208 protein-coding genes, 2 tRNA genes and 3 pseudogenes (1 of these 213 only partly in view) are annotated in these 226,230 nt (G+C 70.8%); 119 read left to right on the top strand and 94 right to left on the bottom strand.

All coding sequences use genetic code 11. The annotated features are described in order from the left end of the window. From ftsZ to ACTMTI_RS15120, 6 genes are all read left to right on the top strand, one after another. Nucleotides 1-1,314, top strand: the 3' portion of a protein-coding gene (gene ftsZ / locus ACTMTI_RS15145; RefSeq protein WP_441120939.1) for a cell division protein FtsZ. Its footprint begins 144 nt before the window's first position; 1,314 of the gene's 1,458 nt are visible here — the last part of the coding sequence; its start codon lies beyond the left edge, outside the window; it ends in the stop codon at nt 1,312-1,314. Nucleotides 1,315-1,417: 103 nt separating this feature from the next. Beyond that, a complete protein-coding gene (locus ACTMTI_RS15140; RefSeq protein WP_441120938.1) occupies nt 1,418-2,110 on the top strand; it encodes a YggS family pyridoxal phosphate-dependent enzyme in 693 nt (230 codons plus the stop codon). A 139-nt stretch (nt 2,111-2,249) separates the two neighbouring features. Next, nucleotides 2,250-2,750, top strand: a complete 501-nt coding sequence (locus ACTMTI_RS15135; protein WP_441120937.1) for a cell division protein SepF — start codon at nt 2,250-2,252, stop codon at nt 2,748-2,750. A gap of 80 nt (nt 2,751-2,830) precedes the next feature. After that, nucleotides 2,831-3,118: a YggT family protein gene (locus ACTMTI_RS15130; protein WP_441120936.1), complete on the top strand. Its 288-nt coding sequence runs from the start codon at nt 2,831-2,833 to the stop codon at nt 3,116-3,118. A 105-nt stretch (nt 3,119-3,223) separates the two neighbouring features. Next, entirely contained in the window at nt 3,224-4,096 is an 873-nt protein-coding gene (locus ACTMTI_RS15125) for a DivIVA domain-containing protein (RefSeq protein WP_441120935.1), read from the top strand. 41 nt (nt 4,097-4,137) lie between these two features. Next, nucleotides 4,138-6,246 (top strand): hypothetical protein, encoded by a 2,109-nt coding sequence (locus tag ACTMTI_RS15120; RefSeq protein ID WP_441120934.1) that lies wholly within the window; start codon nt 4,138-4,140, stop codon nt 6,244-6,246. A 221-nt stretch (nt 6,247-6,467) separates the two neighbouring features. Here ACTMTI_RS15120 and ileS read toward each other — a convergent pair whose 3' ends face one another. Further along, on the bottom strand, nt 6,468-9,620 hold the full coding sequence (gene ileS / locus ACTMTI_RS15115; protein WP_441120933.1) for an isoleucine--tRNA ligase: 3,153 nt from the start codon (nt 9,618-9,620) through the stop codon (nt 6,468-6,470). Nucleotides 9,621-10,098: 478 nt separating this feature from the next. On the opposite strand from ileS, the gene ACTMTI_RS15110 reads away from it, so the two are divergent. The 3 genes from ACTMTI_RS15110 to ACTMTI_RS15100 are packed head-to-tail and all read left to right on the top strand — an operon-like array spanning nt 10,099 to nt 11,955. Then, nucleotides 10,099-10,488, top strand: coding sequence for a TraR/DksA family transcriptional regulator (locus ACTMTI_RS15110; protein WP_441120932.1), 390 nt, complete (start codon nt 10,099-10,101; stop codon nt 10,486-10,488). Between the two features lie 35 nt (nt 10,489-10,523). Beyond that, nucleotides 10,524-11,033: a signal peptidase II gene (gene lspA, locus ACTMTI_RS15105; RefSeq protein WP_441120931.1), complete on the top strand. Its 510-nt coding sequence runs from the start codon at nt 10,524-10,526 to the stop codon at nt 11,031-11,033. Next, nucleotides 11,026-11,955: an RluA family pseudouridine synthase gene (locus tag ACTMTI_RS15100; protein ID WP_441120930.1), complete on the top strand. Its 930-nt coding sequence runs from the start codon at nt 11,026-11,028 to the stop codon at nt 11,953-11,955. The genes lspA and ACTMTI_RS15100 overlap by 8 nt, the downstream gene beginning before the upstream one ends. 29 nt (nt 11,956-11,984) lie before the next feature. On the opposite strand, the gene ACTMTI_RS15095 is transcribed toward ACTMTI_RS15100, so the two are convergent. Genes ACTMTI_RS15095 through ACTMTI_RS15070 form a run of 6 tightly spaced genes read right to left on the bottom strand, consistent with a single transcriptional unit; the run spans nt 11,985 to nt 18,641 of the window. Then, nucleotides 11,985-13,325, bottom strand: a complete 1,341-nt coding sequence (locus ACTMTI_RS15095) for a protein kinase domain-containing protein (protein ID WP_441120929.1) — start codon at nt 13,323-13,325, stop codon at nt 11,985-11,987. A gap of 9 nt (nt 13,326-13,334) precedes the next feature. Then, entirely contained in the window at nt 13,335-13,646 is a 312-nt protein-coding gene (locus ACTMTI_RS15090) for an AzlD domain-containing protein (RefSeq protein WP_441120928.1), read from the bottom strand. After that, the gene (locus ACTMTI_RS15085) at nt 13,643-14,317 is read right to left on the bottom strand and encodes an AzlC family ABC transporter permease (RefSeq protein ID WP_441120927.1); all 675 of its coding nucleotides are present in this window, start codon (nt 14,315-14,317) and stop codon (nt 13,643-13,645) included. Before ACTMTI_RS15085 ends, ACTMTI_RS15090 begins: the two co-directional genes overlap by 4 nt. An 11-nt stretch (nt 14,318-14,328) precedes the next feature. Continuing rightward, a complete protein-coding gene (locus tag ACTMTI_RS15080; protein WP_441120926.1) occupies nt 14,329-15,171 on the bottom strand; it encodes an AraC family ligand binding domain-containing protein in 843 nt (280 codons plus the stop codon). Nucleotides 15,172-15,178: 7 nt separating this feature from the next. Further along, the gene (locus ACTMTI_RS15075) at nt 15,179-16,798 is read right to left on the bottom strand and encodes a serine/threonine-protein kinase (protein ID WP_441120925.1); all 1,620 of its coding nucleotides are present in this window, start codon (nt 16,796-16,798) and stop codon (nt 15,179-15,181) included. Nucleotides 16,799-16,808: 10 nt separating this feature from the next. Next, nucleotides 16,809-18,641: a serine/threonine-protein kinase gene (locus tag ACTMTI_RS15070; protein WP_441120924.1), complete on the bottom strand. Its 1,833-nt coding sequence runs from the start codon at nt 18,639-18,641 to the stop codon at nt 16,809-16,811. Between the two features lie 286 nt (nt 18,642-18,927). Here ACTMTI_RS15070 and ACTMTI_RS15065 point away from each other — a divergent pair, with 286 nt between their 5' ends. Then, entirely contained in the window at nt 18,928-19,842 is a 915-nt protein-coding gene (locus ACTMTI_RS15065; protein ID WP_441120923.1) for a chorismate mutase, read from the top strand. Between the two features lie 58 nt (nt 19,843-19,900). Here the strand turns inward: ACTMTI_RS15065 and ACTMTI_RS15060 are convergent, their stop codons facing one another. Then, nucleotides 19,901-20,905, bottom strand: a complete 1,005-nt coding sequence (locus ACTMTI_RS15060; protein WP_441120922.1) for an SGNH/GDSL hydrolase family protein — start codon at nt 20,903-20,905, stop codon at nt 19,901-19,903. A 262-nt stretch (nt 20,906-21,167) separates the two neighbouring features. Next, on the bottom strand, nt 21,168-22,541 hold the full coding sequence (locus tag ACTMTI_RS15055) for an amino acid permease (RefSeq protein WP_441120921.1): 1,374 nt from the start codon (nt 22,539-22,541) through the stop codon (nt 21,168-21,170). Nucleotides 22,542-22,708: 167 nt separating this feature from the next. On the opposite strand from ACTMTI_RS15055, the gene dnaE reads away from it, so the two are divergent. Both dnaE and ACTMTI_RS15045 read left to right on the top strand, forming a co-directional pair. Beyond that, a complete protein-coding gene (gene dnaE / locus ACTMTI_RS15050; RefSeq protein WP_441120920.1) occupies nt 22,709-26,236 on the top strand; it encodes a DNA polymerase III subunit alpha in 3,528 nt (1,175 codons plus the stop codon). Nucleotides 26,237-26,306: 70 nt separating this feature from the next. After that, nucleotides 26,307-27,677, top strand: coding sequence for an amidase (locus ACTMTI_RS15045; protein WP_441120919.1), 1,371 nt, complete (start codon nt 26,307-26,309; stop codon nt 27,675-27,677). Here the strand turns inward: ACTMTI_RS15045 and ACTMTI_RS15040 are convergent. Beyond that, the gene (locus ACTMTI_RS15040; RefSeq protein WP_441120918.1) at nt 27,674-28,186 is read right to left on the bottom strand and encodes a hypothetical protein; all 513 of its coding nucleotides are present in this window, start codon (nt 28,184-28,186) and stop codon (nt 27,674-27,676) included. The genes ACTMTI_RS15045 and ACTMTI_RS15040 overlap by 4 nt on opposite strands. 63 nt (nt 28,187-28,249) lie before the next feature. Here ACTMTI_RS15040 and murA point away from each other — a divergent pair, with 63 nt between their 5' ends. Next, complete coding sequence (gene murA / locus ACTMTI_RS15035) at nt 28,250-29,560, top strand: UDP-N-acetylglucosamine 1-carboxyvinyltransferase (protein WP_441120917.1); 1,311 nt, start codon at nt 28,250-28,252, stop codon at nt 29,558-29,560. A gap of 52 nt (nt 29,561-29,612) precedes the next feature. Then, nucleotides 29,613-32,039, top strand: coding sequence for a transglycosylase domain-containing protein (locus ACTMTI_RS15030; protein ID WP_441120916.1), 2,427 nt, complete (start codon nt 29,613-29,615; stop codon nt 32,037-32,039). Nucleotides 32,040-32,060: 21 nt separating this feature from the next. Here ACTMTI_RS15030 and ybaK read toward each other — a convergent pair whose 3' ends face one another. Next, complete coding sequence (ybaK, locus tag ACTMTI_RS15025; RefSeq protein ID WP_441120915.1) at nt 32,061-32,555, bottom strand: Cys-tRNA(Pro) deacylase; 495 nt, start codon at nt 32,553-32,555, stop codon at nt 32,061-32,063. A gap of 20 nt (nt 32,556-32,575) precedes the next feature. Then, the gene (locus ACTMTI_RS15020; protein WP_441120913.1) at nt 32,576-33,370 is read right to left on the bottom strand and encodes a helix-turn-helix domain-containing protein; all 795 of its coding nucleotides are present in this window, start codon (nt 33,368-33,370) and stop codon (nt 32,576-32,578) included. 54 nt (nt 33,371-33,424) lie between these two features. Between ACTMTI_RS15020 and ACTMTI_RS15015 the strand changes: the two genes are divergently transcribed. After that, on the top strand, nt 33,425-34,570 hold the full coding sequence (locus ACTMTI_RS15015) for an MFS transporter (RefSeq protein WP_441120912.1): 1,146 nt from the start codon (nt 33,425-33,427) through the stop codon (nt 34,568-34,570). 203 nt (nt 34,571-34,773) lie between these two features. On the opposite strand, the gene ligD is transcribed toward ACTMTI_RS15015, so the two are convergent. Further along, nucleotides 34,774-35,784, bottom strand: coding sequence for a non-homologous end-joining DNA ligase (gene ligD, locus ACTMTI_RS15010; protein ID WP_441120911.1), 1,011 nt, complete (start codon nt 35,782-35,784; stop codon nt 34,774-34,776). Between the two features lie 400 nt (nt 35,785-36,184). On the opposite strand from ligD, the gene hisD reads away from it, so the two are divergent. The 9 genes from hisD to hisF are packed head-to-tail and all read left to right on the top strand — an operon-like array spanning nt 36,185 to nt 42,176. Further along, entirely contained in the window at nt 36,185-37,501 is a 1,317-nt protein-coding gene (gene hisD / locus ACTMTI_RS15005; RefSeq protein ID WP_441120910.1) for a histidinol dehydrogenase, read from the top strand. Continuing rightward, on the top strand, nt 37,498-38,568 hold the full coding sequence (locus ACTMTI_RS15000; protein WP_441120909.1) for a histidinol-phosphate transaminase: 1,071 nt from the start codon (nt 37,498-37,500) through the stop codon (nt 38,566-38,568). The genes hisD and ACTMTI_RS15000 overlap by 4 nt, the downstream gene beginning before the upstream one ends. After that, nucleotides 38,565-39,158 (top strand): imidazoleglycerol-phosphate dehydratase HisB, encoded by a 594-nt coding sequence (gene hisB / locus ACTMTI_RS14995; protein ID WP_441120908.1) that lies wholly within the window; start codon nt 38,565-38,567, stop codon nt 39,156-39,158. Before ACTMTI_RS15000 ends, hisB begins: the two co-directional genes overlap by 4 nt. After that, a complete protein-coding gene (locus ACTMTI_RS14990) occupies nt 39,155-39,310 on the top strand; it encodes a hypothetical protein (RefSeq protein ID WP_441120907.1) in 156 nt (51 codons plus the stop codon). The genes hisB and ACTMTI_RS14990 overlap by 4 nt, the downstream gene beginning before the upstream one ends. Next, the gene (gene hisH, locus ACTMTI_RS14985; RefSeq protein WP_441120906.1) at nt 39,307-39,942 is read left to right on the top strand and encodes an imidazole glycerol phosphate synthase subunit HisH; all 636 of its coding nucleotides are present in this window, start codon (nt 39,307-39,309) and stop codon (nt 39,940-39,942) included. The genes ACTMTI_RS14990 and hisH overlap by 4 nt, the downstream gene beginning before the upstream one ends. Further along, nucleotides 39,935-40,264, top strand: coding sequence for a hypothetical protein (locus ACTMTI_RS14980; RefSeq protein WP_441120905.1), 330 nt, complete (start codon nt 39,935-39,937; stop codon nt 40,262-40,264). Before hisH ends, ACTMTI_RS14980 begins: the two co-directional genes overlap by 8 nt. Beyond that, nucleotides 40,265-40,987: a bifunctional 1-(5-phosphoribosyl)-5-((5-phosphoribosylamino)methylideneamino)imidazole-4-carboxamide isomerase/phosphoribosylanthranilate isomerase PriA gene (gene priA / locus ACTMTI_RS14975; protein WP_441120904.1), complete on the top strand. Its 723-nt coding sequence runs from the start codon at nt 40,265-40,267 to the stop codon at nt 40,985-40,987. A 20-nt stretch (nt 40,988-41,007) separates the two neighbouring features. Then, on the top strand, nt 41,008-41,418 hold the full coding sequence (locus ACTMTI_RS14970) for a Rid family hydrolase (protein WP_441120903.1): 411 nt from the start codon (nt 41,008-41,010) through the stop codon (nt 41,416-41,418). Next, on the top strand, nt 41,415-42,176 hold the full coding sequence (hisF, locus tag ACTMTI_RS14965) for an imidazole glycerol phosphate synthase subunit HisF (protein WP_441120902.1): 762 nt from the start codon (nt 41,415-41,417) through the stop codon (nt 42,174-42,176). Before ACTMTI_RS14970 ends, hisF begins: the two co-directional genes overlap by 4 nt. Nucleotides 42,177-42,317: 141 nt before the next feature. On the opposite strand, the gene ACTMTI_RS14960 is transcribed toward hisF, so the two are convergent. From ACTMTI_RS14960 to ACTMTI_RS14950, 3 genes are all read right to left on the bottom strand, one after another. Further along, the gene (locus ACTMTI_RS14960) at nt 42,318-43,679 is read right to left on the bottom strand and encodes a glutamine synthetase family protein (protein WP_441120901.1); all 1,362 of its coding nucleotides are present in this window, start codon (nt 43,677-43,679) and stop codon (nt 42,318-42,320) included. A gap of 61 nt (nt 43,680-43,740) precedes the next feature. Next, nucleotides 43,741-43,902: a hypothetical protein gene (locus ACTMTI_RS14955; protein WP_357598428.1), complete on the bottom strand. Its 162-nt coding sequence runs from the start codon at nt 43,900-43,902 to the stop codon at nt 43,741-43,743. 199 nt (nt 43,903-44,101) lie between these two features. Beyond that, nucleotides 44,102-44,731 (bottom strand): TIGR03085 family metal-binding protein, encoded by a 630-nt coding sequence (locus ACTMTI_RS14950; protein WP_441120900.1) that lies wholly within the window; start codon nt 44,729-44,731, stop codon nt 44,102-44,104. 143 nt (nt 44,732-44,874) lie between these two features. Here ACTMTI_RS14950 and ACTMTI_RS14945 point away from each other — a divergent pair, with 143 nt between their 5' ends. After that, on the top strand, nt 44,875-46,674 hold the full coding sequence (locus tag ACTMTI_RS14945; protein WP_441121201.1) for an ABC transporter ATP-binding protein: 1,800 nt from the start codon (nt 44,875-44,877) through the stop codon (nt 46,672-46,674). Then, the gene (locus ACTMTI_RS14940; protein ID WP_441120899.1) at nt 46,671-48,452 is read left to right on the top strand and encodes an ABC transporter ATP-binding protein; all 1,782 of its coding nucleotides are present in this window, start codon (nt 46,671-46,673) and stop codon (nt 48,450-48,452) included. The genes ACTMTI_RS14945 and ACTMTI_RS14940 overlap by 4 nt, the downstream gene beginning before the upstream one ends. Before the next feature lie 27 nt (nt 48,453-48,479). On the opposite strand, the gene ACTMTI_RS14935 is transcribed toward ACTMTI_RS14940, so the two are convergent. Beyond that, on the bottom strand, nt 48,480-48,869 hold the full coding sequence (locus ACTMTI_RS14935; protein WP_441120898.1) for an ATP-binding protein: 390 nt from the start codon (nt 48,867-48,869) through the stop codon (nt 48,480-48,482). Further along, complete coding sequence (locus ACTMTI_RS14930) at nt 48,862-49,695, bottom strand: MEDS domain-containing protein (protein WP_441120897.1); 834 nt, start codon at nt 49,693-49,695, stop codon at nt 48,862-48,864. Before ACTMTI_RS14930 ends, ACTMTI_RS14935 begins: the two co-directional genes overlap by 8 nt. Nucleotides 49,696-49,929: 234 nt before the next feature. On the opposite strand from ACTMTI_RS14930, the gene ACTMTI_RS14925 reads away from it, so the two are divergent. The 14 genes from ACTMTI_RS14925 to ACTMTI_RS14860 all read left to right on the top strand — a co-directional run bounded on the left by ACTMTI_RS14925 (nt 49,930) and on the right by ACTMTI_RS14860 (nt 63,834). Then, nucleotides 49,930-50,265 carry an STAS domain-containing protein gene (locus ACTMTI_RS14925; protein WP_441120896.1) on the top strand — a complete coding sequence of 112 codons (336 nt, stop codon included), beginning with the start codon at nt 49,930-49,932 and terminating at the stop codon, nt 50,263-50,265. 66 nt (nt 50,266-50,331) lie between these two features. After that, nucleotides 50,332-50,679: a phosphoribosyl-AMP cyclohydrolase gene (hisI, locus tag ACTMTI_RS14920; RefSeq protein ID WP_441120895.1), complete on the top strand. Its 348-nt coding sequence runs from the start codon at nt 50,332-50,334 to the stop codon at nt 50,677-50,679. Continuing rightward, complete coding sequence (locus ACTMTI_RS14915) at nt 50,680-51,267, top strand: Trp biosynthesis-associated membrane protein (protein WP_441120894.1); 588 nt, start codon at nt 50,680-50,682, stop codon at nt 51,265-51,267. A gap of 108 nt (nt 51,268-51,375) precedes the next feature. Continuing rightward, the gene (locus tag ACTMTI_RS14910; RefSeq protein ID WP_441120893.1) at nt 51,376-51,906 is read left to right on the top strand and encodes a DUF4190 domain-containing protein; all 531 of its coding nucleotides are present in this window, start codon (nt 51,376-51,378) and stop codon (nt 51,904-51,906) included. A 195-nt stretch (nt 51,907-52,101) separates the two neighbouring features. Beyond that, the gene (locus ACTMTI_RS14905) at nt 52,102-52,641 is read left to right on the top strand and encodes a CD225/dispanin family protein (RefSeq protein WP_441120892.1); all 540 of its coding nucleotides are present in this window, start codon (nt 52,102-52,104) and stop codon (nt 52,639-52,641) included. A gap of 35 nt (nt 52,642-52,676) precedes the next feature. Beyond that, nucleotides 52,677-53,108, top strand: a complete 432-nt coding sequence (locus ACTMTI_RS14900) for a DUF2752 domain-containing protein (RefSeq protein ID WP_441120891.1) — start codon at nt 52,677-52,679, stop codon at nt 53,106-53,108. A 114-nt stretch (nt 53,109-53,222) separates the two neighbouring features. After that, the gene (trpC, locus tag ACTMTI_RS14895) at nt 53,223-54,062 is read left to right on the top strand and encodes an indole-3-glycerol phosphate synthase TrpC (protein WP_441120890.1); all 840 of its coding nucleotides are present in this window, start codon (nt 53,223-53,225) and stop codon (nt 54,060-54,062) included. A gap of 38 nt (nt 54,063-54,100) precedes the next feature. Beyond that, a complete protein-coding gene (gene trpB, locus ACTMTI_RS14890) occupies nt 54,101-55,306 on the top strand; it encodes a tryptophan synthase subunit beta (RefSeq protein WP_441121200.1) in 1,206 nt (401 codons plus the stop codon). 197 nt (nt 55,307-55,503) lie between these two features. Further along, nucleotides 55,504-56,298 (top strand): tryptophan synthase subunit alpha, encoded by a 795-nt coding sequence (trpA, locus tag ACTMTI_RS14885; protein WP_441120889.1) that lies wholly within the window; start codon nt 55,504-55,506, stop codon nt 56,296-56,298. 188 nt (nt 56,299-56,486) lie between these two features. Continuing rightward, nucleotides 56,487-60,422 carry an endo-alpha-N-acetylgalactosaminidase family protein gene (locus ACTMTI_RS14880; RefSeq protein ID WP_441120888.1) on the top strand — a complete coding sequence of 1,312 codons (3,936 nt, stop codon included), beginning with the start codon at nt 56,487-56,489 and terminating at the stop codon, nt 60,420-60,422. A gap of 259 nt (nt 60,423-60,681) precedes the next feature. Beyond that, nucleotides 60,682-61,158, top strand: a complete 477-nt coding sequence (locus tag ACTMTI_RS14875; protein WP_441120887.1) for a MauE/DoxX family redox-associated membrane protein — start codon at nt 60,682-60,684, stop codon at nt 61,156-61,158. Next, nucleotides 61,155-61,913: a thioredoxin domain-containing protein gene (locus ACTMTI_RS14870; protein WP_441120886.1), complete on the top strand. Its 759-nt coding sequence runs from the start codon at nt 61,155-61,157 to the stop codon at nt 61,911-61,913. The genes ACTMTI_RS14875 and ACTMTI_RS14870 overlap by 4 nt, the downstream gene beginning before the upstream one ends. Nucleotides 61,914-61,939: 26 nt before the next feature. Next, nucleotides 61,940-63,163: a prolipoprotein diacylglyceryl transferase gene (gene lgt, locus ACTMTI_RS14865; RefSeq protein ID WP_441120885.1), complete on the top strand. Its 1,224-nt coding sequence runs from the start codon at nt 61,940-61,942 to the stop codon at nt 63,161-63,163. Next, a complete protein-coding gene (locus tag ACTMTI_RS14860) occupies nt 63,160-63,834 on the top strand; it encodes a VIT1/CCC1 transporter family protein (protein WP_441120884.1) in 675 nt (224 codons plus the stop codon). The genes lgt and ACTMTI_RS14860 overlap by 4 nt, the downstream gene beginning before the upstream one ends. Before the next feature lie 182 nt (nt 63,835-64,016). On the opposite strand, the gene ACTMTI_RS14855 is transcribed toward ACTMTI_RS14860, so the two are convergent. After that, nucleotides 64,017-64,472 (bottom strand): hypothetical protein, encoded by a 456-nt coding sequence (locus tag ACTMTI_RS14855; protein WP_441120883.1) that lies wholly within the window; start codon nt 64,470-64,472, stop codon nt 64,017-64,019. A gap of 426 nt (nt 64,473-64,898) precedes the next feature. Here ACTMTI_RS14855 and ACTMTI_RS14850 point away from each other — a divergent pair, with 426 nt between their 5' ends. Together ACTMTI_RS14850 and ACTMTI_RS14845 are read left to right on the top strand one after the other, a co-directional pair. Next, nucleotides 64,899-65,708: a hypothetical protein gene (locus tag ACTMTI_RS14850; protein ID WP_441120882.1), complete on the top strand. Its 810-nt coding sequence runs from the start codon at nt 64,899-64,901 to the stop codon at nt 65,706-65,708. 172 nt (nt 65,709-65,880) lie between these two features. Beyond that, nucleotides 65,881-66,468, top strand: coding sequence for a hypothetical protein (locus tag ACTMTI_RS14845; protein ID WP_441120881.1), 588 nt, complete (start codon nt 65,881-65,883; stop codon nt 66,466-66,468). Nucleotides 66,469-66,731: 263 nt separating this feature from the next. On the opposite strand, the gene ACTMTI_RS14840 is transcribed toward ACTMTI_RS14845, so the two are convergent. Then, nucleotides 66,732-68,306 carry a bis-aminopropyl spermidine synthase family protein gene (locus tag ACTMTI_RS14840; RefSeq protein ID WP_441120880.1) on the bottom strand — a complete coding sequence of 525 codons (1,575 nt, stop codon included), beginning with the start codon at nt 68,304-68,306 and terminating at the stop codon, nt 66,732-66,734. A 372-nt stretch (nt 68,307-68,678) separates the two neighbouring features. Here ACTMTI_RS14840 and gltB point away from each other — a divergent pair, with 372 nt between their 5' ends. Next, nucleotides 68,679-73,184: a glutamate synthase large subunit gene (gene gltB / locus ACTMTI_RS14835; protein ID WP_441120879.1), complete on the top strand. Its 4,506-nt coding sequence runs from the start codon at nt 68,679-68,681 to the stop codon at nt 73,182-73,184. 13 nt (nt 73,185-73,197) lie between these two features. Beyond that, the gene (locus ACTMTI_RS14830; RefSeq protein ID WP_441120878.1) at nt 73,198-74,676 is read left to right on the top strand and encodes a glutamate synthase subunit beta; all 1,479 of its coding nucleotides are present in this window, start codon (nt 73,198-73,200) and stop codon (nt 74,674-74,676) included. A gap of 28 nt (nt 74,677-74,704) precedes the next feature. Here ACTMTI_RS14830 and ACTMTI_RS14825 read toward each other — a convergent pair whose 3' ends face one another. Continuing rightward, nucleotides 74,705-75,565: a helix-turn-helix domain-containing protein gene (locus tag ACTMTI_RS14825; protein WP_441120877.1), complete on the bottom strand. Its 861-nt coding sequence runs from the start codon at nt 75,563-75,565 to the stop codon at nt 74,705-74,707. Between the two features lie 93 nt (nt 75,566-75,658). Between ACTMTI_RS14825 and ACTMTI_RS14820 the strand changes: the two genes are divergently transcribed. The 6 genes from ACTMTI_RS14820 to dapD all read left to right on the top strand — a co-directional run bounded on the left by ACTMTI_RS14820 (nt 75,659) and on the right by dapD (nt 82,451). Further along, on the top strand, nt 75,659-76,723 hold the full coding sequence (locus ACTMTI_RS14820) for an aldo/keto reductase (RefSeq protein ID WP_441120876.1): 1,065 nt from the start codon (nt 75,659-75,661) through the stop codon (nt 76,721-76,723). Nucleotides 76,724-77,005: 282 nt separating this feature from the next. Next, the gene (locus ACTMTI_RS14815) at nt 77,006-78,664 is read left to right on the top strand and encodes a S8 family peptidase (RefSeq protein WP_441120875.1); all 1,659 of its coding nucleotides are present in this window, start codon (nt 77,006-77,008) and stop codon (nt 78,662-78,664) included. After that, on the top strand, nt 78,661-79,011 hold the full coding sequence (locus tag ACTMTI_RS14810) for a DUF2784 domain-containing protein (protein WP_441120874.1): 351 nt from the start codon (nt 78,661-78,663) through the stop codon (nt 79,009-79,011). Before ACTMTI_RS14815 ends, ACTMTI_RS14810 begins: the two co-directional genes overlap by 4 nt. A gap of 35 nt (nt 79,012-79,046) precedes the next feature. Continuing rightward, nucleotides 79,047-80,477: a pyruvate kinase gene (gene pyk / locus ACTMTI_RS14805; RefSeq protein ID WP_441120873.1), complete on the top strand. Its 1,431-nt coding sequence runs from the start codon at nt 79,047-79,049 to the stop codon at nt 80,475-80,477. Nucleotides 80,478-80,789: 312 nt separating this feature from the next. Further along, nucleotides 80,790-81,212 carry a pyridoxamine 5'-phosphate oxidase family protein gene (locus tag ACTMTI_RS14800; RefSeq protein ID WP_441120872.1) on the top strand — a complete coding sequence of 141 codons (423 nt, stop codon included), beginning with the start codon at nt 80,790-80,792 and terminating at the stop codon, nt 81,210-81,212. A gap of 276 nt (nt 81,213-81,488) precedes the next feature. Continuing rightward, the gene (dapD, locus tag ACTMTI_RS14795; RefSeq protein WP_441120871.1) at nt 81,489-82,451 is read left to right on the top strand and encodes a 2,3,4,5-tetrahydropyridine-2,6-dicarboxylate N-succinyltransferase; all 963 of its coding nucleotides are present in this window, start codon (nt 81,489-81,491) and stop codon (nt 82,449-82,451) included. Between the two features lie 138 nt (nt 82,452-82,589). On the opposite strand, the gene ACTMTI_RS14790 is transcribed toward dapD, so the two are convergent. Beyond that, entirely contained in the window at nt 82,590-83,357 is a 768-nt protein-coding gene (locus ACTMTI_RS14790) for a helix-turn-helix domain-containing protein (protein WP_441120870.1), read from the bottom strand. A 47-nt stretch (nt 83,358-83,404) separates the two neighbouring features. Then, nucleotides 83,405-83,487, bottom strand: a tRNA-Leu gene (locus tag ACTMTI_RS14785). A gap of 108 nt (nt 83,488-83,595) precedes the next feature. On the opposite strand from ACTMTI_RS14785, the gene ACTMTI_RS14780 reads away from it, so the two are divergent. Further along, nucleotides 83,596-84,180 (top strand): ANTAR domain-containing response regulator, encoded by a 585-nt coding sequence (locus tag ACTMTI_RS14780; RefSeq protein WP_441120869.1) that lies wholly within the window; start codon nt 83,596-83,598, stop codon nt 84,178-84,180. A gap of 7 nt (nt 84,181-84,187) precedes the next feature. Here ACTMTI_RS14780 and ACTMTI_RS14775 read toward each other — a convergent pair whose 3' ends face one another. Continuing rightward, nucleotides 84,188-85,030, bottom strand: a complete 843-nt coding sequence (locus ACTMTI_RS14775) for a lipoprotein (protein WP_441120868.1) — start codon at nt 85,028-85,030, stop codon at nt 84,188-84,190. Between the two features lie 187 nt (nt 85,031-85,217). Between ACTMTI_RS14775 and ACTMTI_RS14770 the strand changes: the two genes are divergently transcribed. Further along, complete coding sequence (locus ACTMTI_RS14770) at nt 85,218-86,516, top strand: ABC transporter substrate-binding protein (protein ID WP_441120867.1); 1,299 nt, start codon at nt 85,218-85,220, stop codon at nt 86,514-86,516. A gap of 21 nt (nt 86,517-86,537) precedes the next feature. Here ACTMTI_RS14770 and ACTMTI_RS14765 read toward each other — a convergent pair whose 3' ends face one another. From ACTMTI_RS14765 to ACTMTI_RS14740, 6 genes are all read right to left on the bottom strand, one after another. Next, nucleotides 86,538-86,963, bottom strand: a complete 426-nt coding sequence (locus ACTMTI_RS14765) for a hypothetical protein (protein WP_441120866.1) — start codon at nt 86,961-86,963, stop codon at nt 86,538-86,540. Nucleotides 86,964-87,023: 60 nt separating this feature from the next. Beyond that, nucleotides 87,024-87,818, bottom strand: a complete 795-nt coding sequence (locus ACTMTI_RS14760) for an ABC transporter ATP-binding protein (protein WP_441120865.1) — start codon at nt 87,816-87,818, stop codon at nt 87,024-87,026. Then, entirely contained in the window at nt 87,815-88,753 is a 939-nt protein-coding gene (locus ACTMTI_RS14755; RefSeq protein WP_441120864.1) for an ABC transporter ATP-binding protein, read from the bottom strand. Before ACTMTI_RS14755 ends, ACTMTI_RS14760 begins: the two co-directional genes overlap by 4 nt. Then, a complete protein-coding gene (locus tag ACTMTI_RS14750) occupies nt 88,743-89,741 on the bottom strand; it encodes a branched-chain amino acid ABC transporter permease (protein WP_441120863.1) in 999 nt (332 codons plus the stop codon). Before ACTMTI_RS14750 ends, ACTMTI_RS14755 begins: the two co-directional genes overlap by 11 nt. A 16-nt stretch (nt 89,742-89,757) precedes the next feature. Next, complete coding sequence (locus ACTMTI_RS14745; RefSeq protein ID WP_441120862.1) at nt 89,758-91,044, bottom strand: branched-chain amino acid ABC transporter permease; 1,287 nt, start codon at nt 91,042-91,044, stop codon at nt 89,758-89,760. 401 nt (nt 91,045-91,445) lie between these two features. Continuing rightward, a complete protein-coding gene (locus ACTMTI_RS14740) occupies nt 91,446-91,817 on the bottom strand; it encodes a PaaI family thioesterase (protein ID WP_441121199.1) in 372 nt (123 codons plus the stop codon). A 104-nt stretch (nt 91,818-91,921) separates the two neighbouring features. Here ACTMTI_RS14740 and polA point away from each other — a divergent pair, with 104 nt between their 5' ends. From polA to ACTMTI_RS14715, 5 genes are all read left to right on the top strand, one after another. Further along, entirely contained in the window at nt 91,922-94,612 is a 2,691-nt protein-coding gene (polA, locus tag ACTMTI_RS14735) for a DNA polymerase I (protein ID WP_441120861.1), read from the top strand. 177 nt (nt 94,613-94,789) lie between these two features. Continuing rightward, entirely contained in the window at nt 94,790-95,884 is a 1,095-nt protein-coding gene (locus ACTMTI_RS14730) for a polysaccharide deacetylase family protein (RefSeq protein ID WP_441120860.1), read from the top strand. 192 nt (nt 95,885-96,076) lie between these two features. Continuing rightward, nucleotides 96,077-97,561 (top strand): 30S ribosomal protein S1, encoded by a 1,485-nt coding sequence (rpsA, locus tag ACTMTI_RS14725; protein WP_441120859.1) that lies wholly within the window; start codon nt 96,077-96,079, stop codon nt 97,559-97,561. Between the two features lie 311 nt (nt 97,562-97,872). Further along, complete coding sequence (locus ACTMTI_RS14720; protein ID WP_441121198.1) at nt 97,873-99,432, top strand: alpha/beta fold hydrolase; 1,560 nt, start codon at nt 97,873-97,875, stop codon at nt 99,430-99,432. Between the two features lie 10 nt (nt 99,433-99,442). Continuing rightward, nucleotides 99,443-99,916 (top strand): GNAT family N-acetyltransferase, encoded by a 474-nt coding sequence (locus ACTMTI_RS14715; RefSeq protein WP_441120858.1) that lies wholly within the window; start codon nt 99,443-99,445, stop codon nt 99,914-99,916. Nucleotides 99,917-100,352: 436 nt separating this feature from the next. Here the strand turns inward: ACTMTI_RS14715 and ACTMTI_RS14710 are convergent. After that, nucleotides 100,353-100,484: pseudogene (locus ACTMTI_RS14710) on the bottom strand (Clp protease N-terminal domain-containing protein); the annotation flags it as partial. A gap of 51 nt (nt 100,485-100,535) precedes the next feature. Here ACTMTI_RS14710 and coaE point away from each other — a divergent pair. From coaE to ACTMTI_RS14695, 3 genes are all read left to right on the top strand, one after another. Then, nucleotides 100,536-101,138 carry a dephospho-CoA kinase gene (gene coaE, locus ACTMTI_RS14705; protein ID WP_441120857.1) on the top strand — a complete coding sequence of 201 codons (603 nt, stop codon included), beginning with the start codon at nt 100,536-100,538 and terminating at the stop codon, nt 101,136-101,138. Between the two features lie 26 nt (nt 101,139-101,164). Next, nucleotides 101,165-101,572 carry a hypothetical protein gene (locus ACTMTI_RS14700; protein ID WP_441120856.1) on the top strand — a complete coding sequence of 136 codons (408 nt, stop codon included), beginning with the start codon at nt 101,165-101,167 and terminating at the stop codon, nt 101,570-101,572. 387 nt (nt 101,573-101,959) lie between these two features. After that, nucleotides 101,960-102,826, top strand: a complete 867-nt coding sequence (locus ACTMTI_RS14695) for an alpha/beta fold hydrolase (RefSeq protein WP_441120855.1) — start codon at nt 101,960-101,962, stop codon at nt 102,824-102,826. A 190-nt stretch (nt 102,827-103,016) separates the two neighbouring features. Here ACTMTI_RS14695 and ACTMTI_RS14690 read toward each other — a convergent pair whose 3' ends face one another. Next, a complete protein-coding gene (locus tag ACTMTI_RS14690) occupies nt 103,017-108,581 on the bottom strand; it encodes a TIR domain-containing protein (RefSeq protein ID WP_441120854.1) in 5,565 nt (1,854 codons plus the stop codon). Nucleotides 108,582-108,824: 243 nt separating this feature from the next. Here ACTMTI_RS14690 and ACTMTI_RS14685 point away from each other — a divergent pair, with 243 nt between their 5' ends. Next, nucleotides 108,825-109,997, top strand: coding sequence for an SLC13 family permease (locus ACTMTI_RS14685; RefSeq protein WP_441120853.1), 1,173 nt, complete (start codon nt 108,825-108,827; stop codon nt 109,995-109,997). A gap of 57 nt (nt 109,998-110,054) precedes the next feature. Here ACTMTI_RS14685 and ACTMTI_RS14680 read toward each other — a convergent pair whose 3' ends face one another. The 3 genes from ACTMTI_RS14680 to ACTMTI_RS14670 are packed head-to-tail and all read right to left on the bottom strand — an operon-like array spanning nt 110,055 to nt 112,545. Further along, nucleotides 110,055-110,855 carry an inositol monophosphatase family protein gene (locus ACTMTI_RS14680; protein WP_441120852.1) on the bottom strand — a complete coding sequence of 267 codons (801 nt, stop codon included), beginning with the start codon at nt 110,853-110,855 and terminating at the stop codon, nt 110,055-110,057. Between the two features lie 10 nt (nt 110,856-110,865). Next, nucleotides 110,866-111,483, bottom strand: a complete 618-nt coding sequence (locus tag ACTMTI_RS14675) for a hypothetical protein (RefSeq protein WP_441120851.1) — start codon at nt 111,481-111,483, stop codon at nt 110,866-110,868. A 6-nt stretch (nt 111,484-111,489) separates the two neighbouring features. Continuing rightward, a complete protein-coding gene (locus ACTMTI_RS14670; RefSeq protein WP_441120850.1) occupies nt 111,490-112,545 on the bottom strand; it encodes a hypothetical protein in 1,056 nt (351 codons plus the stop codon). Nucleotides 112,546-112,693: 148 nt separating this feature from the next. Between ACTMTI_RS14670 and ACTMTI_RS14665 the strand changes: the two genes are divergently transcribed. Continuing rightward, nucleotides 112,694-113,482, top strand: a complete 789-nt coding sequence (locus tag ACTMTI_RS14665) for a class I SAM-dependent methyltransferase (protein ID WP_441120849.1) — start codon at nt 112,694-112,696, stop codon at nt 113,480-113,482. Here the strand turns inward: ACTMTI_RS14665 and ACTMTI_RS14660 are convergent. The 3 genes from ACTMTI_RS14660 to ACTMTI_RS14650 are packed head-to-tail and all read right to left on the bottom strand — an operon-like array spanning nt 113,479 to nt 117,119. After that, nucleotides 113,479-114,252, bottom strand: coding sequence for a sporulation protein (locus ACTMTI_RS14660; RefSeq protein WP_441120848.1), 774 nt, complete (start codon nt 114,250-114,252; stop codon nt 113,479-113,481). The two genes, ACTMTI_RS14665 and ACTMTI_RS14660, sit on opposite strands and share 4 nt — an antisense overlap. 9 nt (nt 114,253-114,261) lie before the next feature. Further along, a complete protein-coding gene (locus tag ACTMTI_RS14655; protein WP_441120847.1) occupies nt 114,262-115,503 on the bottom strand; it encodes an SPFH domain-containing protein in 1,242 nt (413 codons plus the stop codon). Then, nucleotides 115,500-117,119 (bottom strand): SPFH domain-containing protein, encoded by a 1,620-nt coding sequence (locus ACTMTI_RS14650; protein WP_441120846.1) that lies wholly within the window; start codon nt 117,117-117,119, stop codon nt 115,500-115,502. Before ACTMTI_RS14650 ends, ACTMTI_RS14655 begins: the two co-directional genes overlap by 4 nt. Before the next feature lie 141 nt (nt 117,120-117,260). Here ACTMTI_RS14650 and ACTMTI_RS14645 point away from each other — a divergent pair, with 141 nt between their 5' ends. The 4 genes from ACTMTI_RS14645 (at nt 117,261) to uvrB (ending at nt 121,451) form a co-directional block, all read left to right on the top strand. Then, the gene (locus ACTMTI_RS14645) at nt 117,261-118,175 is read left to right on the top strand and encodes an ABC transporter ATP-binding protein (RefSeq protein ID WP_441120845.1); all 915 of its coding nucleotides are present in this window, start codon (nt 117,261-117,263) and stop codon (nt 118,173-118,175) included. Next, complete coding sequence (locus tag ACTMTI_RS14640; RefSeq protein ID WP_441120844.1) at nt 118,172-119,023, top strand: ABC transporter permease; 852 nt, start codon at nt 118,172-118,174, stop codon at nt 119,021-119,023. The genes ACTMTI_RS14645 and ACTMTI_RS14640 overlap by 4 nt, the downstream gene beginning before the upstream one ends. Nucleotides 119,024-119,037: 14 nt before the next feature. Further along, the gene (locus tag ACTMTI_RS14635) at nt 119,038-119,271 is read left to right on the top strand and encodes a helix-turn-helix transcriptional regulator (RefSeq protein ID WP_441120843.1); all 234 of its coding nucleotides are present in this window, start codon (nt 119,038-119,040) and stop codon (nt 119,269-119,271) included. Nucleotides 119,272-119,339: 68 nt separating this feature from the next. Further along, nucleotides 119,340-121,451, top strand: coding sequence for an excinuclease ABC subunit UvrB (gene uvrB / locus ACTMTI_RS14630; RefSeq protein WP_441120842.1), 2,112 nt, complete (start codon nt 119,340-119,342; stop codon nt 121,449-121,451). A 236-nt stretch (nt 121,452-121,687) separates the two neighbouring features. Here the strand turns inward: uvrB and ACTMTI_RS14625 are convergent, their stop codons facing one another. Next, a complete protein-coding gene (locus ACTMTI_RS14625; RefSeq protein ID WP_441120841.1) occupies nt 121,688-122,449 on the bottom strand; it encodes an alpha/beta fold hydrolase in 762 nt (253 codons plus the stop codon). Nucleotides 122,450-122,511: 62 nt separating this feature from the next. Between ACTMTI_RS14625 and ACTMTI_RS14620 the strand changes: the two genes are divergently transcribed. Continuing rightward, nucleotides 122,512-123,045, top strand: a complete 534-nt coding sequence (locus ACTMTI_RS14620; protein ID WP_441120840.1) for a PadR family transcriptional regulator — start codon at nt 122,512-122,514, stop codon at nt 123,043-123,045. Nucleotides 123,046-123,336: 291 nt separating this feature from the next. Here the strand turns inward: ACTMTI_RS14620 and ACTMTI_RS14615 are convergent, their stop codons facing one another. Continuing rightward, nucleotides 123,337-124,218: a serine protein kinase RIO gene (locus ACTMTI_RS14615; RefSeq protein WP_441120839.1), complete on the bottom strand. Its 882-nt coding sequence runs from the start codon at nt 124,216-124,218 to the stop codon at nt 123,337-123,339. A 231-nt stretch (nt 124,219-124,449) separates the two neighbouring features. Between ACTMTI_RS14615 and ACTMTI_RS14610 the strand changes: the two genes are divergently transcribed. Further along, complete coding sequence (locus ACTMTI_RS14610; protein ID WP_441120838.1) at nt 124,450-125,010, top strand: hypothetical protein; 561 nt, start codon at nt 124,450-124,452, stop codon at nt 125,008-125,010. Nucleotides 125,011-125,018: 8 nt separating this feature from the next. Here the strand turns inward: ACTMTI_RS14610 and ACTMTI_RS14605 are convergent, their stop codons facing one another. Continuing rightward, on the bottom strand, nt 125,019-125,585 hold the full coding sequence (locus ACTMTI_RS14605; RefSeq protein WP_441120837.1) for a Uma2 family endonuclease: 567 nt from the start codon (nt 125,583-125,585) through the stop codon (nt 125,019-125,021). 58 nt (nt 125,586-125,643) lie between these two features. After that, nucleotides 125,644-126,249 carry a hypothetical protein gene (locus ACTMTI_RS14600; RefSeq protein WP_441120836.1) on the bottom strand — a complete coding sequence of 202 codons (606 nt, stop codon included), beginning with the start codon at nt 126,247-126,249 and terminating at the stop codon, nt 125,644-125,646. Between the two features lie 138 nt (nt 126,250-126,387). Here ACTMTI_RS14600 and ACTMTI_RS14595 point away from each other — a divergent pair, with 138 nt between their 5' ends. Beyond that, entirely contained in the window at nt 126,388-127,155 is a 768-nt protein-coding gene (locus ACTMTI_RS14595; RefSeq protein WP_441120835.1) for a glucose 1-dehydrogenase, read from the top strand. Nucleotides 127,156-127,158: 3 nt separating this feature from the next. Next, complete coding sequence (locus ACTMTI_RS14590) at nt 127,159-127,959, top strand: alpha/beta fold hydrolase (RefSeq protein ID WP_441120834.1); 801 nt, start codon at nt 127,159-127,161, stop codon at nt 127,957-127,959. A 159-nt stretch (nt 127,960-128,118) separates the two neighbouring features. Here the strand turns inward: ACTMTI_RS14590 and ACTMTI_RS14585 are convergent, their stop codons facing one another. Together ACTMTI_RS14585 and ACTMTI_RS14580 are read right to left on the bottom strand one after the other, a co-directional pair. After that, complete coding sequence (locus ACTMTI_RS14585) at nt 128,119-128,724, bottom strand: DUF4126 domain-containing protein (protein ID WP_441120833.1); 606 nt, start codon at nt 128,722-128,724, stop codon at nt 128,119-128,121. A gap of 4 nt (nt 128,725-128,728) precedes the next feature. Then, on the bottom strand, nt 128,729-129,634 hold the full coding sequence (locus ACTMTI_RS14580; RefSeq protein ID WP_441120832.1) for a phosphotransferase: 906 nt from the start codon (nt 129,632-129,634) through the stop codon (nt 128,729-128,731). Between the two features lie 69 nt (nt 129,635-129,703). Between ACTMTI_RS14580 and ACTMTI_RS14575 the strand changes: the two genes are divergently transcribed. After that, complete coding sequence (locus tag ACTMTI_RS14575) at nt 129,704-132,064, top strand: GcvT family protein (RefSeq protein WP_441120831.1); 2,361 nt, start codon at nt 129,704-129,706, stop codon at nt 132,062-132,064. On the opposite strand, the gene ACTMTI_RS14570 is transcribed toward ACTMTI_RS14575, so the two are convergent. From ACTMTI_RS14570 to ACTMTI_RS14550, 5 genes are all read right to left on the bottom strand, one after another. Next, complete coding sequence (locus tag ACTMTI_RS14570; RefSeq protein WP_441120830.1) at nt 132,042-132,800, bottom strand: GntR family transcriptional regulator; 759 nt, start codon at nt 132,798-132,800, stop codon at nt 132,042-132,044. The genes ACTMTI_RS14575 and ACTMTI_RS14570 overlap by 23 nt on opposite strands. Before the next feature lie 63 nt (nt 132,801-132,863). Then, nucleotides 132,864-133,679 (bottom strand): carbohydrate ABC transporter permease, encoded by an 816-nt coding sequence (locus ACTMTI_RS14565; RefSeq protein ID WP_441120829.1) that lies wholly within the window; start codon nt 133,677-133,679, stop codon nt 132,864-132,866. 2 nt (nt 133,680-133,681) lie between these two features. Continuing rightward, nucleotides 133,682-134,644 carry a carbohydrate ABC transporter permease gene (locus ACTMTI_RS14560; RefSeq protein ID WP_441120828.1) on the bottom strand — a complete coding sequence of 321 codons (963 nt, stop codon included), beginning with the start codon at nt 134,642-134,644 and terminating at the stop codon, nt 133,682-133,684. Next, a complete protein-coding gene (locus ACTMTI_RS14555) occupies nt 134,634-135,950 on the bottom strand; it encodes an ABC transporter substrate-binding protein (RefSeq protein WP_441120827.1) in 1,317 nt (438 codons plus the stop codon). Before ACTMTI_RS14555 ends, ACTMTI_RS14560 begins: the two co-directional genes overlap by 11 nt. A gap of 52 nt (nt 135,951-136,002) precedes the next feature. After that, nucleotides 136,003-137,262 (bottom strand): ROK family protein, encoded by a 1,260-nt coding sequence (locus ACTMTI_RS14550; protein ID WP_441120826.1) that lies wholly within the window; start codon nt 137,260-137,262, stop codon nt 136,003-136,005. A 92-nt stretch (nt 137,263-137,354) separates the two neighbouring features. Between ACTMTI_RS14550 and ACTMTI_RS14545 the strand changes: the two genes are divergently transcribed. From ACTMTI_RS14545 to ACTMTI_RS14535, 3 genes are read left to right on the top strand one after another with little or no spacing between them, the layout of a single operon-like run. After that, a complete protein-coding gene (locus ACTMTI_RS14545) occupies nt 137,355-139,508 on the top strand; it encodes an alpha-N-acetylglucosaminidase TIM-barrel domain-containing protein (protein WP_441120825.1) in 2,154 nt (717 codons plus the stop codon). Between the two features lie 8 nt (nt 139,509-139,516). Further along, nucleotides 139,517-140,419: an N-acetylmuramic acid 6-phosphate etherase gene (locus ACTMTI_RS14540; protein WP_441120824.1), complete on the top strand. Its 903-nt coding sequence runs from the start codon at nt 139,517-139,519 to the stop codon at nt 140,417-140,419. Next, the gene (locus ACTMTI_RS14535; RefSeq protein WP_441120823.1) at nt 140,416-141,441 is read left to right on the top strand and encodes an N-acetylglucosamine kinase; all 1,026 of its coding nucleotides are present in this window, start codon (nt 140,416-140,418) and stop codon (nt 141,439-141,441) included. The genes ACTMTI_RS14540 and ACTMTI_RS14535 overlap by 4 nt, the downstream gene beginning before the upstream one ends. A gap of 124 nt (nt 141,442-141,565) precedes the next feature. Here ACTMTI_RS14535 and ACTMTI_RS14530 read toward each other — a convergent pair whose 3' ends face one another. Then, nucleotides 141,566-142,690 (bottom strand): NAD(P)H-dependent flavin oxidoreductase, encoded by a 1,125-nt coding sequence (locus ACTMTI_RS14530; protein WP_441120822.1) that lies wholly within the window; start codon nt 142,688-142,690, stop codon nt 141,566-141,568. Nucleotides 142,691-142,741: 51 nt separating this feature from the next. Further along, nucleotides 142,742-143,383, bottom strand: coding sequence for an acyltransferase (locus ACTMTI_RS14525; RefSeq protein WP_441120821.1), 642 nt, complete (start codon nt 143,381-143,383; stop codon nt 142,742-142,744). A gap of 111 nt (nt 143,384-143,494) precedes the next feature. On the opposite strand from ACTMTI_RS14525, the gene ACTMTI_RS14520 reads away from it, so the two are divergent. The 10 genes from ACTMTI_RS14520 (at nt 143,495) to ACTMTI_RS14475 (ending at nt 153,578) form a co-directional block, all read left to right on the top strand. Beyond that, entirely contained in the window at nt 143,495-145,159 is a 1,665-nt protein-coding gene (locus tag ACTMTI_RS14520; protein WP_441120820.1) for a CTP synthase, read from the top strand. Nucleotides 145,160-145,217: 58 nt separating this feature from the next. Further along, a complete protein-coding gene (locus ACTMTI_RS14515; RefSeq protein WP_441120819.1) occupies nt 145,218-145,826 on the top strand; it encodes an NUDIX domain-containing protein in 609 nt (202 codons plus the stop codon). 14 nt (nt 145,827-145,840) lie between these two features. After that, a complete protein-coding gene (locus ACTMTI_RS14510; RefSeq protein WP_441120818.1) occupies nt 145,841-146,746 on the top strand; it encodes a site-specific tyrosine recombinase XerD in 906 nt (301 codons plus the stop codon). Nucleotides 146,747-146,869: 123 nt separating this feature from the next. Further along, complete coding sequence (locus tag ACTMTI_RS14505) at nt 146,870-147,805, top strand: ParA family protein (protein ID WP_441121197.1); 936 nt, start codon at nt 146,870-146,872, stop codon at nt 147,803-147,805. Next, nucleotides 147,802-148,617 carry a segregation and condensation protein A gene (locus ACTMTI_RS14500; RefSeq protein WP_441120817.1) on the top strand — a complete coding sequence of 272 codons (816 nt, stop codon included), beginning with the start codon at nt 147,802-147,804 and terminating at the stop codon, nt 148,615-148,617. The genes ACTMTI_RS14505 and ACTMTI_RS14500 overlap by 4 nt, the downstream gene beginning before the upstream one ends. Nucleotides 148,618-149,330: 713 nt before the next feature. Further along, on the top strand, nt 149,331-149,975 hold the full coding sequence (gene scpB / locus ACTMTI_RS14495) for an SMC-Scp complex subunit ScpB (RefSeq protein WP_441121196.1): 645 nt from the start codon (nt 149,331-149,333) through the stop codon (nt 149,973-149,975). After that, the gene (locus ACTMTI_RS14490; protein WP_441120816.1) at nt 149,972-151,870 is read left to right on the top strand and encodes a pseudouridine synthase; all 1,899 of its coding nucleotides are present in this window, start codon (nt 149,972-149,974) and stop codon (nt 151,868-151,870) included. Before scpB ends, ACTMTI_RS14490 begins: the two co-directional genes overlap by 4 nt. A gap of 72 nt (nt 151,871-151,942) precedes the next feature. Further along, nucleotides 151,943-152,302 carry a chorismate mutase gene (gene aroH, locus ACTMTI_RS14485; RefSeq protein ID WP_441120815.1) on the top strand — a complete coding sequence of 120 codons (360 nt, stop codon included), beginning with the start codon at nt 151,943-151,945 and terminating at the stop codon, nt 152,300-152,302. A 65-nt stretch (nt 152,303-152,367) separates the two neighbouring features. Next, nucleotides 152,368-153,456: a prephenate dehydrogenase gene (locus ACTMTI_RS14480; protein WP_441120814.1), complete on the top strand. Its 1,089-nt coding sequence runs from the start codon at nt 152,368-152,370 to the stop codon at nt 153,454-153,456. Beyond that, nucleotides 153,456-153,578 carry a hypothetical protein gene (locus ACTMTI_RS14475; RefSeq protein WP_441120813.1) on the top strand — a complete coding sequence of 41 codons (123 nt, stop codon included), beginning with the start codon at nt 153,456-153,458 and terminating at the stop codon, nt 153,576-153,578. Before ACTMTI_RS14480 ends, ACTMTI_RS14475 begins: the two co-directional genes overlap by 1 nt. Before the next feature lie 80 nt (nt 153,579-153,658). On the opposite strand, the gene ACTMTI_RS14470 is transcribed toward ACTMTI_RS14475, so the two are convergent. Further along, nucleotides 153,659-153,853, bottom strand: coding sequence for a DUF2795 domain-containing protein (locus tag ACTMTI_RS14470; protein ID WP_441120812.1), 195 nt, complete (start codon nt 153,851-153,853; stop codon nt 153,659-153,661). 62 nt (nt 153,854-153,915) lie between these two features. Next, nucleotides 153,916-154,770: a glycosyltransferase family 2 protein gene (locus ACTMTI_RS14465; protein WP_441120811.1), complete on the bottom strand. Its 855-nt coding sequence runs from the start codon at nt 154,768-154,770 to the stop codon at nt 153,916-153,918. Between the two features lie 119 nt (nt 154,771-154,889). On the opposite strand from ACTMTI_RS14465, the gene ACTMTI_RS14460 reads away from it, so the two are divergent. The 4 genes from ACTMTI_RS14460 to der are packed head-to-tail and all read left to right on the top strand — an operon-like array spanning nt 154,890 to nt 159,026. Next, on the top strand, nt 154,890-155,567 hold the full coding sequence (locus tag ACTMTI_RS14460) for a TetR/AcrR family transcriptional regulator (protein ID WP_441120810.1): 678 nt from the start codon (nt 154,890-154,892) through the stop codon (nt 155,565-155,567). Beyond that, nucleotides 155,528-156,889 (top strand): carotenoid oxygenase family protein, encoded by a 1,362-nt coding sequence (locus ACTMTI_RS14455; RefSeq protein ID WP_441120809.1) that lies wholly within the window; start codon nt 155,528-155,530, stop codon nt 156,887-156,889. The genes ACTMTI_RS14460 and ACTMTI_RS14455 overlap by 40 nt, the downstream gene beginning before the upstream one ends. A gap of 52 nt (nt 156,890-156,941) precedes the next feature. After that, nucleotides 156,942-157,598: a (d)CMP kinase gene (gene cmk, locus ACTMTI_RS14450; protein ID WP_441120808.1), complete on the top strand. Its 657-nt coding sequence runs from the start codon at nt 156,942-156,944 to the stop codon at nt 157,596-157,598. 36 nt (nt 157,599-157,634) lie between these two features. After that, a complete protein-coding gene (gene der / locus ACTMTI_RS14445; RefSeq protein WP_441120807.1) occupies nt 157,635-159,026 on the top strand; it encodes a ribosome biogenesis GTPase Der in 1,392 nt (463 codons plus the stop codon). 84 nt (nt 159,027-159,110) lie between these two features. Here the strand turns inward: der and ACTMTI_RS14440 are convergent, their stop codons facing one another. Then, the gene (locus ACTMTI_RS14440) at nt 159,111-159,479 is read right to left on the bottom strand and encodes a hypothetical protein (RefSeq protein ID WP_441120806.1); all 369 of its coding nucleotides are present in this window, start codon (nt 159,477-159,479) and stop codon (nt 159,111-159,113) included. A gap of 195 nt (nt 159,480-159,674) precedes the next feature. On the opposite strand from ACTMTI_RS14440, the pseudogene ACTMTI_RS14435 reads away from it, so the two are divergent. Continuing rightward, nucleotides 159,675-159,857: pseudogene (locus ACTMTI_RS14435) on the top strand (amino acid--tRNA ligase-related protein); the annotation flags it as partial. A gap of 110 nt (nt 159,858-159,967) precedes the next feature. Here the strand turns inward: ACTMTI_RS14435 and ACTMTI_RS14430 are convergent. The 14 genes from ACTMTI_RS14430 to ACTMTI_RS14365 form a co-directional block, all read right to left on the bottom strand. Continuing rightward, nucleotides 159,968-161,566, bottom strand: a complete 1,599-nt coding sequence (locus tag ACTMTI_RS14430) for an MFS transporter (protein WP_441120805.1) — start codon at nt 161,564-161,566, stop codon at nt 159,968-159,970. Further along, nucleotides 161,563-162,210, bottom strand: a complete 648-nt coding sequence (locus tag ACTMTI_RS14425) for an LppX_LprAFG lipoprotein (protein ID WP_441120804.1) — start codon at nt 162,208-162,210, stop codon at nt 161,563-161,565. The genes ACTMTI_RS14430 and ACTMTI_RS14425 overlap by 4 nt, the downstream gene beginning before the upstream one ends. A gap of 59 nt (nt 162,211-162,269) precedes the next feature. After that, nucleotides 162,270-162,728: a MarR family winged helix-turn-helix transcriptional regulator gene (locus ACTMTI_RS14420; protein WP_441120803.1), complete on the bottom strand. Its 459-nt coding sequence runs from the start codon at nt 162,726-162,728 to the stop codon at nt 162,270-162,272. 47 nt (nt 162,729-162,775) lie between these two features. Continuing rightward, entirely contained in the window at nt 162,776-162,952 is a 177-nt protein-coding gene (locus ACTMTI_RS14415) for a hypothetical protein (protein WP_441120802.1), read from the bottom strand. A 10-nt stretch (nt 162,953-162,962) separates the two neighbouring features. Beyond that, the gene (locus ACTMTI_RS14410) at nt 162,963-163,550 is read right to left on the bottom strand and encodes a 4'-phosphopantetheinyl transferase family protein (RefSeq protein ID WP_441120801.1); all 588 of its coding nucleotides are present in this window, start codon (nt 163,548-163,550) and stop codon (nt 162,963-162,965) included. A gap of 17 nt (nt 163,551-163,567) precedes the next feature. Continuing rightward, nucleotides 163,568-164,476, bottom strand: a complete 909-nt coding sequence (locus tag ACTMTI_RS14405) for a hypothetical protein (protein ID WP_441120800.1) — start codon at nt 164,474-164,476, stop codon at nt 163,568-163,570. Nucleotides 164,477-164,569: 93 nt separating this feature from the next. Continuing rightward, on the bottom strand, nt 164,570-165,967 hold the full coding sequence (locus ACTMTI_RS14400; RefSeq protein ID WP_441120799.1) for an MCE family protein: 1,398 nt from the start codon (nt 165,965-165,967) through the stop codon (nt 164,570-164,572). Beyond that, complete coding sequence (locus tag ACTMTI_RS14395; protein WP_441120798.1) at nt 165,964-166,956, bottom strand: MCE family protein; 993 nt, start codon at nt 166,954-166,956, stop codon at nt 165,964-165,966. Before ACTMTI_RS14395 ends, ACTMTI_RS14400 begins: the two co-directional genes overlap by 4 nt. Further along, nucleotides 166,953-167,978: an MCE family protein gene (locus ACTMTI_RS14390; protein WP_441120797.1), complete on the bottom strand. Its 1,026-nt coding sequence runs from the start codon at nt 167,976-167,978 to the stop codon at nt 166,953-166,955. The genes ACTMTI_RS14395 and ACTMTI_RS14390 overlap by 4 nt, the downstream gene beginning before the upstream one ends. 91 nt (nt 167,979-168,069) lie before the next feature. Beyond that, nucleotides 168,070-169,095, bottom strand: a complete 1,026-nt coding sequence (locus ACTMTI_RS14385; protein WP_441120796.1) for an MCE family protein — start codon at nt 169,093-169,095, stop codon at nt 168,070-168,072. Then, the gene (locus tag ACTMTI_RS14380) at nt 169,095-170,132 is read right to left on the bottom strand and encodes an MCE family protein (RefSeq protein WP_441120795.1); all 1,038 of its coding nucleotides are present in this window, start codon (nt 170,130-170,132) and stop codon (nt 169,095-169,097) included. Before ACTMTI_RS14380 ends, ACTMTI_RS14385 begins: the two co-directional genes overlap by 1 nt. A gap of 1 nt (nt 170,133) precedes the next feature. Continuing rightward, nucleotides 170,134-171,153, bottom strand: a complete 1,020-nt coding sequence (locus ACTMTI_RS14375) for an MCE family protein (protein ID WP_441120794.1) — start codon at nt 171,151-171,153, stop codon at nt 170,134-170,136. Between the two features lie 4 nt (nt 171,154-171,157). Continuing rightward, on the bottom strand, nt 171,158-171,991 hold the full coding sequence (locus ACTMTI_RS14370) for an ABC transporter permease (protein WP_441120793.1): 834 nt from the start codon (nt 171,989-171,991) through the stop codon (nt 171,158-171,160). Next, on the bottom strand, nt 171,991-172,782 hold the full coding sequence (locus tag ACTMTI_RS14365) for an MlaE family ABC transporter permease (RefSeq protein ID WP_441120792.1): 792 nt from the start codon (nt 172,780-172,782) through the stop codon (nt 171,991-171,993). The genes ACTMTI_RS14370 and ACTMTI_RS14365 overlap by 1 nt, the downstream gene beginning before the upstream one ends. Nucleotides 172,783-173,088: 306 nt before the next feature. Here ACTMTI_RS14365 and ACTMTI_RS14360 point away from each other — a divergent pair, with 306 nt between their 5' ends. Genes ACTMTI_RS14360 through ACTMTI_RS14340 form a run of 5 tightly spaced genes read left to right on the top strand, consistent with a single transcriptional unit; the run spans nt 173,089 to nt 176,851 of the window. After that, nucleotides 173,089-173,517 carry a CBS domain-containing protein gene (locus tag ACTMTI_RS14360; RefSeq protein WP_441120791.1) on the top strand — a complete coding sequence of 143 codons (429 nt, stop codon included), beginning with the start codon at nt 173,089-173,091 and terminating at the stop codon, nt 173,515-173,517. Between the two features lie 21 nt (nt 173,518-173,538). Then, the gene (locus ACTMTI_RS14355; RefSeq protein ID WP_441120790.1) at nt 173,539-174,114 is read left to right on the top strand and encodes a hypothetical protein; all 576 of its coding nucleotides are present in this window, start codon (nt 173,539-173,541) and stop codon (nt 174,112-174,114) included. 5 nt (nt 174,115-174,119) lie between these two features. After that, nucleotides 174,120-174,287 (top strand): hypothetical protein, encoded by a 168-nt coding sequence (locus ACTMTI_RS14350; RefSeq protein ID WP_441120789.1) that lies wholly within the window; start codon nt 174,120-174,122, stop codon nt 174,285-174,287. Nucleotides 174,288-174,347: 60 nt separating this feature from the next. Beyond that, the gene (locus ACTMTI_RS14345; RefSeq protein ID WP_441120788.1) at nt 174,348-175,121 is read left to right on the top strand and encodes a cyclase family protein; all 774 of its coding nucleotides are present in this window, start codon (nt 174,348-174,350) and stop codon (nt 175,119-175,121) included. After that, nucleotides 175,118-176,851: a thiamine pyrophosphate-binding protein gene (locus tag ACTMTI_RS14340; RefSeq protein WP_441120787.1), complete on the top strand. Its 1,734-nt coding sequence runs from the start codon at nt 175,118-175,120 to the stop codon at nt 176,849-176,851. Before ACTMTI_RS14345 ends, ACTMTI_RS14340 begins: the two co-directional genes overlap by 4 nt. A gap of 21 nt (nt 176,852-176,872) precedes the next feature. Here ACTMTI_RS14340 and ACTMTI_RS14335 read toward each other — a convergent pair whose 3' ends face one another. From ACTMTI_RS14335 to dhaK, 6 genes are all read right to left on the bottom strand, one after another. Then, complete coding sequence (locus ACTMTI_RS14335) at nt 176,873-178,507, bottom strand: phosphodiester glycosidase family protein (RefSeq protein ID WP_441120786.1); 1,635 nt, start codon at nt 178,505-178,507, stop codon at nt 176,873-176,875. A 49-nt stretch (nt 178,508-178,556) separates the two neighbouring features. After that, nucleotides 178,557-180,227, bottom strand: a complete 1,671-nt coding sequence (locus tag ACTMTI_RS14330) for a PHP domain-containing protein (RefSeq protein WP_441120785.1) — start codon at nt 180,225-180,227, stop codon at nt 178,557-178,559. 167 nt (nt 180,228-180,394) lie between these two features. Beyond that, nucleotides 180,395-180,769 carry a dihydroxyacetone kinase phosphoryl donor subunit DhaM gene (dhaM, locus tag ACTMTI_RS14325; RefSeq protein ID WP_441120784.1) on the bottom strand — a complete coding sequence of 125 codons (375 nt, stop codon included), beginning with the start codon at nt 180,767-180,769 and terminating at the stop codon, nt 180,395-180,397. Beyond that, on the bottom strand, nt 180,769-180,948 hold the full coding sequence (locus tag ACTMTI_RS14320; protein WP_441120783.1) for a hypothetical protein: 180 nt from the start codon (nt 180,946-180,948) through the stop codon (nt 180,769-180,771). Before ACTMTI_RS14320 ends, dhaM begins: the two co-directional genes overlap by 1 nt. Next, nucleotides 180,945-181,571, bottom strand: coding sequence for a dihydroxyacetone kinase subunit DhaL (gene dhaL, locus ACTMTI_RS14315; protein WP_441120782.1), 627 nt, complete (start codon nt 181,569-181,571; stop codon nt 180,945-180,947). The genes ACTMTI_RS14320 and dhaL overlap by 4 nt, the downstream gene beginning before the upstream one ends. Next, a complete protein-coding gene (gene dhaK / locus ACTMTI_RS14310; RefSeq protein ID WP_441120781.1) occupies nt 181,571-182,551 on the bottom strand; it encodes a dihydroxyacetone kinase subunit DhaK in 981 nt (326 codons plus the stop codon). Before dhaK ends, dhaL begins: the two co-directional genes overlap by 1 nt. Before the next feature lie 54 nt (nt 182,552-182,605). Between dhaK and ACTMTI_RS14305 the strand changes: the two genes are divergently transcribed. The 4 genes from ACTMTI_RS14305 (at nt 182,606) to ACTMTI_RS14290 (ending at nt 186,372) form a co-directional block, all read left to right on the top strand. Then, on the top strand, nt 182,606-183,772 hold the full coding sequence (locus tag ACTMTI_RS14305) for a cytochrome P450 (protein WP_441120780.1): 1,167 nt from the start codon (nt 182,606-182,608) through the stop codon (nt 183,770-183,772). Nucleotides 183,773-183,790: 18 nt separating this feature from the next. Further along, nucleotides 183,791-184,537 carry a lysophospholipid acyltransferase family protein gene (locus ACTMTI_RS14300; protein WP_441120779.1) on the top strand — a complete coding sequence of 249 codons (747 nt, stop codon included), beginning with the start codon at nt 183,791-183,793 and terminating at the stop codon, nt 184,535-184,537. Nucleotides 184,538-184,790: 253 nt separating this feature from the next. Then, complete coding sequence (locus ACTMTI_RS14295) at nt 184,791-185,747, top strand: GlxA family transcriptional regulator (protein WP_441120778.1); 957 nt, start codon at nt 184,791-184,793, stop codon at nt 185,745-185,747. 1 nt (nt 185,748) lies between these two features. Then, entirely contained in the window at nt 185,749-186,372 is a 624-nt protein-coding gene (locus tag ACTMTI_RS14290; protein ID WP_441120777.1) for a DJ-1/PfpI family protein, read from the top strand. A gap of 5 nt (nt 186,373-186,377) precedes the next feature. Here the strand turns inward: ACTMTI_RS14290 and ACTMTI_RS14285 are convergent, their stop codons facing one another. Next, nucleotides 186,378-186,980 carry an ArsR/SmtB family transcription factor gene (locus ACTMTI_RS14285; protein ID WP_441121195.1) on the bottom strand — a complete coding sequence of 201 codons (603 nt, stop codon included), beginning with the start codon at nt 186,978-186,980 and terminating at the stop codon, nt 186,378-186,380. Nucleotides 186,981-187,051: 71 nt separating this feature from the next. Between ACTMTI_RS14285 and ACTMTI_RS14280 the strand changes: the two genes are divergently transcribed. Both ACTMTI_RS14280 and ACTMTI_RS14275 read left to right on the top strand, forming a co-directional pair. Beyond that, the gene (locus tag ACTMTI_RS14280) at nt 187,052-188,302 is read left to right on the top strand and encodes an MFS transporter (protein WP_441120776.1); all 1,251 of its coding nucleotides are present in this window, start codon (nt 187,052-187,054) and stop codon (nt 188,300-188,302) included. Nucleotides 188,303-188,358: 56 nt separating this feature from the next. After that, on the top strand, nt 188,359-189,165 hold the full coding sequence (locus ACTMTI_RS14275; protein ID WP_433017126.1) for a serine/threonine-protein kinase: 807 nt from the start codon (nt 188,359-188,361) through the stop codon (nt 189,163-189,165). 67 nt (nt 189,166-189,232) lie between these two features. On the opposite strand, the gene ACTMTI_RS14270 is transcribed toward ACTMTI_RS14275, so the two are convergent. The 4 genes from ACTMTI_RS14270 to ACTMTI_RS14255 are packed head-to-tail and all read right to left on the bottom strand — an operon-like array spanning nt 189,233 to nt 193,956. Then, entirely contained in the window at nt 189,233-190,039 is an 807-nt protein-coding gene (locus tag ACTMTI_RS14270) for a DeoR/GlpR family DNA-binding transcription regulator (RefSeq protein WP_441120775.1), read from the bottom strand. Nucleotides 190,040-190,072: 33 nt separating this feature from the next. Continuing rightward, on the bottom strand, nt 190,073-190,849 hold the full coding sequence (locus ACTMTI_RS14265) for a triose-phosphate isomerase (RefSeq protein ID WP_441120774.1): 777 nt from the start codon (nt 190,847-190,849) through the stop codon (nt 190,073-190,075). Further along, nucleotides 190,831-192,333 carry an FGGY-family carbohydrate kinase gene (locus tag ACTMTI_RS14260; RefSeq protein ID WP_441120773.1) on the bottom strand — a complete coding sequence of 501 codons (1,503 nt, stop codon included), beginning with the start codon at nt 192,331-192,333 and terminating at the stop codon, nt 190,831-190,833. Before ACTMTI_RS14260 ends, ACTMTI_RS14265 begins: the two co-directional genes overlap by 19 nt. Continuing rightward, nucleotides 192,334-193,956: an FAD-dependent oxidoreductase gene (locus ACTMTI_RS14255; RefSeq protein ID WP_441120772.1), complete on the bottom strand. Its 1,623-nt coding sequence runs from the start codon at nt 193,954-193,956 to the stop codon at nt 192,334-192,336. Nucleotides 193,957-194,225: 269 nt separating this feature from the next. Between ACTMTI_RS14255 and ACTMTI_RS14250 the strand changes: the two genes are divergently transcribed. The 10 genes from ACTMTI_RS14250 to ACTMTI_RS14205 all read left to right on the top strand — a co-directional run bounded on the left by ACTMTI_RS14250 (nt 194,226) and on the right by ACTMTI_RS14205 (nt 205,740). Continuing rightward, a complete protein-coding gene (locus ACTMTI_RS14250) occupies nt 194,226-194,876 on the top strand; it encodes a DUF2291 family protein (protein ID WP_441120771.1) in 651 nt (216 codons plus the stop codon). Beyond that, nucleotides 194,876-196,459 carry a sugar ABC transporter ATP-binding protein gene (locus ACTMTI_RS14245; protein ID WP_441120770.1) on the top strand — a complete coding sequence of 528 codons (1,584 nt, stop codon included), beginning with the start codon at nt 194,876-194,878 and terminating at the stop codon, nt 196,457-196,459. Before ACTMTI_RS14250 ends, ACTMTI_RS14245 begins: the two co-directional genes overlap by 1 nt. Next, the gene (locus ACTMTI_RS14240; protein WP_441120769.1) at nt 196,452-197,558 is read left to right on the top strand and encodes an ABC transporter permease; all 1,107 of its coding nucleotides are present in this window, start codon (nt 196,452-196,454) and stop codon (nt 197,556-197,558) included. The genes ACTMTI_RS14245 and ACTMTI_RS14240 overlap by 8 nt, the downstream gene beginning before the upstream one ends. Before the next feature lie 65 nt (nt 197,559-197,623). Next, nucleotides 197,624-198,631 carry a D-ribose ABC transporter substrate-binding protein gene (locus tag ACTMTI_RS14235; RefSeq protein ID WP_441120768.1) on the top strand — a complete coding sequence of 336 codons (1,008 nt, stop codon included), beginning with the start codon at nt 197,624-197,626 and terminating at the stop codon, nt 198,629-198,631. A 121-nt stretch (nt 198,632-198,752) separates the two neighbouring features. Further along, entirely contained in the window at nt 198,753-200,468 is a 1,716-nt protein-coding gene (locus tag ACTMTI_RS14230; protein WP_441120767.1) for a glycerol-3-phosphate dehydrogenase/oxidase, read from the top strand. Nucleotides 200,469-200,506: 38 nt separating this feature from the next. After that, nucleotides 200,507-201,271: a DeoR/GlpR family DNA-binding transcription regulator gene (locus tag ACTMTI_RS14225; protein WP_441120766.1), complete on the top strand. Its 765-nt coding sequence runs from the start codon at nt 200,507-200,509 to the stop codon at nt 201,269-201,271. After that, a complete protein-coding gene (locus tag ACTMTI_RS14220; RefSeq protein ID WP_441120765.1) occupies nt 201,268-201,954 on the top strand; it encodes an HAD family hydrolase in 687 nt (228 codons plus the stop codon). Before ACTMTI_RS14225 ends, ACTMTI_RS14220 begins: the two co-directional genes overlap by 4 nt. After that, on the top strand, nt 201,951-203,666 hold the full coding sequence (locus tag ACTMTI_RS14215) for a dihydroxyacetone kinase family protein (protein WP_441120764.1): 1,716 nt from the start codon (nt 201,951-201,953) through the stop codon (nt 203,664-203,666). Before ACTMTI_RS14220 ends, ACTMTI_RS14215 begins: the two co-directional genes overlap by 4 nt. Nucleotides 203,667-203,698: 32 nt before the next feature. Then, complete coding sequence (locus ACTMTI_RS14210; protein ID WP_441120763.1) at nt 203,699-204,178, top strand: RpiB/LacA/LacB family sugar-phosphate isomerase; 480 nt, start codon at nt 203,699-203,701, stop codon at nt 204,176-204,178. A gap of 32 nt (nt 204,179-204,210) precedes the next feature. Then, nucleotides 204,211-205,740, top strand: a complete 1,530-nt coding sequence (locus tag ACTMTI_RS14205) for an FGGY family carbohydrate kinase (protein ID WP_441120762.1) — start codon at nt 204,211-204,213, stop codon at nt 205,738-205,740. A 67-nt stretch (nt 205,741-205,807) separates the two neighbouring features. Here the strand turns inward: ACTMTI_RS14205 and pruA are convergent, their stop codons facing one another. Then, nucleotides 205,808-207,433, bottom strand: coding sequence for an L-glutamate gamma-semialdehyde dehydrogenase (gene pruA, locus ACTMTI_RS14200; protein WP_441120761.1), 1,626 nt, complete (start codon nt 207,431-207,433; stop codon nt 205,808-205,810). Continuing rightward, complete coding sequence (locus ACTMTI_RS14195; RefSeq protein ID WP_441120760.1) at nt 207,433-208,350, bottom strand: proline dehydrogenase family protein; 918 nt, start codon at nt 208,348-208,350, stop codon at nt 207,433-207,435. The genes pruA and ACTMTI_RS14195 overlap by 1 nt, the downstream gene beginning before the upstream one ends. A 75-nt stretch (nt 208,351-208,425) precedes the next feature. Here ACTMTI_RS14195 and ACTMTI_RS14190 point away from each other — a divergent pair, with 75 nt between their 5' ends. Further along, nucleotides 208,426-209,493 (top strand): PucR family transcriptional regulator, encoded by a 1,068-nt coding sequence (locus tag ACTMTI_RS14190; RefSeq protein ID WP_441120759.1) that lies wholly within the window; start codon nt 208,426-208,428, stop codon nt 209,491-209,493. On the opposite strand, the gene ACTMTI_RS14185 is transcribed toward ACTMTI_RS14190, so the two are convergent. The 3 genes from ACTMTI_RS14185 to ACTMTI_RS14175 all read right to left on the bottom strand — a co-directional run bounded on the left by ACTMTI_RS14185 (nt 209,478) and on the right by ACTMTI_RS14175 (nt 213,325). Then, nucleotides 209,478-210,188 (bottom strand): glycoside hydrolase family 16 protein, encoded by a 711-nt coding sequence (locus ACTMTI_RS14185; RefSeq protein WP_441120758.1) that lies wholly within the window; start codon nt 210,186-210,188, stop codon nt 209,478-209,480. The two genes, ACTMTI_RS14190 and ACTMTI_RS14185, sit on opposite strands and share 16 nt — an antisense overlap. Nucleotides 210,189-210,257: 69 nt before the next feature. After that, nucleotides 210,258-211,361, bottom strand: coding sequence for a glycosyltransferase (locus ACTMTI_RS14180; RefSeq protein ID WP_441120757.1), 1,104 nt, complete (start codon nt 211,359-211,361; stop codon nt 210,258-210,260). 140 nt (nt 211,362-211,501) lie between these two features. Beyond that, complete coding sequence (locus ACTMTI_RS14175) at nt 211,502-213,325, bottom strand: SpoIIE family protein phosphatase (protein ID WP_441121194.1); 1,824 nt, start codon at nt 213,323-213,325, stop codon at nt 211,502-211,504. Nucleotides 213,326-213,390: 65 nt separating this feature from the next. Here ACTMTI_RS14175 and ACTMTI_RS14170 point away from each other — a divergent pair, with 65 nt between their 5' ends. Further along, nucleotides 213,391-214,107, top strand: coding sequence for a GAF and ANTAR domain-containing protein (locus ACTMTI_RS14170; RefSeq protein WP_441120756.1), 717 nt, complete (start codon nt 213,391-213,393; stop codon nt 214,105-214,107). Between the two features lie 107 nt (nt 214,108-214,214). Here ACTMTI_RS14170 and ACTMTI_RS14165 read toward each other — a convergent pair whose 3' ends face one another. Next, nucleotides 214,215-214,571 carry an STAS domain-containing protein gene (locus ACTMTI_RS14165; RefSeq protein WP_441121193.1) on the bottom strand — a complete coding sequence of 119 codons (357 nt, stop codon included), beginning with the start codon at nt 214,569-214,571 and terminating at the stop codon, nt 214,215-214,217. Nucleotides 214,572-214,747: 176 nt separating this feature from the next. On the opposite strand from ACTMTI_RS14165, the gene ACTMTI_RS14160 reads away from it, so the two are divergent. Together ACTMTI_RS14160 and ACTMTI_RS14155 are read left to right on the top strand one after the other, a co-directional pair. Further along, nucleotides 214,748-215,518 carry a SigB/SigF/SigG family RNA polymerase sigma factor gene (locus ACTMTI_RS14160; RefSeq protein WP_441120755.1) on the top strand — a complete coding sequence of 257 codons (771 nt, stop codon included), beginning with the start codon at nt 214,748-214,750 and terminating at the stop codon, nt 215,516-215,518. Between the two features lie 15 nt (nt 215,519-215,533). Next, nucleotides 215,534-215,947, top strand: coding sequence for an ATP-binding protein (locus tag ACTMTI_RS14155; RefSeq protein ID WP_441120754.1), 414 nt, complete (start codon nt 215,534-215,536; stop codon nt 215,945-215,947). A 23-nt stretch (nt 215,948-215,970) separates the two neighbouring features. On the opposite strand, the gene ACTMTI_RS14150 is transcribed toward ACTMTI_RS14155, so the two are convergent. The 4 genes from ACTMTI_RS14150 to ACTMTI_RS14135 form a co-directional block, all read right to left on the bottom strand. Next, the gene (locus tag ACTMTI_RS14150; RefSeq protein WP_441120753.1) at nt 215,971-216,168 is read right to left on the bottom strand and encodes a hypothetical protein; all 198 of its coding nucleotides are present in this window, start codon (nt 216,166-216,168) and stop codon (nt 215,971-215,973) included. A gap of 36 nt (nt 216,169-216,204) precedes the next feature. Then, nucleotides 216,205-216,882: a hypothetical protein gene (locus ACTMTI_RS14145; protein WP_441120752.1), complete on the bottom strand. Its 678-nt coding sequence runs from the start codon at nt 216,880-216,882 to the stop codon at nt 216,205-216,207. Nucleotides 216,883-216,887: 5 nt separating this feature from the next. Beyond that, on the bottom strand, nt 216,888-217,436 hold the full coding sequence (locus tag ACTMTI_RS14140) for a hypothetical protein (protein ID WP_441120751.1): 549 nt from the start codon (nt 217,434-217,436) through the stop codon (nt 216,888-216,890). Nucleotides 217,437-217,525: 89 nt separating this feature from the next. Beyond that, entirely contained in the window at nt 217,526-217,951 is a 426-nt protein-coding gene (locus tag ACTMTI_RS14135; RefSeq protein ID WP_441120750.1) for a helix-turn-helix domain-containing protein, read from the bottom strand. A gap of 93 nt (nt 217,952-218,044) precedes the next feature. Between ACTMTI_RS14135 and ACTMTI_RS14130 the strand changes: the two genes are divergently transcribed. Further along, a tRNA-Pro gene (locus ACTMTI_RS14130) sits at nt 218,045-218,121 on the top strand. A 75-nt stretch (nt 218,122-218,196) separates the two neighbouring features. On the opposite strand, the gene ACTMTI_RS14125 is transcribed toward ACTMTI_RS14130, so the two are convergent. From ACTMTI_RS14125 to ACTMTI_RS14115, 3 genes and pseudogenes are all read right to left on the bottom strand, one after another. Continuing rightward, nucleotides 218,197-219,342, bottom strand: a complete 1,146-nt coding sequence (locus ACTMTI_RS14125; RefSeq protein ID WP_441120749.1) for a tyrosine-type recombinase/integrase — start codon at nt 219,340-219,342, stop codon at nt 218,197-218,199. Beyond that, nucleotides 219,339-219,494, bottom strand: a pseudogene (locus ACTMTI_RS14120) (helix-turn-helix domain-containing protein); the annotation flags it as partial. The gene ACTMTI_RS14125 and the pseudogene ACTMTI_RS14120, both read right to left, overlap by 4 nt. Before the next feature lie 31 nt (nt 219,495-219,525). After that, entirely contained in the window at nt 219,526-220,116 is a 591-nt protein-coding gene (locus ACTMTI_RS14115; RefSeq protein ID WP_441120748.1) for a replication initiator, read from the bottom strand. 109 nt (nt 220,117-220,225) lie between these two features. Here ACTMTI_RS14115 and ACTMTI_RS14110 point away from each other — a divergent pair, with 109 nt between their 5' ends. Then, on the top strand, nt 220,226-221,095 hold the full coding sequence (locus ACTMTI_RS14110; RefSeq protein ID WP_441120747.1) for a GntR family transcriptional regulator: 870 nt from the start codon (nt 220,226-220,228) through the stop codon (nt 221,093-221,095). Here the strand turns inward: ACTMTI_RS14110 and ACTMTI_RS14105 are convergent. Then, nucleotides 221,092-221,682 (bottom strand): DUF4240 domain-containing protein, encoded by a 591-nt coding sequence (locus tag ACTMTI_RS14105; protein WP_441120746.1) that lies wholly within the window; start codon nt 221,680-221,682, stop codon nt 221,092-221,094. The genes ACTMTI_RS14110 and ACTMTI_RS14105 overlap by 4 nt on opposite strands. Nucleotides 221,683-221,921: 239 nt before the next feature. Here ACTMTI_RS14105 and ACTMTI_RS14100 point away from each other — a divergent pair, with 239 nt between their 5' ends. Next, nucleotides 221,922-222,323, top strand: a complete 402-nt coding sequence (locus ACTMTI_RS14100; protein ID WP_441120745.1) for a hypothetical protein — start codon at nt 221,922-221,924, stop codon at nt 222,321-222,323. A 167-nt stretch (nt 222,324-222,490) separates the two neighbouring features. Here ACTMTI_RS14100 and ACTMTI_RS14095 read toward each other — a convergent pair whose 3' ends face one another. After that, on the bottom strand, nt 222,491-223,168 hold the full coding sequence (locus ACTMTI_RS14095; protein ID WP_441120744.1) for a hypothetical protein: 678 nt from the start codon (nt 223,166-223,168) through the stop codon (nt 222,491-222,493). 444 nt (nt 223,169-223,612) lie between these two features. Here ACTMTI_RS14095 and ACTMTI_RS14090 point away from each other — a divergent pair, with 444 nt between their 5' ends. Both ACTMTI_RS14090 and ACTMTI_RS14085 read left to right on the top strand, forming a co-directional pair. Beyond that, the gene (locus tag ACTMTI_RS14090; protein ID WP_441120743.1) at nt 223,613-224,755 is read left to right on the top strand and encodes an IS110 family transposase; all 1,143 of its coding nucleotides are present in this window, start codon (nt 223,613-223,615) and stop codon (nt 224,753-224,755) included. Between the two features lie 1,196 nt (nt 224,756-225,951). Then, nucleotides 225,952-226,230: IS110 family transposase (locus ACTMTI_RS14085; protein WP_441120742.1), on the top strand; the 279-nt coding region annotated here is incomplete at its 3' end.

Genomic DNA, 226,230 nt, shown 5'->3' with positions numbered 1-226,230 from the left:
ATGAGTGACGCCGATGTGAAACTCGACGTGGGCCGCGAGCTCACGCGCGGACTTGGCGCGGGCGCCAACCCCGATGTCGGGCGCAAGGCCGCCGAGGACCACCGTGAGGAGATCGAGGAGGTCCTCAAAGGGGCCGACATGGTCTTCGTCACGGCGGGCGAGGGCGGCGGCACCGGCACGGGCGGCGCGCCCGTCGTGGCCAATATCGCCAGGTCGCTCGGCGCGCTGACGATAGGCGTCGTGACCAGGCCGTTCAGCTTCGAGGGACGCCGCAGGGCCATGCAGGCCGAGGCGGGCATCGAGACGCTGCGCGACGAGGTCGACACGCTGATCGTGATCCCCAACGACCGGCTGCTGTCGATCTCCGACCGGCAGGTGAGCGTGCTCGACGCGTTCAAGGCGGCCGACCAGGTGCTGCTGTCCGGTGTCCAGGGCATCACCGACCTCATCACCACGCCCGGCCTGATCAACCTGGACTTCGCCGACGTCAAGTCGGTCATGTCCGGCGCCGGCTCGGCGCTCATGGGCATCGGCCACGCCCGCGGCGACGACCGCTCCGTGGCGGCGGCCGAGATGGCGGTCTCCAGCCCGCTGCTGGAGGCCAGCATCGACGGCGCCCACGGCGTGCTGCTGTCCATCGCGGGCGGCTCGGACCTGGGCCTGTTCGAGATCAACGAGGCGGCGCAGCTCGTGTCCATGGCGGCCGCGCCCGACGCCAACATCATCTTCGGCACGGTCATCGACGACGCGCTCGGCGACGAGGTCCGCGTGACGGTGATCGCGGCCGGCTTCGACGACGTGCCTGGCCCGGCGGAGCGGCAGACGCTGCGAGCGGCGGCGGCGGGCAGGCCCGCCGCGTCCCCGCCGCCCGCGCCGCCCGTGTCCTCGCCCATGCGGCCGAGCCCTTCGTCCCCCAGCGTGAAGTCCGAGCAGGCTCCGCTGCGCCCTGAGCCGCGCGCTGAGGTGCGTTCCGAGCCGCGCCAGGACTTCCGCCCCGAGCCGCGTCCCGAGCCGCGCCAGGAGTTCAGGCCGGAGCCCCGCATCGAGGCGCGGGCGGAGTTCAGGCCGGAGCCGCGCCCCGAAGCCCGCCCTGAGCCGGTGCGCGCCGTGGAGCCGGTGCAGGCCGCCGCGCCGGACCGCGACGAGCCGCCGGCGGACGAGCCGTCCGGACCCGTCTCGATTCCCCGGCCCGCGCCCGAGCCCGCAAACCCGCCCACGCCCATCACCTCCCGCATGTCGGAGCCGCCCAAACGTCCTCGTGTGGTCTTCGAGGAGCAAGAAGAGGAGCTCGACGTTCCCGACTTCCTGAAGTAGCCGGACGTCCAACGCCGCTCCCCGCAGGTGTCCGGGAGCGGCGCCGCCGTGTGCGGGCCTACCGCGGGGGTGCGAGGATGCCGGTATCGGGAGGGAGACTCACGTGAGAAGGGACGAGATCGCGGCCGGTTTCGCCGAGATCGACGCGCGCATCGCGACGGCCTGCCACGCGGTGGGGCGCGACCGCGGCGAGGTCACGCTGATCGCCGTCACCAAGACCCGGCCGGTCGAGGACGTGCGGATCCTGGCCGAGCTGGGCGTGCGCCACATCGGCGAAAACCGCGACCAGGAGGCCGCGGCCAAGGCCCGCGAGCTCGCCGACCTGTCGCTGACCTGGCACTTCGTCGGCCAACTGCAGACCAACAAGGTCCGCTCCGTCGTCGGTTACGCCGAGGTGATCCAATCCGTCGACCGCCTCAGGCTGGTGGAGGCCATCAGCAAGGAGGCCGTGCGCCAGGGCCGCAGGGTCGGCTGCCTGGTGCAGGTCGCCCTCGACGACGATCCGGCCAGAGGCGGCGCGCGGCCCGCCGACGTGCTGGAGATCGCCGACGAGGTGGCGCTCGCCGAGGGCCTGTGGCTGGGCGGAGTCATGGCGGTGGCGCCGCTCGGCGAGGAGCCGGCCAAGGCGTTCGCCAGACTGCGGGACGTGGCCATGCGCCTCCAGGAGCAGCATCCCCGCGCCACCATGGTCTCCGCCGGGATGAGCGAGGACCTCACGGAAGCCATCGCCTACGGCGCGACACACGTGCGGGTCGGTACGGCGTTGCTCGGTCGTCGCAAGCCCTTCGTCAGGTAATGTCCCCTCAAGTGGGTCTCCAGGCCCGTGATCAGGTAGAGGTCGATCAGCGGTGAGCTCCAAGGGGGTACGGCCACCGCCTCGGAACCCGGCGACGGGCCCGAGCGACGGCGACCATGAGCAGGAGGACGACGTAGCGATGGCCGGCGCGATGCGCAAGATGGCGGTCTACCTCGGTCTCGTGGAGGACGACCGCTACGAGAGGTACGAGGCCTACACCGACGACTACACCTACGAGGATGAGGTGCAGCGAACCGGCGAGGAACGGCCCGTAGCGGTCCAGGAGCGCGACGACGAGGCCGACCCTGGGGTGCCCGCACCCAGGCCCGCCACGACGATCCTGGAGCGCCGCACGACGGATCTGGCCCGCATCACGACGCTCCACCCCCGGACGTACAACGAGGCGCGGACGATCGGAGAGCACTTCCGGGACGGCACCCCGGTCATCATGAACCTGACCGAGATGGTCGACAGTGACGCAAAGCGGCTCGTTGATTTCGCGGCAGGTCTCGTCTTTGGCCTACACGGCAGCATCGAACGTGTTACCAACAAGGTGTTCCTGTTGTCCCCTGCCAATGTCGAGGTGACCGCCGAGGACAAGGCACGAATCGCGGAACGCGGATTCTTCAATCAGAGTTAGAGTCTCTGTATGTCTATCGCACCCAACCAGGTCTCGCCGAGACCGGGAGGGCTCACCAGAAGTGGAGGCGCGGCCGGGCCGTGGGGATCGTAAGTCAGATCTTGGTCGTTGTCCTGTCCCTCTACTTGGTGCTGCTCATCGGCAGGATGATCTTTGAGACGGTGCAGGCCTTCGCCCGTCAATGGCGTCCCTCCGGGGTCGTCCTGGTGGTGGCCGAGGCCACATACACCGCAACAGACCCGCCACTCAAGTTCCTCCGCCGTTTCATTCCTCCGCTCCGGTTGGGTACGGTGGCCTTTGACCTAAGCTTCACGGTCCTGTTCATCGTGGTCCTGATCTTGATTCAGATCGCGCAGTCGCTGCGATGACGGGCCGGTGAGGTGCCGGTCGTGAGCCAACTCGTGTCCGCGCTGAAGTGATTCGGGTTACCGTCCCTCCGGACAGACTCCAAGCGCGCCAAGGAGACCAAAAAAATGCCGCTGACGCCCGCTGATGTGCGGAACAAGCAGTTCAGTACCACCCGGTTGCGACCGGGCTACGACGAGGAAGAGGTCGACGCCTTCCTCGACGAGGTGGAGGCTGAGCTGGACCGCCTGATCCAAGAGAACGAGGAGCTCCGCGCCAAGCTGGCCGAGTGCCTGCGCGGAAAGGTGCCGGGCGGCATGAACATGCCCATGGCCTCCGCCCCGGTCCAGGAGCAGCCCAAGCCCGAGATGATGGCGCCGCCGCAGCCGGAGCCCATGCGGGCCCCCGAGCCGCCGCCGGTGCAGCAGCCGGTCCCCGTGGCCATGAACATGCCTCCCGCCGAGGACAACATGGACACCGCGGCCCGCGTGCTCGCGCTCGCCCAGCAGACCGCCGACCAGGCGATCGCCGACGCCCGCCGGGAGGCGGACGAGACGGTCACCCGCGCCCGCCGCGATGCCGACGAGATCCTCTCCAAGGCCCGCCGCCAGGCCGAGCAGGTCCTCGGCGACGCCCGCGCCCGCGCCGAGACGCTCGAGCGCGACGCGCAGGAGCGCCACCGCCAGGCCATGGGCTCGCTGGTGCAGACCCGCGACGAGCTCGAGCGCAAGGTGGAGGAGCTGCGCAGCTTCGAGCGCGAATACCGCAGCAGGCTCAAGCTCTACCTGGAAAACCAGCTCGCCGAGCTCAACGTGTCCGCCGAGGGCAGCGGTGGGTTCCCGGTCATGTCCGGTGCTCCCCAGGGTCAGGCCCCGGCCATGTCGCACGCCGTGCCGCAGGGTGGTCAGCAGCCGCTTCCCGGCAGCCCCAGCCCGTTCGGCGGCGAGGCTCCGCAGGGCGCCTTCCCCGGCAGTGACGGTCCCCACAACGACCGCCGGTAAAGTAACGGGTCACTTGGACCTGTCACTCGAAAGAGCCCTCTGTGATCCTTATCAGTGCTGGTTTGGTGCTCGCGGCGGTCGTGCTGCTGATCGCGGGCTTCGTACTGGCGAAGCCGTTCCTGATCATGTGGTCCATCGTGGTCAGCGTGCTGTCCGCGCTGTTCCTGGTGATCGGGGCGTTCCTGCGGCGTCACGAGCTGTTCCCCGGTGGAGGGCAGGCCGCTGCGCCGGCCACCCCTCCGGCAGGGCTCATGCCGCCCGGCTTGCCGTACAACCAGACCGGTCCTGTGGCTCACCAGCCCCCTCCTCAGCCGCGTCCGCAGACGCCGCAGCGGCCGACGGCCGTTCCGGCGCCCGCCGTGCGTCGCCCCCCTGGCGGCGGCATCGCGCCGGACGCGCTCGTGCTGGTGATCCCGGGTCGCAAGCGCTACCACGTGACCGGCTGCCGGCAGTTGGCCGGTCGGGAGCACGAGGAGCTCACCTACGAGGAGGCTCGCGAGGAGGGCTTCACGCCCTGCACGACGTGCCTTCCTGACGCAGCGCTCGGCGGACGGCAGCTACCACCTGCCGCCGACCCCGAGCCCGCCGTCGCACCCGGCCCCGCGCCCACCGCGGAGAGCCGGGCGGAAACCTCCGGGGAGACCCGCGATCTACGACCGCCGGTCGCCCCGCCGAAGCCCGACACGAAGGCTTCCACCCCCGACCCGGAGCCCGCCGCCGCCCACGAGGAAGGCGCCACCGGGTGGTTCGGCCGACCTGCCGCCGCACCGGCGGGCCAGGCCAAGACCTCCGCCGCCGCCGTCCCCGAAGGGGATGATGACGAGCAGGCGGAGACGCAGACTTCCTATTTCCGGCCGCCGCCGTACGCGCTGAGGGCCGAGTCGCCGTCTTCGGGCGCGGAATCGACTCCGGCCGGCGCGAGTGCGCCCGCCGGTGGGACTTCCGAGTCCCCTGACAAGACTTCACAGGCCGCCGGTGAGCCGACGCGGCCAGGGGGCGCGCTTCCGCGCCCCGGCAGCGGGTCTTCCGCAGGTAAGCCGGGCACCTCCGAGGGCAAGCCGGGCAGGCCGGAAACATCCGCCGGCCGGCCGGGCGCGCCCGCCGGCGAGTCCGCAACATCCGCCGGCAAGCCGGGGGCACCGGGTGGCAAGCCGGGGGCGTCCGCCGGCGTGACCCCGCCGCCGGCCGCGGGCAAGCCCGGGCAGGTCGCGGGCAAGCCTGGCCAGCCCGCAGGCAAGCCCGGCCAGGTCGAGGGCGGATCCGGGCCGTCCAGGGCCGGGGGCGCGGCCGAGGAGGACGACTCCTCGGGTCCCGCTACGGCGCCGCAGCCGCGCGTGCCCTCGTCCCCGGCACCGGCCCGTCCAGGAGCGTCGGCCGGGGCCGGGGGGTCGTCGCAGCGTTCGTTCGGGGCCGGCACCGAGCCGCCGCCCGTCCCGGAGGAAGAGGACGAGGTGGCGCCGGAGCGGCCCGCGTCCTCCGCCGAGTCGCAGGCCAAGCCCAAGGGCCCGCTGCCCACGGGGCCTGGCGCCGCGGGCAGGACCTCCCAGGACCGGCCCGCCGGCACGAGCCCGGCCGGACCTGCGAGCGCGGCCAAGACCGGAGCCGAACGCCCGCCCACCGGTGGGAAGACCGGAGCCGAACGCCCGCCCACCGGCTCGGCGGTTCCCGCCAAGACCGCCACATCCGGCCCAGGCGTGGCCGCCACCACGGCGAGCGTGGGCGGATCGCCTGGCGCACGTCCCATGGCAGGGGCGCCTGGTCCGGGCTCCAAGCCGGGAGCGCCCGGCAGTGGTGCCAAGCCGGGAGCGCCCGCCAGCGGTGCCAAGCCGGAAGCACCCGGTGCCGCAGCCAAGCCGGGGGCGCCCGGCACAGGAGCGAAGCCCGACACCACCAAGACGCCGGGCACTTCCGCGAAGCCGCAGGCCTCCGGGTCCAAGAGCGGTGATGAGCCCGCCGGCGCCGGTGGCAAGGGGAAGCGGCCCGGGACTGTGAAGGTCATCATCGGCACCCGTCGCTACCACAGCACCGACTGCCCGCTGATCAAGGGGGCCGGTGAGAGCGGGGTGGAGACGATGACGATCGCCGCGGCCGAAGCCGCCGGGATGACGAGCTGCTCCGTCTGCCAGCACGACCACGAGACGGTCGGCTGAGAGGGCTCCGGCGGACCCATCTGCCGGAGCCTCCCTTTCGCCAGACCCGTCGGCCGGGCGTTCTTCCGCTGTCGGGACCGGCGTTGCGATGCCGTTGCCGGCGGTGTGCGGTGGGCGCGGTCCGGGCTGGTGTGCCGTGCGTGTGCGGTGGTGCGGTGAGCGCGTAGCGCCCGCTGGGACCTGATGGGGCGCGCCCGGGTCGGGCACGCCCCGCGAATGCCTCAGGCTGTGGTGCGGCGGAGCTGGAAGGCGAGGGACAGGTCTTCGTCCGCATGGGACGGGAGATCGTCCACCGTGCCCTCCGTGACCGTCGTCGCCAGGACCTCCTCCGCCACGACCTGCCACTCCGACCGCAGCGCCGCGGCGAGGTCCGGCGACGAGGAGGTCCACCACAGGTCGATGCGGTCGGTGATCGACAGGCCGGTCGACTTGCGGGCCTCCTGGACCAGGCGGATGACCTCGCGCAGGAGCCCGGCCCGGCGCAGCTCGTCGGAGAGCTCCAGGTCCAGGGCGATCGTCTCGCCCGTGCCGGTGCCGATCGCGCCGCTCTCCACGGCCCAGCCCGAGCGGGGCTGCTCGTTGACGATCACGTCGTCCGGGCCGAGCATGATCTCGCCCAGCTCGTCCGCCTCGACCATCACCGTTGCGCCCGAGCGCAGGGTGCGGGCCACCCGGGTGGGGTCGGCGGCGGTCACCGCGGCGGCCACGAGCTTGGTCTGCGAGCCGAACCGCTTGCCCAGCGCCCGGAAATTCGGCTTGACCGTGTAGGACACGAGATCGGCGCTGAAGCCGGACATGTCCTCAAGGGCCTGGACGTTGAGCTCGTCCGCCACCAGCCCCCGCAGCTCCCCGGGCAGCGACGGCCAGCCGTGCGCGCCCACCAGAGCCCGCCGGAGCGGCTGCCGGGTCTTGACGCCCGACGAGGCGCGCGCCGAGCGGCCCAGCTCCACCAGGCGCCGGACCAGCGCCATCTGGTCGGACAGCGCGGGGTCCAGCAGGTCCTGGCGCACCTCCGGCCAGGAGGCCAGGTGCACCGAGGAGGGCGCCTCCGGCGAGCGCAGGACGTCCCAGAGTTGGTCGGTGACGAACGGCGTGATGGGCGCCATCAGCCGGAGCACCGTCTCCAGGCACTCGTACAGGGTCGCGAACGCCTCCCGCGACCCCTGCCAGAACCGGCGGCGCGAGCGGCGCACGTACCAGTTGGACAGGTCGTCGAGGAAGTCGGCCAGGCGGCGCCCGGCCCGCTGCGTGTCGTATTCGTCCAGCGATGCCGTGACCTCGGCCACCGTCCTGTGGAGCTCGGCCAGCGCCCAGCGGTCCAGCAGCGGGCGCTCGCCGGCCGGCGTGGCCTCCGCCATCATCGACGGCGACCAGGACTCGGCGTTGGCGTAGAGGGTGAAGAACGACGAGGTGTTCCAGAGCGTCAGCAGGACCTTGCGGACGATCTCCTCCAGGCCGGCGTGCCCCACCCGGCGGGCCGCCCACGGCGAGCCCGAGCAGGCCATGAACCAGCGCAGCGCGTCGGCCCCGTGCTCGTCCATCAGCGGGATGGGCTCCAGGATGTTGCCGAGGTGCTTGCTCATCTTGCGGCCGTCCTCGGCCAGGATGAGGCCGAGGCACAGCACGTTCTCGTAGGAGGACTGGCCGAAGACGAGCGTGCCGACGGCCATCAGCGAGTAGAACCAGCCGCGGGTCTGATCGGTGGCCTCGCAGATGAACTGCGCCGGGTAGACGCCCTCAGGCTTGCCGCGCTCGCCCCACTGCGCGAACGGCATGGAGCCGGAGTCGTACCAGGCGTCGATGACGTCGGGCACCCGCTGGGCGTCAGCGCCGCACGTGGGGCAGGCGAAGGTCACGTCATCGACGTACGGGCGGTGCGGGTCGAGCGCCGAGACGTCCTGGCCGGCCAGGTTGCTCAGCTCCTCCAGGGAGCCGACGCACGTCACGTGGGACTCGTCGGCCGTGCACACCCACAGCGGCAGCGGCGTGCCCCAGTAGCGCGAGCGCGACAGCGACCAGTCGACGTTGTTGCGCAGCCATTCGCCGAACCGGCCCCACTTGATCGTGTCGGGGAACCAGTTGGTGCCGGCGTTCTCGGCCAGCATCTGGTCCTTGACCGCGGTGGTCCGGATGTACCAGGACGGGAGCGCGTAGTAGAGCAGCGGCGTGTGGCAGCGCCAGCAGTGCGGGTAGCTGTGCTCGAAGTGGCCGCCGCGGAACAGCAGGCCGCGCACGCGCAGGTCCTCGGTCAGCTCCTCGTCGGCGTCCTTGAAGAACTGGCCGCCGACCATGGGTACGTCGTCGAGGAAGCGGCCGTCGGGGCCGATCGGGTTGACGATGGGCATGTCGTACCGCTTGATCACGGCCAGGTCGTCGGCGCCGAACGCCGGGGCCTGGTGGACCAGGCCGGTGCCGTCCTCGACGGTGACGTAGTCGCCGAGCACGACGTAGTGCGCGTCCGGGATGTCGACCAGCTCGAACGGCCGGGAGTAGGTCGTGCGCTCCAGGTCGCGGCCGGTGTATCGGGCCACCTCGGTGACCTCCTCGCCGAGGACCGGCAGCAGCGGCTCGGCGACCACGAGGACCTCGCCGTCGGGGGTGCGGGCCGCGACGTAGGTCACGTCGGGATGGACGGCCACCGCCGTGTTGGAGACCAGCGTCCACGGCGTCGTCGTCCACACCAGCAGCGCGGCGCCCAGCTCGGCCAGCGGCCCGGAGGTCACCGGCATGCGGACGTAGACCGACGGGCTGGAGACGTTCTCGTAGCCGCCGGGCTGGCCGAGCTCGTGGTCGGACAGGCCGGTGCCGCAGCGCGGGCAGTAGGGCGTGATCCGGAAGTCGCGGAACAGCAGGCCCTTGTCGAAGACGACCTTCAGCGACCACCACACCGACTCGATGTAGGACGGGTCCATGGTGCGGTAGGCCTGGGACAGGTCGATCCAGTAGCCCATCCGCTCGGTCATCTGCTCGAACGCGTCCACGTGCCGCAGCACCGACTCGCGGCACTTGGCGTTGAACTCGGCGATGCCGTACGTCTCGATGTCCTTCTTGCCGGACAGGCCCAGCTCGCGCTCGACGCCCACCTCGACGGGCAGGCCGTGGCAGTCCCAGCCGGCCTTACGCGGAACGCTGAATCCGCGCATGGACTTGTAACGGGGGAACAGGTCCTTGAACACGCGCGCCTCGACGTGGTGCACGCCGGGCAGGCCGTTGGCGGTGGGCGGACCCTCGTAGAAGACCCACGCCGGGTTGCCCGCGTTCTGCTCCACAGAACGCTCGAAGATCTTCCCGTCCCGCCAGCGGTCGAGAACCTCGCGCTCGAGCGCGGGCAGGTCGACCTGCGCGGGAAGAGGGCGGAAGGATGGGGAAGACATCTCGGGCGTGACCTCCACGCTTGATCGGCCGGTTGGCTGGCGTGAAGGGACGAAGCCGTACGGCTCCGCGGTACCACCCTTCTTGACCTCGCGCGGGGCGAGGCCCTCTTCATTTGGTCTGCTGCCGGTTCTAATGAGCTCGCGAGAGCCGTTCTTCCGGCGGCTCCGGGGTGATATCCCTCACAGTCGGGCCCCATCAACGCCTTGCAGTCTCAAACCATAACGCAGAGTGGAGGCGAAGGCTTCCTGGTTTCCCTGGTGACGCCCCCAACGGGGGCCCGGCTCCGGCCACGCCATCGGTACGCACGGTGCAAATGGCGACAAAGTTGTGGAAATGGACGCCACTGAGGAGGAGTTCAATGCGCGAGGCGGGATAGTACGGGGGAGGTAAACCGTCCGGCGGGTCGTTTGCCATTCCGTTATCGGGAACCTAAGCTGCCCGCACCCTTTACGGCCTTGATCAGCAATGGAGGCAGCCATGGCGGCAGTCACGCAGACCGCTACACCGTCGATGTGGTCGGACGAGGAGCTGGCCGACGTACGCGGCAGGCTGCAGCGCGAGATCGACGAGCTCGAAGCCGACATCCTCCGCCACGAGACGGAGATAGCCTCTGGTGACGTCACCCAAGGCGCAGGCGACGATCAGGCGGACGCCGGCGCCAAGACCTACGAGCGCGAACGCGAGATCGCCCTTACCCTGAATGCGCGCGATCTGGTCGCGCAGAACGAACGTGCGATCGCCAGGATCGACGCAGGGACCTATGGAGTGTGCGAATCGTGCCACAAGCCGATCGGCAAGGAACGCCTTCAGGCGTTCCCGAGGGCGACGCTGTGCGTGGCCTGCAAGCAGAAGGAGGAACGCCGGTAGCCAGACCCCGGGGTCGCCTGTTCGCCGTCCTCATCGTGCTGGCGGCCGTGGTCTACGCGGCCGACCTCATCACCAAGACGGTGGTGCTGGAGGCGCTCGAGGGCAAGGCGCCGCTGGTCGTCATCCAGGACGTCCTGCAGTTCCGGGTGATCTTCAACTCCGGCGCCGCGTTCAGCATCGGCACGGGGATGACCTTCGTGTTCACGCTGATCGCGGCGGCGGTGGTGGTGGCCATCGTGCGCACCGCTCGCAAGCTGGGCAGCCGGGCGTGGGCGATCACGCTCGGCCTGCTCCTCGGCGGTGCGCTCGGCAACCTCACCGACCGGCTCCTGCGCTACCCGTCGGGAATCGGCCGCTCCACGCAACTCCAGGGGCACGTCGTGGACTTCATCGAGGTGCTCCCCGGGCATTTCCCCATCATCGACTACTTCCCCGTCTTCAACATCGCCGACTCGGCGATCGTCTGCGGCGGCATCCTGGCGGTGATCCTGGCCTGGCGAAACGTACAGATCGACGGGTCAAAGGAGGTGGCGAAGGATGACTGACCAGCGCAGTCTCCCCGTGCCCGACGGCCTGGAGGGCGAGCGGCTCGACGCCGCGCTGTCGCGGCTGTTCGGCTTCTCCCGCACGCGTGCGGCCGAGCTCATCGGCGCCGGCGAGGTGCTGGTCGACGGCAGGCAGCCGGCCAAGTCCGACCGCGTGCACGCGGGCGCGTGGCTGGATGTGACCCTGCCGCCGCCGGTCACCACGCCCATGCCGGTGGCCGAGCCGGTGCCGGGCATGACGATCGTGTACGAGGACGACGACATCGTCGTGGTCAACAAGCCCATCGGGGTGGCCGCCCACCCGACCGTCGGCTGGACGGGGCCCACCGTGATCGGCGGGCTGCTCGGGGCCGGGCACACGATCGCCACCAGCGGAGCCGCCGAGCGCCAGGGCATCGTGCACCGGCTGGACGCCAACACCACCGGCGCGATGGCGGTGGCCAAGAGCGAGCACGCCTACTCGCATCTCAAGCGCGCCTTCAAGGAGCGCACGGTCGACAAGCGCTACCACGCGCTGGTCCAGGGGCATCCCGACCCGTTCAGGGGCACGGTGGACGCGCCCATCGACCGGCACCCGTCAGGCGACGGCAGGTTCGCGGTCGTGGCCGGCGGCAAGCCCTCGGTCACCCACTACGACACCGTCGAGGCGTTCCGGGCGGCTTCGCTGCTGGACATCAAGCTGGAGACCGGGCGTACGCACCAGATCCGGGTGCACATGGCGGCGCTGCGCCACCCGTGCGTCGGCGACCTGCTCTACGGCGCCGACCCGACGCTCTCCGCCCGGCTGGGGATCACCAGGCAGTGGCTGCACGCGGTCGCGCTGGGGTTCGAGCACCCGTCGACGGGCGAGTGGATGTCGTTCAGCACCGACTACCCGCAGGACCTGCAGAAGGCGCTCGACATCGTCCGCGACGAGTCCTGACCCCGCGCCCCGGACCGCCCGCCGGGCGGTCAGGGGCGCTTGTCCTGCTTCCCCGCCCCAGGCGCCTGGCCGCTGCCCGAGCCCTCGACCTCGTCGGGCGTTTCGGTCTCCGTCTCCGCAGGCTCCCCGGTCTTCTCCGTCTCCTCCTCCTTCTCGTTCTCCTTCGCCGACTTGGCCGGCGTCGGCTCCTTGGTCGGCGTCTTCTTCTCGCTGGACGGGGTGCGGGGCTGTTCCTCCCTGGTGGGCGGTGGGGTGCTGCGCGGCGCGGGTGGGTCGTAGGCGGATTCGGGGGGCGTCTCGGTGACCGTCGCCGGGGGCTCGGAGGTCGCCGGTGTGGGTGAGGGGACGGTGCTGCTGGGCGTGGTGACCACGGCGGGCACCGGCGGCGGGGTGCGGGACGGTTCGGCGGGGCGGGTGGACCACCAGGCGGCGCCGCCCGTGAGGATGGCGACCAGGAGCGCGCCGCCGCCGATCGCCGCCACGGGCAGCCGGTGGCGCGGCCGCCGCAGCGTCGTGCCGGGAACGGCGACGGGGCCCGTCTCCTCGGGTACGCCGCCCGCCAGGATCACGGCGAGCCGCCGCTCGGCCTCCTCCAGCGTCATGCGCTCGGCCGGGTCCTTGCGCAACAGCCCGAGCACTACGGGGCCGAGCACGCCCGCGCGGGCCAGCGGCGCCGGTTCGGCGTGCATGACCGCTCCGAGCGTGGCCAGGGCGTTGCCCCGATGGAACGGCGAATGGCCCTCGACCGCCATGTAGAGGGTCACGCCCAGGGACCACAGATCGGACGCCGCCCTGGCCGAGCCGCCCGCGGCGCGCTCCGGCGCCATGAACGCGGGGGTGCCGATCAGCACGCCCGTCCTGGTGACGGGCGCCTCGTCCTCGGTGGTGGCGATCCCGAAGTCGGTGAGCACCGCCCGGCCGTCCTCGGCGAGCAGCACGTTGTCGGGTTTCACGTCCCGGTGCAGCACGCCCGCCGCGTGGGCCGCGCGCAGCGCCTCCAGGATCTGCAGCCCGACGTTCGCGGCCGCGTGCGGGGACATCGGGCCCTCGTCACGGATCAGCTCTCCCAGGGTGCGGGAGCGTACGAGCTGCATGACGATCCACGGGTGCCCGTCTTCCTCCAGCACGTCGTAAACGGTGGCCACGCCCGGGTGCGTCACCCGGCCCGCCGCCCTGGCCTCCCGGAAGGTGCGTATGGCGAACACCTCGCGTTCAGGGTCGGTGAGGTCGGGCGGCGGCAAGACCTCCTTGACCGCCACGTCTCTGCCCAGGACTTCGTCGTGCGCCTGCCATACCTTTCCCATGCCGCCCTTGCCGATCGTCCTGAGCAGCCGATATCTCCCGCCGACTACCTCCGCAGAATCGGACATGCACCGCGACTACCCCATAAAAATCCGTACAAGCGCGGTGACCGCGGCCGTCGCGGCCAGCACGACGAGAAACGGTGCCCGCAACAGCAGCGCGATCACGGCCGCTCCGAGCCCGGCCGTGCGTGCCGGATCGAAGCGCAGCCCGCCCTGCTCCGTGAACACCTGCACCGCGATCAGCGCCGCGAGCAGCGCCACCGGCACCAGTTCGGCGAACCTGCGCACCACCGGGTGGTCGAGCACCCGCCGCGGCGCCGCCAGCCCGGCCAGCTTGAGCGCGTAGCAGCCCGCGCAGAGAGCGGCGATCGCCCACCACAGTGTCATCGCGCCAGCACCACCAGGGCTGCCCCAATAGTCGGCAGGGCTGCCAGCAGCACCGGCACGCCGGCCGGCAGGAAGGGGGTGGCGCACAGCGCGATCGCCGCGCCGGCCGCGGCCAGCAGGCGCAGCTCCCGGCTCGCGGCCAACCGGGGCCACAGGATGGCCAGGAACGCGGCCGGGCCCACCGCGTCCAGTCCGAGCGCGCCCGGGTCGCCCAGGGAGGACGTGCCGAGCGCGCCCGCCAGCGTGGTGAGGTTCCAGGTGACGTAGAGGGCGGCGAACGTGGCCGTGAACCCGGCCCGCGCGGCCTGCGGGGTCGGCTGGGCCAGCGCGACGGCCGTGGTCTCGTCGATCACGCCGTGCGCGGCCAGCAGCCGGCGCGGGCCGCGCACCCGCAGCAGGTCGGCCAGACGCAGGCCGTACAGGGTGTTGCGGCCGCCCAGCAGCAGCGCGCTCGCGGTGGCGGCCACCAGGTCGCCGCCCGCGCCCACCGCCCCCGTCAGGGCGAACTGCGAGGCGCCCGTGAACGTCAGCAGGCTGAGCACGCACGCCTGCGGGACGGTCAGGCCCGCGGTGATCGCCGCGGCGCCGAACGCGAGCCCGGACAGCCCCACCGCCAGGCCCACGCCCAGACCGTCCCGTACGGCGGCGGAACGCTGTGTTGTCTGATCCATGGGGCGAGAGGCTAGGCGAGGAGGGAATCGCCAGTCTTGTACGTTCCTGCAGCCCGCTGGTAGGCGGCGGGCGGCACGCCCACGATGCGGCGGAAATGCCGGGTGAGGTGGGCCTGGTCGGTGAAGCCCACCTCGGCGGCCACCTGCGCCGGGCATACCCCGGATTGGAGGAGGCGGCGCGCCTGGCGTACCCGGAGCGAGGTCAGGTAGGCGTGCGGCGGCAGGCCCGTCGCCCGCTTGAACGCCCGCAGCAGCGCGAACGGCCGCGCCCCCACCGCGCCCGCGAGATCGTCCAGCGTCGGCGGGTCGACCAGGCTCCCGTGCAGCACCTCCAGCGCCTCCCGCACGGCCCGCATGCCCTCGCCGGGCAGCGCGGGGGCCGGCCTCGGGGTGGCGTGGCGGGTCAGCAGCCGGGCGAACAGGGTGCGGCTCAGCGTGGAGGCGGCCAGCGCGTCGCCGAGCTCGGCCGCCCGGTGCGCCCGGCACAGCAGCGCCGCCACCGCGTCGTCGCGGACCACCTGCTCGGCGAAGTGCGGCGTCGCGTACGGCGCGCCCAGCTCGGCCGCGATCCCGGCCAGCAGGTCGATCGACGGGTAGAGCATGCGGTACGACCACCCGTCCGGCGCGCCCGCGTGGCCGGTGTGCGCGGCGTCGGGGTTGACCAGCACCAGCTCGCCCGCCCCCGCCCGGTGCAGGGTGCCCCGGTAGTCGAACTCCTCGACGCCGTCCACGATCACCCCGATGGCGTAGCCGTCGTGGACGTGCCTGGTGAAGCGGTGGGTGACGTAGTGGGCCCTGAGCAGGTCCGTTCCCGGCACCGCCGGGTGCCGCCAGAAGTGCGCCTGCTCTTTCACCGCGTTTTCACAGCGGTTTGAAGGTTTTCGCGAACTGCTCGAAGTAGTGCCTGTCCTGATCCCAGCGGGAGTCCAGGCTCTCCCAATAGAGGGCGTAGGGGCGGCCGTCGGCGGTGCGGAAGCCCCGGTTGATCACGTGGATCAGCTTCCCGTCGCGCACCCTGGTGAACTCCCAGTCGGCTGCCGCGCGCCCGAGGTAGCGGGTGGACGTGATGCCGATCCGGGTGTACTGGCGGAACTCGCCCTTCGCCTGGATGTCCTTCTCCAGCTGGATCCACTGCTTTGCCGGGTCCACCCAGGCCATTTCCGGCACGGTCCACTCCACCCTCATCTCCCCGGGGGTGCCGGGGCCGGTCAGGGAGATGCTGTCCCTGGTGGTGCTCTTCCTGGCGGTCCACTGCTTCGGCACGCCGATCGAGAAGCGGCCCGCCGCGTTCGTGAACGCCCGCCAACCGGCCGGCAGCGGGCGGCTCGTCGCGGTCGGGGTCTGCGACTTGGCCGGGGTGAGGCTGGTGGCAGGGACCGGGCTGGTGACCGGGGCCGCGCTGGTCCGGCTGTTGTAGAGCAGGAAGCCGCCCGTACCCAAGACCGCCACGGCGGCCAGCGTGGCGGACACCCCGATCAGCGGCGCCTTGCCGCGCCGGGGCCTTCTCCGGACGGCCCGGCGCGGGCCGCCGGCCGCCGGGCGCGTCGGTCGTGGCTCGTCGATCGTGGGAAGCGGCCGGTCGCCCGCCGTCTCGAGCAGCCCGCCGTCAGCCCCGTAGCCTGTGGCGGCCGCCACCCGGCCGGGCTCGGGGGACGTGCGCTGCCCGGCGAACGCGGGGGCGTTGGCGACCTCGTACAGCAGCCGGGCGGCCTGCTCGGCGGGCGTGCGCGCGGCGGGGTCACGGTGCAGGAGCCCCATGATGACCGGGGCCAGCGCGCCGGCCCGCGTCGGCGGCCTGGGCTCGTCCCGCAGCACCGCCGCCACCGTGGCCGCCCACGAGCCGCGCCTGAACGGCGGCTCGCCCTCGACGGCCGCGTACAGCGTCGCGCCCAGCGACCACAGGTCCGACTCCGGCCTGGCCGGCTCGCCGTTCAGCCGCTCGGGCGGCATGTACGCGGGCGTGCCCACCACCCCGCCGGTCGCCGTCAGCGCCGCCTCGGTCTCCAGCGTGGCGATGCCGAAGTCGGTGAGCACGACCCGGCCGTCGTCGGCCAGCAGCACGTTCTCCGGTTTCACGTCGCGGTGCAGCACTCCGGTGGCGTGCGCGGCCCGCAGGGCGTCCAGCACCCGGCCGCCGATCACCGCGACCTGCCCTGCCTGCAGCGGCCCCTGCTCGCTGATCACCTGCGCCAGCGAGCGGGAGCGGACGAGCTGCATCACGATCCACGGGCGGCCGTCCTCCTCGACGACGTCGTGGATGACGACCACCGACGGGTGGTCGAGGCGCCCCGCCGCCCTGGCCTCCCTGATGGTCCTGCTATTGAGCTCGGCCCGCTTGGCGTCCCCGACACCCGCGTACCGGACCTCCTTGATCGCCACCGTCCGGTCCAGCAGCTCGTCGTAGGCCCGCCAGACCACGCCCATCCCGCCCTCGCCGAGGGGCTCGATGAGGCGATATCGGTTGCCGACCTGCCTTTCCACGCAGAGCAGCCTACTTGGCGGGTTTGAACGTCGCAGTGAAGCCCTCGAAGAGGTCGTAGTCCTTCTTCCAGTGGCTCTGCAGCACGTGCCAGTAGATGGCGTACGCCCGCCCGTTGTTGGTGACGAAGCCCCGGTTGCGCACGCGGGTCGTGCCCGTGTTGGTGTTCCAGGTGAAGTCCCAATCGGCGGCGGCCTTCATGTAGTCGACCTTTTCGATGCCGATCTTCTTATAGCCGGGGAAGTTGCGCTTGAGGCTCGGCTCCTGCTTCTTCCAGTCCTTGTACGGGTCCGTGCCAGGGTTCTCCGCCTCCTCGACCATGACGTACGCGTTCGGCGCTGACGCAGGGCCCTTGAACTTGACCTGCCGGCCGCTGCGGTCCCACACGTCCCAGCCCTTGGGCAGTCCGATGGTGAAGCCCCACTTCTTGTCCTTGTACCAGTGCCAGCCGGCCGGCAGCACGTCGGCCGTCTTCGTCGGGCTCGGGCTCGGGCTGGCGCTCGGCGCGGCGGTCGGGGCGGCGCTCGGCGACGTGCTGGGCGTCGCCGACGGCGGCTGGGAGGCGCTGGGCGAGGCCTGGGACGGCGTCGCCGTGACGGCCACGACCTGCGAATTGTCCGGCTCCGGCGTGTCCTCGCCGCCGGTCGGAGCCGAGCGCAGGCCGAGATAGCCGCCCATGCCGGCGACGAGCACCACCGCCACCGCCGCCGCGATGACCGGCCCCGCCCGCCGCCGGTCCACCTTGCCCGCGTCCATCGTGGACTCGGCGGGCGGCTCCGGGTTCTCGGGGGCGCCGCCGGTGGCCGGGGTGAGCCGCGCGCCGGTCTCGGGCACGGCGGGGGGCGGGACGAGGTCCGGGTTGGTCGGCGTGTCGTCCTCTACGGGCGCCTGGTGCAGCACGGGCTGGTACGGCGCCTTGCGTGGCTTGGCCGCCTTGACAGGCTTCGCCGCCTTGGCGGGCTTGGCCGGCGACGGCACGGTCAGCGGCTGGGCCACCGGGAACTGCGTGGTCGCCTGCGGGCTCGCCTGCGCGATGGCCTGGCGCAGCAGCCGCCCCGTCTCCTCGTACGTCAGCCGCTGCACCGGCTCCTTCGCCAGCAGCCCGCTGATCACCGCCGTGAGCGGCCCCGCGTGCGGCGCGGGGTCGGGCTCGTCGGTCAGCACGGCGTGCATCGTCGCCAGAGCCATGCCGCGCTCGTGCGGCGAGCGGCCCTCCACCGCCGTGTACAGCGTGGCGCCGAGCGCCCACAGGTCCGACTCACGCCGCGCGGGCAGCCCCTTGAGCCGCTCGGGCGCGATGAACGCGGGCGTGCCCGCCAGCCCGGTCACGGTCAGCTGCGTCTCGGTCTCCAGCGTGGCGATGCCGAAGTCGGTGAGCACGACCCGGCCGTCGTCGGCCAGCAGCACGTTCTCGGGCTTCACGTCCCGATGCAGCACACCCGCCTCGTGCGCGCGGTGCAGCGCGTCGAGCACCGCTAATCCGATCTCCGCCACCCGCTTCGGCGGCAGCGGCCCGTCCTGCTTGATCACGGCGCCCAGAGAACGCGATTGCACGAGCTGCATGACGATCCAGGGACGGCCATCCTCCTCGATCACGTCGTGCACGACGATCACGTTCGGATGCTCGAATCTCGCCGCCGCCCTCGCCTCGCGCATCGTGCGCCGGTTCAGGAGCTGCACCTCCTCGCCCAGGGCGGCGGCGTACCTGACCTCCTTGACCGCGACCGTGCGGTCGAGAAGCTCGTCGTGGGCACGCCAGACAATGCCCATCCCGCCCCTGCCGATGGGTTCCTGCAGCTGGTAGCGGCCGGCGATGCGACGTCCGTCCTGCTTCCGATCCGACATCAACGGCCTCAAACCCTCCTCTAGGCCAAGAAATACTCCCATAGCGAGGGATCAACGGCGACTCGCCTGAAGGACAGTCCACCATGTGAGAGCCACCGTCCACCAGGTAGAGGCCCGGGTGTAGGGTTCAGACATGACTTGTCGCTACGCGTTTACCGAGCCGGCTCCGGGAGGGCCGGTCGGAGTCTAGCGACCGCTTGGAGTCGGCACGAGGCAGAGACCCCCGTCTCTGCCTTTTTGGTTTTCCACGCCGGTTCCAGGGAGCCGGCCCGATGGGGGAGTCGAGATGTCATCGACCTTGGAACGGCACGCGGTGGCCGTCGGAGACCTGCTCGTGGGGGAGGGGCCCGCCGTCGTGATCGCCGGCCGGGTGAGCCTGCGGGCCCATCATGGGCAGGCGGACGCGTTCGAGGTGCTGCGGGAGCGGGCCACACTGGCGGAGCCGTACTCCGCGGCTGATCTGCCGGCGATCGCCGAGCTGGCCGACGCCGTGGTGGTGGGGGCGGCGTGGACGCGCGACATCCCGCTGGTCCGGGCGGCGGCCGGGCTCGGGCTGCCGGTGGTGGTCGAGCGGCGTGCCGCGGCCTCCATGGAGGAGTGGCTGGGGCTGGCCGACTACTGCGCGGCCGCCGGTGACGGGCGGGTGATCCTCTGCGAAGGCGGCCGCCTGGACCTGGGGCTGATGCGGGCGGCACAGGCGGCGTCCGGGCGGCCGGTCCTGGCCGACGTTTCGCGGAACATCGAGCTGTCGGCGGCTGCGGTCGCGGCCGGGGCGGACGGGTTGATCGTCGACGGCCCGTGCCGGACGGCGGAGGCTCCGGAGCAGGGCAGCGGATGGACGGCCACGCGGACGGACGCCGAGCCGCTGCCGGACCTGCGCGTGGCGGAGGAGGCCGTGACCGTCGCCGGGGCGCTGCTCCGGCCCGAGTCGCCCGCCACCCTGCCGGAGTGCAGGCAGGCGATCGACCGGGTGGACGCCGCCCTGGCCACGCTGCTCGAACGCCGCGCCGCGCTCGCGGGCGTCGTGCAGCGGCTCAAGCCGGTCGGCGGCTTCGCGGGACGCGACATGGCCAGGGAACGCGCCCTCGTCGCCAGGATGGCGCTGCGGGCCCCCTCGCTCGGCGAGAAGCACCTCGCGCCCATCATGAACGCCGTGATCGAGGCAGGCCTCCACCTGGCCGAGGAACGCTCGGAGCGGTGAACCCGCACGGCGGCGCCCCGCGCGCGTGCCGCGTGCCACCGCTCCGGGGCCGGCGGGGTCACGGGGTGACGATGCGGAAGTTGTTCATGGGCCGGCCGGGGCCGGCGGCGATCTGCTGGGTGACGAGGTCGGCGAAGCGGCGATAGCCGTCCCCCGTCGGGTGGTAGCTGCGGGCGTTGACCCTGAGCTCCTCCATGTCCACCCGCAGCCCGTTCAGGTACGGCTGCGGCCGCCCCACCTCGTGCCCCGTGAACGCCTCGTACGCGTCCACGTATTCGACGCTGCCCGGCCCTCCGAACGCCGCGATCGCCCGGTCGAACTCGGCCACCACGGCGCCCACCGTGTCGTTGAGCCGCCGCGTCATGCCGTTCAGCCACCGCTGGTCCGCGGCGCTCAGGTTGTCGACGCTCTGCGTGGGCTCCTGCGGGAACGGCCGGGGATAGCCGAGGACGATGATCCGGGCGTCGGGCGCCCGGACGCGCAGCTCGCGCAGGACCTTGGTGAGGTTGGGGCGGAGCTCGTCGATGCGGCGGGTGACGGCCGCGTCCTGCTCGACGCACGCCGTCGACCCCGGCAGCTTGACGATGCAGCCGGTCAGGACCTCGGTGAACCCCGCGTCGTTGCCGCCGATGCTCAGCGTAACCAGGCTCGCGGACCGGTCCACGCGGGTGATCTGGGGCCGCTGGCCGTACTGGCCGGACAGGATCTGGCTCGTGGTGGCGCCGCTGCAGGCGTAGAAGGCGGTGCCGCCGCCGAAGTGGTAGGACTTGGCCACCAGCGGGACGTAGGAGCCGGTCGCGCGGTGACAGCGGTCGGCGCCGTCGTTGACCGGTTGCCCGTCCAGCTCGTAGACGCCCTCGCCGGAGGAGTAGGAGTCGCCGAGCGCGACGTAGGTGCCGCGCTGCGCGACCTGCACGGGCGTCAGCCGGTCGACCTGCGGTAAGCGGCCGCGCGGCGCCTGGTCGGGGCAGCCGGCGTCCAGCACGGCGCAGGCGAGCTGCGGCAGGACGCCCAGGGGCAGGCACGCCAGGGCGAGCGCCGCGCCGACGGCCGCCGCGGCCACGACCCGGACGATGCCCCCGGCCCTGCGGCGCGCCGCAGCTTGCCCACCGGACTCACGCCGTGACGCAGCCTCCCCACCGGACTCACGACGCGCCGCAGCCTGCTCATCGGACTCACGACGCGCCGCAGCCGGGGTCTCTCGCTGCGGTGCGGCCGCATCCTCGCCGGTCTCCGGCTGCGCTGCCGACGGGGTCTGGACGATCTTGAGACTCGGCTCCTCCAGCGCGACCTCCCCCGAGCGGCGAACCCCTGCCTCATCGAGATTAACCCGCGATCCGGCCGCGCTCGCCGGGCATCGCGCGGGCACGCCGGCGGCTGACGACCCGCCAGCCGAGCGCGATGGCCACGACCAGCACCGGGATGAGGAAGAACGCGACGCGCTGATCGCGGTCGGCGAACGGCATCAGCAGCACCACCAGCGCCAGGAACGCGAGCGTCAGCCAGTTCGTGTACGGCGAGCCCGGCATGGGGAACGCCGAGCGATGCCCCGACCTGCGCAGCCGCAGCTGGCAGTAGACGAGTACGCCCCACGTGGTGATCACCCCCAGGGACGCGCCCGCGGTGGCGATGTTGAAGGCGCGCTCGGGCAGGAAGTAGAACAGCGCCACCCCCGCCAGGAACATGATCGCGGTGAACAGGATGCCGCCGATCGGCACGTGCCGGGAGCTGAGGTTGCCGGCGAAACGGGGCGCCTCCGCCTTCATGGCCATCGAACGCAGGATGCGGCCCGTGGCGTACAGGCCCGAGTTGCACGACGAGAGCGCGGCGGTGATCACGACGAGGTTCATGGCGTCGGCCGCCCACGGGACGCCGAGCCCGGAGAAGACGGTCACGAACGGCGAGACGCCCGCGCGGTAGACGGTCCACGGCAGGACCATCGCGAGCAGCGCCACCGAGCCCACGTAGAAGATCGCGATCCGCCACACCACGCCGTTGATCGCTTTCGGCATGACCTCGTGCGGCCTGGCGGTCTCGCCCGCCGTGATCCCGACCAGCTCGATGGACGCGTACGCGAACACCACCGACTGCAGGCTCATCAGCACCAGCGGGAACCCGGTCGGGAAGAACCCGCCGTGGGAGACCAGGTTGTGCGGCCCGGCCTCGCCGATCGAGAACACCACCAGCACCAGCCCCACGACCAGGAAGACCGTGATCGCCAGGACCTTCAGCATCGCGAACCAGAACTCCAGCTCGCCGAACAGCTTGACCGACAGCAGGTTGACCGTCAGCACGAAGCCGAGCGCGATCAGCGCCGTGACCCATTCGGGGAACGCGGGCGCCCAGTAGTAGATGTACGCGGCGATCGCGGTCAGCTCGGCGATGCCGGTGAACGCCCAGTTGATCCAGTACATCCAGCCGCTGGCGAACGCCGCCCACGGGCCGATGAACTCGCCCGCGTACTCGACGAACGACCCCGACGCCGGGCGGTAGAGCACGAGCTCGCCGAGCGCCCGCATGACGAAGAACGCGGCCAGCCCGGCGGCGGCGTACGACAGCACGAGCGCGGGACCGGTGGCGGCCAGCCGGCCCCCGGCGCCGAGGAACAGGCCCACCCCGATCGCCCCGCCGATCGCGATCATCTGAACCTGCCGGTTGCCCAGCGCGTGCGTGTATCCCTCGTCGGTCTGCGTGCGCACGGAGTGTCTCCTTCGCTACTCACCGTAAAGGCGACGATATAGGCGCCGGTGATCGCGGGGGTCCTCGGCACGCCGTTGCGCGAGAGGGCGCGGTGCGGCTCCGGGATGTCGGTCCGGGCCACTAGAGTCAGAGCGCACAATCACATCAGACCGGGAGGCGCCGCTCCATGTCGTCCAGCGACTCGTTCGTTCATCTGCATGTGCATACGGAATATTCGATGCTGGACGGGGCCGCCCGGCTCAAGCAGATGTTCAAACAGGTCGGCGAGCTGGGCATGCCCGCGATCGCGATCACCGACCACGGCAACATGCACGGCGCGTACGACTTCTACAAGCAGGCGACCGGCGCCGGCATCAAGCCGATCATCGGCATCGAGGCCTACGTGGCGCCGGAGCTGCGCCACAACAAGAAGCCGGTGCTGTGGGGCGAGCCGCACCAGAAGAAGGACGACGTCTCGGCGGGTGGCTACTACACCCACATGACGATCTGGGCGCGTAACAAGACCGGGCTGCACAACCTGATGAAGCTCAGCTCGCGCGCCTTCACCGAGGGGTTCGTCCGCAAGTGGGCGCGGATGGACGCCGAGATCCTCGCCGAGCACGCCGACGGCCTGATGGCCACCACAGGCTGCCCGTCGGGCGAGGTGCAGACGAGGCTGCGGCTCGGCCAGTACGACGAGGCGGTCAAGGCCGCGGCGAAGTTCCAGGAGATCTTCGGCAAGGACAACTTCTACCTGGAGGTCATGGACCACGGCCTCGACATCGAGCGCCGCGTCCGCGACGGGCTGACCAGGATCAGCAAAGAGCTGAACATCCCGCCGCTGGTCACCAACGACTCGCACTACACCTACGAGTCCGACGCCGCCTCCCACGACGCCCTGCTGTGCATCCAGACCGGCAAGCAGCTGTCGGACCCGGACAGGTTCCGCTTCGACGGCAGCGGCTACTACATCAAGACCGCCGACGAGATGCGCGCGGTCGACTCCTCCGACCTGTGGGCGGAGGGCTGCCGCAACACGCTGCTGGTCGCCGAGAAGGTCGATCCCGCCGGGTTCTTCGAGTACAAGAACCTGATGCCGACCTACCCCGTCCCGGACGGCATGACGGAGGAGGAGTTCTTCCGCCAGGAGGTCTGGAAGGGGATGGAGCGCCGTTTCCCCGAGGGCGTGGACGAGGAGCACCGCGCCTGGGCGGAGAAAGAGCTCACCGTCATCATCCAGATGGGCTTCCCGAGCTACTTCCTCGTGGTCGCCGACTTCATCATGTGGGCCAAGACCAACGGCATCCGCGTCGGCCCGGGCCGTGGCTCGGCGGCCGGCTCGCTGGTGGCGTACGCGCTGGGCATCACCGACCTCGACCCCATCCCGCACGGCCTGATCTTCGAGCGCTTCCTCAACCCCGAGCGCGTGTCCATGCCCGACGTCGACATCGACTTCGACGAGCGCAGGCGCGGCGACGTGATCCGCTACGTGACCGAGAAGTGGGGCGCCGACAAGGTCGCCATGATCGCCACGTTCGGCACCATCAAGGCGAAGGCCGCCATCAAGGACGCGGGCCGCGTCCTGGGCTACCCCTACGCGCTCGGCGACAAGGTGTCCAAGGCGTTCCCGCCGGCCGTGATGGGCAAGGACATCCCGCTGTCGGGCATCTTCGACAAGGACCACCCGCGCTACGCCGAGGCCGGCGAGCTGCGCAGGCTCTACGAGGAAGACGTCGACGTCAAGGCGACGATGGACCTCGGCAAGGGCCTGGAGGGCCTGATCAGGCAGACCGGCGTGCACGCCGCCGGCGTGATCATGTCGGCCGAGGTGCTGACCGACCACATCCCGATCATGCGCCGCGACTCCGACGGCGCGATCATCACGCAGTTCGACTACCCGACCTGCGAGACGCTCGGCCTGCTGAAGATGGACTTCCTGGGCCTGCGCAACCTCACGATCATCGACGACTGCCTGAAGATGATCGAGGCCACCAGCGGCGAGCAGATCGACCTGCTGAAGCTGCCGCTGGACAACCGCAAGGCCTACGAGCTGCTGGCCCGGGGCGACACGCTCGGCATCTTCCAGCTCGACGGCGGCGGCATGCGCTCGCTGCTGCGGCTCATGCGCCCCGACAACTTCGAGGACATCTCCGCCGCCCTCGCGCTCTACCGCCCCGGCCCGATGGGCGCCAACTCGCACACCAACTACGCGCTGCGCAAGAACGGCCAGCAGGAGATCACCCCGATCCACTCCGAGCTCGAGGAGCCGCTGAAGGAGATCCTCGACACGACCCACGGCCTGATCGTCTATCAGGAGCAGGTCATGGCCATCGCGCAGAAGGTCGCCGGCTACTCGCTCGGCGGCGCCGACCTGCTGCGGCGCGCGATGGGCAAGAAGAAGAAGTCCGAGCTGGACAAACAGTTCGAGTTCTTCGAGAAGGGCATGCAGGACAACGGCTTCTCGGCCGCGGCCATCAAGGCGCTGTGGGACATCCTGCTGCCGTTCTCCGACTACGCCTTCAACAAGGCCCACACCGCCGGCTACGGCCTGGTCTCCTACTGGACGGCCTACCTCAAGGCCAACCACCCGGCCGCCTACATGGCCGCGCTGCTGTCGTCGGTGAAGGACGACAAGGACAAGTCGGCTCTCTACCTCAACGAGTGCCGGCGCATGGGCATCAAGGTGTTCCCGCCGGACGTCAACGACTCCGACTTCGACTTCACCCCGCGCGGCACCGACATCCGCTTCGGCCTTTCGGCCGTCCGCAACGTCGGCGCCAACGTCGTCGACGGCATCATCGCCGCCCGCAAGGAGAAGGGCCGCTTCGGCGACTTCAAGGACTTCCTGCGCAAGGTGCCGGCCATCGTCTGCAACAAGCGCGTGATCGAGTCGCTGATCAAGGCAGGCGCCTTCGACTCGCTCGGCCACGTCCGCAAGGGCCTGGTCATGGTGCACGAGCAGGCCGTCGACGCGATCATCGACATCAAGAAGAACGAGGCCATCGGCCAGGACTCGCTGTTCGGCGCGATCGAGGGCGGCGAGGACCAGACGTTCGACGTGCAGATCCCGCCCGGCGAGTGGGACAAGAACACCCTGCTGCAGTTCGAACGCGAGATGCTCGGCCTCTACGTGTCCGACCACCCGCTGTTCGGCGTCGAGCACATCCTGTCGGCCGGGGCCGACTGCTCGATCGCCGCCGTTCAGGACGAGAGCCGGGCCGACGGGCAGGTGGTGACCCTGGGCGGCATCCTGAGCGGGGTGCAGCGCAAGGTCACCAAGAAGGGCGACACGTGGGTGCTGACCCAGTTGGAGGACCTCGAAGGGTCGATCGAGGTCATGATCTTCCCGTCGGCGTACCAGCTGTGCTCGACGATCCTGGCCGAGGACGCGATCGTGTTCGTCAAGGGGCGGATCGACAAGCGGGAGGACGTCGCCAAGATCATCGCCATGGAGGTGACGGCGCCGGACCTGACGCAGGAGGCCGGCGGGCCGCTGCTGGTGAGCCTGCCGCTGAACCGCTGCACGCCCCCGGTGGTCGGGCGTCTCAAGGAGATCCTCACCACCCATCCGGGCACCTCGGAGGTCCACCTGCAGGTCCACAACGGGCCCAAGACGACCGTGATGCGTGTGGACGACCGCCTGCGCGTCACCCCGTCCCCGGCGCTGATGGGCGACCTGAAGCAGCTCCTCGGCCCGGCCTGCCTGGGCGCCTGAGAGAAGACGGCGCCTGGATTGGCAAACCTCGCCGTCGCCCGCCCTTGGAGCGTGGGGCAGGATCACTAAGGTGAGCGAACTGCACTACCTCAGCGCGACCGAGCTGGCCCGCCTGATCAGCACCCGGCAGGTGAGCGCCGTGGAGGTCGTCCAGGCCCACCTCGACCGCATCGAGGAGGTCAACCCGCGCGTCAACGCCATCGTCACCCTGGTCGCCGAGCAGGCGCTCGAAGCGGCCAAGGCGGCGGACGCGCGGGAGCCGGCCGGGCCGCTGCACGGGCTGCCCGTCGCGCACAAGGACCTCGTCGACACCGCCGGCATCCGCACCACCTACGGATCGCCGCACTTCGCCGCCAATGTTCCGGCGCAGGACGACCTGATCGTGCAGCGCCTCCGGGCCGCGGGGGCGATCACCGTAGGCAAGACCAACACCCCGGAGTTCGGCACCGGCTCCCACACCGTCAACGAGGTGTTCGGCGCCACCCGGAACCCCTACGACCTGTCCAAGTCCGCCGGTGGCAGCAGCGGGGGAGCCGCCGTCGCGCTGGCCACCGGGATGGTGCCGCTCGCCGACGGCTCCGACATGGGCGGCTCCCTGCGCAATCCGGCCTCCTTCTGCAACGTCGTGGGCCTGCGCCCCACCCCCGGCCGGGTGCCCGCCCCGTCCGACGCCAACGCCTGGTACACCCTGTCCGTCCTGGGGCCGATGGCGCGGACGGTCGAGGACGTCACCTTGATGTTCGGGGCCATCGCCGGATTCGACCGGCGCTCTCCCTACTCGATCAAGGAGGTCTTCGCCCCCGAGCCCGAGGAGGGCGTGGCGGGGATGCGCGTGGCCTGGAGCCCGGACCTGGGCGGGCTGCCGGTGGACCCGCGGACGGCGGCGGTCACCGCCACCGCGCCCGGCGTGTTCGAGCGGCTCGGCGCCCATGTCGACCAGGTCGAGCTGGACCTGTCCGACGCGGAGGACGCCTTCCGCACCTACCGGGCCTGGAACTACGCGCTGTCCTTCGGCGACCTGGACGGACTTGGCCCCAACACCGCCTGGAACGTCGAGCAGGGCCGCAAGGTCACCGGGGCCGACCTGGCCCGCGCCGAGCGCGCGCGCAGCCGCCTCTACCAGCGGATGGCCGCGTTCTTCGACACCTACGACGTGCTGATCACGGTGGTCAGCCAGGTGCCGCCGTTCCCGGTCGAGCACCCCCACGTCAAGGAGATCAACGGCCAGCAGCTCCCCGACTATCTGGCGTGGATGCGCTCGGCGTACTGGATCAGCGTCCTGCACGCCCCGGCGGCCTCCGTGCCGGCCGGGTTCACGCCGGACGGGCTGCCGGTGGGGGTTCAGATCGTCGGCAGGCCGTTCGAGGACGCCAGGGTGCTGCGCGTGGCCCGTGCGTTCGAGCAGGCCACCGGGCACGGCCTGCGCCACCCGCCGCTCTAGAGCGGCTCCCCGTAGGGATGCCGCAGCGGCGACTCGCGGTAGCCGTGCATGCCTTCGAGAACCCCGAAGAACCCCACCGCGAGCAGCGACCAGGACACCAGCACGCCCGAGGCGGTCAGCTGCAGCGCCCCCGGTACGATCTTCGCCCCGGGCACCACCGCGGCCTCCACCGTGACCGCGCCGATCGTGACCGCGGACCCGACCCACAACGTCAGGAACGCGCCCAGCACCCCGCCGGCGCAGAGCCCGAGCAGCACCGGCAGCATCCACTGCCGCGCCGCGAACCACGCGACCCCGCCGCACAGCAGCCCCAGCCCGCCCGTGATCACCGCGAACCAGCCGTCGGCCGCGATCAGCGCCTGCGTGGACGGGTCGGCCAGCACCGTTCCATCCGCCGTGACCTGGTACGGGGCCCGCGGCGACACCCCGGACCAGAGCAGCCCGGCAGCGGCTCCGAGAGCGGCGAGTGTGAGGACAGTTACCGCAAAAGCGCGTACTTCCCTCGACACGCCACTCCCCCTCACATCTACGTCCGAATCAGCTCGATGGTATCCCCCGGATAGGCTCGCCCCGTGACGCAAGAAGAGGTCTGGCTGATTGAACCCTCCGGTCCGCTCCGGGGAGACGTCCAAGTACGCGGTTCCAAGAACGGCGTGTCCAAACACATGGTCGCCGCCATGCTCGGCAGTACCGAGAGCAGCATCCACAACGCTCCCGAGGTGGGCGAGGTCGGCATCACGGCGGCCATGCTGGAGGCGCTCGGCATCCACGTCCAGATCTCCCGAACGGAGATCAGGATCGAGCGCGGCCCGGAGATCGAACCGAGAGTGCCCGACGCGTTCACCGGGCTCAACCGCATCCCCATCCTCATGCTCGGCCCGCTGCTGCACCTGGCGGGCGAGGCGTTCGTGCCGCTGGTCGGCGGCGACCCCATCGGGCGGCGGCCGGTGAACTTCCACGTGGAGGCCCTGCGCGCGATGGGCGCCGAGGTGGAGGTGGGCGACACCGGCATCTTCGCCAAGGCCAAACGCCTCAACGGCACCCGGATCGAGCTGCCCTACCCGAGTGTCGGCGCCACCGAGACGATCCTGATGTCGGCGGTGCTGGCCGAGGGCAAGACCGTGCTGAAGAACGCCGCGATGGAGCCGGAGGTGGTCGAGCTCGCCCTGTTCCTGCAGCGGATGGGGGCCAGGATCGAGCTGTCGCCCGACCGCAGGATCGTCATCGAGGGCGTCGAACGGCTGCGCGGCGCCTCCACCTGGCTGAACGGCGACCGCATCGAGGCGTTCTCGTACCTGGCGGCGGGCCTGGTCACCGGGGGAGAGGTGCGCGTGCACGGCTGCCCGCAGGACCGCCTGGTCACCGCGATCACCACGCTGGCCAGGATGGGCGCCCAGTTCGACATCAACGACGAATACCTGTGCGCCACCGCTCCTCCCGAGGGGCTGCGCTCGGCGGCCGTGCAGACCGACACCCACCCCGGGTTCATGACGGACTGGCAGACGCCGCTCATGGTGCTGTTCACGCAGAGCCAGGGCATGTCGGTGCTGCACGAGACGGTCTTCGAGAACCGCCTGGTGTACGTGCCCGCGCTGCAGAAGATGGGCTGCGAGATCGAGGTGTTCGACCAGTGCCTGGGCGGCCCGGCCTGCCGCTACCACGACACCAACGCCCGGCACTCGGCCGTGGTGCGCGGCGTGTCCAAGCTCAAGGGCGCCGACGTGACGCTGCCCGACATCAGGGCGGGCTTCTCGGCCGTGCTGGCCGCCGCGGTGGCCGACGGGCCGTCCACGCTGCGCGGCGTGCACCACATCGAGCGCGGCTACCACCAGCCGTTCGAGCAGTTCGCGTCCCTCGGTCTGAACATCCGCAGGCATAGGTAAAGACCCAGGAACAGGGCGTTTGCCGGGGTTCGGTGGGTTGCAGACCATCTGAGTGACCGTACTCAGATCCGTCGGCGGGCTCGGGCTGGCGGGAGCGCTCGGTGGAGTGCTGGTGGCGGCGCTGGCCGTACCCGTGGTGAGCGGGGGCGGCCTGGCGGCGAAGAACGTCGCCAACACCTTCGTCGACCTGCCGCCCGCCCCGCGCGAGGAGCCCCTCGCGCAGGTGACCAGGCTGCTGGACAAGGACGGCCGGCCGTTCGCCCAGTTCTACGAGGCCAACAGGACGGCCGTGCCGCTTCGCGCCGTCGCGCCGGTGATGCGCAAGGCGATCGTGGCCATCGAGGACGCCCGCTTCTACGAGCACGGCGGCCTGGACATCAGGGGCACGTTCCGGGCGCTGCTGACCAACACCCAGGCGGGCGGCATCAAGCAGGGCGGCTCGTCCCTGACGCAGCAGCTCGTCAAGAACATCCTGGTGGAAAGCGCCCGCACCGACGCCGAACGCGACCGGGCCCGCGCGCCCAACCTCGGCCGCAAGATCACCGAGCTGCGGTACGCGCTCGCGCTCGAACGCAAATACCGCAAGGACGAGATCCTGGAGCGGTATCTGAACATCGCCTATTTCGGCGCCGGCGCGCACGGCGTGCAGGCGGCGGCCAGGCGCTTCTTCTCCACCTCGGCCGCCAAGCTGACCCTGACCCAGGCGGCCACGCTGGCGGGCGCGGTGCGGATGCCGTACTCGACCGATCCCTCGATCGGCCCGGCGCAGCGCACGCGGCTGAGGGAGCGGCGGGACCTCGTGCTGGACCGCATGGCCGGGCTCAAGATGATCAGCCAGCAGGAGGCGGCGAGCGCCAAGCGCTCGTCCCTGAACCTCAAACTGAGACCCGAGCCCGGCGGGTGCGAGCAGAGCACCTACCCGTTCTACTGCCTGTACGTCCAGCGCGAGCTCCTGTCCAACCCGGTGTTCGGCAACACGGCGGCCGAGCGGCGCATGAGGATGGAGCGGGGCGGGCTGGTGATCAGGACCAGTCTGGACCCGATCGCACAGCAGGCCGCCGAGCGGGCCATCCGCCACCACGTGAACCCCGAGGACACCGAGGTGGCCGCCGAGGCCATGGTGGAGCCGGGGACCGGGCGGATCAGGGCGATGGCCGCGAGCAAGCGGTTCGGCCGCAACCCCGGCGACCGCAAGAACGGTCCCAAGACCACGTTCAACCTGGCCGCGGACGTGGCGCACGGCGGCGGGCAGGGCTTCCAGGCCGGCTCGACGTTCAAGGTGTTCACCCTGGCCACGGCGCTGAAGCAGGGGTGGCGGTTCGGCGACGGCTTCATCACACCGGGGGCGCTGGTGCCGGGACAGGGCTATCGCAACTGCGCGGGCCGGCCGGTGAACGACCCGGGCACCCGCATACTCAACGCCAGCGGAGAGGGCTCGGGCGGCCCCCACAGCATCGAGACCGGCACCTGGAAGTCGGTGAACATCTTCTACATGATGCTGGAGCGCAAGGTCGGGCTCTGCAACGTCGTCAAGACGGCCAGGGCGCTCGGCGTCACCAGGGCCGACGGCGGGCCGCTGCGCGAGGTGCCGACGTTCACGCTGGGCGTCAACGAGATGGACCCGGTGACGGTGGCGGCGGCGTTCGCGGCGTTCGCGGCCCGCGGGGTCTATTGCCGGCCGCTGGCCATCGTGGAGATCACCGGCAGGGACGGGCACCGCGCGCACGTGCCGCCGGCCTGCAAGCAGGTCATCGAGCGGCCCGTCGCCGACGCGGTCAACCACGTGCTGAGCGGCGTGTTCGACAAGGGCACCATGCAGGGGCAGAGCATCGGCCGGCCGGCCGCGGGCAAGACGGGCACCAACAACGGCTACACCTCGGCCTGGTTCGCCGGCTACACGCCGCACCTGGCGGCCGCGGTCAGCGTCGGCGACATCCGCGGCTCGTACCGGTTCCCGCTGCAGGGGGTGGAGATCGGGGGCCGCTACTACGGCTCGGTGCAGGGCGCGTCGCTGCCGGGGCCGATCTGGGTGGAGTCGATGGGGCCCGCGCTGCGCCGCGTCGAAGCCGAGGGCTTTCCCGGTCCGGACATGGCGCGCTTCGGCGGCGGCCACACGCCCGGGCTGGCGGAGGCCATCGCCGAGGAGGAGCGCCGCAGGCAGGACGGCGACCGGACCATCGCCAGGCGGCACCGCCGGATCATGGAGTGGCTGCTGGGCCGCGGTCCGGCGGACGGGGAGCTCGGGTGGCCGCGGCGGCATACGGGTCCCAGGTGGCCGCGGCGGCACGAGGAGCGCGGGGGCCCGCGGCGGCACGAGCATGGAGGGCCGCGGCGTCAGGAGGAGCAGGGGGGCCCGCTGCGGCAGGAGGAACCTGGAGGCCCGCGGCAGCAGGAGGAGCACGGGGGCCCGCTGCGGCAGCAGGAACCTGGAGGCCCGCCGCGGCAGGAGGAGCATGGAGGGCCGCGGTCGCGCCACTAGCCTCGGATCCGGTGTGGGCGCCTAGCCCGCCTTGCCGATGGGGGCGGTGACGGCCCTGGTGAGCGTGATGAGGTTGTCGGGCGCGGTCTCGATCTGCAGGCCGCGCCGGCCGGCCGAGAAGTAGATCGTCTCGAAGTCCAGCGCCGAGGAGTCGACCACGGTCGGAAGCTGCTTGCGCTGCCCCAGCGGGCTGATGCCGCCCACGACGTAGCCGGTCACCCGCTCCACCTTGGCGGCGTCGGCCATCGTGGCCCGCTTGCTGTCGAGCGCGCCGGCCAGCGCCTTGAGGTCGAGCTTGCCCGAGACCGGCACGACCGCCACCGCGAGCCCGCTCTCGACCTCGGCCACCAGGGTCTTGAAGATCCGCTCGTACGGGACGCCGAGCGCGTCCGCGGCCTCCTCGCCATAGGCCTGGGCGGAGGGATCGTGCTCGTAGGGGTGGAGCGTGAACTCGGCCTTGGCCTTGATCAGGGCCACGGTGGCCGGGGTGCCGCCCTTGCCTTTCGATTTGCTCACGGGAAACGATTGTAGCGAATCTACAATGTAAAGGCGCGGCCCGGGGTGTAGCCGAACGCCCGCCTGAAGGCGTCGATGAACGCGCTCGCCGACGCCCATCCGCACCGATGCGCGACGACGGTCACGGGAGCGCCGTCGGCCAGCAGCAGGAGCGCGTGGTGCAGGCGGAGCTGGGTGCGCCACTGCGGGAAGGTCATGCCGAGCTCGCGGCGGCAGAGCCTGGCCAGCGTGCGCCCGCTGGTGCCCGCCTGCGCGGCCAGCCGCGCCAGCGTCCTGCCGTCGGCGGGGTCGCGGTGCAGGATCGCGCAGACCGCGGCCAGCCGGGGATCTTCGGGGGCGGGAAGGTGCAAGGGCTGCTCGGGGGCTCGCCGGAGCTGGTCCAGCAGCACGGCCAGCAACCGTCCCCGTTCCCCGCCCATGCCGCCGCAGTCGCCATGGTCGCGATCGGCCGGGACAGCGGGAGCGGGGGCGGGCGGGGTGGCGGCGTCGGTCGTGTAGGCGATGATCAATTCGCGGAGCAGGGGGCCGACGGCGAGGACGGCGGGGCGGTCGAGGCCGAGCGGGTTGCTGGTGAGGCCCACCAGGCGCAGGTCGGTATCGCCGTGGGCGCGATGCTCGTGGACGGTGCCCGCGGGAACCCAGATCGCCCGGTTCACCGGCGCCACCCACGTGCCGGCGCTGGTGGTGACGGACAGGACGCCGCGGCAGGCGTACACGATCTGGTGGGTGTCGTGCCGGTGCGCGTCGATGCCAGCTCCCGGCGCCAGCGGGCGCCGCCCCGTGGGCGCTTCGGGCAGATGGCGGATTTCCGGCATGGATTGGCACTTTATCGGAAGCGCGCCATGCACGGGCCGGGAAATGATCGGGGAGTGACCAACAGAATCCCGATGCTCGCCGCCGGCCACGCGACTGTGGACTTCTACCAGGGTGCGGTCCCGGCGCTCGTGCCGTTCCTGGTGGCCGAGCGCGGCTACGGCTATGTCGCCGTCTCGGGCGTCGTGCTGGCGGCCACGCTGCTGTCGTCGATCGTGCAGCCGGTGTTCGGTGTGCTGACCGACAGGTGGCGGATGCCGTGGCTGATCCCGGTGAGCATGGTCGTGGCCGGCGCCGGGGTGGCGGTGGGCGGCGTGACGGACTCCTACGTGCTCACCTGGCTGGCGGTGGCGCTGTCCGGGCTGGGCGTGGCCGCCTACCATCCCGAGTCGGCGCGGCTGGCCAGGGTCGCCAGCGCCGGCGGGCATGTCCGGATGAGCTGGTTCTCGCTGGGCGGGACGCTGGGGTTCGCCTCGGCTCCGGTGCTGGTGACGCCGTTGCTGTCGGTGTGGGGCCTGGGCGCCTCGCCGCTTCTCGCCGCGCCGGCCGTGGTGGGCGCGCTCGTGACGCTCCCGGCCGTCCGGGCGCTCGCCGGGGGCGGGCAGGCGGCGCGGGCGGCTGAGCCGGTGTCCGGCCGGGACGACTGGCGGTCGTTCGCCCGGCTGACGCTGGTGATCGTCTTCCGTTCGATCGTGTACGTGGGGCTGAGCGCTTTCGTGGCCCTCTACATGGGAGGCGGGGCGGCGGGCGCGGTGGCGCTGTTCGTGCTGTTCGCGGGCGGGGCGGCGGGCACCGTGCTGGGCGGCCGGCTGGCCGTCCGCTGGGGCCGGGTACGCACGATGCGCCTGGCCTACGCGGTGGCGATCCCCGCGGTCGCGGGCGTGGTGCTGGCGCCGGGGCCGGCCGCGTACGCGTTCATCGCCGCCTCCTCGATCGCCCTGTACGCCCCGTTCTCCCTGCATGTCACGCTGGGCCAGGACTTCCTGCCGCGCCGGGTGGGCACGGCCAGCGGCGTGACCCTGGGGCTGGCGGTGAGCGTGGGCGGCCTGGCCAGCCCGCTGGTGGGTGCGATCGCGGAGGCCGCCACGCTGAGGACGGCGCTGGCCTGCCTGATCGCGTTCCCGGTCCTGGCCTGGCTGGTGGCCCGCACGCTGAAGGAGCCCGCGCTCGAGCCGGCGACTGACGAAGGGCGCCGGGTCTAGGAAGGAACCGCTCAGGCGGGCAAGCGCGCGACGTCGCGGTGCCGCGCCCGCGCGGCCGAGGAGCGTCGGACTGACGGCCGGCCGGGACGACGGTGGGTCGCGGCCACCTCGGCGGCGCCGTAAAGACCGGGAAAGCCCGGCGCCCGCGCCCGGGGATGGCGCGATGCGGGCGTCCGGCCGCCGCAGAGAGACGATCAAGATGGTCAGCCGGTCGCGGCGTTGCCGCCGGGGTGTTGGGGGAGGAGGTCGGCGGTGGTGGCGTCGGCCGGCGCGCAGTCCGGGCGCAGCCCGCGCCAGGAGGGGTGGCGCAGCATGCCGTCGGCGGTGACCGCGGCGTACTGCACCTCGCCGACCACCTGCGGTTCGACCCAGTGCGCGCCGCGGGCGTGCTCGCGCGGCACCGGCTCGGCGAACGGCGGGTCCGGCCGTTCCAGCGGCGTCAGCCGGGCGTGCAGGTCGCGCAGCATGGCCTCGGTGAACCCGGTGCCGACGTGTCCCACGTACAGCAGCCGTCCGCGCCGGTCGTGCGCGCCCAGCAGCAGCGATCCGATCGTTCCCGAGCGCCGTCCGCCGCCGGGCTGCCAGCCGCCGATCACGACCTCGACGGTGCTGACGTTCTTGACCTTGAGCCACTCACCGGTGCGCTTGCCGGGCCGGTACGGCGAGGCCAGCCGCTTGCACACCACCCCTTCGAGGCCGAGTTGCCGGGAGGAACGGAGCGCGTGCCGGGCGTCGTCGGCGAACCAGACGGGCACCTCCCACCGGTATCCGGGCGTGAAGGTGTTCTCGAGCAGGTCCCTGCGCGCGGTGTACGGCAGGGGGACCGAGCTCGCGTCGTCGAGATGCAGGATGTCGAACGCCATGAACGTCACCGGCACCGCCTTGACCAGCTCCGCCACGGCGGCGGGGTGTCGCTGGTGCATGCGTGGCTGCAGGGCCCCGAAGCTGGGCCGTCCGGCCTCGTCGAACGCCACGATCTCCCCGTCGATCACGGCCGGGTGTCCGCCGGTGGCGCCGGCCATGAGCTGGAGCTCGGGGTAGCCGGGGGTCATGTCGTTGCCGTTGCGCGACATCAGGCGGACGGCGCCGCTCTCGATGTAGGCCAGGGCGCGCACGCCGTCCCATTTCATCTCCACGGCCCATTCCGTGCCCTGGACGGAGGTCAGGGTGCCGGGCTGGGCGAGCATCGGCGCGTACGCCGGCAGCCGCACCATGGCACATGCCGTACCCCGTCCGGCTGATCGACAGTGGCGGATCGGGGTTTGCAGATGGTCAAGGCGTGTTGTCGCGCTGCTGGTCGCCGCGACGTGCCGGTGAGTCGCCTTCACCGAAAAAGATGACTTAACGTTACTTTGCAGTGCGGAGAGTATTTCGTGGTACGCGCGTTAGGGCGGGCGCGTGATGGGCAGTGGAAGCCGCCGGAAGCGTTTCCCCAGCCGTGGCCGCGCCCCCGTGGCGGCCACGGCGCCCGCCCCGGCAGGCCCGGTCCGGGGTGGCGACGGCCGTGGGGAGCGGCGTCGCGAACGCCGCCCCCACGGCCGTCGCGTGTTCCCGCGAACGTCCCGCAGTATGGACAGAACGAGATTCAGGTGCTGGACTCCGTAGACTGTCAGGGTGATTTCCCGTATCGACATGCGCGGTTCACTTCCGGAGGACCTGCGCCACGTGCTGCCACGCGCCGAGCTCGACGTCGAGGCCGCCCTGGAGAAGGTGCGGCCCATCTGCGACGACGTGCGCCATCGCGGGGCGGCAGCCGTACGGGAGCTGACCGCCAGGTTCGACGGTGTCGAGATCGCCACCACCCGCGTCCCCGCCGAGGCCATCGATCGCGCCCTGCGCGAGCTCGACCCCAAGGTGCGGGCGGCGCTGGAGGAGTCGATCAGGCGGGCCCGGCTGGTCCACCGCGACCAGCGGCGCGCCGACGTCACCACCCAGGTGGTGCCCGGCGGCACCGTGACCGAGCGATGGGTGCCGGTCGATCGGGTGGGGCTCTACGTCCCCGGCGGGCGCGCCGTCTATCCCTCCAGCGTGGTGATGAACGTCGTCCCCGCCCAGGAGGCCGGCGTCGGCTCGCTGGCGGTCGCCAGCCCGGCGCAGAAGGAGTTCGGCGGGCTGCCGCACCCCACGATCCTGGCCGCGTGCGCGCTGCTCGGCGTGGACGAGGTCTACAACGTCGGCGGGGCACAGGCGGTGGCCATGTTCGCCTACGGCACCGAGGAGTGCCCGCCGGCCACCATGGTGACCGGTCCCGGCAACATCTGGGTCGCCGCGGCCAAGCGCCTGCTCAAGGGGCGCATCGGCATCGACTCCGAGGCGGGCCCGACCGAGATCGCCATCCTGGCCGATGAGACGGCCGACCCGGTCCACGTGGCCGCCGACCTGATCAGCCAGGCCGAGCACGACACGATCGCCGCCGCCGTGCTGGTCACCACCAGCGTCGAGCTGGCCGAGGCGGTCGAGAGGGAGCTGCCCGGGCAGGTCGCGGCCACCAAGCACGCCGAGCGCATCACCGAGGCGCTGCGCGGCCGGCAGTCGGGCATCGTGCTGGTCTCCTCCATCGAGGACGGCATCAAGGTCGTGGACGCGTACGCCGCCGAGCACCTGGAGATCCACACCGCCGACGCCGCGCAGATCGCCGCGCGGATACGCAACGCCGGTGCGATCTTCGTGGGCACGTACGCGCCGGTCTCGCTCGGCGACTACCTCGCCGGGTCCAACCACGTGCTGCCCACGGGCGGCTGCGCCTGCCACTCCAGCGGCCTGTCGGTGCAGTCGTTCCTGCGCGGCATCCACGTCGTCGACTACACCCGCGAGGCGCTCGCGGGAGCGGCGGCCCACGTGTCGGTCCTGGCCGACGCCGAAGACCTGCCGGCGCACGGCGCCGCGATCCGCGCCCGTTTCGACTGGCGAGTGCCCACGGAGACCGAGTGAACCTGGACGATCTGCCCATCCGCGACGACCTGAGGGGCAAGACGCCGTACGGCGCGCCCCAGATCGACGTCCCGGTCCGGCTCAACACCAACGAAAACCCCTACCCGCCCTCCGCGGAGCTGGTCGCCGACCTGGCCGAGGCGGTCCGCGCCCATGCGGGCGAGCTCAACCGCTACCCCGACAGGGACGCCGCCGACCTGCGCGCCGACCTCGCGGACTACCTCGGGCACGGGCTGAGCACCGAGCAGGTGTGGGCCGCCAACGGCTCCAACGAGGTGCTCCAGCAGATCCTGCAGGCGTTCGGCGGCCACGGCCGCACCGCCATCGGGTTCGAGCCGTCCTACTCGATGCACCCGATCATCACCAGCGGCACCAACACCGAGTGGATCCGGGCCAGCCGTGAGGAGGACTTCTCCCTCGACCCCGGCAAGGCCGCGGCGGCGATCGAGGAGCACCGGCCCGACATCGTGTTCCTGGCCTCGCCCAACAACCCGACGGGCACCGCCCAGCCGATCGAGACGATCGAGGCGGTCCTGGCCGCCGCGCCGGGCATGGTCGTGGTCGACGAGGCCTACGCCGAGTTCGCCCGCGAGGGCACGCCGTCGGCGCTGACGCTGCTGCCCGCGCACCCGAGGCTGATCGTCACCAGGACGATGTCCAAGGCGTTCGCCATGGCCGGCACGCGGCTCGGCTACCTGGCCGCGCACCCGGTCGTGGTGCAGGCGCTGCTGCTGGTGCGGCTGCCGTACCATCTGTCGACGCTCACCCAGACGGCGGCGCGCGTGGCGCTGCGGCACCGCGCCGAGCTGCTCGGCACGGTGGACGCGCTGCGGCGCGAGCGTGACGAGACCGTGGCGTGGCTGCGGTCCCAGGGGCTGGCGGTGGCCGACTCCGACGCCAACTTCGTGCTGTTCGGGCGCTTCCCCGACCGGCGCAAGGTGTGGGAGGGGCTGCTGGAGCGCGGTGTGCTCATCCGCGAGGTGGGTCCGCCCGAATGGCTGCGTGTGTCGATCGGCACCGGCGAGGAGATGGCGGCCTTCCGCGCCGCCCTGGAAGGAGTCCTGTGAGTCGCGTAGGCCGCGTGGAGCGCGTTACGAAGGAGACCTCGGTCCTGGTGGAGGTCGGCCTCGACGGCACCGGCCGGGTCGAGGTGGCGACCGGGGTCGGCTTCTTCGACCACATGCTGGCCCAGCTCGGCAAGCACGGGCTCTTCGACCTGACCGTCAAGACCGAGGGCGACCTGCACATCGACGCGCACCACACGATCGAGGACACCGCGCTGGCGCTGGGTACGGCGTTCCGCGAGGCGTTGGGTGACAAGTCGGGCATCAGGCGGTTCGGTAGTGCGGCGTGCCCGCTGGACGAGTCGCTCGCCCAGGTCACCGTGGACCTGTCCGGGCGGCCTTACCTCGTGCACTCCGAGCCCGAGGGCATGGCGCCGATGATCGGCCCCGACTACGACACGACGATGACGCGCCACATCCTCGAGTCGCTCGTCGCGCAGGCCGCGATCTGCCTGCACGTGCACGTCCCGTACGGGCGCAACGCCCACCACATCGTGGAGGCCCAGTTCAAGGCGCTGGCCAGGGCGCTGCGCGAGGCGTCGGAGCTGGACCCGCGAGCCACCGGGGTGCCCAGCACCAAGGGCGTCCTATGACGGACAACCTGATCGCCGGTGTGATGGTGTTCATCGGGTTGTTCCTCATCGGCGGCGTGTTCTCCCTGGCCAGGCAGGGACTCAAGATCGGTGCCGTCGTCTGCGCGGTCGGCGCGGCGATGGCGGTCACGGCGGGGGTGCTGTGGTGGTGAAGAAGAACATCGTGGTGCTCGACTACGGGTCGGGCAATCTGCGCTCCGCGGAGCGGGCCCTGGCCCGGGCGGGCGCCGACGTGACCGTGACATCCGACTTCGAGACCGCGCTCGACGCCGACGGGCTGGTCGTGCCCGGCGTCGGCGCGTTCGAGGCGTGCATGGCCGGGCTCAAGAGCGTCCGCGGTGAGCAGATCATCGGCCGGCGCCTGTCCGGCGGCCGCCCGGTGCTGGGCATCTGCGTCGGCATGCAGATCCTGTTCGCCCGGGGTGTCGAGCACGGCGTGGAGACCGAGGGCTGCGGCGAGTGGCCGGGCACCGTCGAGCGGCTCGACGCGCCCGTGCTGCCCCACATGGGCTGGAACACCGTCAAGGCGCCCACCGGCAGCGTGCTGTTCGCCGGCCTCGACGCCGCCACCCGCTTCTACTTCGTCCACTCCTACGGCGTGCGCGAGTGGGAGCTGCGCACCGGCGAGGGGTTCGCCGAGCCGCTCGTCACGTGGGCCGAGCACGGCGTGCCGTTCGTGGCCGCCGTGGAGAACGGCCCGCTCATGGCCACCCAGTTCCACCCGGAGAAGTCCGGCGACACCGGCGCCGTACTCCTCAAGAACTGGCTCGCGACCGTTGAGTAAGGAGCGGGCGCGCCGGCGGGCCGAGCGCGAGGCCGAGCGGGCCCGCGCGATGCGGGCCAACGAGGAGCGGCAGGCACGCCGGGCGCGCCGCCGTGCCCTCCTGGCCCGGCTCACCCCGCGCCCGGTGCGGATCGCCCGCCAAGGCGGCCTGCTCGCCCGCCGCCAGCGCGCCCAGAACGCCGCGGTGGCCGCCGGCTTCCTGCTCGTCCAGGCCATCGTCTGGCTGATCTGGGGATCGTTCTTCCTCAGCTTCGCCGTCCTGGTCTTCTCCCTGCTGCTCGCACCCGTTGTCGTGACCCTCGCCTTCGACCGGAGGATCTGAATGTCGCTCGTATTGCTGCCCGCCGTGGACATCGTCGACGGCCAGGCCGTACGCCTGGTCCAGGGCGAGGCCGGGACCGAGACCGGCTACGGCGAGCCGCTCGCCGCCGCGCTGGCCTGGCAGGAGGCAGGCGCCGAGTGGATCCACATGGTCGACCTGGACGCCGCGTTCGGCCGGGGCGGCAACCGGGAGCTGATCGCCGACGCGATCGGCAGGCTGGACGTGGACGTGGAGCTGTCCGGCGGCATCCGAGACAACGCGTCCCTGGCCGCCGCGCTGGCCACCGGCTGCCGCCGGGTCAACATCGGCACCGCCGCGCTGGAGAACCCCGACTGGTGCCGGAAGGTCATCGCCGAGCACGGCGACAAGATCGCGGTCGGGCTCGACGTGCGCGGCACCACCCTGGCCGCGCGCGGCTGGACCGAGGAGGGCGGCGACCTGTGGGAGGTGCTCGACCGCCTGGAGGCCGACGGCTGCCCCCGCTACGTGGTCACCGACGTGACCAAGGACGGCATGCTCCAGGGCCCCAACCTCGATCTCTACCGCCAGCTCTGCGCCCGCACCGACAAGCCCGTCATCGCGAGCGGCGGCGTCTCCAGCCTCGATGACCTGGTCGCACTCGCTTCTCTCGTCCCCGACGGAGTGGAGGGGGCCATCGTGGGCAGGGCCCTGTACGCTCACGCGTTCACACTGGAAAACGCGCTTGCCGCGGTTCGCGTGTAGCTTCGCCGGGAGGGGGCGGAATGAGTGTCGGTAGCGTCAGCATGCACAGAAGCGGACCAAGGGTGTTCTCTGGCGGCGTCTGGGAGGAGAAGTACGGCTACGCCCGTGCCGTAGTCGTGGGAGATCGGGTGATCGTGTCCGGCTGCACGGCCACGGTCGACGGAGAGGTCCATCACATCGGCGACGCCTACCAGCAGAGCCTGACGGCGCTCGAGATCGCGCTGGAAGCCGTCTTGACGGGCGGTCTCACCCGCGAGGACGTCGTCATGGTCCGCTACTACGTGGTGGAGCAGCGCCACTTCGACCTCGTGGGCCGGGCCCTCGCCGAGGTCTTCGCAAGCGTGCGCCCCGCCTGCACGGGAGTGCGGGTGGCCGGCCTGGTCGACCCTAGAATGCTGGTTGAGATCGAAATCGAGGCACTGCGAGCATGACCGTAGCGGTAAGAGTCATTCCCTGTCTCGACGTGGACGCCGGACGCGTGGTCAAGGGCGTCAACTTCGAGAACCTGCGCGATGCGGGCGACCCCGTCGAGCTGGCCAGGCGCTACGACGAGGAGGGCGCCGACGAGCTGACCTTCCTCGACATCACCGCGTCGTCGGGCGAGCGCGAGACCATGCTCGACGTCGTACGCAGGACGGCCGAGCAGGTGTTCATCCCGCTCACCGTCGGCGGCGGCGTGCGCTCGGTCGAGGACGTCGACCGGCTGCTGCGGGCCGGCGCCGACAAGGTGTCGCTCAACACGGCCGCCATCGCCAGGCCAGAGCTGCTCACCGAGGCGTCCCGGCGGTTCGGCGCCCAGTGCGTCGTGCTGTCCGTCGACGCCCGCCGGGCGCCCGGCACCCCCAGCGGCTTCGAGGTCACCACGCACGGCGGGCGGCGCGGGACCGGGATCGACGCGGTGGAGTGGGCGGCGCGCGGCGAGGAGCTGGGCGTGGGCGAAATCCTGCTCAACTCGATGGACGGCGACGGCACGCTCGACGGTTACGACCTGGAGATGCTGCGGGCCGTCCGGGAGGCCGTCCGCGTCCCGGTGATCGCCAGTGGCGGGGCCGGGCGCCTGGAGGACTTTCCGCCCGCGGTGGCCGCGGGCGCGGACGCCGTCCTGGCGGCCTCGGTGTTCCACTTCGGCACACTCAAGATCTCCGAGGTCAAGAACACGCTCCGCCTGGCCGGCCACCCGGTCCGGTAGGCGTGCCGCCGCCCGGACGCGTATGCGCCGGGCGGCGTGGTGCGGTGCCCTGCGCCGGCGTGCCGGGTGGTGTGGCGCGCTGCCGAGTCCCCTGGGCCGTGCGTGCGGCGCGGTGCCGCCCACGGGACCCGGTGACACGCGTCAGAACACCCGCATGTGGTGGAACAGCTCGTACGAGACGTCCTTGGCGGCGAACGCGGCCGCCTCGGAGCGCTTGACCGCCAGATACGCGCTACGCCGCAGCGGCCCCAGCGCCTCCATGAGCACCTCGTCCGCCTCCAGCGCGTCCAGCGCCTCATCCAGTGAGGACGGCAGGCGCGGGTAGTGCCCCGGCCGGGTGTCCGGGTCCACGTCCACGGGCGATCCCGGATCCAGCTTGCGCCGGATCCCGTCCAGTCCCGCGTGGATGACGGCCCCCAGCGACAGGTACGGGTTCGCGGAGGAGTCCGACGGCTTCAGCTCCAGATTGGGCTCGCCGGTCTCGCCCAGCGGCGAGCACACGCGGATCGCCGCCTCCCGGTTGTCGGGCCCGTACACGGCGTACGCGCCGGCCCACGTACGGGGCGCCAGGCGGCGGAAGCTGTTGACGGTGCCGCACGTCAGCGCGGTCAGGGCGGGCAGGTGGGCGATGAGCCCGCCGATGAAGGCGTCACGGACCTCGCCGTCGTCGGCGAAGACGTTGTGGGTGTCGCTCCACAGCGAAAGGTGCAGGTGGGCGCCGTTGCCGGCCTGGTCGGCGAAGGGTTTGGGCGCCAGCGTGGCCCACATCTGCATGCGCATGGCCATGCCGCGTACGGTCTCGCGGTAAAGAACGTGGTTGTCGGCGGCGCGCATCGCGGGCGCGTGGCGGATCGACAGCTCCTGCTGGCCCGGTCCGAGCTCGGGATGGTAATGCTCGACGCGCAGCCCTTGCGTCTCCAGGGCGCGGATGAGCTTCATGGTGTAGTCGTGCGCCGTGTCGAATCCGGTGGCGGCGTAGCACAGGGTGTCGTCGATGGGCACGAGCCGGTCGAGGCCGCCGGTCGGGTCGGGCAGGCGGCGGCCGATGGTGAACTCCGGCTCGAACGCCGCGACCAGCGTGTAACCCTCCGTGGCGAGCTCTGCGATCGCGTCCCTGAGAAACGTCCGCGGGCACGCCTCCCAGGGCGAGCCGTCCGGCAGGCGCAGGTCCGACATCATCGCGGCCGCGCCCGGTGCGTGCGGCAACGGGACGTACGTGGCGGGGTCCGGGACAATGCGGACCTCGCCCACCGGACCCATGTGCTCGACCTCCTGGAGCTGGTCGAGCATGTTCATCGCCATCATGGCCACCGTGTGCCCGATGCCTGTGCCGAGCCGTTCGGCGAGCCGTGACCGTGATGTCGCCTTGCCACGGATCACGCCACCGTGGTCGGCGTACAGGAAACGGATCAGCTCGATGCCCTCGAGCTCGGCTCGCTCGAGGATGCGCCGCGCGTTCGGATCGAGCTGATTGATCTTGATGCCGCTGGGGCGATCTCTCATCCTGCCTGCGTAACACGATCTGGCAGCGCGGGGAAGCATCTAGCGCAGACAGAACTCCCCGTCAGGTCAGAACATTTGTGAAGAAGACAGCCAGTTGGTTGGCTCCTTGAAGAATCCCATCAAACACTCCGTTGACCGCCGCCGCAGCCTGGGCCGGCTTGGTGAACAGGTAGAACACCACGAACGCGACAGCCACGTAGGTGAGCACCTTCTTGACCTGCATGGGGGGCCTCCTGCAGTCCATTCCCAGCCGTATATACCCGGATCTGGGCGATCACTGGCATCTTCTGTGAAGATGTTCATGATCCTAACCGGGGGGCTTCTTTCCTATGCCATGGTACGGGCTTGGGATTGCTCGCAAGCGCCTGCCACACCGTGATTTTCGCAATAGGCCCGATAACTCCGCCTGCCCCTGGAAGCCCCTAGAGGCCGAGGGAGGCGCCGCGAAGCAGGTCGACGTCATGGGGCTCGCCCGTGAGCTCCACCCTGGCGTGCTCCTGGCGGCCGAAGCAGAACATCAGCAGCTCCGAGGCCGTCCCCGTCACCTCGACCCGGGAACCGTGCCGAGGGCCGCCGAGCGCCACACCGCCGCCGAGGCGGTGCATCACCACGCCCACGGGCGACCTGCGCAGCATCAACCGGGCGCCGGTCGAGACCCGCTTCCAGATGAGCCGGTCGAAATCGGCGGGCAGTTCGCGGGGCTCCCACGACGGCTGGGCGCGGCGCACGTCCTCGTGGTGCACGAAGTACTCCAGCGTGTTGACCGCCTCGTCGAGGACGGGCAGCAGGCCGTAGATGCCGCCGGGCCGGCGTACGAGGCCGACCAGTTCGGGATAGGGATGCTTGGCCTTGAGGCCGTTCTGCACCGCGGCGGTGTAGCCGGCCAGCGGCTTGAGCGCGATGCCGCCCATCGCGTCCGGTCTGCGCTCGCGCAACACCAGGTGGGCGGCCAGGTCATAGGTGGTCCAGCCGGTGCAGAGCGTCGGTGCGTCGGGGCCGAGCCGGTCGAACAGATCGCAAAGCGCGGAGCGTTCGCCACTAGCGTGAGTCACATGCTCAACCCTACCTGCGGGGAATAACGAGACGATCAGCAGTGGGGAATAACGAGACGATCAGCAGTGATGTAGTGACTTACGCAGATAAGTCCGTTTGAAAGGATGCCTACCGAGTGGCGAGCAAGGTCACCTCGGCCGTCATGCGTCAAGGACTGCGCGTCCTTGGGGTGGCCATTCGCACTGAGAAGGCGGTGTTCGCGCTGGCCGTGCTGGCCAGCGCGGTCTACGGCGGCATGACCGTCGCCTCCGCCTGGGCGCTCGGCTGGGCAACCCAGAACGTGGTGCTGCCCGCCTTCGCCCAAGACCACGTCGCCTCGGGCGCACTGTGGACGGGAACGTTCCTCATCTTCGGCACGGCGCTGCTCAAGGCGCTCGGTGTGGCGGGCCGGCGCATCATGGCCGGGCTCATGCAGTACCGCATGCAGGCCAGGTCCCGCAGGGACGTGTCCAAGCAGTACCTGCGGCTGCCGCTGTCCTGGCACCACCGGCACCCGACCGGGCAGCTGCTGTCGAACGCCAGCTCCGACGCCGAGGCCGCCTGGGCGCCGCTCGCGCCGCTGCCGATGGCCGTGGGCGTGATCGTCATGCTGTTCACCGCGGCGATCGCGATGCTGTTCACGGATCTCGTCCTGGCCGTGGTGGGTTTCCTGATCTTCCCGGCGATCGCCGTGCTCAACCTGATCTATCAGCGCAGGCTCAGCCCGCTCGCCACCCGCGCGCAGCAGCTGCGTGCCGAGGTCAGCGAGATCGCGCACGAGAGCTTCGACGGCGCGCTGGTGGTCAAGACCCTCGGCAGGGAGGAGCTGGAGACCGAGCGGTTCCAGCGCCGGGCCCACGAGCTGCGCGACGCCAACATCGCGGTCGGGCGGGTGCGCGGGCTGTTCGACCCGATGCTGGAGGCGCTGCCCACGATCGGCGTGCTCGCGGTGCTCGCCGTCGGCGCGATGCGCCTGTCCGGCGGCTCCATCGACTCCGGCGACCTGGTCCAGATCGCCTACCTCTTCACACTGCTCGCCTTCCCGATCAGGGCGCTGGGCTGGGTGCTGGCCGAGCTGCCGCGCAGCGTCGTGGGATGGGAGCGGGTGCAGGCCGTGCTGGAGGCGACCGGCTCCATGGAGTACGGCCAGACCGCCACGACCTCGGCCGCGCCCGCCGAGCTGGAGGTACGCGGCGTCTCCTACGCCTACGGCGAGACCGAGGTGCTGCACGACGTCAGCTTCGACGTGCCGGCGGGCCGTACCGTCGCGCTCGTCGGGCCCACCGGATCGGGCAAGTCCACGCTGGTGCAGCTGCTCGCGCGGCTGGTCGACCCCGACGCGGGACAGGTCCTGCTCGACGGCGTCGACCTGCGGCAGCTCGCCTACGGCGGGATCGCCGAGTCGGTGGCGCTGGTGCCGCAGCAGACGTTCCTGTTCGACGACACCGTGCGCGGCAACGTCGCGCTCGGCCTGGAGACCACTGACGAGGACGTGTGGGCGGCGCTGCGGCTGGCGCAGGCCGACGGGTTCGTCGCCCGGCTGGGCTCCGGGCTGAACACGCGCGTGGGCGAACGGGGCACGTCGCTGTCCGGCGGCCAGCGCCAGCGCCTGGCCTTGGCCCGCGCGGTCGTGCGCCGCCCGCGCCTGCTCATTCTCGACGACGCCACCTCCAGCGTGGACCCCCAGGTCGAAGCCAGGATCCTGTACGGGCTCCGCGACGCGGCCGAGTCGTCCACGGTCGTGGTCGTCGCCTACCGGATGGCCACGATCGCGCTCGCCGACGAGGTCGTCTACCTCGACCGCGGCCAGGTCGTGGACCGCGGTTCGCATGAGGAGCTGCTCGCCCGCTGCGCCGGCTACCGCAACCTGGTGACGGCCTACGAGCGGGAAGAGGCCGAGCGCGCCGCCATCGACATCATCCCGGACGAAGCCGACGCCGAAGAGGAAGAGATCACCGCATGACGGCCCAGAGCATCCGGCGCGACTCAGAACGCTCTGCGCTGGCGACCATCCGCCGGGGGCTGTCGTTCACGCCCGAGTTCCGCAAGGGCCTGGCCGGCACGCTGGTGCTGGCCATCGTCGCGACCGTCGGCAAGATCATCGTGCCGATCGCGGTCCAGCAGACCATCGACAGGGGGCTGAAGGGCGGCACGCCCGACATCTCGTACATCACCACGGCCGTCCTGGTGTGCGCGGCCGCCGTGGCGCTGACAGCCTTCGCCGGCTACGTCATGAACGTCCGCCTCTACAAGGCCACCGAATCGTCGCTGGCCACGTTGCGCGTACGCGGCTTCCGGCACGTCCACGACCTGTCCGTGCTCACCCAGAACACCGAGCGGCGCGGTGCCCTGGTCTCGCGCGTCACCGGTGACATCGACCAGATCAGCACGTTCATGCAATGGGGCGGGCTGATGATCATCGTGGCGTTCGGCCAGCTGTTCGTGGCGACCGTGCTGATGTTCGTCTACTCCTGGCAGCTGACGCTGCTGGTCTGGGCCTGCTTCATCCCGCTGATGATCGCCCTGCCGCGCTTCCAGCGGCTGCTGTCGCGGGCGTACACGGCCGTGCGCGAGCGTACCGGCGACATGCTCGCCGCGATCAGCGAGTCCGTCGTCGGCGCCGCCGTCATCCGCGCCTACGCCTCCGAGCGCCGCACCGCCGAGCGCATCGACAAGGCCGTGAACGCCAACCGGGCCGCCCAGGTCAAGGCGCAGACCATCGTCGGCTTCGTCTTCCCGCTGACCGAGATCGTGGCCGCCGTCGCCATCGCCGGGATCGTGCTGCTCGGCGTGCGGCTCGGCCTGTCGGGCGCCATCACGCAGGGTGAGCTGGTGGCATTCCTCTTCCTGGTCACGCTGTTCGTGTCGCCGCTGCAGACCGCCACCGAGGTGCTCAACGAGGCCCAGAACGCCGTCGCGGGCTGGCGGCGCATCCTCGGCGTCCTCGACACCCCGCCGGACGTGGCCGACCCCGGCGACGACGGCGTGGAGCTGCCGCGCGGCCCCATCTCGGTGGCCTTCGAGGACGTGCACTTCTCCTACCCCGGTGGCGCGCCCGTGCTGCGCGAGGTCACGCTGGAGATCCCGCCCCGCTCCCGCATCGCGGTGGTGGGGGAGACCGGGTCGGGCAAGACCACGTTCGCCAAGCTCCTGACGAGGCTGATGGACCCGGAGGCGGGCCGCGTCACGGTCGACGGCCACGATCTGCGCCGGGTCCGCTTCTCGTCGCTGCGGGAGCGCATCGTCATGGTGCCGCAGGACGGCTTCCTGTTCGACGGGACGCTGGCGGAGAACATCCGTTACGGCAAGCCATCGGCCACCCGCGACGAGATCGAGCTGGCGCTGACCGAGCTGGGCCTGGCCGACTGGCTGGAGGGCCTGCCCGCCGGCCTCGACACGCCCGTCGGCCAGCGCGGCGAGTCGCTGTCGGCGGGCGAGCGCCAGCTCGTCGCCCTGGCCCGCGCCTACCTCGCCGACCCCGACCTGCTGCTGCTCGACGAGGCGACCTCGGCGGTGGACCCGGCCACGGAGGTACGGCTGGCCCGCGCGCTGGAGGGCGTCACCCGCGGCCGCACCGCCATCTCGATCGCGCACCGCCTGTCCACCGCGGAGAACGCCGACGAGGTCCTCGTCTTCGACGCGGGCCGGCTGGTGCAGCGCGGCCCGCACGCCGAACTCGTCAAGGAGCCGGGCGTGTACGCCGACCTGCACGACTCCTGGATCTCCGCCGCCCGCTCCTGACGATCATCCGCGGCTCACCCATGAGCCTCACTCGCGTACGGCGGCGAACGTCACGGTCGTCCCCTTCGGCCCCGACACGATCGTGACGTGATCGCACAGCAGCCGCGTCAGCCACAACCCCCGCCCGCCGAACTCGAACCCGGTGGGCGGCCGCATGTCGCTCATCCACCCCGGTGGCAGCCCAGGCCCCTCGTCGGTCACCTCGCACCACAGCCGTCCGCCGTGCGACCACAGCCGCAGCCGCCCGTGCCCGCCGCCGTGCACGACCGCGTTCGTGGTGATCTCGTTGACCGCCAGCACGAAGTCCTCCAGACGCCGCCCGGTCAGCCCCTCGCAGGCGGCGTGCTCGGCCACCGCCCTGCGAAGAAACGTGATGCGCCCCCGCGCGAAGCTCGCGCAGAGCACCTGCCTACACATCGCCCACCCGGCGAACGGCGAGGAACTCCTCGGCCCTGATCAGCCGCAGCACCCGGGCCACGCGGTCGCCGCAGACGACCACCGTGGCCGCCTGCCGCCTGGCCATGGCCAGGGCCGTCAGCAGCTGCGCCGACCCGGCGTCGATGAAGCCGAGCTCGGAGGCGTCGATCACGACCTCGCCCGGCTCCTTCTCCAGCGGCGCCAGCAGCGACGCGAACGCCTGCCTGTTGGTGAGGTCGATGTCGCCCCACACCCGCAGCCCCGGCGAGCAGAGGTTGGCGAAGCGCAACAGCGCCTGCTCGGGCGAGATCGGATGCACGGCGGTGGCCCGGTCGATGGCCTCGCGGGGGAAGAGCTGGCGATCGTACTGGCACACGGCCGCCAGCCACCGCTCGCCGAACAGCTCGTTGGCCGCCGCCTCGAACGCCGCCTGCGCCGGCGCGTCCCGCACGCCCCAGGAGGCGTCGATCAGCGCGTACACGCCGTGCTGCCCGTGCCTGCGCGCCCGGTCCTTGGCCTTGCTCAGCCCGCAGAGCACCCGCTCCGGATCGAGGCAGCCGTCGGTGAAGTGGGTGTCGGCGCAGGCCAGGATCTCCACCTGACCCGCCGACTCGGCGTCGGCGAACCCCGGCACGAGCGGCGCCAGCCAGTCACGCGTCCGCGCGGGGCTGTCCGCGTGCGTGATGATCATCACTTTGGTACGGCGGCGCAGCCCGTTCAGGGTGAACGTCCTCGTGGCCGACATCCGCTCACGCTCGCCCTCGAACGGCAGGCAGATATGGTCACCCAGGTCCGGATCGAGAACGGAGCCCGTGACGTGCACCACGATGGTCGTCCTCCCTAGCACGCGTCGCCACCGAAAATACTCCGTCGCCTGCCCTCACGTTGCGCATTCTCGGTAAAACCCACCGTGACGCGCCCCTGGCCGGTGTACCTTTTCGGCGGGGCCGCTCGCGGGGAGTCCGCTCCCCGTGGTGACGAAACGTCTCGTCCGCGCTTTTGGGGGGAAAGCGCGGGGTGCGTGCCTCCGGCGGGGGGAGGGGTCGTGAGGAGCAGGGGCGTGGAAGTGCTGCGGATGACGCGACGGCGGCATGGTGAGCACGTGGTGGTCAGCCTGGCGGGCGAGGTGGACGTGGACAACGCCTCCCAGATGCGGCAGTGCCTCGACGAGGCGGTGGAGACCCACGGCCCCCGGCTGGTGGTCGACCTGACCGCGCTGACGTTCATCGACACGACGGGGCTCGGCGTCCTGGTGCGCCAGCTCGCGACCTTGCGCGAAAGGGACGGCACGATGGCCCTGGTGGCGCCGGACGGCCAGGTGCTGCGGCGGCTGCGCAGGACCAACCTGGCGCCTCTGTTCCGCATCTACGACACGCTCTCCCAGGCCCTGGCCTGACGCCCCGGCCAGGACCGGCGCGCCGTCGGTGGCGGGGCCGCGGTGGCCGGCTGGTTGAATGGAGTCATGTCCCTTGACCCCAAGATCGCCGCACGGTTGAAGCGCAATCCCGACGGTCTCGTCCCCGCGATCGCCCAGCAGTACGACACCGGCGAGGTGCTCATGCTGGCCTGGATGAACGACGAGGCGCTGCATCGGACGCTCACCACCGGCCGGGCCACCTACTGGTCGCGCAGCCGCGGCGAGTTCTGGGTCAAGGGCGGCACCTCCGGCCACGTCCAGCACGTCAAGGCGGTGGCGCTCGACTGCGACGGCGACACCGTCCTGCTCAAGGTCGACCAGGTGGGCGCCGCGTGCCACACGGGTGACCGGACCTGCTTCGACGCCGATCCGCTCGAGATCGTGCTCGGTTAGATGGGCTCGACCGACACCGCCAGGCCCGCCGCGGCGCGCGGAGAGCTGTGGGGCTGGGTGGCGCTGACCGTCCTGGGCTGCGCCCTCGTGCTGCTGGCCGCAGGCCGGGCCTGGGTGCGGGTCGCGCAGGCCGGGGCGCAGGCACCCACCGGCGGTGAGCTCAGCCCCGTGCTGACGCCCCTCGCGCTGGCCGGGCTGGCGGGCGTGGTCGCCGTGCTGGCCACCAAGGGCGCCGGGCGCCGCGTCGTCGGCGTGCTGCTCGCCCTGTGCGGGGCCGGCGCGGCGGCGGGCACCTGGGCGGCCCTGGACGCCGCCACCGTGACCGGCTGGCTGGCCGAGCGCAACGCCCTGCACGGCGCCGCCGGTCTGTCCTGGGAGCTCATATCGCTCTGGCCCGCCGTGGCAGGCGTGGGCGCGGCCCTGGTGATCGCCGGGGGAGCCGTCGCGATCGTGCGCGGCGGCACGTGGGCGGGCATGTCCGCGCGGTACGAGCGGGGCGAGGGCAAGAGCGCCGCCGAACGGGCCGACGGCGACAAGGCGCTGTGGGACGCGCTCGACCGCGGCGAGGACCCCACGGACTCCCGCTGACACGAGGCGGTCAGGAATTCTCCGCTCTGCTGAACCTCTGCCTGCTCGGTAGGCGTTTCCTCAATAAGCTGCCATCGCAACCCTCCATGACGACGAGGAGCCAGGCGCATGAGCTACGGAGATCAGGGCGGCAACGGCGGTTACGGTGCGCAGCCGTCTGGCGGGGGCTACGGTCAGCAGCCGCCAAGCCACGGCGGCTATGGCCAGCAGCCGCCAAGTTACGGCGGCTATGGTCCGCAGCCCGGCTACGGCCAGCAGCCGCCCAGCTATCCGCAAACGCCGCTCGGCTACGGTCAGTTACCGCCGAGCGCCGGGTTCAGCCAGCCGGGCGGCTACGCCCAGTACGGACCGCCCCCGCAGCCCAGGCCGATCAACGGCATGGCGGTGGCCGCGCTGATCCTCGGCATCGTCGGCCTGATCACGTGCGGCCTGACCAGCATCCCCGGGGTGATCGTCGGGCACCTGTCCCTCAGCCGGATCAAGCGCACGGCCGAGGAGGGGCAGGGGATGGCGGTGGCGGGTCTGGTGACGTCCTACATCATGGTGGCGATCGGCGCGATCCTCTGGCTCTGGTTCGGCAGCCTGATTCTTTCCATCATCGGGCTCGGCGCCGCCGCCTCGACCGCGACCTACGAGTAAGCCGCCGCCTCGGCCGCGACGTACGAGTGATCCGCTGCTAACCTTTCCCGGGCGTAGCCGTGCCGTGACGACCCGCTTGCAGTCCGATTACGAATTGTCCGCAAAGCGGACTTTATTCCGCGTCCCAGGGGCATTCTCGCTAGGCTGCCGCGCACTCGCCACAAAGCTGACGAACGACATGAGAGGTCCCTAAGCATGAGTTACGGTAACCAGGGCGACGGCGGCTACGGCGCCCAGCCGCCCGGCGGCGGCTACGGCCAGCAGCCCCCCAGCGGTGGTGGCGGCTATGGGCAGCAGCCCCCGAGCGGCGGTGGCTACGGCCAGCAGCCGCCGAGTGGCGGCGGCTACGGTGGTGGCTACGGGCAGCAGCCCCCGAGCGGCGGCGGTTACGGCCAGCAGCCGCCGAGTGGCGGCGGCTACGGGCCGCCCCCGGGCGGCGGCTACGGCGCCCCTGGGCAGCAGCCGCCGGACAACCATCTGGTCGCGGCCATCCTCACCACCCTGTTCTGCTGCCTGCCGTTCGGCATCGTGTCGATCGTCAAGTCGTCGCAGGTGAACCAGAAGTGGCAGATCGGCGACTTCCAGGGCGCGATGCAGGCCTCCGAGGAGGCCAAGACGTGGTGGAAGCGCAGCCTGATCTTCGGCGGCATCATGTGGGGCCTGATCGTCATCGCCTACGTGCTGATCTTCGTCATCTTCGCCGCGAGCATGTCCGCCACGTACTCCTCGTACTGATCCGGCGCGACGTACGGAAGACGGATACTGGGAGCATGGGCATCGCAACAACCGAGCAGCGCGGCACGGAACGCCTCAAGGGCCTGCTCGCGCCGCTCGGTGTTGCGGCCGCGACGGGGGCGGTGTTCGCGTTCGTCGGCTCGGTGGACCCCAACGAGCCCGGCCACTACCCGACCTGCCCCTTCCTGTGGCTCACCGGCCTCTACTGCCCGGGTTGCGGCACGCTTCGCACCATCCACGCGCTGGCGCACCTCGACCCGGTCGCGGCGCTCGGGCTCAACCCGCTCGCCGTGGTGATGATCCCGTTCCTGGTGTTCTGGTGGGGCAGGTGGGTCGTCCGCGCCTGGCAGGGCAGGCCAAGGCGCACGTCACTGGCCCATCCGGCGTGGCTGTGGGCGTTCATCGCGGTCATCATGGTGTACTGGGTCGTCCGTAACCTGCCCTTCGGGGCGTTTCTCGCCCCCTAATGCGGGGCCTGTGGTGAGGCGAGCCCACCGAGGCCGATACCATCGCAGGACAAGGCGGAGAGCGGACACGGACGCTCAGCCACCCCCACAGTCGACCGGAGGGACCCCAAGCGCGTGAGTGAGCGGACGGAAGGGCCGAGTGTCCTCGACGACATCCTCGACGGGGTGCGCGCCGACCTCGCGACACGTCAGCAGGTCGTGTCCATTGACGAGCTCAAGGAGCGGGCCGAGCGGGCACAGCCGTCCAGGGACGCGATGGCCGCGCTCGGGGGTGACAGAATCTCGGTGATCGCCGAGGTCAAGCGATCGAGCCCGTCCAAGGGCGCGCTGGCCGCGATCGCCGACCCCGCCGCGCTGGCGGCCGACTACGAGGACGGCGGCGCGCACGTCATCAGCGTGCTGACCGAGCGGCGCAAGTTCGGTGGCAGCCTCGACGACCTGGCCGCGGTCCGCGCCCGGGTGGACATCCCGATCCTGCGCAAGGACTTCATCCTGACCTCCTACCAGCTGTGGGAGGCGAGGGCCCACGGCGCCGACCTGGCCCTGCTGATGGTCGTCTGCCTGGAGCAGGAGGCGCTGGTGTCGCTGATCGAGCGGGCCGAGTCCATCGGGCTCACCCCGCTGGTCGAGGTGCACACCGAAGAGGAGCTCGACCGGGCCGTCGCCGCCGGTGCCCGGGTCGTCGGGGTCAACGCGCGCAACCTCAAGACGCTCGAGGTCGACCGCGAGGTCTTCGCGAAGCTGGCGCCGAAGATCCCCGATAACGTGATCAAGATCGCCGAGTCGGGCGTGCGCGGCCCGCACGACCTGCTCGCCTACGCCAGGGCCGGCGCCGACGCCGTCCTGGTGGGGGAGAGCCTGGTCACCGGCAAGGATCCGCGCAAGGCAGTGGAGGCGCTGGTGACGGCCGGCGCCCACCCGTCGACGCGCCCCGACCACTCAGCAGAGGGATAGCAGTGGCATACGAAGGCTCCATCCTGACCGCCGCCGACCTGGCGGGCAACGGCGCCCATGGGGACGACCCGGACGTGCACGGAAAGTTCGGCATCTTCGGTGGCCGCTTCGTGCCCGAGGCGCTCATCCCGGCGCTTGACGAGGTCGCCGCGGTCTACGAGAAGGCCAAGAACGACGCGCAGTTCCTGCGCGAGTTCGACCACCTGTTGCGGACGTACGCGGGCCGGCCCACCACGCTGACCGACGTGCGGCGCTTCAGCGAGCAGGCCGGCGGGGCGCGGATCATCCTCAAGCGCGAGGACCTCACGCACACCGGCGCCCACAAGATCAACAACGTGCTGGGCCAGGCGCTGCTGACCAAGCGGCTGGGCAAGAAGCGCGTGATCGCCGAGACCGGCGCGGGCCAGCACGGCGTGGCCACGGCCACCGCGGCGGCCCTGCTCGGCCTGGAGTGCGTCATCTACATGGGCGCGGTCGACTGCGAGCGCCAGGCGCTCAACGTGGCCAGGATGAAGCTGCTCGGCGCCACGGTCGTGCCGGTGACCAACGGCTCGCAGACGCTGAAGGACGCCATCAACGAGGCGTTCCGCGACTGGGTGACCAACGTCGACAGCACGCACTACCTGTTCGGCACCGTGGCCGGGCCGCACCCGTTCCCGGAGATCGTGCGCGACTTCGCCCGCATCATCGGCGTGGAGGCCCGCCGCCAGATGCTGGAGCTGACCGGCAAGCTGCCCGACGCGGTGTGCGCGGCGGTCGGCGGCGGCAGCAACGCGATCGGCGTCTTCCACGCCTTCATCGGCGACGAGGGCGTTCAGCTGCACGGCTACGAGGCCGCCGGGCGCGGCCTGGAGAGCGGCGAGCACGCGCTCACGCTCACCGCGGGCTCGGTCGGCGTGCTGCACGGCTCGCGCACCTACGTGCTGCAGGACGACGAGGGCCAGACCATCGAGTCCCACTCGATCTCGGCCGGCCTCGACTACCCGGGCGTCGGCCCGGAGCACGCCTGGCTCAAGGACTCCGGCCGCGCCGTCTACCACGGCATCACCGACGACCAGGCGATGGCCGCGTTCTCGCTGCTGGCCAGGACCGAGGGCATCATCCCGGCCATCGAGTCCTCCCACGCCCTGGCGGGCGCGCTGGAGCTGGGCCGCGAGCTCGGCCCCGAGGCGACCATCCTGGTCAACCTCTCCGGGCGCGGAGACAAGGACATGGGCACGGCCATGAAGTACTTCAACCTGTGAGCTTCCAGCCGAGCTCGCTGCTGCCATGACGGCGTGACCTCCGCCGGCACGGCGGTCCACCGAGGCCCCCGGGCCAGGTCACGCTGGAGGTCTCCGGGCCGAGCCGCGCAGCTGCCCCGCCGCACCGGTGCGGGGATTTTCGGGCGGCGCGACCGGCAGGGCATCATGGTGAGACTCGACCTTCGAAACGGACAGACATGACGACTCTTCAGACGGTTTTCGCCAAGGCGAAGGCGGACAACCGGGCCGCGCTCGTCGGCTACCTGCCCGCGGGCTTCCCCTCCAAGGACGGCGGGATCGCCGCCGCCGCGGCCCTGGTGGAGGCCGGCTGCGACGTCATCGAGATCGGCCTGCCTTACTCCGACCCGCTCATGGACGGGCCGACGATCCAGGACGCGGTGCACCGGTCGCTGCTCAACGGCACGCGCATCGCCGACGTGATGCGCACGGTCGAGGGAGTGGCCGCCACCGGCGCGGCAACGCTCGTCATGACCTACTGGAACCCGATCGACAAATACGGCGCCGAGCGGTTCGCCCGCGACCTGGCCAACGCGGGCGGCGTGGGCACGATCACGCCCGACCTGACGCCCGAGGAGTCCGAGCCGTGGCGCGCGGCGTCGGCGGCCGCCGGCATCGACACGGTGTTCCTGGTGGCGCCCAGCTCGACGGAGGAGCGCATCAAGGCCGTGGTCGACTGCTGCACCGGCTTCGTCTACGCGGCCTCGCTCATGGGCGTCACGGGCGCCAGGGAGAGCGTGAACAGCGCGGCCGAGGGCCTGGTCGAGCGGACGCGCCCGCACACGGACCTGCCGGTGTGCGTGGGCCTGGGCGTCGGCACGGGCGCGCAGGCGGCCGAGGTGGCCGCCTACGCCGACGGCGTCATCGTGGGGTCGGCGTTCATCCGGCGCCTCCTGGACGCGCCGGACGAGGCCGCGGGCCGGGCGTCCATCGCCGCCCTCGCCGGCGAGATGGCCCAGAGCGTCCGCCGCTGACCGGGCGACCTGCCGAGCGCGGTTCTTCTGACGAAGGGGAGCCGCGCTTTACCATTTATGTCAGATGGTGTGACGAAATTTTTGGACAAGTGAGAAGATCTGGCGCGTAAGTCCCTGGCGTGGCCTCCCTCGCCGGGTGATGATCGGGGTTCCCGAGCGGTGTGACGCATGACCCGGGAAGGACACCGATGCGTCAAAGTCCCGTCATTCTCGCAGCAGCCCTCGCACTCGCGGCCACGGCCATGGCCGCTCCGGCACGCGCCACCCCCGAACCACCGTCCGCCGCGCCGCCATCCCTCGCGCCGGCACAGCACGATCCGCCGCCATCCCTCGCGCCGGCACAGCAGGATTCGCCGGCTCCCACGCCGACGTACGAGCTGCCGTCACCGCAGCCGTCGCCGACCGGCGCGCCCCCGCCGAGCCCCACCGCGCAGAACCTGCCGCCCAGACCGGCGCGGGTGGCCGAGCCGATCACGATCTCGTCGCAGGCGCTGAGCGTGGATCTGGATCCGGGCTTCCCGCGCGTCCTGCGCTACACGGACCGGGCGAGCGGCGCCTGGCTCGGCGGCAGCGCCGGCGTGCCGGCCGTCGTCCTGAACGGCCGGCCGCATGCCGCCACCGTGACGCTGACCGGGAACGACGGCGCCACCGCCCGCTACCGGCTGACCTTCGCCGACCAGCCCGGCGTCGCGCTGGAGGCGAGCATCGGGGTGAAGGGCAGGGTGACGACGTTCGCGATCGACTCGGTGGCCGACACCGAGGCCTTCCGCGTCGGCACGATCGACCTGCCGGGACACGACCTGGTGTCCGTCTCGAGCGCGCAGCCGGGCGCGGCGACCGCGTTCACCAGGCTCGACCCCAACTCGACCCGCACCGCGGACGTGTTCGCCCAGGTCACCCCCGACACGGCGGCCGACGCCGCCCCGGTCGGCGCGACGTACGCGATCGTGAACACCGACCGGCTGGCCGCGGCGATCGAGTCGAACTCCACCTACGACCGCCCCTCGGGTGTCACCGACCGGGACGCCGCCAGGTTCTGGCACCAGGCCAGGAAGGACGCCGGCGGGACGGTCACGGTGGGCGTGTGGAGCGGCCAGTGGACGCACCGGGCGGCCGGCTCGCCGTTCACCGAGGAGCCGCCCTGGGCCAAGGTCGTGGTGACCCCCGACGCCAACGGCGACCGGACGCTGGACTGGCAGGACGGCGCGGTCGCGTTCCGCGACATCGGCGTCAAAGCGCTCGGCGCCGAGCAGACCAGGAACCGCGTGGTCGTGCACATCCCGTTCAACTTCTCCAGCCAGGCCACGCACCCGTTCTTACGCACGCTCGACGACGTCAAGCGCATCTCGCTGGCCACCGCCGGGCTCGGCCAGCTCGCGCTGCTCAAGGGCTACCAGTCCGAGGGCCACGACGCGGCGCACCCCGACTACGGCGGCAACTACAACCGCCGCGCGGGCGGTTTGCCCGACCTGAACACGTTGCTCAAGGCCGGCAAGGGCTGGAACGCCACGTTCGGCGTGCACGTCAACGCCACCGAGTCCTACCCGGAGGCGCGCGCCTTCAGCGAGGAACTGGTCGACAAGGACGCCGAGGGCTGGAACTGGCTCGACCAGGCATACCTGATCGACCAGCGCGGCGATCTGACCAGGGGGACGCTCGCCAGGAGGTTCAGGCAACTGCGGGAGGAGGCCGACAGGAATCTCGCGGTGCTGTACGTGGACGTGTTCAGACCGTTCGGCTGGGTCGCCGACCGCACGCTGGCCGAGCTGCGCGAGCAGGGCTGGCAGGTGACCACGGAATGGTCGGACAAGCTGGAACGCGCGTCGCTGTGGGCGCACTGGGCCAACGACCTCAACTACGGCGGCGTCACCAACAAGGGCCTGAACTCGCAGATCATCAGATTCATCCGCAACCACGAGAAGGACGTCTGGAACGCGCATCCGATCCTCGGCAACGCCCGCATCGTCGAGTTCGAGGGCTGGACGGCCGAGAACGACTTCACCGCGTTCTACCGCAACATCTGGGAGTACAACCTGCCGGCCAAGTTCCTGCAGCACTACAAGATCATGGACTGGGGCGCCGACGAGATCGTCTTCACCGGCGGCGTGCGCGGCACGTACCGGAACGGCAAGCGCGAGTGGTACGCCGGCGGGCGCAAGGTGCTCGACGGGGCGACGTACCTGCTGCCGTGGCAGGGCAGGCTCTACCACTACAACCCGGCGGGCGGCGTCACCACCTGGGAGGAAGACCGGCCGCTCACCGTGTACAAGCTCACCGACCAGGGCCGGGTGCCCGCGGGCACGGTCCTGCCGGCCGGCGGGAAGATCACGCTGCGGGCGGAGGCGGGCGTGCCGTACGTGCTCTACCCGGGCAAGGCGCCCACGCAGCCCGATCCCGCGTGGGGGCAGGGGAGCGGCGTGCGGGACCCCGGCTTCAACGGCGACCGGCTCGACGGCTGGCGCGTCACGGGGCCCGTACGCGTCGAGCGGAACGACCTGGGCCACAGGGTGGCGCTGCTCGGCGGCGGGGCGCAGGCGCGGCTGGAACAGCGGCTGACGGGCCTTGAGCGCGGCCGCACGTACACCGCCTCGGCCTTCGTCGAGGTCGAGCCCGGCAAGACGCGTGCGACCACGCTGGAGGCCGGGGGCGCGGCGGTGACGATCCACCGGTCCACGGCCAAGAACTACATCGCCTCCGACGAGAAGCACGACACCTACTTCCAGCGGGTCAAGGTGACGTTCACGGCGCCGGGCGAGTCCGTGACGCTGCGGATCACGGCCGCCGCCGCGCCCGGGGACGTGCGAGTGGACGATGTACGGGTGTTCCGGCGGCAGCCGCCGGACCCGGTGGAGACGTTCGAGTCGGCCGAGCCCGGGTGGGGGCCGTTCGTGAAGGGGGACGCGGGCGGCTCGTTCGACGCGCGTACGCACCTGTCGCAGCGCCACGAGCCGTACACGCAGGCCGGATGGAACGGAAAGACGGTCGACGACGTGCTCAACGGCGACTGGTCGCTCAAAGCCCACGAGGAGCGGCAGGGGCTGATCTACCGCACGCTGCCGTGGACCGCGCGCTTCGAGCCCGGGCGCGCCTACGAGGTGTCGTTCAGCTACCAGAACGCGCTGGCCGGCACCTACGAGTGGGTCACCGGCTACGACAAGGGCGGCGTCAGCGTCGAGACCCGGCGCACGCCGATCCCCGAGCGGCGGGCCACGGCCACCTTCACCGAGCGGGTGGCCGGCGCTTGCGGCGACGTGTGGGTCGGGCTGCGCTCGCTGAAACCCGAGCAGGCCGGAGCCGATTTCATCCTCGACGACTTCTCCGTCACCGACCTCGGTCCCGCGCAGGACACGCAGGCGTGCGGGTCGCTGGAGGTGGCGCCCGGCTCGCCGGTGTTCGAGCAGGGGGCGGCCAACGACGTCACCACCACGTTCACGAATCTGGAGGACGTGACGGCGCAGGACGTACGGGTGGCGCTGGACGTACCGGAGGGGTGGGCGGCCGACGGCGACGGGATCGGCGCCGTCGAGCCCGGCGGCAAGCTCACCACCGCCTGGAAGGTCACCCCGCCCGCCGCCGCCCCTTACGCGTCCTACGAGCTCAAGGCCACCGTCACCTACACCGCCGGCGGCGCGGCCAGGACGCTGACCGCCTCGGCGCGGGTGCGGACGCTGCCGCCCCCGCCCGAGGCCGACGCCTACGCCGGCGACCTGGAATGGGTCAGCGCCGACAACGGCTGGGGACCCGTCGAGCGTGACCGGTCCAACGGCGACCTCGGCGAGGCCGACGGCGGGCCGATCGTCATCGGCGGGCGCACCTTCGCCAAGGGCCTCGGGACGCACGCGCCCGCCAAGGTGCGGTTCTATCTGGGCGGGCGGTGCACGGCCTTCAGCGCGTTCACCGGAGTGGACGACTCGCAGGCCACGCGCGGGTCGGTACGGTTCGGGGTGCTGGCCGACGGCGTGGAGCGGGCGCGCAGCCCGGTGCTGCGGGCCACCGACGAGGCGTACGAGCTGCGTGCCGACCTGACCGGCGCCCGGTACGTGGACCTCGTGGCCGACGACGGCGGGGACGGCATCGGCAACGACCACGCCGACTGGGGCGAGGCCCGGTTCATCTGCGGCTGAGCCGCGGGCCCGCGATGCGCTTCCGGCCGGCGGTGTCGCCGTCATGCGCGGGCGTGCGGCGACGTCCGAGGCCGGAGAGCACGTCCCGGCAATTGGGATAAACGCCCAGGTCGTGGGCCGGAAATCTTGTTTAGCTGACGCTTATCCCGGGCGTGATCAGATGAGATCCCGGTACTGTGCGCTACCGGCACAAAGACAGAGGAGATGACCTGTGACCGCGTCACAACCGTCACGCAGAGCCAGTGTAGCGATACCCTGGGTGACGACCGGTGCCCGGCTGCTTCTGGGCGGGGTGCTGATCGCAGCGGGCGCGCTGAAGATCGGCAACCCGGTGGACTCCGTGGTGGCGGTCAAGGCTTACCAGCTGCTGCCCGAGCCGATCGCCGTCCCGGTGGGCTACACCCTGCCGATCCTGGAGATCGTGGTCGGCCTGCTGCTGGTCGTCGGTCTGCTGACCAGAGTGGCCGCCGTCATCGCGGGGCTGCTCATGTTCGCCTTCGTGTTCGGCATCGCCTGGGCCTGGGCGAACGGCCTGCGGATCGACTGCGGCTGTTTCGGCGGCGGCGGCCAGCTGGGGACGGGACAGGAGCCGACCTACCTGCTCGACATCCTGCGGGACTTCGGCCTCGTGCTGCTCGGCGCCTGGACCGTGCGTTTCCCGCCGGGCCGCTTCGCGCTCGACGGGCCCCTCGGCCTGGGGGGAGACACTGGTGACAACGAGGAGAACGAGCGATGAGCAAGGGTGAGCGCACGAAGACGACGTCGGCGCGCGACAAGATCAGGGAGCAGCAGGCCGCCGCCCGCGCCCGCGACAAGCGCAAGCGCCTGGTGACCTACGTGACCGCCGGCGTGGTCGCGGTGGCCGCGGTCGGGCTCGGCTGGTGGTACACCGCCAGCACCTACCGCTCCGAAGAGGCCGCGGGCGCGGTCGCGCCGATCACCGTGCAGTCCGACGGCAGCGTCGTGATGGCCCAGGCGGGCGTCACCAAGCCCGTGGTCGACATTTACGAGGACTTCCAGTGCCCGGCCTGCAAGGAGTTCGAGCGGATCAGCGGGCAGACGTTCAAGAACCTCGCCGCCGAGGGCAAGGCCAAGATCGTCTACCATCCCATCACGATCTTCTCGCAGGAGCCGACCAAGTCCAACTCCGTACGCGCGGGCAGCGCCGCCCGGTGCGTCGCGGACGGCAAGCAGTGGATGACCTTCCATGACCTGCTCTACGCCAAGCAGCCCGCCGAGACCGTCGAGGGCTTCAAACCCGCCGAGCTCGTGCAATGGGGCAAGGAGGCCGGCGTGACCGCACCCGGCTTCGAGCAGTGCGTCACCACGGAGAAGAACGCCCAGGCGCAGCTCGCGTACAGCAAGAAGATCGGCGACGAGCAGAAGCTGACCCAGACGCCGACGGTGAAGCTGAACGGCACAGAAATAGACAATCAGGTAATCTTCAGCCCTCAGGAACTGCGCGATGCGGTTACGGAGGCGGCTAAGTAGTCTCGCTTCCGCTACCCTCACCTGACATGCCCCTTGCCTCGATTCCCAGCCCTTCCCAGGGGGTCTGGTATCTCGGAATCATCCCGATCCGGGCTTATGCGCTCTGCATCGTGCTCGGCGTCATCGTTGCCGTCTGGCTGAGCGAGCGCCGCTGGGTCGCTCGCGGTGGCCAGAAGGGGACGATCATCGATATCGCGGTCCCCGCGGTCATCTTCGGCTTGATCGGCGGCCGCCTCTACCACGTCATCACCGACTGGCAGACCTATTTCGGCAGCCGCGCGATCAAGCCCGCCTACAAGGCGCTCTACATCTGGGAAGGCGGCCTCGGCATCTGGGGCGCGATCGCGCTCGGCGGCGTCGGCGTCTGGCTGGCCGCGCGCAGGCGCGGCCTGTCCATGGGCGCCATCGCCGACACGGTCGCGCCCGGCATCGCCTTCGCCCAGGCCATCGGCCGCTGGGGCAACTGGTTCAACCAGGAGCTGTACGGGTCGCCGACCACGCTGCCGTGGGGCCTGGAGATCGACGCCCTCCACGGCGGCGAGCCCGGCGTCCTCTACCACCCGACTTTCCTGTACGAGTCGATCTGGGACGTGGCGCTCGGCTTCGTGCTGATCTTCGCCGGCCGGCGCTTCGCGCTGCACCACGGGCGGCTGTTCGCCCTCTACGTCGCCGGCTACACCCTCGGCCGCTTCTGGATCGAGGGGCTGCGCATCGACCCGGTCGGCGGGGTGGACTACGCGGTCACCTTCCTCGGGATGCGGATCAACCAGTGGACGTCGATCGTGCTGTTCGTGGGGGCGCTGGTCTACCTCTGGGTGACCAGGAACAAGGACGGAGTGGAGATCGTGGTTCCGGCTTCCGCCGCCGATCCGGCGCACCCGGCCGACCAGGCGGACACCGATTCGCCGGAGGACGCCGACACGGCCGTGAAGGCAGCGACGGGGGAGGCTGGGGAGACCGCTTCTTCGGCGGCCGACGAGCTTGGTGAGGCAGCTGGGAAGGACGTCACGGCGGCGGCCGGGCGCGCTGAGGACGGCGCCGACGCCGAAGAGGGCGACGCGCCCGGCCGTGGCGGCGAGGCCGGGGCTCCCAAGGCCGACGGCTCCGAGGCCGGAAGCTCCGAAGCGGAGGACGGCAGGACCGACGGCACCGAGAGCGATGCCACCGATGACAGCCCGGTGGGCGACGACGACGTTCGCGTCGAAGGTGGCGATGCCGAAGCCGTGACGAAGGAGAAGAACTCGCGATGAGCGATCGCGCGGAGAGACACCACGAGCATCGCGACGTCACCGGAGGCTGGTCGCGGCCCTCGGTGTTCGGCGCGATGGACGGACCGGTGTCGAACTTCGCGCTCATCGCGGGCGGCACCGCCAACACCAAGGTCATCGCCCTCGGCGGCGTCGCCGGCCCGGCCGCCGGCGCCCTGTCCATGGCAGGCGGCGAATACGTCTCCGTGGCCAGCCAGCGCGAGCTGGCCCAGGCCGAGCTCGCCGTCGAGCGGCGCGAGCTCGCCCACCACCCGGAGGACGAGCGCGCCGAGCCGGCTCAGACCTTCGTCGACAAGGGCGTGGAGCCGGCGCTGGCCCATGAGGCGGCCAGGCAGATCTCCCAGGACCCGGACCGGGCGCTGGAGGTCCACTCACGCAACGAGCTGGGCGCCGGCCCCGGTGAGCTGCCGTCGCCGATGCCGGCCGCGGTCTCGTCGTTCCTGCCGTTCGCGGAGGGGGCGGTGTTGCCGTACATATTGAGGGCCGGGGGGCTGGTGATGTCGTGCGTGGCGTTGTTCGCGACGGGGGCGATCGTCTCTGCCGTGACGGGGCGTAGCCGGTGGTATTCCGGGCTGCGCCGGCTCGTGGTCGGCGCGGTGGCCGCCACGGCCACGTTCGGCGTCGGCGACCTCATCGGGGCGGCGGCGCTGTGATGGCCCGCAGACGAGCCGGCTCCCGCCCGCACAGCGGCCGCCCGGCACCAGGCACAGATGGCGGCCGCCCGGGGGCGGGCGTGGACGGTCGCTCTGAGAGTGGCGGCCCCTTCGGTGGCGGTCCCGTGGGGGATGGCACGTTCGGCGGCGGCCCAGTTGGCAGTGGCCCTGTGCCTGGTGGCCTAGGCGGCGGTGCTGTGCCCGGTGGTCTGCCTGGTGGCGGTGCTGTGCCCGGTGGTCTGCCTGGTGGCAGTGCTGCGCCTGGCGGCCCCCTGGGCGCTGGGCCCATGGCTGGTGGCCCCGCGGGCAGCGGACCCATCGGCGGCGGTCCCGTGGACGGTGGCGGCCGGGCACGGATGAACGGTGCCGAATCCGTCAGCGGCGGTTGGCCGGCGGCGGGTGCGCATGGCGCCCCTGCGGCAGGTGGCGGGTGGTCGGCGGGCGGACCGCAAAGCGACGCCCGATCGGCGCCTGGCCAGCGCGGCGAAGCCTGGTCGGCAGGCGGCGCGGGCGAGCGCGGCCGGTTGGCAGGTGGTGCTGGCGGGCACGGCCGGTTGGCAGGTGGCTCGGGTGACCACGGCGGGCTGGCAGGTGGTGCTGGCGGGCACGGCCGGTTGGCGGACGATGCGGGGGAGCACGGCCAGCAGCCGGCGGGCGGCGCAGATGAAGATGGTCGGTCGGCTGCGGGCAGGGGTGCTGCGGGTCGGTCGGCGCGCGCCCGTGGTCGTGGCCGCTCGTCAGAAGGCAGGCGGGCCGGCAGCCGATCATCGGTGGGCTCCGGTAGCGCGGGCGGGTCGCCGGAAGGCGCGGATGGCGACGGCTGGCTTGCGGCCGACGCCGGCGGCACGTGGCCGCCAATCCGTCCCGATGTCGATGGTCCGGCGGCCGCCGACGGCAGGCGGGTAACCGATGCTGAGGCCGGTAGCCGGGCCGCGGGCGGGCGCAGACGGTCGGCGGGCGGTACCGATCCCGGCAACCGGGCTGCGGCCGCCGATGCGGGCAGCGGATCGGGTGCCGCTCATGAGAGCAGCGGGCCGGCGGGCGGTGCCGGTGAGGGTGGCCGGGTGGCGGCCGCACTTCGCAAGCGGCGCCGTTACCAGCGCTCTGACTGGCAATTCCCGCTGCTCACCGACTGGGGCATGCGCCCGGAGAAGCAGCGGCTGCTGGTCATCATCGCCACCGTCGCCGGAGTGCTGGCGGGCGCGGCCGGCCTGGTCGCTGCCATGGTCTCGCTCGGCACCTACTCGCCGGAGCGACAGGCCGGCGCCGCCGTGCTCGGCCCCGACACGGCGCTGCCGCAGGTGTTCCGCGGGTGGAACTCGCCCAAGCTGTTCGATCCCGTCGTCGACAGGACCAAGGACAGCCAGCCGCTCACCGAGAAAGAGGTGTTCGGCCAGAAGGAGCTCGCGGTCTCCAAGAGGCTCAAGCTCAAGCTGGTCGCCAAGCAACTCGACACCGGCTGCTCGGCCGCGCTCTGGGGTGGGAGCCTCCTCGAACAGGTGTCGGAGGCCGGATGCACCCAGGCCGCCCGGGGCCTCTATGCCAGCTCCGACGGCCGTTACATCGGCCAGTACACGCTACTCAATCTCAAAGACGGCCAGTCGGCCTCGGAGTTGGTCGAGTCATTGAAGACGCTTTACCGAGGCGGGTGGGCGCGTCCCCTGGCCTCGTCCAAGGTCGCCTTCCCCGCGGGGGGCTATTCCGAGGCGGGCGGCTACGCCCTGGGCCACTACGTCGGCCTGGTCTGGCTGGGCAGGGTCGACGGCGCCGAGCCGGGTTCCAAAGACGACTACGTCTCACTCACGCTGGCACTGCGCGGGGCGGAGAAGGCCGTTTACCGCCGAGTCGTCGCCATCGCGGGGCCGCCCTCCTGATGTTCGCCCAGCCGACTCTTCCGACGTCCAGCCGATGCTCTCCCGGCGCCCAGCCGAGCGGCCCGCGTGCAGCGGGCCCGTCTCCCGGGAATCCGGGTGCCGGCGTCGTCCGGGGTGCGGAAGGGGCTTTGATGGTTCGTAATGTCGTCTGCAGCAGGGGAGCGGCCGGCTGATGTCCCGACGTGTCGTCATCTCCGTCGTGATAGCCAACGTGGTGATCATCGCCGTGGCCGGCTGGCTGTGGTTGCGTCGTGACGATCCGCGGCCTGGCGCCTTTCACGGCGAGCCCACCTCAGCGTTCTACCAGGCCATCGACACCCGCCAGAACGACGCCGCCCCGCTGACCATGCAAGAGGTCTTCACCGCCGCCACCCAGACCCTGGGCGCCATGCGCAGGGATTCCACGCGGGAATTCACCGACTGCGACGAGGTCCTCTGGGGCGCCTCCGCGATGGGCTGCACGCAGGCGCTGCAGGCCACATACAAGGGGAACGCGATCGCGGGCCAGTTCGTCATCTTCAACCTGAACGACGGGCGCGCGGCCGACGCGTTGGTGTCGGCGCTGGGCAAGGAGGGCTTCGTACGGCAGAGCATCCTGTTCGACGCCGCCGGCAGCCGCGCGCAGGCCCGCGCCATGGGTCACTACGTGACCGTGAGCTGGGCCGGCGGCTCGGCATCGGCCCAGGAACTGGTCGCCGCCCTTGTCGCGCTCGACGGGCTGGGACGCGTGGTGCAGGGCCGCATCGTCGCCGCGACCTGACTCCCAGCCCGCCCCGAGGCGGCCCCCAGGCGGTCTCCAAGCGCGGCCTCCAAACGGCCCGGCTCCGACGCCCAGGCGGCCCGGCTCCGACGCCCAGGCGGGCCCGGCTCCGACGACACCAGGGCGACCGGCTTCGACACTCAGGGTCTGCTTCGAACACCAGGGTGGCCGACTCCGGCACCTAGGGGGTCGTCCTACGGCCAGAGGGCGGCTTGGACACCAGGGCGGCCGGCTGCGAAGGCCCAGGGTGCCGGTTTCGGCTCTCAGCCGGTCGTGGTGAGGGCCGAGACCGTCGCCTCGACCGCTTTCGGGAGGCTTGCCAGGCGGTGGAGCGGCGCCTCCAGCGGGGTGAGGTCATCCGACCAGGAGGCCGCCTCGCGGATGAGGACGCGGGCCTCGTTCTTGGTGAGCGTCGTGCCCTGGGCGCGGGCCACCGCGATCAGGGCCTCCCGCCAGGTGTTGGCCAGCTTGGCGTGGCCGTTGTCCAGGATCCTGCGCAACACGCCGGCCGCCGTGTCACCGCTGGGCGGCGGGAGGCGTACGGCGTCGAGCGTGCCGCCCTCGGCGCTCAGCTCGTAGACGGCGGACAACACGTCCGGGAGGGGCGGGAAGTCGGTCCCGAGGACGCGTACGTGCCCCGCGCGGGCCGCCAGGAGCAGGCGGGGCAGCGCCGCCTCCAGGCCGGGAGGCAGGGCGATGGCGACCCGGTCCACGGCGGCGGCGTATGGCTTGGCCAGCCACGTCGACAGCCTGACCCGAGGCTGACGCAACTGCTTGGGCCACTCGCCCACCAGCAGGTCAGGCTCGAAGTCCGCGGGCAGGCCGGACGGGGCGGGGCCGGAACCGGGCGTTCCGAGGGCTGAGGGGGTGTTCTGGGCGGCTTCGATGGCTTGAGGGCCCTGGGTGTAGATGGCGGTGGTCTGGCGGCTCAGGCGGGACATCACTGCCGGGCGTGTCTTGGTGGTGGGGCGCAGGATGTAGAGGTCGGCGGCGGAGCCGATGGCCTCTGCCCCGAAGTATCGGTTGAAGTCCGGGTAAATGGCTTCGAACGTGAGATTGAGCTCCGACAGCGCCTGCTGCACCTTCAAGGCCAGCATCGGGGTGCGCTCGCTGGCGCCGTACGCCAGCAGCACCCGCCCGTCGTCCTTCAGCCCTTCCACGGCTCGCGCCACGAACAGGCTCGTACCCTCCGGTGTGTACGGCGGGTCGGTGAGCGCCAGATCGTGGGCCCTGACCGAGGACGGCAGACTGAGCCGCAGGTCGGCCCAGCGCGTGCGGACGCCAAGATCCTGGTCGTCGATGTAGGCGAGGATGCGCTCGTCGATGTCCACCACTGTGACGTCGGTCTCCGGGTGGACCAGCTTGACGGCCAGCGAGGTGAGGTCGTGGTCGCCCACGCACAGCAGGCGCGTGCCCCGGAGCCAGAAGCGGGCGCCGAGCAGGAGCGCGCGTCGCAGCACGGTTTCCGGCGTGGCCGAAACGTGGTCCAGCGTGTGACGGGCGCGCGGGGCGCCGGCGACCAGCCGAGTGAGGCGTTCGAGCGCCTGGGAGTAGTGGGGGACCAGGTGGCCCACCGGGTCCTCGGGAGGCGGGGCCAGGGCGAACAGGTCCTGGTAGTCGGGCGCGTGATCGAGCGGCACCCGGAAACGGTCCCCGGCCCGCTCCAGCGGCAGCTCCCGGAGCAGGGACTCGATCGTACGCCGTCCCGTGGCGGTCCCTCTGACCAGGTCCGCCAGCGTCCACCACTGGCCGTCGCACAAGAGCGTCAGCGCGTGCCGCAACGGCCTGCTCCCTGCCCCGGCCGCGTCGAGCAGGCGCTCCACCCCGTCACGCTCCATGACGCAACCCTATCGAGGGTCTGCGCGGACTCCGGCCCAGCGTGCCGCCCTGGCGTGTGGGCCCCACACCGTACGCGAGCCGGGGCGTGGGGCGCGGCCAAGAGACGGGTCCGGGCGGCCCCTTCGAGGGCCCGGCTGGAAATCGCGCCCTGTGTCGTAAATCGCCGACCCGCAGCGGGAATTTCGCCGCCTGGATCCGAGTTTTGGGATAGGGAGTTCGGATGATGGACAAGGTCGAATGTTCGCAATGCGGACGTGGCGGGCACCATTCCGGCAGGGTGCGGTAACCTCTACCCACAATATGCAGCAGGGCCAACGTCGTCCCCGCCTGTAGAGCAGTTTGAGACAGACGATGACGACGGGAGGGATTACATGCCTGCTGCCCACCTCGGGTTCCCCGAGCCCCAGGGCCTCTACCACCCCGCCAACGAGCACGATGCCTGCGGTGTCGCCATGGTCGCCGACGTCGCGGGACGCCGGGGGCACGGGATCGTGGTCAAGGCGCTGACGGCGCTGTGCAACCTTGATCATCGGGGGGCCAAGGGTAGCGAGCCGGACACCGGCGACGGAGCCGGGATCCTGACGCAGATGCCCGATGCGTTCTACCGCGCCGTCGTGCCGTTCGGGCTGCCCGCGGCCGGCGCGTACGCCACCGGCATCGGCTTCCTGCCGGCCGACGAGCAGGCCCGTGGCATCGCCGCCAGGCTGATCGAGGAGATCGCGGCGGAGGAAGGCCTCACCGTGCTCGGCTGGCGCGAGCTGCCGGTCGACCGCGACCTGCCCGGGCCGAGCGCCAGGGCCGTCATGCCGCACTTCGCCCAGCTGTTCGTCGCGGACCCGGAGGGCCGGGAAGGGCTGGAGCTGGACCGGCTGGCGTTCTGCCTGCGCAAGCGGGCCGAGCACGAGGCGGACGTGTATTTCCCCTCGCTGTCGGCGCGCACGATCGTCTACAAGGGCATGCTCACGCCCGGCCAGGTCGAGCCGTTCTTCCCCGACCTGTCCGACGAGCGGTACGACACCGCGATCGCGCTGGTGCACTCGCGCTTCTCCACCAACACGTTCCCGAGCTGGCCGCTGGCCCACCCCTACCGCTACGTCGCGCACAACGGCGAGATCAACACGGTCAAGGGCAACCGCAACTGGATGCGGGCTCGCGAGGCGATGCTGGCGTCCGCCCACATTCCGGGCGATATTTCGCGACTTTTCCCCATCTGTGACCCGGATGGCAGCGACACCGCCAGCTTCGACGAGGCCCTCGAACTGCTGCACATGGGCGGCCGGAGCCTGCCGCACGCCGTCCTGATGATGATCCCGGAGGCGTGGGAGAACCACACCGAGATGGACGCCGCGCGGCGGGCGTTCTACGAGTTCCACTCCTCGCTGATGGAGGCGTGGGACGGCCCGGCCTCGATCACGTTCACCGACGGCACGCTGGCCGGCGCCGTGCTCGACCGCAACGGCCTGCGCCCCGGACGCTTCTGGGTGACCGCCGACGGCCTGGTCGTGCTCGCCTCCGAGGCCGGCGTGCTGGACTTCAAGCCCGAGGACGTCGTCCGCAAGGGCCGCCTGCAGCCGGGCAAGATGTTCCTCATCGACACGGCCCGCGGCAAGATCATCGAGGACGACGAGATCAAGGCCGAGCTGGCCGCCGAGCTGCCGTACTCCGACTGGCTGCACGCCGGCCTGGTCCGCTTCGAGGAGCTGCCCGCGCGCCAGCGCGAGATCCCCACGCACGAGGCGCTCGTCAAGCGGCAGCAGACCTTCGGCTACACCGAGGAAGAGCTGCGCATCATCCTGTCGCCGATGGCCAAGAGCGGCATCGAGCCGATCGGCTCCATGGGCACCGACACGCCCGTCGCCGTGCTCAGCGAGAAGCCGCGGCTGCTGTTCGACTACTTCAGCCAGCTGTTCGCGCAGGTCACGAACCCGCCGCTGGACGCCATCCGGGAAGAGCTGGTCACCTCGCTGGCCAGCACCATCGGCCCCGAGGGCAACCTGCTCGACCCGGGGCCCAGCTCGTGCCGCCAGCTCGTGCTGCCGTACCCGGTGATCGACAACGACGAGCTCGCCAAGATCATCCACATCAACGACGAGCACGACCTGCCCGGCTTCCACCCGCACGTCATCAGCGGCCTGTACGAGGTCGCCGGCGGCGGCGAGGCGCTGCTGCGCCGCCTGGCGGAGATCAGGGCCGAGGCGTCCAAGGCGATCGCGGACGGCGCGCGCATCATCGTGCTGTCCGACCGCGGCTCCTCCGACGCGCTGGCGCCGATCCCGTCGCTGCTGCTGACCGGCGCGGTGCACCACCACCTGATCCAGGAGAAGACCCGCACCAAGATCGGTCTCGTCGTCGAGACCGGCGAGGCCCGTGAGTGCCACCACATGGCGCTGCTCATCGGCTACGGCGCGGGCGCGATCAACCCGTACCTCGCGATCGAGACCATCGAGGACCTGGTCGACACCGGCGCGCTCCAGATCGACAAGCGCAAGGCCGTGCGCAACCTGATCAAGGCGTACGGCAAGGGCGTCATCAAGGTCATGTCCAAGATGGGCGTGTCCACGGTGGCCTCCTACACCGGCGCGCAGATCTTCGAGGCGCTCGGCCTGAGCCAGGAGGTCATCGACTCCTGCTTCACCGGCACCACCTCGCGCCTGGGCGGCGTCGGGTTCGACGTGCTGGCCGAGGAGACCGCGCAGCGGCACCTCCACGCCTACCCGCGCGTGGAGAACGCCCACCGCAGGCTCCAGGTCGGCGGCGAATACCAGTGGCGGCGCGAGGGCGAGCAGCACCTGTTCAACCCCGAGACCGTCTTCAAGCTGCAGCACGCCACCAGGACCCGCCGCTACGAGATCTTCAAGGAGTACACGAGTCTCGTGGACTCCCAGGCGGAGCGGCTGATGACCCTGCGCGGCCTGTTCAAGCTGCGCAAGGGCAACCCGATCCCGATCGAAGAGGTCGAGCCCGTCGAGAGCATCGTCAAGCGGTTCTCCACCGGCGCGATGTCGTACGGCTCCATCTCGATGGAGGCGCACGAAACGCTCGCCATCGCGATGAACCGGCTCGGCGGCAAGTCCAACACCGGCGAGGGCGGCGAGGACCCCGAGCGGCTCTACGACCCCGCCCGCAGGTCCGCGATCAAGCAGGTGGCCTCCGGCCGGTTCGGCGTCACCAGCGAATACCTGGTCAACGCCGACGACCTGCAGATCAAGATGGCCCAGGGCGCCAAGCCCGGCGAGGGCGGCCAGCTGCCCGGCCACAAGGTCTACCCGTGGATCGCCAAGACCCGGCACTCCACGCCCGGCGTCGGCCTCATCTCGCCGCCGCCGCACCACGACATCTACTCGATCGAGGACCTGGCCCAGCTCATCCACGACCTGAAGAACTCCAACCCGGAGGCCAGGGTCCACGTGAAGCTGGTCGCCGAGGTCGGCGTCGGCACGGTCGCCGCGGGCGTGTCGAAGGCGCACGCCGACGTGGTGCTCATCTCCGGCCATGACGGCGGCACCGGCGCCTCGCCGCTGACGTCGCTCAAGCACGCGGGCGCCCCGTGGGAGCTCGGCCTGGCCGAGACCCAGCAGACGCTGCTGCTCAACGACCTGCGCGACCGCATCGTCGTCCAGGTCGACGGCCAGCTCAAGACCGGCCGCGACGTCGTCATCGCCGCGCTGCTCGGCGCCGAGGAGTACGGCTTCGCCACCGCCCCCCTCGTCGTCTCCGGCTGCGTCATGATGCGGGTCTGCCACCTCGACACCTGCCCCGTGGGCGTCGCCACGCAGAACCCCGAGCTGCGCAAGCGCTTCACCGGCAAGCCCGAGTTCGTGGTCAACTTCTTCGAGTTCATCGCCGAGGAGATCCGCGAATACCTGGCCGAGCTGGGCTTCCGCTCGCTCGACGAGGCGATCGGCCACGTCGAGATGCTCGACACGGCGGCGGCCGAGGAGCACTGGAAGGCCAACGGGCTCAACCTGTCGCCGATCCTGCACCAGCCCGAGCTGCCCGCCGGCACCGCGCTGCACAGGGTCGTCGAGCAGGACCACGGCCTGGACCACGCGCTGGACAACACCCTGATCCAGCTCGCCGAGGGCGCGCTCAACGACGGCACCCCGGTCATGCTGGAGCTGCCCATCCGCAACGTGAACCGCACGGTCGGCACCATGCTCGGCTACCAGGTCACCAAGCGGTACGGCGGCAAGGGCCTGCCCGACAACACCATCGACACCTCCTTCACCGGCTCGGCGGGCAACTCGTTCGGGGCGTTCGTCCCGCGCGGGATCACGCTGCGGCTGACCGGCGACGCCAACGACTACCTCGGCAAGGGCCTGTCCGGCGGGCGGATCACCCTCCGGCCGCACGAGGCGGCCCCGCTCGACGGCCACATCATCGCCGGCAACGTCGCCCTGTACGGCGCCACGTCCGGCGAGGTGTTCATCCGCGGCGTCGTCGGCGAGCGGTTCTGCGTCCGCAACTCCGGCGCGACCGCGGTCGTGGAGGGCGTGGGCGACCACGGCTGCGAGTACATGACCGGCGGCAAGGCCGTCGTCCTCGGCCCGACCGGGCGCAACTTCGCGGCCGGCATGTCGGGCGGCATCGCGTACCTGCTGGACCTCAAGCCCGAGCGGGTCAACCGCGAGATGGTCGCCATCGAGGCGCTCACCGAGCAGGACGCCGAGTTCCTCAAGGAGACCGTCGAGAAGCACTTCGCGGAGACCGGCTCGCCGGTCGCCAAGCAGCTGCTGGCGGACTGGGACGTGGCGCTCGGCAGGTTCGGCAAGATCATGCCGACCGACTACAAGAGGGTGATGGAGGCCGCTGAGGCCGCCCGCATCGAAGGCAGGGACATCGACGAGGCCGTGATGTCGGCCGCGGTTCAGGGTTAAGGGAGGCGTACCGATGGCTGACCCCAAGGGTTTTCTCACGCACGACCGGGAGCTGCCCACGCGCCGCCCCGTGGACGTCCGCATCAGCGACTGGCGCGAGGTCTACCAGGACTTCTCGCAGGAGAAGCTGACCAAGCAGGCGGCCCGCTGCATGGACTGCGGCATCCCGTTCTGCCACAACGGCTGCCCGCTGGGCAACCTCATCCCCGAGTGGAACGACCTCGTCTACCGCACCGACTGGCGCGAGGCGATCGAGCGGCTGCACGCCACGAACAACTTCCCGGAGTTCACCGGCAGGCTCTGCCCGGCTCCGTGCGAGGCGGCGTGCGTGCTCGGCATCAACTCCGACCCGGTGGCGATCAAGCGGGTCGAGGTCGAGATCATCGACCGGGCGTTCGCCGAGGGCTGGGTGACCCCGCAGCCCCCGGCCGTCAAGACCGGCAAGAAGGTCGCGGTCGTCGGCTCGGGACCGGCCGGTCTCGCGGCCGCGCAGCAGCTCACCAGGGCCGGGCACGACGTGGTGGTGTACGAGCGCGCCGACCGGATCGGCGGCCTGCTGCGCTACGGCATCCCCGAGTTCAAGATGGAGAAGCGGCACATCGAGCGCCGCCTGGAGCAGATGCGCGCCGAGGGCACCGAGTTCCGCACCAGCGTGAACGTCGGCGTCGACATCACCGCCGCCGAACTGCGCGAGCAGTACGACGCCGTGGTGCTGTCCGGCGGCGCCACCCAGTGGCGCGACCTGCCGGTCGCCGGGCGCGACCTCAAGGGCATCTACCAGGCCATGGAGTACCTGCCGCTGTCCAACAAGGTCCAGGAGGGCGACTTCGCGGTCGCGCCCATCTCGGCCGAGGGCAAGCACGTGGTGGTGATCGGCGGCGGCGACACCGGCGCCGACTGCATCGGCACCGCGATCAGGCAGGGCGCCAAGTCCATCACCCAGCTCGAGATCATGCCGCAGCCGCCCGTCTCGCGGCCTGACAGCCAGCCGTGGCCGACGTACCCCATGCTGTTCAAGGTGGAGAGCGCGCACGAGGAGCTGGCCGACGGCGGGGGGCAGCGGGTCTACGCGGTGTCCACCACCGAGTTCGCCGGCGACGCCGACGGCAACGTGCGGGCGCTGCGCCTGGTCGAGGTCGAGGGACCGCAGGCCGGGTTCAAGCCCATCCCCGGCACCGAGCGGGAGATCCCCGCCGAGCTGGTCACCCTCTCCATGGGCTTCGTCGGCCCCGAGAAGGGCGCGCTGCTGCAGGACCTGGCCGAGGACGGCGGCGACGGCTTCTACGACAAGCGGGGCAACGTCGCGCGCGACAAGACCTACATGTCCAAGGTGGACGGCATCTTCGTGGCCGGCGACATGGGACGCGGGCAGTCGCTCATCGTGTGGGCCATCGCCGAGGGGCGCGCCGCCGCCTCCGGCGTGGACCGCTACCTGACGGGCGACACGGCGCTGCCGTACCCGATCCTGCCGACCGCGCGACCGCTGGTCTGACCGTCTCCGGGGCCGGGCCGCGCCGCTGTCAGGCGCGCCCGGCCTCTGCCGTCGCCGGAGAGCACGAGGCCGTGATGGCGTCAAGCGTGCGCTGGGAGGCCGGGTCGGCGGCGCGATAGACGACCAGCCGTTGGCCGGGGGCCTGCAGCGGGACCAGGGCCTCGTACGTGATGGTCAGCGGGCCGGCGGTGGCGTGCCGCAGGCGCTTCTGGCCCCGGCCGTTCACCCGGACGTCGCGCCGCGCCCACAGGCGGGCGACCTCCTCGCTGCCCGAGGTCAGCTCGTCGATCAGCTCCGACAGGGCCTTGTCGTCGGGATGAGCCGCCCACGACGCCCGCAGATCCGCGATGCCCTCGCGCAGTGCCCGCTCCCTGTCGCGGAAGAAGCCGCGCAGGCCGGAGTGCAGCGTGCACAGCCACATGATGTTGCGCTGTTCGGGCGGCAGCGTGCCGAAATCCAGCACCAGGGCCGCCATCTCCGGGTTCCACGCGATGAGGTCGAAGCGGTGGTTGAGCACCATGGCGGGCAGCGGTGACAGGTCCAGCACGAGCCGGGACAGCGGCCCCGCCTCGTCGGCGGGCGCCCGCCGCTCCGGCTTGGGCCGCTGCTGGGCGAGATCGAACAGGTAGAGCCGCTCGTCCTCGCTCAACCGCAGGGCTTCGGCCAGCGCCTCCAGCACCTCCGGCGAGGGCCGTAGCCCGCGTCCCTGCTCCAGGCGGATCACGTAGTCGACGCTGACACCGGCCAGCTCGGCGACCTCTTCCCTGCGCAGGCCGGGCGTGCGGCGCCGGCCCCGGCGGGCGGGCAGCGGGACGTCGCGGGGATCCAGGCGCTCGCGGCGGGTGCGCAGGAAGGCCGCCAGTTCGCGAGTCTGGTCCACGGTGCTCATCCCCTTGATCCTACGGCCGCCTTTCCTGGGACGGTCAGTCCCAGGAAGAGCCTTCCCTTACCGCCGGGCCGCGTGCGGAGCAGGCTGGATGCCATGACGACTCTTGACACGTACCGGTTGCTCGGCCGTTCGGGGCTGCGGGTCTCGCCGCTGGCCCTGGGGACCATGACGTTCGGGACGGATTGGGGCTGGGGCTCCGACAAGGACGAGTCCCGCCGGATCTTCGACACCTACCTGGACCGCGGCGGCAACTTCATCGACACCGCCAGCCAGTACACCGACGGCACCGCCGAGGCGCTGCTCGGCGAGTTCGCGGCGGGCCGGCGCGAGCAACTGGTGATCGCCACGAAGTACACCATGGCCCGGCGCCCCGGCGACCCGAACTCCGGCGGCAACCACCGCAAGAGCATGGTGCAGTCGGTCGAGGCGAGCCTGCGCCGGCTCAACACCGACCACATCGACCTGCTCTACCTGCACGCCTGGGACTTCACCACCCCGGTCGAGGAGATCCTGCGCGCCATGGACGACCTCGTCAGGCTGGGCAAGGTCCTCTACGTCGGCATCTCCGACACGCCCGCCTGGCAGGTCTCCCGCATGCAGGCCATCGCCGGCCTGCGGGGCTGGGCGCCGCTGATCGCCCTGCAGATCGAATACAGCCTGGCGCAGCGCACGGTGGAGCGCGACCTCATCCCGATGGCGCGCGAGATGGGGCTCGGCGTCATCCCATGGTCGCCGCTGGCCAGCGGCGTGCTGACCGGCAAGTACACCAGGGCCGACCTCGACACGGGGCAGGCCGCCGCCGACCCCGCCGGAACCCGCAAGAACGTCGCGGCGGCCAACGGCGCGCTGACCGAGCGGGCACTGGACATCGCCGACGTGGTAAAGCGGGTCGCCGCCGAGCTGGGCGTGCGGCCGTCGCAGGTCGCGCTGGCCTGGACGACGCTCAACCCCGGCGTGACGGCGCCGATCGTGGGGGCGCGTACGCTGGCGCAGCTGGAGGACAACCTGGGCGCGCTCGACGTGCGGTTCACCGAGAGCCAGCTGGCCGCCCTGGACGAGGCCAGCCGGGTCGAGCTCGGCTTCCCGCACGATTTCCTCGCGCTGCCCATGCCGCGCCAGGTCGTGTTCGGCGGCGCCGAGATCGACCTCACCCGCTGACCCCGCCGCGTGGGTCTGGCCCGGCCCGGTCCGTCGCGGGCCGGGGCGCGCGCCCGCCCGCGCTGGGGAGGCCGGGCGCGCCCGCCCGCGCTGGGGCAGGCCGCGCTCACGCCTCGAGGCGATCCAGGCGCTGCCCGAGTCCGCTGACCTGGGGCGGAGCGGGCCTCGAGCTGGGGTCCGCTTCGCTGCTCTTAGACCGGAATTTCACAGGTAAGTTGCATCAGTCGGTTAGTGTCGGGAAGGTGCAGATTTTCTGCGGCTAGTTTTGCGGATGGGAGCGGAATGCGGCGGGTCGCCTCAGGTCTGACGGCGTTGACGGCTGTCGTCGCCCTTGCCGCCTGCTCGCCCGCGACGCCCGGCGGCCGGGCGATACCGGGCGGGACACCGGGCGCGAAGACCGCCGCCCATCCCGGCGAATACCTCGTCTTCTACGCCGGCGGCAAGCAACGCCAGGCAATGGAGGCCGTCCAGCGCGCCGGCGGCACCACGGTGGGCCAGGACGCCAGGCTCGGCTACCTCCTGGCCAAGGGCGGCGGCGACGCGTTCGTGACCGGTCTGGGCGCCGACCAGGCCATCGTCGGGGTGTCCCCGGACCGGGCCATCGGCATGGCCACGGCGGAACGTACCGGATCCGCCGCCTTCCCCGACGCGTCGTCCTTCACCAAGAAGGGCGCCGGAGAGCCGCTCGCCAACCGGCAGTGGGACATGCGGATGATCGGCGCCGACCGCGCGCACGCCAAAGCGCCCGGCTCCAAGCAGGTGCTGGTCGGCATCATCGACACCGGCGTCGACGGCAAACACCCCGACATCGCCCCCAACTTCGACCGCGGCCTCAGCCGCAACTTCGTCACCGACAAACCCAAGGACGACGACGGCGAGACACTCGACGGCCCCTGCGAGGCCAGCGGCTGCAAGGACCCCGTCGACGCCGACGACGACGGCCACGGCACGCACGTGGCCAGCACCATCGCCTCCCCGATCAACGGCATCGGCATCGCCGGCGTCGCTCCCGGCGTGCGGCTGGTGAACATCAGAGCCGGGCAGGACTCCGGGTTCTTCTTCCTCAAGCCCAGCCTCGACGCCCTCACCTACGCCGCCGACATCGGCGTGGACGTCGTGAACATGAGCTACTACGTCGACCCCTGGCTGTTCAACTGCTCCGCCAACAAGTCCGACACCAGAAAACAGCAGCTCGAACAGCAGGCCATCATCACCGGCATGCAGCGGGCGCTCGACTACGCCCGCAAGAAGGGCGTCACGCTCATCTCCGCGCTCGGCAACGGCTCCACCGACCTCGGCCATCCCAAGGTCGACGACAAGAGCCCCGGCTACCCGCGCGGTGACGAGAAGGTCCGCCGCATCGACAACTCCTGCATCAACGTGCCCGCCGAGTCCGGCGGCGTCATCTCCGTCTCCGCGGTCGGCCCCTCCGGGCGCAAGGCGATCTACAGCGACTATGGCCTGGAGCAGACCGACCTGGCCGCGCCGGGCGGCGACGTCCTCGACGGCAAGGGCAGCAAGGCCACCAGGTCGATCCTGGCCGCCGTCCCCGAGCACGTGCTTCGCGCCGGCGGGCGGATCGACTCCTCGGGCCGGCCCAAAGGCGCGGACGTCGTACGGGACTGCACCCGCGGCCCCTGCTCCTACTACCAGTACCTCGACGGCACCTCCATGGCCGCCCCACACGCCACCGGCGTCGCCGCGATCCTCATCAGCCGCTTCGGCAAGCCCGGCGCCGGCGGCCTCGCCCTCGACCCCGCCACCGTCCAGGACCTGCTCTACAAGAGCGCCACCCACAAGGCCTGCCCGTCGCCCCGCCAGTACGTCTACAAGGCCTACGGCGAGACCGACACCCACACCTGCGAAGGCGGCCCGTCCCGTAACGGTTTCTACGGCCACGGCATCGTCGACGCCTGGAAGGCCGCTACCTTCACACCATGATGTATCGCCTCGTCGCGGACACCGCGATGGTGGTGCACTTCGCGTTCCTCGTCTACCTGGCCGTGGGCGGATTCCTCGCCTGGCGGTGGCGGCGCACGCTCTGGGCACACCTCGCCGTGGTCGCCTGGGGCGTGATCTCGATCGTCACCGGCGTAGAGTGCCCATTGACCCTCGCCGAGGACTGGGGACGCCGGCAGGCCGGGATGGAGGGCTTACCGGCGTCCGGATTCATCGACCACTACATCGAGGACGTGATCTACCCGCAGGAGCACACTAACTTGGTGCGTCTGGGGGTTGCCGTTCTCGTGCTGTTCTCTTACGTCGGGTACGTTCTCCGTCGTCAGTGACAGCGAACTGGTCTGTACCAATTAAGGTAGTACTCGTGACTCGTCGCGCGAAAATCGTCTGCACCCTAGGCCCTGCCACTTCTTCCGAAGAACGCCTCCGTGAGCTGATCTCCGCGGGCATGGACGTGGCACGGTTCAACCTCAGCCATGGCAACCATGACCTGCACCGAGAGGTCTACGACCGGGTGAGGAGGGTCGCGGCCGACCTCGGCCGCGGCGTCGGCGTGCTCGCCGACCTGCAGGGGCCCAAGATCCGGGTGGGCACCTTCGAAGAAGGCCCCGTCAGGCTGGGCTTCGGCGACGTCTTCACCATCACCACCGAAGACGTGCCGGGCGACCGCGACCAGGTCTCCACGACCTACAAGGGCCTGCCCAACGACGTACGCCCCGGTGACACGATCCTGGTCGACGACGGCCGCCTCGTGCTGGAGGCCACCCGCGTCGACGGTGAGCGCATCATCACCCGCGTCGTCATCGGCGGCATGATCTCCGACAACAAGGGCCTCAACCTGCCCGGCATCAACGTCAGCGCGCCCGCGCTGACCGACAAGGACGAGGCCGACCTGCGCTGGGCACTGCGCACCGGCTTCGACATGATCGCCCTGTCGTTCGTCCGCCGCCCGTCCGACGCCGACGTGGTGCGCAACATCATGGAGCAGGAGGCCGTGCGCCTGCCGCTGCTCGCCAAGATCGAGAAGCCGCAGGCCGTCGACCGCCTCCCCGAGATCGTCGAGGCCTTCGACGGCATCATGGTCGCCCGCGGCGACCTCGGCGTCGAGCTGCCCCTGGAGCAGGTGCCGATCGTGCAGCGGCGCATCATCGAGCTGTGCCGCGAGAAGGCCCGCCCGGTCATCGTCGCCACCCAGATGCTCGACTCGATGATGAACGCCCCGCGCCCCACCCGCGCCGAGGCCTCCGACGTGGCCTACGCGGTCATGGACGGCGCCGACGCCGTCATGCTGTCGGGCGAGACCTCCGTCGGCAACTACCCGATCGAGTCCGTCTCCACGATGGACCGCATCGCCTGCGCCGCCGAGAAGGCATCCCTGCAGGCCACCCACACGCTGGAGCGCATGCCCGAGACCACGGGCGGCGCGATCGCACGAGCCGCCGCCGAAGTGGGCGCCATCGTCGGAGCCAAGGCGCTGGTGGCCTTCACCATGTCGGGCGAGACCGCCCGCCGCCTGGCCCGCTACCGCTCGCCGATCCCGCTGCTCGCCTTCACCTCGGCACCGCACGTGCGGGGGCAGCTGTCGCTGACGTGGGGGGTCGAGACGTTCCACGTGCCGTTCGTGCACCACACCGACGACATGGTGCGGCAGGTGGAGGCGTCGCTGCTGTCCCTGGGGCGGCTGGAGAAGGGGGACAAGGTGGTCATCGTGGCCGGGTCGCCTCCCGGCACCCCCGGCTCCACCAACGCCCTGCGCGTCCACACGATCGGCTCCGCGGTCTCGCACGGCAACTAAAAGCTTTTAAGATCTTTTCTTTACGGCTTCGCCGGGTCGGCCCCAGTCGCCGACCCTCGCTGAGGACCCTCCAGGGAGACGCTCACCCGCCTCACCGGCGCGCCGCCGCTACGGCGCGCCGGCGGCCAGGACCGTGGTCTTTGCCGGGCCGGCCGAACGGCGGCCGCCACGGGACCGTTCCGTCGCCATCACACCCGCCTGACCGGCTCCGACTCGGTGACGTCGCGCACAAAGCCGCGGCGGGGAGCTTTCGGGACCGCGCGCACCGGGAATAGCCAGCACAAGATCGGTGCGTACGGGGGTGGGGGCCGAATGCCGTTGAGCGTGGCCGCACGAGAAGAATTCCTGGCCGAGCCGCACATCGCGAGCCTGGCCGTGGAAGCCGGCGAGAGACGGGCACCACTGAACGTGCCCGTCTGGTACGACTACAGCCCCGGCGGAGAGATCAGGTTCCTGACCGACGGCGACTCGGTCAAAGCCAGGCTGATCGCGAAGACGGGCAGGTTCTCGATGCTGGTGCAGCGGGCCAGCCCGACATATCGGTACGTGTCGGTGGAGGGGCCCGTCCTGAGCTCCGAACCCACGACGCTGGAGGACCTGACCCGCATCTCCGCGCGCTACCTGCCCGCGGACGCGGTGTCGGGATACGTCCAGGGCTCCGACCTCAACGCACTGGTGACCTTCCGGATGCGCCCCGAACGCTGGCTCTCCGCCGACCTCGGCGCCCTCGGCTGAACCAGGCCGACCTGGGCACCGCCAGGCCGGCCCGGCGGATCTGAGCGCCGCCCCCGACCTGGCGGACCTGGGCACCGCCAGGCCGGCCCGGCGGATCTGAGCGCCGCCCCCGACCTGGCGGACCTGGGCACCGCCAGGCCGGCCCGGCGGATCTGAGCGCCGCCCCCGACCTGGCGGACCTGGGCACCGCCAGGCCGGCCCGGCGGACCTGGGCGCCGCGCCAGACCTGGCCGACCTGAACGAACACACCCGACCGGCGAACGGTATTTTTGGCCCGTGACTGCTATCGATCCCACCTCGACCGGCGCGTTCGGCGTCGGTCTCGCGACCATCGCCGCCGACGGCACCGTACTCGACACCTGGTTCCCCGCCCCCGAGCTGGGCGAGGCGCCCCTCTCGGGCACCGAGCGGCTATCCGCCGACGAGGCCGGTGAGCTGGCCTCGCTGACGGGCCACGACGCCGCGAGAGGCGTGGAGGTGGTGGCGGTGCGCACCGGCATCGCCAAGCTCTCCGAGGCCCCCGCCGACGCGCACGACGCCTATCTGCGGCTCCACCTGCTCTCCGCACGCCTGATCAAGCCGCACGGAGCGAACCTGGACGGCATCTTCGGCCTGCTGGCCAACGTGGTGTGGACCAACTTCGGCCCATGCCCCGTGCCGGACTTCGAGCAGACGCGGCTGCGGCTGCGGGCCAGGGGCGCTGTGACGGTGTACGGAGTGGACAAGTTCCCCAGAATGGTGGACTACGTGCTGCCCTCAGGCGTGCGCATCGCCGACGCCGACCGGGTACGGCTCGGCGCGCACCTGGCCAACGGCACCACGGTCATGCACGAAGGCTTCGTGAACTTCAACGCCGGCACCCTCGGCTCCTCCATGATCGAAGGTCGCGTCTCGGCCGGCGTGGTGGTCGGCGACGGCTCCGACGTGGGCGGCGGCGCCTCCATCATGGGCACCCTGTCGGGTGGCGGCAAGCAGGTCATCTCGATCGGCGAGCGCTGCCTGCTGGGCGCCAACGCCGGCATCGGCATCTCACTGGGCGACGACTGCGTGGTGGAAGCGGGCCTGTACGTGACGGCGGGCACGAAGGTCGCCCTCCCGGACGGCACGGTGGTCAAGGCCGCCGAACTGTCCGGCACGAACGGCATCCTGCTGCGGAGGAACTCGCAGTCGGGCGCGGTCGAGGCCGTCCCGCGCACGGGCACCGGCATCGAACTCAACGCCGCCCTCCACGCCAACTGACCCACGCGGGCGGCCGGCCGTGGGCCGCCTGCAGGCCTCAGACGCCTTGGACCTGCGCATCGGTGCCTGGCCTGAGACGCGCCTTGGCCGGTGCGTCTACGGGCCGAGCACCGTGCGCGTGCCGAACCCGTCCGGGCGTCAGTACTTCGGGCCGACGTAGCGGTCGAGCAGTTCGACGGCCTCCCGCCTGGCGACCGAAAGCTCGTTGCGGTTGTTGAACCGCCAGGCGACGCCGAGCAGGTCGAGCGCCTCACAGCAAAGGGCCATGATGTCGCGGGACTCGTTCTTGAAGTGGTAGCGCGGGTATGCGTACCAGCGGACGCCGCTGGGGAGGACGCGTCGGACGCGATTAAGCCCTCGGCAGCCGTCGGAGTGTATGAGGCCTCTCACGAACTGCCCGGGATGCGCTGTAACGATCTCTCGCTGCCAGTCGGCCAGCTTGATCTTGCGCTGATGCTTCATCCCCGGGCCATGCTGGGGGAACAGACATACCCAGTGCTTGGCGTAGCTCTTCACTTCCGTGCAACCCTGGCGCTGACGGCGGCTGACCGACGAGGTGGGCATGGTCCGCGCCATCGCACGGGCAGCCTCTTCGATCAGGCCTGGCCAGTTGTCGTCGCAGAAGAGGGAGAGCTGAGACACGTCCTTGCGGCAGCGCACGATATGCCCGTCCCCGAGGTAGAGCCCCAGCAGGTGGGCATACGCCACGTCGTCGAGCTCGCGGTCGTGACACCGGGGGCAGCTGCGGTGGCGTCGCAGATCCTCGTCCTCGTGAGCGCGACGGGCGCCGGTCCGCCATTTCTGGACCGCTCCGATGGAGACGCCGCACAGCTCGGCTACCTGGCGATCGAACAGGCCTTGGGCTGAGAGGCCAAGGGCACGGTCCACGGTCTCGCGAGAATGCATGTGGTCAGTTTGGCAACCGTCACTGACGGTTTCCGTTCAGCTACAGGTGCCGGAAGCGGGATTCGAACCCGCACGCCCTTTCGAGCAGACGCTTTTGAGGCGTCCATGTCTGCCATTCCATCATTCCGGCGAAATATCCGGACTTGTCCGGACTAGTGCGGCATCCTACCGCTGAAGTAGATCAGCTGCAGGGGGCCAGCGTGGCTCTAATGTACCGGACATCGGTACTCTTCTGCTCGTGAGTAAGCAGCGGCGAGTAGTGATCGCGGAAGACGAGGCCCTGATCCGCCTCGACCTCAAGGAGATGCTCCAGGAGGACGGCTACGTCGTCGTGGGCGAGGCCGGGGATGGTGAGCAGGCGATCCAGCTGGCCGCCGATCTGAGGCCCGACCTGGTCATCCTGGACGTCAAGATGCCGGTGCTCGACGGTATCTCCGCGGCGGAGCGGATCGTGGCCGAGCGGATCGCCCCGTGCCTGATCCTGACCGCTTTCTCGCAGCGTGACCTGGTGGAGCGGGCGCGGGACGCGGGGGCGATGGCCTATCTGGTCAAGCCGTTCACGAAGGCGGATCTGGTGCCGGCGATCGAGATGGCGGTCAGCAGGCACGAGGAGATGGTGGCGCTGGCGGCCGAGGTGTCGAGCCTGTCGGATCGGCTGGAGACCAGGAAGCTGGTGGAGCGGGCCAAGGGCCAGTTGATGATGCAGCACGGCTGGAGCGAGCCGCAGGCGTTCCGGTGGATCCAGAAGGCGTCGATGGATCGGCGGTTGAGCATGCGCGAGGTTGCCCAGATTGTTATAGATGATGCGGCCAAGCAGTCATAAGAAGGGTTCAGCCGCCGCCCAGGCCGCACGCCTTGAGCGCGTAGGTGATGAGGCGATCCTGCAGCGGCTTGGGCGGCGCCACGATGACCACGCGCTCCTCGCCGCCGTCGATGCTGGCCCGCACGGGAAACAGGAACGCCTTCTTGGCCTCGGCGAAGGCGTGCCCGTCGCAGCGGGCGGGGGTGAGCGCGATGGGCACCGTGAGCTGCTGTGCGGCGGCCTGCAGCACGCCGAGGGGTCGGTGCTCCTGTGTTACGAGGTAGTGGGTGGTGCCGCCCATGTCGGTCAAGGTCACTGCGCCGGGCCCGCGGCGCGTGACGATCAGGTTTCCTCGCATGACCTTGCCCGACTCCTGCCAGTCCGGGCCGAACTCGATGCTCGCCGCTTGTTTGATCAGGAATTCTGAGCATTCGTCACGCAGCAGCCTGACCAGGAGCGGGTCGGGGTGCGGCACCGGGAAGATCACCTTGCGCGGCTGCTCGGAGCCGGTGCTGACGTGTGCCACGACCGTTGCCGGCTGCACCTCGGGCAGGCCCTGGGGGGAGCACTTGGCGGCGCCGTACGGGATGCGGAGGTCCGTACGCTGTGTCCGTTTGATGGTGGCGTCGGCTCTTTGTGGCGGTAGCGTGGCGAAAGACGGGGTGACAAGCTGGACGTCGGCAAAATACACGGGCGTGTCGGTGGTATTGCGGACGGCTACTTGCAACGTGTGCACGGGCTCGTCGGAACGATATTGCGCCAGCGAGACCGATACGCCGGCGGGAGGGGCGGCGGGCGGCGAGGAGGGCTCGGACGTGCTGCAACCGGTCAGGAGGGCCGCCATGGTGAGGGCGAGCGTTATGCGCTTCACCTGCCGCACATTAAGCGTCCTCGCCCGGATCCCGTAAGTTGAGGACTGATTACGACTCCGCATCCAAGTGCCGACAGTTCTCCAGTTCATCTAGTGCCAGCACGCTGCGGTTTTATACGTTTTCGTCATTCGATCGGGAACGTTCGGCGGTGCTGACGGATCCCGGCCTGATTGAAGGAGACACTTCATGATCCGCATTGCTCCCGTGGGGCGGGCGCTGGCTGTCGTGGCTGCCACCAGCCTGGCCCTGACAGCCTGCGGCGGTGGCGGCGGCGACACCGCCTCGCAGACCTCCCCGAGTTCTGCAGCGCCCGCCTCGTCGGCACCCGCGGCGAAGGGCGATGGCACTCTCACCCTCGGTACGCTGCTGCCCCAGACCGGGTCGCTCGCCATCCTGGGTCCGCCCGAGTTCGCGGGGGTCGACCTCGCGCTCAAGGAGATCAACGAGGCCGGCGGCGTACTGGGCAAGCCCGTGGTCAAGTACGACACCGACTCGGGTGACACGACCACGAACATCGCCTCGCAGTCGGTCGACAAGCTGCTGGCGCAGAAGGCGGACGCCATCATCGGCGCCGCGTCCTCGTCGGTGTCGGAGTCGGTGATCGACAAGATCACGGGCGCGGGGGCCGTGCACTTCTCGCCGGCCAACACCTCCGACAAGTTCACCACGATCAACGACAAGGGCCTCTACTTCCGTACGGCGCCGCCGGACAAGCTGCAGGGTCGTGTGCTGGGTGACCTCCTGATCGCCGACGGCAACGACACGGTCGGCATCCTGGCGATGCAGGACTCCTACGGCACGGGCCTGGCGGACCAGGTGCAGAAGACCGTCACCGATGGCGGCGGCGAAGTGGTCGAGCGCGTCGACTACGACCCGAAGGCGGCGGACTTCTCCGCCGACGTCGCCAAGATCAAGGCGAAGAGCCCCAAGGGCATCGTCCTGATCGGCTTCGAGGAGACCACCAAGGTGGTGCAGGAGCTGGTCAAGCAGGGTCTGACGGTCGACAAGCACAAGTGGTACATGGTCGACGGCAACATGTCCAACGAGAGCTACCTCAAGTTCCCGAAGGGCACGCTCGAGGGCGTCAAGGGCACGTATCCCGGTGCCGCGGCTCCTGACGCGTTCCGGAAGAAGCTTCTTGAGGTCAACAAGGCCCTCAAGGACTTCACCTACTCCGCCGAGTCCTATGACTCGACGAACCTGATCGCGCTGGCCGCCGAGTCCGCCAAGAGCGACGCGGGCGTCGACATCGCCGCCAAGCTGATCGAGGTCAGCAAGACCGGTGACAAGTGCACCAGCTTCAAGGAGTGCGTGGACCTGCTGAAGGCCGGCAAGGACATCGACTACGAGGGCGTCAGCGGCCCGATCGAGTTCAACGACGTCGGTGACCCGGCTGTGGCCACCATCGGCATCTACCAGTACGGCAAGGACAACACGTACCCGGTCAAGGCGCTGGAGTACCGCACCGGCAACATCGCCGGCTAGTTCGCCGCAGGAAGGGCCCGGTCACTCGTTGGCCGGGCCCTTCCGCTTGCCGCACCCCGCCACGATCTCGTCGGCGGCCGCGCGGTACTGCTTCAGCAGCGCCACCTGCCGCTCCCTGGGCACGTCGTTCCTGGACAGGCCCGCGGTCGCCGTCTTGACGCGCTCCACGGCGCCTTGCAGCGAGCCGGGCAGTCGGCCACCGTACTCGAGGGTGATCCCGCGCGCCTCCGCGAGGCGGCCGATCACGGCATCCTCGAAGTTCTGCCGGTCTTCCTGGCCCTTCGGCTCCAGCATGAGGCCGGCGTAGCCGATGGCGGAGACCACGCGCGCGCAGGGGTCGTCGGCAGGGTCGCCGCCGGTGCTGTACTTCGCGGTGGAGGAGGCGTTCTCCTGGCAGCCGACGAGCAGGACGGGCAGGATGAGCGCTACTGTCGCTAAACGTTTCACACCGGACATTAAAAACGGAGAAGGGGCTCCCCAGGGAGCCCCTTCTCCGTCTCGTTACTCTTATGCCTTGGCCAGCGTGCCGAGGTAGAGCTCGATGACCTTGGGGTCGTTGGCGAGCTGCCGCCCGGTGCCGCTGTAGGCGTTGCGGCCCTGGTCGAGGACGTAACCGCGGTGGCAGATCTGCAGGCAGCGGCGGGCGTTCTGCTCCACCATGATCACCGTGACGCCCGCTTTGTTGACCTGCTGGGCCTGGATGAACACCAGGTCCTGCAGCTTGGGCGACAGGCCCGCGGACGGCTCGTCGAGCAGCAGCACCGACGGCTCGGTCATGAGCGCCCTGGCCATGGCCACCATCTGCCGCTCACCGCCGGACAGGGAGCCGGCGCGCTGCTTGCGCCGCTCCTTGAGCGCGGGGAACAGCTCGGAGACGAACTCGAAGCGCTCCTTGAACTTCCCCGGCACCTGGTAGGCGCCCATTTCGAGGTTCTCCTCGATGGTGAGGCTGGGGAAGACGTTGTTGGTCTGCGGCACGTACCCGACGCCGCGCGAGACCAGCGAGTGCGCCTTCATGTTCGTGATGTTCTCACCCTTGAGCAGCACTGTGCCGCTGCGGATGGTGACCAGCCCGAACATGGCCTTGAGCAGCGTCGACTTGCCCGCGCCGTTGGGGCCGATGATGCCGATCAGCTCGCCCTCTTTGACGTAGAGGTCGGAGCCGTTGAGGATGTTGACGCCCGGCAGGTAGCCGGCGATCAGCTCGTCGCACCGCAGGATGGCGTCCTTGGCGCCTTCGAGGTGGGCGCTGCGGTCGGTGACGGCCTGCTCGGACTGTGCCGGCTCTGGGACGGCGTTCACTTCTGCGTCTCCTCTTCGATCTCGGCCTCGAGCGCCGCCTCGGCCTCGTGGAGCTGGGCCTCCAGCTCGCTGTCCGTCAGCGGCGCGTCGTGGTGCGAGCCCAGGTAGGCGTCGATCACGCGCTCGTCGGACATGATCGTCGACGGTGGGCCCTCGGCGATGACCGCGCCCTGGGCCATGACGATCACCCAGTCGCTGATGTCGCGGACCATGTCCATGTCGTGCTCCACGAACAGCACCGTCATGCCCTGCTCGCGCAGGTCCTTGACGTGGCCGAGCAGCGACTGGGTCAGCGCCGGGTTGACGCCGGCCATGGGCTCGTCGAGCATGACCAGCTCGGGCTGGACCATGAGCGCGCGGGCCATCTCCAGCAGCTTGCGCTGGCCGCCGGACAGCGAGCCGGCGAAGTCGTTGCGCTTGGCGTCGAGCTTGAAGCGGGCCAGCAACTCCTCGGCGCGCGCCGTGATCTCCTTCTCCTGGCCGCGCCAGAGCTTCGGCACGAGGGCTTGGAAGAAGTTCTCGCCCTTCTGCCGCTGCGCGCCCAGGCGCATGTTCTCCAGCACCGTCAGCCTGGACAGCGCCTTGGTGAGCTGGAAGGTGCGCACCATGCCGGAACGCGCCACCTTGTGGGCGGGCACGCCGTTCATGGGGCGCCCGTTGAACGTCCACGAGCCGGCGTCGGCCGTGTCGAAGCCGGTGAGCTGGTTGAAGAACGTGGTCTTGCCCGCCCCGTTGGGGCCGATCAGCGCCGTGATGGAGCCGCGCTGGATCTCGACGTGGTTGACCTCGACGGCGGTCAGGCCGCCGAAGCGGCGCACCACGTTGTCCACCACGAGGATCGGGTCGGGCTTGGGTACGCCGGGCTCGCGGGCCAGGTCCTGGAAGGCGGCCAGCGCCGCGGCCTTGCGCTCGCTGGTCGTGGCTTCAGCGTGCATCGATCGCTATCTCCCTCTTGTCGCCGAAGATCCCCTGTGGCCGGAAGACGAGCAACAGGATCAAGCCGAGGCCGACCAGGATCCAGCGGACGGCGCCGACCTGGTTCGTGTCCATGAACGTGATGTACCCCGCGCCGACCGCCTCGGCGAGCACGCCGTAGATCAGGACCAGCAGCAGCCAGAAGAGCATCGAACCGATGACGGGGCCGAGCACGCGGGCGGCGCCGCCGAGGATGACCATCGTGTACATGTAGAACGTGGTCTCGGTGCCGAACACGTCGGGCTGCACCGAGCCGTAGCCCAGGCCGTAGATGAAGCCGCCGAGGCAGCCGATGACGCCGCCCAGGACCAGCGACTGCATCTTGTAGGAGAAGACGCTCTTGCCGAGGCTGCGCACGGCGTCCTCGTCCTCGCGGATGGCCTTGAGCACGCGGCCCCACGGGCTCTTCATCAGCAGGTAGACGATGACGCAGCACAGCGCGATCAGCAGCCAGCCGACCGTCAGCACCCACACCGTGCGGTAGTTGAAGAACAGCGGGACGGGGCCGAGGTTGAAGCCGTATTCCCCTTCGGGGAAGGGGTTGAGAGCATAGAAGCCGTCGCTGAAGCCGCGCTGGCCGTCCGAGCCGCCGAAAACGCTCTTGAACTGCACCGAGCGGAAGACGAGCCGGACGATCTCGGCCGCGGCGATGGTGACGATGGCCAGGTAGTCGGCGCGCAGCTGCAGCGTCGGTATGCCCATCAGGAGCGCCAGCAGCACGGCCGCGGCCAGGCCGACGATGATGCCGACCCAGAACGGCAGGCCCAGGACGGTGACGGTGACGGCGAGCCCGTAGCCGGCCACGCCCATGAACGCGGCCTGGCCGAAGTTGAGCAGGCCGGTGTAGCCGAAGTGGATGTTGAGGCCGATCGCGGCGATTCCGTACAGCACCGTCTCGACGCCCACCGCGGCCTTGAGCGTGGTACTGATGATCGTGATCCAGTCCATTCTGATCCTCCCCCGATCAGCCGATCCGCTCGCGGCGGCCCAGGATGCCCTGCGGCCGGACGAGGAGCACGATGATGAGCACGGCCAGCGCGCCGACGCTCTTGAGTTCCGGTGGCACCCACAGGGTCGAGACCTGGACGAACAGGCCTACCACGAGCGAGCCCACCAGCGCGCCGAACGCGGTGCCGAGCCCGCCGAGCGTCACGCCGGCGAAGATGAGCAGCAGGACGTCCTGGCCCATCGTGTACTTCAGGTTCTGCGAGAGCCCGAGCATGATGCCGGCCAGGGCCGCGATGGCGCCGCCTAGCGTCCAGATGATCCTGATCACCCGGTCGACGTTGATGCCGGACGAGGCGGCGAGCGCGGGGTTGTCGGACACGGCGCGGGCCGCCTTGCCGGTCCTGGTGCGCAGCAGCGCGAAGCCGACGATGACCAGGACGGCCAGCTCGATGCCCATGGCGACGAAGTTCTTCGGCGCGGCCGAGATCGGCCCGACGTCCACGCCCGGTTGCGCGGTGTACTGGGCGAAGGCCTCGTTCTGGCCGCCGAAGAAGATCAGGAACACGTAGCGCATGAAGAGCGCCACGCCGATCGAGATGATCATCATGGCGATGGTGCCGGTGCCGCGCCTGCGCAGCTGGCCCCAGAACAGCCGGTCCTGGCCGTAGCCGAGCGCGCCGGCCACCACGACCGCGATCACCGCGGCGGGGATCAGATGGAGCCCGAAGCCCACGTTGAAGGCGTAGGCGAGGATCGCGCCGAGCGTGACCAGCTCGCCGTGGGCGAAGTTGGTCAGGCCGGTCGTGCCGTAGATGAGCGACAGACCGAGCGCGGCCAGGGCGATGATGAGGCCGAGGTTGAGACCCTCGAACGTCAGCTGCGCCGCCTGCGCCCAGAACGAGCTCTCGCCGCTGTCTTGCGGCTGCTGTCCCGGGGCGGTCTTGGGCTGGATGGCGAACAGCACCGTCGAGCAGTTGCCCTCGTAGACGGTGGGGGTGCGGACGTTGTTGCCGCCGCGTAGCTGGGCGTTCTGCGGGAGGGTGCCGAGATCCAGGGTGACCTTGTACTGGCCTGGCTTGTCGACCTGAACGTCCCAGGTGCCTTGAGCGTTGGTGGTGACCTCTTTAACGGGTTGTCCGCTCTCGGTGGTCACCGTTATTTTGGCGCCGTTCACTGGCTGGCCTTGGAGTTTGAGTGTTCCCCTCAATCCCTGGCAGTCCGCGGGACCCGCGTGGGCGGGACCGGCGAGCAGGAAGATGAGTCCACCCAGGAAGGCCGTGAACGCGATCACGGCTCTGCGCAATGGTGCTCCCTCAAAAGTTAGGTCAAGGCGGGGTCGTGCCCCTCCATCTCGACACGCGCGCATCGCAGGCACAACTGGGATGCAATGGCGGGAGCTTATTGCGGCCACGACCGATTCAGTACCGTTCGTCACCAATTAGAGACATGGGTGTGTCACTCATGTGAGGAAACAACAAGCCAGGTCAGGGCCCGAAATCGGGGGGAACGCCGACGATTGGGGCGGAACGAATCGGTAACAATCCCCGGGAAGCGGTGGACGAGCCCGGGGGTGGCCTTTGGGGCCATGTAGGGCTTCCCCGGCCGTACACGTTATCTACCGGGCCTCCCCGCGGGCTCGCGTTCCGACCACCGTAGCGACCCACGGGGGCGGTGCGCAAAGATTCGGCCGAAGTGACCGAAGGGTCAGCGATCGCGCAGCATGCACGTGAGGCGCGAGGTGCACACGCGCCGTCCCTGCTCGTCGGTGATCTCGATGTCGTACGTCGCCAGGCTGCGGCCGCCGTGCAACCTGGTCGCGACGCCGGTGACGTACCCCGACGACGCCGAGCGGTGGTGGGTGGCGTTGATCTCGATGCCCAGCGCCATACGGTCGGGACCCGCGTGGATGGCCGCCGCCACCGAGCCCAGCGTCTCGGCGAGCACCACCGAGGCGCCGCCGTGCAGCAGCCCGTACGGCTGGGTGTTGCCCTCGACCGGCATCCTGCCCACGACCCGCTCGGGGCCGGCCTCGAGGAACTCGATGCCCATCCGATCGGCAAGGGTGCCCTCGTGCATGCCGGCGTACACCGCGAGGTCCCGGGGATTGGTCTGCGTCAAGGGGACGTCTCCACTCTTCCGAGCTCAGGTTTTCTGTCGCAGACGCAGACTAGGCTGCGGGTGTGCCGAAGAGTGAAGTGACCCCCAGCCGCCCGTGCCTGCTGCTGCTCGACGGGCATTCCTTGGCTTATCGCGCGTTCTACGCGCTCAAGGACGCCAACCTGATGACCACCGACGGTCAGCACACCGAGGCGGTCTACGGGTTCACCTCGATGCTGACCAATGTCCTGCGCGACGAGCAGCCGACCCATGTGGCGGTGGCCTTCGACAGGTCGGAGCCGACGTTCCGCCATGAGGAATACTCCGACTACAAGGCCAACAGGGCCGAGACGCCCGAGGACTTCCGCGGTCAGATGCAGCTCATCTTCGAGCTGCTCGACACGCTGCGCGTACCGCGCCTGTCCAAGGCCGGGTTCGAGGCCGACGACCTCATCGCCACGCTGGCCACCCGCGCCTCCGCGCAGGGCATGAGCGTGCTGATCGTCACCGGCGACCGCGACGCGCTGCAGCTCGTCGACGAGCACGTCACCGTCTTGATGACGCGGCGCGGCATCAGCGACATGACGCGCTTCACCCCCGAGGCGGTCCAGGAGAAATACGGTCTCAGCCCGGCGCAATACCCCGACTTCGCGGCGCTGCGCGGCGACCCCAGCGACAACCTGCTGAGCATCCCCAGCGTGGGGGAGAAGACCGCGGCCAAGTGGGTGCGCGAGTTCGGCTCGCTGACGGCGCTCGTCGACCGGGTCGACGAGGTCAAGGGCAAGGTCGGCGACAAGCTGCGCGAGCACGTCGCCCAGGTGCTGATGAACCGGAGGCTCACCGAGCTGCTGCGCGACGTCCCGCTGGAGGCCGAGCTCGAGGACCTCAAGCAGGGCACCTGGGAGCGCGAGGAGGTCAACAAGCTGTTCGACTCCCTGCAGATCCGCGGCGAGCTGCGCGAGCGGGTGTTCAAGGTCCTCGGCACCGCCGAGCAGGAGCCCGACCAGGGCTTCGAGGTCGAGACCGTGCTGCTCGGCCCCGACCGGGTCGCCGGCTGGCTGGCCGCGCTGCCCGAGGACCGTGCGGGGCTCGCCTTCAAGGGCGTCTACGGCAGCGGCACCGGGCGCATCGACGGCATCGCCATCGCCTCATCCGGCGGCACCGCCGCCCACATCGACCCCGTCAAGCTCACCGAGGCCGACGAGGCGGCCCTGCGGGCCTGGCTGGCCGACGAGACCAAGCCCAAGGCCGTCCACGACGCCAAAGGGCCCATCCTGGCCCTCTGGGCCCAGGGCATGGAGCTGCGCGGCCTCGCCTGCGACACCGCGCTGGCCGCCTACCTGGCGCTGCCGGGGCAGCGCACGTTCGCGCTGGAGGACCTGGCCAGACGCTACCTCAACCGGGACCTGCGGGCCGAGGAGGAGAGCACCGGCCAGGCCGCGCTGTTCGGCGACGACGAGGACGCCCCGGCCAAGGACCTCGCGCTGCGCGCGCACGCCGTGCGCGAGCTGGCCGACTCCCTGGAACGCTTTCTCGCCGGGCGCGGCGGCACCCAGCTGCTGAGCGACGTGGAGCTGCCGCTGCTGACCGTCCTGGCCGAGCTGGAGCGCGCGGGCATCGCCGTCGACAGCGAATACTTCACCGGCCTGGAGGCCGAGTTCGGCGCCGCGGTCAAGCACGCCGTCGAGGAGGCCCACAGGGTCGTCGGCGAGCAGTTCAACCTGGGCTCGCCCAAGCAGCTGCAGGAGATCCTCTTCACCAAGCTCAGCCTGCCCAAGACCAAGAAGATCAAGACCGGCTACAGCACCGACGCCGACCAGCTCGCCTGGCTCGCCACCCAGACCGACCACGAGCTGCCCACGATCATGCTGCGCCACCGCGACCAGCAGAAGCTGCGCACCACGGTCGAGGGCCTGATCAAGGAGATCGCCGACGACGGGCGCATCCACACCACGTTCAACCAGATCATCGCCGCCACGGGCCGGCTGTCGTCGGAAAAGCCCAACCTGCAGAACATCCCGATCCGCACCGCCGAGGGCCGCCGCATCCGGCAGGGCTTCGTGGTCGGCGAGGGCTACGAGACGCTGCTGACGGCCGACTACAGCCAGATCGAGCTGCGCATCATGGCCCACCTGTCGGGCGACGAGGCGCTGATCGCCGCGTTCGAGTCCGGGCACGACTTCCACCAGGCCACCGCGGCGCGCGTGTTCGACCTGCCGCCCGAGCAGATCGACGGCGAGCTGCGGGCCCGCATCAAGGCGATGAACTACGGCCTGGCCTACGGCCTGTCCGACTTCGGCCTGGCCGGGCAGCTCAACATCCCGGTGTCGGAGGCGCGGGCGCTCAAGGAGGAATACTTCACCGAGTTCGGCGGCGTGCGCGACTTCCTGCACGCCATCGTCTCCCAGGCCCGCCACGACGGCTACACCGAGACGATCATGGGCCGCCGCCGCTACCTGCCCGACCTCACCAGCGACAACCGCCAGCGCCGCGAGATGGCCGAGCGGATGGCGCTCAACGCGCCCATCCAGGGCTCGGCCGCCGACATCATCAAGGTCGCCATGCTCCACGTCCACCAGGCGATCCGCGAGGAGGGGCTGGCGTCCAGGATGCTGCTGCAGGTCCACGACGAGCTGGTGTTCGAGGTGGCGCCAGGGGAGCTGGAGCGGCTCACGAGCCTCGTGTGCGACCAGATGAACGCCGCCTATCACCTGCGGGTCCCGCTGGAGGTCTCCGTGGGCGTCGGACGCACCTGGGAGGACGCCGGCCACTGAGGCCCGCGCCGTATCCAGGGGCTCGTCCCCGTGCGGCGGTTCTCGTGGTTCCTTCGGATACCGCTGGGGTAGTCCGGCATGCCAGGAGCGCCCGCGGCCATGCCGGTTCGCGGGCCGCCTCCAGGTGGTTCTGCACTACCCTGGAGCGTCGATTTCCCCGAGGGGCACGGGAGTTCAGTGCGGGTATCAGCGTCACTCACGCGGATCATCGGCATCGCGAACATCGTGGTGGTCACCGTGGCCGTCATCGGATTGAGCCTCTTACCGGACGAGGGCCGGCCGCACGCCAAGGCGCCGATCGAGGCCAAGGTCGAGGGCACTGCCGCGCCGCCGACCCAGGCCACGGCCGGCGAGCCGCCCGGCGTCGTGGCCACGCCCGAGTTCGCCCGGCAGGTCGGCGCCAACGAGGCGGGGCTGGTCCCGGTCCTGATGTACCACCGGATCCTCCCCAAGCGGTACGCCGCCATCGACCGGACGCCGGACCAGCTCAAGAAGGAGCTGGAGAAGCTGGCCCAGCAGGGCTACGTGCCGATCACCGCCAGGGAGTTCGCCACCGGCCGGATCCCGGTCCCGGCGGGCAAGTTCCCGGTCGTGCTGACGTTCGACGACGGGCACCCGAGCCACTTCGCGCTCGACGCCAACGGCAACCCCGCCGCCGGCACCGCCGTGGCCGTGATCCAGGACGTGGCCCGCAGATACCCGTCATTCCGTCCTGTCGCCACCTTCTGGATCAACAAGGAGCCGTTCGGGCTGCGCGACCTGGGGTCCCAGGCCACAGCCGTGCGATGGCTGGTCGACCACGGCCACGAGGTGGCCAACCACACCTGGGGCCACCCCAACCTGCGCTCGCTCAAGAAGAAGAAGGTCAAGGAGCAGATCGTCCGGCTCGAACGCCTGCTCGGAAAGCTCGGCGTGCCGTCGTCCAGGACCATGGCGCTGCCGTACGGCATGCTGCCCAAGGTCGAGAAGACGGCCCGGACCGGGTCCTGGGACGGCACACGGTACGACTTCGCCGGCGTGTTCCTCGCGGGAGCCGAGCCGTCGCCTTCGCCCTTCGCGAAAAAGTTCGACCGCGGAGCGATCCAGCGCATCCAGAGCAACGGCACGAAGGGCGAGTGCCGCAAGTGGTGCTCGCAATACTGGCTGGAATGGCTGCGTAAGCACCCTGGCCACCGGTACGTCTCCGACGGCGACCCCGGCCGGATCTCCATACCGGAGGAACTTCGAGGTAATATCATCGCCAAGCGAGGGCTCCAGGTCATCGTCTATTGACGGCTCCCCGGATTGACCTCGCGCTCCAGGTCTCATATGCTGATCGCTGCGCTGTGGGCTCGCGCGCGCCTCAGACGGAGCGGGCTCGCGCTCGGTCACGTCGATGTCGTAATTCCTCGGCTTGATGCGGAAGAGGGCCTGCCGCGCATCCGCCACATCGACATCCTGTCCGCGTTCGGAGCAATTCCACACATGACGTCCAGCACTGAGGCCACCTCGAGCACCCCGCAGGTAGCGGTCAACGACATCGGGTCCGAGGAAGCCTTCCTCGCCGCGATCGACGAGACCATCAAGTACTTCAACGACGGCGACATCGTCGAGGGCACCGTCGTCAAGGTCGATCGAGACGAGGTCCTTCTCGATATCGGCTACAAGACCGAGGGTGTCATCCCCTCGCGTGAGCTTTCCATCAAGCACGATGTCGACCCGGCTGACGTCGTGGAGGTCGGCGAACACGTCGAGGCCCTCGTTCTCCAGAAGGAGGACAAGGAGGGTCGCCTGATCCTGTCCAAGAAGCGGGCTCAGTACGAGCGCGCCTGGGGCACGATCGAGAAGATCAAGGACGAGGACGGCATCGTCACCGGCACGGTCATCGAGGTCGTCAAGGGTGGACTCATCCTCGACATCGGCCTGCGTGGCTTCCTCCCGGCGTCCCTGGTCGAGATGCGCCGTGTCCGCGACCTGCAGCCGTACGTCGGGCGCGAGCTCGAAGCCAAGATCATAGAGCTCGACAAGAACCGCAACAACGTGGTCCTGTCGCGCCGTGCCTGGCTGGAGCAGACGCAGTCCGAGGTTCGCCAGACGTTCCTCAACACCCTCCAGAAGGGTCAGGTCCGCAAGGGCGTCGTCTCCTCGATCGTCAACTTCGGCGCGTTCGTGGACCTCGGCGGCGTCGACGGCCTGGTCCACGTGTCCGAGCTGTCCTGGAAGCACATCGACCACCCGTCCGAGGTGGTCGAGGTCGGCCAGGAGGTCACGGTCGAGGTCCTCGACGTCGACATGGAGCGCGAGCGCGTCTCCCTGTCGCTCAAGGCCACCCAGGAAGACCCGTGGCAGCAGTTCGCCCGCACCCACCAGATCGGCCAGGTCGTTCCGGGCCGCGTCACCAAGCTGGTGCCGTTCGGCGCGTTCGTCCGGGTCGAGGAGGGCATCGAGGGCCTGGTCCACATCTCCGAGCTGGCCGAGCGCCACGTGGAGATCCCGGAGCAGGTCGTCCAGGTCGGCGACGAGATCTTCGTGAAGATCATCGACATCGACCTCGACCGTCGTCGCATCAGCCTCTCGCTGAAGCAGGCCAACGAGGGCGTGGGCACCGAGGTCGAGTTCGACCCGACGCTCTACGGCATGGCGGCCACCTACGACGATCAGGGCAACTACATCTACCCCGAGGGCTTCGACCCGGAGACCGGGGAGTGGCTCGAGGGCTTCGACAAGCAGCGCGAGGAGTGGGAGCGGCAGTACGCCGAGGCCCAGCAGCGCTTCGAGGCCCACAGGAAGCAGATCGAGGAGGCCCGCAAGGCCGAGGCCGAGGCGGGCGAGGCCGCTCCTTCGTCCTACAGCGGCGAGACGCAGCCCCAGCAGGGCAGCTCCTCGGCGTCGGCTCCCGCCGGCGGCGCGCTCGCCTCTGACGAGGCGCTCGCGGCCCTGCGCGAGAAGCTCGCGGGTGGGCAGAGCTGAGCTGAGTTAGCTCGTTGAAAGGCCCCGCACGGCAACGTGCGGGGCCTTTTCGCGTGCCCAGGCAGCGCCGAGCGCAAGAACGACGTCGTGTACTGGGGCGACGCGCACAGCCCCGGCCACATGGTGGCCATGGCCGCGCCTGACTCCCTGGTGTAGGGCATACGCGCCTTTTCCGGGCGATCGGCCGAGGCGGCGGCAGATTTTACCTGAGGGCCTTCGAAAGCCCCGGGCCGGCCGGGTGCGGCGCTGAGAAACTGACCTGCGCTGTGATACCGGCACCGGCACGGACTCTCGGGAGCATTGCAGTGGGCATGGTTCAGCGGGCGATCTCGGTGTGGGCTGTGGCGGCGGTCGTGGCGTCGCCCACACCCCCCGGAGGCGCCGAGGCGGAGAGCGGTGCGGCCCCGGCGACCGGTGGCCGTCCGGCCACCGGCTCCGGGCCGGGTGCGATGGCGGCTGATCCCTCGACGGCTCCCGGCGGTCTCAGGTGGTGGGACTGCTGGGACGGGTTGCAGTGCGCCAAGCTGTCCGTGCCCGTCGACTGGGCCAGGCCGCGCGGGCCCCGTACCGCGATAGACGTGGCCAGGATGCCCGCTCAGGACCCGGGAAGGAGCCTCGGGGCACTGGTGGTGAACACCGGCTCCGGGTCCGCCATCCAGGGCGTCAGGGCGCAGCGGGACACCGTCAGCGAGCTGACGCGGTGGTTCGACGTGGTGCTGGTCGAGCCACGCGGGATCGGCGACCGCGGGAGCGCGGCCACCGTGCGGTGCGCGGTGGCCCAGCCGGATCAGGCGCGGCTCCAGCTCGCCGCAGGACCGGCCGCGTGGCGCTCCTACGCCCGTGACAACGCCGCCTACGACAGGAGCTGCCGTGCCGCCGCCGGTCCCGCGTACGCGGGGCTCACGTCCTGGCAGGTCGCCCACGACCTCGACGCGCTGCGCGCCGCGCTCGGCGAGTCCCGGCTGCGGTATTTCGGCAGCTCCTACGGGGCCGTGTACGGGCAGGCGTACCTGGAGCTGTTCCCGCGCCGGATCGAGCGGATGTACCTGGAGGGCGTGCCCGACCACACCGAGGCCGGACTGGGACGGCGGCTGATCACCCGCGCCCGGGCCGTGGAACGGCAGCTCCACTCCTTCCGCGCCTGGTGTCGCGAGCGCGTTGGGTGCCCGCTGGACCGCGATGACGCCGTGTCGGTGTTCGACGAGCTGATCGAGCGGGCGCCGCTGCCCGCCGGGCCGGCGCGTACGGTGAACGCCCGGCAGCTCGCCGTCGCCGTCGCCGCCGGGCTCGTCCCGCAGCGCTGGCCAGAGCTGGCCCGGGCCATGGCGGCGGCCAGGAGCGGGGACGCGAGCGCGCTGGCCGCGATGGCGGCCGTGGCCGAGCCGGCGCCGCCCGGGCTGGTGGAGCGGGCGATGGCGTGCCATGACTTCATGCCCGTGGTGCCGGGCTACCGGCGGTTCCTGGCGATGGAGTCGCGGCTGCGTACGCTGGCGCCGCGGGTGGGATGGCTGACCGGCCGCCACGAGGTCGCCCGCTGCCTGGGGCTGGGGGAGGGGCCCAGCTGGCCGCCGCGCCCGCTGGCCCAGAGCGCTCAACGGATGAAGGTGCTGGTCGGGGCCGGACGGCTGGACGGCGTCACCCCGGCCGCCGGAGCCGCTCGCGTGGCCCGGCAGATCCCCGGGGCGGCCGTGCTGTGGCATGGGGACGGGCACGGCGCGTACCTGCGGCAAGGGCAGAGCAAACTGCGCGCCACCTGCCTGCGGACGCGCGTGCACGACTTCCTCGTCAACGGCGCGCTGCCCGCGCCCGGCACCGCCTGCCCGAGTGAGCTGACGGCGGACACGCGGTCGTGGGCCGAACCTGGCCGATAGGGTGCTGCTCGTGACGATCGAGCGGGCGGTGGCTGCGGACGCGGGGGAGATCCTCACCGTGCAGCGGGCGGCATACGTGAGCGAGGCCCAGCTCTACGGCGACCCCTACATCCCGCCCCTCGTCGAGTCGCTGGAGCAGCTGCGCAAGGCCATCGAGACCGGCGTCGTGCTCAAGGCGCTCGACGGTGGCCGCATCGTGGGCGCGGTGCGCGGCCAGCTGTCCGGCACCACCTGCCTGGTCGGCCGCCTCGTCGTCGCGCCCGACCGGCAGGGCCAGGGGCTCGGCACGGCCCTGCTGGCCGCGTTACACGAGCAGGTGCCGGAGGCGACGGCGTTCGACCTGTTCACCGGGCATCTCTCCGAGGGGAATCTGCGGCTCTATCGCCGCCTGGGCTATCGGGCGACGCGTCGCGAGCGGATGGACGACCACCTGACGCTGATCCACCTGCGCAGGCAGCCAGATCGATCCCCTCCTCCGCGATGATCACGGCGCGGCCCATGTCGTCATCGACCCAGCTCCAGCCCCATCGCCACTCCGACCCCGCCGGGTGCGCGGCGTTCAGCCGGTCGAGCACCGGCTGCAGCCCGGCCGCCGGCACGACGATCTGGTGCCTGCCGCGCCAGGGGACGTGGACGGGTGGATCGAGCGGCGGCACCTGGACGCCCTGCGCGCGCAGCGCCTCGACGACCCCCGCCGGCTCCAGGCCGAACAGGTGCAGCGTCGTCGCCTCCCTGTCCCACGCCTCGTAGGCCAGCGCCAGCAGCCAGTGCTCGGGCGCCGGGGTCCGGGTGCCCGCGGCGAGCGCCAGGCCGGTGGCGATGCCGTACAGCTTGTGGAAGGCCGGGCCGGCGAAGCCCCCCGCGCCGTGTCCCGGCCTGGCCCCGTGGTGGAGACACTCCAGCGCGTGGTCGCGGTCGAGCCCGGCTCCCGCCAGCACGCGCGCGGCGATCGAGTCGCCGGCGAGCAGCGCCAGCACGACGTGCGGCGGCCCCACCCAGTCGTCCCCGGCCGCCGCGGCCTGCTCGTGCGCCGCCCGGACGATCGTGGTCATCATGCCTTCGATGATGGCCCCATACGGGGCAATGGTGGATAGGCTTCTGCGGTGTTGAAGATTGGGCTCACCGGCGGCATCGGATCTGGCAAGAGCGAGGTGTCCAAGCGGCTGTCCGCCAGGGGAGCCGTGGTGATCGACGCCGACAAGATCGCGCGTGAGGTGGTCGAGCCCGGCACGGCCGGGCTGGCGCGGGTGGTGGCCGCGTTCGGGGACGAGGTGCTGCGTCCCGACGGCTCACTCAACAGGGAGAAGCTCGGGTCCATCGTCTTCGCCGACTCCGAGAAACTGGCGACGCTCAACGCGATCGTCCATCCGCTGGTGGGGGAGCGGGTGGCGCAGCTGCAGGGCGAGGCGGCGGACGACGCGCTCGTGGTCTATGACGTGCCGCTGCTGGCGGAGAACAAACTGGCCCCGATGTACGACGTCGTCATCGTCGTGGACGCGGCCGACGACGTACGCATCCGCCGCCTGGCCGAGCACCGGGGGATGGCGGAGGCCGACGCCAAGGCCCGCATCGCCGCGCAGGCGAGCAGGCAGGACCGGCTGGCGGTCGCCGACCTCGTGATCCTGAACGAGGGCTCGCTGGAAGAGCTCGACGCCCGGGTCGGCGAGGTGTGGGACGAACTGGTGAGGCGCGCCGCCACCGGCTGACCGGGCCCCGTGCTCAACCGTCCTCGGTGGCGCTGTTCCGGGAGGTCTCGGGGTCCGCCGTCCGGCCGGGGACCGGGCCGCTCTGTCCTCGGGTGGTCGGCGCCGGCGACGGCGTTCCGGTGGAGGTGGCGGGTGGCTTCGTGGGGCTGCCATCGAGAGCGTCGCTCGTGTGGCGGGTCGCAACGGACGTCTTCCTGGGGCGGATCCCCTGCGGCCGGACCGCGCGCGGTCCCCGGGTCCCGGTCGTGCGCGCCCCCTGCGGGGGGACGGTCCCAGGCGTGGTCGGGACACCGGCGCTGCTCGAGGCCGGAGGGGAGGAGACCGGGGCGCCGGAGACAGGGGTGCCGGAAGCCGGTGTGGCCGGGGTCGGGGCGACCGGGGCCGGGGTGGCCATGGGACTGCGGCTGAGGGCCGCCGCGGGAGACGTGGTGTGATCGCCGGCCGGTTCGGGAATGGAGTCCAGGGTGGTCCTGAAGCCGGGGATGCCGATCAGGATCCCCGCCACGACCAGATTGACCACGCCGAGCAGGACAATCGCGATCTTGACGGCCGGCCATCGGGAGTCCCGATCCACCGGCCGTGATGTGCTGCCCTGATCGCCGGTCACGGGTGCAGCTCCCGGCAGGTAGCCATACGTGATCCCTTTCGTGATGCTCGGCGTCACCAACGATCCAGACAGGGATCTTTCCACAGTCGCTGTGACTCCGGGCGGCAGTCGTCGCCGTGATCGCCGGTCGTCGGCACCCGGCGCCTGGATGGCGGCCGATGAGATTTGCCGCTCCCGCTGGTCTGCATAATGAGCATCGAGAAGGAGCGACCACATGACCGAGCCCAAGACCTACACCCTCGAGGTTCCCGGCGGCATTCTCCACTACGACATACGGCAGGCCGAGGCGAGCACCGCGCCGATGCTGCTGATGATCGGATCGCCGATGGACGCCAGCGGCTTCGCCGGCCTGGCCGGGCGCTTCCAGGATCGTACGGTGGCGACCTATGACCCGCGCGGGGCCGGGCGGAGCAAGCGGACCGACGGCGCCGGCGAGCTGACGCCCGAGCAGCACGCCGAGGACCTGCACCGGCTGATCACCGCGCTCGGCGGCGGGCCGGTGGACATCTTCGCCAGCAGCGGGGGCGCCGTCAACGGGCTGGCGCTGGTGGCCCGGCATCCGGAGCAGGTCCGTACGCTCGTGGCGCACGAGCCCCCGGCCGCCCAGGCGCTGCCGGACCGGGAGCAGGCGCTGGCCGCGGTGGCGGACATCCGCCGGACGTATGAGCGGGACGGTTTCGGACCGGCGATGGCGAAATTCATCGCGGTCACCAGCCTGCGCGGCGAGATCCCGGCCGACTTCGCCGATCAGCCGGTCCAGAGCCCGGCCGAGCTCGGGTTGCCGACGGAAGACGACGGTTCCCGGGACGATGTGATGTTCGGGCAGAACCTCATGACCTGTACGCACCACGAGCACGACTTCGAGGCCCTGCGCGCGGCACCGACCCGCATCGTCATCGGTGTCGGAGCCGAATCGGAGGGGGAAATGGCCTACCGTGCGGGCGTGGCGGTGGCCGAACGGCTCGGCACGAAGCCGGTGACCTTCCCCAGCCACCACGGCGGTTTCCTCGACGGCGAGTTCGGCATGAAAGGCGACCCGGACGCCTTCGCCGTTACGCTGCGCCAGGTCCTGACCTCATAGGCCGCCGATACCGGTCCGGTCACGCCGGGCGTCCTTCGGCGCCGATCAGCCGAACCCCGGGCGTGACCGGAATCGTCTCCGTGCCCACGCGGTGAACTTCACCCGCCGTGGCCTCCGCCCTGCTCGGCCGCCCGATGGCGGGCACGCCGGAAGCGATGGGCGGCGCGCCGGAAAAGCGCCCGGGGCCGCCTCAGAAGGCTGAGTCGAGCGGCACCTGCCGCACCCCGGTCAAGTAGGAGTCCAGCTCGCCCAGCTCGAACCGGGACATGCCGATGACGTGCCAGAACTGCCCGGCCGGCGCGCCCTGGACCTTGTAGCGGCCGTCGGGTGCCAGGGCCGCCCATCCTTCGGGGAGCCCGAGCAGGGTCGCCCGCCGCTCGCCGTCCTCCCAGAGGATGACCACGCCGTCGTCGCCCGCGCTGGCCAGCAGGTCCGAGGCAGGGCTGAAGGCCACCGACCACACCCGGCGGGCGTGTCCGGACAGGGTGTGCCGCAGCCGCCCGCTCACGGTCTCCCACACCCGCACCTTCAGGTCGTCGCCCCCGGTGGCCAGGCAGTCGCCGGAGGCGCTGAACGCCACGCTCCACAGCCGCCCCTCGTGCCCGTCGAGCGTGTGCACCAGCCGCGGCTGCCACGGCTGGCCGGGCCGCAGCTCCCACACCATGGCCCGGCCGTCGTTGCCGGCGCTGGCCAGATGGCGCCCCGAGGGGGAGAAGGCCACCGAGTAGACCCGGTCGGTGTGCCCTTCGAGGATCGCCACCCGGCCGCCCGAGGCCACGTGCCAGACGCGGACGAGCTTGTCGTCACAGCCCGTGGCCACATAGTCGCCGTCCGGGCTGAACGCGATCGAGCGGACCCGCCCGCGATGATCGGTGAGGTTGACCGCCAGCCGCCCGGTCGGGCGGTACCAGATCTTGACGCTGTCGTCGTCGTTGGCCGTGGCCAGCAGGTTGCCGTCGGGGCTGAACGCCTCGGCCCAGACGTGGTCGGTCTCGGCGTGCAGCTCGCGCTCGTAGTCGCCGGTGGTGGCGTTCCAGAAGTGCACGCCGCCGTCGTTGCTGGAGGTGGCCAGCACCGGCCCGGCGGGGGAGAACACCGCGGAGATCAGCCGGTCGGAGGTCCCGGTGAACTCGCGCAGCCGCCGTCCCGTGCGGGACTCCCACACGCGGACGGCGCCGTCGTTGCCGCTGGTCGCCAGCATCGAGCCGTTGGCGCTGAACCTGACGGAGGAGATGCGCCGCCCGTGCCCGCGCAGCACCCGCTGGCACTTGCCCGTGCCGGGATCCCACAACCGCACGGTGCCGTCGTTGCTGCTGGTGGCCAGCTGCCGGCCGTCGGGGCGGAACACGAACGGCCAGACCGAGCTGCGATGCCCGGTCAGCTCGACCCGCTGCCCGCCGCCCACCTCCTGCATCCGCACGACACCGCCCGAGTCGCCGCTGGCCAGGGTCCGCCCGTCAGGGCTGAACGTCACCTGGTAGACGGCCGCCGCGTGCGTGCTGTGCACACCGAGCGGGCGGCCCGCCGGGTCCCACAGGCGTACGGCGCCCGCGGTGTCGCCGCTGGCCAGCAGCGACCCGTCGGGCGCGAACGTCACGCAGTAGACGCTGCCCGCGTGCCCGGTCAGCGTGTGCAGCAGCGTCCACGTGGCGGTGTCCCACAGCCGGACGGCGCCCGCCTCGTCACCGGTGGCCAGCAGCCTGCCGTCCGGGCTGGGCACCGCCCGGTAGACGCTGCCGTGGTGGCCTTCGAGCGTCCGCCGCAGCTTCCCGGACTCCAGGTCCCAGACCCGGACCACGCCCGCCGAGTCGCCCGTCACGAGCGCCGCGTGGCCGAACGCCGCCGTGTAGATCGGCGCCTGGTGCCCGGCCAGCTCGTGGACGAGCCGTCCGGCGGCCGTCTCCCACACGCGTACGACGCCGTCGCCGCCGCCGGCCGCCACCAGGTCGCCCGCGGCGCTGAGGCGTACCGGCCAGACGCCGTCGCCGTGGCCGGTCAGCGTGTGCAGGCGGGCGCCGGTGAGGGAGTCCCACAGCAGGACGGTCCCGTCGCTGGCGCCCGTGGCCAGCAGGTCGCCGGCGAAGGTGACGGCGTAGACGCGGCCCCGGTGCCCCTGCAGCGTGCGCACCGGCGCGCCGCCGACGCACAGCAGCACGCCGCCGTCCTCGTTGCCGATCGCGATCGTGGCGCCGTCGGGGCTGTAGGCGATCGGCTCGGGCAGGCGGCTGGTCTGGAAGTGGTAGCCGTACGGGACGCCGATGCCGGCCGGGGCGAACTCCACCTCCACCGGCTGCCCGGGCACCACCGCCGCGCCGTGCAGGTGCGGCAGCGTACCGGTCACGTTGATCAGCGAGGCCCGGTGCCAGCGGGCGCCCTCGACCGCCACGTCGCTCATGTCCACCTCGGCCAGGCGTGCCCCGGACAGATCCGCGCCGGTCAGGTCGGCCCCGGTGAGCACGGCGCCGTCCAGCCGGGCGCCCGTCAGCCTGGCCTCGCGCAGGACGGCCCGGGTCAGGTTGGTGCCCGCCAGCGTCGCCTCGGACAGGTCGGCGCCGGTCAGGTCGACCTCGCTCAGGTCCCTGGCCGACAGGTCCTCCCCCTTGAGATTGGCGCCGCGCAGGTCGGCGCGGGCGGGAGTGCGCAGCCTGGCCGCGATCTTGACGGCGTTCGCCCTGGACACGTCGTCGGCGGGCGGGCCGGCCACCCACGCGCGCAGAGCCCGTACGTCGGCGAGGTCGCACAGGAACTCCACCGTGAGCGCGGACAGCGGCCGGCGCGACAGCAGCGCCGGGTTGTCCGCGGCGATGTGGCGGGCGATGAGCCACTCCATCACCGACGTGTGGATGAACCCGAACATCCCCTCCTCGGTCCGGACCAGCAGGCTGCCCGAGCCCATCGCGTGCGCGGCGTGCGCGGCCGACAGCTGCCCGCTGGCCAGGTCGGTCAGCGTCTCGCCGATCTCGGTCAGCTCCTCCACGCCCAGCAGCGACTCGCCGGACTCCCACAGCCGCATCGCCAGCGCCGTCACGGCCTGCCACAGCTCGTCGGTGGTCAGCGCGGCGGCCGACCCGGGGATCCTGGCCCGCCGCTCCTCGAAGGCCAGCCACGAGCTGAGGATCTCCTCGTACAGCAGCGCGGGGCTGATCGTGTGCCGCGCGCCGGCCACCGTGCGCAGCCGGTCGGCGTCGAGGTCGGCGATGAAGCTCAGCATGCGCGGGTTCTGCGCGAGCGCCAGCAGGTCCTTGATCTCCCCCATCAGGGACATGCGGGCCTGGGCCTCGTCGCCGTCGTCGAACCTGTTGGCCAGGTAGGAGCGGATCTGGTCGGGCGTGAAGTCCTCGACGGTGAGCACCCGCCGCTGCGGCAGCACCCCGACCATCTCGCCGAGCGAGGTCAGCACCTGGCTGTGCGACTTGAAGTGCTGGGTACGGCTGGCCACCACGATCTTCGCCTTGTCCTCGGCCGCCGCCAGCAGCGTGGCCAGGTGGTCGGCCGCCCGGTCGTAGGTCAGCCGGGTCACCAGCTCGTCGAACCCGTCGAACAGCAGCACGATCCGCCCCTGCCGCAGCAGGTAGCGGAACGCCTTGAGGTCGATGAACTCCTCGCCGTGCCCGGCCAGGTGCGCCGCGACGAGGGCGTCCACCGAGTGCGCCTTGTCCAGGGCGCGCAGCTCGATCAGGATCGGCGTCAGGTGCGGCAGCTCGGCCGGGATGCGGCGGGCCAGCTCGCGCAGCGCGAACGTCTTGCCGTGCCCGAAGTCGCCCAGCAGTAACAGGAACCTGCCGTGGTCGGCGGACAGCAGCCGCATCAGCTCGTCGGTCAGCCCCGGCTTGACCTGGTTGCCGGGGCGGTCCAGCTCGCGGTAGCGCTGCGGCACGTACAGGTCCGGTGGGTAGCGGCGGTCGGTCGTCAGCCTGGCCGTCTGCTCGGCGACGTAGCCGGTCAGGTCGAGCAGCCCCTGGAACTCGGTGAAGCTGCGCAGCCGCACCCCCTTGCGCATCAGGTCGTCGCGGATCGAGCGGGAGACCGGCGGGCCCTGGTAGACCAGCTCGGCGGCCAGGTCGGCGGCGCGCGCCTGCCGTACGAAGGCGTCGGCGGCCTCCTCGGTCAGCTCGCCCACATGCGCGCCGATCATCGTCTGCCGGACGAACCCGTCCTCGGGGTGGGTGACCACGAGGTGGGAGGCGAACCTGCGGATCCTGGCCCGCTCGTGCCGGGCCTCGCACACCTCGGAGATCCGATCCAGCAGCAGCTCGACCGGGCTCGGCGCGCGCTCGTCCGGCTTGGGTCCCGGCGGCGGGCCGGGCGGGCTCTCGCCGGTGAACGTCGCCTGCGCGGCCCGCCACCGGTACGGGATGCGCTTCGGTTCGCCCTCGTCCGGCCGCCACGTGCGCAGCCCGCTGGGGGTGATCTCGACGACCTGGTGCCGCCCGGCCCGGGGCGCGGCGATCCGGCCCTCGGCCCCATCTCCCGGCCCGCCGTGGAAGAGCAGGTTGAGCCGGTGGGCCAGCAGCCGCTCGAACGTCGGCGCGTCCCTCAGCTCGCCCGGCGGGTGCCCGATCGCGCCCAGCCGCAGCCACGCGTTCTCCTCGTAGGGCCGCAGCCGCTCGGCGAACCAGGCCGCCTGTGCCTCGCCCAGCAGCGCGTACGCGTCCCGCTCCAGATGGCTCATCGCCATCGTCGAGTTGAGCCCGGCCACGACCACATTCAGGTCGGGCACCTCGAACAGCGTCCACGGCTGCCCGCCGTCGAACACCCGGTCGTCCAGCCCTTGGTACACCTCGCCGAACAGGCTCGCGAAATGCCGCCACTTGGGCCAGTAGGGCGGCTGCGGGCTCACGTCGTCGGCCTCGCACGTCATGAAATAGGCGCTGGCCGCGGCCTTGGTGACGTCGCGTGGCCCCGGCAGCAGCACCAGCCGGTGCGGCTCCAGTCCGATCAGCAGCCTCAGGTCCGTCACGAACCGCGTCGCCTGCCCGAACTGGCCCAGGCTGCCGGACTCGGTCAGGTCGCCGCTGACGACCATGAGGTCGGGGCGGGGCATGCCCCGGTCGTACATGGCGGTCAGGTCCGCCCAGATCCGCGCCTGCATGTCCTCCGGCGTGAACGGGTCGCCGGGATCGGGCAGCGCCCGCCCGAACCTCGGCCCGCCGATGTGCAGCACGTTGATCGACTCGCGCCCGCGTCCGGCGCCGGCCGCGGGCGGGAACTTCGGCGCCGTGACCGGCGTGCGGCGCGCCCTGGCCCGCCCGCCGGGCGGCGGCAGGGTCGGTGCGGCCACCGGCACGCTGGAGCCGTCGGGGAACGCCGGCGCCGCCGCGGGCTTGGCGCGGCCCGCCAGCGCCTCCCTGACCCGGCCCAGCAGCAGCGCCCTGGCCTCGCCGGGGTCGGTGACGCCCAGCAGGTCGACCCAGGTGATCGTGGACAGCAGGCCCTCCAGCTGGACGTCCTCCAGCCGGATCGTGACGAGCTTGTTGGAGGGGTTGTCGGGGTCGGCCCGCAACGCCGCCTGCCACTCCATCCGCCCGTAGCGCGAGGTCAGGTAGTTGCGCGAGAGCACCGCCACGACGAGCTGCGCCTCGCTGACCCCGCGGTCCATGAAGTCGATGAAGTTGGTGCCCGGCACGAAGTCCCACGCCTGGATCATCGTCCGGTAGCCCGACGCCTCCAGCTCCCAGGCGATCCAAGTGGCCCACGCCGTGTCGGCCGGGGAGTAGCTGACGAAGATCTCGGTCGGCCTGCCGTCACGTGACATGCCCCCAGTATCCCCGCGAGGGAGTGCCGTCGTCTGGAGGAGCGGCGGGAGCGTAGCGACCAGAGCGGGGGAAGGCGGCGGCGTCGGGCGACCGAGCCCGCCTCACGGAGTGAGGCCATGTGCAGGGTGGGAGTGCCGTCGTCTGGAGGAGCGGCGGGAGCGTAGCGACCAGAGCCGCCTCACGGAGTGAGGGCATGAATACAGCAGGGGCGGGGTTTTGGAGAGATGTGCGATCATCGTCGGGTGTGGCGGCGTCTTGGCGTGCTCGACTGGATCAGGATCGGGCTGCTGGTCCTGGGACTGGTCTTCGTGGCGACCGGATTGCTGCCGTGGGACGCCGCGACCGAGAGCCTCGACGAGATCGGCCCGCTGCTGATCTTCCTGGTCGCGATCATCATCCTCGCCGAGCTCACCAAGGAAGCCCAGGTCTTCGACGCCATCGCGGCGCGGATGGCGGTGCTGGGCCGCGGCAACTACACCGCCCTATTCCTTCTTTGTACGGCTTTCGCGTCATTTGTCACGATATTTCTTAACCTGGACACCACGGCGGTGCTCCTCACCCCGGTCATGCTCGCCCTCGCCCCCAAGGCCCGCATCGCCGCCCTGCCCCTGGCCATGACCACGATCTGGCTGGCCAACACCGCGAGCCTGCTGCTGCCCGTCTCCAACCTGACGAACCTCCTCGGCATGGAGAAGATCGGCCTCGACGCCCAGGAGTTCGCCGGCCGCATGTGGGCACCGCAGATCGCCGCCATCCTGGTGACGATGGCGTTCCTGTGGGCGTTCTACTGGCGCCCCGGCGAGCGGCGCGACCTGCGCTACACCCCGCCGGTGCTGGAGCCGGTCGCCGACCGCGTGCTGTTCGCCGCCGCGTCGGCCGGGTGCCTGCTGTTCATCGCCCTGCTGCTGATCGAGGCGCACGTCGCCGTCGCCGCCACCGCGGCCGCCGCGATCGTCGTGGCCGCCTTCCTGCTGCGCGCCCGCGAGCGCCTGACCTGGAGCCTGATCCCCTGGCAGCTCATCGTCTTCGTGACCGGCCTGTTCCTGGTGGTGCCCACGCTCAGCAGGCTCGGCCTGTCCGACGTGATGACCTGGCTGATCGGCACGGAGGGCGACCCCTACCGCACGGCCGCCGTCGGCGCCGGGCTGTCCAATATGATCAACAACCTGCCCGCCTACCAGGCCGTCGAGGCGGTCATCCCGCCCGCGGACCGGGATCGCCTGCTGGCCCTGCTGGCCGGCACCAACGTGGGCCCGGTCGTCACGCCGTGGGCGTCGCTGGCCACGCTGCTGTGGTTCGAGTCGTGCCGCCGCCACGAGGTCCAGGTGCCGATGCGCCGCTTTCTGCTCACCGGCCTGGGCCTGGCCGTGGTCGGGCTGGCCGCCACGGTGTGGGCACTGGTCGAGTTATCCTGACCGGCGCTCAGGCAAGCGAACTCATCGACATTCGACACACAGAATCTGCGGACTTCCTCATCGGAGGAGGGAGAGCAGCCCGGGGACGGCCCGCGGGTGGGCGGCGACGAAGCTGCGGTCCTCGGCCGGGGCGTCGATGCACTCCTCGAACGGCCCGCCGTCCAGCGCCCTGATCTCGATGCCGGCCTCCCGCGCCAGGAGCGCACCCGCTGGCAGGTCCACCGCCTCGGCCCGATAGCCCACGATGCCGTCGATGTCGCCGCGCGCCAGCATCGCCCACGACAGCAGCGGCGCCCACAGCTGCAGCACCCGCCGCGCGTTGAGCTCCAGCGCCGACTTCAGCGCCAGGGCGGTCGCGTCGTCCCTGGTCACGCCGTACCCCTGAGTCCAGGCCAGCAGCGGCCCGTGGGGGCTCGGCGCGTACGGGGCCGACAGACGCGCCCCTGAAGAGGCGATCGCGCCCCGCCCCCGGACGGCCGACCACGTCTGGGCGGAGACGGGATCGTGTACCACGCCCAGCACCGGACGCCCGCCCCGGCACAGCGCCACGCCCACCACGTAGGCGGGCAGCCCGATGGCCACGTTGTTGGTGCCGTCGAGCGGGTCGACCAGCCAGGTCCAGTCGCTGCCCGCGGCTCCGACCAGCCCCGACTCCTCGGCGATCACCGAATGCGCGGGGTAGGCCGTCAGGATCCGCTCCAGCAGCAGCTTCTCCGAGGCCAGGTCCAGATCCGTGACCACGTCGCCGGCGACGCCCTTCGCCCGGACGCCGACCGCGCCGCGGGTGCCCTCCAGGAGCAGCGCCCCGGCGGCCTCGGCGGCCTCGACGGCGACCGTGCGAGCGTGGTCCAGGTCCATCAGATGCCCCTCAGGTCAGGTGCGCGGTGATCAGGCGTACGGCGAGGGCGGTCTCGGCGGCGTCCAGCGGCTGCCTGGACACGTGGTGCGGGCCCGCGTCCAGCGGGCCGAGCGACAGGTCGCGGCTGCCGGGGCGGCCCCTCCCGAGCGCGATCGTGGCCGCCTCGCCGCCCTCCGGGACGACGCTGCTGTGGAAGCGATCGGCGGGCAGCGTGTAGGTGTCGCCGGGGCCGAACACCTCCACCAGCCCCGTGGCGTGCCGCACGGTGCGGCGGGTGGGCGAGATGCGGTCGCCGTCGGCCCCGCTGACCACCTCGAACACCCGGTGCGTGGCGTCCGCGCCCGCGTCGGTGACCACCGCGTGCACGTTGCGCACCTGGCCGTAGAGCACGTGGCTGACCAGGTCCCAGCTGTGGCAGTGGATCTGCGACGTGGTGCTCTCGGCGGGCGCGAGCGAGTCCGACCACAGATGCAGGCATACCCCCTCGCCGCCGTCACGCTCCAGTGGCAGGCAGACGAACCCGAGCGGGTGGCGCACCGCGGTCAGGTCCGGCCGCGACAGCGTCTCCAGCGCCCAGGACGTGGCCTCGCCCCCGCGTAACCGCTCGTGTACGCCGCTGTAGCTCATGACTCGTTACATTCCGTGAGCCGCTGGCCGCGGCTCACCGTACGGATCCACCGCGCGCAACGCCTTGCGTGCGATGTCGACGACGTCGTGGCCGTTGTAGGCCTTCGGCAGGGGCATCCCGATCCGCTCGAACAGCTCCTGCACCTCCTCGATGGTGGGCTCGTCGCTGAGCGGCGCCTTCTTGTACATCTCCAGGGGCACCCGGCGCGCCTGCTCGAAGCTGAGCCGCAGCTCGGTGTCGCAGTTTTCGTAGTAGAACGTGCCTGCCAGCGCCGTCATCGCCTTGTTGGGGTCCTCGACCGTCATGATCAGGCGGGTGGCCGACAGGTCCCAGCGGAACGTCGTCATCGTCTGCGACAGGCCCACCTCGATGTCGAGCAGGCCGTAGCGCTGGCGGTGCCAGAAGGCGGCCAGGATCGTCGCGTACGACTCCTTTCTGACCCGGTCGGTCGTCCACGTCTCGCCGGTGCCGTCGGGGGCGTCGGACAGGGAGCGGCGGTAGTGGGCGTACGTCTCGCACACCTCGGCGTTGCCCGGGTCGACGACCTCCACCCGGACCGTGAGGTGGCGCTTGTCCCTGCGTGCCGCCGCGACGCACGCGGGCAGGGTGACCGCGCGCAGGTAGGTGCCCGTGCCGCCCTTGAAGCTCCACCTGGTGGTGTCCTTGCGGGCCTCGGCGTGCGACTGGGCGATCTCCTGCTTGCTGCCGAGCACCCGGACCAGCTGCAGCGAGTCGAGTGCCTTGCGGGTGCTGTTGGCCAGCGTCTCGATCTCCTCCAGGCGCGCCAGCCGCACCGGCAGCTCGGCCAGTGCGCCGGAGGTGATCGTGCGCTCGACGGGGGCCTGCCGGACGCGGTCGCGCAGCAGCGCGGTGGCCACCAACGCCATGATCACCAGAGTGGCGGCGTTGACGAGCTGGGTCTGCACCACGGTCGGCACGACCTCGTTGGGCATGATGCCCACCACGCCGATCACGATGGCCAGCAGCAGCGCGATGGCGCCGTCCGCGTTTCGCACCGCCCATGGGGCGACCCGTTTCACCGCCGCCATGAACCGTGCCATCGCTCGCCCCGCCGTCCGACGATCAGTCAGTTCCCGAGGTCATGGTAACGACCGCGCCACGCGACTGCCAGGGAGCGATCACCTAGCGCCAGATGCCGGGAAATATTGCCTCGAGCTCCGATCCGCCGCGCCAGTAGGGTCTTTGAGCATGATCGTGGATCCTGAAGTGCTGGGTTACTACGCGCGCGGCGGCGAGCTGACCAGGCTGCGGCAGGGGCGCAACCGGCTGGAGTTCCTGCGCACGCGCGACGTGCTGTGCCGCACCCTGCCCGCGGCCCCGGCGCGGGTGCTCGACGTGGGCGGCGGCACGGGTGTGCACGCCGAATGGCTGGCCGCCGACGGGTATGACGTCGAGTTGATCGATCCCGTGCCGCTGCACGTCACGGAGGCGTCCGCGATCCCCGGGGTGACCGCCCGCCTGGGCGACGCCCGCGACCTGCCGGTGCCCGACGGGGAGGCGGACGCGGCGCTGCTGCTGGGGCCGCTCTACCACCTGCCCGACCGCGCCGATCGGGTGCGCGCCCTGTCAGAGGCGCGCCGCGCCGTACGCCCGGGCGGGCTGGTCGCCGCGGCCTTCATCAGCCGGTACGCGGCCGTCCACGACAGCATCTACCACGGGTTCTTCGTCCGTGAAGAGCAGCGCACGGCCGACTACCGCGCCCTCGAGACCGGCGTGATGATCTCGCCCAAGATCGCGGCCGGTTTCCGCGGTTACTTCCACGAGCCAGAGGAGATCCTGGGCGAGTTCGCCGACGCCGGCCTGCCCGAGCCTCTCCGGTACGGCCTGGAGGGCGCGTTCTGGCTCTACGGCGACGTCGACGACTGGCTGGACGACGACGGGCGGCGCGAGCTGCTGCTCGGCGCCGCCCGCCGGCTGGAGTGCGAGCCGTCTCTCCTCGGAGTCAGCGGTCACCTGCTGGCCGTGACGCGGGTCTAGAACCACCCACGGTGGCGGGCCATCTGCTCCAGGCCGCGCTGCAGGGCCGCGTCCGCCGAGTTCGGCGGGTCGTCGTAGCGGACGGTGAACCGGTTGTAGGCGTCATGACTGGAGGTCAAAAAGCCTCCCCGCTTGTCGGCCTCCAGGATGACGTCCACCTGCCGCGGCCCGGCGATGAACGTCAGCTCCAGCTCGTTGAAGTAGCGCCGCCACTGGCCGCCCGCGTAGTACTCGATCTCCTGGAAGAACGGCATCGTCGAGCCGTACAGCGTGCCGCGCTCCAGGTCGGCCTTCTTGAAGCGGAAGCCCATCCGGTCGAGCGCGCCGATGACCTGCTCCTGGGCCGGCAGCGGGCTGACGAACAGCGGGTCCAGGTCGCCCTTGTCGAGCGCGCCGGCCAGCGCCAGCTCCGTCTGCACGCCCAGCCGCATGCCCTGCAGCGGGTGGCCGCCGATCGCGCTGATCGGCGTCTCCCACGGCATCATGATCTCGAACTGCTGCTGGTGCTGCGCGCCCGCGGCGAGCTGGAACGTCCCGGCGACCTGCTGGCGCAGGAAGCTGTAGGTCGTCTTGTACTCGCTGTCGCCCGACTCGACTTCTACCACCGCGGTCAGGTCGATGAAGATGCCCTCGACCTTGTAGTCGGAGCCGCCGCCACGGAAGTGCACGACGCCGCGCAGCGGCTCGCCCGGACGCACGCCCGTGTTGGTCAGCACCGTGTCGACCTCGACGCCCGCGCCGAACGCGGCCATCAACTTGCGGAACACCATGGGGTTCTCCTATGCGGAAGGTGTGTGGCCGTTCACTTGGCCTGTTCCTGTGCCCGAGATGCGGGGAAGCAACTGGGCCAGGAGGAGGGTGGAGAGCGCGGAGTCCGCTTGACCCTGCTGGGTGCGTATGACCAGCGGCTGGGGGGCGTTCTCCGCCAGTTTGGCGCCTACGTCGAGGCGCCTGCGGGCCAGCTCGTACTGCAGCACGGCCCGGTTGTCCCGGTACGAATCGGCCAGCCGGCGCAGGGCCTTGGCCTCGTTCTCGGCGGAGGTCAGGTCTGCCCTGCCACGCGCCTCGATCTCCCATGTGACCCGCTGGGCCTCGGTCTCCTGCTCCTCCAGCATGCGCGCCACGTTCTTGCGCGCGGTGTTGTGGGCGGCCTTGACCTCGACGACGCGGGCGTCACGGGTCTTCTTGGAGCGCTCGATCTCCATCAGCAGGGTGTCGATGCGGCGCTTGCGGGTCAGCTCCCACTCGCGCTCGTACGCCGACAGCTCCTTGGCGACCTTCTCGCGGGTGGCCAGGTGCTGCTGGTACTGGTCGGGCAGCTGGACGTCGGGGATGTTGGCGCCCGTGATGCGCACGCCGTAGCGGCCGAGCTGGCGGTTGAGCGCCTCCTGCATGTCGCCGACGTCCGAGCCGCGCAGGTCGTACGCGCGCTCGGTGTTGACCCGGCGGCTGCGCTGCCTGATCGCGTCCTGCACCGCGCTGGACAGCACCAGGTCGAAGTTGCCCGCGCCGATCGTGCGGACGAACGCCACGGGGTCCACGATGCGGAACTTCAGGAAGAACTCGATCGACTTCAGCGGCACGTTCTCGGCCGTGGGGCAGGCCACGATCGGCGCCGAGTACGGGATCTCGGTGGAGGTGTCGACGACCGCGTCCACCCGGTCCCACGGCAGCCAGAGGTAGTGTCGGCCCGGCGGGAGCGTGCCGGTGATGGCGCCCCAGCGGCTGCGCACGCCGGTGGTGCCCTCCTCAATTTCGATGATCGCCTTGCGCCACATCGTGAGGAGCGCCAGGAGCAGGAAGGCCAGCGCCGCCAGCGCCGCGATGATCGTGAAGTCGGTGAGCGCCGCCATGCCGGCGAAGTAGACCGCCAGGAACACCAGCGCCATCCACGCGAAGCCGCGCCGGTCCTTGGGGATCACGACGGGCACGAGCTGGCCCTGCTCGCCGCCGCGCAGCAGCTGACGGATCTCGCCCCAGGAGGCGAGCGACTCCTTGATCTTCGAGAACTCGCGTGTCATCGTTCCTCACCCGCTACGTGCTTGCCGGTCGGCAGCAGCCGCTCGACCGTTCTTTCCAGGTCCTGGTCGGGCGCCGGTGTCTCCGGGGGTGCGGCGACGTCGGCGGCGGCCTTCTTGAGCAGGGCGGCGATCTCGGCCTCGCGGCCGGCCACACGGGCGCCGATGTCGTCGAGTCTGGAACGGATGGCGGCCATGTCGTCGGCGGAGAACAGCGCCGCGCCCTTGCCGCCCACCAGCTGCTGCGCCAGGGCCAGGAAGTCGATGTCGGTGTGCTCGCCCACCTGCACCACCTGCGGCAGCCTGGTGGCGACCGACTCCAGCTTGTTCAGCAGGTCCTGCTGGAAGCGGTAGTCCAGGATCTCGGGCGCCTCGGCGGCCGACAGCGCCCTGATGTCCAGCGCCTGCGCTTCCAGGAGGGCGGAGTTGGCGTTGGCCGTGGACTCGGCCTCGACCAGGCGCTGCCTGGCCTGCGCCGTCGCCTGGTGGGTGGCGCGTTCGAGGGCGGTGTCCATACGGGCCTGGTAGCCGGCGATCTCGGCCTGGATGGCGCTCAGCGTCTCCTGCAGCCCGGCCAGCTCCTTGATCAGGTCGCCTTCGTTCTGCTCCTTGCGCAGCTGCAGCTCGTACTCGTAGGTGTAGGCCTCCTTGGCGACCCGGACCATCTCGGGGGCGGCCAGGTCCATGCGGTATTCCTGGCTGGACGGCTCGGCATGGGTGATGTTCACGTCGGTGAGCCGCACCGCGGGCAGGAACTGCTGGTTGAGGCTCTCCAGCATGCCCAGCGTGCTCTCGCCCACCAGGTCGTAGATGTCCTCGGCCCGCTGGGCGTAGATGAGGGAGCGGGTGACCTCGCTGATGGCGTTCTGGAGCTTGGACTGGAAGCCGCTGACCGAGCCGAGCACGAAGATGAACTCCGCCGGGTTCTCGATCCTGAACTGCAGGAACAGGTCCACGCTCGCCTTGACGCCCTGCTGGGTCGGGGCTTCGCTGATCGGCGCGTTGAACGGATATTCGCGGGTGGTGTTGACGATGTAGCTGACCCGTTTCCACGGGTTGAACAGCGTCACCCGGCCCGGATCGGCGATGTGCACCAGCTTGCCGAACTTGGTGATCAGCGCCTTGCAGCCCTCGGGCACCATCACCACGCTGCGCCGCCACCACAGGAACGCGGCGGCCAGGACCAGCACCACCCAGTAGTGCGGTCCGAAGAACAGATCGGATCCGGGGACGACGTTGCCGAGCGCGCCGATCAGGCCGAGCACCACCAGAATGCCCAGAGGCACGACCACCTTGGCCGTGGTGCCCTTGGGGATCACCACCGGCGAGATGACGTGCATGCCGTTCTCGGCGAAGCTGCGGTTGACGATCTCGCCCGCCTCGTTCAGCGACGCCGTCCTGGCCTCGATGAGAGTGCCGACGGACACGCCGCCGTCGCGGGCCGCGGCGAAGTCGTGCGGGTTCAGCGCGAAGCCCCGGCCCTGGCCTCCGAGCTGCCCCGCCTGGTCAACGACCTGGCCCATGGCCTGCCCCATCGCCTGCCGCACGTCACCCCCTTGGGCAACCGTTTGGGCTATGCCCTGACCTGCCTGGATCAGTGCCTCTCTGGGTCGTGACATGAGACCTTCCTTTTCCGCTACAGGCGATTCCGACCGTATCGGGTGTGACTTGCTGTTCGCTTGCAATGTGGTGTCACATGTCTATTGCGCCCTGTAGTAGGTGTGCTATCAATGTAGTAGATCTACTACTTGGAGGGTTTCATGGAGGCGGTGAAGGAATTCGCGGGCGGCGTCGATCATGTGGATGCGCGGGCCGTCATCGAGGTCAGCGGCCTGCGGATGGCGTACGGGCATAAGGAGGTCCTCCAGGGCGTCGACTTCACGGTGGCCGCCGGTGAGGTGATCGCCCTCTTGGGCCCGAACGGCGCGGGCAAGACCACGACGATCGAGATCCTGGAGGGCTTCCGGGTGCCCTCGGGAGGCCAGGTGCGGGTGCTCGGCACCGAGCCGGCCCGCGGCGACGAGCGCTGGCGGGCCAGGCTGGGTGTGGTGCTGCAGTCCTGGCGCGACCACGGGCGCTGGCGGGTGCACCGGCTGCTGAATCATCTGGGCCGCTACTACGAGCCGTACGCCGCCCCGGGCCGGAGCCCGTTCGACACCGCCGAGCTGATCGAGGCCGTCGGCCTCGCCGAGCACGCGGACCAGCGGATCGGCCGGCTGTCCGGCGGCCAGCGACGCCGGCTCGACGTCGCGATCGGCATCGTCGGGCGGCCCGAGGTGCTCTTCCTCGACGAGCCGACGGCCGGCTTCGACCCGGAGGCCAGGCGCGACTTCCACGACCTCGTCCACCGCCTGTCCGACCTCGACGACACCACCATCCTGCTCACCACGCACGACCTCGACGAGGCGGAGAAGCTCGCCGACCGGATCCTCATCCTGGCCGGCGGCAAGATCGTCGCCGACGGCAGCGCCGACAAGCTGTCCCGCGAGGTCTCCCGCGACGCCCAGGTCCGCTGGAGCCGCGCCGGCGAGCACTTCGTGCACGCCACGCAGGACGCCACCGGCTTCGTACGCGGCCTGTTCGAGCAGTACGGCACCGAGATCGGCGACCTGGAGGTACGCCGGGCCACGCTGGAGGACACCTACATGGCGATCTTGAAGAGGGAGGAAGCGTGAACCCCGCGCTGCACGTCGCCCGGCTGGGCCTGTCCAGAGGCTGGATCGAGTTCAAGATCAGCCTTACGACCCCGCAGGACATCGCCTTCAACGTGGTCTCGACGGTGATCCTGGTGGTCGTGCTCTACTTCCAGCGCGACGCGACGATCCCCGGCGTCACGAGCCTGGCCATGGTCACCATGCCGGGCATCCTCGGCATGCTGGCGGCGTTCAACGGGCTGATCGGCGTGGTCGGCATGATGTCCGTCGAGCGCGAGGACGGCACCCTGCTGCGCGCGAAGGCGGTCCCGCAGGGCATGCTCGGCTATCTCGTCGGCCGTGTCGTGCTGCTGACGCTGCAGGCCATGGGCAGCCTGGTGATCATGCTCGTGGCCGGCCTGGTCATGGTGCCGGAGCTGGCCGATGCCGGGGTCGGCGGGCTGCTCACCGTGATCGGCGTCACGCTGCTCGGACTGGCGGCGACCATGCCCCTCGGCGCCGTCATCGGCTCGCTGATCAACAGCCCGCAGGCGGGCACCGGGCTGTCGATGCTCGCCGTCGGCGGGCTCACCGCCATCTCGGGCATCTTCTACCCGATCTCCGAGCTCGCGGGCTGGGTGCAGGGAATCGCCCAGGCGTTCCCGATGTACTGGCTGGGACTGGGCATGCGCTCGGCGCTCCTGCCGGACTCCATGGCGGCCGTGGAGATCGGCGGGTCCTGGCGGCCGGTCGAGATGCTCCTGGTGCTCATGGCCTGGGTGGTGGCGAGCATGCTGCTCGCGCCGCCGATCCTGCGCAGAATGGCCCGGCGCGAGTCCGGCTCCGCGATGCAGGAGCGCAGGGACCGGGCGATGCAGCGGATCGGCTGAGAAGATACGCGGTGATGAGCGAGACCGTCTTCAACCGCATCGCACTGCTGCGCGCAGAGCGGAACGTCACCCGCAGGCAGCTTGCCGACGCCCTGGGGGTGCACTATCAGACCGTCGGCTATCTGGAGCGCGGCGAATACAGTCCGAGTCTTTACCTGGCCCTGAAGATCGCCGAATACTTCGAGGTCCCGGTCGAGGTCGTCTTCTCCACGACTCCCTTCCCGCGCATCGGCGAGCGGTCGGCCTGACGGACCGCTCGCGGGCGGCCGCACCGCCCCGGACGGTTTATGTCGGTGGGGCCGCCTACAGTGGCAACATGCGACCGGTCACAGACTTGCAGCGGAAGGTGGCGCCCTTCGAGGTCGTCACCGAGATGACTCCCTCCGGCGACCAGCCGACGGCCATCGCCGAGCTGGAGCGCCGCGTCAAGGCCGGGGAGAAGGACAATGTCCTGCTGGGCGCCACCGGCACCGGCAAGACGGCCACGATCGCCTGGCTGATCGAGCGGCTGCAGCGGCCCGCGCTGGTCATGCAGCCCAACAAGACGCTCGCCGCCCAGTTCGCCAACGAGCTGCGGGAGATGCTGCCCAACAACGCGGTGGAATACTTCGTCTCCTACTACGACTACTACCAGCCCGAGGCATACGTCCCGCAGAGCGACACGTATATCGAAAAGGACTCCTCGATCAACGACGAGGTGGAGCGGCTGCGCCACTCGGCCACCAACTCGCTGCTCACCCGCCGCGACACGATCGTGGTCGCCTCGGTGTCGTGCATCTACGGCCTGGGCACGCCGCAGGAATACGTCGACCGCATGGCCAGGCTCCGCGTCGGCATGGAGGTCGATCGCGACCAGCTGCTGCGGCGCCTGGTCGACATGCAATACACGCGCAACGACCTGGCCTTCACCCGGGGCACGTTCCGCGTGCGTGGCGACACGATCGAGATCATCCCGAAATACGAAGAGCTGGCCGTGCGCATCGAGATGTTCGGCGACGAGATCGAGAAGCTCTCGACCATGCACCCGCTGACGGGCGAGGTCATCACCGAGGACGAGGAGCTCTACATCTTCCCGGCCTCCCACTACGTCGCCGGCGAGGAGCGCATGGCGGCCGCGGTCACGGGCATCGAGGCGGAGCTGGCCGATCGGCTGTCGGAGCTGGAGCGGCAGGGCAAGCTGCTGGAGGCGCAGCGGCTGCGGATGCGCACGACGTACGACATCGAGATGATGCGGCAGATCGGCACCTGCTCCGGCATCGAAAACTACTCGCGCCACATGGACGGGCGGGAGCCCGGCAGCGCGCCCAACACGCTGCTCGACTACTTCCCGGAGGACTTCCTCCTGGTCCTGGACGAGTCGCACCAGACCGTGCCGCAGATCGGCGCCATGTACGAAGGCGACGCCTCCCGCAAGCGCACGCTGGTCGAGCACGGGTTCCGGCTGCCGTCGGCGATGGACAACCGGCCGCTGAAGTGGGAGGAGTTCCTGGAGCGGATCGGCCAGACCGTCTACCTGTCGGCCACGCCGGGGTCCTACGAGCTGGGGCGGGTCAAGGGCGAGGTCGTCGAGCAGGTCATCCGCCCGACCGGCCTGGTCGACCCCGAGATCGTCGTCAAGCCCACCAAGGGGCAGATCGACGACCTGGTCCACGAGATCCGCGAGCGCGCCGAGCGGGACGAGCGCGTCCTGGTCACGACGCTGACCAAGAAGATGTCCGAGGACCTCACCGACTACCTGCTGGAGCTCGGCATCCGGGTGCGCTACCTGCACAGCGAGGTCGACACGCTGCGCCGCATCGAGCTGCTGCGCGAGCTGCGCACCGGCGAGTTCGACGTGCTCGTCGGCATCAACCTGCTCCGTGAGGGCCTCGACCTGCCCGAGGTGTCGCTGGTGGCCATCCTCGACGCCGACAAGGAGGGCTTCCTGCGCTCCGAGACGTCGCTGATCCAGACCATCGGCCGCGCCGCCCGAAACGTCTCCGGCCAGGTCCACATGTACGCCGACAAGGTCACGCCGTCGATGGAGCGGGCCATCGACGAGACCAACCGGCGGCGGGCCAAGCAGATCGCCTACAACACGGCCAACGGCGTCGACCCGCAGCCCCTGCGCAAGAAGATCGCCGACATCCTGGACTCCTTGCAGCGTGAGGACGCCGACACCGACATGCTGCTCGGCGGTGGCGGCCGGCAGCAGTCGCGCGGCAAGGCGCCCATGCCGGGGTTCGCCTCGTGGCAGGCCGGGCAGCACGCCAAGGCCATCGCGGGCGAGATGCCGAGGGCCCAGATGGAGTCGTTGATCGAGTCGCTGACGGAGCAGATGCACCAGTCGGCGGCCGACCTGCAGTTCGAGGTGGCCGCCCGGCTGCGCGACGAGATCAAGGAGCTCAAGCGCGAGCTACGCGACATGCGCGAGGCCGGCGTCCACTAGATCCCCTCGACGGGGCTGCTGACCTGCTGTCCGGCGGGCGGCGGCCCCGTCCGTCGTGCCACCGCCACCCGCCATTCCTCCCGCTGGTCCCGCCGACGGGCGAGCCATGACCGACCGGCTCGCCGGCATGGGCGATCTGCGGCGGCCGCGACGGCGGCGCGCCACGGTGCCGTTCGCCTGCGGCTCGTCCGCGGTGATGAAAGCCGCGATGGAGCCCGAAGGGGCAGTGCGGGGGTCTATGGAAGGAGGGCCGCGAGGGCGCGGGCGAAGGCTTCGGGGTTGTCGAGCATGACGTTGTGGCCCGACTCCGGGATGCCGAGGACCTGGACCCCGGCCGCGCGCAGGTCGTCGGCCGCCTCCGGCGCGTCGCCCTCCGGGTGCAGGAACGCGCGGGGGATCGGGAGGGTCTTGAGGATCTCGCGCATGGCGGGATCGGTGCCCTTGGCCAGGCTGACCGCCGTGCGGTGCAGGCCGCGCAGGTCCGCCAGCCGCATCGTGGACCACCAGTGCGGCCCCACCCGGTCGCGGACCTCCTGCCAGCCGGATGACACGAACTCATCCTCGGTGTAGCTCGCGATGCCGCTGGTGCCCGGCCGGACGGGGAGCACGGGATAGGGGTCGAGATTGGCGTCCACGAGGATCAGGTTGGCGACGAGGCCGGGGTGGTGGGCGGCCAGGACGATGGCCACCGCGCCGCCCATGCTGTGGGCGATCACCGACGCGCCCGCGACCCCGGCCTTGCGCAGGGCCTCGGCCAGGGCGTCGGCGTGCGCTTCGAGGGTGTAGGAGAAGTCGGCCGGGCGGTCGCTGATGCCGAAACCGAGCAGGTCGATCAGGAGGGAGCGGTGCCGCGGCAGCAGCGGGTGGGCGGCGACCTCCGCGTAGTAGGGAGCCGAGGTGGCGCCGAGGCCGTGAACGTAGACACGGGCCGGATCCGCGCCCGGCAACTCGACCCAGCGCATGCGGGCGCCGCTGGGGTGGACGATGGCATCGTGCATGACGGGTCTCCCTCATCGTGTATCGCAGCCAATATATATCGGATTCGAGGTATGCTGGCGTCATGTTGGAGCTGGCGATACTCGGGTTCCTCAGGGATCAGCCCTTACACGGCTACGACCTCCGCAAGCGGGTGGCCGCCTTGATGGGGCACGTACGTCCGGTGGCCGACGGCACCCTCTACCCGGCGATCAAACGCATGGCCGCGGCCGGCTGGCTGATCAGGAAGGACGAGCCGGGAGCGGCCGCCGCCCCCCGGCGCATGCTCTACCTGACGAGCGAGGGGCGGGCGGAGCTGGAACGGCGGCTGCGGGAGCCGGACGAGCTCGACATCAGCGACGAGAACCGGTGGTTCACGCTGCTGGCGTTCCTCCGCCATCTCGCCGACCCGAGGCGGCAGGCGGCCGTGCTGCGCAGGCGGCTGGCGTTCCTGGAGGAGCCGACGAGCTTCTTCTATGAGGGGAATCGGCCGATGGCGGCCGAGGAGTTCGGCGACCCGTTCCGCCAAGGGCTGCTGACCATCGCCCACGCCACCAGCCAGGCCGAGCTGGCCTGGCTCCGCGCCACCATCGACGCCCTGGACGGGCCTCCCGCCTGATTGCCGTGCGCCCGACCGATCCCTCGCTTCCGGCGGGCCCGGCCGTTGCCAATCCCACCGGCGACAGGCGCGTCCCGCAGCCGTGTGGCGCCCGTGTCCGTGTGGCGCCCGTGTCCGTGTGGCGCCCCTCGTTCTTGCGGTGCATCGCAGCCCGCCGATGGAGGGTGCGAGCGGTGCTTTGTCGGAGTGGGCAACGTGCGACCGGTCGGCGAGCCGCCGAAGTGCCGCTCGCCTTCACCGGCGTCATGGGTGATGTGGTGCCGCGTGTTGTCTTCTGGGTGCGGGGACGGGTTACCGGGTGAGGCCGGCCTCCGTGCGGAGGAGGGTGGCCAGCGACTCCGGGTCGGCGACCGTGACCCCCTTGGCGGCGAACCAGGTGGCGACGTTGCGGGCGTCGCGGTCGAGGAAAGACGGACCGGCCGGGTGGGCGATCACGTCCACGATCTGCGGCAGGTCGATGATCACCAGCCTGCCGTCGTGGACCAGCAGGTTGTACGGTGACAGGTCCCCGTGAGCCAGTCCCTCCCCGGCCAGCGTGACCATGGCCGCGACCAGCTGCTTCCACAGGTCGTCCAGGCCGTCGGCCACCTGTGCCAGGCGCGGTGCCGCATACCCGTCCGATGAGCCGATGAACTCCTGCAAGATCTCCGTCCCCACGATCTGCACCGGGTACGGCACCGGAACCCCGAGCTCCCACAGGCGGCACAGCGCCCCGAACTCGGCCACCGCCCACTGCGCGGCGATCACCTGCTTGCCGAACGCGGTGCGGTTGGCCATGGCCCGGTTCATGCGGTCGTCGCGGGTCGCGCGGCCCTCCAGATAGCCCGAGTCGCGATGGAACAGGCGGTGCTCGGCGGAGCGGTAGCGCTTGGCGGCCAGCAGGCATACCCGGTCCGTGCCGGGCACGCCTCTGGAGATCAGATGGACGTCGGCTTCCTTGCCGGTCTTGAGCACGCCGTGCTCGGTGTCGACGGCGGCCAGCTCGGTGACCAGCCAGCCGGGATACGGCCGGGGACCCTTCTCCGTGGGCGTGCTCTGGTCCCAGGTGGACCAGCGGTCGCCCTCGGGTGGGCCGTCATCGGAGGGGGTGTCGGATGCGCTCTCGAGCCATTCGATGTCATCGGCGTCGAGGGCGTGCTTGCCACGGCTGCGGTATTGCGAGTGCTTCGGCACGGTGGGATTGCTCCAGGTATGAGGCCCACCGGCACGTCGATCACGTCAAGGAACGCCCGGCGGGAAGGTATGAGGACGCGGAAAACGGCACGCAGACAGTCGTCGTCACGGTCTCACCCTCCCTTCGCGTCGCAGCGATCAACTTGGCCGAGTATGCCGGGGCGCGGCCGGCCCATGCAACCGATTAAAAATGCGGTGCGGCGGGCGCGGGCGGGCTTGTAGCGTCCGGGCATGCGACGATGCCCTGAATGCGAGCACTGGGAGCCCGCCGGAGCCCCGGGCTGTGCCCGGTGCGCCGGGCTGGTCGACGAGATCGTCGAGGAAGGCTGGCGTGCCTTCTTGATGCGCGAGTTCGGCACGACGGCGCCGCCCGACGAGCGCCTCATCGCCGAGATGGTCGTCGACGAGCCCGACAAGCACCCGTGGCGCGTGGTCGACGCCGCCTACGACCGGCTGACCTGCGCCGAATGCGGCGGCAGGCTGAGCAGGGGCCCGGTCACGTGCGCCGCCTGCAACCTGGCCAACGGCTTCCGCTACTCGGCCATCGAGATCGACCGGCCCGGGGTGCCGCCGGGGAACGAGCATGCGCTGCGGGTGAACGTGTCCGTGACACGCCGGCCGGACGGGATCTCGGAATCAGAGGTGCTGCTGCGACGGCTGTCGCTGCCCATCCTCCTCGACGGCCTGCTGCCGACGACGGCGCAGGCCCAGGCCACCAAAGCCATGGCCAACGACGGTGCTACGGAGGCCGAGCTGGCCGCGGTCGTCTACGCGGAGTGGGGCCGTGTCTAGTCCTACGGCTACTTCAACGTGAGATCGATGTCCACGTCGAAGCCGATGTTGGTCTGCAGGCGCTTGCGGTGGATACCGGTAGGGACGTAAGCCTTGACTGCGGGTTCGAGTTCGAAGGTGTAAGCCACGGGGAGTCCGTCTTCCTCCTCCACGCGCCAGAAGTACTTGATTCCGGCGTTCGAGTATTTGATCGGCTTCGTGGTCCGGTCCCGCTCCCTGGACTCATCCGAGACGACCTCGACCACGAGGTGCACGTCCTCCGGCTTGAAGGAGGTGAGCTTCATAGAAGTGGTCGCCGACCTCTTCACCATGAGGATGTCGGGCTCCGGCCGCTGGCGCAGGCCCAGAGTGACCGTCATTTCGCGAAGGACCTCCAGATGAGCGGGCGGTTTGAGGGAGTGCTTAATCAGCTCGACCGTATACAGGTGAAAGAGCGTCTGCGGCGACATCATGATGAGTGACCCATCGATCAGCTCGACGTGCTGAGGCGCGTCGGGGGGGAGATGATCGAGCATGTCGGCTGTCCAGCCGCCAGGAGGACCGGGAAAGAACCACTCAGGGAAAGCTGTGGTCATCGAGTTGCCTCCTCGGTGCTCTCACGTGACGAATCCATTCTGCCACGTTCAGTAGTTGTCAGGGTTGCTCTTTGCGTTCCTCCATCGTGCGGCGGTAGAGCTCGTCGATCTGGTCCAGTGGGTCCGGGGCCTGCCGGCGGGCCTCGATCTCCAGGTCGGTGCGCGAGCTGAGGTCGGCGATCCCCGTCCCCGTGTGGTGCACCTGGTCGCTGAGGAGGTCGGCGCGGATGCGGGCGCACATCGCCGTCAGCTTGGCCTGGTGCTCGCGCAGCCGGTTGAGGGTGGCGTGGTCGACGTACGGCGACACGCGACGCTGCTGGGCGTACATCCCGAGCTGCTCGTCGTGGATGTCGGCCTGCGCCGTCAGGTCGGCCAGCAGCCGCGGCAGGTCGCCGAGCCCCCAGCCCTGTCGCTGCGCCTGTTCGACGGCCTGGCGGGTGAGGGACACCTCGCGGCGCAGGTCGAGCCGGAGGCGCTCGACCTCGGCGGCATCGCCGGTGCCCATCGCGTTGACGTGCGTGGTCAGTCGCGTCGTGGCCTGCCTGGCCTTGACCGCGGCCTTCTTGCCCAGCTTGACGAGCAGGTAGACGCCCACGCCCGCCACTAGCAGCAGGAATGCCAGGATCACCAGCACGATGACTAGGACTTCGCCGATCTCCGTCACCCCCTGTTGGTGTTGATGCCTAGAGGATAGTCCGCCCGGACGACCTTGGCGCGCACGACCAAGCAAGCACTTGATCCAAACGGATGGCTGTGCTTCAGTTCACATACCTTCGGATGTGGGCGCGAAAGGGCATTGCTCGTGCTTGATGGCAAGGTTGTGATCGTCACCGGTGGTGCCAGGGGGATGGGCGCGGCCACCGCGCGGCGCTGCGTCGCCGCCGGCGCGCGGGTCGTGCTCACGGATGTGCTCGTCGAGGAGGGTACGGCCACCGCCAAGCAGCTCGATGCCCGGTTCCTCCCGCACGATGTGACCGACCAGGACGGGTGGGCGGCCGTGGTCGCCCGGACGGTGGAGGAGTACGGGCGGCTCGACGGCCTGGTGAACAACGCCGGCATCGCCCTCGCATCCTCCATCGAGCAGCAGTCGCTGGAGGACTTCGAGCGGGTGCTCCGGGTGAACCTGGTGGGCGTCTTCCTGGGGCTCAAGGCCGTGGCCGGCGCCATGCGGGCGTCAGGCGGCGGCTCCATCGTGAACCTGTCGTCGGTCGCGGGGCTCACCGCCCTGCCGGGCACGGGCGGGTACGGCGCGTCCAAGTGGGGCGTGCGCGGGCTCACCAAGATCGCCGCCCTGGAGTTCGGCGGGGACCGCATCCGGGTCAACTCCGTCCATCCCGGCATGATCGTCACCCCCATGACGCTGCCGCTCGGGGCCGTATCGGGTGAGGGGACCTTCCCGCTGGCCCCGGCCGGGCGCTGGGGTGAGCCCGAAGAGGTGGCGGAGGCGATCGCGTTCCTGCTGTCCGACGCGGCCTCGTACGTCACCGGCGCCGAACTCGCCATCGACGGCGGCTGGACGGCGGGGGAGTCGGCGCTGCTGTCCCGCCTGAGCGGAGAAGGGACGGAGTGACCCATGCCGTACGCGGACGTCGACGAGAACATCAAGCTCTTCTATACCGATGACGGGGCCGGGGACGGGCCGCCGCTGCTGCTCGTGCACGGCTGGGGGGCCGACTCGCACCAGTGGTCGTGGCACATCGACGCGCTCGCGGCACGGCACCGGGTGATCGCCGTGGATCTGCGCGGGCACGGATATTCGTCGGTCCCCGAGACGGGCAACACGCCCCGCATGATGGCCGCGGACCTGCACGTCCTCCTCGACCGCTGCCTGGGCATACCGCAGGTGGTCGCGGTCGGGCACTCGATGGGCGCCCAGGTCGTGTCCATTCTCGCCGTCGAGCACCCGGAGCGGTTGCACGGGCTCGTCGCCCTCGATCCCGGCTACGGCGTGACGGCCGAGATCGCCAGGGGCTTTCCCAAGATGATCGCGGGACTGCGCGGCGAACGCGCCAACGCCGTCGCCGAGAAGATCGACGAGTGGTGTACGAACGCCGCCACCCCGGCCGTCATCAGGCGCTGGCACAAGCGCCGGTTGCACGGCATGCCGCCGCACGTGCTCGCGCAGGCGTTCGAGGCCATGTTCATGGTCCCCGACGCCATCGGGACCTGCCCGGCCGGCGACGACTACCTGGCGCGCAGGCGGTGCCCGGTGCTGTCGATCTGGGCGGATCAGGGGCGGGCGAGCTGGGAGGCCGGGCTGCTCAAGAATCCCGCTTCCAAGGTGGTGTGCTGGGAGGGCTCCAGCCATCGGCTGCACGAGGAGCGCCCGGCCGAGTTCGTGCACCTCGTGAGCGGCTGGCTGCGGACCCTGTGAGCACGAAGAGCCCGGCGAGCGGATGCCGCCGGGCTCTTCGCCGTGTGGGCGTGCCAGGGTGAGGGACCTCGTGACGCCCACGCGTTCTGTTCGCCTACCTGGAGATCACCGTAGGGGGTGTGCCAGCGGCGGCGGATCAGCCTGGAGGGGGATCGCGGGTCAGCCTGGAGGGTGATTCCGGGCCGCCGTCCTGCGGGCGCGCGAGCGGCGTACCTTCCTGATCAGCCACCATGCCGGCGCCGCGAGCAGCAGCAGCGCGACGATCACCAGCACGGGCAGGAAGATGGCGACCAGGCTCATGCCGAACGAGCCGGCGTCCTCCACCGCGCTCACGACCGGCGCGCCGACCCCTGCGGTGCCGGCGTTGATCACCGGGCGGGCGGCGGCCTTCAGCGCGTGCACGGCCAGCGCCAGCCCGATCCCCAGCACCCAGCCGGCCCACGGGTTCTCGCTCATCCACGTGGAGTTATCCAGCTCGGCGGCCGCGGCCGTGGCGGAGAAGACCACGCCGCCGGACGCCGGGCGCACCACGGTCTGGATGGCGTCGTTGACGCTGTCGACGGCGGGGACCTTGTCGAGCACCATCTCCGCGAGCAGCAGCACCGCGATCACCGCCAGCACGCCCCAGTTGGACAGCCACGAGTAGCCGTCGGGGAGCCGGACGGTGTCGGTGATGTTCGACAACACGCCCACGACGAGCAGCGGGATGTAGGCGTTCAGGCCTGCGGCCGTGGACAGGCCGAGACCGGTTAATGCGGCGAGCATGCCCCTAGTCTGCCCGGGCGGCCTCGTCCATGAGGTCCGCCAGACCGGATCCGGTGAACTCGGCCACCGCGCGCTTGTACTTCTCCATCCCCCACGACCAGAAGTCGAAGTCGATGCTCTCGTTCGCGCCGTCCTGGATCGAGGCCCACAGCGTCCAGCCGTACTTGGACATCAGGCCCAGGAGCCGGGCGCGGGCGATCTTGTGGCGGAGGCGGCGGCCGTAGTAGGCGGTGACGAGCTCTTCCAGGTGGCCGAGTGGCAGGTCGGACTCGCTCCAGATGTTGCCGAGCTCGAAGCAGGGGTCGTTGTTGCCGGCGTACTCGTAGTCGATCAGCCACAGGCGCTCGCCGTCGTCGAGGATGTTGCCGGGGAGCAGGTCGTTGTTGCAAGGTACGGTGCCTTCCGCCCGTACTTCGAGACATTTCCGGATCTGGGCAACCTGCGGCGTGAAATCCAGGTATTTCGCGGGAAGCCGGAAACCTCGGGATTGCACAATCTCCAGGTACCGCCGCTGGACGTCGAACATGTCGAAGTCGTTCACGAACCGCGGCCCCGCGTGCAGGCGGCGGCAGGCCTCGGCCACCCGCGGCAGGTTCGCCGGATCCCGCAGATCCGCCTCCGTGAACGTCCGCCCCGGCACGAACCCCACCACCAGCACCCCGAGCTCCGGCAGATAGCCGTGCACCGGCGCGCCCACCCCGGCCCGCGCCGCCGCGATGGAGTTCGCGTGCTCGGCGTCCCTATCGATGGCCAGCAGCGACCCGTCGCTGGCCCACACCCGCGCCACGTACGCCCCGCCGGGTGTGGTCACCTTGTAGTTGCGGTTGGTCAGTCCGCCGGGCAACTCCTCGACGGTGCGCGGCACGCCGGACAGCAAGGGGATGTCATCGAGCACCTGGGGCACGGCCATGTTCGATGCTAGGCCCACCTGCGCTAAACGGTCTAGACCTTTTACGGTACGGCGGCTAGCCTCGCGACCATGAGCGACTCGGCCCGCATCGTGATCATCGGCGGCGGAGTGGGCGGCGCGTCCGTCGCCTACCACCTCACCCAACTCGGCGAGCGCGACGTCGTCGTGCTCGAACGCGACCAGCTGACCAGCGGCTCCACCTTCCACTCCGCCGGGCTCGTCGGGCAACTGCGCGCCGACCCCACGCTGACCAGGATGAACCAATACTCCGTCGAGCTCTACCGCACCCTCGACGCCGGCTGGACCGAGTGCGGCGGCATCAAGCTGGCCTCCACCCCCGAGCGGATGGCGGAGATCCGCCGCCAGATCGGCTGGGCGCGCACGTTCGGGCTGCCGCTGGAGGAGATCTCGGTGGCCGAGGCCGTCGAGCTGTTCCCGCTCATGGACCCCGAGGGGGTCGTCGGCGCCGCGTACCTGCCCACGGACGGGCAGATCGATCCGTCCCAGCTGTGCTACGCCCTCGCGGCGCGCGCCCGCGAGGGCGGCGCGGTGATCAGGACCGGCACCCGCGTGCTCGGCATCACCACCGCGCGCGGCCGGGTCACCGGGGTGCGCACCGACCAGGGGGACATCGACTGCGAGATCGTGGTCAACTGCGGCGGCATGTTCGCCGCCGAGATCGGCCGCATGGCCGGGGTGCGGGTCCCGATCGTGCCGATGTCGCACCAGTACGTGGTGAGCGACGCCTTCCACGACCTCGCCGGGCTGCCCACGCTGCGCGACCCGGACCTGCTCGTCTACTACCGGCAGGAGGTGCGCGGCCTGGTCATGGGCGGGTACGAGCGCACGTGCGCGCCCTGGACGGCCGGCCCCAACGCCTACGACGCGGTGCCGGAGGACTTCAACGGCCGCCTGCTGCCGGAAGACTGGGCGCGATTCGAGGAGATTTCCGATAACTCCAGGATCCGGGTGCCCGCGATGGCCGACGTCGGCATACGCAAGCTGATCAACGGCCCTGAGGCCTTCACCCCCGACAACGAGTTCTGCCTCGGCGAGACCGAGGTGGGCGGGTTCTTCGTGGCGGCCGGGTTCTGCGCGCACGGCATCGCGGGCGCGGGCGGCATCGGCAAGGTCATGGCCGAGTGGATCGTCGAGGGCGAGCCCAGCATGGACCTCTGGCACATGGATGTGCGCCGGTTCGGCCGCCACTACCGCTCGCCGTCCTACACGCTCAAGCGCGCGGTCGAGAACTACGAGACGTACTACGACATCCGCTACCCGGGTCACGAGCGGTCGGCGGGGCGGCCGCTGCGGGTCTCGCCCGCGTACGCCTGGCACGCCGCCCACGGGGCCGTCTTCGGGGAGAAGTCGGGCTGGGAGCGGGTCAACTACTACGCGTCCAACGAGAGCGGGGCGGAAGGGGAGCGGCCGAAGGGGTGGGCCGGGCGGTCGTGGTCCCCGGCCATCGGGGTCGAGCACCACGCCACGCGCACCGCGGCGGGGCTGTTCGACGAGAGCTCGTTCGCCAAGATCGAGGTCACCGGTCCGGACGCGGCGGCCCTGCTGGAGTGGGTGTGCGACAACCGGGTCGCGCGCGAGGTGGGCGCGGTCACGTACACGCAGGCGCTCAACCGGCGCGGCGGGATCGAATGCGACTTCACCGTCACGCGGCGCGGCGAGGAGGAGTTCCTGATCGTCACCGGCACCGCGTTCGGCTCGCACGATCTCGGCTGGCTGCGCAAGCAGTCCGCCGCCACCGGCTCCACGGCCAGGATCGCCGACGTCACCGGCCAGTACGCCTGCTTCGCCCTGTGGGGGCCGCGCGCCCGGGACGTCATCGCGGAGCTCACGCCCGACCCGATGGACTTCCCGTTCATGTCCGCGCGGGAGCTCACCGTGGGGGACGTGCCGGTGCTGGCCCTCCGGGTGACGTTCGTGGGGGAGCCGGGCTGGGAGCTCTACTGCTCCACCGAGTACGGGCTCGCGCTGTGGGAGGCCCTGTGGCGGGCGGGGCGGCCGCACGGGCTCGTGGCGGGCGGCTACCGGGCCATCGACAGCCTCCGGCTGGAGAAGGGCTACCGGGTGTGGGGCGCGGACATCGGGCCCGAGACGACGCCGTACGAGGCCGGGCTGGGGTTCTGCGTCAAGCCCGGCAAGGACTTCCTGGGCCGGGACGCGCTCGACCCGGCGCCCCAGCGGCGGCTGCGCTGCGTGACACTGAGCGACCCGGGCGCCGTCGCGCTCGGCAACGAGCCCGTGCGGGTCGACGGCCAGGTGGTCGCGCGGGTCACCTCCGGCGGGTACGGCCACACCGTCCGCAAGTCCATCGCCTACGCCTACCTGACGGCCGAGCCGGGAGCCGACGTCGAGATCGAGGTCGAGGGCGCCTGGGTGGCCGGCACCGTGGTCAAGGACGGCCTGGTGCCGTGACGCCGCTGCGTACCGAGATCCGCACCCGGTCGGGGCGGAACAGGTCACGCGCGAACTCCACCGGCGTCCCGTCGCCGGCGTACGCGGTGCGCTCGATCAGCATCAGCGGCGTGCCCGGCGCGATGCCCAGCTCGGCGGCGTCCTCGGGACCGGCGATCACCGGGGCGAGGTGCTCGACCGCCGTGCGCGGCTCCAGGTCGAAGCGGGCGGCGAGCAGCGCGTAGAGCGAGCCGGTCAGGTCCTGGTCGAGGAAGCCGGGCAGCGTGGGGAAGTATGAGCGCTCCAGCGCCACCGGCGATCGGCCCGCCGAGCGTACCCTGGCCACTTCGTGCACCGGCGAGCCCGCCGCGACCTCCAGCGCCCTGGCCGCCGCCGCCGGCGCGGGCACCGTCGCGGCCGTCAGGATCTTCGCCTCGGCCCGCAGGTGGGCCCGCCGCATCTGCTCGGTGAACCCGGCCAGCCCCGTCAGATCGCACTCGATGCGCGGCTCGGCCACGAACGCCCCGCCCGACCTGCCCGGCACCCGGACGAGGACGCCGTCGTGCTCCAGCGTGGCCAGTGCCTGCCGGAGCGTCATCCGGCTCACGCCGAGCCGCCCGGCCAGCTCCCGCTCGCCGGGCAGCCGGTCGCCCGGCGCCAGCTCGCCGGTGGAGATCGATTCGAGCAGCCACCGCTCGATCTGCACGTGCGCGGGGACTCCCGTGCCGCGCTCCAGCTCCGGCGGTGTCCCTACCACACCGCATCTTGACACGGACTTCGGCACGAATGCCAAAAACCAGCCCGCGTCACCCTTTCGCGCTCAGCCCTTGATGGCACCCTGGGTGATGCCGTTGACGAAGCTGCGCTGGAAGACGAGGTACACGACGACGATCGGCGCGATGACGATCAGGCAGGCCGCCGCCAGCAACGGGATGTCCGTGGTGTACTGGCCGACGAAGAGTCCCAGGCCGCCCGGCGCAGTGCGCCGGTCCGGGTCCTGCATCATGACCAGGACCAGCATGAACTGGTTCCACGACCACATGAAGTACAGCACCGACAGCGTGGTGATCGCCGGCCACGAAATGGGCAGCAGCACCCGCGCCAGCACGATGAGATCCCTGGCGCCGTCGATGCGCGCCGCCTCGACGAGTTCCTCGGGCACGTTCGAGAAGTGGGTCTGCATCCAGTACACCCCGAACGGCATGAACAGGGCCGCCTCGGCGAGGATGATGCCGGTGTAGGAGTTGGTGAGGCCGACCTCGCGCAGGTTGAAGTAGAGCGCCACCACGATGACCTCCATCGGCAGCGTGAGCCCCAGCACGAAGGCGAACGACAGCGGCCGGTGGCCCCACACCTTGAGGATCGCCAGCCCGTAGCCGGCCAGAGTGGCCAGCACCACCGAGAGCGGCACCACGAAGACCGCGATCAGCACGCTCGAGCGCATGAGGGCGGTCATGTTGCCCCGCTCCCAGGCGAGCGCGAAGTTCTCCCACGACCACCGGTCCGGGATGCTCAACCCGTCGACCTGCGCGCCAGGGGGATGCAGGGCGGCCAGGATGATGCCGATGAACGGCACCAGGATCATGGCCGCCATCAGGACGAGCACTCCGTAGCGGACACTGACACCGCCGCGCATGTTCACTTCTCATCATCCCTGGTGAAGTATCGGACGGCGCTGACGACGGCGATCACGATCACGGTCAGCACGACGGCCAGCGCGCTGGCGCCGCCGATGTCGCCCTCGTTGAAGGCCAGCCGATAGACGAGCAGGCCGGGCACGTTGGTCTGCCCCGCCGGTCCGCCGTTCGTCGTGACGAAGACGAGGTCGAAGCTCGCCAGCGCCGCGATCGTGGTGATGACGCCGGCGACCGTGATCTCCCTGCGCACCCCGGGCACGGTGACGTGCCGGAACTGCCGGAACGCCCCCGCTCCGTCGAGCTTGGCCGCCTCGTACAGGGACGGGTCGATCTTCTGCGCGCCGGCGATGAAGAGCATCATGCACAGCCCGCTCATCGTCCAGGTTCCGATGAGCCCGAGCGCGATCAGTGCCAGCTGGTAGTCGCCCAGCCAGGCGCGGGTGATCGCCCCCAGCCCCACGACGTCGAGGAACTGGTTGACGACGCCGGAGTCGCTGTAGAGCCATCGCCAGGTGATGCCGACGGCGACCAGCGGCAGCACCTGGGGGAGGAAGAAGACGATCCGGAAGAACGTCATCCCCCGGCGCACCTTCCCCATCAGCAGGGCTGTCATGAGCAGCCCGACGCCAATGGGGATGAACGAGAAGAAGATGATCAGCGCGAGGCTGTGCAGGATGGCCTCGGACAGCGCCGAATCCCGAAAAATCTTGACGTAGTTGCCAAGGCCCGCCCAGGTGGCCGGCAGGATGCCGTCCCAGGTCAGCAGCGACAGGCGCAGCGTGTTGATCGCCGGCCAGATGGCGAATCCCAGGTACACCGCGAGCGCGGGCAGCACATAAAGCCAGCCCCGCGCCCGTTGCCCGCGCCGGCGCGGGGGACGGGTGTGCCCGCCGGCCACCCGCTCCCCGCCGCGGGCCGGAGCGGCCCGCGGCGGGGAGATGGACGGCGTCATATCACGAGCCATGGTGTCCGTCCCACGACTCCTGAAGAGACTTCAGGAAGGCGTCGGCGGTCATCTTGCCGCTGATCAGGCCCTGGATGCCCGGGGTCAGTTTGTCGATCATGCCGGGGGAGGCGTAGTCCGGGAACGGGACGATCCCGTTGTTCTGCGCCACCGGCGTGAAGACGCTCGCGATCTCACCGCGCAGGCCCTCGGCGCCCAGCTCGGCCTTGGTGTCGACCGGCATGAACCCGCCGTCGAACTCGATCTTCGCCGCCTCCGGCGAGCTCAGGTAGTCGAGGAACGCCGCGGCGACGTTCGGGTGCTTGCTCTTCGACGAGATGGCGTACGCGACGCTCGCTCCCGAGGCGACGTTCGCCGGCTGGTCGGTGGCCGTGGGCATGAGGAAGAAGCCGACGTCGTCCCCCAGCTCCTTCTCCACAGCGGTGGCGCCCCAGTTGCCGGTCACCAGGAACGCGCTCTTGCCCTTGGCGAAGCTCGCCAGCGCGTCGGCGTCCGCCGTGGCGCTCGCCGACTCGGGGAAGAAGCCCTTCTTCGCCCAGTCGGCCATCATCTGGGTGGCCTTCCGCGCGCCGTCGTTCTCGATTGTCGCGCCCGGCTTGCCGTACACCCAGGCCCGGTAGTCGTCGACGTCGCCCGTGACGTTGAGCAGCGCGTTCCACAGGTGGAAACCGCCGACCTGGAGCCCGCCGAGCATCAGCGGGGTCTGGCCGGAGTCCTTCACCTTCTGCATCGCGGCCTCGAACTCGGCCAGCGTCTTCGGTGCCGCCGTCACCATCTTCTTGTTGTAGTAGACGCCGACCACGGACAGCCCGCCGGGCACGGCGTACAGGCCGCCGGTCCCGAACTGCTTGGCCGACTTGTCGGAGCTGAGGATCTCGAGGGTCGACGGCGGGAACTTGGTGTTCCAGCCGTAGGCCTTGGCCCACGGGCCGAGGTCCAGGATGAGGCCGGCCGGGACCAGGGAGTTCATCGCACCGGGGTTGTACTGGGCGATGTCCGGTGCCGCGTCGGAGGACATCGCGAGCTTGATCGACTTGATGTAGTCGTTGAACGGCGTCATCTGGGGCTTGATGGTGACGTTCGGGTGCTTCTTGGTGAAGCCGTCGATCAGCGTCTGGGTGGGCGGGTCGTTGCTGTAGGCCAGGGTGAGCGTCACCGGGTCACTGGGGATGGTCGTTGACACGTCGACCTTCGGCGCCGTGCCCCCGCCCGTGCTCCCACCGGTGCCCGCGCAGGCCGTCAGAGTTAATGCCGCCGTGACGCCGAGCGCCACGAGCGCGGTGTGTCGCCGGGCTGGTGTCGTCATTCGCATGACCTTTCTCCTCTATCAGGTGATGGCGTCGGCTGGCGCGTCGTCTTCAACGGCCCTCATGACGACCGGTTCTCACCAGGCCGAACCTGGTGCGCTCGATCTCGTCCAGCGAGTGGAGCAGCGCCCCGTGGACGACGGCGTCCTCCTGGAGCGTCGAGACCTCCAGCGCCGGCTGGTCCAACGGCTCGCCGGACAGATGCCGCCGGAGCGCCGCGAGCAGGGTCTCGCCGCATCTGGTCAAGGGGCCGCCGATGACGACGAGCCGCGGATTGAGGATCGCCCGGATCACGGCGATGCCTTTGGCGAAGCGGCGGGCCACCACGTCGATCGCCTCCAGGGCCGCCGGCCTGCCGTCGACGACGGCGTCCAGCACGGCCTCGAACGCGAGCTCTCCGGCGGCTTCGATCCGGGCCAGGAACGCGTCGTCGCCGGCGCGCCCGGCCGCCGCCTTGGCCTGGCGCACGATCTCCTCGCCGCCGACCCGGTCCTCGAACGGGCCGAGGCCGTGCGGATGGCGGGACGCGGAAGGGCCGGTGCTCTCCCCGCCGGTGAACAGATCGAGGAAGCCGACGTCGCCGGCGTCGTTGGAGGCGCCGCGGTAGAGCTCGCCGTTCAGCACGATTCCGGCGCCGACGCGCTCGCCCCAGTGGACCATCACCAGCGAGTCCTCGCGCCGCTCCGCGTCTCGCCACCGTTCGCCCTGCGTCGCCAGCTTGACGTCGTTGTCCAGGTAGATCGGGCAGCCGAGCGTCTCCTTCAGCCGCCGGAGGAGGACGTCGCCGGCCAGGCCGGGCATGCTCGGGATGAGCTTGATGACCCCGGCCGCCGGGTCGACGATGCCGGGGGTGCCCACCGAGGCGAACCAGAGGTCGCCGGTCGTGATGCCCGTCGCGCGCAGCGTCCGGTCCACCGTGGCCAGGAGTGTCTCCACCACCTGTTCACCGCTGGGACCGGCGCCGAGCTGCACCGCGTCCGCCGCGGTGACCGCACCGGCCAGGTCCGCCACCGCCACCCGGACGTCCTGCGGGCTGATCGACAGGCCCAGCACGTGGCCGGCCTCCGCGCGGAAACGCACGAGCTGCGCGGGGCGCCCCGCCCGGTTGGAGTCGCGGTCGAGGGAGCCGAATTCGACGAGGCCCTCCTCGGCCAGCGCGTTGAGCGAGCGGGTGACCGCCTGCCTGGACAGCCCCACCGCCTTGGCCAGCGCGGACACGCTCATGCTGGTCTCGGCCCGCAGCCGGCGCAGGATCGCGGCCGCGTTGACCTCGCGCATGAACTGCGTGCCCGCGGCGACCAGCTGTTCCATGGCTTTCTCCCAGCCCTTTGCCGATGTGGCGGTACGCTAGCATATTAATTATGGACCGTACGGAATTAATCCGTCGAGGGGTGTGACCTGCGATGTTGTCCGGTGACGGCGAGCATGCGCCGCTGTGGGCGGACGCGGTCCGCGGCCTCGCCCACCGCGTTCTGGGGCCGGTGGCGGAGTCGGTCCGGTTCGCCGCGCGTGACGGCCAGGGGCGCGACTACGCGTACGAGGCGAAGGGCGGCACGCTCACCGTCGCCGCGACCGACGGGGTGAGCGCGTCCGTCGCGCTCCATCACTATCTCCGGCGCCACTGCGGCATGTCCGTGGGCTGGGACACGGTGCTGCCCCTGCGGCTGACGTCCCTTCCCGGCGCCCCGCTCCATCAGGGCTCGGCGCGCGTCCAGGAGGGCTACTACTTCAACTTCTGCACCTTCAGCTACACGATGCCCTACTGGGACTGGGCCGACTGGGAACGCGAGATCGACTGGATGGCCCTGCACGGCATCACCATGCCGCTCGCCATCACCGGCCACGAGGCCGCGCTGCACGCCGCCTACTCCCTCCTCGGCCTCGACGACCACCAGATCCGCCGCTTCCTGGGCGGGCCGGGCTACCTGCCGTTCCAGTTCATGGGCTGCCTGGACGACTTCGCCGGTCCGCTGCCCGCATCCTGGATCGACGGCCATCGCGAGCTCGGAGCGCGCATCCTCGAACGCGAGCGCGCCTTCGGCATGACGCCCGTGCTCCCGGCCTTCACCGGACACGTCCCACGCGAGGTCGCGGCGACGGCGCGCGCCGGTCGCCGCCAATGGCAGGGGTTCGAGACCTGGGTCCTCGACCCGGCCGACCCGCTGTACGAGCGGATCGGCGCCGAGATCGCCCGCGCCCAGATCAAGCTCTTCGGCACCGACCACCTGTACGCCGCCGACCCGTTCATCGAGATGATCCCCATCGACGCCGACCCGGCCTATCCCGGGGCCGTGGCGGCGGCGACGCTGGCCGGCCTGCGGGCCGCCGACCCGGACGCGGTGTGGCTCATGCAAGCCTGGCCGTTCTCCTACCAGCGGGAGTTCTGGACCGAGGACCGCGTCACCGCCTTTCTCGACGCGATTCCCCACGACCAGATGCTCGTGGCGGACCTTTGGGCGGAGTACGACCCGCTGTGGGGCCACTTCGAGGAGTTCTCCGGAAAGCCATGGCTGTGGTGCGCGCTGCTCAACTTCGGCGGCCGCACCGATCCGGCCGCCGACCTGCATGGAGTGCCGGTCGCGATCGACGCGGCCCTGGCGGCGAAGAGCCCGCCCACCGGCCTCGGCCTGTCCATGGAGGCCACCCGCAACAACCCCGTCTTCTTCGAGCTGGTGGCCGACCAGATCTGGAACCGGGTGCCCGACCTCGGCGCCTGGCTCGACGCCTTCGTGACCCAGCGATACGGGGGCCGGTCGACGGCCGAGCTGCGGGCGGCCTGGCAGGGGCTCCTGGACACCGTCTACGACACCCGGAGCCTGCCGATCCTGCCCCAGGCGTTCGAAGGCGTCATCACCGCGGTGCCCTCCTACGAGCGTGGCCCGGCGGAGCTCCGTGCCGACGTCGCCGGTGTCCTGTGGTACCGGCCGGAAGCCCTCGCCGCGGCCTGGGAGCGGATGATCGAGGTGGCCGAGCGCGACCCCGACCTGGCCGCAGGGCCGCTGGGGCACGACCTCGTCGAGGCCGGCATCGCGTACATGGCCAGGGTCGCCGACCGCTTCTGCCTCGACGCCGTGGAGTCGGCGGGCAGCCCGGCGCTGGTCGCCCGGTTCCTGAAGGTCTTCGAGGACCTCGACCGGATGCTGGCCTGCCGCCCCGAATACACCTTCCAGCACTGGGAGGACAAAGCCCTGTCGTGGGCCGCCGAGCCGGCCGGCCGCGAGGTCCTGCTGGACAACGCCCGCCGCATCATCACGGTGTGGGGCACCGCGGACAGCCCCCTGCTCGACGACTACGCGGCCCGGCACTGGGCGGGGCTCGTCGGCGGCTACTACCGCGACCGCTGGGAGCTGTGGGCGCGGGGCCTCGACCGCGCGCTCGCCGGCGAGCCCGGCGCCGAGGCGGAGCTGCGCGAACGGCTCCGCGAGCGGGCCGAGGCCTTCCTGCGGGAGGGCGCCGCGCGGGTGGAGACGGGTGACCTGGTCGCGGAGTCCCGCCAGCTGCTCACCGCGTACGCGGGCGCATTCGGCGCGGATTCGGAAGCGGAAGGCGAACGATGAGGAGCACGATGACGCACCTGACACCACCGACCGAGGGCCGCAACCCGCGCACCGCCGCCATCGACACCCTGGAGTCCGGCGACGTCCTCCGGCTGCTGCTGGACGAGGACGCCAGAGCGGTCGAGGCCGCCCGCGCCGCGACCGGGCCGCTCGCCCGGGCGGTGGACGAGGCGCATCTCCGGCTGAGCCGGGGCGGGAGCGTGCACTACTTCGGCGCCGGCGCGTCCGGGCGGCTGGCGGTGCTGGACGCCACCGAGATCACGCCGACGTTCGGGGTGGCGCGTGAGCTGTTCACAGCGCACTTCGCCGGCGGGCCCGCGGCGCTCACGGACTCGTCCGTCGACCGGGAGGACGCCGAGGAACTCGGGGCCGCCGACGCCGGGACGCTCGGCGAGAACAGCGTGGCGATCGGGATCACGGCCTCCGGCTCCACCGCGTACGTGGCCGGGGCGCTGCGCGCGGCCAGGGCCGCCGGCGCGCTCACGGTGCTGGTCACCAGCAACCCGGACGCGCCGCTGCGCGAGCTGGCCGAGATCGTCGTCGTCGCCGACACGGGGCCCGAGGCGCTCACCGGCTCCACCCGGCTCAAGGCGGGCACGGCCACCAAGGTGCTGCTGAACGCGTTCTCGACAGCCCTCATGATCAAGGCGGGGCGTACGTACGGCAACCTCATGGTCGGGCTGGTCGCCACCAACGCCAAGCTCGGCGAGCGCGCGGTGCGCCTGCTCGTGGAGGCGACCGGCGAGGACGCGGCGGCCTGCCGCGCCGCGCTGGACGAGGCCGACGGGCGGATCCCGGAGGCGCTCGTGCGGCTGCTCACCGGCTGCCCGGCCGAGCAGGCGCGGGCCGCGCTGGCCGCGCACCCGGGCGTCCGGGCGGCCGTCGCCGCGCTCGGCGGGCGCGCCGGATGAGCCGGAGCGGCTTCGCCGGCGTGGACGTCGGCGGCGGAGGCGTCAGGGTAAGGATCGAGGCAGGCGGGGCGAACGCCTACGGGGACGACGCGGCTCCTGTGCCCCGCGACAAGGGCCGGGTGGACCTCGACCGCCTCGCCGCGCGCATCGCCGCCGTCATCGAGAAGGCGACGCAGCCGCCGGACCGGCGCGGCGGAGGCGGCCGCGAGGGCGAATTCGCCGTTCCGGAGCGGCTGGCCGGGATGGCGATCGGGGTGACCGGGCTGCCCGGCCTGGTCAAGGACCCGGGGACGCTGTGGCACGCGCTGCGGGAGCGGTTCGGGCTGGGCGCGCTCGTGGTCGCGGGCGACATGGTCACCACGCACGTGGGCGCGCTCGGGTTCCGGCCGGGAGTCGTCGTCGCGGCGGGCACCGGCGTGATCACGCTCGGCACCGACCTGGCCGGCGTCTGGAACCAGGCCGACGGGTGGGGGCACCTGCTGGGCGACCACGGCAGCGGAGCCTGGGTCGGCATGCAGGGCCTGCACGCCGCCCTGCGCGCGCACGACGGCCGGGCCGGCGGCTCGCCCGCCCTGCTCGAACGCATGACCGCCCGCTTCGGCCACCCGCTCGACCTGGTGGCGCTCGTCTACGAGTCGGGCTCGGCGGCCAACCACCTGGCGTCGTTCGCGCCGTCGGTCGCCGAGGCGGCCCGCGCCGGGGATCCGGTCGCCCGCCGCATCTGGGCCGAGGCCGGCCGCCAGCTCGGCGAGGCCGCGGTCGCCGCCGCGTCCGGCCTCGAACCGGTCTTCTCCTGGGGCGGCCGCCTCTTCGACGCCGCCGACCTGCTGATGGAGCCGTTCCAGGACACCGTGCGGGCGCTGCTGCCCGGCGCCCAGTTCGCGCCGCCGCTGGGCACCTCGGCCGACGGCGCGCTCGCCCTGGCCAGGGCCGCCGCAGACGGCGCCGTCCAGCCGCACCACCCTTACCTGTACGTCTTCACCGCCGACCGGAGCCGGACCGGCGCCGGGACGGGTGCCTGATCGGCGTCATCCCCGCCGGTCGCGGGGCGGGGCCGTGAGTCATCCTGCCGGCCGGCCGGACGGGCGGGGCCGTGAGTCGGGGTCATCCTGCGGGCCGGCCGGACGGGTGGGTCCGTGACCGGGGTCATCCGGACAGGCGGGCCAGCCGTTCCACCGCCTCGCCGAACTCGCTGATCAGGTCGTAGACCACGTCACGGGCCGGCTTCACCTGGTCGAGCTGGCCCACGACCTGCCCCACGAAGTAGTTGACCAGCTCCACCGCCCCCGGCTCGCCCTTGTCCGCCGCCGCCTCGATGCGGGCCATCGCTCCCTCGGCGACCAGCAGCTGCAGCGGCATCCCCAGCGGCCCTGGGCTCTCCTGCGCGGTGTCCCACTCCTGCGTCCAGGCGGACTTGAGCTGCCGGGCCGGCTTCCCCGTACGGGAGCGGGACCGGACGGTGTCCAGCGACGAGGCGGCCAGCAGCTTGCGCTTGACCGCGGGCGTCGTCTCCGCCTCCTCGGTCGTGAGCCACACCGAGCCGCACCACACGCCCTCCGCCCCGAGCGCCATGGCCGCCGCCATCTGCCGCCCCGACGCGATCCCGCCGGCCGCCAGCACCGGCACGGGGGCGACCGCGTCCACCACCTGCGGCACCAGCACCATCGTGGAGATCTCGCCGGTGTGCCCGCCCGCCTCCGTGCCCTGCGCCACGATGAGGTCCGCGCCCGCCGCCACCTGCCTGCGCGCGTGCTCGACCGTGCCGACCAGCGCGGCCACCGGCACGCCCGCCTGCCTGGCCATGGACACCATCTCGGGGGGAGGCGGTCCCAGAGCGCTGGCGATCAGCCCGATCCGATGCTTGAGCGCCACCTCGATCAGCCCCGTCGCCCCCGAAGTCGTCACCCGCCTGCCGACTTCGTCCGCCGCCGCCGTCAAGGGCTGCCCGGCAGCGGTGACACCGTACTTGCCCAGCAGGTGCGTGACGAAGTCGCGGTGCCGGTCGGGGATGGAGTCCATCAGGTGCGCGTGCAGGTCGAGCGCGGAGGCGTCGATCTTGCCCGGCACGAGCACGTCCACGCCGTACGGCCGGCCGCCCACCCGCTCGTCCAGCCAGGTGAGCTCGGTGTCCAGCTGCTCGGGCGAGTACGCGACCGCGCCCAGCACTCCGAACCCGCCCGCGTTGGTGACGGCGGCCACCACGTCGCGGCAGTGGCTGAAGGCGAACAGGGGGAACTCGATGTCCAAACGCTCGCAAATGGCGGTCCGCATGATTCGACGCTAGCCGTCAGAACCTTGTTCGGTCCATCCCTGGACGGAAGCTCACGAGGCGACCACGGCGCCGGGCCCGTGCCAGCCTAACTCGGGCGTGTAGCCCCGTACCCGCCTGGCCGGGACCCCGGCGACCACGCTGTAGTCGGGGAACTCGCCCCGCACCACCGCGCCCCCCGCGACCACGCACTGGCGGCCCAGCGTGGTGCCCGGCAGGATGATCGCCCCCGTCCCCAACCATGAGCCCGAGCCGATCGAGACCGGGCTGTTGCGCGGCCACTGCCGGCCGATCGGGATGTCCGGGTCGTCGTAGACGTGGTTCTGGTCGGTGATGTAGACGTACGGGCCGGTGAAGACGTCGTCGCCGATGTCGATCGACTGGTGGGCCACGATGTGCGAGCCCCGGCCGATCGAGCAGCCGCGCCCGATGCGCAGGATCGAGCCGGGGCCGAGGTCCACGCCGGGCATCATGCCGCACGAGAGCGACACGCGCTCCCCGATCAACGTGTGGTCGCCGATCTCGATCCACTGCTCGCCGAAGATGGCGCCCGGGGGGAACGCGATGCTGACCCCGGCGCCCAACCGGCGGAATCGATACCCGGCGGGCGAGGCCGGAGAGATCGCGCCGGCGTGCCGGATCGCTGTGTAGGTACGGTGAATCAGCGTGCCCACAGCCCGCCGTACGAGTGACATAAATGCCAAAGTTACCGCTAGGTCCGTGCTGTTCGGGCATGTGAGGGGCGTTGTTTGATATCCTGAGAGCCCGTGGACACTTGCACCACACCTCGAGCCACGGGAGCCCCTTTGCGCAGCGCATCGCAAACCAAGCATCTGTTCGTCACCGGCGGTGTCGCCTCCAGTCTCGGCAAGGGGCTCACGGCATCCAGCCTCGGCCGCCTCCTCAAGGCGCGCGGTCTACGGGTCACCATGCAGAAACTCGACCCCTACCTCAACGTCGACCCCGGGACGATGAACCCGTTCCAGCACGGCGAGGTGTTCGTCACCGACGACGGCGCCGAAACCGACCTCGACGTCGGCCACTACGAGCGATTCCTCGACACCGACCTGCACGGCTCGGCCAACGTGACCACCGGGCAGATCTACTCCAACGTCATCGCCAAGGAGCGACGCGGCGAATACCTGGGCGACACCGTCCAGGTCATCCCGCACATCACCAACGAGATCAAGGACCGGATCAGGGGCATGGCCGGTCCTGAGGTGGACGTGGTCATCACCGAGGTCGGCGGCACGGTCGGCGACATCGAGTCGCTGCCGTTCCTGGAGGCCGTGCGGCAGATCAGGCACGAGGTCGGGCGCGACAACGTGTTCTTCCTGCACGTGTCGCTGCTGCCGTACATCGGCCCGTCCGGCGAGCTCAAGACCAAGCCGACGCAGCACAGCGTGGCGGCGCTGCGCAGCATCGGCATCCAGCCGGACGCGATCGTGCTGCGCTCCGACCGGCCCGTGCAGACGGCGATCAAGCGCAAGATCAGCCTGATGTGTGACGTGGACGAGGACGCCGTCGTCTCCGCCGTGGACGCCGTCTCCATCTACGACATCCCGAAGGTGCTCCACTCCGAAGGCCTCGACGCGTACGTCGTGCGCCGGCTCGGCCTGCCCTTCCGCGACGTCGACTGGAAGGAGTGGGAGCAGCTCCTGCGCCGGGTGCACCGGCCGGCCAAGGAGGTCACCATCGCGCTGGTCGGCAAATACATCGACCTGCCGGACGCGTACCTGTCGGTCACCGAGGCCCTGCGCGCCGGCGGGTTCGCCAACGACGCCCGGGTCAACATCCGGTGGGTCAAGAGCGACGACTGCGAGACCCCCGACGGCGCCGAGCGCGAGCTCGACGGCGTGGACGGCGTGCTGATCCCCGGCGGGTTCGGGGTGCGCGGCATCGAGGGCAAGATCGGCGCGATCCGCCACGCCCGCGAGAACAAGGTCCCGCTGCTCGGCATCTGCCTCGGCATGCAGGGCATGGTCATCGAGGCCGCCCGCAACATGGCCGGGATCGAGGACGCCAATTCGACCGAGTTCGCCCCCGAGGCCAAGCACGCGGTCATCTCCACCATGGCCGACCAGGAGGACGTCGTCGCCGGCGAGCGCGACATGGGCGGCACCATGCGGCTGGGCAGCTACACCGCCAAGCTCAGCGAGGGCACGCTGGCCAGGCAGCTCTACGGTGGCAAGGCCAAGGTCGACGAGCGCCACCGCCACCGCTACGAGGTCAACAACGCCTACCGCGAGCGGCTGGAGAAGGTGGGTCTGGTCTTCTCCGGGCTGTCGCCCGACGGCCGCCTGGTCGAATACACCGAGCTGCCCGCCGACGTGCACCCGTTCTTCATCGGCACCCAGGCGCACCCCGAGTTCCGCTCCCGCCCCACGCGGGCCAACCCGATGTTCAAGGGCCTCATCGGCGCCGCCCTGGCCTACGCCGACAGCCGGGTCGGGGCTAAGGTCGGCCAGTGAAGATCACCCCGAGCGGCGGTGACTCGCGTGACAACGAGGACCGGGAGCGAGTGCGACCATGATCACAGACACGCCCGAGGCGTGGGACGTCGTCGAGTCCAAGGAACGGTTCCGGGGCCACATCATCCGTGTGGTCACCGACACCGTGAAGATGCCCCGCGAGGAGGTCGCCGACCGCGACTACGTGGTGCATCCGGGATCCGTCGCCGTCCTCGCGCTCGACGAGCAGGACCGGGTCCTGATGATCAGGCAATACCGCCATCCCACGCGCCGGCTGATGTGGGAACTGCCCGCCGGAATCCGTGACGTGGAAGGCGAATCGCTGGTCAGCGGGGCCGCGCGGGAGCTGGCCGAGGAGGCCGGATACCGGGCCGCGACCTGGCACACGCTGGTCGACCTGCACAGCTCGCCCGGCATGTCGGACGAGCGCATCCGGGTCTTCCTCGCCCGCGAGCTGAGCAAGATCCCGGACGAGGAGAACGGTTTCGTTCACCGGCACGAGGAGATCGACATGCCGGTCGAGTGGGTCCCGCTCGCCGATGCGGTCGAGAAGGCGCTCATGGGAATGATCCACAATTCCCCGGCCGTGGCCGGTATCCTCGCCGCATACGCGGCTTCGGTTGAGGGTTTCGCCCTGTTGCGCCCCGCCGACGCCCCTGAGGAGTGACGGAAGGACCTTTCGTGGAGGCGGTGCTCTCCAGCTACCTCGCCCATCTGGCGGTGGAGCGGGGTCTGGCTGCCAACACGCTCGCGTCCTACCGTCGTGACCTGCGCCGCTACTTCGAGCACCTGCAGGCGCGCGGCCGCGCGCGGCTCGACGAGGTGGGGGAGGCCGACGTACAGGCCTTCCTCGCCGCGTTGCGCGAGGGCGACGGCGAGCACCCCGCGCTCGTCGCCAGCTCGGCCGCGCGCGCCGTCTCCGCCGTGCGCGGGCTGCACCGGTTCGCGCTGCGCGAAGGCGTCACCGCCCACGACCCCGCCCACCAGATACGCCCGCCGCGCCAGCTCCGCAGGCTCCCCAAGGCGATCGCCGTGGACGAGGTGGAGCGGCTCATCGCCGCCTCCGGCCCCGACGGCGCACCCCTCACGCTGCGCAACCGCGCTCTGCTCGAGGTCCTGTACGGCACCGGCGCCCGCATCTCCGAAGCCGTCGGCCTGGCCGTGGACGACTTCGAAGACGACCAGGTACGCCTGCACGGCAAGGGCGGCAGCACGCGCGTCGTGCCGTTGGGGCGCTATGCCCGCTCCGCGTTGGACGCCTACCTCGTCCGCGCCCGTCCGGGCCTGCTCGCCCACGGCCGCGGCACCCCCGCCGTCTTCCTGAACGCCCGGGGCGGGCGGCTGACCAGGCAGGGAGCGTGGGAAGTGCTCCAGGCTGCCGCCGAACGCGCCGGGCTCGCCGGGATAAGTCCGCACGTTCTCCGGCATTCCTTCGCAACTCATCTCTTGGACGGCGGCGCTGACGTTAGGGTGGTCCAGGAGCTGCTCGGTCACGCCTCGGTGACGACCACGCAGGTCTACACCCTGGTCACGGTCGACAAGCTCCGCGAGGTCTATGCCGCGGCGCATCCACGTGCCCGGCAGTGATCTATAGTCTTTTGCGGTGTGCGGCGCCCACGGCGTGCCGCCTTGCCGCGTTAAGTGGTGACGCCATAGTGTCCGTCCGGACGGTCCGGTTCGGGATCGTCAGGGAGGTTCGAGCTGGTGACTGTGACGACCAAGGGTTCGACCCCGGGGACCCCCGACAACCCCTGGGGCGGCACGAAGAGCAACGCGCCTTCCAACGGCGTCAACCTGGGGCCCACGCAGCGCCCCCGACCGGTGTTCCCTGAACCGGTCCCGCCCGCTGTGCACGGCCCCGCGCGCGTGGTCGCGATGGTCAACCAGAAGGGCGGCGTCGGGAAGACCACGACCACCATCAACCTGGGCGCCGCGCTCGTCGAATACGGCCTCAAGGTGCTGCTGGTCGACTTCGACCCGCAGGGCGCGCTCTCCGTCGGCCTGGGCATCAACCCGCTCCAGCTCGACCTGACCGTCTACAACCTGCTCATGGAGCGCGGCGTCACCGCCGAGGACGTGCTGCTCGAAACCGGCGTCGAGGGCCTCGACCTGCTGCCGAGCAACATCGACCTGTCGGCCGCCGAAGTCCAGCTCGTCACCGAGGTCGCCCGCGAGCAGGTGCTCGGCCGCGTGATCAAGCCGCTGCTGCCGCACTACGACGTGTGCCTCATCGACTGCCAGCCGTCACTCGGCCTGCTCACGATCAACGCGCTGACCTGCGCGCATGGTGTCATGGTGCCGCTGGAGTGCGAGTTCTTCGCGCTGCGCGGCGTGGCACTGCTCATGGACACCATCTCCAAGGTCCAGGAGCGGCTCAACGAGGATCTCGAGATCGAGGGGCTGCTCGCCACCATGTACGACGCCCGCACCCTGCACGGGCGCGAGGTGCTGGCCCGCGTGGTGGAGGCGTTCGGCGACAAGGTGTTCCACACGGTGATCAACCGTACGGTCCGCTTCCCCGACGCCACCGTCGCGGGCGAGCCGATCACCACGTTCGACCCGTCGTCCCTCGGCGCCAACGCCTACCGTGAGCTGGCCCGCGAGGTGCTTTCGCGCTGGCCGGCTCCTGCCACAATGGCCAGGTGACCGCAGAGCAGACCGAACCCCAAGGGTTCCAGGTTCACCTGGACGTCTTCGAGGGTCCCTTCGATCTGCTGCTCGGCCTCATCGCCAAGCACAAGCTGGACATCACCGAGGTCTCGCTCTCCCAGGTCACCGACGAGTTCATCGCCTACATCCGCTCGCGGGGGCCCGAGTGGGACCTCGACCAGACCAGCCACTTCCTGCTGGTGGCGGCGACCCTGCTGGATCTGAAGGCGGCGCGGCTGCTGCCCTCCGGCGAGGTGGAGGACGAGGAGGACCTGGCGCTCCTGGAGGCCAGAGACCTGCTCTTCGCCCGGCTGCTGCAGTACAAAGCGTACAAAGAGGTGGCGAAGATCTTCGCCGGGCGGATGGCGGAGGAGGCGCTGCGCTTCCCGCGCACCGTGCCGATGGAGGAGCAGTTCGCCAACCTGCTGCCCGAGCTCATCCTGGGCATCGGGCCCGAGCAGCTCGCCAAGATCGCCGCCAAGGCCTTCACCCCCAAACTGCCGCCCACCGTCAACGTGGGGCACATCTACCAGCCGCTGGCCAGTGTCAAGGAGCAGGCGGCGCTCCTGGTCATGCACCTGCGCCGGCTGCGGCGGGCCACCTTCCGCGCGCTCGTCGCCGACTGCGAGGGGACTTTCGAGGTCATCGCGCGGTTCCTGGCGGTGCTGGAGCTGTTCAGGGAGTCGGCGGTCGCGTTCGAGCAGGTCGAGCCGCTGGGTGATCTGCATGTGACGTGGACGGGCTCCGACGACGGGGACGTCGCGGTGGGGGACGACTACGAGGAATCCGCGGAGAAACCAGAGCAATGACTGACAACCCCAATCCCCTGCCCGCCCCCCGCCCGTCTTCCGACTCCGGGCCGCCACTCCCCGCCTGGATGACCCTCCCAGGCTCCCTGGTCCAACAAGGGCTGGAGGACGAGCCTCTCGCGGAGGCGTCCGGTGCGGCCGCAGACCAGCCGGTCGCGGATGGGGCGGGTGGGGATGTGCCGTCTGCGGATGGGGCGGGTGGCGATGAGCCGCCTGCGGGTGCGGCGGCCGGGGATGAGCCGCGTGCTGATGGGGTGGCCGAGGATGCGCTGTCCACGGATAGGGCTGCCGCGGATGCGCCGGTCGCGCCCGGCGAGCCGCCTTCTGCGAGCGGTCCGAGCGCCGAAGCGGAGTCCAAAGTTTCCGGCGGCGATGAGGTGGCAGGACCCTCGGACGGCGACCACGAACCGGATCGTGCTGCCGTAGGGTCCGCTGCGGGATCTTCGACCCACGGTTCTGCGGCGAACTCGCCGGCGGCATGGTCGGTGGCGACCTCGGCGCGGGACGGTTCGGCGGCGAGCTCGGCGGCAGACGGTTCGGCGGGGGACGGTTCGGCGGTGAGCTCGGCGGGGGGCAGGCCGGCGGTGAGCCCGTTGGGCGGCGGACCGACGGCCGGCTCTCCGGGCGCCGCGTCGGCGGGGCGTGGTGCGGCGGACTTCGGCGCAACGCGCGCGTCCGAGCAGCCGGGCGCCGCCGGCGGTGTCGTGGCCGGTATGGTCGGCGCTTCTGCTGCGGCGGGGACCAGTGTGCTCGGTGCGTCCGATGAGGCGGAAGCCGGTGCGGTCGGCGCCTCCGATGCGGCGGGGAACGGTGGGGGGCCGACGCTGGGGGCGGCGTTGGAGGCTATCCTGCTTGTTGTTGACGAACCTGTCGCCGAGGTGACTCTGGCGCAGGTGCTGGAGCGGCCGACCCACGAGGTGGCCGCAGCCCTGCGGGGGCTTGCGGCGGAATATACCGCCGCCGGGCGGGGTTTTGATCTGCGGGAAGTAGCAGGCGGCTGGCGGTTTTATACCCGTGCCGACTGCGCGCCGCTGGTCGAGCGGTTCGTCCGCGACGGCCAGCAGACGCGGCTGACCCAGGCCGCGCTCGAAACACTGGCGGTCGTGGCTTATCGGCAACCGGTGAGTCGTGCTCGCGTCGCCGCGGTGCGCGGCGTCAACAGTGACGGCGTCATGAGGACGCTCGTCGCCAGGGGACTGGTCGAAGAGGCCGGAACCGACCCGGAGAGCCAGGCAGTGCTCTACCGGACAAGCTCATACTTCCTTGAACGTCTGGGACTGCGGGATCTCAGCGAGCTTCCTGAGCTCGCTCCCTTCCTCCCCGACGACGTGGAAAATCTCGAGGAGACAACAAAGTGATCAACAGGCGAAGCACCCCGTCCGGTGATGGACGCGGTCGTGGACGTACCGGCGGCTCCGGCCGTAGTGCCGACCGCGGTGGACGTCCCGCCTTCCGCTCCGACGACAGTGGGACGCGTTCCTCCCGCGACGCCCTTCGCGCCGACCGGGGCGGATCTCGCGCCCGGTACGGCAGGCGCGACGGCGAGGGCGAGAGCCGTTTCCCCAGCCAAGATCGACAGGACCGCCAGGACCGGTACGCGGGCGGCGAGCGCCAGGAGCGCTCCGAGCGTCCCCGCGGAGACCAGGACGGCTACCGTGCCGACCGCCGCGACGACCGCGGCAGCGGCTATGGTGGCGAGCGGCGTGACAACCGCGGCGGCGGCTACAGCGCCGACCGGCGGGATGACCGCGGTGGCTACCGTGCCGAGCGGCGCGATGACCGTGGTGCCCAAGGTGGCGAGCGCCGCGATAACCGTGGCGGTGGCTACGGTGGCGAGCGGCGTGACAACCGCGGCGGCGGCTACAGTGCCGACCGGCGGGATGACCGCGGTGGCTACCGTGCCGAGCGGCGCGATGACCGTGGTGCCCAAGGTGGCGAGCGCCGCGATAACCGTGGCGGTGGCTACGGTGGCGAGCGGCGTGACAACCGCGGCGGCGGCTACAGTGCCGACCGGCGGGATGACCGCGGTGGCTACCGTGCCGAGCGGCGCGATGACCGTGGTGCCCAAGGTGGCGAGCGCCGCGATAACCGTGGCGGTGGCTACGGTGGCGAGCGGCGTGACAACCGCGGCGGCGGCTACAGTGCCGACCGGCGTGAGGACCGTGGCAGTGGCTACGCCGGCGACCGGCGTGAGGACCGTGGCGGCTACCGTTCCGACCGGGGCGAGGACCGCGGCGGATTCCGGGCCGACCGCACGGGGCGCAGGGACACCGACCGCGCCGGACGCGGCCGGGACGAATCCGCTCCCAGGCCCGCGTCCGCGACCCGCTCCCGGTTCGGCAGGCGCGACGGCGACGCCCGTACCGACCGTGCTCCCCGGCAGGCCCCTCGGCGGGACGACGTGCAGACGGTCGGCAGGAGCTACGGCAGCCCGCAGCACGACCGTGTCAAGGCGGCCCGCCAGCCCCTCCGCGACCGTAACTTCTACCCCGAGGGCTACACCGACGAGCGCGACACCACCGAGGTGCCGGACGGCGTGCGGCTGCAGAAGGTGCTCGCGCAGGCGGGCGTGGCCAGCCGCAGGGCGTGCGAGGAGATGATCGGTGACGGCCGGGTCACCGTGAACGGGCAGGTCGTACGGAGGTTCGGCGCCAAGGTCGACCCCGCGACCCAGGTGATCCACGTGGACGGCAAGCGCATCCCCACCGCACCTGACCTGGTCTACTACGCCCTCAACAAGCCCATCGGCGTCGTGTCCACCATGGACGACCCGCAGGGCCGCCCGTGCCTGGCCGACTTCGTACAGGAATTGGCCCCGAGGCTGTTCCACGTGGGCCGGCTCGACACCGAGACCGAGGGCCTGCTGCTGCTCACCAACGACGGCGAGCTGGCCAACCGGCTGACGCACCCCAGCTACGGCGTGCAGAAGAAATACTGGGCCAAGGTGCCCGGGCCGATCCCGAGGGACCTCGGGCGCAGGCTCAAGCAGGGCATCGAGCTGGAGGACGGCCTCGCCAGGGCCGACGGCTTCAGCATCGTGCAGGAGCACGGCCAGCAGGCGCTGGTGGAGATCGTGCTGCACGAGGGCCGCAAGCACATCGTCCGGCGCATGCTGGAAGAGGCCGGTCACCGCGTGATCGACCTGGCCAGGATCGAGTTCGGCCCGGTGAAGCTGGGCCGCACCAAGCCCGGCACCGTCCGCGCGCTGAGCTTGAAAGAGGTCGGCGAGTTGTACGCGGCCGTAAAGCTGTAATCTGGCCGGTACGCAGGAGCCCGTGCGAATCTCCGCACGGGCTCTCCCGCTTATTCGAAGGGGACGAAGCACATGGTGCGGGCGATCCGCGGGGCGATCCAGGTGGACGCCAACGACCGTGACTCGATCATCGAGGGCACTACCGAGCTGGTCAGCGCGATCATGGAACGCAACGAGCTGACCACGGATGACGTGATCAGCGTGCTGTTCACGGCCACACCTGACCTGACGGCCGAATTCCCCGCCCTGGCGGCGCGGAAGCTGGGTTTCCACGAGGTGCCGCTGATCTGCTGCTCCGAGATCGGCGTGCCGGGTGCGCTGCCGCGCGTCGTCCGTCTCATGGCCCACGTGGAGACCGACCGCCCCCGCTCCGAGATCCAGCATGTTTACCTGCGCGGCGCGGTGGCGTTGCGTCAGGACATCGCCCAGTAAGCGCCTGGCAAGCGCGACCAGAGACACTTGCAGCCCCCAATGGCCCGATAAATCAGGACATCGAGATGGAACTACGCACCGTGCTCGTCGTCGGCACCGGTCTGATCGGCACCTCCGCGGCGCTGGCACTGCGCAAGCACGGCGTACGCGTCCTGCTCGCCGACCGCGACCAGGGTGCCGTACGGCTGGCACGGGAGCTCGGTGCGGGCGAGGAGTGGGCGCCCGACAGTCCGCTCCCCGAGGACGTGGACCTGGCGGTCATCGCGGTGCCCCCGGCCCACGTGGCGAGCGAGCTGCTGCATCTGCAGCGGCACGGCGCGGCCAGGTTCTACACCGACGTCGCCAGCGTGAAGGCCGAACCCATCAACCGCGCCACGCAGCTCGGCTGCGATCTGGCGACCTACGTCGCCTCCCATCCGCTCGCGGGGCGCGAGAAGTCCGGTCCCGGCGCCGCGCAGGCCGATCTGTTCCTGGGCCGCCCGTGGGCGCTGTGCCCCACGCGTGAGGCCGATCCCGAGGCGAAGGCGGCCGTGCTGCGGCTGATCGAGCTGTGCGGGGCCAACCCGATCGAGGTGAGCGCCGACGACCACGACCGCGCCGTCGCCGTCGTCTCCCACGCGCCCCATGTCGCCGCCTCCGCGGTGGCCGCGCGCCTGGCCGACGCCACCGACGTCGCGCTCGGCCTGGCCGGTCAGGGCGTACGCGACGTCACGCGGATCGCCGGCAGCGACCCGAGCCTGTGGCTCGGCATCCTGTCCGGCAACGCCGCCCCCGTCGCCGAGGTGCTGGAGGCCGTCGCGCACGACCTGGCCGACGCCGCGAGCGCGCTGCGCGCCCTGGCCGAAGGCGACGGCACCGCCACCGGCGAGCTCACCCAACTGCTCAAGCGCGGCGTCGTGGGCCACGACCGCATCCCGGGCAAGCACGGCGGCCCCGCCTCGGCCTACGCCGTCGTCCAGGTCGTCATCGGCGACCGCCCCGGCCAGCTCGCCCGGCTGTTCCAGGTGTGCGACGAGGTCGGCGTCAACGTCGAGGACGTGCGCCTGGAACACGCCCCCGGGCTGCCTCTGGGCATCGCCGAGCTGTCGGTGCAGCCCGACGCCGCCGCCTCACTCATCGACGCCCTGCGCGAACGCGGCTGGCAGGTCCCCTAGTGGCCACCGCCATCGCGGCGGCGTGCGAGCACATCCCGGCCGGCAAGACCGGGGCCGAGACGTACAAGGTCGGCTGGACCGACGACAAGCCCGCGGTGACCGCCGCCGATTGGCCGAGGTAGCGTCCGAGCCTCCTCGATACGGCCCGGAATGAGAAAAGCGCGGCGGACGAGCCGGTGATCTCGCCCGCCGCGCCCCCACGTCAACGTCTGGTGACCGCCTGGCTGACGGCGTTGGGGCCGTCGTACTCGCGGTCCGGCATGGTCTCCAGGGCCTTGACTATGTCCTCGCTCGCGCCGTGTTCGCGCGCGGCCTTGATCAGATCGTTCTTCCTGGCGGGGTAGTCGACGCCGCTCAGGTGCTTTTGCAGGTCGATCGGGTTCGGTGCAGTACTCATAACCCTCTGTTGCCCATTGTTCACGAAATGTAACGGCGTGCTCGCAAGTCGTACAGGACCGGCTAGCCATCGGCCCGCTCCAGCCTTCGCCTGGCCCGCTCCACCGGGGGCGGCAGCTCCCGCCGTTCGGCCAGTGCCCGTGGCAGCCGCCGTACGGCCGTACGCAGCCCTTTCCAGCCGGCCGGGCCACCGCGCAGGGCGTCGAACGAGCGGCGCGCCACCACCCGCCACGGCCGCCGCAGCACGGCGGTGAGCACCGCGTTGCGCGCGGCCAGAGCCTGCCGGCCGCGCGGGTCCCTGGGCGGCGACGGGTGGTGGTGCGCCACGACGTCGTCCACGTACGCCAGCCCCCACCCTTTCGCGGCCAGGTCCACGGCCAGGCGCTCTTCCTCGCCGAAGAAGAAGATGACGTCGTCGAACCCGCCCGCCTCCAGGAACGCCTCCCTGCGCACCACCGCCCCGCACGCCAGGAACCCCAGCACGCTCGGCCCCGGCAGGTCGGGCTCCACGCCGAGCGGCGAATGGCGCATCTGCTCCGAGACCCCGTCCAGCCGCTCCTCCGGCCCCACCAGCACGCGCGCGCCCAGCACGGCCAGCCTCGGGTGGGCGTCGAGCACGTCGGCGGCCCGCTCCAGCGCGCCCGGCGCCCACCAGGAGTCGTCGTCGGCGAAGGCCACGTACGGCGTCTCGGCCAGCCGGACGCCGATGTTGCGCGCGGGCGCCCCCAGGTTCGCGCCCGCCTCGACGACCTCGATGTCGGGGAAGTGGCGCCGGACGAACCCCGGCGTCCCGTCGGTCGAGCCGTTGTCGACCAGGATCACCGGGCGTGGATGCAGGGGGAGCGAGCGGGCCAGCGCCCGCAGCCGGTCCCTGCTGGCCACCACGACCGTGACCCGCGCTCCCTCCGTCCCCGTCACATGAGGTCACTTACCGCGCACGACGCCCTTAGTCCTCCGATGACGCCATTGACGGGCGGGCGCAGGACGCGTAGAAAGAGCGGGAACAGTGTTACTGAGAAGAAACGGTGTTACCGAGCATGGCGGTTACCGCGTACCGGCAAGCACAGCGGGAAGGGCAGGAGGTCGTCCGGGCGGCCATCCTCGACGCCGCCGTGCACCTGCTCGTCACCGAGGGCCCGGCGGCGTTGACCGTGCGGCGCATCTCCGGCCAGGTCGGCTGTTCCACGAAAGTGATCTACACGCTCTTCGGCGGCAAGGACGGGCTCACCGAGGCGTTGTGGCTGGAGGGGTTCGCCCGGTTCGAGCGGCGGTTGCGCGCTGTGCCCGCCCAGTCCGATCCGCTGGCCAAGCTGCGCGCGGGCCTGGCGGCCTACCGCGACTACGCGCTGGCCGAGCCCGACTACTACCGGGTCATGTTCCAGAGCGCCGTGCCGGGGTTCAGCCCGGGGCGCGAGGCCGTGACGGCGGCCAAGCGGACGTTCGACCTGCTCGTCCGCGGGGTGCGGGCCTGCCTGGAGCTGGGGCTGCTGCGCGGGGGCACCGCCGAGGAGATCGCCGACCTGCTGTGGATGGCCGTCCACGGCGCCGTGAGCCTGGAGATCACGGGCTTCTACCAGTCGCCCGAGGCGGCGCAGCGCTACCGCGCGCTCTGCGCCTCGGTGCTCACGACTTTCCTCCTGCCTCCAGACCTCCCTCCCGACGAGAGGACAGAGCCATGGCGAGCACCCCCTTCAAAGGCGCCTTCACCCCCGTAGCCGAGGAGATCACCGCCTTCGACCTGGAGGTGACCGGTCGCATCCCGGCCGAGCTCAACGGCCGCTACCTGCGCAACGGGCCCAACCCGCTCAGCCTCGACGACCCGAGCGCGAGCCACCTGTTCATCGGCGAGGGCATGGTGCACGGGGTGCGGCTGCGCGACGGCCACGCCGAGTGGTACCGCAACCGGTGGGTACGCAACGCCCACGTCTCCAAGCGCCTCGGCGAGCAGCCCAGGCCCGGACCCGTCCACGGCGACATGGACTTCGCGGCCAACACGCACGTCATCGGGCTGGCCGGGCGCACGTTCGCGACCATGGAGGCGGGCGCGCTGCCGTACGAGCTGGACTACGAGCTCGACACCATCGGCCCGTGCGACTTCGACGGCGGCCTGCCCGGCGGGTTCGCCGCCCACACCCATGCCGACCCGGCCACCGGCGAGCTGCACGCCATGGCGTACTTCTTCGGCTGGGACCACCACCAGCACATCGTGATCGACGCCAAGGGCACGGTGACGCAGGTCAAGGGCATCCCGATCGCCGACGCGCCGATGCTGCACGACTTCGCGCTCACCGAGCGGTACGTCGTGATCTACGACCTGCCCGTCACGTTCAGCATGGCCCGCGCCGAGAAGGGCGCCCAGTTGCCGTACGCGTGGAACGACGCCCACGGCGCCCGGCTCGGGCTCATGTCGCGCGAGACCGGCGACCTGCGGTGGATCGAGATGGAGCCGTGCTGGGTGTTCCACACGCTCAACGCCTACGACGACGGCGACCAGGTGGTCGTGGACGTGGTCCGCTACCCCGAGCAGTTCGTGTACGCGCGGCTCGACATGGGCGGCGCGCCCACCCTCGACCGGTGGCGGATCGACCCCGGGGCGGGCAAGATCGGCCAGACGCGGCTGGACGACCGGGCGCAGGAGTTCCCGCGCATGGACGAGAGGCGCACCGGCCGGCCCTACCGTTACGGCTACACCGCGGCCACCCGTGACCTCTACGACGTCGTCTACCCGGCGGGCACCGAGCTGGAGGACCTGCCCGACGAGGCGTTCGACAACACGCTCATCAAGCACGACCTGGAGCGCGGCACCCAGCAGATGCGGCAGTTCGGGCGCGGCGCGTACGTGGGCGAGCCGGTGTTCGTCCCCTCCGGCGAGGCCGAGGACGACGGGTACGTGCTCTCCTACGTCAACAACCCGGCCAGGGGGGCGGCCGACCTGGTGATCTTGTCCGCGCAGGACTTCACCGGCGAACCGGTCGCCACCGTGCACCTGCCCGCCCGGGTGCCGCTCGGCTTCCACGGAAGCTGGATCGCCGACTGAGCTGGAGGCGGTAGCCTCTTCAGGTTGGAACAGACGTGAAGAGGGAGAGACCGTGACCGGTCTGGTCGTCGCCATGGACGGCCCTTCGGGGTCGGGTAAGTCGAGCGTTTCGCGTGGGGTGGCCCGCACGCTGGGCCTGCGCTACCTCGACACCGGCGCGATGTACCGCGCGATGACCTGGTGGATGCTCCAGCAGGGCGTCGACCTGGCCGATCCCGCCGCGATCGCGGCCCACTGCGGCGAGCCGCGCATCGTCTCCGGCACCGACCCCGACGGCCCGGCCATCCACGTCGACGGCGTCGACGTGGCGGGGCCGATCAGGGAGACCGAGGTGACCGGTGCGGTCTCCGCGGTGGCCGCCGTCCCGGAGGTGCGCGCCCGCCTGGTGGCGCTGCAGCGGGAGATCATCGGTGCCGGCGACATCGTGGTCGAAGGCCGCGACATCGGCACGGTCGTCTGCCCCGAGGCCGCCGTCAAGCTCTACCTGACGGCCAGCGCGGAGGCCCGGGCCCTGCGGCGCAGCGCCGAGCTGGCCGGCACCACGGTGGCGGCTCAGCAGGAGGCCATGGCCCGGCGCGACACTCTCGACTCGACACGCAAGACGGACCCACTCTCGATGGCGGCTGGCGCCGTCGAGCTCGACACCACCGCGCTGACGCTCGACGAGGTCATCGCGGAGGTGCTGAGGCTGGTCAAGGAGCGCACCTGACAATCAGGTGCGGTACTCACATTAAGGACAAATATCGTGCAACCGGGGGACTGGGTCGAGGCCGACCTCGACGACCTTGAGATCACCGAGCATGGCGACATCACGCCGCTGCCGGTCGTCGCCATCGTAGGACGGCCGAACGTCGGCAAGTCCACGCTGGTCAACCGCATCATCGGCCGCCGCGAGGCGGTCGTGGAGGACGTGCCGGGCGTCACCCGCGACCGTGTCACGTACGAAGCCAACTGGCGGGGCCGCCGCTTCACCGTGGTCGACACCGGCGGCTGGGACCCCGACGCCACCGGCATGAACCTGCGCATCGCCGAGCAGGCCCAGATCGCGGCCGAGCTGGCCGATGTGATCGTGTTCGTGGTCGACGCCACCGTGGGCGCGACCGACGCCGACGAGATCGTCGGCTCGATCCTGCGCCAGTCCGGCAAGCCGATCGTCCTGGCCGCCAACAAGGTCGACAACCAGCAGCTCGAGCTGGAGGCCGCCGGGCTGTGGTCGCTCGGCCTCGGTGAGCCGTATCCGGTCTCCGCCCTGCACGGGCGCTCCAGCGGCGACCTGCTCGACGTGGTGCTCGATGCGCTGCCCGAGACGCCGCAGGTGACGTTCGAGACCCAGCGTGGCCCCTCCAGGGTCGCGCTGCTCGGCAAGCCCAACGTGGGCAAGTCCTCGCTGCTCAACAAGCTGGCGGGGGAGGAGCGCGTGCTGGTCGACCCCATGGCGGGCACCACGCGCGACCCCGTCGACGAGCTGATCGAGCTGGGCGGGCGCACCTGGCGCTTCGTCGACACGGCCGGCATCCGGCGGCGCGACCGCGAGCTGCAGGGCGCCGACTTCTACGCCGCCATGCGCACCCGCGCCGCGCTGGATCGCTCGGAGGTGGCGATCGTGCTCATCGACGCCAGCGAGCCGCTCACCGAGCAGGACCTGCGCATCATCGGCCTGGTCATCGAGTCCGGCCGGGCCATGGTGGTCGCCTTCAACAAGTGGGACCTGGTCGACGAGGATCGCCGCTACTACCTGGAGAAGGAGATCGACCGGCAGCTCGTCCGCACCCCGTGGGCGCTGCGCGTCAACATCTCCGCCAAGACCGGGCGTCACATGGACCGGCTGGTGCCGGCGCTGGAGAAGGCGCTCGACTCGTGGTCCACGCGAGTGCCGACGTCCCGGCTCAACGCGTTCCTGACCGAGCTGGTGCAGCAGACGCCGCCGCCGGTGCGGGGCGGCAAGCAGCCGAAGATTCTCTTCGCCACGCAGGCGTCGGTGGAGCCGCCCAAGTTCGTGCTGTTCACCTCGGGCTGGCTGGAGGAAACCTACCGGCGCTTCATCGAGCGGCGCATCCGCGAGGAGTTCGGCTTCGCCGGCTCGCCCATCGAGGTCACGATGAAGATCAGGGAAAAGCGGGCCAAGAAGGACAAGTGATCGCGACGCCGGGGGCAGGCGACGGCCTTGCCCCCGGCATCCGTTCTGGTGACGAACGAGCGGTGGAGAAAAGCTGTCCGCCGGCTAGGGCTGTTTCTTGAGCCAGACCCACAACAGTTTCAGCGGTTTGAGGAACTTCGCGAGCACCGTGGTCGCGATCGCGCTGCAGATCCAGTGCGATGTGCAGCCTTTGTAGACCTGGTCCCAGGTCTGGAATTGTTTCACGTTCATACGGGCTTTGTAGACGTCGATCCGGTAATAGAGCGAATTGTCCCGAAGGCTCTTTACCGAGACGACGCCGTCGTAACATTCGCCCGGGTCGTCGACGCTGAAGACCCACCCGTTCATGCTGCACTGCAGGTAGTAGCCGTTTGGCTCGGCCTGGGCGGGTGGTGCTGTGACCGTGGACAACGAAGCGAGCATCGAGAATGCGAGCGCCGGTACGGCAGCCATGCGGAGCGAAATTCTCTTGACGGACAAAGTGCTCCTCCAAAGTTCGTTGTTGTCGTTGCTGTATTTCCAACCGAGGTAGCTCGTGAAACACGGCGAGAGACGGCACTTAGGTTCGCCCATGGGCACCGTTGCCTTGAGGCCCAGCGGGTGACCTCGGAGTCGGAGCCCGACCTTTCGCCCGCGTAGGAGCGGTGGCTGTCGGAGTGGGCGCTGCAAGAGCACGGATCGGAGTTCCTATTCGTCACCGGGTATCCGATGTCCAAGCGGCCGTTCCACACCCATCCCGACCCCGCCAGGCCGGGCTATTCCAACGGGTTCGACCTGCTGTTCAGGGGGCTGGAACTGGTGACGGGAGGGCGGCGGCTGCACCGGTACGAGGACTACGTGGCAGCGACCGCCCGGGATGAGGGCCTGTCCAACCGCGGGCACCCTGGCGACGCACCCCGCCCACCGAGCGCTGCGGTGGGCGGGGTGCGGCGGATTGACGTTCAGGGCGTCACAGTCGCCCGGCGCGGCATCAGCAGCGCGACAGCCGCGCCGAGCAGGCAGATGAACGCGGTGACGAGGAACATCTCGGTGTACTCCAGGTGCAGCGCCGCCTGCACCTTCGCCGTGTAGTCGGCCAGCCGCCGCTGGTACGTCTCCGCGTCCACACCGAACGGGAGCGGCGTGTCCAGATCGGCGGTCAGCGACTGGAAGCGGTAGAACCCCCACGCCGACACGGCCGCGATGCCGATCAGCATGCCCATCATCCTCGCCACCACGACCGCCGCCGACGCCACGCCGTGCTGGGCCGCCGGGCTCACGCGCAGCACCGCGGCCGACACCGGGGCGATGACCAGGCCGAGGCCGAGTCCCGCCACGACCAGGTCGACATCCATCACGAGTCCCGCGCCGGCCAGGTCGAGCGGCAAGCGGCTCATCAGCCAGTAGCCGATCGCCGCCACCGCCAGGCCCGCCACCGCCACGACCCGGTCGCCGAGCCTGCGCGCCAGGAGGCCGCCGAGCAGCGCCCCTACGGTCAGCGCGGCCAGGAACCTGGCCAGCACCAGCGATGCGCCCAGAGCGTCCTCGCCGAGCAGGGTCTGGGCGGTGAACTGGACGAACACCATGGTGACCAGGAGCGCGGCGCCGGCCAGGAAGCTCACGGCCAGGGTGGCCAGCAGCGGGCCCTTGCGGGTGGCGGACAGGTCGAGGAGGCGCACGGGGGAGCGGATCTCCCACCAGACGAAGAGCCCGGCCACCACCGCGCCCGCCACGATCACGGGCGGACCCCACGGCGGCAGGACGGCCTTGGCCGGGTCGGGGTTGTAAAGGCCGACGACCAGCAGCGCGAGCGCCAACGCCAGCAGCACCCCGCCGACCACGTCGACCCGCCCCATCGCGGGGGAGGAGGCAGCGGGCGCGTCCGCCGTGCCGCCGTCCGGCCGGCCTGCCGATCCGACGGCGGCTCCCGGCCCGCCCGCCGGGCCGAGGGTGGCGGGCGGCGCGCTGCGGCCTGGGACCGTGAGCTGGACCGCGATCGCGGCCAGCGCCGCCAGCGGCACGTTGATCCAGAAGATGGCGTGCCAGCGTCCCAGCTCCACCCCCGCCACCACAACGCTGGGGATCAGCGCCAGCACCCCGCCGTACAGCGGCCCGAGCGCGCTGCCCAGCTCCTGGGCCGCCCCCACCGCTCCCAGGGCCAGGGGCCGCTCGTGCTCGTCCCACAGGTCGCCGATGAGCGCCATGGTGATCGGCAGCAGCGCCCCACCGGCCACGCCCTGCACGGTACGCCCGGCGACCACCATCACCTCGCCCGCCGCCAGCGCCGTCAACACGGACCCGAGCGCGAACGCCGCCAGGCAGAGGTGGATGAGCGGCCGCCGCCCGTACCGGTCGGAGAGCTGGCCGAGCAGCGGCATGGCGGCGACGTAGCCGAGCAGGAACCCGGTCACGATCGGGGTGGCCCGCTCCAGATGGTTCAGCGGAACGCCCACGTCCTCGGCGATGTCGATGAGAACCGTCACCACCACGTACGCGTCCAGCGCGGCCAGCAACACCACCGCGCCCCCGGCGGTGAGCACGACCCGGCGAGCGGACCTCATCCGGCCGCGGGCGGGGTGATCGTGACCGCGGCGTCGTAGTCACTGAACGACACCGTCACCGTCCCGTTCTGCAACGGCAGACTCGCCTTGGTGACCCTGCTCGTGGCCTGGTCGAGCCAGACCTTGCCGGTCACGCCCTGCGTGACACCCGGGATGATCTGCCCCACCACCTGGCCGGGGAACGTCGTGGCGACCCGGTAGGAGCCGCTCTCCACGCCCTCGACCTTCGGGTCGGTGCCCGAGGCCAGCAACTGCGAGATGCCCTTGGTCGGCTCCAGGATGACCGAGGGGTCGTAGAACTGCGCCAGCTGAGCCCTGGTCATCTGCTGGAAGCCGCCCGTCGGGCCCTTGAAATGGACGGTGTCCCCGACCAGGGCGAAGGTGACCTCCTGCAGGCTGCCCAGGATGTCGATCGTGATCGTCCCGTCGGCGTCCCCGGCGGCGGTGAGCCGGCCGTCGGCCTTTTTGACCGGCACCTGAGGCTTGCCCTCGGTGGAGATCGAGAAGGCGGCCGACTTGACCGTCTTCATGGCCTCAGCGGCCTTCTTCATCAGGCCGGGACCGTCGGGAAGCTCGGCCCCGCCGCCCGAGGAGCACGCCGCCGCAAGCGCGAGAACGGCCACGATCAGAAGCTTTCTGAGCATGAGCGGATCGTAGCGAGCGGCCGGGAAGTCCGTGCGGCCCCGCCGATATCGGTTGGGTGTCAGCGCAGCTTCTTCAGCTGCTCGACGATCGGCGCGTAGGCCTCCTCCAGCGCGGCGAGCTGGTCGTCGGTCAGCCGGTCGACGAAGTGCTCGCGCACGCTCGCCACGTGGAACGGCGCCACCCGCTGGATCGTGTCCCAGCCCTCGTCGGTCAGCACCGCGAACGTGCCGCGCCGGTCGTCCCGGCAGTCCTCCCTGGCCACCAGGCCCTTGGCCTCCATGCGGGAGATCTGGTGCGACAGGCGGCTGCGTGACTGGATCGTCGCATCCGCCAGGTCGCTCATCCGCATGCGCCGCCCCTGGCTCTCCGACAGGTTGACGAGGATCTCGTAGTCGTTCAACGAGAGAGAGTGCTCCCCCAGCTCGCGGTCGAGCCGGTGCAGGAGAAGCTTGTGCAGCGCGAGATGCGTACGCCAGGCACGCTGTTCGGCAGGAGAAAGCCAGCGAGGCGCGCTCATGATCCCAATCTAGCGCACGCGGGCGCGGACACCGCGCCCTGTCGCTCTTAGGTGAACGCCATCACGATGGAGACGCCGACGACGTGCATGAGCACCACCGCGACGATCAAGGAGATGAACACGAACTTCGCCGGACCATGCTCGAAGGTCTTGCCTTCTTCGAGCGGCCTGCGCTGGGCCATGCGGTCGGCGATACGCTCCTCGACCGGTTTCCGGTAGAACATATGTACAAGCTTATCCGGGAATGGGCACCCTCCTGGCGGGAGCGTCCGTGATGACGGCCACCCTGATGTCCGGTCCGGCGCTCCACTCCAGCAGGTGGCGGCCCGGCAGGTCGCCGTCGACCGAGCCGAACCCGTCGAGCGTCAGTTCGCCGCGCTTGACCAGCGCCTCCTTGCGCGTCCAGTGCCTGATCAGCTCCTCGTTCCCGGTGACGAGCGCGCGCTCGCGCGGGGTGAGCACCCGGTCGGCCAGCATCTCGTCGAGCGCGCCGGCCGGCACGCGTTCGGCGTCCACACCGACCTTGCCGGGACCGGCGGCCGCGCACACGTAGCCGCGCGTGTGGCTGAAGCTGATGCCGAACTCGGGGGCCTGCTCGAGGTACGGCCTGCCATGTCCGGGGCCGTGCACGTCGCAGTATTGCAGGAGCGTCAGCTCCTGCGGCTCGGCGCCGAGCGCGGCGGCGGCGCAGAGCCGCGCGAGCAGGTGGGCGGCGACGAAGCAGGCGCGGTCCGCCTCGAACTGGAACCGCGCGGCCCGCTCCCGCTCCACCTCGGTGAGCCATTCTTCGGGCGCGCGCACCTCGCCGGGGTGGCCGCCCATCGCCAGAGGGCCGATCGTCAGTCCTTCTTCTCGTCGCCGCTGAGGTTGTACTGGTCCTCGGAGGCCGCGCCGAGCACGGTCACGTCGTGGACCTTCCAGATGCCCTTCTCCTTCACAAGAGCGATCTTAAGGTGCGAATCCTTGACGGAGCGGATCGCCTCGGAGGAGTTCACCTGCTGGTCGACGACGACGATGGCGTGGGCGGTGGCCTCGTCCACGTCGGCCAGGTAGATCTCGCGTACGGTGGCCTGCGATATCGCCTTGAGCTTGACGATCACCTGCGCCATCGCGTCCCCGAACGCCGCGTCGTAGGTGGCCAGGAAGTCTCCCGTGGCCTGGGCGGTCAGGGTGGAGCGGGTGCTCTGCAGATCGCGGTAGTCGTAGCTGAGCAGGGCCTTGCTGAAAGCGCTGGCCGCGCCCGACACCTCCAGGCGCAGTGAGCGCTCGGCTTCCAGCTTGGCTCGCGCGTCCTGGGCCTGGGTGGCGGAGATCCACTGGAGCACGGCGGTGGCGGCGATCGTGGCGACCAGCATCGCCACCACCGCCCCGACGACCCGCGCCCGGGTCACCCGCCCCAACCGCCCGCCGCCGCTCCTGCCTCCGGCCACTGACTGTTCGCTGTCGCCGGTCGGGTCATCGGCCGTTGGCTGCTTGCTGTCGCCGGTCGCGTCATCCGCCGTTGGCTGCTCGCTGTCGCCAGCCGGGTCACCGGCTGCCGGCTGCGCGCTGCTCGCCGTCGCGTGCGTCGCCGGCGGCTCGCTGCCGGATGAGGCGTCCGCTGCTGCGGCGGCGCCGTCCGCGGGGGCGGTGGGCGGCGCCTCGCCAGGGGTCGCGCCCGCCGGCGCGGACCCTGCGCCCTCGGGAGGGGTGGCCTCGGCGGGATCCGCGGGGCGGGGGGCGTCGGCGACGTCTTGTCTGGGGGTCATCGGACCTTCTCCGTTCTTGATCGTTGAGGCGTAGCCGTCCGCTCGCTGGAGCAGGCCGAGATTCTTGTCCGAGGTCATGCGAGCCCCGGCCTTTCATTCAGGCGGGGGAGTGGGTGACGACGACTCCTCACGGCGGTGGGCGGCCCGGCCCGCCGCGGTCCAGCCCAGGACGCCACCGCCGGCCACCACGGCAAGGAAGATCGCGACAAGCAGCGGGACGGTGCCCGGCGGCGCAGAGGACGCCTCCCCGGTGGCGGCCACGCCGCTGGGCGACGGCTCGGCGGCGGGCCCGCCACGCTTCGGCTCCGCGCTCCGCGGCGACCCCTCGGGCTGCTCGGCCGCCTCCTGCCGGCGATCGCTCTCCCGGGCGGCGGCGCCGGCGGCATCTGTGGTGCCCGAGGCGGCGTCGGCGGCATGTGGGGTGTCCGCGGTGGCGCCGGCGGGAGCGCGGTCGGGGCAGGCGCGCAGACGGGGCACCGCCGGCGGCCCGACCGGCCCCGCGTACTCCTCGGCAGGCTTGGGCCCGCCCGGCACGCTGAAGAGGAACTCCGCCTTGCCGTAGACGGTGTCCCCGCGCCGGTCGCTGATGTCGCCGGCCAGGCTCAGCGCGGTCGGCACGGTGCTCAGCAGATGGCGCGCGTTCCGCTCGGTCTCCGCCGAGAACGCCGGCCGGTGCGGCAGCCCCGCCGCCGTCAGCAGGCACGAGAACCCCGGCCTGGACGCCCTGACGGCCGCGTCGATCTGCGCGAACACGCCGGGCCCCCGGTCGAGGAAGGCGTTCAGATCGGTACGGGAGGCGCGCAGCGTCCCGGTCACCGCGCGAAGGTCCGTGATCCCGGAGGCCAGCGCGTCCTTCTTCCCGGCGAGCGTGTGGGTGAGCCGGGTGAGCTGCACCGACAGGTCGTCCAGCACGTCGGCGTTGTCGGCCAGGGTGCCGGTCAGGGTGTGGGCGTCGTCGATGAGGTTCCTGATCGCCGGGGCGCGCCCGTCCAGCGCGACCGCGAGCTCGTGGGTGATCGTCTTGGCGTCCCGGGGCGGCACCGCGTTCAGCAGCTTGCCGACGCCTTCGAACAGCTCCTTGTAGTCGAGCGGCACGGCCGTCTTGGTCAGCGGGATCGTGTCCCCGGCCGCGAGCGAGGGCCCTCGGACGCCGGTGACGGGCGGCGACAGCTCCACGTACGGCTCGCCGATGGCGGACTTGCGCCGCACCTCGGCCGAGACGCCCTTCGGCAGCCTGATCTCCCTGTCGATGTTCAGGCCCACGACGATCTTGCCGGGCGCGAGCCGTACGTCGCCGATCCTCCCGACCCGGACCCCCAGGTACGCCACGTCGAACCCGGGTATCAGGCCGGGCGAGGAGACGAACTCGGCCGACACCCGGTACGGCCGCTCGATCGCGTCGAGCTTGATGATGGTGCTGAATGCCCAGACCGTCATGACGATCCCGAGCGCCACGAAGAACCCCAGGTTCAGATAGATCCGGTTTCTCATCGCGGCGGCTCCAGCATCAGGCGGAAGTCCTCGATCCGGTTCGGCAGCAGCCCCGGGTTCGGCCTCTGCGGCAGCAGCACGCCCTTCAGCCAGACGTAGATGAGCACCTGCCCGTTGACCGTGATCGGCGGCGCGTCGATGAACGTCTGGATCTTGGCCACCAGGGCCTTCAGGTCGTCCTTGCCGCGCTGCATCGACGACGAGATCACCGCCAGCTCGCGCAGCAGCGTGCGAAGCCGGGCGGCGTGCCGCGGATAGACCGTGAGGTTGGCCTCCTTGGCCAGGTTCGTCAGCGCGACGATCGCCTTCTTGATGTGCTTGCGCCCGTGCGCGACCCGCGCGGTGGCCGACGCCAGCGTGCCCGGCAGCCGGTCCAGCTCTGCGCTGCCCGCGGCGAGGTCGTCGCCCAGCTCGGCCAGGGCGTCGATGCTGGTGGCGAGGTCTGTGCGGGCCGCGGAGTAGGCGTCGGTGACCTCCGCTGTCTGCTTGATCAGCTTGTTGACGTCGTCGCCCTGCCCGGCGAACGCGGTCGAGGCGGCGTCCAGAATGGCGTTGACGTCCTGCGCCCCGAGCGCCTCGATGAGCGGCCCGGCCTTCGCGGTGACCTGTTCGATGTCCGGCTCGACCGACGTGTCGGCGATGGTGGCGCCGCTCGCCAGGTACGGGCCCGTGGACAGGTCCTTGCCCGGCGGCGGGGTGAGCAGCACGTAGTTCTCGCCCAGGACCGACGTCTTGGCCACGGTGGCCGTGCTGCCCACGGGCAACCGGGACGTGATCGACATCGTCACCCTGGCCCGGTAGCCCTGCAGCCGGATGCCGGTGACCGTGCCCACGCGCACATCGGAGATCTGCACGCTGTGCCCGGTCACCAGGCTCTGCACGTCGTCGAAGACGGCGTGCACCGTCATGTCGCCGGTGGTCGCGCCGAGCGTCTGCAGCGAGCACGACGCGGTGACGAGCAGGGCGAGGCAACCGGCCACCATCCTCATCGCTTCCTCCCCTGCCGCTCGAAGGGGCAGTTGCTCAGCCCGGCGGGCAGGCACGGCACCTTGCCCAGGTTCAGCGCCTCGAACAGCGGCGTCAGCCACGCCCTCGTCATCGCGTTGAGCACGACGCGGATCTTCAGGACGTGTTGCTTCCTGTCCCACGCGTTGATCACCACGTCGGCGAAGTCGGCCGCGCCCTTGACCGCCTGGGCCATGGACGCGCTGTTGGCCCGGACGGTCAGCACCAGCTCGGCCAGCGTCCCGGCGGCCTGCGGGAGCCGCGCGGAGTACTGCTCGATGATCACGTCGCCGCGCCGTACGAACCCGGCCATGCTGGTGACGAAGCCGCGCAGCCGCCGCCGCTCCTCGGCCAGGATCGCGCCGGCCTCGGCGAAGGAGTCGATCGCGCCCGTCACCTGGCTCTCGCGCTCGTTGAGCGTGGTGGCCAGCCTGCTGAGCCCCTTGGCCAGGTCGATGAGCTGCTGGTCCTGCTTGGCCAGCGTGCCGGTCAGCTCGGAGGTGTCCGCGATCGCGTTGTTGATCGTCTTGCCGCGGCCCCGCACCCCGTCGGCCAGGTCGCCGGCCACGTCGCCCAGCTTGTCGTCGTCGAGCGCGTCGGTCAGCTTGCCGAACGCGTCGAGCGCGTCGTCGATCTCCACCGGCAGGTCGGTCCGCTCCAGCGGGATCGTCGCCCCGGCCGCGATCTTCTGATCGCCGGGCTTCCACGGGGGATAGAGGACGACGTTCCGCTCGCCCAGGGTGTTCTGAGGGGCGACCACGGCCTTCACCCCGGCCGGGAGCGGCACGTGCCGGTCGACCCGGAGCCCGACCCGTACCTTGTCGCCGTCGATGCGGATGCTGTCCACGTACCCGGCGTCGAGCCCCATCACCTTGATGCGCGCCTCCTCGTACAGGGAGGGCGCCTTGCTGAAGACCGCCACCAGCCGGTACGGCTCCGCCCCCGCCACGGAGCACCCGGACGCCAGGAACACCCCGGCGATCAGCACCGCCACCAGCCGCCTCATCCGAACTCCCCGCCGGCCCGTGCGGAGCACCCGAGGAGGGTCTGTCCTGGGAATGAGCCGCGATCGCGTGGCCGCGGCCGTGCGGAGCAGGTCATCGGTCGGCCTTCCTGTCCTTGGCGATGGCGGCGAGCACCTCCGGGTCGATGGGGCCGAGGCCCGTGGCTATGGCCTCGAGCCACGGGCCTTGGCCGCCCATCGTGGACAGGCCGGAAAAGGTCGGGCCCGCCCAGGCCAGAAGCGAGTTGAGCTGTTCGTTGCCGTCCGCGAGCCGCGTGGTGATGGCCGCGTTGTCGTCGAGGATCTGGACCAGCGACCGTTCGTGCTCGTCGATCAGGCGGGTGGTGCTCTGCACCAGGTCGCTGCCGTCGCCGAGCAGGGCACGCAGTTCCTTCCTACGCGTGCGGAGCTCGCGCAGCATGACCTCGATGGCGTCGATGAGCCGGACGAGCTGCTCGTCCTTCTTCTCCAGGACCGCCATGATCTTGGTGCCGTTGTCGAGGAGCCGCTGGAGCTGGGGCTCGCTCTTGCTGATCGTGTCCGACAGGTCGCCGATGTTGTCCAGCAGCCGGGTGATCCGGCGGCGCTTGACGGTGTCGAGCTTGCCGAGTTCGGTGAGCAGGTCGTCCACGGCGTCGGTGTCCAGGCGCTCGACCAGCCGGGTGGCGTCCTTGATGGCGTCGTTGATCAGGGTGGGCACGCCGGTGCGCTCCATGGGGATGCGCCGCCGGTCTTCGGGGAGCTGGTCGAGGAAGGGGGCGGAGATCGCGCCGGTCAGTTTGAGATAGCGGCCGCCCAGGAGGTTCGACAGGGCGACGTCGGCCCGGGTGCCGCGGCCGAGGCGCACCCCGTCGTCGACCCTCCAGGTGACGACCACGTGGCCCTGCGCGTAGTCGGGGCGTACCTCGGTGACCTCGCCGACCCGGACCCCGGCGACCCGGACGTCGTTGCCGGTACGCAGGCCGCCGGAGTCGGCGAAGACGCCCGACACGGTGTAGCCGCCCTCTAACAGGCCGAGGTTGCCGACCAGGAACGTGGCGGCGAGGACCGCGGCGAGTGTGGCCACCGACACCAGGCCGACGGCGTACTTGTTGCGGTCACGGAAGGACTTGAGCGCCATCACCGGCCCACCATGAGCTTCTGGAGGTCCTTCGTGCTCTGCACCCTGGTGTTGCGCAGCGGCGGCGGCGTCTTCATCCCGTACGGGCACGGCGCCGGCCCCAGGGCCAGGCACGGGACCGCGGTGATGAAGTAGCGGCCGCGGTCGACGGTGGTGTACGCGCGGGCGAACAGTGGCTGGAGCGTGCCGACGGTCCTGTCGATCCGGTTCACGTTGCGCCGGATGCCGCCGGTCAGCCCGGACAGGTTGTCCACCAGCGCGCCGAGCTCGCCGGCGTTCTTGCCGATCACCTCGTTGGAGGTGCGGAACGCGGCCGACAGCTCCACCAGCGAGTCGTCCACCAGCTTCCGGTTGCGCACGAACGCCTCCGACAGCGTGACGAGGTTGTCGACGAGCTGCTCGATCTGCTTGTCGCGGCGGGCCACCACGTCGGTGACCGTGGCGTAGTCCCGCAGCAGTTGCTCGATGGTCTTCTTGCGCTCGTTGACGGTGGTGGTGATGGCGTTGACGTTGTCGAGCAGCCGCGGGATGTTGCGCTCGTTGCCCTTGAGCGACCTGGCAGCGGCGGTGAGCAACTGGTTGATCTGTTCGGGGTCCAGGCTGCGGGTCAGCGGGCCGAGGTCGCTGACCAGCTCGCCGATGTCCACCACGGACGAGGTACGCGCGATGCGCCCACCGGGCGGCATCAGGCCGGGGGCGGTGCCCGGCAGCAGATAGACCACCCGCTGGCCGACGGCGTTGCGCCAGCGGACGGCGGCCTCGGTGTCGGCCGGCACCCGGACCGCGTCCTGCACCTCCATGGTCACCTCGGCCCGGCCGTCGACGACCCTGATGGCCTCCACCTGGCCGACGGGCGCTCCGGCGATCTTGACCTGGTCGCCTTCGACCAGCCCGGACACGTCGTCGAACGTGGCGACGAGCCGGTAACCGCCGCCCGTGCTCACCCGCTCGATCTGCACGCTGATCAGCACGATGAGCGACACGGTGAGCCCGATGAACAGCCCGAACCGCACAAGGGTCCACCAGCGCCGGTCCACGTCAGCGCCTCCCGTCGGTGGGGCCGCAGGCGCCGACGATCAGCTCGCAGATGTCGCCCGAGACGAACGCCTCCACCTGGAGCTGGCGGCTGTTGCCGGGACCCTGCGCCTCGATCAGCTCGTTGAGCAGGTCCACCAGCCTGTTGAGCCCGCGTACGCCGTCACCGGCCAGGCCGAGCTGGGCGTAGATGAGCGCGGCCACCCGCTCGCCCGAGTGCACGCCGGCCCGCAGGTTCTGCCGGTGCTTGCGCAGCCCGTGCGTGACCTGGCCGGAGACGGAGGTGACCTCGTCCAGCAGTACGCGGATCTTGCCGGCCCGCGCGAGCAGGTCAGGGGTGATGACATTGACGTCGGAGGCGATCCACACCAACTCGTCGCCCTTGTCCGACAGCGCCGTGCCGAGCCCGGCGGCGTCGCGCAGGAACTGCCGGGCCCGCCCGCGCTGCCGGTGCGCGACGCCGACGACCGTGCCGGCGTCGCCGATCAGCTCGCGCAGGTGCTCGCCCTTGCCGTCGAGCCCCTTGGCCAGGGTGTGCACGATGACCGTGACCTCGCGCGGATCGACGGCGTCCAGGCCGCGGTAGGCGTCCCCGAGCGTGTCGGACAAGTCCAGCGGGCCCTCGGTGGCGGTGATCACCGCGCCACTGCCCAGGAAAGGACCGGTGGTCTCGCCGGCGCCGGGCACGAGGCTGACGAACTTGGGGCCGAACACCGAGGTCGGCTCGATGGAGGCGACCGCGGACCTGGGCACCTTGACCTCGGGCTCGAGGTGCATGGTCACCACGGCCCTGCCCTTGGCGTCGAGGGACACAGCGGTCACCTCGCCGACCGTGACGCCGCGGATCTTGACCGGGGAGTTGGTGTCCAGGCCCTGCCCCGCCCGGGCGAACACGGCGTCGACGCGGGTCCCGCGGACCGCGGTCGCGGTGCGTACGACGACGACCGTCGCCGCCGCGAACACCGCCAGCACGGCGAACGCGATGCCCACCCGGGTGGCGAGGGAGAGTTCGAATCGGTCCATCGGGTCACACCGCCAGGTGAATGTTGCCCCCGCCGCCCCAGAACAGGTACGACAGCAGCAGGTTGAGCAGCACGATCGTGACGATCGACTGGCGGATCGCACGCCCCGCCGCCACCCCCACGCCCACCGGGCCACCGGTGGCGTGAAAACCGTGATAGCAGTGGATCACGATGACGGCGAAGGCGAACACGCCCACCTTGGCGACGCTGAACACGATGTCGCTGACCGGCAGATACAGGTAGAAGTAGTAGTCGTAGACCCCGGGCGCCAGACCGAACAGCGCCGTGCACATCAGCCGCGTGGCGAAGAAGCTGGCGAACAACGCGATCAGGTAGATCGGCATCAGCGCCAGCAGCGCCGCCACGACGCGGGTGCAGACGAGGTAGGTGAAGGCGTTGATGCCCATCACCTCCAGCGCGTCGATCTCCTCCGAGATCCGCATGGCGCCCAGTTCCGCCGTGAACGACGAGCCGACCTGCGCCGCCAGCGCCGTCGCCGCGATGATCGGGGTGATCTCGCGGACGTTGGCGAAGCTGCCGACCAGCCCCATGAACGACTCCGCGCCGATCGCCTGCAGCCCCTGGTAGCCCTGCAGGCCCACGGTCGCGCCCACGACGAACGCCATCGTGAACACCACGAAGATCATGCCGCCGCCGATGACGGTCGCGCCGACCCCCACCACGACGTCGCTGACCTGCCGCAGGACGACCTTGACGTAACGCAGCCGCAGCACGACGTCGCGGACGGAGTAGTACAGCACCTTCCACACGAACAGCGGCCAGTCGGCCAGCGTCGCGAACCGCTCCGCGACCCCCGCGCCGGCCGTCCGCGCCACCATCACAGCGCCCTCGGCGGGTAGGCCAGGAAGTACACGGCCGAGATCACGTAGTTGAACGTGAACACCAGCATGAACGTCACCACGGTCGCCTGGTTGACCGCCCGCCCCACGCCGACCGGGCTGGTCGCGCACGTCATGCCCTGGTAACAGGCCACCGCCGCCGCGATGAACCCGAAGATCCACGCCTTGAACAGCGTGACGTACAGGTCGGAGGCGACGACCAGGGACAGCGCCCCGTCGAAGTACGCGCCCGGGGTGACGCCCTGCACCACCACGTTGAAGAAGTAGCCGCCGCTCGCGCCCGCCAGGATGACCAGCGGGCACAGGCACACCGCCACCGTGCTGGCCGCCCACATGCGCGGCGTGACCAGGCGATGGATCGGGTTGACCGACATGACCTCCATCGCGGCCAATTCGTCGCGGATGTGGCGGGCGCCGATGTCGGAGGTCATCGCGCTGCCGCCGGCCCCGGAGATCAGCAGCGCGCTGGCCAGCGGCGCCACCTCGCGGATCAGGCCGACGAAGACCGCGCTGCCGGTGGCCGAGCCGGCGCCGAGCTGCCAGGCGAGCTCGCCCACCTGCAGCGCCACCGTGGCGCCCAGCGGCAGCGAGACCAGCAGCACCGGCACGCTGGTGACGCGGGCGAGGAACCAGCACTGCTCGACGAACTCCCACCACCAGTGCTTGATGTCCCAGCTGCGCCGCAGGGCCTCCAGGGCGATGACGAACAGGTCACCGACCTGGCCGAGCACGGACCCGGCCCGGCGTGCGACGTACCCGGACAGGGTCATGGGGCTCCCGTCCGCGCGCGTGTTCCCGCCATGAGCACCTCCGCCGCCTACGGATGAGCCACCCTACTGACGGGTTGTCTAGTAGTCGACGCTTCAGCTGGAATTTGAGGAAAAGGTATGAGACCCACGTCACACCTTGTCAGCCAAGCACGAAACGTGACCGCACCGTTACCCGAACGCACTCATGCGCGCGCATGCTCGCCAGCGGGAATGCAAAAGCCGCCTTCGGTGACGGGTTGACTCCGACCCCATGGGGTTGTTTGCCTTGACCCAGGGTTTGGAAGACTGAGGGCAGAGGTGGTGGACATGCTCATCGGGACGATCCTTCGCAACAAGGGCAGCGACGTGACGACCGTGGCACCGGAGGCGTCCGTCCGGGAGCTACTCGCCGCGCTCGCCGAGCACAACATCGGCGCCATCGTGGTCTCCACGGACGGGGCCACGATCGAGGGCATCGTCTCCGAGCGCGACGTCGTGCGTCATCTGCACGCCCGCGGCGCGGAGGTCCTCGACGAGCCGGTGTCCGCGATCATGACCACGGACGTCCGCACGGTCGGCCCCGGCGACAACGTCGACGCGCTGCGCCAGATCATGACCACGCAGCGGTTCCGGCACATGCCCGTGGTGGAGAACGGCCGGCTCGCGGGCATCGTCAGCATCGGCGACGTGGTCAAGAGCGCCATCGAGGAGCTCGAGACGGAGAAGGCGTCGCTCGTCGACTATCTCCACCGTTGACAGAGATGGCACGCTTGGTCCGTGACATACGGGCCTCCTGGATACCCGCCTGAATACCCCCGGGCGACGAGCAGTCCGCCGATCATCGTGCTCGTGTCCGGGCTCGCCGCGCTGCTCGGGTTCCTGCTGGGAGTGTTCGTGGGGTTCGGCGCGGGGACGACGACGGAGTCGCCCGAGCCCAGGGTCACCGTGACGATCGACGACACCGGCCCTCCTGGCGACCCGCAGGCCAGCGAGCCCGCCGAGACCACCACCGCGCAGCCCGGTGCCACCCAGCCCGGTGCCACCCAGCCCGGTCCCACTCAGCCTGGAGCCACGCCGAGCGCGCCGGGCGGCGGGACGAGCACCCCTCCGGGGATCAGCCCCGCCTCCCTGCGCACGCTCATCGTCGGCAAGGACATCCAGCCGGGGACCTACCGGACGGCCGGCCCGACCACCGGATTTTCCATGTGCTTCTGGGCCAGGATGAAGAGCACGTCCGCGAATATCTCCGACGTGATCACGTCCGGCATGCCGACGGGTGCGGCCACCGTCACCATCGAGGCCGCCGACAAGGCGTTCCAGACGGCCGGATGCGCGGAGTGGACTCGAGCCTGATCCTTTTGTTCCGCAAACGCTGGACAACTGAGCAGAAACGCGGCGCCCGGCACACCGCATGGTCGGCGCTCACGGCCGGCAACGTCGTGGCCGTGCTGCCGCTCGTGGCCGCGTTCGTGCTGGCCCAGCGCCATTTCGCGGCCACGATGAGCTCCACCGGGCTGAAGGGGTGAGGTGTTTGCCTCGGTTACCGGCACGTAGGAGGATGCGCTCAGCCCATCAAGGAGGATGCCATGTCGGTGTTGCAGAGCTTCGTCAACAGCGTGCGCAACGGCGCGATCGAGATCATCGACCTCACCGCACCTCTGTCGTCCGAGACGCCGATCCTCCAGCTGCCCGAGCCGTTCGGCAACGCGATCCCCTTCCGCCTGGAGGAGATCAGCCGGTACGACGACCGCGGCCCTGCCTGGTACTGGAACGACATCCACACCAGCGAGCACACCGGCACCCACTTCGACGCCCCCATCCACTGGATCACCGGCCGCGACGGCCAGGACGTCTCCCAGGTGCCCGTACGCAACCTGATCGCGCCCGCCGTCGTCCTCGACTTCTCCGCCGAAGCCGCCAAGGACCCCGACTTCCTCCTCCAGATCGACCACGTCAAGGAGTGGGAGAGCGCCAACGGGCCGCTGCCCGACGGCGGCTGGCTCCTCTACCGGACCGGCTGGGACACTCGCTCCGGCGACCAGGCCGCGTTCCTGAACGCCGACGACAGCGGCCCTCACACGCCCGGCATCTCGGTGGAATGCGCCTCGTGGCTGGCCTCGTCCACGCCCATCGCCGGGCTGGGCGTCGAGACCGTCGGCACCGACGCGGGCGCCGCCCACTCCTTCGACCCGGCCTTCCCCTGCCACTCGTTCCTGCTCGGCGCGGGCAAATACGGCCTCACCCAGCTCCGCAACCTCGACCGCCTGCCGGTGACCGGCGCCGTCGTGATCGCCCCGCCGCTGCCCATCGCAGGCGGCTCGGGCAGCCCCGTCCGCGTGCTGGCCCTGGTGGAGCGTTGATCGTCGCGGAGGCCGTGGGCCGGGCCCTCGCCGCCTGCGGCGCCGGGACCGCCTTCGGCGTTGTCGGCAGCGGCAACTTCCACGTCACCAACGCCCTCGTCGCGAGCGGCGTGCGGTTCTTCGCCGCGCGGCACGAATGCGGGGCCGCCACGATGGCCGACGCCTACGCCCGGATGAGCGGCGAGGTCGGGATCGTCTCCGTGCACCAGGGCCCCGGGCTCACGAACGCGATGACCGGGATCGCCGAGGCGGCCAAGAGCCGTACGCCGCTGATCGTCCTGGCGGGGGAGGCCACCGAGGCGCGCTCCAACTTCCACATCGACCAGGACGCCCTGGCGGTGGCGGTGGGGGCGGTGCCCATGCGGGCCGAGGCTCCGGAGAGCGCGGCGTGGCAGGCGGCGCAGGCCTACCGGGTGGCGCGGGAGGAGCGGCGTACGGTCCTGCTGAACCTCCCGCTCGGCGTCCAGTCCCAGCCCTGCGGTCCACCGCCGGCCGGCATGGAGCCGGGCCACTGGGCTACGGCGCTGCTCGGCGCAGGCGATGAGGAGGACCGCCCGGGTGGCTCGCGCGGCTCGGCGGCTCGCCCGGCTGGGGAGGGCGGCCGGTCCGGGCGCTCTGCCGGCGCTCCACTGGACGACGGCGCGGTGGGGGAGCTGGCCCGCCTGCTGGCGGAATCCCGGCGGCCGGTGTTCATCGCCGGGCGCGGCGCCCGGCGCGCGCGGCGCGAGCTGGAGGACCTGGCCGACCAGGCGGGCGCGCTGCTGGCCACGTCCGCGGTGGCCAAGGGCCTGTTCCGGGGCAGCCCATGGGACCTGGACGTGAGCGGCGGCTTCGCGACGCCGCTGGCCGCCGAGCTGATCAGCGGCGCGGACCTGGTCGTCGGGTGGGGCTGCGCGCTGAACATGTGGACCACCCGGCACGGCGCGCTGGTCCCGCCGGGTGCGAAGGTGGCGCAGGTCGATCTCGACGGGGCGGCGCTCGGCGCGCACGTACCCGCCGACCTGGGAGTGGTGGGCGACGCGGGAACCGTCGCGAGCGCCGTGACCACCCGCCTGGCTGGGGCCGCCGCGCCGGGTTACCGGTCGGCCGAGCTCGCGCGCCGCATCCAGGCCGAGGGACGGTGGCGGGACGTGCCGTACGAGGACGAGAGCGGCGGCGGCAGGATCGACCCCAGGACGCTCACCATCGGCCTGGACGACCTGCTGCCGATCGAGCGGATCGTGTCCATCGATTCCGGAAATTTCATGGGATATCCATCAATGTTCCTCGATGTTCCGGACGAGGGCGGGTTCTGCTTCACGCAGGCGTTCCAGTCGATCGGGCTGGGCCTGGCGACGGCGATCGGTGCCGCGGTGGCGCGGCCCGACCGGCTGCCGGTGGCCGCGCTCGGCGACGGCGGCGCCCTCATGGGCCTCGCGGAGCTGGAGACCGTCGTCCGCCTGGGCCTGCCGATGGTGATCGTCGTGTACGACGACGAGGCGTACGGGGCCGAGGTACACCATTTCGGGCCCCACGGCCATCCCCTGGACACGGTCACCTTCCCGCCGGCCGACCTCGCCGCCATCGCCCGCGGACACGGCTTCGCCGCCGTGACCGTCACGGCGGCGCCCGACCTGGCAGGGGTGGCCGACTGGCTCAAGGGCCCCCGAGACCGCCCGCTGCTGGTCCACGCCAAGGTCATCAGGAACCGGGGCTCCTGGTGGCTGGAGGAGGCGTTCAAGGGTCACTGATCCACGCGTGCCGGCGTCGGCTCAAGGCAGGACGACGATGGCGTCCCCGTCCGGTCGCTCGCCGGTGCTGTCGCTCGGTGTGCCCTGCAGCGCACCACCGACGACCATGGCCGTCGACCCGCCGCCGTCGAGATTGATCGCGTCGACGGCTCCGAGGCTGCGCATGACCTGTGCCACCTCAGAAATGCTCAATCCCACGCTGTGCGCGGGCCGGCGGCCGTCGACGGTGAGCAGGATGATCCGCCCATCGCGGGCGACACCCGCGGCCGTGCGCGGATTCCTGCGCAGGTACCAGCCGTTGTAGAAGGCGCCGCGGTCGGCGCCGTCGATGTCCTGCGGACTCCACCCGTCACGGACCGGGTCGAGCGCGACCGCGCCGTCGCGCAGCAGCAGCGGCCCGCCGTTGACGATCGAGGTCTGCGGCTGGACCGGCACGGGCACGCCGCGCTCCGCGTCGATGACGGAGCGGCGCAGCGTGAGGTGCGCGCCGGGGCGGGCATGCTCACGCAGCCACCGGGCGCCTGCGCCGGTGCCCTGCAGGACGGTTCCCCGGGCGGGCATCGCGCCGCCGCGCCCGTCCTTGGCGGCCACGACGGCGCCTCGCGGGTCGAGCGTCACCTGGTAACCCTCGCCCTGGGGCACCTGCGGCCCGAAGACGGGCGTGAACGCGATCACTTCGTTGTCGTTGCCGCAGGTGTAGTCGTGAGCCGGCTGCGCGAGCGGGTAGGCGTCCCCGGCGCCGCCGCAGTTGACGATCAGGCCGGGCTTTCGGTTGACGCCCGTGACCTCCCGGAGGCCGCCGTTCGCCGCCCGCACCGACAGGCGCGTCTCGAGCCGTCGGACGGCGGTGCCGGCTCCTGAATCGGTTGGGACGACGAGGGCCGGGCGGCCGTTGACGGCTTCGGAGACGAGGTCGCCACGGACCACGGAGATGCCGGCGAGGTCACCGTCGGTACCGGCGAGCCCGGGGCCGGGCTTGCCGCTCTCGCCACTGGAGATGACGAAGTAGCCGCCGTTGACCGCGGCCAGCGCCCCGGTGCGCTGGGCGATCGAACTGGTGGTCTCCCGTCCCGGCACGATCTGCGTGGCCAGCTCGGAGCCGAGCCGTCCGCGGAAGCGGCGTGGGTCGACGACGAGGACGTCGACCGACCAGGGACCGGTCGTCGGGTGACCGTCCTCACCGGTGAACTGGACGCTGCCGCGGACGCCCTTGGCCGCCAGGTCGTTCGCGGTCGCCTGCGCCGCCTGCTGCCCGGCGTGCTTTCCGGCTCTGATCATCCAGCCGAGGGGCCGGTCGTCAGGGCCGAGCGGCGAGGCGCCGGCAGTGGGGTCCCGCCGTGGCTCGTACCCGGCCGCGCGGATCCGCTGCTCCAGCTCGCTCGCCTCCGCCTCGGTGGTCGCCACGCCGATCGTGACCGTCCAGAAGTCGTCAGGAGAGCTCTGGCCGCGCTCGATCGCGACGTGAGTGACACCCGGGGCCACCTGGCGGGAGGTACGTTCCTCCGTCAACGAGGACGGCCCGAGCGGGAGGCGCTCAGCCGTCGTGAGGGGTGCGGTGGACGCCGGCCCCGGCGTGGCCGCTGCGACCTGCCCGGCGACGAGGCAGGCCGCAGCCAGCCCGGCCGTCAATCCATAGCGTGCGGCTCTACGGCGCATCGTGGTCCTTTCTCTCATGAGGGTCCGTGGCTGCTGACGGCGCCGGGTGTCAGGACTCGACGTCGATGAAAAGGGGGTTGGTGTAGAACCAGGTGTCCAGCCACGGGTCTCCGTCGCCGGGCGTGTGGGCGATCGGCCCATGCGGGTCTACGTCGCCGCCGAGCAGGCCGGGCCCGTTGCGGCGCCCGTCGCTGCCGCGCAGCCGCAGGTAGCACGGTTCGGTGACCGGGCCGACGGGGATCTTCAGCGTGTAGGTCCCCGTCCGGCCGCCCACGTCGAAGCTGCGGACGACCCGGGTGTCCGGCGCACGCCAGGAATCGCGGTCGGCCGCGGGCCCGCGGACCGCTCCCTTGATGACATCGACGTGGGCCGGCTTCGGCAGTTCACCGTGGTAGTTCGGGCGGGACGCGGTCGTGATCGTGACCAGCAACATCAGCCGCTGTCCGCGGCCGGCGCGCACGCGGCCGCCGAGCGTGGCGCCCCTGCCGGAGGCGGACTGGTCGACGAGCCGGACCTCGATTCCGTCGATGAGCTGGCCGTGGTCCACCCACACCCGCCCGGCCCGGAGTCCCGCCATCACCTCCAGGTAGCCGTACTTCCGCACGCCGACGTGGGTACGGCTGAACTGCCCCGGCCAGAGGTCGCTCCCCGGCTGCGGGGTGCCGGCGTCGACCGGATCGGGCAGCTTTCCGGTGTTGTCGAAGTTCTGGCCGGCCGGCCAGTCGCCGTTGCGCCAGGTGTCGCCGACGGTCCGGTGGTTGTCGGAGTTGGAGGTGATCGAGAAGAGCCGGCCCTCGGACAGCAGGGCGTCCCACAGGCCGCCTACGGTGGCGGTCATCCAGTCGAAGCCGCCATAGGTCACGTACGCTTCGCTCGGATAGCCCGGCCACGACTGCCCGGACGGCTTGTTCTCGTACTCGCCGCGGATGCTGGTCGCGCCCCGTCCGGGCAGCGCGGCCCCCTGCGCGCCGGGTGCGCCCTCCATGCCGATCATGATCTCCGGATCGGCGTCCCGCCAGGCGCGCAGTTCATGCGGCGAGTCGATGCCCAGCCGGGACGGGTGATTGGCCAGGACGAGCACGTCGTCGACGTAGCCGGCCCGTTTGCGCTCGGCCAGCCACTTGATCGCCTCCACCGCAAGGGCCTCGTTGGCCGCCGTATCGGGGTGCGTGGCCGCACCCTCCGTCCGCTTCAGCAGCTTGCCGTCGTAGGCGAGCTCGAACTGGCGCAGGACCTCCGCCTCGTTCTTGCCGGGGGAGGCGAAGACGGTGCAGTGCTCGGCCGCGGGGATGTACCACTCCAGCCCCTGGAAGATGAGCATGCGCGGGTTCTCCGCGCGAGCCTTGAGCACCTCGGCGTGTTCGGCGAGCGCACCGCCGGCATTGGCGTGGCCGAAGTTGCTGTGCTCGGTGAACACCATCCAGTCCAGGCCGAACTGCGCCGCCCGCATCGCCTGCTGGGAGAAGGTGTACTTCGCGTCGTGGCTGTAGACGGTGTGCACGTGGTGGTCCCCGACCAGGTAGGCCAGTTCGGGATCGTCTCCGTGCTTCGGCTGGGCGGCGGCGGCCGGCCGGGTGCTCGCGGCCGATACCGCGCCGGCGACCGAGGCCGTGGCGAACCCCGCGCCGAACAAGCCCGCTCGGCGGAGCAGGCCGCGCCGGGCGATGCCCTGAGCGTCCAGCCGCTCCTCCTGAACGTCGGGGTCGGCCCAGACCGGCAACGGGTGCCCCTGATCCGAATCCGATCCGGTCCGATCCTGCTGTCCGGCCATGTGCTCATCCGCCTCGGTCGTGCCGTTGTCTGGCCGAACGCTAAGCCGGGCAGATGTCGAAACGGTGATTAACGGTTGACCGAATCCGGAAGGGTGAGCTCATCACTGGGGTGCCGCTAGAGCTTGCGGAAGGCGCGGGACTCCTCGGCGGCGGCCAGCACGCCGTCCAGGGGCATACCCGTGCCCGCCGCCACCGCCGCCGCGATCGCGCCTTCCACGAACGGCACGTCCGCCACCACGACCCGTCCAGGCTCCTCAACCAGGCGGGCGGTCAGCACCGAGCTGCCCAGATCAGGAATGATCACCACCCCGTCTCCCTGATCGGCCGCGCGCAACGCCGCCTCGATGAGGTCCAGGCTGGTGCCCAGCCTGCCGTCGTCCGTCCCCCCGGCCGCCGCCACCGGCGTGCTCTCCCCGGCGATGCCCCTGACCAGCGCCGCCGCCTCCGCCGCCAGCCCCGCGCTGTGCGACACCAGCACCAATCCCACCATCACGCCGCCTCCGCCGCAGCACGATGCCGGCGGCCGGCTACCCGGCCCTCCGCGCCCTCGGGCGGGCGGTGTGCGGGCCGCGTGGCGACGGCGCCGATCACGCTTTCGGGCGGGCGGTGTGCGGGCCGGGTGGCGACGGCGGCGATCACGCCATCGGCCGACGCGGGCGGGGGCATCATGTCGCCGCGGTGGCCAGGGCCGCCATGAGCAGCGCCGACGAGGCCGCGCCGGGGTCCTCGTGCCCGATGCTGCGCTCACCCAGGTAACTGGCCCGGCCCTTGCGGGCCTGCATCGGGATCGTGGCCTTCGCGCCTTCCTCGGCCGCGCGCGCCGCCTGCGCGAACGCCTCCCGTACCCCCACGCCGTCCCGTACCGCCAGCGCCAGCGCGCGAGCGGCCGGAGCCAGCGCGTCCACCATGGTCTTGTCGCCCAGAGCGGCCTTGCCGAGCCTTTCGACCGCCACGACCCCCTCCTCGAACGCCGCCGTGAACCCCGCCAGCGTCACCGGCGCCCGCAGCGTCTTGGCCATCTGCCGGAACACCGAGCCGTACAGCGGCCCCGACGCCCCGCCCACGCGGCGGATCAGCGTCGCGCCGGCCGAGGTCAGCACCTGCACCGGCGACGCCGGCGGCCACTCGGCCAGCGCCTTGGTGACCTCGGCGAACCCGCGGTCGAGGTTCGTGCCGTGGTCGGCGTCACCGATCGCGGCGTCCAGCTCCGTCAGCCGGTCGCGATCCCGGTGCACCAGCCGGGCCGCCTCCTCCAGCCACGCCACGAAGAAGTCCGTGTCCATGGTGTCCATCAACGCCCCCAGCGCAGCCCCGGCGTCTCGACCGGCGCGTCCCACAGCCGCGTCAACGCCTCGTCGAGCCGGCACACCGTCACGGAGAAGCCCTGCATGTCCAGGCTCGTCACGTAGTTGCCGACCAGCGACCGCGACACCTGCGCCCCCTTCCCCTTCACGAACGCCGCAACCTCCGCGAACACCACGTACAGCTCCATGAGCGGCGTCCCGCCCATGCCGTTCACCATCACGAGCAGGTCCCCGCGCAGCGGCAGGTCGCCGTGGATCGCCTCCATGGCGATCCCGGCCAGCTCACGCGCCGAAACCAGCGGCACCCGCCTGCGCCCGGGCTCGCCGTGGATGCCGATGCCCAGCTCCACCTCCGTCTCCGGCAGGTCGAACGTCGGCTTGCCGGCGTGCGGCGTCGTACACGAGGTCAGGGCGATGCCGAACGACCGGCTGCGCTCGTCGACCTCGCCCGCCACCCTGGCCACCTCGGCCAGCGGCGCGCCCTCCTCCGCCAGCGCCCCCGCGATCTTCTCCACGAACAGCGTGGCGCCGGTGCCGCGCCGGCCCGCCGTGTAGAGGGAGTCCTGTACGGCGACGTCGTCGTCGACCAGCACGCTCGCCACCTCGACGCCCTCGACCAGTTCGGCGGCCATCTCGAAGTTCAGCACGTCGCCGGTGTAGTTCTTGACGATGTGCAGCACACCGGCGCCGCCGTCCACCGCCCTGGTGGCGTCGATGATCTGGTCGGGCACCGGCGAGGTGAAGATCTCGCCGGGGCAGGCCGCGTCGAGCATGCCGTAGCCGACGAAACCGGCATGCAGCGGCTCGTGCCCGGAGCCGCCGCCCGAGACCAGGCCGACCTTTCCCGGGCGCGGGCCCGCGGCCCGGTAGACCACCTGATCGCGGATCAACAGCGAGGGGTGAGCCGCGGCCATGCCGTTCAGCGCGTCCTCAACGACGGAATCTGCCGTGTTGATGAGCTTCTTCATGGTGAAAACATCTGCCCGTTTTCACGAAGGCGCAAGCGCCGTAGCGTGGAGCAGGTGGATGTCATCTACAACCCCTATGACCCGTCGGTCAACGACGATCCGTATCCCGTCTACGCGCGGTTACGCCGGCAAGCGCCGATCTACCACAACCCCGATCTCGACTTCTGGGCGCTGTCCCGGCACGCCGATGTCTCGGCCGCCTTCACCGACAGCGCCCGCTACTCCAGCGACCACGGCCCCATGCTCGATCGCGGCGCGTGGGGGCCGCAGGCACGCACGTACCTGTCGTTCGTGGCCATGGATCCGCCCGAGCACACCCGCATGCGGGCGATCGTGTCCCGCGCGTTCACCCCGCGCCGGGTCGCCGCGCTCGAACCCATGATCAGGAAGATCGCGCGAGGTTACATCGAGGAGGGCGTCGAGCGGCGTGCCTTCGACTTCGCCCGCGACCTGGCGGCCAAGCTGCCGCTCGACGTGATCTCCGAGCTGATGGGCGTGCCGCCGTCCGACCGGGCCGACGTGCGCCGCAAGTCCGACGCCCTGCTCGCGTACGACCCGCACGGCAAGATGGCGGACGCCGGGCTCAAGAGCCTGCTCTCGCTCGGCGACTACTACGCCTCGATCATCGCCGAGCGCCGGGCCACGCCGCGCGAGGACCTCGTCTCCGCGCTGGCCGGCGACGGCGGGCTGACCGTCGAGGAGCTCGTGGCGTTCCTCTTCCTGCTGATCGGGGCGGGCTCGGAGACCACGACCCACCTGCTCAGCGCCGCCTGGTACTGGGCGTGGCGCAACCCGGGCCAGCGCGCCGCCGCCTTCGGCGGGGCGATCACGCAGTGGGCGGAGGAGTCGCTGCGGTACGACACTCCCGCGCACGGCATCGCCCGCCGCCTCACCGAGCCCACCGAGTGGTACGGCACCCTCGTCCCCAAGGACGCCAAGATCTGGCTGCTCATCGGCGCCGCCAACAGGGACGAGTCGGTCTTCCCCGACGCCGAGACCTATGACCTGGGCCGCGACACCTCCAAGGCCATCAGCTTCGGCGTCGGCCGCCACTACTGCCTCGGCGGGCCGCTGGCCAGGCTGGAGGCGCGGGTGACGCTGGAGGAACTGACGAAGGCGGTCTCACCGGACTACGACATCGACCGGTCGGGCATCAGGCGGACCGTGCACGGCAACGTACGCGGAATGATCAGCCTCCCGACTACCGTCACGCCCGCCTGAGTAGGCTACGTTCTGGTCATGGCTGAGATTGTGTACCCGCCGGTGATCGCCGCCGCGCGCACCTTGTTCCGCGCGCTCGACCTCCGCTTCCACATGGAGGGGACCGAACACGTGCCGCGGACCGGGGGAGCGGTGCTGGTGAGCAACCACGTCAGCTACCTCGACTTCATCTTCGCCGGGTTCGCCACGCTGCCGTCGAAGCGGCTGGTGCGCTTCATGGCCAAGGAGGACGTGTTCAAGCACCGGATCTCGGGTCCCCTGATGCGCGGGATGCACCACATCCCGGTGGACCGGGGCGCGGGCGCGGGCTCGTACGCGACCGCTCTGCGGATGTTGAAGGCCGGCGAGGTGGTCGGGGTCTTCGCGGAGGCCACGATCAGCCGCTCGTTCACCGTCAAGGAGATCAAGAACGGCGCCATCCGGATGGCCCAGGCCACAAAGACGCCGGTGATCCCGGTGGCGTTGTGGGGCAGCCAGCGGCTCTGGACCAAGGGGCGGCCGCGCAAGCTGCTGCAGCGGCACGTGCCGCTGACGATCCTGGTGGGCGAGCCCATGCATCCCAAGCGGGGCGAGGACGTCAACCAGCACACCGTGGATCTGCACGCGCGCCTTTCGGAGCTGGTGGACCGGGCGCAGCGCACCTACCCGGAGGTGCCGCCGGGGGTGTGGTGGCAACCCGCCCACCTGGGTGGCACGGCGCCGACGCCGGAGGAAGCGGCCGCCATGGACGCGGCCGAGGCCGAGGCCAGGGCGAAGAGCGCCTGAGCGCCGCCGCCGGCGGCGAACGCACGCCCGTGCGCGCCACTTCTCCACACGGGCTGGTTCCATGACCCGGAGCTCCCGGCTTTGGAATGGGCGTGCTGCGCTACGCCGTCGGTGGCGGGTATCGGTGGATTTCCGCAGCATGGGGTGCCGAACGATCATTAGCCTGCAATATGCATGCATCCATGCCCGCATGGCGTAATGTGCAATGACCGTGTCGTTGACGCCATAGGGCACCCGCGACCAGCATGAAAGCATGCCTCGCCGGGTCCTGATCGTCGTCTTCCCCGGTTTCCAGCTGCTCGACATGGCCGGCCCCGCCGACGTCTTCGGCACGGCGGATCTGCTCGGCGGCGGTTACCGGGTCGAGGTGGTCGCCGTGGGCGCGGGCGCCGTACCCGCCGGGAACGGGGTCGTCGTGACGGCGGGCGCGCTGGGCGAGGTCGCCGGGCCGGTCGACACGCTGCTGGTGGCCGGCGGGATGTCGGTGCCCGGGCAGCTGGCGGACAGGGAGCTGGTCGAGGGCATCGCGCGGGTGGCCGGGACCGCGCGGCGGGTCGCCTCGGTGTGCAACGGCGCGTTCCTGCTGGCCGAGGCCGGGCTGCTGGACCACCGGAGGGCCACCACGCACTGGCTGGCCGCCGGCGAGCTCGCCTCCCGCTACGCGTGCGTCGAGGTGGACGCCGACCCCCTCTACATCGAGGACGGCGACGTCTGGACCTCGGCCGGCGTGCTGTCCGGCGTGGATCTCGCGCTGGCGCTGGTGGCCAGGGACCACGGCCACGCCATGGCCCGCGACGTCGCCCGCGGGCTCGTCGTCTACCTGCACAGGCCGGGCGGGCAGAGCCAGTTCAGCACGCCGATGCGGGCCATGACGCCGCGCAGCGAGCCGCTGCGGGAACTGCAGGCGTACATCGACGCCAACCCCGCCGCGGACCTGAGCGTGCCCGCGCTCGCCGCGCGCGCCGGGATGAGCGAGCGCCACTTCTCCCGCGTCTTCACCCAGCAGACCGGCCTGTCACCCGGCCGGTACGTCGAGCGCAGCCGGGCCGACGCCGCCAGACGGCTCCTGGAAGTCACCGATCACCCACTGGACACGGTGGCCAGGGAGTCGGGGCTCGGCACGGCCGAGACGCTCTACCGCGTCTTCCGCCGCCACTGGCGGATCTCACCGGGCGATCACCGCCGCAGGTTCCAATCGAAGGAGAAATGACATGCACGTGGCCATCCCGCTCTATCCCCGTTTCACCGCGCTGGACGCGGTCGGGCCGTACACGGTGCTGGCGTTCGCCCCCGGCTGCACGGTCACGTTCGTCGCCGCCGAGGCCGGGCCGGTGACCGACGACCAGGGCACGCTCACCCTGATCGCCACGGCCTCGTACGCGGACCTGCCCGCGCCTGACGTGATCATCGTGCCGGGCGGTCCGGGAACCCTGGACGCGCTGTCCTACGAGGCCCTGCTCGGCTGGATCCGCCAGGCCCACGAGCACACCCGGTGGACGACCTCCGTCTGCAGCGGCTCCCTCCTGCTGGGAGCGGCCGGGCTGCTCGCGGGCGTGAAGGCGACCACGCACTGGGCCATCCTGGAGATGCTCGCCCCGTACGGCGCCGAGCCGGTGAGCGAGCGCGTGGTGACCGAAGGCAAGATCGTGACGGCGGCCGGGGTGTCCGCGGGCATCGACATGGCGCTGACGCTGCTGGCCCAGGCGCGCGACCCGGAGACGGCGCAGGCGGTGCAGCTGGCGATCGAGTACGACCCGCGGCCGCCGTTCGACTGCGGCTCGCCGAAGAACGCCCCGGAGGGGACGGCCGAGCGGGCGCTCGCCCTCATCACCTGACCGGATCACTCCTGCTCGCCGGCGGCCCCCAGCGGCAGGACGTCGAAGTGGATGACCACGTGCCCAGTGGAGACCGGGGACGTGGTCGCTGTTTCTCTCCGGTCCGACACCTTCCGGTACCTCTCCAGCACCTCCAGCACCTCATCCCTCAGCTCCGCCGTCTCCGTCACCGTGAGCCGCAGCGACCGCCGCCCGAACGTGCTGGCCTGCACCCACTCCTCCGGCGCCCGTGACGCCTCCTGGCGCCATCTGGACAGCTCCGCGCCGCGCTGGCGGACGAGGTCGTCGAGCAGGAACTCCAGCGCGCTCGCCGCCTCCGGGTCGGGCGGCGTCTCGCCGTAGGTGAAACCGCCCGGCACGATGCGCCAGTATTTCTCCTTGCCGCGCCCCATCCCGGGCACGATTTCGATCATGCCGTGCCTGGCCAGCTCCCTCAGGTGGTAGCTCGTCGCCCCGGTGTTCTGCTCCAGCAGGTCCGCGAGGCGCGTGGCGGTGGACGGCCCGTGCTCGTCCAGCAGCTCGTAGATCCGCAGCCGCAGAGGGTGGGCGAACGACTTCAGCGCGTTCGCGTCGAGCGTACGAGCGGAAAAGCTCTTGCCTTGCTTCACGTGCAAGCCTATCTTTGCAAAGGAATCCATGCACACTTTCTTTTGGACACTTCCACACTATCGGAGCAACCGTGGCTGGTCTTGGGCGTTCCTTCGCCTTCCTGTGGTCGTCGACCGCGCTGTCGAACCTCGCGGACGGCGTGCTGAAGATCGGCGCGCCGCTGCTCGCCGTGTCGATGACCCGTTCCCCCACCCTGGTCTCCCTGGTGGGTGCCGCCGCGACGGCGCCGTGGCTGCTGCTGGCGCTGCACGCGGGCGCGATCGCCGACCGGGCCGACCGCCGCCGCGTCATGGCCGTGGCCAACGCCGCCCGCGCCGCGATCCTCGCCGCCACGACGCTCCTGGCGGCGCTCGGCCTGATGGATCTATGGATCCTGCTCGCCGCCGTGCTGGCGGCCGGCGTCACGGAGGTCTTCGCCGACACCTCGGCGCAGTCCGTTCTTCCCATGACCGTGCCCGCGGACCACCTGACCAGGGCGAACGGCCGGGTGTCCAGCGCCCAGCTGATCGGCAACGACTTCGTCGGCGCCCCCGTGGCCGGGCTCCTCGTCGCGGTGCTTCCCGCGGCCGTCTTCGGCGCCCCCGCCCTGCTGTACGGCGCCGCAGGGCTGCTCCTGCTGGGCATGCGGGGGACATACCGGTTAGCCGCCCCGCGCACGGACCGGCCCCCGCTGCGGCGGGACATCGGAGAGGCGCTGCGTTATCTGCGCTCCCACAAGGTGCTGCGGAGCCTGGCGATCACGGCGGGCCTGCTCAACCTGGCCAACGCCGCCTACTTCGCCGTCTTCGTGCTGTGGGCCGTGGGCGACGAGTCGATGATCGGGCTGGAGCCCAGCGGATACGGTCTGATGATGACGGCGTTCGGTGCCGGCGCGGTGTTCGGGTCCCTGGTGTCCGGGCGGGCCGCGGCGATCTTCGGGGAGTTCCGCACGCTCGTGGGAGCCTGGCTGATCAGCAGTCTCCTGCTCCTGGTGCCCGTGGTCGTACCGGCCCCATGGACGCTTTATCCGACCGCCGTGCTGTGGGGCGTGGTGGGGGCGGCGGGCAACGTGCTGGTGATCTCCGCGCGGCAGCGGCTGATCCCGGCCGAACTGCTGGGGAGGGTCAATTCGGCATACCGGCTCGTCGGCATGGGCGGGATGCCTCTGGGGGCCGCGCTGGGAGGGCTGGTGGCAGAGTTCGTGGGCATCGGAGCCGTCCTGGCGGGCGCCGCGGGGGTATGTTTGGTGGGTGTCGGGCTTGTGTGGCGCGCGTTGTCGGATCGAATTTCTAGGCCGTTGACCAGCGAACCCGCATTTTCTGACATATCCAGATCACCTTAGGCACCCAACAGCCTTGGCTGAAGTGACATGATTATCCCCGAGCTTGAGGGGATGGTATGCGGGAGATCGGCGGACGGTACCTCCTGAACGAGGAGGCCGGTCGTGGGGGTATGGGAGTCGTCTGGCGTGCATTCGATCAGCTCCTCCACCGTACGGTGGCACTGAAGGAGCTGACCTTGGCCGGTGAGGTCGAGATGGTGCGCCGCCGGGTGCTGCGTGAGGCCAGGATGGCTGCTGGGCTGACGCACCCCAACATCGTCACGGTGCACGACCTGATCGAGGAGGGCGGCAAGCTCTGGATCGTGATGGAATATCTCGACGGCCTGTCGTTGCACCAATTACTCTCCCAGGTCGGCACACTGCCGGCGCAGTCGGTGGCCGCGATCGGGCAGCATCTGCTCGCCGCGCTGCGCACCGCCCACCAGGCCGGAGTGCTGCATCGCGACGTCAAGCCCGCCAACGTCATGCTGACCGGCGACCGGGTGGTGCTGACCGACTTCGGGATAGCCACCGCTGAGGGCGACATCCGGATGACGACGTCGCGGCGACTGCGCGGCACGCCCGCGTTCATGGCGCCCGAACGGCTGCACGGGGGACCGGCCAGCAAGGAGGCCGACATGTGGTCCTTCGGCGCCACCCTCTACAGCGCCGTCGAGGGCCAGCCTCCTTACCCGGGGCAGGACGCGGCCACGGTGCTCGGCATGGCCAGGAGCGGACCCTATCCGCCGCCACGCCGCGCCGGGGTGATGCGGCCGCTCATCGAGGGACTGCTGCATCACGACCCGGTACGCCGGTTCACGCCGGAGCAGACGGCCGGGCTGCTGGCAGGCATGCGCGCCAGCACCTTCCAGGCCGCCATCTGACCCCAAGCGCCCCGCGCGCCTTGCGCTCCCCATCACGCGCGGCGGTGCGTTCGGCGGGTGCCCGGCGTCAGCGGGCGCGTACGGCGGGCGCCACGGTGACGTCGATGCCCTTGTGTCGCAGCCGCTCCACGTGCTCCGCCGGAGTCCGCCAGTCCACGATGACCTGGTCGAAGTCGGCCAGCGGCGCGAGGGCGTGCAGGGCCCGGCGGCCGAACTTGGTGTGGTCGACGATCAGCAGCCGGGTGGCCGCCGAGTCGAACATCGCGCGCTTGGTGTCGACGGTTTCCTCGGTCTGGTGGAAGCAGATGTCGTCGGTGATGGCGGAGGTGGACATGATGACGATGTCGGCGCGCACCTCGCGGATCGCCGCCACGGTCATGCGCCCCATGAACGAGTTCGACCAGGGGTGGAACCGGCCGCCGAGCGAGATGAGGGTGACGTCCGGCTCACCGGTCAGGTCCTCGATGACGGGCAGGAAGTTCGTGATCACCGTTACCGGCGCCTTGTCGCCGAGCAGCGGAACGAGGCTCAAGGTGGTGGTGGAGTCGTCGAGGATGACGGAGTGCCCCGGCTCGATCCACGCGCCGGCGGCCCGGGCGAGCGCCGCCTTCTCGGCCTGCTGCCGGCCGCGCCGGAACAGGTCGCTGGCCTCGACGAGGCTGGACGGCAGGGCGGTGACCACGCCGCGGGTCTTGCGGACGATCCCCCGGGCGACGAGCGCGTCGAGGTCGCGGTGAGCGGTCATCAGGCTGATTCCGTGCTTCTCCACGAGCGCCTCGATGCGGACCGAGCCTTCCGCCATCACGTCGGCCGCGATCGCGCGCTGGCGCGCGCGCTGACGTTCCAGGCGGCCCTCCGCGGGCGACTCCTTCATCGCACCTCCTCGATCCGGATCTCCAGCCTCCGACTATCTCGCATCCGGGCGTCCCGTGTGCCGGGCGCGGGCCCCGATGCGCAGCAACTCGACGAACTCCGCGACGTCCCACGCGGCCCGGCCGACGAACAGGCCGTCGGTCCCGGGTACGCCGAGCAGCTCCGCAGCGTTGCGCCGGTTGACGCTTCCCCCATAGAGAACGGCCGCGAGCCTGAAACGGGTGGACAGCATCTCCATGACTGGCGCGATTTCGTCCGGCTGCGCCTCGCGGCCGAGGTCGCCGATCGCCCAGACGGGCTCGTAGGCGACGACGACCCTGCGCAGGTCGTGCGCGGCGAGCCTGGACAGGCCCCGGCTCACCTGCCCGGCGACCCAGTCGATCTCTCCTCCGGCGGCGCGCACCCCGGCCGGTTCGCCGACGCACAGCAGCGGCGTGAGACCGGCCGCGACGGCGGCCTCCACCTTGAGCGCGACGGTGTCGTCGGTCTCGCCGAAGTGCTGCCTGCGTTCGGAGTGGCCGATCTCGACGAGCGTCGCGCCCGCGTCGGCGATCATGCTCATCGACACCTCGCCGGTGTAGGCCCCGGCGGGCTCCCAGTGGGCGTTCTGGGCCCCGATGAGGACGGGGACGTCGGCCGGCAGGCGCTCGCGTACGGCGGCGATCGCGGTGTGCGGCGGGATGACGAAGGCCCGGACGCCGTCGAGCGCGCTCCGGGCGGCGACAAGCCCGTCGGCGAAAGCGCGCGCCTCGGCCAGCGTCTTGTTCATCTTCCAGCTGGTGCCGATCCAGGTCATCCGAGTTCGGCCCATACGGCCGTCATCCTCTCCACGACGCGCTGGTAGCGCCGGTAGCTCTCCTCCTGCCGCGCCACGCCGCCGGGCGTGGGCTCGCAGACCACGGTCCCCGTGCCGGTCGCCGCGGCGGCCTCCGGCAGGTTGGCGTAGACGCCTGCCGCGATGCCGGCGAGCATGGCGGAGCCGAGCGCGCCCGCCTCTCGCACGGTGCTCACCCCCACCGGAGCGGCCAGCGTGTCGGCGAACATCCGCACCCACCGGGCGCTGTTGGCGGCCCCGCCGGTGAGCCGGATGTCGGTGACGTCGAACCCGTCCCGCAGCGCGTCGACGTGGTGGCGGTGGTTGAAGACCACCCCTTCCATCACCGCGCGGAGCAGGTGGCCGCGCTCGTGCCAGCCGCGCAGCCCGACGAAGGCCGCGCTCGCGTCCACCGGGTAGGGAGAGCCGTAGAGGAAGGGGAGGTAGACCAGGTCGCTGGGGCTCGACTCGATCGCTCGGAGATCGTCCTCGACGAAGCCGAAGGGCCGGCCGGCCGCGCTGTCCGCCCGCATGTCGGCGGCGGCGAGCCGGGTGGCGAACCATTCGAGGTTGGCCGCGCTCGAGGGGGAGAGCGCCATGTTCATCCACTGGCCGGGCACGACGAACGCGCGGGCGTTCCACCGCTCGTCCACCTTGGCCGCGTCGGAGATGACCTCGTTGATGCTGAAGGTTCCCGCGATGATCGCGAGCTGGCCGGGGAGCACCGTACCCATGCCGATGGCGCCGCAGTCGACGTCGTGCGCGCCGGAGGCGACGGGGGTGCCGGGGACGAGGCCGCAGCGCTCCGCCGCCGCGCCGGTCACCGCACCGGCGACCTCATGTGACCGGATCACCTCGGGCAGCAGCCGGAACAGCTGTTCGACGCCGAAGACGTGCAGCGTCTCGAGGTCGTACTCCTGCGTGTGCACGTTGGTGAACGACAGGCTCGACTCCGTCGGATCGGTGGAGAAGACGCCGGTGAGCCGGTGCTTGATGACGTCCTTGCCCGGCAGCGCGTAGGCCGTGCGCTCCATGACGTGCGGTTCGTTGCGCAGCAGCCAGGCGAGCACCGACACCGGTGAGCCCGGCCAGGGCTTCTGCCCGCTGAGCGGGAGTACGGCGGCGCAGCGGCCGGTGCGCTCCCAGTCCGCGACCAGCTCCGCCGCGCGGGTGTCGAGCGAGAGGATTCCCGGCCTGGTCGGCCGGCCCTGCTCGTCGACCAGGTAGACGCCGTCACCGTGGGAGGTGACCGCGACGCCCGCGACCTCCGCCGCCCGCACGCCGGTCGTGGCGACGACCTCCCGGATGACCGAGCAGGTCACCTCCCACAGCTCGTCCTGGTCGCGCTCTACGTGGTGCGGTCGCGGGTAGCTGTGCGGCACCCGCTGTGCGGCCTGGCCGATCTCGCGGCCGGTCGGGTCGAAGAGCACGGCCTTGGTGACGGTGGATCCGGCGTCGACGCCGAGGAGATAGCGTCCCATCTAGGCCACGGGCCCCGGTTGGAGTTCGCGGAAGCGCCGGAGATAGGTGAGGTAGGCGGCCAACTGCCGGGTGGTCTCCGCCTCGTCCCAGCCGAGCTCGGCGGCGCAGACGGCGGCGACCGAGTCCATGGCTCCCTGGCCGAGGTCGGGCTCCAGGCCGATCATGGTGCGGCGGGCGAGCACGTCGGCGAGGCTGACGGCCTCCTCTTCCCTGATCGTGAAGACGACCTCGCCGGCCCGCAGCCCGGTCGAGGGGCCGACGGTCCGCGAGAGGGTCTCGGAGGAGGCGATCAGGGCGGTGACCTGGCGGGCGCGGGCGCCGTAGACGCGCACCAGCCGGCGGGCCTCGGCGGCCGGCAGCTCGCTCTCCTGCTCGAACCCGAACTCCTCGGGCGGGCGGCCGGGGAGGTCGAGCTTGCGGGTCCGCGACGCCGTCTTCCTGCCCAGGCGCGCGGCTACCTCGTCGACGGCGTGCTCGGCGAGCGTGCGGAAGGTGGTCAGCTTGCCGCCGACGATCGAGAGCAGCCCGTCGAGGCGCGGGCGGTGGTCGTGCAGGATGTGCCGGCGCGTGACGTCGCCGGGCGCGCCGCTCGGCGCGAACGGAAGGGGCCTGACCCCGGTGTAGGTGTACAGAATGCCGTCCTCGGTCAGCTTCGCCGCGGGGAACAGGCGGTTGGTCTCGGCGAGGATGTAGTCGATCTCTCCCTGGTCGGCCGCGGCCGTGCCGGGGTCGCCTTCGAACCGCTCGTCCGTGCTGCCGATGAGGTATCTGCCGAGCCAGGGGATCACCATGAGGGGGCGGCCGTCGCTGAGCGCCTCGTAGTACATCGCGTAAGGCGGCGCGCCGGGGAACGGGTCCACGACGAGATGCGTGCCCTTGGTGCCGCCGATCAGCCGCTCGCCCGCGGGCAGCGAATCGGAGAGCACGGAGTCGGCCCACGGCCCCGCGACGTTGACGGTGAAACGCGCCGTGACCTCGTGGACCGTGCCGGTGATCAGGTCACGCACCGACGCCCCGGTCACGCGGCCCCGCTCGGTCCGCAGCCCGGTGGACTCGGCGTAGTTGAGCGTGGCGGCCCCGGCCGCGCGCGCGGCGAGCATGATCTCGACGCAGAGCCGCTCGGCGTACTCCACCTGCGCGTCGTAGTAGACCGCCGAGCCCTGGAGCCCGTCCTGGGACAGGCCGGGCAGCAAGGCCGCGGTCTTGCGCCGCCCGTAGGTGCGGTGGAGCGGCAGCGACTTGTCGAAGGACAGGACGTCGTAGAGCACCATCCCCGCGCGCAGGGCGAACCGGTGGTGGCTGTTGTCCCGGTAGAACGGCAGCGCGAACGGGAGGGGCGCGACGAGGTGCGGCGCGCGGCGCAGCAGCCACTCCCGGTCGCGCAGTGACTCGCGGACGAGCCCCACCTCGAGCTTGTCGAGATATTTGAGCCCGCCGTGGACCATGCGGGACGACCACGACGACGTGCCGCTGCCCCAGTCTCCCTTGTCGATCACGAGCACCGACAGGCCGCGGTCGGCCGCGTCCCACGCGATGCCGAGCCCGTTGACACCCCCACCGATGACGAGCAGGTCGAAGTCGTGCTGAAGGCGCTGGAGGGAGCGGTCTCGGTAAGTGCTCATCGCGCTCCTGAGTGATCATCTCATGTTCGGACGAGATCGGCGGCGTGATTTCTAACGTTAACTTCGCCGAAGCTATCGCGACTCATGTGATAAATCTAGCCAGCCATGACCTGGATCACACCGGCAGGCTACGTTTCGGCGTTGATAACAGATAAATCTTGATTGATAACGAGTCTCCCTGTTACGTTCCCATGAACGCGTGATAGCTCGCGCATCTCGCCTCCGGATCGCCCTGCCGGCGAGTTCCTGGAAAGGAGCCCCCGACGCCGATGAGCACCGCCGCCGACCCGCCCCGCATGCTCGCGCGCCTCGTCTGGCCCGCCGCGTTGGTGGTCCTCCTGGTCGCGATGGGCATGGACACCACGGTCCTGTCCAGACAGCAGGTGGCCGCGATCAATCCCGCGGAGTTCAACGCCAAGGACTTCGCCGCCGCCGAGTACCCCAAGATCGTCAAGGCGGTCGAGGCGAAGGCTGTGGAGCTCAAGGAGGTCGCCACCGCGGTCGCCGCCGACGCCTCGGCCGCCGGTGCGAAGTACGGCCACATCGCGGGCACCGACAAGTACGCGATCCCGGTGCGCTTCACCGGCGAGGTCACCGAGACCGACGCGGGTCTGCTCACCGTCGACGTGGCGGGTCTGCCGAAGGGCAGCGTGGTCCGCGTCGCGGTCGGCCAGGCCGCCAACGGCACCGCCCTGCGGGACGTCACCGGAACCCTCAAGTTCGCGGACTTCCAGAACCAGACCGACTACCAGCAGGTGGCCAACGAGCTGAAGACGAAGATGCTGGCGGAGGTCGGCGGCAAGGTCGACGCCGCCGCGGCGCGGGGCAAGGCCGCGACGGTGGTCGGCGTCTACGTCACCAACACCGGCCCGGAGCACAGCTACCTCGTCACGCCGGTCAAGGTGGAGGTGGCGGGCTGATGGCCGGGGGAGCCGCGAGCCCCGCCCGGGAAGGCGTCATCCTGCGGGCGATCGACATCACCAAGCACTACGGCGCCACCCAGGCGCTCAAGGGAGTCACCTTCGAGGTGCGCCGGGGCAAGGTCACCGCACTGTTCGGGGAGAACGGGGCCGGCAAGTCGACCCTGATGAAGATCATCGCCGGCGTCGAATCACCGACCTCGGGACACCTCGAGCTCGACGGGGAGCCGATCGAGCTGCGCTCGCCCAACCAGGCGGTCGAGCACGGCATCTCGATCATCCATCAGGAGCTCAACCTCTGCCCGAACATGAGCGTGCGCGACAACGTCTTCATCGGCCGCGAACGCATGAGCGTGTTCGGCACGGTGGACTACCGCGGTGAGCGCAAAGCCGTGCGGCGGCTCATGGAACGGCTCGAGGAGGACATCGACCCGGACACCCTCGTCGCCGACCTCCGCATCGGGCAGCAGCAGATCGTCGAGATCGCCCGCGCCCTGGCGCTGGACGCCCGCATCCTGATCATGGATGAGCCCACGTCGGCGCTCAGCGCCCCGGAGGTCGAGGTCCTCTTCAAGGTCATCAAGGACCTCACCGCCAACGGGGTCGCGATCGTCTACATCTCCCACCATCTGGAGGAGGCGATCGAGATCTCCGACCACGCGGTGGTGTTCCGCGACGGCGAGCTGGTGGCCACCGCGGACGCCGGCGACATCGACCTGCCCTGGGTGGTCGGCAAGATGGTCGGACGGGCCGCCGAGTACGACTTCCGCGACGCCGAGCGAGACCGCGGCGACGTCGCGCTGAGCATCAGGAACCTCAAGGTCGTCGACGCCGCGGGGGAGGGCCGGCTAGCGGTCAACGACGTCTCCCTGGAGGTCAGGCACGGCGAGATCGTCTGCCTGTACGGGCTCATGGGCGCCGGCCGCACGGAGCTGGTGGAGGCGCTGGCCGGCCGCGGGGCGATCGCCACCGGCCGGGTGGAGCTCGGCGGCAAGGACCTGACCGGCAGGTCCATCGCGGAGCGGATCGAGCTCGGCATCGGCCTCGTGCCGGAGGACCGGCAGCGGGACGGGCTGGTCCAGTCGATGTCGGTCGGCCAGAACCTGTCCCTGTCGAGCCTGCTGGAGGCGACCAGGTCGTTCGTCGTCTCCCGCTTCGTCTCGCGCAGGCGCGAAGCGGGCCGGATCCAGGAGGGGATCTCCGGCGTACGGGTGAAGACCGCCGGCCCCGGCGCGGCGATCACGTCGCTGAGCGGCGGCAACCAGCAGAAAGTAGTGATCGGCAAGATGCTGCTCACCCGCCCGAAGGTGCTCCTGCTCGACGAGCCGACCCGCGGCATCGACGTCGGCGCCAAGGGCGAGATCTTCTCACTGCTCTTCCGCGAGGCGCGCAAAGGGCTCGCGGTCCTCTACGTGACCAGCGAGATCGGTGAGGCGATCACGGCATCGCACCGCATTGTCGTCATGTCCAAGGGGCGCGTGGTCCGGGAGTTCGACCCCCGCACGGCCTCACGTGAAGAGATCATGGCCGCCTCCGGGGAGTCCGAGGCCGGCATCCAGCCGATGGGAACCGCCAGTGAGTGAGCTGACCCAGACCGCCGTCAAGACGACGGCGCCACGCGCCCCCCGCAAGATCAACACCAGGGCACTGATGGTCGAGGGGCGCGCGCTGCTCGCCCTGGTCCTCATCGTGGTCGTCTTCTCGCTGCTGTCCCCCAACTTCCTCAGCCCCGACAACCTCATCGTCATGACGCGGCACGTGGCGATGAACGCGATCCTGGCGATCGGGATGCTCCTGGTGATCCTCAACGGCGGCATCGACCTGTCGGTCGGCTCGATCGTGGGCCTGTCCGGCGTCATCGCGGGCATGCTGCTCGAAGGATTCGAGATCCCCGGCCTCGACCTGTTCCTCTACCCGGCCGCCTGGGTCGTGATCGTCGTCTCCCTCGGCGTGGGCACTCTCGCCGGATGGGTGAACGGCGTGGTGGTGGCCAGACTCAACGTCGCGCCGTTCATCGCGACACTCGGCATGCTGTACGTCGCCCGCGGCATCGCGCTGCTGATCACGAACGGCACCCCGTTCTCCCAGCTCGGCGGGGAGCAGAAGCTGGGCAACACCGGCTTCCTCACCTTCCTCAAGAGCGCTCCGCTCGGGCTGCCCATGGCGGTCTGGGCCATGATCGTCTTCGCGGTGGTGTTCGCGGTGGTGCTCAGCAAGAGCCCGTTCGGCCGATGGCTCTACGCGACCGGCGGCAACGAGCGCGCGGCCGAGCTGTCCGGCGTCCCGATCAAGAAGGTGAAGACCCGCATCTACGTCCTGTCCGGCCTGTGCGCGGCGGCGGTCGGCCTGCTCCTCACGGGCGACCTGTCCTCGGCCACGCCGTCGGCCGGCGAATTCTTCGAGCTCAACGCCATCGCCGCCGTGGTGATCGGCGGAGCGGCGCTCTCGGGCGGCCGCGGCACCATCCGCGGAACCCTCATCGGCGCCTTCGTCATCGGCTTCCTCGTGGACGGTCTCGTCCTCGTCGGGGTCTCCCAGTTCTGGCAGCAGATCATCAAGGGCGCCGTGATCGTCGTCGCCGTCGCGCTGGACCAGCTCCAGCAGAACCTCCAGAAGCGCCGCTCCGGGAAGGCCGCGCTGTCACCCCCCAAGCCGTCGGAGCACGTATCCGCCCCGGTGTGACCCGACGTACCCCGGACGGCCCGGCCAGCGCCGTCCGCACTTCCAGTGTTCGCGAAAGGCTCCACATGTTCCGAAAGATCGCCGCCATCGCAGCGACAGGTGCGATGGCACTCGGCCTCGCCGCCTGCGGCTCGTCAGGCACCGACACCGCCTCGGGCTCCGCAACCACCGCCGCTGCGGCCACGGGCGGTGCCGCGCAGGGCGGGACCATCGCCGTCATCACGGTGGACCTCGCCAACTCCTACTGGCAGGCGGAGGCGGACACCGCCAAGACCGAGATCGAGAAGGCGGGCTACCAGGCCACGGTCAACGCCCACGGCGCCGACCCCGACAAGCAGAACCAGCTGATCGACACCGCCATCAGCAACAAGGTCAAGGCCATCATCCTCGACCCGGCCGGCGCCGACGAGTCCGTGGCCGCCGTCCAGAAGGCGACCGACGCCGGCATCCCGGTGTTCCTCGTGAACGCCGAGATCTCCAAGCAGGGCATCGCCAAGGCGCAGATCATCTCCAACAACGCCCAGGGCGCCACGATCGGCGCCGAGGCCTGGGTGAAGTCGATGGACGGCAAGGGCAAGTACGTCGAGCTGTTCGGCAACCCGACCGACAACAACGCCCAGGTGCGCTCCGACGGCTACGCCGCCGTCATCTCCGCCTACCCCGACCTCAAGAAGGTCGGCCAGGAGACGGCGAACTGGGACCGCGTCCAGGGCAAGGACAAGATGGAGGGTCTCCTGGCGGCCCACCCTGACATCACCGGCGTCATCGCCGGCAACGACGAGATGGCCCTCGGCGCGATCGAGGCGCTCACCGACGCCAAGAAGATCGACAAGGTGAAGGTGCTCGGCTTCGACGGCAACGCCGACGCGGTCAAGGCGGTGCGCGCCGGGACCATGGTCGCCACGGTGCTCCAGCCCATCGTCCAGGGCACGACGAACGCCGTCGCCCAGGCCGTCGAATACCTCAAGACCGGCAAGTCCGGGGTCGCCGACGAGAAGCAGAGCATCGACTGCGTGCTCATCACCAAGGAGAACGCCGACAAGTACTCGGCGCCGTTCGTCCTGGACAAGTGAGCGCGGGTCCTCCCAGCGGGGGAGTGGGCGCCTACCTGCCCAGTGCCGTCGTGCTCTCGATGGCCGGCGCCCACTCCCCACCCCTCTGAAGAGTCGTCTGCGAGAAAGGTCCCGATAGCGCATGCCGAACGGCCAGCTCAGCCCGGCGGGGCGCGCGCAAGCGCTGGCGCGGCTCGCCCGTACGGAATACGACGTCCTCGTCATCGGCGGCGGCGTCACCGGAGCCGGGGCCGCCCTGGACGCGGCCACCCGCGGGCTGGCCGTCGCCCTCGTGGAAATGCGGGACTACGCGGCCGGCACCTCCAGCCGGTCCGGCAAGCTCATCCACGGCGGTCTCCGCTATCTCGAGCGGTTCGACTTCGGCCTCGTCCGCGAGTCGCTGCGCGAGCGCAGGCTGCTCCTGAACGACCTCGCGCCGCATCTCGTCAAGCCCATCCGCTTCCTCTACCCGCTGCGCCGCAGGCTCTGGGAACGCGCCTACGTGGGCGCCGGCCTCCTGCTCTACGACACCATCGGCGGCGCCGGCGCGGTTCCCCGCCACCGCCACCTGTCCCGCGGCGCGGTCCGGCGCCTCGCTCCCGGGGTCAGGCAGAGCGGGCTGATCGGCGCGATCGCGTTCTACGACACCCAGGTCGACGACTCGCGCCACACCCTGGAACTCGTGCGCACCTCGGCGGCTCACGGCGCGGAGGTCGCCTCCGCGGTCAAGGTCGTCGGGCTGGACACCTCCGGCGGCGCCGTCCGCGGCGCGCAGGCGCAGGACCTGGAGAGCGGTGAGACGTTCACCATCCGCGCCAAGCACGTGGTCAACGCCACCGGCGTCTGGAGCGACGGGCTGAGCGGCCTCGCGGGAGGCAGGCCCGGCTTCAGTGTGAAGGCCTCCAAAGGCGTGCACATCATGGTGCCCCGGGACCGGATCAGGAGCGAGGTCTCGCTGTTCGTCCGCGCCGAGGACAGCGTCCTGTTCGTACGGAGCTGGGGCCGCCATTGGCTGATCGGCACCACGGACACGGCGTGGACGGCCGGGCTCGACCATCCGGCGGCGACCTCGACCGACATCGACTATCTGCTGCGCAACGTGAACGCCGTGCTGGAGACCGAGCTCACCAGGGACGACATCGACGGGGTCTTCGCCGGGCTCCGCCCGCTCATCCGGGGAGAGGCCGGCACCACCAGCCGGCTCAGCCGGGAGCACGCCGTGGAGACGCCCGTTCCCGGGTTCACCACGATCGCGGGCGGCAAGTACACGACGTACCGGATCATGGCCAGGGACGCGATCGACGAGGCGGTGAAGGGACTCGGCCGCGCGGTGCCCCCGTCCCGCACCGAGAGCGTCCCGCTGATCGGCGCCGTCGGCTACGCCGAGACCCGGGCGCGCACGGCCCGGCTCGCCGCGTCCGCCGGCCTCACCCCGGCCCAGGCCGGCCATCTCCTCGGCCGCTACGGCTCGCTGACCGAGGACCTGATCGCTATGATCATCGAGCAGCCCGAACTGGGGCGGCCCGTCGACGGAGCGCCGGACTACCTCCTCGCCGAGGCGGTTCACGCCGTCACGCACGAGGGCGCGCTTCACCTCGACGACGTTCTGACCCGCCGTACCCACATCGCGATCGAGACGCGCGACCGGGGCGCCGCCGCCGCACGCGCGCTCGCCCCGGTGATCGGCGCGGAGCTGGGATGGGACGCCGAGCGGGTGGGGAAGGAGCTGGACTTCTACCTCGCCCGGATCGAGGCGGAACTGGCCGCCCAGCGCCTTCCCGACGACGAGTCGGCCGTGGCGGCCCGCGAGGCCGTCAGGGACCCCCGGCTCCGAGTGGCGGACGGCGAGCGGCTGTGACGAATCCTCATAGTCCCCCCGACGTCGAAAGAGTGCCCGTGCGAAAGAACAAGGCACGTCAGAGCCAGATCGCCGACCTCATCCTGGAGCAGGGGTCGCTGACGGCGCAGGAGCTCGCGGAGATGTTCGGCGTCAGCGTCATGACGATCCACCGCGACCTCGACGAGCTCGAGCGGCAGGGCGTCCTGCGCAAGGCGCGCGGCGTCGCGACCGCCCAGCCGAGCGGCGTGTTCGAGGCGCGCGTGGCGTTCCGCCACGCCGCGGCCGTCGAGCAGAAGCGCCGGATCGCCCAGGCGGCGCTGCGCCACATCGAGTCCGGCATGTCCCTGATGCTCGACGACTCGACGACCGTTCAGCACATGATCCCCGGCCTCGCGGAGTTCGCGCCGCTGCACGTCGCCACGAACTTCCTCGCCGCGCTCAAGGAGCTGACCGCCCTGCCGGACATCCGCGTCATCGGGATCGGCGGCGACTACGACCCGCTGCACGACTCCTTCCAGGGCATGCACGCCATCGAGGTCATCCAGGACATCCACGCCGACGCGCTGTTCATGTCCACCTCCGCCGTCACCGCCGGCCACGCCTACCACCAGGAGGAGCGCATCGTGGCGTTCAAGCGCGCGATGATCGAGTCCGCCTCCGCGCGCTACCTGCTGGTCGACAGCAGCAAGCTGGACAGGACCGCGCTGCACCGGCTGTCCCCCCTGACCGTCTTCGACCTGGTGATCACCGACTCCGAGGCGAGCCCGCAGGCGCTCGACGCCCTTGAGGCGGCCGGAGCGAACGTGGAGGTGGCCTCATGACCAACGACCAGCCCATCGAAGGGGTCGTCTTCGACCTGGACGGTGTGATCATCGAGAGCGAGCACCTCTGGGAGGAGGTCTGGCGCGACTTCTCCGAGTCCCGGGGGCGCCCGTGGGAGCTGTCCGACACCCTGGCCGTCCAGGGTATGAGCTCGATCGAGTGGGCCGGCTACCTCGCCGGCCACGTCGGCGCCCCCGGCGACGCGGACATGGCCCGCGATCACTGCGTGAACGGGCTGGTCGGCCGCATCCAGCGCGGCGAGGCCGAGCTCCTGCCCGGCGCGCGGGAGCTGGTCAGCAGCGTCAGCGCCCGGGTGCCCATCGCGCTGGCGTCGTCGGCCGCCCGCAAGGCGATCGACGCGGTGCTCAGCCATCACGACCTGGCCGGGCTGTTCACCGCCACCGTCTCCAGCGAAGAGGTGCCGCGCGGCAAGCCCAGCCCCGACGTCTACCTCGAGGCCGTCGCCCGGCTCGGGATCAGCCCCGGCAACGGCCTCGCGGTGGAGGACTCCAGCAACGGCATCCGCGCCGCGTACGCCGCCGGCCTGGTCGTCGTCGGGATTCCGAACGCCACCTACCCGCCCCGGGCGGATGCGGCGGCGCTGGTGGACCACCTTGCCTCCGACCACGTCGACGCCCGCGAGTTCATCCTCGCCCAGCTGTCCGAGGGAGCACGCCAGTGACCAAGATCTACAACGATCCCGCGGAATTCAAGAACGAGGTGATCAACGGGTTCGCCCTGGCCTACCCGGACTACGTCGCCCGGGTGCCCGGCGCCTCCGGCTTCATCCGCTCCGGCGGCCCGCGTGCGGGCAAGGTCAGCCTGGTCATCGGCGGCGGATCCGGTCACTACCCGTCCTACTCGGGGGTGACCGGCGTCGGGTTCGCCGACGGCGCCGTACTCGGCGACGTCTTCACCTCGCCCTCGGCCGAGCAGGTCTACCGGATCGCGCGCGCCGCCCACGGTGGCGCCGGCGTGGTCCTGGCCTTCGGCAACTACGCCGGTGACCGGCTGAACTTCGCCGCGGCCGCGGACCGGCTGCGCGCGGAGGGCGTCGACGTACGCATCGTGTACGTGACCGACGACATCGCCTCCGCCCCCGCCGCCGAGGCGGACCAGCGGCGCGGAATCGCGGGCACGTTCACCGTGTACAAGATCGCCGGTGCCGCGGCGGAACGCGGCGACGACCTCGACGCGGTGGAGCGGATCATGCGTGCGGCGAACGCCCGCACCTTCTCCTTCGGCGTCGCCTTCGCCGGCTGCACCTTCCCCGGGCGGTCCAGCCCGCTGTTCGCCGTGGCCGAGCGGACGATGGACTTCGGGCTGGGCATCCACGGAGAGCCCGGCGTCCGATCCGACGCCTGGATGCCCGCGGCGAAGATCGCCGCCGCGCTGGTGGAGCCGCTCCTCGCCGAACGCCCGGAGGGCGCGCACCGCGCCGCCGTGCTCCTCAACGGCCTCGGCGCCACCAAATACGAGGAACTGTTCCTGCTCTGGAACAACGTGCGGCCGCTGCTCGCCGACGCCGGCGTCGAGCCGGTCATGCCGGAGGTCGGCGAGCTCGTCACGAGCCTGGACATGGCGGGCTGCTCCCTGTCGATCACCTGGCTGGACGACGAGCTGGAGGAGCTCTGGCGGGCCCCGGCGCACACGCCCGCCTTCCGCCGGGGCAGCGTCCGCACCGCGGCCTTCGAACGCTACGTCGCCTCGGAGGAGACGGTCGCGGTGGACGCGGCCGCGCAGGCCGCTCCCGAGTCGGAGCGCGCTGCCGCGGTCGTCAGGGACGCGCTTCGCGCGATGACCGCCGTCGTGGCCGAGCACGAGGACGAGCTCGGGCGGATCGACGCCGTCGCCGGCGACGGCGATCACGGCTCCGGCATGGTGCGCGGGCTGCGCGCCGCCCTGTCGGCGGCCGAGGCCACCCAGGGAGGCCTCCAGACCGTGCTCGCCGCCGCGGCCGGCGCCTTCGGCGACCGGGCCGGCGGCACCTCCGGGGTGCTGTGGAGCCTGTTCCTGCGCACGATCGGGGAGTCACTCGGCAACGACCAGCCGGTCGACCCGGCGCGGCTCGCACGGGCCGTGCGGCGCGGCGCGATGGCGATGAAGGACCTGGGCGGGGCCGAACTCGGCGACAAGACCATGCTGGACGCGCTCTTCCCGTTCGCCGACGCCCTCGACACCTACCTCGCCGCCGGCTCCGCGCTCGACCGCTCGTGGGCCGCGGCGGCCCGCTCCGCGGTCGAGGCGGCCGCCGCCACCGCGGACCTCGTGCCCAAGGTCGGCCGGGCCCGTCCCCTGGCCGAGCGCAGCGTCGGGTCCCCGGACGCCGGCGCGACCTCCATGGGCCTCATCCTCACCGCCGTCGGCGACGTGCTCGCCCGGCACTGCGGCTGACTCACCGAAAGAACGTACGAAGGAGACTGTCCATGGTGTCCAAGCGCTGGCGGATGGCGATCGGCTGCGACTCCGCCGGACTCGCCTACAAGGAGCTGATCCTCGCGGATCTGCGGGACGACGACCGCGTGGAGTCCGTCCGCGACCTCGGAGTCCCCGCGGCGGATCCGGAGAGCGAGTCCTACGGCCAGGTCGGCATCAGGCTCGCCGAGCTCGTCGCCGCGGGGGAGATCGACCGGGGGGTGCTGATCTGCGGTACCGGCATCGGCATGGCCATCAGCGCGAACAAGGTGCCCGGCGTGCGCGCCACGGTCGCCCACGACTCCTTCAGCGCCGAGCGGTCGATCCTGTCCAACGACTGCCAGGTGATCACGCTCGGCCAGCGCGTGATCGGGCCCGAGCTGGCCCGCCGCCTGGTCAAGGAGTGGCTCGGCTACGAGTTCGACACCTCCTCCCCGTCGAATGAGAAGGTCGTGGTCATCACCCGCTACGAGGAGCGTTCCGCGAGCTAGCGATCTCGAAGTCACGGAAAGGAGCGACGGGCATGGCCATTCTGTGCGTCGACGCGGGCACCACCATGGTCAAAGCCGTGATGTTCGACGACGAAGGCCGCGAGCTGCAGGTCGCCCGCCAGGCGACGCAGGTCGGGCGACCTCGGCCGGGCTTCAGCGAGCAGGACATGTACGGCGTCTGGGACGCGGTCGTCTACACCGTCCGATCCCTCGTCCACGCCTCCCGCGAGCCGGTGCGGATGCTGGCGTTCACCGGGCAAGGGGACGGATGCTGGCTGGTGGGGCCCGACGGCCGCCCCACGGGCCCCGCCATCCTGTGGAACGACGCCCGGGCCGCCGGCATCGTCGACGGCTGGGAGGCCGCCGGGGTGCTCGACGACGTCTTCAGGATCAACGGCAGCTACGGCTTCGCCGGCACCTCCGGCGCCATCCTGAAGTGGCTGCGGGCCAACGATCCGGACCGGCTCGACGCCTCCCACAAGGCCCTCTACTGCGGCGGCTGGCTGTTTCTTCGGCTCACCGGCGAATACGCGGTCGAAGAGTCCGACGCCGCCGCGCCGTTCCTCGACATCCGCACGCGCGCCTACTCGCCGGAGATCCTCGACCTCCTCGGCATGCCGTGGGCCGAACGCCTCCTGCCCGACGTCCGCGGCGACGGCGACCGGATCGGCCAGCTGCAGGCCGTCGCGGCGGCGGAATTGCGGCTCCCGGCCGGGCTGCCGGTGGTCATGGCGCCCTTCGACATCCCGGCCACGGCGCTCGGCATCGGAGCCGTCGCCCCGGGACAGGCCTGCACGGTCCTCGGGACCACCCTGTCCACCGGGACGCCCGTCGCCGCGGTGGACACCTCCGGCACCCCGGCCGGGATGACCCTGCCCTCCGGCGTGCCCGGGGGATACCTGCGCTCCCTCGCCGCCATGGCCGGGGTCGAGGCCATCGGCTGGGGGATGAAGCTGATCGGCCTGGACAGGCCCGGCTGGATCTCCGACCTGGCGCAGACCACCGATCCCGGCGCGGACGGCCTCTTCTTCCACCCCTACCTCAGCCCCGCGGGGGAGCGCGCCCCCTTCCGGGACACCCGTGCCCGCGGCTCGATGAGCGGGCTCACCTTCGAGCACACCAGGTCCCACATCGCGCGCGCCATGCTCGAAGGGATGAGCTATGTCGTGCGCGAATGCCTGGAGTTCACCGGCACCCGCGCCACCGAGCTGCGGATCACGGGCGGCGGCGCGAACAGCGAGTTCTGGTGCCGGCTGCTCGCCGACATCACCGGCGTGCCCACGACGCGCTCCGCCGACTCCGAGATCGGGGCCAAGGGGGCGTTCGTCGCCGCGCTGGTCGCCTCCGGCGCCGAGCCGTCCGTCCCGGCCGCGGTGAAACGGTACGTGGTGCCGCGCGACGTCTTCGAGCCCGACGAGGAGCGCGCCGCGCTCTACGACGAGCTGTACGGCGACTTCCTGGCCATCCGCGACGGCATCATGAACGACTGGGGCCGCCTGGCCGCATCCCGGGCCCGCCACCGGCCCGCCGGCCCGGAGCTCGGCCCAGTCGTTCCCGGCTGACCGCGGGACCCGCCGCGTTACGCCGGCGATCCCCCGGCCCACGCGTGGCTCGGGGGATCGATGAGCCTCAGCCCATGTGCGGGTAACGGTGGTCGGTCGGCGGGGCGAAGGTCTCCTTGATCGTGCGGGCGTTCACCCAGCGGATCAGGTTGAAGATCGAGCCCGCCTTGTCGTTGGTGCCCGAGGAGCGGGCCCCGCCGAACGGCTGCTGCCCCACGACCGCGCCGGTCGGCTTGTCGTTGACGTAGAAGTTGCCCGCCGCGAAGCGCAGCCGCTCCGAGGCCGCCGCGATGGCGTAGCGGTCCTGGGCGATGATCGACCCGGTCAGCGCGTACGGGGAAATGCCCTCCATCTGGTCGAGGACCGCGTCGAAGTCGCGGTCGTCGTAGACGTGCACGCCGAGGATCGGGCCGAAGTACTCCTTGACGAAGATCTCGTCCGCGGGGTCGGCGCACTCCAGGATGGTCGGCTTCACGAAATATCCGACGGAGTCGTCGCACGAGCCGGTGAGGACGTCGATGTTCGCGGCCGCCCGCGCCCGCTCGATGGCCGTTCTGTGCTTGGCGAACGCCCGGTCGTCGATGACCGCGCCCATGAACGTCGACAGGTCGCCCGTCACGTCGCCCACGGTCAGCGACTCGGTCGCGGAGACGAAGTCGTCCCGCATCCGGTTCCAGACCGAGCGCGGCACGTACGCCCGCGAGGCCGCCGAGCACTTCTGCCCCTGGTACTCGAACGCGCCCCTGACCAGGGCCGTCGAGAGCACCGCCGGGTCGGCGGACGGGTGGGCCAGCACGAAGTCCTTGCCACCGGTCTCCCCGACGAGGCGCGGGTAGCCGCGGTAGCCGGCGATGTTCTCGCCGACCGTGCGCCACAGGTGCTGGAACGTCGCCGTCGAGCCGGTGAAGTGGATCCCGGCCAGCTCGGGGTGCCCGAGGGCGACCTCGGAGACGGCCTGGCCGTTGCCGGTGACCAGGTTGATCACGCCCGGCGGCAGGCCGGCCGCCTCCAGCAGCCGCATCGTGAAGTGCGCGGCGAACTGCTGGGTGGGCGACGGCTTCCAGACGACGACGTTGCCCATCAGAGCGGGCGCCGTCGGCAGGTTTCCGGCGATGGCGGTGAAGTTGAACGGCGTGATCGCGAGCACGAAGCCCTCGAGCGGCCGGTACTCCATCCTGTTCCACACGCCGGGCGACGAGCTCGGCTGGTCGGAGTAGAGCTGGCGGGCGTAGGCCACGTTGAACCGCAAGAAGTCGATCAGCTCGCAGGCCGAGTCGATCTCCGCCTGCTGCACCGACTTCGACTGGCCCAGCATGGTGGCCGCGTTGAGCGTCGCCCGCCATGGCCCGGCCAGCAGCTCCGCCGCCTTCAGGAAGATCGCGGCGCGCTCGTCGAACGGCAGCGCCCGCCAGGCGGGCGCCGCCCGCAGCGCGCTGTCGACGGCGGCGCGCACGTCCTGCGCGGTGGCCTCGTGGGCCCGGCCCAGGACCGAGGCGCGGTTGTGCGGCTGCACCACGTCGATGGGCGCGCCGCCGCCGAGCCGCTGCTCGCCGTCGATGGTCATGGTCAGGTCGATCGACGCCCCGGCCAGCTCCTTGATGCGGTCCTCCAGCGCGGCCCGCTCGGCGCTGCCCGGCGCGTAGCCGTACACCCGCTCGTTGGCGGGAACGGGGACGTTGCTGATGGCATCCATTACTTACCCCCAAGGGCACGAAGGAAGAAGGCGACGTTGGCCGGGCGCTCCGCGAGGCGGCGCATGAAATAGCCGTACCAGTCGTCGCCGTAGGGGACGTAGACGCGGACCGTGTGGCCGGCCCCTGCCAGGGCCTCCTGCCGGTCGGTCCGGATTCCGTAGAGCATCTGGAACTCGTGGTCGCCGATCGCCCGCCCGTACCGGTCGGCGAGCAGCTCCGTGATCGCGATCATGCGGTCGTCGTGCGTCGCCACCATGGGGTATCCCTTCCCCGCCATGAGGATCCGCAGGCATCGCACGTACGCCTTGTCCACGGCGGTCTTCCCCTGGTGCGCGACCGAGGCCGGCTCCCGGTAGGCGCCCTTGACCAGGCGCACCCTGGAGCCCTCCACGGCCAGGTCGCGGCAGTCCTCCTCGCTGCGGAACAGGTACGCCTGGATCGCCACGCCTGTCGCCGGATAGTCCTCGCGCAGCTTGCGCAGGATGCCCAGCGTGGAGCCGACCGTGGTGTGGTCCTCCATGTCGAGCGTGACGGCAGAGCCGCCGGCCGCGGCGGCGGCGCAGATCTCGCGGGCGTGCTCCAGCGCCAGCGCGTCGTCGAGCCGCTGCCCGACGGCGGACAGCTTCACCGACACCTCGCCGCGCTCGCCCAGCTCCAGCGGCCGCAGCGCCTCCAGCAGCTCGACGTACGCCTTGGCGGTGGCCGCGGCGTCGCGCGCGTCCCGCGTCTCCTCGCCGAGGCGGTCGACGGTGACGGCGAGGTTCGCATCGCGCAGCCGCTCGACGGCGTCGCGCGCCTCCTGGACGCTTTCGCCCGCGACGAACCGTTCGACGACCTTCTTGGTGAGCGGGAAGCCCGACACGGTACGGCGTACGACACCGCTCCCGGAAGCGGCGAGAAGCACTTGACCCAGCATGTTCTCAGTCTAAAAACGCAGGTCGGAGGGGGCTATCGACGCGCGTAACGCCGGGTGTGGGAGGCTGTCATACAAATGCACAACTCGGCAGACCTGCAAGAGATCGTCGACGAGATCGCCGCCCGGCTGGGGGCGTCCGCGACGCTGGAGGACCGCACGTTCCGGCTGCTGGCCTACGGAGCCCAGCACGGCGACATCGACACGGTCCGCCAGGAATCGATCCTGCGCCGGCGCGCCACCGGCGAGGTGCGCGACTACTTCGAGCGCTACGGCATCGTCAGGGCCGGAGGGCCGGTCAGGATCCCCGGGGACGCCGAGCTCAAGGTCCTGGCCCGGGTGTGCTGGCCGCTGCGGCACGGCGACGTCACCTACGGCTACCTGTGGCTGCTCGACTCCGGCGCGCTCACCGACGACCGGCTCCAGTCCGCCGCGCCGCTGGTGGCCAGGGCCGCCGCCGCGCTCGCCCAGGAGGCCAGGAGCCGCCGCGACCTCGGGCGCGGCCTGACGGCCCTGTTCTCGCCCGATCCCGAGGAACGCGCCGGCGCCTCCATCGAGGTGCCGGGACCCGTCACGGCGATCGCCGTGCGCGAGTCGGAGGAACGCCTGGCCGCCCTCTGGACGCTCCCGCGCGGCGTCCTGGCCCGCGCCGGCTCGCCCGTCGCCCTGCTCGCCCCCGCCCACCTGGCCGGCGAGGTGGCACAGACGGTGCGCGGCGCGTACGGCACAGCCGCCGGGATCGGCGCGCCCAGGACCGACCCGGCCGACGCCTGGCTGAGCTGGCGCGAGGCCCGCCAGGCCCTGCGCATCGCCGAGCACTTCCCCCGCTACGCCCCCATCGCCCGCTGGACGGACCTGGGCGTGCACCGCCTGCTGGCCCGGCTCGGCCCGGCGGACCTGCGCGAGCTCGCGACCGAGACCGCGGCGCTGGACCCCGAGCTGGCCCACACCGTCGAGGTCTATCTCGACTGCGGCGGCCACGCCCAGAAGAGCGCCGCCGAGCTGGGCATCCACCGCCAGACGCTCTACTACCGGCTGGGCAAGGCCGAGCGCCTCACGCACCGCGACCTGTCGGACGGCGACGACCGCCTGGCCGTGCACCTTGGCCTCAAGGCGGCCCGGCTGGCCGCTCAGGACGGCTTGTAGACCTTCACCCAGTCGACGTACATCGACACGGTGGCCGGCGTGGCGGCGTCGCGGCAGCGTGGCTCGCACACCACGTCGTTCTGCAGCGCCAGCCCCATCTTCCCGCCATCGGGCACGTGGGCGCCGCGGTAGTCCCATACCTTCCGGCCGTCCAGCCAGAACGTCAGCCGGCCCGGCAGCCAGTCCACCGCCACCGTGTGCCACGTGGTGAAGTCGGCCCGCAGTTGCCGCTGCGCCCGCCCCTGGCCGCTGTGCACGAAGATGCCGCCGCCCTGCCGCCGGGGATCCACGATCTCGGCGAAGTCGACCTCGGCGTAGCCGGCGCCCTCGCCCTGCGCCGTCGGCCACAGCAGCGCCACCGGGGTGTAACCGGCGCCCGCCTCGGCCCGGAACCTGACCTCCCACCTGCCGTACCGCTGCGCGTGCCGGGTCGCCACGCCGCCCGACAGGTCCTTGCCGCCGTACATGCCGCCTTTGAGGCGCAGCGCGCCGTTCGAGACCGTCGCGGCCTTGCCGGTGCGGGGGTTACGCTCCGCGCCGGGGGAATGATAGATCATCCACTTGCCCGTGTCGACGGAGGCGCCGTTGAAGTTCTCGACGAGGACGGGGGCGCCCCACGTCTGTGCCTGCGCGGTCTGGGGGAGTGCGGCGACGCTCAGGAGCGCCACCGCGACGATCGAACTGCGTTTGACCATGGGCCCCATCGAAGCAAAGATTTCACTCCGGTAACACCCGTAAGTCACGTGCGCCCGGCTTGCCTGCTGTCAGGCGCAGGCCGCTTCGTACACCCGTACCAGCTCCTGGCTGACGCGCTCCCAGGAGTAGCGCGAGCGTGCCCGGTCGGCGCCCGCGTACCCGAGCGCGGTACGCAGGGTCGGATCCCACAGCAGTTCGCGGGCCAGCCGCGCGGTACGCGCGGGGCTGTCCGGCGGCACCAGCAGGCCGGTGACGCCGTCGATGACCGAGTCCAGGTGCGCGCCGACGGCCGAGGCGATCACCGGCACGCCGCACGCCATGGCCTCCAGCGCGACGATCCCGGTCACGGCCTCCCGCGGCACCGACACCACGGCGTCCGCGCTCCGCATCAGCTTCGGCACCGCCGACCGCTTCACCTGGCCCAGCAGCGTGACCCGGTCGGCCACGCCGAGCTGCTCGGCCAGGCCGCGCAGGCCGCGCGCGTCGCCGTCGTGTTCCAGGTCCTCCGGCTGCGGCCCGCCGGCGATGATGAGCTCGACGTCGGCGAGCCCCTGCAGCGCGCGTATGACGGTCTGCGCGCCACGGTCCGGGGTGAGCGCGCCGACGTGCAGCAGCCGCTTGCGGGGACCGCGCGTGGCCACCGGGCCGCGCCGCTGGAAGCGCTCGGTGTCGACGCCGTACGGCACCACGGCGATGTTGCCGCGCGGCACGCCGAGCCTGATCAGCGCGGACTCCTCGTCCCCGGATCCGGCGATCACCGCGTTCGCGCGGCGGCCGAGCGCCAGTTCCAGGTCCTTGTGCGAAATGTCGACCGTGTGGAACGTCTGTGTGACCGGCACCGCCAGCTCATTGGCTCCCGCCACGGCGGCCAGGCCGCACGTCCACGTGTGGGCGTGGACCACGTCCGGCCGGTCCTGGCTCCATCGCCGCATCAGGTGGTCGCCGACGTCGTTGAGAAACGGCAGCTCGTCGTCGGCCGGCAGCTCCCTGGCCGGGCCCACGTCGATCTGCTCCAGCGTGACTCCCGGGGCCACCCGCGTCTTGGGCTTGCCCTCGGTGTTGTCACGCCGGGAATAGATGGTGACGTGGTGTTCGCGCCCCAGCTCGCGTGCGACGGCGAGTATGCGGTGGCGCTGGTGACTCCCGGCGGAAGCGACGATCGCGATATTCATGGCACACCTCGGCAGCGTGGAAAGCGTTGCAGGTGTGCCTGCGTCTTAGGCACGTGGGTCTAGCACCGACAATACCCAGGTTCGCGCCTATCGCAAACCCACGCAGACCAGACGCTTCATGTCGTGGCCGCTTCGCACGCTCAGACGCCCCGCAGCGCGAACACCACGATCTCATCCCACACCTGGCCGGCGGAGAACGCGTGCCGGTCCGCCTCCACGGCCTTGACCACGGTGGACGGCGCCTGGCCCGCGCACCGGCCGAGCACGTCGGCCAGCCGCTCCTCGCCGTACGGCTCGCCCCGATCGTTCCTGGAGGAGATGAGCCCCTCCGAATAGAGCACCAGCGTCTCCCCAGGGGCGACCCGCAACGTCTGCACCCCGGTCTCCGCCTCCGGGGCGATGCCCAGCGGTACGCCGCCGCCCGCGGCGAGGCGCACGCCGCCGTCGGGCTGCAGCAGCACCGCGGGATGGTGTCCGGCCGACGACAGCGTGATCTCGCGGCCCCGTACGAACCCCGCGATCGCCATCACGAACATGCCGGTGCCCTGCGCGACCATGGCCTCGTTGACCTTGCGCATCACCAGGTCGGGATCGGACTCCCAGACGCTGAGCACCCGCAGGCCGCCGCGCACCATGGCGCTGACCGAGGCCGCCTCCTCGCCCTTGCCCGCCGCGCCGCCAAGCGCGAACCCCCATCCGCCGGAGACCGGGAACACGTCGTAGAACTCGGCGCCGACCGACGACCCCGGGTGGTAGACCGCGGCGGCCTCGTAGCCGGGAACATCGGGCAGGTTGCGCGGTGCGACGCTCGCCGACAGCGCGTCCGCCGCCTGCGAACGGCTCTGGTAGGTGCTCTGCGCCCGAACCGCCAGCCCGAGCTGGATCCCCACCTCCTGCATGACGGCCAGGTCCGACAGCGTGAACGGCTGCTTGTCGTGCATCCGCACCAGCGTCAGCACCCCGTCGCCGGTCCCGATCGGCACGCACACCAGCGAGCCCGCGCCCATCGTCGTCAGCAGCGGTCCGTCGGCGCTGAGACCGAACAGCGTGTCGTCGTCCACCATCTCCAGCACCACGCCGGTGCCCCGCTCCAGCACCTGCATCACCACCGGTCCGGCCGCCGGGTCGGCGGCCTCGACCTGCCGGACGAGCTGGCCGACCGGGTGATCCTTGGGCCCCACCACGACCGAGCGGCGCGGCAGCCCGTCGCGCACCATGTCCGCGATCACCCAGTCCGCCCACCCGGCCGCCAGCAGCCGCGTCGCCCGCGGCAGCGCCACAGGACGCAGCAGCGCCTGCTCGTCGAGCAGCAGCTTGGCCATCTTGGTCAGCAGGTCCTGCCGCTTGGCCGCGGTCATCAGCAGCGCGCCGTCGGACTGCTCGGGCCGCGCGCCCGGCTCGGGCATCTGCACCTCGATCGGCAGCGCCACCACCGCCACCATCTGCTGCGGCTCACCCGGCATCGTCAACCGGGTCAGCGCCAGCTGGACGACGTGGGTGCGGCCCTGGTGCGCCATCCGCGTCTCGAACGCCGTCGGCTGCCCGGTCTGCAGCACCGACGTCAAGTGTGAGCGGAACGCCGCCCGCCGCGACACGTCCACGAGCAGCGGGAACGACCGGCCCACCAGGTAGCCGTCGGGGCTGCCGAGCAGCCGCGAGGTCTCGGGGTTGATCCGCCTGACCACGCCGCCGCTGTCGAGCACGACGACCGGCACCGGAAACGCCCTGAACACCTGCCGCAGCAGCTTCAGCTCGCGCTGCGAGCCGTTCTTCTTGCCCCCGGCCCGCTTGGACGCCTTGCGCAGCTCCTCGCCGGCCTCGGCCAGGAGCTCCACTGCGGTGTCGAGCTCGGCGAGCGCGGCGTCGAGCGTGGGCGCCAGGTCTGCGGGGTAGGCGGTCCTCGCCTCGCGCAGCGAGGAGACACGCCCCGCAAGCGCGTCCAGCGCGTGTTCGAGGTCCGTCATGGTCACCCTCTGACGCTACGCCACGTCGGATAAAGGTAGCTATATGGGGGTAGAGCCTTATCGCTATGGAATCGACCGCGATGATCACCACTGGGCTCGCCCGTGACCTGGCGGCTCTGGGGCGGCTGGGCGAGGACACCTCGACGGAAAGCGTGCTGCGCGGCCTGACCACGGCGCTGGCCGGGGGCGTCCCGGGCTGTGCGGGAGCCTCCGCCGAGCACTGGCGCGACCAGCGGGTCCTGGTCTCCGGCTCGCACAGCGAGCTGATCATGCTCGTCGAGGGCGAGCGCGAGATCGGCGAGGGCCCGTCCATCGAGGCCAGGAAGAGCGGCGGCCGGGCGGTGATCGGCGACGTGCTCACCGACGGCCGCTGGCCCCGCTACAACGCCCTGGCCACCCGCTGGAGCGTGCGCTCCGCGCTCATCGTCCCCATCGAGGTGACACCCGCCCAGCTCATCGTCGGCCTGTACTCCGTACACGCCGGGGCGTTCTCCCCGCAGGGCGCCCGCTCGCTCGCCGACATGCTGACCGAGCAGCTCGGCGTCGCCATGGCGAACATGTGGGATTTCGAGGAGGTACGCGCCGACGCCGTCCAGCTCCAGGAGGCGCTCGCCGGACGCTCCGTGATCGACCAGGCCAAGGGCATCATCATGCAGACCAGCGGCTGCGGCCCCGAAGCCGCCTTCGAGGAGCTGCGCAAGATCTCCCAGCACCATCAGGTCAAGGTCGCCGACCTGGCCAGGCTCCTGGTTGACGAGCATCGCCGCAAGTCCAAGCGCTGACCTGGCCACAGGCGATGGCGGCGACACCGCCGCAAGCCGAAGCGCTGACCTGGCCACGGACGATGGCGGCAAGACCGCCGCAAGCCGAAGCGTCCCGGACGCCGGCTTCACCCGATGGCGGCCAGGGCGTCGTCGAGCGTGTCGTAGAGAGGCAGGCGCTGCGCCAGCCCGGTGATCCACATCACTTTCGACTTGGAGTATTCGACCCCGATCAGCGCGAACTTGGCACCCGCCGCCAGGCTCGTCTGCCAGTGATGCACGATCAGGCCGAGCGCGCGCGAGTCCATGAACGTCACCCCCGCCAGATCGAGGATCACATCAGGACCCGTCATCGACAGGTAGTCGGCGAACTGCTCCCGCGTGGTGGCGTCGAGCACGCCGTCGACCTTGATCACAGTGATCTCGCCCACTGTCGACGACGTCAGGCTGAGGGCCGCCATGGACCCCCCGCCGCTTTCCGGCATTGTCACGGGGCAACCCTACTGTTACCGCGGGAGGGAGGAATACTTCCGGCGACACGGGGGACACTGGATCCGAAGTCCAGCAGCGGGCTTTCGTCTCGAGAGTAGAGCGAGGCGTGCCTCTGCCTGGGCTTTTCTGCTTCGGGTGAGGCCGCCTGCGACCCATATGAGGAGCAGCGATGGCTGTGCAGGAATATGTCCTCGAGGAGATGACAGCAGAAGAGCTCCTGGCCGAGATGGTCAAGGAAGACACCCCCGACAGCCATAAGGAACGGCTGCGCGAACGCATCGTCGAGATGCACCGGCCGCTCGCCATGGAGATCGCCAGGCGATACCGCTACCGCGGCGAGCCCCTGGAGGACCTCCTCCAGGCCGCATATGTTGGCCTGATGAAGGCCGTCAACGGATTCGACCCGACCCTCGGCCACGCGTTCAGGGGCTACGCGGTCGTCACGATGACCGGCGAGGTCAAGCGACACTTCCGCGACCGTACCTGGGCCATCCGGGTGCCCCGCCTCTACCAGGAGCGCCGCTCCGAGCTCAACAGGCTCGTCGCCGACCTCAGCCAGGACCTCGGCAGGTCGCCGACCGTGGCCGAACTGGCCGCCAAGATGAACATCAGCGAGGAGGACGTCCTGCTCACGCTCGACGCCTCCGCCGCCTACAGCACGCTGTCGCTCGACGCGCCGCTCGGCACCGACGACGACGCCGCCTCGCTCGGCGACGTCATCCCCGAAGACGACGACACGCTGAGCACCATGGTCGACAGGGAAGCCGTCAAACCCCTCATCGACGCGCTGCCCTCCCGCGAGAAGCACATCCTCCTCCTGCGGTTCTTCGGCAACATGACGCAGGCCGAGATCGCGGCGGAGTTCGGGATCTCCCAGATGCACGTCTCGCGTATCCTCCGCAAGGTCCTCGACCAGCTGCGCTCCGAGCTGGTCGGCTGAGAAGAAGGTCGCCGGGTGAACGAGGACGTAGAGCCTCAGTCGGGCTACACGAGCCCGCCACCCGGCGCGCCCGTGCGACGGCTCCGCTTCAGGCTGCGGGATCTGCCGCGGGTCCGGCGGTTCGCCGAGCACGAGGCCCGCGACGTCGGCATGCCGGAGGACGCCATCGGCGACTTCGTCATCGCCGTCAACGAGGTGGCCACCAACGCCGTGACCCACGGGGCCGATCAGGCCTCCTTGCGTACCTGGGTGGTGAGCGGGGACCTCGTCGTCGAGGTGCACGACGAGGGCACCTGGAAACCCGGCCCCATGCCGGGCGCCGTGGGCGGAATGGGCCTGTGGGTGGCCCGCCTGCTGTCGTCGGACCTGACCCTGCGCGTCGGCACCGGCGGCAGCACAGTGATCATGAAATTCCCCGGCAAGGGCTGAGCCCTTGCCGGGGAATGGATAGATCAGCGGCGGGCGCGCCCCCGCCAGTTGCTGTAGCCGGTGCGGATGCCGGCCGTGCCGACGCCTGCCTGGTGCAGGGCCAGCAGGGTCAGCCCCAGCAAAGCGAAGGTCATGCCGGAGAACCCGCCAGGGATCCTCGCGCCGACCAGGTCGAGCAGGAAGCCCAGCCCGAAGATGATCGCTGCCACTACTGCGAGCATGTCATGTCACCTCATTTCCCTCTCATCGCTCTTCGCTCAGTCGCGCTGGCTTGAGAGGGCCAGCAGGCGCTCGAGCACGTTCCTGTAGTCGCGCAGCGCCAGGCGCAACTGCTCGGTGTCCGCGGATTCGGCGTCCTTCCAGCGGTCCCGCAGTGCGTCCGTGCGGCTGGTGAGGCTGCTGGTTAGAGCGTCCACCACCTCGCCCACCAGGCCGTCGGCGCGCTGCACGGCCTCACCGGGGTCGTCGACGAAGGATGCCTGCAGGTCGCGCCAGCGGGCCTGCACCTGGGCGGGATCCTGATCGAACAGGACGACGATCTCCTTGGGGGCGGCGTGCGCCGGCGCCTCCTCGGACGAGGTGTCCGGCGCCTTCTCGGACGAGGTGTCCGAGCCGCGGATCGGGTCGGGCCCCGTCTGCGGTCCCGGTTCCGGCTCCGCCAGCATGTCGCCGCCGGTCCTGGCGTACGGATCCCGGTGCGGGACCTCCTCGTCGCCGGGCGCGGGCGGGATCACGGCGCCGGGAACGGCGGCCGCGTACTCGTCGTCGGCACGGGGACTGCGGGGCTCGCCGGCTGAGGTGGGCCCGCCAGGGGTGTACTCCTCGTCATCGGCGAGATCACCGCGCGGCCGCTCCTCCGGCTCGTCGTCGCGGCGGAGTGAAGCGGTCTCGTCGGCGCGTTGCGACGGCACTTTCAGCTGGTCGTCGCTGCTCATATCGGTCACCGTCCTCGGGTGGTCTCGTGCAGCAGTTCCTCGAACAGCGCGCGGTAGTGCACCATGGCCTGCCGGAGCTCCTCCGTGGAGGCCTCCTTCCGGGCCGCGCGCCCGCTGATCTCATGAGCCGTCCTGTAGTGATCGAGGGTCGCCGCATGCGTCACCGACAGGTCGGACACCCGCTGCTCGAAGTCCTCCGTCGGGTAACCCCGCTCCGCCATGACCGCCGTGACCAGCTGATCAGCCTCGGTCACGGCGAACCCCGGCGCGTCCACGAAGCGCTCCTGCACGTCGGCCCACCGATTGGCGTAGGTATCGCGGGACTGTTCGGGAAGGGGACGGATGTCGAGCTCGGCATGGCGCTGCTCGCGGGCGAGCAGCTCCTCCTCGGCCTCCCGCCGGTTCTCGCGCTGGGCGACCATGCGTTCGTATTCCGGGCCGAAACGTTCGCGGAGATGGTTACGGCGCTTCTGCCGCTGGAGCGTGACATAAGCGACTGCGGCGACCGCCACCACCGCGACCACGACGACGGCCACCCAGATGTAGGTGGTCATAATGTTCGCCTCCGGTCTCTTTGCTGAGACCGCGACTGCCCTCGAACCGGTATGTCGAAACTCGCTACGCCCTACCGGAAAGGCCAGGATCAGCGCGCTTCGAGCCCTTTCCGCGCGGCGGCGAGAACGGCAGCGACATGTGAGCCCGATGGGGGAGCAGGGACCTCGCTGAACCCTCCCGCGGCGTCGTAACGCACGTCCAGCCCGGCGTCCACGAGCCGCTGCGCCCACCGCAGCGCCGTGTTCAGCCTCTCGGGCGCGGGCGGCCTCCCCTGAGCGGCGGCCGACAGGTTCCGCAGATTGGTGGCGGGCCCGGACTGGGCATGCGCCCTCGCGAGCTTCCACGGTACGGCGCCGCTGTGGTCGAGCATCGGCTTGGCCAGTCCGGCGGCCCGCTTGGCCTGCAGCACCCCGGATTCGCTGACCCCGAAATGAGCGGCCAGCTCCTGCACGCTCATCCCCTCGGTGACCAGCCTGGCCAGCTCTTCCCGATCGATGGTCGGCTTGCGCCCCACCGGCCACCCCCGCTCCGCTCTCCGTGTACGCGTGTACCTCTGATGTGCGCTAAGGTTATGACGTCCCGCCCCGCAGGGGGCGGTCGACACAACCGGGACGTAGCGCAGCTTGGTAGCGCACTTGACTGGGGGTCAAGGGGTCGCAGGTTCAAATCCTGTCGTCCCGACCAGGTTTTCGCTGGTCGAGCAGGGTGTCACTCATCAGGGTGGCACCCTTTCGCATTGGTGAGTGACCAACTGAGTGACTACCGGGCGAAGAGGGTGTCCATCGCCGCAGCTCCTTGCAGGAGTACGGGGCGGATCTGCTTGCGGTAGACGGCTTCGGTGACGGCCGTGCCGCTGTGGCCGACGAGGCGGGCGATGTCCTCCAGGGGGACGCCGGAATCGGAGAGCAGTGAGACGAAGCTGTGCCGCATCTCGCGGGGTGTCCAGTAGTAGGCGGGCATTCCGGCATCCTTGACGATCTTCCGGAAAGCGCGGCGGACGTTGTGGGCGTCGAGGGGTGTACCGACGAGCGAGGCGAAGACGAGCCCATGATCCTGCCACTTCTCGCCTGCCTCCTTCTTGTCCTTCCGCTGCTGCTCCCGGTGCGCCTTGAGCGCTTCCACGCATCGCTTGGGCAGCGCTAGTGATCTCCGTGAACGCTTGGTCTTGGTGTCGCCTCCCTCGCGTACCGAGCGCCACACGGCGATCCACGGCGGGATGTCCTTGTCCGGATCGCCGACGAGATCCACCTCCTTCCACGTGAGCGCCCGCAGCTCCTCCGTACGGGCACCGATCAGCAGCGACAGGACGACGTAGGCGTACAGGCGTGTGCCCTCGGCCGCGTCGAGGAGGGCGGTCGCCTGGTCGAGGGTGAGGGACTTGGACGGGCGGCCTTCCTTGCCTTCCGGGATCTCGCACAGGCCCACCACGTTGCGCTTGACCTTGTCGCGGGCCTGGGCGAACTTCACCGCGCGGTTCAGGCACGAGTGGAGCAGTCGCACCGTTCGGGCGGCGAGCACCTTGGCCTTGCCGACGATCCACCGGTCCACGTCTTCGGCGCTCAGCTCCCGCAGCTTGCGCGCGCCCAGGTCGGGGATGATGTGCTTCTCACAGAGGGTCCGGTAGTTGGTCACCGTGTTCGGGTTGCGACCGTGCAGACCGTAGGCGAGCCAGCTCGTTACGGCTTCGGCCACCGTGTAGGTCGCCGGGCCGCTGGACAGCCCGTCGTCATGGTCGCGGATGATCTCTTTGAGCTTGGCCTTGGCTTCGGTCTTGGTTTTGCCGCTGGCCTTCTTGACGATGCGCTTGCCGGCCGGGGTGTAGCCGACCGTCACCGAGGCGATCCAGCGTTGCCGCTGCTCGTCCCAGTGCAGGCCGCCGTCTCCTCGGCTGCGTCGTTCGGTCATGAAGCCTCCTGTTCGAGTAGGGAGATGTAGTCCTCTATGGCTGAGGCGGGGATGAGCCGGGTCCGCCCTTGGGTGACGGAGCGGAGCCGTCCGGAGCGGATGAGTTCGTAGATCACGCTTCGGCTGAGGCTGAGCAGGCGCATGGCCTCGCAGACGCGGTAGAGCCGCCAGTCGTAGCACGAGTCAGACCATCGAAACGACGTCCATACCTACGATCATGGACTGAGTGTCGTAGCAGTCGGGGCAGATCGGCTGGCCGAGCCGTTCGTCATGTGATTCGTGCCGCAGGTGGCAACCGACCGGCCGCCCGTGCTCACACAGCCTGTCGCGGTTGCGGGGACGGCAGGGACGGCCGTCGCGGTGCGAGTGGACGGGGCCGAAGGAGGGGGCGGTCAGAGTGACGAACGCCCGAGGGTGCGCGCTGACCGTCTCGGGCACGCCCTTGCCGCCAGACAGGCCCGCCCGGATCAGGTGGAAGGTGTCGGCCTGATACGTCTGCGAGCACGCCGGGCACACCGAGGCGCGCCGGTTGCCGCAGGCCACCAGGAGATGTCCCGAGGGCTCACCATCAGTCGTGTACGCGTGCAGGATCTCGCCCGTGCCCACGTCCACGATCACCGACTGTCCGGCCAGGTGCACTGGATGAGCACACCCGCCGGTCGCCGCGACCATAGAGCGCCACCGTTCATAGCCCGGCGTGTTGACCAGGCGGGCCAAATCAGCCATCCACTCGGCGCCGGATGGCTGATCGTCGTGCCGTTCCTCCTTGCTCATAGGGCACCACCTCCTTTGCTTGACTACCTGTACTACAGGTTGACAGACATGGCGCATGATGGTCAACCTGTAGTACAAGTAGTCCTGAAGCTTTACCGAGGAAGGCGCTATGGAGACCATCACCGACGACAAGGACGCCCGCTGGCGCATCATCGCCACGGACCTACGGGCCGCGATCCTGGACGGCCGTTATCCCCCCGGCGGTGCACTGCCCAGCGAACCGGAACTCGTCAGGAAGTACGACGTCTCCCGCCCCACCGTCCGCAAGGCCATCGACACCCTCGTCTCCGAAGGACTGGCCTACGTCATGCGCGGACGCGGCTCCTTCGTCCGCCCCATCCCCGAACGCCGGACCATCCTCATCACGGACCGCGACCGGCCCGACCTCGCCGCCCTCGGCAACCACCCCGACGTCCAAGCCTTCGGCTGGGACCTCGCCCAACGCGACCACGACGTCCCGTTCTTCACCGGTGAGAAGACCACCGCCAACCGCGACATCGCGATCATGCTCAGCGTCCGGCCCGGCCACCCGGTCATCCACCGCCGCAGCCTGTGGCACCGAGGCCACACCGCCGCCATCCACGGCGCATCGGCCCGCCTCGAGATCAACTCCTACACCAACGCCGACATGCTCCCCGACTGGGACGACCCCAAGCGCCACGCCCAGTACCGCAAGCGCCCCGCACTCTTCTACCAGTCACTCAGCCGCGACCACGGCCCCGTCCGCTGGATGACCCTCACCACCGCCCGCATCGCCTACGAAGACGAACGCACCACACTTGGCATGGACTACGCCGAAGCCGTCCTCATCATCCGCCGCACCATGGCACACCCCAGCGGTAACCCCATCGAGGTCACCGAGGTCAAAGCCCCCGCCAACCGCTACGAGATCGGCTACCACCGCGAACTCGCCGACGAGCCGGAAGTCGACCTCACTCCACAGGAACTCAGCGACAACGGCATAGAGCTGGCGATCTAGGCGCGACCGTAAAACTCGCGGATGAACCGATGACTGCGTGGCACCCTGCGGGCCGCCTCCTCGTCGTCCTCTGGGTCCCAATCCTCGTCAGTGAGATGAGGCATTCCGTACAGCAAATGACCACGAGCCTCAAGAGCATCGAACAAGGCGTCGCGCTCTGTGCCCGTCACTTTCTCCCAAGCCTTGGGCGCCACATAGGACAGGGACTCAAACTCTGGCCAGTCGTCGTCAGTTCGGGGGATCCGATCTCGCTGCATAGTGAGAAAGCGCTGGACCTCTGGCACGTCCGCAAGCGTGTCTGGGTCGCTAGCGACCCGCTCAAAGGTCTCACGGCCCAGGCCGGCCAGCCACATCTGGAAATACCAAAAGCTGTCGCTGGTGCCTACCAGGTATAAGACGATGGCTGCGCCCCACATCAAATTGGTGTCAACCTTGCGCCGCGCTTCCAGAATCCATGACTGGAAATCGATGATCTCCTCGGCGGAACGTCGCGCCAACTGCTCTTGCAGCCATCGCAGGCGCGCCTCCTTTCCCTCGGTTTCGCGCGCGGACTGCTCGATCAGATTCCAGAACCCGTCGATGTCCATGACGGTGATCCTGGCATGGGCCAGAACCGACGGCGGGCAGATCCCCGCAGATCCCAGTCTGGCTCAGAGTTTCTTTACTGGTTCAAGCCGCCGCCCGATGGGCGGCGGGCGGTCCGGGCGGGCGTGCGGCCTCTCCGGGCCGGTCCCGCCCGGCCACCCCGCCGCACCATCGAACGGGGCAGAATTATGTGAACAGTGCACTCTGTCGCCCGATTAGCCCTGTTCATCAGAATGGGGCTGTGGCGAACACCGTCAAGGCACACCGGATGCCGGGCACCCTCAAAGCGGCTCAGTTCATCATCACACTCGAAGTGGCTTTCGGCCTGGTAGGCCTGGCGATCGCGCTGGCAGGCTTCTTCTCCACCTTCGATTGGGGCGTCCTGCCTGCCCTGATCTACGCCGCAGGAAGGGTCGCCCTTCTCGGATGGCTGTTGAGCCGATGGTCGAGCCGCCGAAAGTACTTACGCTGGGCAATCATCGCCGTGCACCTGCTGGAGGTCGGCGCCACCATTCTCGACCTGGTTCTCTTCTCCACTGTGACCTGGAATGCGGTGTTGGGCTCTCACTTGCTCACGTGGGCCGTCATCGTCCTGCTCCTCCTGCCCTCGGCTGGGCGTTGGTTCAGCGAGTCCAGGACCTGATGTAGCGGCGGGCAACGGGTGCGCGTTCAGCCGACGCTCTCACTAAGAGCGCCTAACAGAATGCCTGCTGCACTGTCTTTGAGGATCTCTTTCCATGGGAGCGGAGGGACTCGACGTCCGGCGACGCCCACCACGAGCGTTGCCGGACATCGGCCGAGAGCTGGCGATCATCCTCGCCGAGTACACACGCCGGGAAGGTCGCAGACCTTCCCGGCCATCTTCTTCGCCCTGTTGGTGAGTGTCTTGGTCGTGTCCTCGCCGGCCCAGTAGGAGTCGGCGGTGTAGAGGGCCAAGGCGCTCCCGCGGCGGACGACGACATACCGCTCTCCGCTGGAGATGTACAGCTCGCCCTTGACGGGCTCTTCCGTGCCCCTTTCGTACGAGCTTCCCTTGATCAGCAGAGCCTCGTCCGCGATGTTCACCTTCTTGCTGGTGTAGCGGTGAAAGCTCCCGGCCACGGTCGCCGTCTTCGGAGCCTTGGCCTTGGCGCATCTCTTCACCTCGGCACGGAGCTTGCGGAACGCGGCCCCGGCGTTCTTCGCGCTGGGATACAGCACGAGTTGCTCGGTGACGTACGAGGGGGCGCTGGTCTTCCCGATGATGGTCCGCATCGCGATCCGGCCATCGCGGGGCTTTCCCTTGGAGCGGCAGGGGTTGAGCTCAAGCTGCTTGGTCAGCTTGTCGCTGACCGTCCACCACTCTTCGGCTGCCTGATCCTCGGTGAGGGGCTTGGTCGCCTCGGCCTCGGTCAGCAGGAATCCTTTGGGGATCTTGACGGTCTCCGCCCGGGCCGTACTGGCCGCGCCGACCGCCGAGGCCGCCACCAGGACTGCCGTTGCGATCATCGATATTATCGCTCTCTTGCCCGACATTTCGATCATGAGCTGTTAGATACGTGATCCTGCTGGTAAGTTCCCCGGCGTCGAGACGGGCAGGGGCACAGGGAGAGGCATTCCGTTAGGAGTTGTAAGCATCAACAGTGACTGGGCTGAGGCCGTGACGATCGCTGACTTCGGGACTCGCCGTTGATGGCTGGGGCGATCGCTCATTAAGAGATCCTGGGTATGCAGCCCCTTGAAGGGTTGTCACCTCTCGGCCCGGCGGGTGCATGGCCTGCGATCGGATCGCCGCTTGACGGCTCGCGTGCAGTGGCGCCGGCCCTGCCGGGACGAGGGCGTCCAGATCGGCATCAGGAAATCGCCCCAGCTTGAGGGCCGCAGTAATGAGCTTCCGGCAGACGTCCTCACCGAATCCCCTTTGAGGTGACCTGCAACGGAAGGAGTCACACCGTGCACACCGTCGGATGGGACTGGGGCAGTCAACGACACGCGGTCACCGTCCTGGATGAGAGCGGCGCCACCATTCAGCGGTGGAACCTCAGTCACACCGAGGACGGCATCACCACCACCCTGCGACGCCTGGCCGCCTACGGCGATCCCGCCAAGCTTCCCGTCGCGATCGAGACCAGCAAGGGACTGGTCGTCGACCGACTGCTGGCAGCCGGGCACCCAGTCGTGGCCATCCATCCCGGCACCTTCACCGCGATGCGTCCCCGCTGGGGATCCTCCCGCGCCAAGAGCGACGCCTTCGACAGCTTCATGCTGGCCGACCTGCTCCGCACCGACGCACCCCACCTGCGCTTCCTCACCCCCACCAAGGCGCAGACGCTGGAGATCCAGGCCCTGTCCCGCCAGCGCAGCGACCTCGTCGCCGCCCGCGTCAGCGCCGTCAACCAACTCCGGGCGCTGCTGGAAGCGCACTGGCCCGGCGCCGCCCGCCTATTCTCCCACCTGGACTCCGATATCTCGCTGTCGTTCCTGGAACGCTTCCCCACCCCGCAATCGGCCGCCAAGCTCAACCCCGTCACCATGACGGCCTTCCTGCGCCGATGCCGCTACACCGGCGGCAAGTCCGGCACCGAACTCGTCGAACGCCTGCGCCAGGCGCCCCAACCCGCCAGCCGGATCGGCCGCCACACCGTCACCGTCCTGGTCGCCACGCAGACCGAGCAGGTCCGTGCCCTCACCCGCGGCATCGCTGACCTCGAGGCCGCCCTCAGCAAGGCCCTGGACGAACACCCCTACGCCTTCCTGTTCCGCGCCCTGCCCCGGGTCGGCATGGTCAACCTCGCCCAGATCATCGGCGAGATCGGCCCCATGCTGGAACGCGGCCTGACCGCCGACCAACTCGCCGCCGAGGTCGGCATGGCCCCCGTCACCCGTGCCAGCGGCAAAGTCCACACCGTCGGCTTCCGGCACAGCGCCAACCGGGCCGCCCGCAAAGCCATGACCCACTTCGCCGACAACAGCCGGCACGCCAACCCCTGGGCCGAACAGGCCTACCATCGAGCCCGCGACCGCGGCATGTTCGCGCGCCCCGTCGTGTGGCCGAGCTGTCTGTCGTTCGGCGGCGTGCGGGGATCTTCAGGTTAGGAGCTTGAATCTCATTCGGGAGGCCCTGAGCAGGCCCTTTATGGCCTCTCGGGTAGCCCCCAGACTCGGGTAGCCCCCATCCCGTTGTCCGTAGATGGCACGATCGCCGCAGCGTCGATGTCACTTCTCTCCTCCAACCGCAGTGGGCGTGAGGGCGGGATAATCCGTTGGACTCTGCTGGCGGTGGGCAGTCTCGCCAGCCTCGCGACGAATGTTGCGGTCGCAGCGCCGTCCTTGATTGATCGGGTGATCGCGACCTGGCCTAGCTTCTCCTTGATCGGGGCGTACGAGATGTTGATGAGGCAGATTCGCCGGTCGGCCGGGCAACGAGCAGCAGGCTGGCACGCCGCAGAGGACGTGGGTGAGGATGGCGTGGTTGGCTCCGGTGGCGTTGAGAGGAGCAGCCTGACGACGTCGTGGACGAGGATGATGTGCCTTCTGCTGATCGCAAAGGCGGGGCAGGGCGTCGCAGTGGGCGGCGTGGCCGTGGACGCCGGAGCATCGTAGACCCGAGGTGATCTCCCCAGCGTGGTCAAGATTGCCCGGGGGTTCCCCAAGTCTCGCTGGGGTCGCCTGGTGAAGAAGGCTGGGCTTGCTGGCGAACTGGCCGAGCACAGGAAGCTGGGAACGAATCGGAAGGGCCGCTGGACATAGTCGGGAAGAGGAAGAGACTGTCTGTGAACGGCAGGCAACAGCCTTCGTGAAGGCTCCAATCCCGCTCGCACGGCGCAGGTTGGAATCCCCGGCAGGATTCGAACCTAATGACTCCGTACGACCCCGAGTTTCGCCGGCTCGGGCACTCGCCTCAGATGCCTAGATTCGAATCGGAGCTTGACTCCTGACCGCAGGCCGTGCGAATGGGGCGCGGGTGGCGGGTGGCGGGTGGCGGTCGACGGGGACCGAGTGAATGCCTGAGTCGATACTGGACCTGGAGTCCTCTGCTAAGGCCGTGCACCTCGGTCTCTCTCGGCCGCCACCCGTCAGTCGCTTTTTGGCCAAGATCGTGGCGTGAGCCAGCCGCAGGAGAGACCGCTCGTATCTACCCGGGCGCTCGAGCCCTTGCGCAGAACGCGGACCTGCGGCGGGCTGGGGCCACGAACTGCTGATCGGATGTCGAGCCGTCGAGCTCTCTCATTAGGGCGTGGCGTGCCCCTGCGCGGCTCACCTGTGCCGATGACCGAACGAAGGAGGCGCCGGTGACGGTGACATGCGGAATCGACTGGAGCGAAAACCACCACGACGTGGCCTTGGTCGATGAAGGCGGCAAGCTGGTGGCCAAGCGGCGTATCAGCGACGATGCCCACGGCTGGCGGGTCCTGGTCGAGTTGCTGGCCGAGCACGGTGACCGTCCCGACGACCCGATCCCTGTCGCGATCGAAACCGGGCGTGGGCTGCTGGTGTCCTGCCTGCGGGCCACCGGACGCAAGGTGTATGCGATCAACCCGCTGGCTGTGGCCCGTTACCGCGAACGCCAC

The sequence above is a fragment of the Nonomuraea sp. H19 genome, assembly GCF_052068215.1.
Lineage (GTDB): Bacteria > Actinomycetota > Actinomycetes > Streptosporangiales > Streptosporangiaceae > Nonomuraea.
Note: the sequence above shows the minus strand (reverse complement) of the source record. Positions and strands in the feature narration are given on the sequence as shown.

Excerpts from the sequence above, each read along its gene's own strand:
- ACTMTI_RS15135 (WP_441120937.1), top strand. The coding sequence starts at position 2,250 with ATGGCCGGCGCGATGCGCAAGATGGCGGTCTACCTCGGTCTCGTGGAG.
- ACTMTI_RS15125 (WP_441120935.1), top strand. The coding sequence starts at position 3,224 with ATGCCGCTGACGCCCGCTGATGTGCGGAACAAGCAGTTCAGTACCACC.
- ileS (WP_441120933.1), bottom strand. The coding sequence starts at position 9,620 with ATGTCTTCCCCATCCTTCCGCCCTCTTCCCGCGCAGGTCGACCTGCCC.
- ACTMTI_RS15110 (WP_441120932.1), top strand. The coding sequence starts at position 10,099 with ATGGCGGCAGTCACGCAGACCGCTACACCGTCGATGTGGTCGGACGAG.
- ACTMTI_RS15100 (WP_441120930.1), top strand. The coding sequence starts at position 11,026 with ATGACTGACCAGCGCAGTCTCCCCGTGCCCGACGGCCTGGAGGGCGAG.
- ACTMTI_RS15095 (WP_441120929.1), bottom strand. The coding sequence starts at position 13,325 with ATGTCCGATTCTGCGGAGGTAGTCGGCGGGAGATATCGGCTGCTCAGG.
- ACTMTI_RS15090 (WP_441120928.1), bottom strand. The coding sequence starts at position 13,646 with ATGACACTGTGGTGGGCGATCGCCGCTCTCTGCGCGGGCTGCTACGCG.
- ACTMTI_RS15085 (WP_441120927.1), bottom strand. The coding sequence starts at position 14,317 with ATGGATCAGACAACACAGCGTTCCGCCGCCGTACGGGACGGTCTGGGC.
- ACTMTI_RS15070 (WP_441120924.1), bottom strand. The coding sequence starts at position 18,641 with ATGTCGGATCGGAAGCAGGACGGACGTCGCATCGCCGGCCGCTACCAG.
- ACTMTI_RS15065 (WP_441120923.1), top strand. The coding sequence starts at position 18,928 with ATGTCATCGACCTTGGAACGGCACGCGGTGGCCGTCGGAGACCTGCTC.
- dnaE (WP_441120920.1), top strand. The coding sequence starts at position 22,709 with ATGTCGTCCAGCGACTCGTTCGTTCATCTGCATGTGCATACGGAATAT.
- ACTMTI_RS15020 (WP_441120913.1), bottom strand. The coding sequence starts at position 33,370 with ATGCCGGAAATCCGCCATCTGCCCGAAGCGCCCACGGGGCGGCGCCCG.
- ligD (WP_441120911.1), bottom strand. The coding sequence starts at position 35,784 with ATGGTGCGGCTGCCGGCGTACGCGCCGATGCTCGCCCAGCCCGGCACC.
- ACTMTI_RS14990 (WP_441120907.1), top strand. The coding sequence starts at position 39,155 with ATGACGGACAACCTGATCGCCGGTGTGATGGTGTTCATCGGGTTGTTC.
- priA (WP_441120904.1), top strand. The coding sequence starts at position 40,265 with ATGTCGCTCGTATTGCTGCCCGCCGTGGACATCGTCGACGGCCAGGCC.
- ACTMTI_RS14970 (WP_441120903.1), top strand. The coding sequence starts at position 41,008 with ATGAGTGTCGGTAGCGTCAGCATGCACAGAAGCGGACCAAGGGTGTTC.
- hisF (WP_441120902.1), top strand. The coding sequence starts at position 41,415 with ATGACCGTAGCGGTAAGAGTCATTCCCTGTCTCGACGTGGACGCCGGA.
- ACTMTI_RS14960 (WP_441120901.1), bottom strand. The coding sequence starts at position 43,679 with ATGAGAGATCGCCCCAGCGGCATCAAGATCAATCAGCTCGATCCGAAC.
- ACTMTI_RS14955 (WP_357598428.1), bottom strand. The coding sequence starts at position 43,902 with ATGCAGGTCAAGAAGGTGCTCACCTACGTGGCTGTCGCGTTCGTGGTG.
- ACTMTI_RS14945 (WP_441121201.1), top strand. The coding sequence starts at position 44,875 with ATGCGTCAAGGACTGCGCGTCCTTGGGGTGGCCATTCGCACTGAGAAG.
- ACTMTI_RS14940 (WP_441120899.1), top strand. The coding sequence starts at position 46,671 with ATGACGGCCCAGAGCATCCGGCGCGACTCAGAACGCTCTGCGCTGGCG.
- ACTMTI_RS14935 (WP_441120898.1), bottom strand. The coding sequence starts at position 48,869 with ATGTGTAGGCAGGTGCTCTGCGCGAGCTTCGCGCGGGGGCGCATCACG.
- hisI (WP_441120895.1), top strand. The coding sequence starts at position 50,332 with ATGTCCCTTGACCCCAAGATCGCCGCACGGTTGAAGCGCAATCCCGAC.
- ACTMTI_RS14915 (WP_441120894.1), top strand. The coding sequence starts at position 50,680 with ATGGGCTCGACCGACACCGCCAGGCCCGCCGCGGCGCGCGGAGAGCTG.
- ACTMTI_RS14910 (WP_441120893.1), top strand. The coding sequence starts at position 51,376 with ATGAGCTACGGAGATCAGGGCGGCAACGGCGGTTACGGTGCGCAGCCG.
- ACTMTI_RS14905 (WP_441120892.1), top strand. The coding sequence starts at position 52,102 with ATGAGTTACGGTAACCAGGGCGACGGCGGCTACGGCGCCCAGCCGCCC.
- ACTMTI_RS14900 (WP_441120891.1), top strand. The coding sequence starts at position 52,677 with ATGGGCATCGCAACAACCGAGCAGCGCGGCACGGAACGCCTCAAGGGC.
- trpA (WP_441120889.1), top strand. The coding sequence starts at position 55,504 with ATGACGACTCTTCAGACGGTTTTCGCCAAGGCGAAGGCGGACAACCGG.
- ACTMTI_RS14880 (WP_441120888.1), top strand. The coding sequence starts at position 56,487 with ATGCGTCAAAGTCCCGTCATTCTCGCAGCAGCCCTCGCACTCGCGGCC.
- ACTMTI_RS14870 (WP_441120886.1), top strand. The coding sequence starts at position 61,155 with ATGAGCAAGGGTGAGCGCACGAAGACGACGTCGGCGCGCGACAAGATC.
- lgt (WP_441120885.1), top strand. The coding sequence starts at position 61,940 with ATGCCCCTTGCCTCGATTCCCAGCCCTTCCCAGGGGGTCTGGTATCTC.
- ACTMTI_RS14860 (WP_441120884.1), top strand. The coding sequence starts at position 63,160 with ATGAGCGATCGCGCGGAGAGACACCACGAGCATCGCGACGTCACCGGA.
- ACTMTI_RS14845 (WP_441120881.1), top strand. The coding sequence starts at position 65,881 with ATGTCCCGACGTGTCGTCATCTCCGTCGTGATAGCCAACGTGGTGATC.
- ACTMTI_RS14840 (WP_441120880.1), bottom strand. The coding sequence starts at position 68,306 with ATGGAGCGTGACGGGGTGGAGCGCCTGCTCGACGCGGCCGGGGCAGGG.
- gltB (WP_441120879.1), top strand. The coding sequence starts at position 68,679 with ATGCCTGCTGCCCACCTCGGGTTCCCCGAGCCCCAGGGCCTCTACCAC.
- ACTMTI_RS14830 (WP_441120878.1), top strand. The coding sequence starts at position 73,198 with ATGGCTGACCCCAAGGGTTTTCTCACGCACGACCGGGAGCTGCCCACG.
- ACTMTI_RS14825 (WP_441120877.1), bottom strand. The coding sequence starts at position 75,565 with ATGAGCACCGTGGACCAGACTCGCGAACTGGCGGCCTTCCTGCGCACC.
- ACTMTI_RS14820 (WP_441120876.1), top strand. The coding sequence starts at position 75,659 with ATGACGACTCTTGACACGTACCGGTTGCTCGGCCGTTCGGGGCTGCGG.
- ACTMTI_RS14815 (WP_441120875.1), top strand. The coding sequence starts at position 77,006 with ATGCGGCGGGTCGCCTCAGGTCTGACGGCGTTGACGGCTGTCGTCGCC.
- ACTMTI_RS14810 (WP_441120874.1), top strand. The coding sequence starts at position 78,661 with ATGATGTATCGCCTCGTCGCGGACACCGCGATGGTGGTGCACTTCGCG.
- ACTMTI_RS14800 (WP_441120872.1), top strand. The coding sequence starts at position 80,790 with ATGCCGTTGAGCGTGGCCGCACGAGAAGAATTCCTGGCCGAGCCGCAC.
- ACTMTI_RS14790 (WP_441120870.1), bottom strand. The coding sequence starts at position 83,357 with ATGCATTCTCGCGAGACCGTGGACCGTGCCCTTGGCCTCTCAGCCCAA.
- ACTMTI_RS14770 (WP_441120867.1), top strand. The coding sequence starts at position 85,218 with ATGATCCGCATTGCTCCCGTGGGGCGGGCGCTGGCTGTCGTGGCTGCC.
- ACTMTI_RS14755 (WP_441120864.1), bottom strand. The coding sequence starts at position 88,753 with ATGCACGCTGAAGCCACGACCAGCGAGCGCAAGGCCGCGGCGCTGGCC.
- ACTMTI_RS14750 (WP_441120863.1), bottom strand. The coding sequence starts at position 89,741 with ATGGACTGGATCACGATCATCAGTACCACGCTCAAGGCCGCGGTGGGC.
- ACTMTI_RS14740 (WP_441121199.1), bottom strand. The coding sequence starts at position 91,817 with ATGCACGAGGGCACCCTTGCCGATCGGATGGGCATCGAGTTCCTCGAG.
- rpsA (WP_441120859.1), top strand. The coding sequence starts at position 96,077 with ATGACGTCCAGCACTGAGGCCACCTCGAGCACCCCGCAGGTAGCGGTC.
- ACTMTI_RS14720 (WP_441121198.1), top strand. The coding sequence starts at position 97,873 with ATGGTTCAGCGGGCGATCTCGGTGTGGGCTGTGGCGGCGGTCGTGGCG.
- ACTMTI_RS14695 (WP_441120855.1), top strand. The coding sequence starts at position 101,960 with ATGACCGAGCCCAAGACCTACACCCTCGAGGTTCCCGGCGGCATTCTC.
- ACTMTI_RS14690 (WP_441120854.1), bottom strand. The coding sequence starts at position 108,581 with ATGTCACGTGACGGCAGGCCGACCGAGATCTTCGTCAGCTACTCCCCG.
- ACTMTI_RS14680 (WP_441120852.1), bottom strand. The coding sequence starts at position 110,855 with ATGGACCTGGACCACGCTCGCACGGTCGCCGTCGAGGCCGCCGAGGCC.
- ACTMTI_RS14675 (WP_441120851.1), bottom strand. The coding sequence starts at position 111,483 with ATGAGCTACAGCGGCGTACACGAGCGGTTACGCGGGGGCGAGGCCACG.
- ACTMTI_RS14670 (WP_441120850.1), bottom strand. The coding sequence starts at position 112,545 with ATGGCACGGTTCATGGCGGCGGTGAAACGGGTCGCCCCATGGGCGGTG.
- ACTMTI_RS14665 (WP_441120849.1), top strand. The coding sequence starts at position 112,694 with ATGATCGTGGATCCTGAAGTGCTGGGTTACTACGCGCGCGGCGGCGAG.
- ACTMTI_RS14660 (WP_441120848.1), bottom strand. The coding sequence starts at position 114,252 with ATGGTGTTCCGCAAGTTGATGGCCGCGTTCGGCGCGGGCGTCGAGGTC.
- ACTMTI_RS14655 (WP_441120847.1), bottom strand. The coding sequence starts at position 115,503 with ATGACACGCGAGTTCTCGAAGATCAAGGAGTCGCTCGCCTCCTGGGGC.
- ACTMTI_RS14650 (WP_441120846.1), bottom strand. The coding sequence starts at position 117,119 with ATGTCACGACCCAGAGAGGCACTGATCCAGGCAGGTCAGGGCATAGCC.
- ACTMTI_RS14645 (WP_441120845.1), top strand. The coding sequence starts at position 117,261 with ATGGAGGCGGTGAAGGAATTCGCGGGCGGCGTCGATCATGTGGATGCG.
- ACTMTI_RS14635 (WP_441120843.1), top strand. The coding sequence starts at position 119,038 with ATGAGCGAGACCGTCTTCAACCGCATCGCACTGCTGCGCGCAGAGCGG.
- uvrB (WP_441120842.1), top strand. The coding sequence starts at position 119,340 with ATGCGACCGGTCACAGACTTGCAGCGGAAGGTGGCGCCCTTCGAGGTC.
- ACTMTI_RS14625 (WP_441120841.1), bottom strand. The coding sequence starts at position 122,449 with ATGCACGATGCCATCGTCCACCCCAGCGGCGCCCGCATGCGCTGGGTC.
- ACTMTI_RS14620 (WP_441120840.1), top strand. The coding sequence starts at position 122,512 with ATGTTGGAGCTGGCGATACTCGGGTTCCTCAGGGATCAGCCCTTACAC.
- ACTMTI_RS14610 (WP_441120838.1), top strand. The coding sequence starts at position 124,450 with ATGCGACGATGCCCTGAATGCGAGCACTGGGAGCCCGCCGGAGCCCCG.
- ACTMTI_RS14605 (WP_441120837.1), bottom strand. The coding sequence starts at position 125,585 with ATGACCACAGCTTTCCCTGAGTGGTTCTTTCCCGGTCCTCCTGGCGGC.
- ACTMTI_RS14590 (WP_441120834.1), top strand. The coding sequence starts at position 127,159 with ATGCCGTACGCGGACGTCGACGAGAACATCAAGCTCTTCTATACCGAT.
- ACTMTI_RS14585 (WP_441120833.1), bottom strand. The coding sequence starts at position 128,724 with ATGCTCGCCGCATTAACCGGTCTCGGCCTGTCCACGGCCGCAGGCCTG.
- ACTMTI_RS14580 (WP_441120832.1), bottom strand. The coding sequence starts at position 129,634 with ATGGCCGTGCCCCAGGTGCTCGATGACATCCCCTTGCTGTCCGGCGTG.
- ACTMTI_RS14575 (WP_441120831.1), top strand. The coding sequence starts at position 129,704 with ATGAGCGACTCGGCCCGCATCGTGATCATCGGCGGCGGAGTGGGCGGC.
- ACTMTI_RS14565 (WP_441120829.1), bottom strand. The coding sequence starts at position 133,679 with ATGCGCGGCGGTGTCAGTGTCCGCTACGGAGTGCTCGTCCTGATGGCG.
- ACTMTI_RS14560 (WP_441120828.1), bottom strand. The coding sequence starts at position 134,644 with ATGGCTCGTGATATGACGCCGTCCATCTCCCCGCCGCGGGCCGCTCCG.
- ACTMTI_RS14555 (WP_441120827.1), bottom strand. The coding sequence starts at position 135,950 with ATGACGACACCAGCCCGGCGACACACCGCGCTCGTGGCGCTCGGCGTC.
- ACTMTI_RS14550 (WP_441120826.1), bottom strand. The coding sequence starts at position 137,262 with ATGGAACAGCTGGTCGCCGCGGGCACGCAGTTCATGCGCGAGGTCAAC.
- ACTMTI_RS14545 (WP_441120825.1), top strand. The coding sequence starts at position 137,355 with ATGTTGTCCGGTGACGGCGAGCATGCGCCGCTGTGGGCGGACGCGGTC.
- ACTMTI_RS14540 (WP_441120824.1), top strand. The coding sequence starts at position 139,517 with ATGACGCACCTGACACCACCGACCGAGGGCCGCAACCCGCGCACCGCC.
- ACTMTI_RS14535 (WP_441120823.1), top strand. The coding sequence starts at position 140,416 with ATGAGCCGGAGCGGCTTCGCCGGCGTGGACGTCGGCGGCGGAGGCGTC.
- ACTMTI_RS14530 (WP_441120822.1), bottom strand. The coding sequence starts at position 142,690 with ATGCGGACCGCCATTTGCGAGCGTTTGGACATCGAGTTCCCCCTGTTC.
- ACTMTI_RS14525 (WP_441120821.1), bottom strand. The coding sequence starts at position 143,383 with ATGTCACTCGTACGGCGGGCTGTGGGCACGCTGATTCACCGTACCTAC.
- ACTMTI_RS14515 (WP_441120819.1), top strand. The coding sequence starts at position 145,218 with ATGATCACAGACACGCCCGAGGCGTGGGACGTCGTCGAGTCCAAGGAA.
- scpB (WP_441121196.1), top strand. The coding sequence starts at position 149,331 with ATGGTCGGCGCTTCTGCTGCGGCGGGGACCAGTGTGCTCGGTGCGTCC.
- aroH (WP_441120815.1), top strand. The coding sequence starts at position 151,943 with ATGGTGCGGGCGATCCGCGGGGCGATCCAGGTGGACGCCAACGACCGT.
- ACTMTI_RS14480 (WP_441120814.1), top strand. The coding sequence starts at position 152,368 with ATGGAACTACGCACCGTGCTCGTCGTCGGCACCGGTCTGATCGGCACC.
- ACTMTI_RS14470 (WP_441120812.1), bottom strand. The coding sequence starts at position 153,853 with ATGAGTACTGCACCGAACCCGATCGACCTGCAAAAGCACCTGAGCGGC.
- ACTMTI_RS14460 (WP_441120810.1), top strand. The coding sequence starts at position 154,890 with ATGGCGGTTACCGCGTACCGGCAAGCACAGCGGGAAGGGCAGGAGGTC.
- ACTMTI_RS14455 (WP_441120809.1), top strand. The coding sequence starts at position 155,528 with ATGGCGAGCACCCCCTTCAAAGGCGCCTTCACCCCCGTAGCCGAGGAG.
- ACTMTI_RS14440 (WP_441120806.1), bottom strand. The coding sequence starts at position 159,479 with ATGGCTGCCGTACCGGCGCTCGCATTCTCGATGCTCGCTTCGTTGTCC.
- ACTMTI_RS14430 (WP_441120805.1), bottom strand. The coding sequence starts at position 161,566 with ATGAGGTCCGCTCGCCGGGTCGTGCTCACCGCCGGGGGCGCGGTGGTG.
- ACTMTI_RS14425 (WP_441120804.1), bottom strand. The coding sequence starts at position 162,210 with ATGCTCAGAAAGCTTCTGATCGTGGCCGTTCTCGCGCTTGCGGCGGCG.
- ACTMTI_RS14420 (WP_441120803.1), bottom strand. The coding sequence starts at position 162,728 with ATGAGCGCGCCTCGCTGGCTTTCTCCTGCCGAACAGCGTGCCTGGCGT.
- ACTMTI_RS14415 (WP_441120802.1), bottom strand. The coding sequence starts at position 162,952 with ATGTTCTACCGGAAACCGGTCGAGGAGCGTATCGCCGACCGCATGGCC.
- ACTMTI_RS14410 (WP_441120801.1), bottom strand. The coding sequence starts at position 163,550 with ATGGGCGGCCACCCCGGCGAGGTGCGCGCGCCCGAAGAATGGCTCACC.
- ACTMTI_RS14405 (WP_441120800.1), bottom strand. The coding sequence starts at position 164,476 with ATGACCCCCAGACAAGACGTCGCCGACGCCCCCCGCCCCGCGGATCCC.
- ACTMTI_RS14400 (WP_441120799.1), bottom strand. The coding sequence starts at position 165,967 with ATGAGAAACCGGATCTATCTGAACCTGGGGTTCTTCGTGGCGCTCGGG.
- ACTMTI_RS14395 (WP_441120798.1), bottom strand. The coding sequence starts at position 166,956 with ATGAGGATGGTGGCCGGTTGCCTCGCCCTGCTCGTCACCGCGTCGTGC.
- ACTMTI_RS14390 (WP_441120797.1), bottom strand. The coding sequence starts at position 167,978 with ATGAGGCGGCTGGTGGCGGTGCTGATCGCCGGGGTGTTCCTGGCGTCC.
- ACTMTI_RS14385 (WP_441120796.1), bottom strand. The coding sequence starts at position 169,095 with ATGGCGCTCAAGTCCTTCCGTGACCGCAACAAGTACGCCGTCGGCCTG.
- ACTMTI_RS14375 (WP_441120794.1), bottom strand. The coding sequence starts at position 171,153 with ATGGACCGATTCGAACTCTCCCTCGCCACCCGGGTGGGCATCGCGTTC.
- ACTMTI_RS14370 (WP_441120793.1), bottom strand. The coding sequence starts at position 171,991 with ATGGTGGCGCGGACGGCCGGCGCGGGGGTCGCGGAGCGGTTCGCGACG.
- ACTMTI_RS14365 (WP_441120792.1), bottom strand. The coding sequence starts at position 172,782 with ATGACCCTGTCCGGGTACGTCGCACGCCGGGCCGGGTCCGTGCTCGGC.
- ACTMTI_RS14360 (WP_441120791.1), top strand. The coding sequence starts at position 173,089 with ATGCTCATCGGGACGATCCTTCGCAACAAGGGCAGCGACGTGACGACC.
- ACTMTI_RS14345 (WP_441120788.1), top strand. The coding sequence starts at position 174,348 with ATGTCGGTGTTGCAGAGCTTCGTCAACAGCGTGCGCAACGGCGCGATC.
- ACTMTI_RS14335 (WP_441120786.1), bottom strand. The coding sequence starts at position 178,507 with ATGCGCCGTAGAGCCGCACGCTATGGATTGACGGCCGGGCTGGCTGCG.
- dhaM (WP_441120784.1), bottom strand. The coding sequence starts at position 180,769 with ATGGTGGGATTGGTGCTGGTGTCGCACAGCGCGGGGCTGGCGGCGGAG.
- ACTMTI_RS14320 (WP_441120783.1), bottom strand. The coding sequence starts at position 180,948 with ATGATGCCCCCGCCCGCGTCGGCCGATGGCGTGATCGCCGCCGTCGCC.
- dhaL (WP_441120782.1), bottom strand. The coding sequence starts at position 181,571 with ATGGACACCATGGACACGGACTTCTTCGTGGCGTGGCTGGAGGAGGCG.
- dhaK (WP_441120781.1), bottom strand. The coding sequence starts at position 182,551 with ATGAAGAAGCTCATCAACACGGCAGATTCCGTCGTTGAGGACGCGCTG.
- ACTMTI_RS14300 (WP_441120779.1), top strand. The coding sequence starts at position 183,791 with ATGGCTGAGATTGTGTACCCGCCGGTGATCGCCGCCGCGCGCACCTTG.
- ACTMTI_RS14295 (WP_441120778.1), top strand. The coding sequence starts at position 184,791 with ATGCCTCGCCGGGTCCTGATCGTCGTCTTCCCCGGTTTCCAGCTGCTC.
- ACTMTI_RS14290 (WP_441120777.1), top strand. The coding sequence starts at position 185,749 with ATGCACGTGGCCATCCCGCTCTATCCCCGTTTCACCGCGCTGGACGCG.
- ACTMTI_RS14275 (WP_433017126.1), top strand. The coding sequence starts at position 188,359 with ATGCGGGAGATCGGCGGACGGTACCTCCTGAACGAGGAGGCCGGTCGT.
- ACTMTI_RS14270 (WP_441120775.1), bottom strand. The coding sequence starts at position 190,039 with ATGAAGGAGTCGCCCGCGGAGGGCCGCCTGGAACGTCAGCGCGCGCGC.
- ACTMTI_RS14265 (WP_441120774.1), bottom strand. The coding sequence starts at position 190,849 with ATGGGCCGAACTCGGATGACCTGGATCGGCACCAGCTGGAAGATGAAC.
- ACTMTI_RS14260 (WP_441120773.1), bottom strand. The coding sequence starts at position 192,333 with ATGGGACGCTATCTCCTCGGCGTCGACGCCGGATCCACCGTCACCAAG.
- ACTMTI_RS14255 (WP_441120772.1), bottom strand. The coding sequence starts at position 193,956 with ATGAGCACTTACCGAGACCGCTCCCTCCAGCGCCTTCAGCACGACTTC.
- ACTMTI_RS14250 (WP_441120771.1), top strand. The coding sequence starts at position 194,226 with ATGAGCACCGCCGCCGACCCGCCCCGCATGCTCGCGCGCCTCGTCTGG.
- ACTMTI_RS14245 (WP_441120770.1), top strand. The coding sequence starts at position 194,876 with ATGGCCGGGGGAGCCGCGAGCCCCGCCCGGGAAGGCGTCATCCTGCGG.
- ACTMTI_RS14235 (WP_441120768.1), top strand. The coding sequence starts at position 197,624 with ATGTTCCGAAAGATCGCCGCCATCGCAGCGACAGGTGCGATGGCACTC.
- ACTMTI_RS14230 (WP_441120767.1), top strand. The coding sequence starts at position 198,753 with ATGCCGAACGGCCAGCTCAGCCCGGCGGGGCGCGCGCAAGCGCTGGCG.
- ACTMTI_RS14220 (WP_441120765.1), top strand. The coding sequence starts at position 201,268 with ATGACCAACGACCAGCCCATCGAAGGGGTCGTCTTCGACCTGGACGGT.
- ACTMTI_RS14210 (WP_441120763.1), top strand. The coding sequence starts at position 203,699 with ATGGTGTCCAAGCGCTGGCGGATGGCGATCGGCTGCGACTCCGCCGGA.
- ACTMTI_RS14205 (WP_441120762.1), top strand. The coding sequence starts at position 204,211 with ATGGCCATTCTGTGCGTCGACGCGGGCACCACCATGGTCAAAGCCGTG.
- pruA (WP_441120761.1), bottom strand. The coding sequence starts at position 207,433 with ATGGATGCCATCAGCAACGTCCCCGTTCCCGCCAACGAGCGGGTGTAC.
- ACTMTI_RS14195 (WP_441120760.1), bottom strand. The coding sequence starts at position 208,350 with ATGCTGGGTCAAGTGCTTCTCGCCGCTTCCGGGAGCGGTGTCGTACGC.
- ACTMTI_RS14190 (WP_441120759.1), top strand. The coding sequence starts at position 208,426 with ATGCACAACTCGGCAGACCTGCAAGAGATCGTCGACGAGATCGCCGCC.
- ACTMTI_RS14185 (WP_441120758.1), bottom strand. The coding sequence starts at position 210,188 with ATGGTCAAACGCAGTTCGATCGTCGCGGTGGCGCTCCTGAGCGTCGCC.
- ACTMTI_RS14180 (WP_441120757.1), bottom strand. The coding sequence starts at position 211,361 with ATGAATATCGCGATCGTCGCTTCCGCCGGGAGTCACCAGCGCCACCGC.
- ACTMTI_RS14175 (WP_441121194.1), bottom strand. The coding sequence starts at position 213,325 with ATGACGGACCTCGAACACGCGCTGGACGCGCTTGCGGGGCGTGTCTCC.
- ACTMTI_RS14170 (WP_441120756.1), top strand. The coding sequence starts at position 213,391 with ATGGAATCGACCGCGATGATCACCACTGGGCTCGCCCGTGACCTGGCG.
- ACTMTI_RS14165 (WP_441121193.1), bottom strand. The coding sequence starts at position 214,571 with ATGCCGGAAAGCGGCGGGGGGTCCATGGCGGCCCTCAGCCTGACGTCG.
- ACTMTI_RS14160 (WP_441120755.1), top strand. The coding sequence starts at position 214,748 with ATGGCTGTGCAGGAATATGTCCTCGAGGAGATGACAGCAGAAGAGCTC.
- ACTMTI_RS14150 (WP_441120753.1), bottom strand. The coding sequence starts at position 216,168 with ATGCTCGCAGTAGTGGCAGCGATCATCTTCGGGCTGGGCTTCCTGCTC.
- ACTMTI_RS14145 (WP_441120752.1), bottom strand. The coding sequence starts at position 216,882 with ATGAGCAGCGACGACCAGCTGAAAGTGCCGTCGCAACGCGCCGACGAG.
- ACTMTI_RS14140 (WP_441120751.1), bottom strand. The coding sequence starts at position 217,436 with ATGACCACCTACATCTGGGTGGCCGTCGTCGTGGTCGCGGTGGTGGCG.
- ACTMTI_RS14125 (WP_441120749.1), bottom strand. The coding sequence starts at position 219,342 with ATGACCGAACGACGCAGCCGAGGAGACGGCGGCCTGCACTGGGACGAG.
- ACTMTI_RS14115 (WP_441120748.1), bottom strand. The coding sequence starts at position 220,116 with ATGAGCAAGGAGGAACGGCACGACGATCAGCCATCCGGCGCCGAGTGG.
- ACTMTI_RS14110 (WP_441120747.1), top strand. The coding sequence starts at position 220,226 with ATGGAGACCATCACCGACGACAAGGACGCCCGCTGGCGCATCATCGCC.
- ACTMTI_RS14105 (WP_441120746.1), bottom strand. The coding sequence starts at position 221,682 with ATGGACATCGACGGGTTCTGGAATCTGATCGAGCAGTCCGCGCGCGAA.
- ACTMTI_RS14095 (WP_441120744.1), bottom strand. The coding sequence starts at position 223,168 with ATGATCGCAACGGCAGTCCTGGTGGCGGCCTCGGCGGTCGGCGCGGCC.